Annotated in this window: 140 protein-coding genes, 1 pseudogene and 2 riboswitches (1 of these 143 only partly in view); of the genes and pseudogenes, 108 read left to right on the top strand and 33 right to left on the bottom strand. The window is 44.3% G+C overall.

What is annotated here, in order from left to right; translation table 11 throughout:
* Positions 1-581 carry the 3' portion of an inorganic phosphate transporter gene (locus MKY35_RS04235; protein ID WP_039272398.1) on the top strand. The gene continues 409 nt to the left of window position 1, outside the view, so the window shows 581 of its 990 coding nt (coding positions 410-990); the start codon falls outside the window, past its left edge; it ends in the stop codon at positions 579-581.
* Positions 582-613: 32 nt separating this feature from the next.
* On the opposite strand, the gene MKY35_RS04240 is transcribed toward MKY35_RS04235, so the two are convergent.
* Positions 614-757, bottom strand: coding sequence for a hypothetical protein (locus MKY35_RS04240; RefSeq protein ID WP_318628219.1), 144 nt, complete (start codon positions 755-757; stop codon positions 614-616).
* Positions 758-820: 63 nt separating this feature from the next.
* Between MKY35_RS04240 and MKY35_RS04245 the strand changes: the two genes are divergently transcribed.
* From MKY35_RS04245 to corA, 3 genes are all read left to right on the top strand, one after another.
* Entirely contained in the window at positions 821-2269 is a 1449-nt protein-coding gene (locus tag MKY35_RS04245; RefSeq protein ID WP_209949968.1) for an amino acid ABC transporter substrate-binding protein/permease, read from the top strand.
* Positions 2262-2990, top strand: a complete 729-nt coding sequence (locus tag MKY35_RS04250; RefSeq protein WP_039272400.1) for an amino acid ABC transporter ATP-binding protein — start codon at positions 2262-2264, stop codon at positions 2988-2990. The genes MKY35_RS04245 and MKY35_RS04250 overlap by 8 nt, the downstream gene beginning before the upstream one ends.
* Before the next feature lie 556 nt (positions 2991-3546).
* On the top strand, positions 3547-4506 hold the full coding sequence (corA, locus tag MKY35_RS04255) for a magnesium/cobalt transporter CorA (RefSeq protein ID WP_342445679.1): 960 nt from the start codon (positions 3547-3549) through the stop codon (positions 4504-4506).
* A 6-nt stretch (positions 4507-4512) separates the two neighbouring features.
* On the opposite strand, the gene MKY35_RS04260 is transcribed toward corA, so the two are convergent.
* Positions 4513-5028, bottom strand: coding sequence for a tyrosine protein kinase (locus MKY35_RS04260; RefSeq protein WP_342445680.1), 516 nt, complete (start codon positions 5026-5028; stop codon positions 4513-4515).
* Positions 5029-5254: 226 nt separating this feature from the next.
* Between MKY35_RS04260 and MKY35_RS04265 the strand changes: the two genes are divergently transcribed.
* The 7 genes from MKY35_RS04265 to MKY35_RS04295 all read left to right on the top strand — a co-directional run bounded on the left by MKY35_RS04265 (position 5255) and on the right by MKY35_RS04295 (position 12341).
* A complete protein-coding gene (locus MKY35_RS04265; protein ID WP_007428885.1) occupies positions 5255-5545 on the top strand; it encodes a YerC/YecD family TrpR-related protein in 291 nt (96 codons plus the stop codon).
* Positions 5545-6333 (top strand): CbiX/SirB N-terminal domain-containing protein, encoded by a 789-nt coding sequence (locus MKY35_RS04270; RefSeq protein WP_069012882.1) that lies wholly within the window; start codon positions 5545-5547, stop codon positions 6331-6333. Before MKY35_RS04265 ends, MKY35_RS04270 begins: the two co-directional genes overlap by 1 nt.
* Before the next feature lie 173 nt (positions 6334-6506).
* A complete protein-coding gene (locus MKY35_RS04275; protein WP_013308843.1) occupies positions 6507-7388 on the top strand; it encodes a diacylglycerol kinase in 882 nt (293 codons plus the stop codon).
* 222 nt (positions 7389-7610) lie between these two features.
* Complete coding sequence (gene rlmD / locus MKY35_RS04280; protein ID WP_342445681.1) at positions 7611-9437, top strand: 23S rRNA (uracil(1939)-C(5))-methyltransferase RlmD; 1827 nt, start codon at positions 7611-7613, stop codon at positions 9435-9437.
* A 252-nt stretch (positions 9438-9689) separates the two neighbouring features.
* On the top strand, positions 9690-9968 hold the full coding sequence (locus MKY35_RS04285; protein ID WP_274484131.1) for a type II toxin-antitoxin system Phd/YefM family antitoxin: 279 nt from the start codon (positions 9690-9692) through the stop codon (positions 9966-9968).
* Between the two features lie 182 nt (positions 9969-10150).
* Complete coding sequence (locus MKY35_RS04290) at positions 10151-12007, top strand: N-6 DNA methylase (RefSeq protein WP_342445682.1); 1857 nt, start codon at positions 10151-10153, stop codon at positions 12005-12007.
* A 22-nt stretch (positions 12008-12029) separates the two neighbouring features.
* Positions 12030-12341 carry a type II toxin-antitoxin system RelE/ParE family toxin gene (locus MKY35_RS04295; RefSeq protein ID WP_342445683.1) on the top strand — a complete coding sequence of 104 codons (312 nt, stop codon included), beginning with the start codon at positions 12030-12032 and terminating at the stop codon, positions 12339-12341.
* Between the two features lie 86 nt (positions 12342-12427).
* On the opposite strand, the gene MKY35_RS04300 is transcribed toward MKY35_RS04295, so the two are convergent.
* Positions 12428-13126: an IS3 family transposase gene (locus MKY35_RS04300; protein WP_342445684.1), complete on the bottom strand. Its 699-nt coding sequence runs from the start codon at positions 13124-13126 to the stop codon at positions 12428-12430.
* Positions 13127-13215: 89 nt separating this feature from the next.
* Positions 13216-13347 (bottom strand): hypothetical protein, encoded by a 132-nt coding sequence (locus tag MKY35_RS04305; RefSeq protein ID WP_274484138.1) that lies wholly within the window; start codon positions 13345-13347, stop codon positions 13216-13218.
* 368 nt (positions 13348-13715) lie between these two features.
* Here MKY35_RS04305 and MKY35_RS04310 point away from each other — a divergent pair, with 368 nt between their 5' ends.
* From MKY35_RS04310 to MKY35_RS04340, 7 genes are all read left to right on the top strand, one after another.
* Positions 13716-14276, top strand: coding sequence for a restriction endonuclease subunit M (locus MKY35_RS04310; RefSeq protein ID WP_342445685.1), 561 nt, complete (start codon positions 13716-13718; stop codon positions 14274-14276).
* Positions 14257-17466 carry an HsdR family type I site-specific deoxyribonuclease gene (locus MKY35_RS04315; RefSeq protein ID WP_342445686.1) on the top strand — a complete coding sequence of 1070 codons (3210 nt, stop codon included), beginning with the start codon at positions 14257-14259 and terminating at the stop codon, positions 17464-17466. Before MKY35_RS04310 ends, MKY35_RS04315 begins: the two co-directional genes overlap by 20 nt.
* A 44-nt stretch (positions 17467-17510) precedes the next feature.
* The gene (gene rhuM, locus MKY35_RS04320) at positions 17511-18512 is read left to right on the top strand and encodes a RhuM family protein (protein ID WP_342445687.1); all 1002 of its coding nucleotides are present in this window, start codon (positions 17511-17513) and stop codon (positions 18510-18512) included.
* On the top strand, positions 18509-19762 hold the full coding sequence (locus tag MKY35_RS04325; protein WP_342445688.1) for a restriction endonuclease subunit S: 1254 nt from the start codon (positions 18509-18511) through the stop codon (positions 19760-19762). The genes rhuM and MKY35_RS04325 overlap by 4 nt, the downstream gene beginning before the upstream one ends.
* A 16-nt stretch (positions 19763-19778) precedes the next feature.
* A complete protein-coding gene (locus MKY35_RS04330; RefSeq protein WP_342445689.1) occupies positions 19779-21377 on the top strand; it encodes a type I restriction-modification system subunit M in 1599 nt (532 codons plus the stop codon).
* A gap of 362 nt (positions 21378-21739) precedes the next feature.
* Positions 21740-22729 (top strand): tRNA-dihydrouridine synthase, encoded by a 990-nt coding sequence (locus MKY35_RS04335; protein WP_342445690.1) that lies wholly within the window; start codon positions 21740-21742, stop codon positions 22727-22729.
* A gap of 53 nt (positions 22730-22782) precedes the next feature.
* Positions 22783-23352 carry a hypothetical protein gene (locus MKY35_RS04340; RefSeq protein WP_342445691.1) on the top strand — a complete coding sequence of 190 codons (570 nt, stop codon included), beginning with the start codon at positions 22783-22785 and terminating at the stop codon, positions 23350-23352.
* Between the two features lie 200 nt (positions 23353-23552).
* Here MKY35_RS04340 and MKY35_RS04345 read toward each other — a convergent pair whose 3' ends face one another.
* Both MKY35_RS04345 and MKY35_RS04350 read right to left on the bottom strand, forming a co-directional pair.
* A complete protein-coding gene (locus MKY35_RS04345; RefSeq protein WP_039272551.1) occupies positions 23553-24980 on the bottom strand; it encodes an aminotransferase class I/II-fold pyridoxal phosphate-dependent enzyme in 1428 nt (475 codons plus the stop codon).
* A gap of 186 nt (positions 24981-25166) precedes the next feature.
* Positions 25167-26123, bottom strand: coding sequence for an AraC family transcriptional regulator (locus MKY35_RS04350; RefSeq protein WP_342445692.1), 957 nt, complete (start codon positions 26121-26123; stop codon positions 25167-25169).
* A gap of 203 nt (positions 26124-26326) precedes the next feature.
* Here MKY35_RS04350 and MKY35_RS04355 point away from each other — a divergent pair, with 203 nt between their 5' ends.
* The 3 genes from MKY35_RS04355 to MKY35_RS04365 all read left to right on the top strand — a co-directional run bounded on the left by MKY35_RS04355 (position 26327) and on the right by MKY35_RS04365 (position 30064).
* Positions 26327-27346: a glycoside hydrolase family 88 protein gene (locus MKY35_RS04355; protein WP_342445693.1), complete on the top strand. Its 1020-nt coding sequence runs from the start codon at positions 26327-26329 to the stop codon at positions 27344-27346.
* Between the two features lie 12 nt (positions 27347-27358).
* Complete coding sequence (gnpA, locus tag MKY35_RS04360) at positions 27359-29533, top strand: 1,3-beta-galactosyl-N-acetylhexosamine phosphorylase (protein ID WP_342445694.1); 2175 nt, start codon at positions 27359-27361, stop codon at positions 29531-29533.
* A 159-nt stretch (positions 29534-29692) separates the two neighbouring features.
* Positions 29693-30064, top strand: coding sequence for a hypothetical protein (locus MKY35_RS04365; protein ID WP_342446600.1), 372 nt, complete (start codon positions 29693-29695; stop codon positions 30062-30064).
* Positions 30065-30155: 91 nt separating this feature from the next.
* On the opposite strand, the gene MKY35_RS04370 is transcribed toward MKY35_RS04365, so the two are convergent.
* Positions 30156-31094 (bottom strand): YafY family protein, encoded by a 939-nt coding sequence (locus tag MKY35_RS04370; protein WP_342445695.1) that lies wholly within the window; start codon positions 31092-31094, stop codon positions 30156-30158.
* 142 nt (positions 31095-31236) lie between these two features.
* On the opposite strand from MKY35_RS04370, the gene MKY35_RS04375 reads away from it, so the two are divergent.
* Both MKY35_RS04375 and MKY35_RS04380 read left to right on the top strand, forming a co-directional pair.
* Positions 31237-31686: a VOC family protein gene (locus MKY35_RS04375; RefSeq protein WP_342445696.1), complete on the top strand. Its 450-nt coding sequence runs from the start codon at positions 31237-31239 to the stop codon at positions 31684-31686.
* A gap of 115 nt (positions 31687-31801) precedes the next feature.
* Positions 31802-33280 carry a YdiU family protein gene (locus tag MKY35_RS04380; RefSeq protein ID WP_342445697.1) on the top strand — a complete coding sequence of 493 codons (1479 nt, stop codon included), beginning with the start codon at positions 31802-31804 and terminating at the stop codon, positions 33278-33280.
* Between the two features lie 113 nt (positions 33281-33393).
* Here MKY35_RS04380 and MKY35_RS04385 read toward each other — a convergent pair whose 3' ends face one another.
* From MKY35_RS04385 to MKY35_RS04410, 6 genes are all read right to left on the bottom strand, one after another.
* Positions 33394-33810 carry a DUF4280 domain-containing protein gene (locus MKY35_RS04385; protein WP_029517103.1) on the bottom strand — a complete coding sequence of 139 codons (417 nt, stop codon included), beginning with the start codon at positions 33808-33810 and terminating at the stop codon, positions 33394-33396.
* Between the two features lie 5 nt (positions 33811-33815).
* Positions 33816-34346, bottom strand: coding sequence for a hypothetical protein (locus tag MKY35_RS04390; protein ID WP_342445698.1), 531 nt, complete (start codon positions 34344-34346; stop codon positions 33816-33818).
* Positions 34343-35605, bottom strand: coding sequence for a pentapeptide repeat-containing protein (locus MKY35_RS04395; RefSeq protein WP_342445699.1), 1263 nt, complete (start codon positions 35603-35605; stop codon positions 34343-34345). The genes MKY35_RS04390 and MKY35_RS04395 overlap by 4 nt, the downstream gene beginning before the upstream one ends.
* Before the next feature lie 12 nt (positions 35606-35617).
* The gene (locus MKY35_RS04400) at positions 35618-37033 is read right to left on the bottom strand and encodes a phage baseplate assembly protein V (RefSeq protein WP_342445700.1); all 1416 of its coding nucleotides are present in this window, start codon (positions 37031-37033) and stop codon (positions 35618-35620) included.
* Positions 37030-37710: a hypothetical protein gene (locus MKY35_RS04405; RefSeq protein ID WP_342445701.1), complete on the bottom strand. Its 681-nt coding sequence runs from the start codon at positions 37708-37710 to the stop codon at positions 37030-37032. Before MKY35_RS04405 ends, MKY35_RS04400 begins: the two co-directional genes overlap by 4 nt.
* A 164-nt stretch (positions 37711-37874) precedes the next feature.
* Positions 37875-38750, bottom strand: coding sequence for an SDR family NAD(P)-dependent oxidoreductase (locus MKY35_RS04410; protein ID WP_342445702.1), 876 nt, complete (start codon positions 38748-38750; stop codon positions 37875-37877).
* A 197-nt stretch (positions 38751-38947) separates the two neighbouring features.
* On the opposite strand from MKY35_RS04410, the gene MKY35_RS04415 reads away from it, so the two are divergent.
* The 3 genes from MKY35_RS04415 (at position 38948) to MKY35_RS04425 (ending at position 41898) form a co-directional block, all read left to right on the top strand.
* Entirely contained in the window at positions 38948-39415 is a 468-nt protein-coding gene (locus tag MKY35_RS04415) for a MarR family transcriptional regulator (RefSeq protein ID WP_342445703.1), read from the top strand.
* A 48-nt stretch (positions 39416-39463) separates the two neighbouring features.
* Positions 39464-39910 carry a GNAT family N-acetyltransferase gene (locus MKY35_RS04420; protein ID WP_342445704.1) on the top strand — a complete coding sequence of 149 codons (447 nt, stop codon included), beginning with the start codon at positions 39464-39466 and terminating at the stop codon, positions 39908-39910.
* 608 nt (positions 39911-40518) lie between these two features.
* On the top strand, positions 40519-41898 hold the full coding sequence (locus tag MKY35_RS04425) for an amino acid permease (RefSeq protein WP_342445705.1): 1380 nt from the start codon (positions 40519-40521) through the stop codon (positions 41896-41898).
* 584 nt (positions 41899-42482) lie between these two features.
* Here MKY35_RS04425 and MKY35_RS04430 read toward each other — a convergent pair.
* Positions 42483-43523 carry an NAD(P)-dependent alcohol dehydrogenase gene (locus tag MKY35_RS04430; RefSeq protein ID WP_328801784.1) on the bottom strand — a complete coding sequence of 347 codons (1041 nt, stop codon included), beginning with the start codon at positions 43521-43523 and terminating at the stop codon, positions 42483-42485.
* 340 nt (positions 43524-43863) lie between these two features.
* Between MKY35_RS04430 and MKY35_RS04435 the strand changes: the two genes are divergently transcribed.
* From MKY35_RS04435 to MKY35_RS04450, 4 genes are all read left to right on the top strand, one after another.
* Positions 43864-44280, top strand: coding sequence for a MerR family transcriptional regulator (locus tag MKY35_RS04435; protein WP_029517092.1), 417 nt, complete (start codon positions 43864-43866; stop codon positions 44278-44280).
* Positions 44281-44671: 391 nt separating this feature from the next.
* On the top strand, positions 44672-45598 hold the full coding sequence (locus tag MKY35_RS04440) for a hypothetical protein (RefSeq protein ID WP_342445706.1): 927 nt from the start codon (positions 44672-44674) through the stop codon (positions 45596-45598).
* A gap of 136 nt (positions 45599-45734) precedes the next feature.
* Positions 45735-46442: a hypothetical protein gene (locus tag MKY35_RS04445; protein ID WP_342445707.1), complete on the top strand. Its 708-nt coding sequence runs from the start codon at positions 45735-45737 to the stop codon at positions 46440-46442.
* A 422-nt stretch (positions 46443-46864) separates the two neighbouring features.
* Positions 46865-49729, top strand: a complete 2865-nt coding sequence (locus MKY35_RS04450) for an S-layer homology domain-containing protein (protein WP_342445708.1) — start codon at positions 46865-46867, stop codon at positions 49727-49729.
* 103 nt (positions 49730-49832) lie between these two features.
* Here MKY35_RS04450 and MKY35_RS04455 read toward each other — a convergent pair whose 3' ends face one another.
* A complete protein-coding gene (locus tag MKY35_RS04455; RefSeq protein ID WP_342445709.1) occupies positions 49833-50507 on the bottom strand; it encodes an NAD(P)H-dependent oxidoreductase in 675 nt (224 codons plus the stop codon).
* A 144-nt stretch (positions 50508-50651) separates the two neighbouring features.
* On the opposite strand from MKY35_RS04455, the gene MKY35_RS04460 reads away from it, so the two are divergent.
* Positions 50652-51044, top strand: a complete 393-nt coding sequence (locus tag MKY35_RS04460; RefSeq protein WP_068938572.1) for a helix-turn-helix domain-containing protein — start codon at positions 50652-50654, stop codon at positions 51042-51044.
* A 193-nt stretch (positions 51045-51237) separates the two neighbouring features.
* Positions 51238-52230, top strand: coding sequence for an ABC transporter substrate-binding protein (locus MKY35_RS04465; protein ID WP_342445710.1), 993 nt, complete (start codon positions 51238-51240; stop codon positions 52228-52230).
* A gap of 116 nt (positions 52231-52346) precedes the next feature.
* On the opposite strand, the gene MKY35_RS04470 is transcribed toward MKY35_RS04465, so the two are convergent.
* The 3 genes from MKY35_RS04470 to MKY35_RS04480 form a co-directional block, all read right to left on the bottom strand.
* Positions 52347-53849 carry a stalk domain-containing protein gene (locus MKY35_RS04470; protein ID WP_342445711.1) on the bottom strand — a complete coding sequence of 501 codons (1503 nt, stop codon included), beginning with the start codon at positions 53847-53849 and terminating at the stop codon, positions 52347-52349.
* 221 nt (positions 53850-54070) lie between these two features.
* Positions 54071-54706 carry a cyclodeaminase/cyclohydrolase family protein gene (locus tag MKY35_RS04475; protein ID WP_342445712.1) on the bottom strand — a complete coding sequence of 212 codons (636 nt, stop codon included), beginning with the start codon at positions 54704-54706 and terminating at the stop codon, positions 54071-54073.
* Positions 54703-55569, bottom strand: coding sequence for a bifunctional 5,10-methylenetetrahydrofolate dehydrogenase/5,10-methenyltetrahydrofolate cyclohydrolase (locus tag MKY35_RS04480; RefSeq protein WP_342445713.1), 867 nt, complete (start codon positions 55567-55569; stop codon positions 54703-54705). Before MKY35_RS04480 ends, MKY35_RS04475 begins: the two co-directional genes overlap by 4 nt.
* A 113-nt stretch (positions 55570-55682) precedes the next feature.
* Positions 55683-55767: riboswitch (ZMP/ZTP riboswitch) on the bottom strand.
* Between the two features lie 213 nt (positions 55768-55980).
* Between MKY35_RS04480 and MKY35_RS04485 the strand changes: the two genes are divergently transcribed.
* From MKY35_RS04485 to MKY35_RS04520, 8 genes are all read left to right on the top strand, one after another.
* Positions 55981-57042: a fatty acid desaturase gene (locus tag MKY35_RS04485; protein ID WP_029517625.1), complete on the top strand. Its 1062-nt coding sequence runs from the start codon at positions 55981-55983 to the stop codon at positions 57040-57042.
* 68 nt (positions 57043-57110) lie between these two features.
* On the top strand, positions 57111-58244 hold the full coding sequence (locus MKY35_RS04490; protein ID WP_039272444.1) for a sensor histidine kinase: 1134 nt from the start codon (positions 57111-57113) through the stop codon (positions 58242-58244).
* Positions 58241-58840, top strand: coding sequence for a response regulator transcription factor (locus MKY35_RS04495; protein ID WP_025683815.1), 600 nt, complete (start codon positions 58241-58243; stop codon positions 58838-58840). Before MKY35_RS04490 ends, MKY35_RS04495 begins: the two co-directional genes overlap by 4 nt.
* A 145-nt stretch (positions 58841-58985) precedes the next feature.
* On the top strand, positions 58986-59606 hold the full coding sequence (locus MKY35_RS04500; RefSeq protein WP_029517622.1) for a deoxynucleoside kinase: 621 nt from the start codon (positions 58986-58988) through the stop codon (positions 59604-59606).
* Positions 59606-60247: a deoxynucleoside kinase gene (locus tag MKY35_RS04505; protein WP_013308920.1), complete on the top strand. Its 642-nt coding sequence runs from the start codon at positions 59606-59608 to the stop codon at positions 60245-60247. Before MKY35_RS04500 ends, MKY35_RS04505 begins: the two co-directional genes overlap by 1 nt.
* A 197-nt stretch (positions 60248-60444) precedes the next feature.
* Positions 60445-61446, top strand: coding sequence for a Gfo/Idh/MocA family oxidoreductase (locus tag MKY35_RS04510; protein ID WP_342446601.1), 1002 nt, complete (start codon positions 60445-60447; stop codon positions 61444-61446).
* A gap of 248 nt (positions 61447-61694) precedes the next feature.
* Entirely contained in the window at positions 61695-63131 is a 1437-nt protein-coding gene (locus MKY35_RS04515) for a metallophosphoesterase family protein (RefSeq protein ID WP_342445714.1), read from the top strand.
* A gap of 243 nt (positions 63132-63374) precedes the next feature.
* Positions 63375-64601: an RtcB family protein gene (locus MKY35_RS04520; RefSeq protein ID WP_342445715.1), complete on the top strand. Its 1227-nt coding sequence runs from the start codon at positions 63375-63377 to the stop codon at positions 64599-64601.
* A gap of 151 nt (positions 64602-64752) precedes the next feature.
* On the opposite strand, the gene MKY35_RS04525 is transcribed toward MKY35_RS04520, so the two are convergent.
* The gene (locus tag MKY35_RS04525; protein WP_342445716.1) at positions 64753-65643 is read right to left on the bottom strand and encodes a shikimate dehydrogenase; all 891 of its coding nucleotides are present in this window, start codon (positions 65641-65643) and stop codon (positions 64753-64755) included.
* Positions 65644-65672: 29 nt separating this feature from the next.
* Positions 65673-66863, bottom strand: a complete 1191-nt coding sequence (locus MKY35_RS04530; RefSeq protein WP_342445717.1) for an MFS transporter — start codon at positions 66861-66863, stop codon at positions 65673-65675.
* 216 nt (positions 66864-67079) lie between these two features.
* On the opposite strand from MKY35_RS04530, the gene MKY35_RS04535 reads away from it, so the two are divergent.
* The 3 genes from MKY35_RS04535 (at position 67080) to aroD (ending at position 70247) form a co-directional block, all read left to right on the top strand.
* Positions 67080-67991 carry a LysR family transcriptional regulator gene (locus MKY35_RS04535; protein ID WP_322252480.1) on the top strand — a complete coding sequence of 304 codons (912 nt, stop codon included), beginning with the start codon at positions 67080-67082 and terminating at the stop codon, positions 67989-67991.
* Positions 67992-68120: 129 nt separating this feature from the next.
* Positions 68121-69380, top strand: a complete 1260-nt coding sequence (locus MKY35_RS04540) for an MFS transporter (RefSeq protein ID WP_342445718.1) — start codon at positions 68121-68123, stop codon at positions 69378-69380.
* Positions 69381-69482: 102 nt separating this feature from the next.
* Positions 69483-70247 (top strand): type I 3-dehydroquinate dehydratase, encoded by a 765-nt coding sequence (aroD, locus tag MKY35_RS04545; protein WP_342445719.1) that lies wholly within the window; start codon positions 69483-69485, stop codon positions 70245-70247.
* A 102-nt stretch (positions 70248-70349) separates the two neighbouring features.
* On the opposite strand, the gene MKY35_RS04550 is transcribed toward aroD, so the two are convergent.
* Complete coding sequence (locus MKY35_RS04550; RefSeq protein ID WP_029517614.1) at positions 70350-70922, bottom strand: shikimate kinase; 573 nt, start codon at positions 70920-70922, stop codon at positions 70350-70352.
* 555 nt (positions 70923-71477) lie between these two features.
* On the opposite strand from MKY35_RS04550, the gene MKY35_RS04555 reads away from it, so the two are divergent.
* From MKY35_RS04555 to MKY35_RS04565, 3 genes are all read left to right on the top strand, one after another.
* Positions 71478-72170, top strand: a complete 693-nt coding sequence (locus MKY35_RS04555; RefSeq protein WP_029517613.1) for a pectate lyase — start codon at positions 71478-71480, stop codon at positions 72168-72170.
* A gap of 146 nt (positions 72171-72316) precedes the next feature.
* The gene (locus MKY35_RS04560; protein WP_342446602.1) at positions 72317-73354 is read left to right on the top strand and encodes an aminoglycoside phosphotransferase family protein; all 1038 of its coding nucleotides are present in this window, start codon (positions 72317-72319) and stop codon (positions 73352-73354) included.
* Between the two features lie 54 nt (positions 73355-73408).
* On the top strand, positions 73409-74407 hold the full coding sequence (locus tag MKY35_RS04565; RefSeq protein ID WP_342445720.1) for a glycosyltransferase: 999 nt from the start codon (positions 73409-73411) through the stop codon (positions 74405-74407).
* 290 nt (positions 74408-74697) lie between these two features.
* Here MKY35_RS04565 and MKY35_RS04570 read toward each other — a convergent pair whose 3' ends face one another.
* Both MKY35_RS04570 and MKY35_RS04575 read right to left on the bottom strand, forming a co-directional pair.
* Entirely contained in the window at positions 74698-74850 is a 153-nt protein-coding gene (locus tag MKY35_RS04570) for a hypothetical protein (RefSeq protein WP_342445721.1), read from the bottom strand.
* A 305-nt stretch (positions 74851-75155) separates the two neighbouring features.
* Positions 75156-76364, bottom strand: a complete 1209-nt coding sequence (locus MKY35_RS04575; RefSeq protein WP_342445722.1) for an MFS transporter — start codon at positions 76362-76364, stop codon at positions 75156-75158.
* A gap of 216 nt (positions 76365-76580) precedes the next feature.
* Between MKY35_RS04575 and cysK the strand changes: the two genes are divergently transcribed.
* Complete coding sequence (gene cysK / locus MKY35_RS04580; RefSeq protein WP_342446603.1) at positions 76581-77504, top strand: cysteine synthase A; 924 nt, start codon at positions 76581-76583, stop codon at positions 77502-77504.
* A 132-nt stretch (positions 77505-77636) separates the two neighbouring features.
* Positions 77637-78614: an aldo/keto reductase gene (locus MKY35_RS04585; RefSeq protein ID WP_342445723.1), complete on the top strand. Its 978-nt coding sequence runs from the start codon at positions 77637-77639 to the stop codon at positions 78612-78614.
* A gap of 85 nt (positions 78615-78699) precedes the next feature.
* Here MKY35_RS04585 and MKY35_RS04590 read toward each other — a convergent pair whose 3' ends face one another.
* Together MKY35_RS04590 and MKY35_RS04595 are read right to left on the bottom strand one after the other, a co-directional pair.
* A complete protein-coding gene (locus MKY35_RS04590) occupies positions 78700-79500 on the bottom strand; it encodes a WYL domain-containing protein (protein ID WP_342445724.1) in 801 nt (266 codons plus the stop codon).
* On the bottom strand, positions 79475-80800 hold the full coding sequence (locus MKY35_RS04595; RefSeq protein ID WP_342445725.1) for a WYL domain-containing protein: 1326 nt from the start codon (positions 80798-80800) through the stop codon (positions 79475-79477). Before MKY35_RS04595 ends, MKY35_RS04590 begins: the two co-directional genes overlap by 26 nt.
* Before the next feature lie 199 nt (positions 80801-80999).
* Here MKY35_RS04595 and MKY35_RS04600 point away from each other — a divergent pair, with 199 nt between their 5' ends.
* The 26 genes from MKY35_RS04600 (at position 81000) to MKY35_RS04725 (ending at position 118997) form a co-directional block, all read left to right on the top strand.
* Positions 81000-82568: a limonene hydroxylase gene (locus tag MKY35_RS04600; protein ID WP_342445726.1), complete on the top strand. Its 1569-nt coding sequence runs from the start codon at positions 81000-81002 to the stop codon at positions 82566-82568.
* Positions 82569-82587: 19 nt separating this feature from the next.
* Complete coding sequence (locus MKY35_RS04605) at positions 82588-83406, top strand: nucleotidyltransferase domain-containing protein (RefSeq protein WP_342445727.1); 819 nt, start codon at positions 82588-82590, stop codon at positions 83404-83406.
* A 22-nt stretch (positions 83407-83428) separates the two neighbouring features.
* Positions 83429-84883, top strand: a complete 1455-nt coding sequence (locus MKY35_RS04610; protein WP_342445728.1) for a 3' terminal RNA ribose 2'-O-methyltransferase Hen1 — start codon at positions 83429-83431, stop codon at positions 84881-84883.
* The gene (locus tag MKY35_RS04615; protein WP_342445729.1) at positions 84880-87489 is read left to right on the top strand and encodes a polynucleotide kinase-phosphatase; all 2610 of its coding nucleotides are present in this window, start codon (positions 84880-84882) and stop codon (positions 87487-87489) included. The genes MKY35_RS04610 and MKY35_RS04615 overlap by 4 nt, the downstream gene beginning before the upstream one ends.
* A 20-nt stretch (positions 87490-87509) precedes the next feature.
* Positions 87510-88307 (top strand): TatD family hydrolase, encoded by a 798-nt coding sequence (locus MKY35_RS04620; RefSeq protein ID WP_342445730.1) that lies wholly within the window; start codon positions 87510-87512, stop codon positions 88305-88307.
* A gap of 43 nt (positions 88308-88350) precedes the next feature.
* Positions 88351-88462, top strand: a riboswitch (TPP riboswitch).
* Between the two features lie 255 nt (positions 88463-88717).
* Positions 88718-89314, top strand: coding sequence for an ECF transporter S component (locus tag MKY35_RS04625; protein WP_342445731.1), 597 nt, complete (start codon positions 88718-88720; stop codon positions 89312-89314).
* The gene (locus MKY35_RS04630) at positions 89314-90765 is read left to right on the top strand and encodes an ABC transporter ATP-binding protein (RefSeq protein ID WP_342445732.1); all 1452 of its coding nucleotides are present in this window, start codon (positions 89314-89316) and stop codon (positions 90763-90765) included. The genes MKY35_RS04625 and MKY35_RS04630 overlap by 1 nt, the downstream gene beginning before the upstream one ends.
* The gene (locus MKY35_RS04635; RefSeq protein WP_039272469.1) at positions 90740-91531 is read left to right on the top strand and encodes an energy-coupling factor transporter transmembrane component T; all 792 of its coding nucleotides are present in this window, start codon (positions 90740-90742) and stop codon (positions 91529-91531) included. The genes MKY35_RS04630 and MKY35_RS04635 overlap by 26 nt, the downstream gene beginning before the upstream one ends.
* 139 nt (positions 91532-91670) lie before the next feature.
* Positions 91671-92396 carry an ATP-binding cassette domain-containing protein gene (locus MKY35_RS04640; protein WP_322252489.1) on the top strand — a complete coding sequence of 242 codons (726 nt, stop codon included), beginning with the start codon at positions 91671-91673 and terminating at the stop codon, positions 92394-92396.
* Complete coding sequence (locus tag MKY35_RS04645) at positions 92389-93060, top strand: methionine ABC transporter permease (RefSeq protein WP_342445733.1); 672 nt, start codon at positions 92389-92391, stop codon at positions 93058-93060. Before MKY35_RS04640 ends, MKY35_RS04645 begins: the two co-directional genes overlap by 8 nt.
* A 201-nt stretch (positions 93061-93261) precedes the next feature.
* Positions 93262-94119 carry a MetQ/NlpA family ABC transporter substrate-binding protein gene (locus tag MKY35_RS04650; RefSeq protein ID WP_039272474.1) on the top strand — a complete coding sequence of 286 codons (858 nt, stop codon included), beginning with the start codon at positions 93262-93264 and terminating at the stop codon, positions 94117-94119.
* A 344-nt stretch (positions 94120-94463) separates the two neighbouring features.
* On the top strand, positions 94464-94883 hold the full coding sequence (locus MKY35_RS04655; protein WP_069012920.1) for a hypothetical protein: 420 nt from the start codon (positions 94464-94466) through the stop codon (positions 94881-94883).
* Between the two features lie 15 nt (positions 94884-94898).
* Complete coding sequence (locus MKY35_RS04660; protein ID WP_342445734.1) at positions 94899-99866, top strand: DUF4132 domain-containing protein; 4968 nt, start codon at positions 94899-94901, stop codon at positions 99864-99866.
* A 230-nt stretch (positions 99867-100096) separates the two neighbouring features.
* Entirely contained in the window at positions 100097-100591 is a 495-nt protein-coding gene (locus MKY35_RS04665) for a GNAT family N-acetyltransferase (protein ID WP_342445735.1), read from the top strand.
* 200 nt (positions 100592-100791) lie between these two features.
* The gene (locus MKY35_RS04670; protein WP_342445736.1) at positions 100792-101775 is read left to right on the top strand and encodes a Gfo/Idh/MocA family oxidoreductase; all 984 of its coding nucleotides are present in this window, start codon (positions 100792-100794) and stop codon (positions 101773-101775) included.
* 489 nt (positions 101776-102264) lie between these two features.
* Positions 102265-104994 carry a glycoside hydrolase family 3 C-terminal domain-containing protein gene (locus MKY35_RS04675; RefSeq protein WP_342445737.1) on the top strand — a complete coding sequence of 910 codons (2730 nt, stop codon included), beginning with the start codon at positions 102265-102267 and terminating at the stop codon, positions 104992-104994.
* A gap of 177 nt (positions 104995-105171) precedes the next feature.
* Complete coding sequence (locus MKY35_RS04680; RefSeq protein WP_342445738.1) at positions 105172-106689, top strand: glycoside hydrolase family 30 beta sandwich domain-containing protein; 1518 nt, start codon at positions 105172-105174, stop codon at positions 106687-106689.
* Positions 106690-106884: 195 nt separating this feature from the next.
* The gene (locus tag MKY35_RS04685; RefSeq protein ID WP_342445739.1) at positions 106885-109833 is read left to right on the top strand and encodes an S-layer homology domain-containing protein; all 2949 of its coding nucleotides are present in this window, start codon (positions 106885-106887) and stop codon (positions 109831-109833) included.
* Positions 109830-109985, top strand: a complete 156-nt coding sequence (locus MKY35_RS04690; protein ID WP_342445740.1) for a hypothetical protein — start codon at positions 109830-109832, stop codon at positions 109983-109985. The genes MKY35_RS04685 and MKY35_RS04690 overlap by 4 nt, the downstream gene beginning before the upstream one ends.
* A gap of 18 nt (positions 109986-110003) precedes the next feature.
* Positions 110004-113882: an S-layer homology domain-containing protein gene (locus MKY35_RS04695; protein WP_342445741.1), complete on the top strand. Its 3879-nt coding sequence runs from the start codon at positions 110004-110006 to the stop codon at positions 113880-113882.
* Positions 113883-114140: 258 nt separating this feature from the next.
* The gene (locus tag MKY35_RS04700; RefSeq protein ID WP_342445742.1) at positions 114141-114482 is read left to right on the top strand and encodes an iron-sulfur cluster biosynthesis family protein; all 342 of its coding nucleotides are present in this window, start codon (positions 114141-114143) and stop codon (positions 114480-114482) included.
* 210 nt (positions 114483-114692) lie between these two features.
* Positions 114693-115250, top strand: coding sequence for an SLOG family protein (locus MKY35_RS04705; protein WP_342445743.1), 558 nt, complete (start codon positions 114693-114695; stop codon positions 115248-115250).
* Positions 115251-115476: 226 nt separating this feature from the next.
* A complete protein-coding gene (locus MKY35_RS04710; RefSeq protein ID WP_342446604.1) occupies positions 115477-117273 on the top strand; it encodes a rhamnogalacturonan lyase in 1797 nt (598 codons plus the stop codon).
* 176 nt (positions 117274-117449) lie between these two features.
* On the top strand, positions 117450-117683 hold the full coding sequence (locus MKY35_RS04715) for a hypothetical protein (RefSeq protein WP_039272563.1): 234 nt from the start codon (positions 117450-117452) through the stop codon (positions 117681-117683).
* A 111-nt stretch (positions 117684-117794) separates the two neighbouring features.
* The gene (locus MKY35_RS04720) at positions 117795-118661 is read left to right on the top strand and encodes a DL-endopeptidase inhibitor IseA family protein (protein WP_342445744.1); all 867 of its coding nucleotides are present in this window, start codon (positions 117795-117797) and stop codon (positions 118659-118661) included.
* A 90-nt stretch (positions 118662-118751) separates the two neighbouring features.
* Positions 118752-118997 carry an HPr family phosphocarrier protein gene (locus MKY35_RS04725; RefSeq protein ID WP_209950003.1) on the top strand — a complete coding sequence of 82 codons (246 nt, stop codon included), beginning with the start codon at positions 118752-118754 and terminating at the stop codon, positions 118995-118997.
* Positions 118998-119086: 89 nt separating this feature from the next.
* Here the strand turns inward: MKY35_RS04725 and MKY35_RS04730 are convergent, their stop codons facing one another.
* On the bottom strand, positions 119087-119875 hold the full coding sequence (locus MKY35_RS04730; protein ID WP_029517571.1) for a formate/nitrite transporter family protein: 789 nt from the start codon (positions 119873-119875) through the stop codon (positions 119087-119089).
* An 89-nt stretch (positions 119876-119964) separates the two neighbouring features.
* Positions 119965-120747, bottom strand: a complete 783-nt coding sequence (locus MKY35_RS04735) for a Cof-type HAD-IIB family hydrolase (protein ID WP_039272493.1) — start codon at positions 120745-120747, stop codon at positions 119965-119967.
* Between the two features lie 198 nt (positions 120748-120945).
* Between MKY35_RS04735 and MKY35_RS04740 the strand changes: the two genes are divergently transcribed.
* The 17 genes from MKY35_RS04740 (at position 120946) to MKY35_RS04820 (ending at position 137274) form a co-directional block, all read left to right on the top strand.
* Positions 120946-121977, top strand: a complete 1032-nt coding sequence (locus tag MKY35_RS04740) for a WXG100 family type VII secretion target (RefSeq protein ID WP_342445745.1) — start codon at positions 120946-120948, stop codon at positions 121975-121977.
* A gap of 441 nt (positions 121978-122418) precedes the next feature.
* Positions 122419-122832 carry a YcxB family protein gene (locus MKY35_RS04745; protein ID WP_342445746.1) on the top strand — a complete coding sequence of 138 codons (414 nt, stop codon included), beginning with the start codon at positions 122419-122421 and terminating at the stop codon, positions 122830-122832.
* 58 nt (positions 122833-122890) lie between these two features.
* Positions 122891-123838 carry an ATP-grasp domain-containing protein gene (locus tag MKY35_RS04750; RefSeq protein ID WP_342445747.1) on the top strand — a complete coding sequence of 316 codons (948 nt, stop codon included), beginning with the start codon at positions 122891-122893 and terminating at the stop codon, positions 123836-123838.
* 274 nt (positions 123839-124112) lie between these two features.
* On the top strand, positions 124113-124559 hold the full coding sequence (locus MKY35_RS04755) for a tellurite resistance TerB family protein (RefSeq protein ID WP_103049753.1): 447 nt from the start codon (positions 124113-124115) through the stop codon (positions 124557-124559).
* Positions 124560-124587: 28 nt separating this feature from the next.
* A complete protein-coding gene (locus MKY35_RS04760; RefSeq protein WP_342445748.1) occupies positions 124588-125181 on the top strand; it encodes a TerD family protein in 594 nt (197 codons plus the stop codon).
* Positions 125182-125227: 46 nt separating this feature from the next.
* The gene (locus MKY35_RS04765) at positions 125228-125803 is read left to right on the top strand and encodes a TerD family protein (RefSeq protein WP_250243405.1); all 576 of its coding nucleotides are present in this window, start codon (positions 125228-125230) and stop codon (positions 125801-125803) included.
* 31 nt (positions 125804-125834) lie between these two features.
* The gene (locus tag MKY35_RS04770; RefSeq protein WP_023987194.1) at positions 125835-126416 is read left to right on the top strand and encodes a TerD family protein; all 582 of its coding nucleotides are present in this window, start codon (positions 125835-125837) and stop codon (positions 126414-126416) included.
* A gap of 224 nt (positions 126417-126640) precedes the next feature.
* On the top strand, positions 126641-127909 hold the full coding sequence (locus MKY35_RS04775; RefSeq protein ID WP_029517566.1) for a TerD family protein: 1269 nt from the start codon (positions 126641-126643) through the stop codon (positions 127907-127909).
* 26 nt (positions 127910-127935) lie between these two features.
* A complete protein-coding gene (locus MKY35_RS04780) occupies positions 127936-128670 on the top strand; it encodes a TerC family protein (RefSeq protein WP_029517565.1) in 735 nt (244 codons plus the stop codon).
* Positions 128671-128837: 167 nt separating this feature from the next.
* The gene (locus MKY35_RS04785) at positions 128838-130025 is read left to right on the top strand and encodes an HpcH/HpaI aldolase/citrate lyase family protein (protein ID WP_341038830.1); all 1188 of its coding nucleotides are present in this window, start codon (positions 128838-128840) and stop codon (positions 130023-130025) included.
* A 52-nt stretch (positions 130026-130077) separates the two neighbouring features.
* Positions 130078-131424, top strand: a complete 1347-nt coding sequence (locus MKY35_RS04790) for a phosphoribosyltransferase family protein (protein WP_342446605.1) — start codon at positions 130078-130080, stop codon at positions 131422-131424.
* Positions 131421-132572, top strand: coding sequence for a cysteine protease StiP family protein (locus MKY35_RS04795; RefSeq protein WP_029517562.1), 1152 nt, complete (start codon positions 131421-131423; stop codon positions 132570-132572). Before MKY35_RS04790 ends, MKY35_RS04795 begins: the two co-directional genes overlap by 4 nt.
* Positions 132569-133405 (top strand): HAD family hydrolase, encoded by an 837-nt coding sequence (locus MKY35_RS04800; protein ID WP_342445749.1) that lies wholly within the window; start codon positions 132569-132571, stop codon positions 133403-133405. Before MKY35_RS04795 ends, MKY35_RS04800 begins: the two co-directional genes overlap by 4 nt.
* Positions 133406-133422: 17 nt before the next feature.
* Positions 133423-134454: an ATP-grasp domain-containing protein gene (locus tag MKY35_RS04805; RefSeq protein WP_342445750.1), complete on the top strand. Its 1032-nt coding sequence runs from the start codon at positions 133423-133425 to the stop codon at positions 134452-134454.
* A gap of 58 nt (positions 134455-134512) precedes the next feature.
* Complete coding sequence (locus tag MKY35_RS04810; protein WP_342445751.1) at positions 134513-135193, top strand: hypothetical protein; 681 nt, start codon at positions 134513-134515, stop codon at positions 135191-135193.
* A gap of 96 nt (positions 135194-135289) precedes the next feature.
* A complete protein-coding gene (locus tag MKY35_RS04815; protein ID WP_342445752.1) occupies positions 135290-136390 on the top strand; it encodes a toxic anion resistance protein in 1101 nt (366 codons plus the stop codon).
* A 338-nt stretch (positions 136391-136728) separates the two neighbouring features.
* The gene (locus tag MKY35_RS04820) at positions 136729-137274 is read left to right on the top strand and encodes a hypothetical protein (RefSeq protein ID WP_029517557.1); all 546 of its coding nucleotides are present in this window, start codon (positions 136729-136731) and stop codon (positions 137272-137274) included.
* Between the two features lie 326 nt (positions 137275-137600).
* On the opposite strand, the gene MKY35_RS04825 is transcribed toward MKY35_RS04820, so the two are convergent.
* The 4 genes from MKY35_RS04825 to MKY35_RS04840 form a co-directional block, all read right to left on the bottom strand.
* Entirely contained in the window at positions 137601-137891 is a 291-nt protein-coding gene (locus tag MKY35_RS04825) for a DUF3899 domain-containing protein (RefSeq protein ID WP_342445753.1), read from the bottom strand.
* 89 nt (positions 137892-137980) lie between these two features.
* On the bottom strand, positions 137981-139624 hold the full coding sequence (locus MKY35_RS04830) for a peptide ABC transporter substrate-binding protein (protein WP_342445754.1): 1644 nt from the start codon (positions 139622-139624) through the stop codon (positions 137981-137983).
* Between the two features lie 197 nt (positions 139625-139821).
* On the bottom strand, positions 139822-140772 hold the full coding sequence (locus tag MKY35_RS04835) for an ABC transporter permease (protein WP_342445755.1): 951 nt from the start codon (positions 140770-140772) through the stop codon (positions 139822-139824).
* Between the two features lies 1 nt (position 140773).
* A complete protein-coding gene (locus MKY35_RS04840; RefSeq protein ID WP_039272522.1) occupies positions 140774-141700 on the bottom strand; it encodes an ABC transporter permease in 927 nt (308 codons plus the stop codon).
* A gap of 318 nt (positions 141701-142018) precedes the next feature.
* Between MKY35_RS04840 and MKY35_RS04845 the strand changes: the two genes are divergently transcribed.
* From MKY35_RS04845 to MKY35_RS04910, 14 genes are all read left to right on the top strand, one after another.
* Complete coding sequence (locus MKY35_RS04845; RefSeq protein WP_103049740.1) at positions 142019-142786, top strand: amino acid ABC transporter substrate-binding protein; 768 nt, start codon at positions 142019-142021, stop codon at positions 142784-142786.
* A gap of 39 nt (positions 142787-142825) precedes the next feature.
* Complete coding sequence (locus MKY35_RS04850) at positions 142826-143485, top strand: amino acid ABC transporter permease (RefSeq protein WP_029517550.1); 660 nt, start codon at positions 142826-142828, stop codon at positions 143483-143485.
* A 15-nt stretch (positions 143486-143500) separates the two neighbouring features.
* Positions 143501-144253 (top strand): amino acid ABC transporter ATP-binding protein, encoded by a 753-nt coding sequence (locus tag MKY35_RS04855; RefSeq protein WP_342445756.1) that lies wholly within the window; start codon positions 143501-143503, stop codon positions 144251-144253.
* A 281-nt stretch (positions 144254-144534) separates the two neighbouring features.
* Entirely contained in the window at positions 144535-145749 is a 1215-nt protein-coding gene (locus tag MKY35_RS04860; protein WP_029517548.1) for a radical SAM protein, read from the top strand.
* 22 nt (positions 145750-145771) lie between these two features.
* Positions 145772-146206: a pyridoxamine 5'-phosphate oxidase family protein gene (locus MKY35_RS04865; RefSeq protein WP_029517547.1), complete on the top strand. Its 435-nt coding sequence runs from the start codon at positions 145772-145774 to the stop codon at positions 146204-146206.
* Positions 146207-146209: 3 nt separating this feature from the next.
* Positions 146210-146935 carry a class I SAM-dependent methyltransferase gene (locus MKY35_RS04870; protein ID WP_342445757.1) on the top strand — a complete coding sequence of 242 codons (726 nt, stop codon included), beginning with the start codon at positions 146210-146212 and terminating at the stop codon, positions 146933-146935.
* 21 nt (positions 146936-146956) lie between these two features.
* Entirely contained in the window at positions 146957-148324 is a 1368-nt protein-coding gene (locus MKY35_RS04875; RefSeq protein ID WP_342445758.1) for a glutamate-cysteine ligase family protein, read from the top strand.
* A gap of 13 nt (positions 148325-148337) precedes the next feature.
* A complete protein-coding gene (locus tag MKY35_RS04880) occupies positions 148338-149618 on the top strand; it encodes an ATP-grasp domain-containing protein (protein ID WP_029517544.1) in 1281 nt (426 codons plus the stop codon).
* Complete coding sequence (locus MKY35_RS04885; protein WP_342445759.1) at positions 149599-151257, top strand: radical SAM protein; 1659 nt, start codon at positions 149599-149601, stop codon at positions 151255-151257. Before MKY35_RS04880 ends, MKY35_RS04885 begins: the two co-directional genes overlap by 20 nt.
* A gap of 16 nt (positions 151258-151273) precedes the next feature.
* Positions 151274-152506, top strand: a complete 1233-nt coding sequence (locus MKY35_RS04890) for a hypothetical protein (protein ID WP_342445760.1) — start codon at positions 151274-151276, stop codon at positions 152504-152506.
* Between the two features lie 19 nt (positions 152507-152525).
* Positions 152526-153761, top strand: coding sequence for an MFS transporter (locus MKY35_RS04895; RefSeq protein ID WP_342445761.1), 1236 nt, complete (start codon positions 152526-152528; stop codon positions 153759-153761).
* Positions 153762-153764: 3 nt separating this feature from the next.
* Positions 153765-154589 carry a hypothetical protein gene (locus MKY35_RS04900; RefSeq protein WP_165150043.1) on the top strand — a complete coding sequence of 275 codons (825 nt, stop codon included), beginning with the start codon at positions 153765-153767 and terminating at the stop codon, positions 154587-154589.
* Positions 154590-154593: 4 nt separating this feature from the next.
* The gene (locus tag MKY35_RS04905; RefSeq protein ID WP_342445762.1) at positions 154594-155607 is read left to right on the top strand and encodes a U32 family peptidase; all 1014 of its coding nucleotides are present in this window, start codon (positions 154594-154596) and stop codon (positions 155605-155607) included.
* Position 155608: 1 nt separating this feature from the next.
* Entirely contained in the window at positions 155609-156448 is an 840-nt protein-coding gene (locus MKY35_RS04910; RefSeq protein ID WP_029517538.1) for a hypothetical protein, read from the top strand.
* Positions 156449-156612: 164 nt separating this feature from the next.
* Here the strand turns inward: MKY35_RS04910 and MKY35_RS04915 are convergent, their stop codons facing one another.
* On the bottom strand, positions 156613-156690 hold the full coding sequence (locus tag MKY35_RS04915; RefSeq protein ID WP_340887063.1) for a hypothetical protein: 78 nt from the start codon (positions 156688-156690) through the stop codon (positions 156613-156615).
* Between the two features lie 802 nt (positions 156691-157492).
* Here MKY35_RS04915 and MKY35_RS04920 point away from each other — a divergent pair.
* The 3 genes and pseudogenes from MKY35_RS04920 (at position 157493) to MKY35_RS04930 (ending at position 160156) form a co-directional block, all read left to right on the top strand.
* Positions 157493-158131 (top strand): glycoside hydrolase family 11 protein, encoded by a 639-nt coding sequence (locus tag MKY35_RS04920; RefSeq protein WP_342445763.1) that lies wholly within the window; start codon positions 157493-157495, stop codon positions 158129-158131.
* 290 nt (positions 158132-158421) lie between these two features.
* A pseudogene (locus MKY35_RS04925) lies at positions 158422-159048 on the top strand (SUMF1/EgtB/PvdO family nonheme iron enzyme); the annotation flags it as partial.
* 355 nt (positions 159049-159403) lie between these two features.
* Positions 159404-160156, top strand: coding sequence for an alpha/beta hydrolase (locus MKY35_RS04930; protein ID WP_342445764.1), 753 nt, complete (start codon positions 159404-159406; stop codon positions 160154-160156).
* A gap of 441 nt (positions 160157-160597) precedes the next feature.
* On the opposite strand, the gene MKY35_RS04935 is transcribed toward MKY35_RS04930, so the two are convergent.
* Positions 160598-161914, bottom strand: a complete 1317-nt coding sequence (locus tag MKY35_RS04935) for an erythromycin esterase family protein (RefSeq protein WP_342445765.1) — start codon at positions 161912-161914, stop codon at positions 160598-160600.
* Positions 161915-162495 lie beyond the last annotated feature (581 nt).

Consider the following 162495-nt stretch of genomic DNA (forward strand, 5'->3'; position numbering starts at 1 on the left):
TCGAAGGACTTATTTTCTCCCCGTTGATTGCTTTTGTTGTCGGTTACATCGTGATGATAATTTTAAAATACATCTTCGCTCGTCGTAGTCCGCATACGGTAAACAAAGGGTTTCGTACAATGCAGGTCATTACGGCAGCGCTTCAGTCGTTCACGCATGGTACGAATGATGCTCAAAAGGCGATGGGGATCATTACATTCGCACTCGTTTCGGCGGGGTATCAGGACCATTTGGAAGTACCCATGTGGGTAAAAATCTCAGCCGCAACAGCCATGGCGCTGGGTACATCTATCGGGGGCTGGAAAATCATCAAGACGATGGGAACCAAGATTTTTAAAATCGAGCCAATTAACGGATTCGCAGCCGACATTTCGGGAGCCTCTGTTATTTTCACAGCTACATTGCTTCATTTGCCCGTAAGTACCACTCATGCCATTACTTCGGCTATTTTGGGTGTGGGTTCTGCGAAGCGCTTTTCCGCTGTGCGTTGGTCGCTAGCCGGTCGAATTATTATTACTTGGGTGATAACGATACCGATTGCTGCGCTGTTATCTGGATTGATTTTCAAAATTCTTTTCTAGTTCATTATTATTTCTTGAAAAATAGGTACACACTATAGAATACACAATAAGCTTCCGTCCGCTTTTTGCGGCAGGGGCTTATTGGCATTCTGGGGCAAAACGGCTTCTTCAAAGTTTACACATCCAGATAGTTCCATGAAACGTTTTTCAAAAATACCTGACATCAAAGTAGTCAATTTTTAATAACTCCTGTAGAATAAACAGAAAACTTTGAACCGTTCAACTGACTGGAGGAAATTATGCAAAAATCTAGAAAACTAATAGCACTTATCATTTGTTTGTTTTTTGTGGTTGCCCTGGCCGGTAATTTCGGTGTAGTGGCACATGCAGAAAATAAAACAAAGTATGATATCGGCACGGATACAACGTTCGCGCCTTTTGAGTTTGAAGATGTAGATGGTAAATTCGTCGGAATTGATATGGATTTGCTGGCAGCTATTGCCAAGGATCAGAATTTTGAATATACCATAAAGCCTCTTGGCTTTAACGCGGCAGTGCAGGCCCTTGAAACGAATCAAGTGGATGGTGTCATTGCCGGGATGAGTATTACCGATGAACGCAAGCGGAAATTTGATTTTTCTGAGCCTTATTTTGATTCAGGCGTCGTCATGGCGGTCCGTAAGGATAATGATACGGTTAAACGCTATGAGGACTTGAAAGGGCAGCGTGTCGCTGTCAAAACAGGCACGGAAGGTTATACATTCGCTGAATCCATTAAGGCCAAATACGGCTTTACTACAGTACCGTTCGACGATTCTTCTCAAATGTATGATGAAGTTAAAACAGGTAATTCGGTTGCCTGCTTTGATGACTATCCAGTACTGGCATACGGCGTAAACCAGAATAACGGCCTTAAGCTGGTAACAGATAAGGAAAAAGGTGCTTCTTACGGGTTTGCTGTTAACCAAGGTAAAAATCAGGAGTTGCTGGAGAAATTTAATGCAGGGCTTGTTAATCTGCGTAATAGCGGGGAATACGATAAGATTTTGGCTAAATACCTTGGCGAATCGGGCAAAGGTGTGGCGCCTGTAGAGACCAGCCGCTGGGGACTGATTTCCGCTTCGCTGCCTTCGCTGATTAAAGGCATGGGAAATACGTTGCTGTACACACTTGTATCTTTACTCGTAGCCTTTATTCTAGGATTGGTGTTTGGCTTTATGAAAGTAAGCCATAACAAGGTGTTCCGTGGTATTGCAACTGTTTTCGTCGATATATTCCGTGGTATTCCGCTGATCGTGCTTGCTTTCTTTATTTACTTTGGTATTCCACAGGCACTGGATTTCAAAATGCCGCTTTTTGTTGCGGCTGTATTGACGCTATCCCTGAATGCGGGTGCGTATGTAACTGAGATTATTCGTGGTGGTATTCAGTCCATTGATCCGGGACAAATGGAAGCAGCTCGTTCGCTTGGTCTACCCTATCGGACGGCTATGCTTAAAATCATTTTGCCACAAGCTGTGAAAATCATGATCCCGTCGTTTATCAATCAGTTGGTTATTACGTTGAAGGATACGTCCATTTTGTCTGTTATCGGTCTGGTCGAATTGACCCAATCGGGTAAGATCATTATTGCGCGGACATTCCAATCCTTTGATATTTGGCTGGTAGTAGCGGTGATGTATCTTATCGTCATTACAGTCCTGACCAAAATTTCCAACCGTCTTGAAGGGAGAGTTCGCCGTGGGTAAAATTATCGTTAAAGATCTTAAAAAAAGCTATGGTAGTAATCAAGTACTAAAGGGCATCGACATGCAAGTACGTGAAGGCGAGGTTGTATGTGTCATTGGCCCGTCTGGTTCGGGGAAAAGTACGTTTTTGCGTTGTATGAACATGCTTGAAGAAATTACCGCAGGTGAGGTCATTGTCGATGACTACAACTTGAGTGACAAAAACGTGGACATTAACAAAGTTCGTGAAAATATAGGTATGGTATTTCAGCACTTCAATCTGTTTCCGCATATGACCGTGCTTAAGAACATTATGTTCGCGCCGACTGAACTGGGGAAGCAGTCCAAGGCAGAGGCCCGAGAAACGGCCATGAAGCTGCTGGATCGTGTGGGGTTGGCCGATAAGGCAGATGCACTGCCAGGACAGCTTTCCGGCGGTCAGAAGCAGCGTGTGGCGATTGCACGTGCACTGGCCATGAACCCGGACATTATGCTGTTCGACGAGCCGACCTCGGCGCTCGATCCTGAAATGGTGGGCGAAGTGCTTGGCGTAATGAATGATCTGGCGCGTGAAGGCATGACGATGATGATCGTAACGCATGAGATGGGTTTTGCACGCGAAGTAAGCGACCGTGTTGTGTTTATGGACGGTGGTTACATCGTTGAAGAAGGAACGCCACAAGAGGTATTTGGTAATCCGAAAAACGAGCGGACCATTAGTTTCTTAGAAAAAGTATTGTAAGTGAGCAAGGTTTGCCGTGAGTGCAGGTGAGGACGTAGTGTGAGACCGCTCCGCGTTCCATTTGATCTTTCGATCGCTGTTGCCCTTGAATTTTTTCGATTATAAAAGACCTTATAAGGTGAAAATTCTAGGGCAAAGGCGAACGCTTCGCTTCTCCAGATTCAAATGGCCCGCTACGCTACTACTCGCTGAATCTGCTTCTTTCTTCGCAAAAGCCTGCCCCACTTTTAAATGAGTGAGTATAGGCAGAAGGAATTGGCGCAGCGCTTTGCTTGCTGCGCCGAGGGGCGAGGTAAGCCTCCGACCGCTTAGTGGCTTATGATGTTTATTTTCATAAGTGAGGATTTTGCAAAATTCTGAAGTGGAAGGCTTGCTTTGAAGATAAGAACTGCTCTGCACGAGGATAAAGGATATCTTGGGACGGCTTGTTGACCCTGAGATATCCTTTTCTTATTTAGTGTATGGGAATGTAGAGCGAGAGATTTGTATAATCCGGATTGGCTTATATAAAATATAAATGTCAATAAGACGGAAGTGTAAGCGAGGGGGACGTACGGTGATACGTACATTGGCTATAGGTCATGATCATCAGGTAACAGTGGGAAAACCATTGGATCAGATCGTCATGGAGGATTACATATGGATGTGGGTAGATTTTAGCGAGCCTACAGATCGCGAGACGGAGCTGCTGACAAGTTATTTTCATTTTCACCCATTGGCTGTGGAGGATTGTATGCATGTTCTGCAACGTCCCAAATTGGATTATTACGAGGATGTGCAGTTTCTGGTCGTGCATGCGCTTGATGTAGATACGTTAGCTGCGGAAGAAGTGGATATGTTTATTAGCAGTCGTTTTTTGGTTACATATCACCATCATGAGTTAGAGGAGCTGGATCAAGCTTGGAAGCGGATTGTTCAGCATGCGAATGAACGCAAAATATGGTCGCGAGGACCGCTGGCTGCAGCCTACACGGTGATGGATAAGCTGGTAGATAACTATTTTCCGAGCCTTTTTATGATTGAAGACGAATTGGCTGAGCTGGAGGGCTTGGGCGGTCGCGAATCCGTAGAGGAATTAATGAAGCAGGTGTTTGACCTGCGTGGCAGGCTGCTCAAGCTGCGCCGTACCATTGTACCCATGCGTGATCTGATGTACCGAGTTTTGAATTCGCAGCATGTGCAGGGCCAAGGAGATCATATGGCTTATTTTACCGATATATATGATCATTTATTGAAGCTGACAGACATGCTGGAGGCCGACCGCGAGATGACAGCCGACCTGAGGGACAGTTATATATCGCTCAATTCCAATCGCATGAATTCAATTATGAAGACGCTAACCGTAATTACGACCGTTTTTATGCCCTTGACGCTGATTGCAGGAATCTATGGTATGAATTTTTCGAATATGCCCGAGTTGGGCTGGAAATATGGATATTTTGGCGTACTGTTCTTCATGTTTTTGTTGAGTGTTGCCATGGTGGTCTGGTTTATGCGCCGAGGCTGGTTCAAATAGTATAGTCTACTTTCTTGTGCGTTTGCGCGGACGTCTGCGCGGGGTAGTGGTACTTTTGCGCTGTGTCTTTTTCCGGCGTCGGCGTGGTGGTGTATATTCATCCAGTTCCTCAGTAATTTGTGTTGTAGATTTTTTGCTTGCGTTTTTGTTGAATGCTGGGAGCGAGCCCATAATCAGTTTTGCCATCGGAGCAAATTGCTGCACGCTAGACATGATCTTTTGTACCTTGCCGACCGTAGCAACAATCCCGTCAATACCGCCCATACGGTCAATAATACCTTTAATATCGTTGAGATTACCAAGATTGCCAAGGCCGCCAAGCAGTCCTCCTTTGGCAGGGGCGGGGTCTGGTGTAACCACGGCAGAGTCTGTTATACTCGCTGGCGCCTCGTAAGGAACCAGTGCGGAGGAATCGACTTGTGGAACCTCGCTGTATGGATCGAGTCCAGGATAAGGAGTTGAACTATACGGATCGGAAATGGCACGCGTTTGCGTTCTCCGATGATAGTAATGTCCAGGCATGAGATCACATTCCTTTGCAGGTTGATACTCTACTGTATGTTACAAACGCACAGTGGGTTTAGGCGCGTGTCCCGAAATCAGGTATAAAAGCGGATTTGGGCATTCGTACGGTATGTTTCTATGATCATAATGTTGTTCTGTAATGCGTGAAACCGTTAATGCTTGAAAAACTGACTATTCCTCAGGTACAATGAGGAGAGATCGTAACCTTGGGAGATGATAATCCATGCAGCTTAAAAAGCTTAATGATAAAAGTATTGATCAATTGTTCGAAGCTATTTTAACTCTTAAGAATTTGGAAGAATGCTATGTGTTTTTTGATGATCTGTGCACGATTAACGAAATTCAATCCCTCTCCCAACGTCTAGAGGTTGCCCGTATGCTAGGCAAAGGCAGCACATATAATCAGATTGAAGCAGAGACAGGAGCCAGTACAGCTACCATTTCACGTGTTAAACGTTGCCTGAACTACGGTAATGACGGGTACAAAATGACTCTGGAACGTCTGGGACGCTAATGCGGAGCCCTGGGATACTGGTCATCAGCCATGGCTCTAGGGAGCCATATTGGGTAGAACAGGTGGATCAGGCAGTTGCAAAGCTTCATTTGCCGGAAGAAATACCGGTAGAGGTTTCATTTTTGGAAACGGTTAAAGAAAGATTGATTCAAAATGGTATTGACCGTCTGGAAGCCTTGGGTGTAACAGATATATTGGTTATTCCTTTGTTTGTGTCATCAGGTAGTACGCATGTAGATGAGATTAGCTATGCGCTGGGTGTCAAAGATGCGCCGGACAAAGAAACAGATTTGGAGCCGTTTCGATTGAAAGCGCGAGTGCATTTTGGTAGCCCGCTGGATGACGGAGAAGATGTTGCTCACATGGTGTGGGACAAGGTTCGCCCGCTATCAGCCGACCCTGCGAGAGAGGTTATTTTACTCGTAGGTCACGGCAGTGTGCATAACGGCTTTTTTCAGCGCTGGGAGCAGGGGATTTCTTCGTTGGCCCGTACGGTGCAAAACGTGAGTGGTATCATCACGGACTACGCTTTGCTAAATCCCGAGAGTGTGTACGACAAGGCAGCGTACTGGAATCAGGAGCGGGGTCATGATGTTATTGTGGCGCCGCTATTTTTGAGTTCGGGATATTTTACAAGTCGTATGATTCCTAAACGCTTGCAGGGGCTCGAATACCGTTATTCAGGAGATCCTTTATTGCCGCATCCTTTGCTCACAAGCTGGATGGACAGGCAAATTCATGAATTATTGCAAAGCATGCAGAAGCAAGCGAGGTCAAGTAATAGATAGTCTGGTTCGGCTATAGCGTCATCTTAGCCTTAAATTTCCTTATTTGGGCAAAGTCTGGCTTCTTTTATTGTAAAAGAGGTCTTTTTCCAGTATGATGATATTTTGTACAGACTGAATATGATGAACTGCGATGTGAATATAAATATCATTAAATATACGGGTGGCGTAACGGAATGAAAAGAGCTAGATTAATCTATAATCCGACCTCTGGGCGTGAGGAAATGAAGCGTCGTCTTGCGGATGTTTTGCAGCGCCTGGATGAAGGTGGTATTGAAGCCTCTTGCCATGCAACTACGGGTGAAGGGGACGCAACACGTGCCGCAATAGAGGCCATTGAGCGTGGGTATGACATGATTATCGCCGCTGGTGGCGACGGTACATTGTATGAGGTCATTAACGGGATGGCTGAAAGAGAAAACCGCCCGCCCCTAGGTGTGTTTCCTCTGGGGACGACGAATGATTTCGCCAGAGCACTGGGCATCCCCAAGCACTGGGAGGATTATTGCGACCTCGTTATTCGTCAAAATCCGAAGCCACTGGATATCGGAAAAGCGAACGACCGCTACTTTATCAACATTGCAGGCGGGGGGACTTTAACAGAGCTTACATATGAAGTTCCGAGCAAGCTCAAAACGATGATTGGCCAGTTGGCGTATTATTTTAAAGGTATGGAGAAGATGGTCAGCCTTGCTCCACAGGAGCTGATCATCAAGGCATCGGGTCAGGAAGTGATTCATGACGAGTTTATGCTCTTCCTGATTGCGAATACGAATTCAGTCGGCGGGTTTGAAAAGCTTGCTCCCGGGGCGACAATAGATGATGGGCTGCTCGACGTCATCGCTGTACGGAAATGTAATCTGGCGGAAATGATCCGGTTGGTAACACTCGCACTGCGTGGTGAGCATTTGCAGGATAAGAAGATAGTTTATTTTAAAACAGATTACATGGAAGTGACCTCACCCGGCTATGTCCAGCTTAATCTGGATGGCGAACTGGGGGGCACCTTGCCAGCGACTTTCCGGAATTTACCTCATCATTTGAATGTTTTCCGGTGAGGAAACGAGCGGGAATTGTTCTATTTCCGTTGGTTTGAGCAGTTCGATATACAGATCGTAGAGTAGATAGTTGTTTTTTGTAGGAAACATATCGGTCCTTGCCGTTCTCCGTGGGGAGTAACGGCATTTTCGAGTTGATGTTTGTATGTTTAGATGACCATTCTAATTAGACGTCCGAAGGAAAATACCGCATAAAATGAAGATCAGAAAGAAGTGACAATCATGACGAATAACCGTAGCGGACGTGGAAAAAGCCGCCGGAATGCAGCAACAGCAACTCCTGTTCAAGGAAATCAGCATAAAAAGACTATGAAGGCGACAAGAGAGAGCGAACCGGAACAGTCTAAAGTTAGAGCTGGAAATGGGCTACTTCAAGCCGAAATCAAACATAAAAATGGAAATGTGAATGAAAATATGAATGATTCGGATCGGAAGAAGAGAATGAACGGACGAGATACTCGTCGTTCTTCCAACGGTAGACGAAGTCATGATGCTTCCAATCGTAACCGGTCTAGTGTAGAGCGTAGCGATCTGCCTGTACAAAAGAACGATGAGGCCGTGATAGACATCATCGGCATGAACCACGATGGCGAGGGTGTAGGACGTGTCGAGGGTTTTACGCTGTTCGTTCCGGGTGCATTGCCAGGTGAAAAGGTACGGGTCAAGGTGCTGAAAACGAAAAAACAATATGGCTATGCCAAGCAGCTGGATATTGCGCAGGCTAGCCCTGACCGGATTGCAGCTCCGTGCGCCATCTACGATCAATGCGGTGGCTGCCAGATCCAGCATATGAGCTACGAAGCGCAGCTCAGCTGGAAACGCCAGCATGTCGTGGATGTGCTGGAGCGTATCGGGAAGCTGAGTATGGCTACAGAGCCCAGTGAGCATACTGCACAGGTTTTGGCTGCTTCTGCGGATACAGATGGTGAGGCCGATACAGTCACGACTGCTGATTCGGCCATGAATGCGGATGGAAATGCCGACAGCATGTCCGTTCATTTGCGGCGTGTACAAGGCGTAGTCGTGCATCCTACGCTTGGTATGAGTGAGCCTTGGCGATACCGCAACAAAGCCCAGGTGCCGATTGGTGTCACAGAGGGCGGGCTTGTCGGCGGTTTCTACGCACGTGGCAGCCATCGGATTGTGGATATGAACACCTGTCTCATTCAGGACGAGCGTAATGACGAAGTTGTCGCACGTGTGAAAGAGATTGGCCGAATGCTGGGCATCAGTGCATATAATGAAGAAACCGGACGTGGGCTACTGCGCCATGTCGTTGTAAAGACCGCTTTTCGTACGGGTGAAATGATGCTGGTGCTCGTCACGAATGGACGAGATATTCCGCATGCAGATGCGTGGATCGGCAGTATTCGTGAGCATATCCCACACGTGGCAAGCATATGCCAGAACGTGAACACGAAGCGAACGAACGTTATTTTTGGCGACGAGACTCGTGTACTGTGGGGACGTGATGTGATCTACGATTACATTGGAAACGTCCAGTTTGCGATTTCCGCGCGATCCTTTTATCAGGTGAATCCCGTACAAACGGAAGTGCTGTATGGCAAAACCGTCGAATATGCCGGGCTCACAGGCAAAGAAACGGTAATTGATGCGTATTGCGGCATCGGTACGATTTCTCTGTTCCTCGCTCAGCATGCGGACCAGGTGTATGGGGTGGAGATCGTCAAAGAAGCCATCGACGATGCACGAAGTAATGCGCTATTGAACGAAATGCGTAATGTGAAATTTGAGGTAGGCGCCTCCGAGGACGTCATTCCTGCGTGGAAAGAGCAAGGTATCACCGCTGACGTTATCGTCGTCGATCCGCCCCGTAAGGGCTGTGATCCACGCCTGCTCGACACCATTCTGGAGATGAAGCCAGAACGCGTGGTGTACGTATCCTGTAACCCAAGCACACTGGCGCGGGATTTAAGGATACTGGAGGATGGCGGGTATAGTACAGTGGAAGTACAACCTGTAGATATGTTTCCGCATACGGTGCATGTAGAGTGCGTGGTAGTAATATATCGGGATAAGAAGCATTGATGTACGAGGGTTAAGAGCAACTTGAAATGTTCCTGCATTCCAAATAACGTTTTAGGATTGAATGCGGGAATATATTTTATTTATTCAAAAGCATGAGAAGTCGGTGGTATAGATATACGGATTCATATTGAAAGTTATCCTTCTAGGACGCTTTATAAAGGTGGGGTCAAAATTAGTCACAAAATGAATTAGAATTGTTGAAGTGTTATCATAATAATGATAATATGATGATATGTAAAGGAGGGGAATTCTATGCCACAAATTAGGCCTGTATCCGATCTGCGAAATAATTTTACTGAGATATCAAAAATTGTTCACGAGAGCCGTGAGCCAGTTTTCCTCACAAAAAACGGATATGGCGATATGGTTGTCATGAGCATTGAGCAATATGAGAATATTCAGCACGATAACGAGATTTTTATAAAGTTGAAAGAGGCAGAGCTAGAGGCAGATAGTTCGAAATTACGTTATAGCCACGCTGAGGTTTTTAATAAATTAAGAATGAAAATTAGCAACAAACAAGAGGAATAAGTCGTGTCATGAAAACCGGGGGATTGCTCCCGGTTTTTAGTGATATGATGGATACAAAAGTATTGGGAGTGTTTGACAAACCAATTTACACCATGATAAGATATATTTTAGGTATATAAATACCTATTTTTTTTGATATTTTAATTAGGTATACGTATACCTAAAGTAGAAGGGGGTTGCTTGTGATTTATAGGGAAATTGAATTAAATAAATTAATGCGGGCATGTCTTGGTGAGTTAAGGGGATTGTATACTAGTGAGCAATCTGTTCGCATTTTATTGGTCGTATTATCCATTTATTACCTAAATGGCTTCGAACAAAATAATTCAAAGAAATTTGAACAGAACTGGGTGCCAGTCGAAAATTCAATAGTTGATAATCTAGTCAATGAAATTAAACAATTGGAGTTTCATAATGAAGATTTAAAGGGAATATTCACGGGGCTTATTGATTCGTCCCTTCAATTTACCAGTATCTCTACTATGCGGACATTAAGAATAGTGATAGACAGATTAAGTAGTTTTCAATTTATTGATCAAAAAGAAATTGTTCAACTTATTAATTTATTGGCAATTAAATTTAGTAAAGATGAAGGCATACATGAAACTCCAGATGCGATAACTAAACTGTCTTTGGGTTTAGTAGATTTTAAACATATTCAGTCATTTGCTGATTTTTGCTCGGGGATTTCGAGTGTAGCTCTTGAGATGTCTCATCGTTTAGAAACACCAGAAGAAGCTAGCCGCATCTCATATTATGGAGAAGAGATAAATGTCTCCGCATGTTTGATATCAAAGCTATTAATGATTGTAAATAGAGTGCCAAATACAACTATCATTAATAAAGATGTTTTAGACATTGTGAGCAAAGAAGGTGAGCAGCAAACGTTTGATTTTATTTTATCAGACTCCCCATTCGGAGTTAAATGGAATAGTGAGAGCGCTCGTAATGATCCGAGATACAAGTATGGTATTCCGCCAAGGAGTTCTGCTGACTGGGCATTTTATCAGAATGCTTTATATCATCTGAATGAGAAAGGCAAGGCCATTGTAGTTGGGACAAAAGGAACATTAGTTAGAAGTACTGAGGTTAACATAAGAAAAGCAATTATTGAAAATGATTTAATCGAAGCAATTATCACGCTGCCTGAGAGTCTTTACTCTAAGACTAGTATTAGTACGGAGTTAATCATTTTTAATAAAGCTAAGCCGAAAAGTAGACTTGGAAAAATATTGTTTATAGATGCTAGTGAACATTCATATAAGATTAATAGAAATCAACATTCTATTACTGAAGATGGAATAAGTAAAATAATTGACGCTTATTGGAATGGGACGGAAGAAGAACGGTTTTGTAGATTTATTGATGTTGAAAAAATCAGACACTACAAGTACAGTCTTAATTCAAAAGAATATTTAGATTTTGATATTCTTAAAAATTCATTTCACCAAACAGTTAAGCTTGGTGAGATTGCTGAGATCAGACGTGGTGTTCAATTGTCTAAAGAGGAATATGAAGAACTTTCTATAACTACTACACACTATCTTCTAAATATTAAAGATATAGAGAATGGGAGAATTACTTATGATGAGGAGTCAAGAATAACTTATAAAAAGCCAGATTGGTTGGATAAGTTTGCGATTCAACCAATGGATATTCTAATTACTTCCAAAGGATCAACTATCAAGTTTGTCATTGTCGAAGAGCCGTATAAAAAGGCATTTATTAGCGGGAATTTATCGATTATTCGAGTGGACCCTAAGCGATACAACGTATATGTTTTGTATGAATTTTTACAAAGTGAGGTGGGACGTAGAATGATTGACGGTCTACAAACTGGTACTACAATTAAACTAATTAATCCCTCTAAATTAGAGCAACTAGAAGTCCCATCATTTACTATAGAATTAATGAATGAAGTAGGTGAGAGACTCAAATACAACAAACAGGAATATGAAGAAATAATCAAAGAAACTGAAGAAAGATTTGTGATACAAAAGCAAGTACTGCTTGAAAAATTGGGAATTCATAATACGTAATCAAAATTAAAGGAGTCCGCTAATGGAAAAGAAGTATAAATTACGTTACCTCACCCTAGCACAATCAGACTTGCTAGAGATTGTTAATTATATAAGCGAACAACTTTCTGCACCACAAGCTGCAATTAATCTTGTTGATAAGTTAGATAGGGCCATTTCAAAGTTAGAGCAATTTCCTTTCTCTGGACATCTCTATAAAAAAAACTTTAAGCTTAAAGATGAATTTCGAATGCTTGTTGTTGAGAATTATATTGTATTCTACGTTGTTTTTGATGATATTATAGAAATCCGACGAGTTATATATAGTAAACGCAATCATGAAAAACTACTTTGATAATAATTTTAATCGATGTTGATTGAATAGCCTCTCTTCATTTTGAAGTGAACCTTGTCAAGTAGACAGCTATCAAAAAGCAATGATTAAGCAGCCTGAGTCCTGTATTCATAAGGAGTCAGGTTGTTTAGTTTCTCTTGAAAGCGTTCATGGTTGTAGAAATGGATATACTTTTGAACAGCATGCTCCACCTGTTGAGCTGAATGGAAGGCGTGGAGATAGAAACACTCGGTTTTAAAATGACTGAAGAAGTTTTCCATACATGCATTGTCCCAGCAGTTCCCTTTTCGAGACATGCTGGCCTGTATTCCGTATCGCTTGAGCAGGTTAGTATATTGGCGAGAAGTATATTGAAATCCTTGGTCGCTATGCAGTAGAACACCTCGCGCATCCTGTCGCTTCCTTGCCTTTTTCACGGTATCCAACACCAGGCTCAAATCGTTTCTGCGGCTGATCTGGTAGGCAACGATTTCGTTGTTAAAAAGATCCTGAATCGCGGAAAGGTAGAGCCTCTGTCCATTGAATATGAGGTAAGTGATGTCTGTTACCCACTTCTGATTCAGCTGGTCAGCCTTAAATTCCCGGTTCAGATGATTGCCAGAAATGACATAGGCTTCTTTCTTGCTGTAGTAAGGTCTCTTCCTACGAATGATCTCCTTGATTCCCAGTTCACCCATAAGTCTCCGAACACGCTTATGATTTATATGTATGCCATAGATTCGATTCAACCAAACCTTTACCCTGCGGTAGCCGCATATTCCTTTCAGCTTCTCGTAACAAGCCATGATGTTCGAGGTCTGCCGATGCCTGGCCCTTTTGCTTTACCTCGTTTTTCCTCTAGACCTTTCATTCCCTCGGCTTTGAAGTGTCTCACCTATCGGCGAACCAGCGAAGCGTCAATCTCCATTTCTCGTGCCACGTTTTTATATCCGATTCCCTTTTTGAGGTACAGATCCACTGTCTTTTTCTTGAAGCTCACATCGTAAGTTTTTCTTATTTCTCCCATAGAAAAATCCCCTCCATAATAGACAGATTAGTCGGCTTGCTCTTTTCTGTCTACTATGAGGGGATCATATCAAAACACCTGATACCAATAAGGTAGATATGATTAAGAATGCCTTAAAGCATTTTTAAGTGATTTAATACTGGCTACGAAAATAAAAAGTGTTTGCTCTTTAACAGGGTAGGCAACTTTTTCTATATAAATTTACTATCACTATGATTTCTATATAAAAAACGTAATTTTTTAAAATTAATAAAATTATCGCTTGCATTTTTAAAAACAATTTTATAAGATATAAGTAACAATAATAAAAAGTTAATTTTAGAAAGGCACAAATTTTAATGAGAAGATTAGAAAACGTAGTAGAGTTCGTGAGTGGTTCACCACAATTTAGGATTATAGAAGTGTTTGATGATAAAGCACCACTTTACACCTATTATGGACAACAAGATATTGAAGATGATTTGGTTGGTATTGATTCTAATGGTAGTGACAGCAAACAAGTACGAACCTTGGATAAAGTCAGTACGCTATGTCAAGGTGATATTGTTTTTAGTTTGATATCGGGAAAATCTACTATAGTTGGTGTGAAGCATCAGGGATATCTATACACGCAAAACTACGTTAAATTAGTAACTGATGAAAGGGTTGATTCAAAATATCTTGTTTACTTACTTAATGAAGATAAATTCATTAAGAAACAGTTTCAAATGGGGCTACAGGGGTCTCAAGTTCTAAAATACACACTGAAACAAGTGAAAGAGCTTGAGCTACCAGATCTGCCAACAATAGAAAAACAGCGCATAATCGGTGAACTCTATTTCAACCAATTGCGACTAGAAGCATTGAAAATTAGAGCGGCAAATTTGGAAACTACCATAGTATTAGAAAAGCTTAGGGGGCAATCAATAAATGACCGAGAATCAATTTGAAACAGAATTAATTCAATACCTGACGAGTCGCACAATTGTAGAACAAGAACATCCTGAAGGAACGGGTAACTTTGATATCAAAGAATCAAGTGCTGGCTACATAGTGAAAACAAAATTTTGGAAATACGAACCGCATATTAAATCTACAGAACAACTCTGGAATAATTTCAAGGCGATCCTGGAACAACACAATCAGAATACGCTTGACCACCCTTTAAGTGTTGTGGAATTTAATCAAGTTAAGAAAATTATCTCTGATATTCAGACCCCCTATGAAGCAGGGCAGTTCTTATATGGTTTAAATGGGGTTTCGCAAATCGAAATAGATTTAGATGATGGACGTCATGTGTTTCTTACTGTATTTGATCAAAAACAAATAGGGGCTGGAGATACCGTTTATCAAGTGGTCAATCAAATCAAACGACCATCAGTGATCACAGGAAAAGGAGAATGTCGTTTTGACACAACTCTCTTGATTAATGGTTTACCAATCATTCAAATTGAAGAAAAGCGTGATACGCGTAATGTCGATGAAGCGCTCAATCAGATGCAGCAATATGCTGCAGATCATCAGTATCGTGATATTTTCTCAACCTTGCAAATTTTGGTGGCAATGACACCAAATAATGTGAAGTATATGGCGAATACGACGGCAGATAAATTTAATAAGGATTTTGCTTTTAATTGGCAACGCAAGAGTGACAATACCATCGTGCGTAACTGGAAAGAATTTGCTGATTCTATGCTTTCGATTCCAATGGCGCATCAAATGGCAACTAACTACATGATTTTGGACGGAACAAAGAACAAACAAACGTTGAAAGTGATGCGTCCGTATCAAGTGTATGCGACACAAAATGTGATCGAGGGCTTGAAACGTTCAGATTTTGAACTTGGTACCCATAAAATCGGTTATATCTGGCACACAACGGGATCTGGTAAAACGATCACAAGCTTCAAAACGGCATGGCTGGCAAGTCGTATGCCGAAGGTGGACAAGGTTGTCTTTGTTGTGGATAGAATTGCTTTAACCAAGCAAACCAATGAAAATTACAAAGCCTATGATCCTGATGCGACAGAAGACACATTTGGTAGCGTTCAAAACACAGACAATACGACTGATTTGAGTCGTAAGCTTAAAAGTAAAGACAATAGCATTATTGTTACTTCGGTTCAAAAACTAGATACCTTGGTGAAACGCAAAACCTTTCAAGCTCCAGATAAGAATATCGTATTTATCGTGGACGAAGCCCATCGTTCAACTGGCGGTGACTCATTCAAGAATATCCAAAAAGCTTTTAAGAAATCTGCTTGGGTAGGCTATACGGGAACACCGATGTTTGATGAAACGACCACTGGTCTTCGAACAGAAGATATTTTTGGTCCACTATTACATGCATATACCATTCGTGAAGCGATTGCTGACCGTAATGTGTTAGGATTCAAGGTGGATTTTGAGACAACCATTGACGAAAAACAAATGAAAGAACAATATCTTCCTGCGTTCTACCGTGAACGCTATCCCAACTGGAATGAAGAACGAATTCAAGAGAAAATCAACAATCTCTCCCAGGAAGATATGGATGATGCTGTTGAACCCAGTTTCTACGATGAAAATTTGGATCATATCAAATTAGTAGTACAAGACATTTTCAAAAATTGGCGTAATCGTTCTAATGAAGGCAAGTATAATGCTTTGTTCACAACTCATGTGGGTGGTGGTAAAGCAAGTACGCCAATGGCAATGATGTATTTTAGGGAGTTTCAACGTATCAACGAAGAAAATAAGATGAATGGCGGACAAACATTAAAAGTTGCGGTGACATTTAGTCAAAACACTTCAAACAATGATAGTATGCTTGCCACAAATCAAGGTTTGCACCATGCCATGACAGCTTATAATGCTGAATTTGGCACATCTTTTGGAATGGATGATGTTTCTGGCTATACCCAAGACGTGACTTCGCGATTAAATAAATCGGTCACCGATCGAAATTTTCTCGATTTGGTTATTGTGGTTGACCAATTATTGACTGGTTTTGATGCACCTGAACTTAACACGCTTTATGTGGATCGAACCTTAAAAGGCGCGGGGTTAATTCAAGCTTATTCAAGAACGAATCGTATTGCAGATATGCAAGAGAAGCCATGGGGGCGTGTGGTGAATTACCGCTGGCCTGCTCAAAATGAGAAGTTAATGAATAAAGCACTTGCTGTTTATGCGAATAAAGACTCAGCCATTCTGTCTGAAGAAGATCAACGTGAATCTAATCAGAAAGATGGTATCATTGCTAAACCATTTGAAGATGTATTTAATGAAGTGAAAGAAGTGGTTGGGAAGCTAGGTGGCTTAACGACTGATTTTCAACAGTTGCCACCATCTGAAAAGAAAAAGGACGAGATGCTAGATTTGCTCCGTGAATATAACAGAGGAATGGCAAAATTAAAGCAATATGATCCAGATGAAGTTGATGGTGAAAAAGTCGGATTTAACTATGATGATCGAGATGAGTTAATAGAGAAGTTAGGGATGAATTCAGAGCAAGAAGTCATGTTGACAACAGTATTAACCAATGAACTAAAGTCGCATATTGCTAAAGAGAAGAAAATCCCTATCTATCAAATCGAACTGCGCATGACACATGTGAAGGATGTTAAAGTAGACTACGATTATCTTACTGAACTCGTGGAACGATTATTGAACGAAGTCCACGAAGGCAAAGATGAAGAAGCCAAAGAGACGCAAGAAAAAATCAACCAATTTGCCAATGGGTTGGATGATCGTAACTATGCGACTAAAATTATGAATGCAGCTACTGCAATTATCAAAGGTCACTTCCCACCTGCAGGCTCTGACTTCAAGTATCCTGTGAAGCTGAGTGACAGTGAACATATTATCCAGCAAGCGAACAATGTCAGCCTCGATCGAAGGTTTCTTGACTTCCGAGTGAAGTGGGGAATTACAGATATTATCACAAGTGCTCAAATGCGAGAGTTGTTTAGTCGTCATCGCTACGGAGAGAAAGATTTGGATGATACGGGTCAAATTCGTGACATTATCGCTCAAGCCAGTTCTGACTACATGACACTGGCTCATGATGAGAACGTGCAGTCTTTAGCTAGAATGAAATATCGCAACGGTTTGCGCGACGCAATTTATGAGCTAGCGGATGAGTTGGCAGAAAGTTAACCTGGTCGAAACTGTTCAATAAGAGATGCAGATGGGAGATTGTGATGAACGAAATACAATTTTTAATGTATGATGCCGATGAAAAAGTCGAAGTGCTTGTTCGAGATGAAACGATTTGGGCTACCCAAAAGATTATTGCACAACTTTTTGATGTTGGAGTTCCAGCTATCAGCAAACACTTGAAGAATATTTTTCAGTCTGGAGAATTGGATGAAAAAGTGGTTATTTCTATTTTGGAAAACACCACTCAACATGGTGCAATAGAAGGAAAGACACAGACGAACACTGTTAAATATTACAATCTGGATGCCATTATATCAGTTGGCTATCGTGTAAATTCACAAAAGGCAACAAAGTTCCGTATATGGGCAACGAATGTCTTAAAAGAATACATCCTTAAAGGTTTTAAAATTGATGTTGAACGGATGAAACAAGGTGAGCATTTTTTTGGCAAGGATTACTTCCGTGAGCTGATTGAGACTGTCCGTTCCATTCGAGCAAGTGAGCGACGTATATGGCAACAAATATCAGATGTATTTGCGGAAATTTCATACGACTATGACAGGAACGCAGAGATCACCAAGAAGTTTTATGCGACAGTTCAAAACAAGTTTCATTATGCCATTACAGGCAAAACGGCTGCTGAAATTGTTTATGACAGTGCCGATAAAGATAAAGAACACATGGGTCTCACTTCTTGGAAGAACTCGCCCGATGGCCGTATCTTACAATCTGACGTATCCGTTGCGAAGAATTATTTATCGGAAAAACAAATTCGCAGTCTGGAGCGTAACGTATCCGCGTATTTCGACTATGTAGAGCGTCTGCTCGAAGACGAGGTCTTACTGGGCATGCAGGACTTTGCAAAAAGTATTGATGAATTCTTAACATTCAATCGCTATGAAATCCTGGATGGAAATGGACATATTTCACAAAGTGCGGCTAAGGAAAAGGCTATTGGCGAGTATAAAGAATTCAATAAGCACCAAAAAATAGTTTCTGATTTTGATAGAGTAATTAAGACCATACAGGGAGAGCAGAAATGAGCGAACATAAAGAAAATGTACCTAAAATAAGGTTTCCTGGATTCACTGATGCTTGGGAACAGCGGAGGTTAGGGGAACTCATGGAGATTTCATCTGCGTCACGTGTTCATAAAGAAGAATGGACGGAAACCGGAGTCCCTTTTTTTAGATCCAGTGATGTTGTATCAGCGTTTAAAGGATTAGAAAATGATAGGGCTTTTATCTCATATGAGCTTTTTGAAGAGTTATCAAATAAATCTGGAAAAGTTCAGGAAAATGATCTATTGGTAACAGGTGGCGGCTCAATAGGAATCCCCTATAAAGTTAGGAACAATGAGCCTTTATACTTCAAGGATGCTGATTTAATTTGGCTTAAAAATTCAAGCTTAATCAATAGCGATTTTTTATATACCTTTTTAATAACATCAGTTTTTAGAAGATATGTCGGTAGTATTACTCATATTGGAACAATTTCACATTATACGATTGAGCAGACAAAGGCTACTCCGATTATGATGCCTGAAATTGAAGAACAAAAGCGTATCAGCCAATTCTTCGCTCAGCTTGACCGCCTCATCACCCTTCATCAGCGTAAGTTAATTAACGTAAAAAATTTGAAGGCTGGGTTGCTTCAAAAAATGTTTCCGAGAAATGGCGAAGATTTCCCTGAAGTTCGTTTCCCAGGATTCACTGATGCTTGGGGACAGCGTGAGTTAGGTAAATTGGGGGATACATTCACTGGATTGTCAGGTAAAACTAAAGAAGATTTTGGACATGGGGATGCCCAATTTGTTACTTACGTTAATGTCTTTGGTAATGTAATCTCTGATCCCAATGGTGTAGAAAATGTTGAAATTGACGATAAACAAAATCAAGTTAAGTATGGCGATGTGTTCTTTACAACATCATCCGAAACGCCTGAAGAAGTTGGAATGTCGTCTGTTTGGCTTGAAAACACTGAGAATGTGTACCTAAATAGCTTTTGTTTCGGTTACAGGCCAACAGTAGAATTTGAACCATATTATCTGGCATTCATGTTACGTTCGCCAGAAATTCGAAAGAAATTTATACTCTTGGCTCAAGGTATTTCACGGTATAACATATCTAAGAACAAAGTAATGGAGATGAAAGTTCCAGTACCAAAACTTAATGAACAACGTAAAGTTGGCGCGTTCTTTAGGGATCTCGACCACCTCATCACCCTTCATCAGCGTAAGCTGGAACACTTGCAAGAGCAGAAGAAAGCACTACTACAACAGATGTTTATCTAGGAGGAAAAATAACAATATGAGCAATAATCTACAAACCATCACAACAAAACTGTGGGCGATGGCCAATGAGCTCCGTGGAAGCATGGATGCTGCAGAATACAAAAACTACATTTTAGCCTTTATGTTTTATCGTTACCTTTCAGAACATCAGGAAGAGTATTTAGTTAAAAATAATGTTATTGATGTTGCCGTTGGTGAATCGATCAATAGTGCCTACTTAGAACAAGCGAATGGTGACGATTTGAATGATTACTTAGAAGATATTTCTGCAAGTTTAGGCTATGCCATTGCACCGCTTGATACTTGGAAATCTTTAGTTTATAAGATTGATAATAGCATGGTGATTCCAAGTGATTATCAAACTATTTTTGATAACTTCAATCGAAACGCTGAATTAAATAGAGAAGCTGCGAAAGATTTTCGTGGCGTATTTAACGACATTAATCTTGGGGACTCACGTCTAGGTTCTTCTACCAATGAACGTGCGAAATCACTTAACCGAATTGTAAAGCTTGTTCATGGCATTGAATACAAGGGTGAAGATAACAAGGATATTCTTGGCGCAATCTATGAATACCTAATCGGTCAATTTGCAGCAAGTGCAGGTAAAAAAGGTGGAGAGTTCTACACACCTCATGAAGTTTCTAAAGTATTGGCTAAAATCGTAACGGACGGTGTAGAAGAATCGGAACATACTTTTTCTGTATATGACCCGACTTGTGGATCTGGGTCATTGCTGTTAACGGTTCAGGGTGAGCTGCCTGGTGGAAATAAACCAGGGGCGATTAAATTTTTTGGTCAAGAAAAGAATACGACAACATACAACTTGGCTCGTATGAACCTGATGATGCATGGTGTTTCATTTAATAATATGACTCTGTCTAATGCTGACACACTTGAAAGCGATTGGCCTGATGGACCAGATGCCCAAGGAACTGACCACCCCCGCTCATTTGATGCCGTGGTTGCGAATCCTCCTTATTCTGCTCATTGGGACAATAGCGAAACGAAACTCAAAGATCCACGTTTTAGGGAATATGGTAAACTCGCTCCTCGAACTAAGGCAGATTATGCATTCATTTTACACAGCTTGTATCATCTGAATGATACTGGAACAATGGCGATTGTATTACCGCATGGTGTCTTGTTCCGTGGTGCAGCGGAAGGTGCGATTCGCCAAACGATCATTGAGAAAAACTATCTTGATACAGTTATAGGCTTACCTGCCAACTTGTTTTACGGCGTATCCATCCCAACTACGATTTTAGTATTCAAGAAAAATCGTAAAACAAAAGACATCTTGTTTATCGATGCAAGCAATGAGTTTGAAAAAGGTAAAAATCAAAACAAACTTACTGATAAAAATATCAATAAAATTATCGAAACTTACCGAAGTCGTATACCTGTTGATAAATATGCTCGCGTGGCATCACTTGAAGAAATCAAAGAAAATGAGTTTAACTTAAATATTCCTCGCTACGTGGATACGTTTGCAGAAGAGCAAGTTATTGACCTTGATGAAGTAAATAAGCTACTAGAGCAAGATAAACAAGAAATCGCTGAACTTGAAGCAAAAATCAATGAACAGCTGAAAATTTTGGGTATTCATGTGTAGAAATTGACGAAAAGGGTCAAGGATATTATTCCTCGGCTCTTTTTTTAAGCCATTCGCTTGGGAACGGCGTAAGCTGAGGGAAGTTATGCCGTGCAGTATTTCTATGAACTGCGGCGCAGTACGTTATCGAAGATAGCAAGAGGAGGGGCGGAGCTCTTCCTTTTTTTGCGAGTCTTTTGGGGAGTCTGCTCCTCTCTTGGGTATGATATACTCATTTAGATGTCTATGCTTAACATATACCGCCGTTTGAACTACGTTGCTTAAACATGTTATATGTGAAGAAGAAGCAAGGACATGAACAGGTTAGCTTTACCATTTTGGGACCACAGATTTGTCCTGGTATTTATAGAGGAGTTTTTGATATGACGAATAATTTTTGGCGTGAGTTGCCACGACCTTTTTTTATACTGGCACCGATGGAAGATGTGACGGATGTTGTGTTTCGCCATGTCGTAAGTGAAGCAGCCAGACCGGATGTGTTTTTTACGGAGTTTACGAATACAGAGAGTTATTGTCACCCGGAGGGGAACAAAAGTGTACGCGGACGTTTGACTTTTACAGAGGATGAACAGCCCATGGTGGCCCATATCTGGGGAGATAAGCCAGAATATTTCCGTGAAATGAGCATCGGTATGGCGAAAGAAGGCTTCAAAGGCATCGATATTAATATGGGTTGTCCTGTAGCGAATGTAGCGGAGAATGGGAAGGGAAGCGGCCTGATCTGCCGTCCCGAAATCGCAGCGGATATCATTCAGGCCGCCAAAGCCGGGGGACTGCCCGTCAGTGTGAAAACAAGGCTCGGTTTCACTGCCGTAGATGAGTGGCGCGACTGGCTAACCCATATTTTGAAACAAGACATCGTTAATCTCTCTATTCATCTGCGGACCAGAGAGGAAATGAGCAAAGTAGACGCTCACTGGGAACTGATTCCGGAGATTAAGAAACTTCGTGATGAGGTGGCACCAGATACACTGCTGACCATTAACGGAGATATTCGAGACCGTCAGACTGGCTTGAAGCTTGCTGAGCAATATGGAGTGGATGGCATTATGATTGGGCGTGGTATTTTCCAGAATCCATTTGCGTTTGAGAAGGAGCCGAAGAAACACAGCAGTGAGGAATTGCTTGAATTGCTGCGGCTTCATCTAGATCTCCATGATCATTATTCAGCGCAGGAGCCACGTTCGTTCAGCCCTCTTGCCCGCTTCTTCAAAATATATATCCGTGGATTCCGAGGGGCAAGTGAACTCAGAAACAGCTTAATGAACGCCAAATCAACAAGTGAAGTGCGTACATTGCTTGATGAGTTAGGTAGCAAGGATCATGATGAGGTAGAGGAACGTGGAAATTAAATTGCCAAGTTGGGGACGGGCTGTTAGTAGGCATTAAAAATATAGGAGGATATATGTCCTGGAGTAAATTGAAGCAACAACTGGAGAGCTTCCGCTGTCCTGCGTTAGACGGAAGGGTCGAATACCGAGCGACCAGTTACCGTTATTTGCCTGATAAGTCTGGAATTTGTTATATAACTGTAGATAAGAAGAACATACTCAATATGAATGATATCACTAGTCCAATCAAATGGTATCAGACGGAGTTGGAAATCAAGAATGATCCAGATATCCAAGTTCCTATCAGCAATGAAGAAATTGAAGCGGTCAGAAAAGATACTAATGGGAACGTTCCGGAGGATCGTCTACAAGTAATTGCAAGAGGTAGAAAAATATCAGAACATGCAAAGGATCTTTTGTCAGCACAGGCCTCATTAAGCAAGTCTAATTTTAATGTTGTAGCTAATAAATTTTTAACTACTTCTATAGAGGAAAGCTTAGAGAGTAATGATATCTTATTGAATATTCTAGCTTTAGTGGACAGACGAGTTGGAAAAAAGCGAATATTAAACATGACCGAGAAGATGAAGTTAAAGCATCCCACTGTGCAGTATTTTTATGAACTACGGCGTAGTACGTTATGAAAATAAATAACTTTCATTGATGGGGTACGTCGTTTTAGGATTAAGTGCTGTTCATTGTTGCTGCATTGCACAATGGCAAATAATTTGGAAGATGTCTGGGAAAACAGCAAAGAGGGGCGGCGTGCCCCTCTTATTTGTGTGGCGTTGAGCATTTTCATTTATTTACAGAAAGTGTAGCACTTCATTTTCATAATTTATCATCATAAAAAAACTTTTCTCTCATTCAATGATCTTGCTATATTCGATAAAAGCTGAACTGTATTTCTTATCTCATCTTCCGTAGTGTCCGGGTGAATTGCGCAGATTCTGAGAACCGTTTTTCCATTGAGTTGTGTCGTAAGCACTGTGGCGTACCCGTTCGTCACCATTTCTTGGGAGATCCTTTTATTGAGTGAATCTAATTCCTGGTCGGATAGCCCAGGTGGTGCATATCGAAAATTAACAATCGCTAATTGTGCGGGGCATACAATTTCCCAATGATTATGTTTTTTGATTTCATCTTCAGCCCATTCTGCGAGTTGAACTCCATGCTCTATAACTTCACCGACAGCATTCGTGCCTAAAGCTTGCAGTGTCACCCATAGTTTCAGACTTCGAGCAGGCCGGGTTAACTCTGGACCCAAATCCCAATAATTAATATGTTCTTCATCAGTCTCGGCATCCTTCAAATATTCTGGGCGTGTGGTGAAGCAGTTTTTGAGTTGCTGCTTATCTTTGGCTAAAACCACGCTACAGGAATAGGTCTGCATTAGCCATTTGTGTGCATCCCAGGTGATACTATCTGAACGCGATATCCCGCTCAAAAGAGACTTATATTTCGAAGAAGCCAAAATTGACGCACCGTAAGCTCCATCCACGTGTAACCAAATATTATGTTTTTCACATAGGTCAGCAATTTCGTTTAGCGGGTCAATGCTTCCTGTATTGGTTGTGCCTGCCGTGGCAATGATGGCAAAAGGTTTCATGCCAGCCGCCTGATCATCCATTATTTTTTTCTCTAAGGCTGAAACATCCATACGAAAATTTTTATCACTTGGAACCTTTCTGATTTGATCACTACGGAATCCGAGGATGCGTAGCCCTTTGGCGACCGATGAATGAGTTTGATCTGAAACATAAGCAGTTCCAATGGCATATTCCTGCTCGGATAACCTTGCATTGCGTGCAGCCGCTAAAGCGGTCAAATTCGACAGCGATCCGCCCGATAGAAATAAGCCCCCAGCAGTATCAGGATATCCTGCTTGGTCACACATCCATCGGATTACTTCCCCCTCTAAAAGGCTTGCGCTCGAGCTCTGCATCCAGCTTCCAGCGTGGGTATTATATGCACAGGTCATGATATCTCCTAACCAAGAGTAAACAGACACGGGGCTAGGAACCATTGCAAAAAAACGAGGGTGTTGCATGAAGGCTTGATGAGGATAGACGTTTTTCCTCATTTCATCGACAACTTCTTTTACAGGTCTTCCTTTTTTGGGAAAGCCAATTTCCCTTAAATGAGCTATTGTATCCTCATCTGCAATGTTGATTACTTTTTGAGATCGAATGTTATTGTTTTCTGCTATAAATGAATGTATGAACTGCTCAATAATCTCACCTAATTGTTGATTTAGTTCTTGATTCATCATAAGCATCTCCTTTGTTTAACTTCAACCAAAGTATAATATAACATCTGTTGTCATATTGTGAGATTCACCGATTTCATCATTACGTTTATTTTTAGGCTCCACATGCAGACCATATTTATATGGCTCAGGTTTAATCCATATTCATGATGTTGAGTTCGTTTTATCAAGTTTATTTCTGCTGTTATGCTAAACCCATCCCGTAAACTCCAGTATAGACGCTTTTGCGGATTGGGCTTCGGATTGCGCTCCTTTACGCCATTCTTTTGGCGGCTTTCCCATAAGCCTGGAGAAGCAACGGTTAAAGCTGGAAATGGAGTGAAAACCGACTTGTTCGGAGATCGAAAGAATAGAATTCTCCGTGCTTTTTAACTGCTTGCAGGCCTCTTCGATTCGGGTGCTGTTTAGGAATTCGAGGGGCGACGTCCCCATAATTTCATGGAATTTTCTTCGGAAATGAGTTGTACTTAAGTGGCACAGGTCGGCCAAAAAATCCATGGTAATGGGGTTCATATAGTTTTTCGTGATGTGCTCCAGAGCCGGAGAGATGACAAAATCGTTTTTCAGGCTATGCTCTGTTTCTTGATCTGCCAACAGTTCATTCCTGGAATGAATTCTAAGGAGTTCTATGTATAGGGATAGCAATAAGCCGTAGGCACTTTCCTGATAGTAAGGATTTTGCTGTTTTAATTCCTCTACGATTGAAGTCGCAAGTGTATAAACCTTGGGATACTGCTCCTTATTCAATATACAGTTTTTTCCCTTCACCACCCACAAATTTGGCTCGAAGTTGCTGTAAGCACTTTTAAATGAATGTTGAAAGAGGTCCTCTGGCGAAAAAAAGATATAAGACCACAGACTGGCTGTATTTGGCGAACTATACGTGGTATGAGGAAGATACCTGGGGATGAAGGTTACATCGCCGGCTTTGAAGGGTACAGATTCTCCTTTGATCTCCATGATGCCGCTATCCGAATAGCATATACCAATCTCCAAATGGTTATGGAAATGGAGGTGTTCACTTTTAATATCTGAAATCTTCCAGCGTTCACCGCTTAATAGCAAGACAGGGAAATTTATGGGCAAGCTGTAGTGTCGATATTCTATAACGGGTTTCTTTTTTCTGGGCATATTCAATACCCCCATGACTTTGGTTTTAACCAGCAGATATACATCAGAATTTTGTAAAATCCTCACATAAATGATTGGAAATGCACAGTTTTGTTGCGAATATGCTTAGATGGAGACTATTTTACTGCGTAGAATGGAATAAGTAAAGCGTTTTCAAAACAGTGACGAACAGCTCTCAAGCGCCTTTGGGGACGTGTGCAAAAGAGAGGAGAACCTAGATGCTTCCATTAACTTATGACAAGGAAGAGATATTAAGAGTCATCGACAAAGTCGTCAGAAAAACCATGGCGATGGATTTGACGTGGGACTGGCCTTGCGGTGTGGCTTATTATGGTGTATCCAGAGCCTATACGAAAACAGGAAATAAAGAGTATTTGAATATGCTTGTGCAGTGGGCAGATGAATATATCGAGCTGGGTCTGCCGCACTGGACGGTAAACACATGTGCTATGGGCCATATGCTGATCACGTTGTATGAAGAAACAGGAGACCCAAAATATTGGGATATTGTGATGAGCAAGGTGGATTACATCCAAAACAATGCTCTCCGGTTCGGAGACCATGTTTTGCAGCATACGGTATCCGTGGCTAATGATTTTCCAGAACAGGCATGGGCGGACACATTGTTTATGGCGGCATTTTTTCTGCTGCGTGTAGGAACCAAATTAAAGGATGAGGCCATGATCCAGGACGCCTTAAATCAATATTACTGGCATATCAAATACCTGCAAGACCCGAGTAGCGGTCTCTGGTACCATGGCTACAATAATGTCAAGCAGGATCACATGTCCGGATTTTTCTGGGGGAGAGCGAATGCTTGGGGAGCATATACCATGTCGCAAGTCAAAATTCATTTAAAAGACTGGTACTTGTATCCGCAATGCATGGACGTAGAGTGTTCGCTTCGGGATCAACTGGCGGCACTAAAGGGTGTTCAAACGGAGAATGGTTTGTGGCGGACGGTACTGGATGACGAGGAGTCCTATGAAGAAGTGTCGGCATCTTGCGGTATCGCGGCGGCCATGATCAATAACGGTAATCCGCTGCATACCAAATACGTGCAAAAGGCATTGGAGGGCATCTTGAACCATATCAGCGAGGACGGACGGGTACTAGGTGTGTCGGGCGGCACAGCGGTTATGAAAGATCGGGATGGGTATCGCAATATTCCAAAAGACTGGATTCAGGGCTGGGGTCAAGGCCTGGCATTGGCCTTTCTATCCGATATGTTGAATTAGGAGGGAACCAAGTTGTCCAAACAAACAACGGGGGGCTTTACACTACCGGGAGAATCTGGTTATGAGGCGCTGACCCTGAAATTAGCTGAACGGTGGGGTGCCGATGTCATCCGTGATAGTGACGGCACGCAATTGTCCGATGAGATTATTAACGCTGGGTACGGCATATATTCGACAATCTGTATCATCAGAGATCATAATGAGTGGGCGTCCCGTAATCTGGATAAGCTGCAGCAGTGTTTTTTAATTACAAATCCAAAGGTAGCTGTACAAGATTATGTATCCATCTATCTGATGGAGGATTTTTTTGCTGAACAGTTCAAAGTGAATGATTCCAAAGAGGCGTTTAACTATTGGCATGTTTTTGACAGAACGACCGGAGAGGAAGTTCCAAGAGAACAGTGGAATTATGAAAGGGAATCCGGAAACGTGGTCATTACCGGAATTGTTCCTTGGCATAAATACACGGTAAGCTTTATGGCCTACCGGATCTGGGAAGAGATTTCCATGTACAATCACACCACGAATCATTGGGACAAAGAGCATTTGATGCAGATTGATCCCATCTATGTAGAAACGCAAAATTATCTGCTGGATTGGATGAAAGATTGGTGTCTCCATCATAAGGAAACCACGGTTGTTCGGTTTACTTCCTTATTTTATAATTTCGCCTGGATCTGGGGCAGCGATGAGCGCAATCGCCATCTGTTCTCAGACTGGGGTTCATACGATTTTACGGTAAGCTCAAGAGCGCTTGATCTGTTTGCCAAGAAATACGGGTATTCGATGACTGCCGAGGATTTTGTGAATGGCGGGAAATACCGCGTCAGTCATATCCCGGCTGAGCAGCGCAAGCTGGATTGGATGGCATTTATCAATGATTTTGTAATCGAATTTGGCAAGAAATTAATTGACATTGTGCATAGGCACGACAAGCTGGCCTATGTTTTCTATGATGACAGTTGGGTTGGCATGGAGCCTTACAATGACCGTTTTCAAGAGTTTGGATTTGACGGGTTGATTAAATGTGTATTCTCAGGTTATGAGGCGAGGCTGTGTTCAGGTGTAAAAGTGAATACACATGAGATTCGGCTGCATCCTTACTTATTTCCAGTTGGCTTAGGCGGGCTTCCGACCTTTATGGAAGGGGGAAACCCCACGCTGGATGCCAAAAAGTATTGGATTAATATCCGGCGCGCCTTGCTGCGGGAGCCTATTGACCGGATTGGGCTTGGCGGATATTTGCATCTTGTAGAGCCTTACCCGGATTTTTGTGACTATATCGAAAAGATTGCCAATGAATTTAGAGAAATTAAAGAACTACATCATGAAGGCAAACCTTATCACATCAAGACGAAGGTAGCTATTCTGCACAGCTGGGGTAAATTGAGATCGTGGACTTTGTCCGGACATTTCCATGAAACGTATATGCATGATTTGATTCATGTCAATGAAGCTTTATCTGGATTGCCGATTGAAGTGCAGTTCATTGATTTTGAAGATATCCGTCAGGGAATTCTACAGGATTGTGATGTAGTGATCAATGCCGGCTCTGCTGGTTCAGCATGGAGTGGTGGGGAGTACTGGAATGACAACAAGTGTGTGGACTTACTGACTCAATGGGTTTATGAGGGGGGGACCTTTATTGGCATTAACCAACCTTCTGCGGTCGAAGGCCATGACAGCTTTTTCAGAATGGCGCATGTTCTCGGACTGGATGAGGATACAGGCTCCAGAGTAGGTCATGGAAGATGGGCATACGAGGTTAGGGATGAGCATGATTTAGTGCCTGAAGGAGCCAGTATCACACCAAAGAATAGCATTTATCTTACTGATGGTTCAGCTGCGGTAGTGGAGGAAGCGAGTGGTATGATAACACTGTCTACACATGCCTTCGGTAAAGGAAAGGGAATTTACCTTCCTTCATTCGAATTCAGCTGGGAAAACACAAGGTTGCTGCTGAATATGATTCGCTTTGCGGGTAATGAGTTACATGAAACGAAGTACATTACAGATAACCTATATACAGAGTGTGCTTATTATCCAGAAAGTAAAATATTGGTTGTTATTAACAATAGCAATCAACTTCAAAGAACGACGGTTGATACAGAATATGGCAAACAAACCATGGAATTAGATCCGTATGACACCATGATCACCCATATCGGCTTAACAAAATCGGTATAGGAACGGAGAATAATGAGAAGTAGCGGTATCAAGCCCTCCTTTATTTAAGGAAGGGCTCTTTGTTTTAGCACCTCCAGAAAATCCAGCCAATTTACCGGGGATTTTGTCCATTCAAAAGTATCTACTCCATCATTAACTATAAGTAAAACAATGAAGGAGATGATTTCTTTGAGAAAGGCAACCTTAGTTAAAATTAGAAAAGCGGAAGCAAAACTGGGGAAAAAACTGAAAAAAAGAAGCCATGTGGTTATGAATCTTAGAAAAGCCATTCGTGTAACTCAACTTGGAGATGGATTCGCACGTTTCACTTTCGCTCCGGTCACTCTTTCTCCTAATAGCTTTAGAAGCACTACGATTAACGGTAATGACTATAATCTGATTAGCGGTTCATGGACTTTCTCTGGTAATGAACAAGGGTTTCTTCTCAATAATTATTCCGCGGCCGAAGACAGATGGGTATTTACTGCATGGAATCCATCTGGATTCACAAGAACAGTGTCCTATGCTGTTATCGCCAAACGGAAGCCATAATTCAATTGTCATCGGTAGCAAGGAAAAGGAGCTTGAGCCTTCTTTTCCTTGCTAAAATGTAGAGGAAATGTTAAACAAACCTTCGATAATCTTATAATTTTTGATAGTGGTTTAAGAGGTGCTCAACTCTATCTTTAATAATCTGTTTTAAAGATTCTGGCTTCACTGATCGTACATAATGACCATATCTCATAAAATAATGAGCGATAAACTCCTCCTCTCCAGGATTATAGAATCCTTTTATGACTGTTGTATGACCCTGCTGTATTTTCATAGAGGGATAATGTTCTTTATAGAAAATGTCCTTCGCTTGTTCTACAATCTCTACTTCAAAGTCAATGCTCTTCTCAGTTTGATACATTTCTAATGAATGACTAAGGAGTTCATCTATAGAAAAGCGAGAATTGTTCTCCTCTTCTTCTACAAAGATGATTCGATCACATCTGAAAACTCTATATTTATTCGTATTTAACTCTATTCCAGTAGCATACCATTGACCAAACTTAGCGGAAATTTTGAAAAATTGAACATAATAACTTTTTTTCTGATTATTTTTTACATATTTAACTTTAGAGGTACTCTCATTAAGAATGCTTGTTAGAATTTTATCTAAATAACGACTAACATGATTATGCTGATATATTTCAAATTGTAGAACCTTTTTCATTTTATGAATCTGGTTTATTTGTATTTTAGAAAGACAGTGTTCAAACTTTTCATTGAGTTGATTAACACTTAAATGAAAGGGGGTAGATTGATAAGCTTCTAACGTCAACATTGCAAAGTACAGAGCATACACCTCATCCATCGTAAAAATAATGGGAGATAATAATCTATTTTTTAAGATACCATATCGTCCATGTCTGCCATGTTCCGAAAAAATAGGCATACCTAATTGTTCTAATGAATGAATATCACGTAGAGCTGTACTTTTTGAAATATGGTATTTATCCATTAGGTCATTTAAATTAAAGAACTCTCGACTGTTTAAGTATCTGATCATGTCATTTAATCTTTCTGATTTCTTCATCTAAATCTCCTTATAAAGGTGTCATGTTTTGATACCTTTTTATATGATAATAAGCTTAAGGGAATATATCAAATTCATAAGATATCTACCTGAGGATTTTACAAAATCCTGACTAAGATTATATATAAAGGAGATTGATACCATGAGTACAACACTGGAAGTAGCTATTTTCTTATCCATGAACGGAAAGGCAAAGGAAGCTATACATTTTTACAAAAAACACTTCAACGCAGAGGAATTGTTTCTGGTTACCTATCAAGACATGGCCCAACGTGACAGTTCCATACAGCTTACGGATAAAAATAAAAATTATATTGCTCATTCTGTCTTATCCATCGGAAAAACAAAAGTAATGATAGCAGAAGATACAATGAATCCCAGTGAAAAATATACAGTTGGTAATAACACTTCATTATGTATTCAAAGTGCTGACTTAGAAGAAATTAAACATTTTTATCATAGCCTAATTACAGATGATCGAGTGAAAATTATGGTGCCTTTATCTAATAATATGTTTAGCCAAGCCTATGGTATTATTGAAGACCCGTTCGGTATTCAAATACAATTAATGTTTGATAATCGATTACAATAAAAAGGTTGTTAAAAGCTAAAAAGCACAATAGCATGATGAACAGTGGATAATAAATGGACTGAAGTAAAAACTAAAAGGGGAAAATCCAAGATACCACAGCAGAAAAGGAGACACTATGACGGAGAAAAAAGAAATAGCAGATAAAATAGGGTGGAACTTCGACAACAGTTACTCTCGTCTGCCGGAATCCATGTTTACAAAGCTCAACCTAACTCCTGTCCGCTCGCCAAAGCTGATTATACTTAATCATCCGTTGGCAGCATCACTGGGGTTGAACGGCACGGCGCTGCAAAGGAATGATTGCGTAGCGGAGCTGGCCGGCAACCAGGTTCCTAAAGGGGCTACGCCTCTTGCTCAAGCTTACGCAGGACATCAATTCGGGCATTTTAACATGTTAGGAGACGGTCGTGCTCTGCTGCTTGGCGAACAGATCAATCCCTTGGGTGAACGGGTTGATATTCAGCTCAAGGGCTCTGGAAGAACGCCATACTCCCGTGGTGGTGACGGGCGTGCGGCACTTGGTCCGATGCTTCGCGAATACATCATCAGTGAGGCGATGCATGCGCTAGGTATTGCTACCACCCGCAGCTTGGCGGTGGTATCCACAGGTGAGACGATCATCCGGGAAACCGAGCAGCCCGGTGCCATTCTGACCCGTGTGGCTGCCAGTCATCTTCGCGTCGGAACCTTTCAATACGTCTCAGCATGGGGCACGTCCGAAGATCTCCGTGCTCTGGCTGATTATACATTGGAAAGACACTATCCGGAAGTTGCCAATGACGAAAACCGTTACCTTTCACTGCTTCAGGAAGTGATCAAGCGTCAGGCCGAGCTGATTGCCAAATGGCAGCTGGTTGGTTTTATTCACGGGGTGATGAACACCGACAATATGACCCTTAGCGGAGAAACCATTGATTATGGTCCTTGCGCCTTCATGGATACCTATGATCCTGAGACGGTATTCAGTTCCATCGACAGGCAGGGACGCTATGCTTATGCCAATCAGCCGCATATTGCTGCGTGGAATCTCGCGAGATTTGCTGAGACGCTCTTGCCACTGCTGCATGACAACAGGGAGCAGGCTGTCACACTGGCTGAGAATGCAATTTCAGATTTTGTAAAAATGTTTCACAGTCACTGGCTTGCAGGAATGCGAGCGAAGCTAGGGATCTTTAACGAAGAGCAGGAGGATGAATCTCTTATTGAGGATCTTCTGAATATCATGCAGAAGCATCGTGCTGACTACACCAATACCTTCCGTGCCCTAACTTTGGACAAGCTGGAGGATACGGTTCTGTTCAGCACTGAGGAATTCACCCAGTGGCACGAGCAGTGGCAGGCGAGACTGGGCAGACAGCAGGAATCCCAAGATTCATCGCATCAGCTGATGCGCAGCAGCAATCCTGCAATCATCCCGCGCAACCACCGAGTAGAAGAAGCATTGGAAGCTGCGGTGGAACGGGAAGACTACCATGTGATGGAGCAACTCCTTGAAGTTCTTTCGAACCCTTATGCTTATTCTGACGAACAGGCTATTTATTCTACATTGCCTGAGAAATCCAACTGCTCATACCGAACCTTTTGCGGTACCTAATGTAATGTAATCATGTTGAACAACTCGATGATAACCTATTTCATGCGTTGGTGGAGAAGATAGCCATTCTCTCACCAGCGCATTTTGTTTTTATTTTGGTAGGCTGCAACTAATTAATCCAGCTCTTGACCGTCATTTTCGATTTGTATGTGCCCGCAATAAAGACATTGATGCGTACAGTTCTGTGTAAGAGCAGGCTGGCCTTCGATGCGCATGTCGCTTTTTCCGTTCAGCCAAGGCATCGTAAGAACAGGAATACATGGAGCCTTTTTCACCCCATAAATATCGACCATCTCACTGGCTTGCACAGCCGGATTCAGCGGACTGGAGCAATTTCCAAAAGATTTTATGTTCACTCCAGGCACATAATCTCCAATATTCATCTGGGCTTTATTTTTGACATACACCCCGTGGCTAAAAGGGCGCTTCAAACGCGTAGGCTGTGTACCGTAACTACAGCTTAAAATCGCACCTGCCACGACATAGCTTTTTTTCGCACCTGACCCAGGCTGCACACTTGCTTCTTCCATACGGATTATTCCTCCTTTGTGGACATCTCCACTTTTTGCACACGAACACCTGTAAATGGACGACGCAGCAGACTTTCCGCTATCGCGAGATTGATATAGATATGAGCTTCCAACAAGCCGGCGATCCGAAATATAGACGATTGGATTTTTCCGTGTTTAAGTACCAACTGCTTCAAGGTATGGTCAGGATACCACTCGGTTTGTGAGGAAAGACAATCCACCACAGGTGGACGCAATATCCAGTACACATCCTGCCTGGCCTTCTGAAAATCGGTAAGTATAGCGACCTTCCATTCCAGCTCCGGCATATATTTTTCCAACAGGACTTTCATGGAGTCTGAAACCAGCGGCAAAGGGAACTCCAGAAAATCCGGATATACGGTTCGTGGATCTGTATGTACTGCTAAAAACAGGGGAGTGTCCTCCGCCTGAATGGTATGACCCGAAAGGAGTTCTTCCACCTGCAAGGGAGACAGGGGCGCAGTCTCTACCCGATGCTTTACGCGCTCGTCCACCATGAGTCGAAAATATCTCATTTACCCCCACTCTCCTTACTCACTGTATCTGTTACCTGTGTAACCAGGGGTGCTTCTACAGCAGCAAGACCAATGGCTTCGCTTAGTTGGATATCTGTAAAGATTGCCCGGTGTAGCTTTGCCCCTGTAAAATTAGCTTTTACTAAACATGCACCTATAAACGAAGCGTCAGTAAGATCGGCTCCTTCAAAGCAGGCACCTGTTAGATCTGCGCCGTTAAATAAAGCTCTTTGCAGCGCGGCATCTTGGAAAGTAGCTCCTTGAAGCTGTGCATGTTGAAAACTAGCTCCCTGTAAATTAGCTCTTGTAAAATCCACTCCATCTAATCCTAGCGGTTCCCAATCCAGCCAAGCATCCGATCCATATTCGCTATTGCTTATAACTTCGTCCAGCACAGCCTCTTGCAGGGAACAACCACGGAAATCGGCTCCGTGAAGCAGGCTGTGCGAAAAGTCGGTTCCATCTAGCTGAGCTTCTTGCCATATCGTGCCTACGAGGATACAGTGATGTAATCGACTTTGTTGCATCCCGATCTGGCGAAAGACTGTATAACGAAAATCCAAGGAACTGTAATCTCCATTCGACAGTTGAACTTGAGATAGTGCTTGGTAGCTGTAGGCCGATTCTTCTTTTTCCTCCAGCCAAGACTTTATGATGTTAGCATCCACGGGTCTTCGATCTTCCCGGTACACGGAGACACTATGATCCATATACTCTCCGACGCGAATCTCAAAAGCTTCTTCACGATCCAACGCCTCAAACTCTGGTAGGTGGACTACTTGCTTCATAGCCTGACGAACCAGACTAACGATCATCGTATGAAGATATCCCGCTGCTTCCAGCATGATCTGTTCTAATTCAAGTTCGGAAAGGGAGACTTGTTGCTTCAAAGTTTCAGCCCCAAGTTGTTCATGTAATTGAGTCCAATAGAGAAAAATCCAACTTGCATCGTATTCCAACTGAACGGGCTCAGCATCAAGCATCCATAAGGCATCCGTAGCTTCAACAAGATAAACGGGCTTCTGTTCAAGCCATGTGGTGCGCAGCATGGAGTAGGTGATGTAACCGATATGACCTTTATGACCTGTGAGTTGCTTTTGCCGAACCAGCTCACAAAAGGCCCGAAAATGTTCTACTATATGCTGTAATCGTTGTGTTTGTTTTGATTTACATTTCAACGCCCATTCTTTGCGAATGAGAGACCAAGCCTGTTGAAGAGCTCTTTGTTGCTGATCTAACACATCTGTTTGCTTTTCCATTGCTAATCATCCTTAATTTGACTTCACTTCGCTGCCTTTCATATCCGCTGACCCGCTTAATTCAATATGACTGCCGTTACAATCCATACGGAGCTGACTACCTGCGGACAGGCTCATCGTCTTTCCCGCAGACAGGCTGAGATTGCCTCCTGCCGAAATATTCACTTGCTTGCTGCTGGTGATATGAATGCCTTCTTTATCATCCAGTTTGATGTAAATAGCGCCGTCCTTGGCTGTAACGACCAGTTCATCCGGTCCCAGTCGAATTTCCTTGCCATGCGGGGTACGCCATATTTTCATTTGCGGATTGGAAAAATAGTTATGCGTACTCTTGCGATCTGCCCGTCTCACCGCACTACCTGCCACGCCGTCTTCTTCCCGACTACCGGGGAAATAGAGAGAAACGGAATCGCCTTTTTCTGGCATGACGTACCAGCCGGTATGGCCACCGCCACTGTACACAGTAGAATAGTTGAACCAATGTGCTTTGGTTGCGTCTTGTTGTTCATCACAATCCAGATGAATGCGTACCTGATCCTGACGTACGTCCAGTACAACACCGCTTAATGAGGCTCCTGCCAGTTTATCCTGGTAGTAGCTTTTTTGCCGAAATCCCTGGTAAGAACCCAACACATACTGATGCCGCAGCAGTCCTTGACTCATGGCGGTGTAGGCTTCCATGACATACAAGTTATGCCCCTGAAAATTCAACTGAGCGCCCAAGTCGAGTACCTCATCCGTTTCTACCTCATAAAAAATAAAATCGTGTTCACTCAGCTTGGTTTGCTCATTTTCCTGAAAATAACGAAAAGGAAGCAATTGCTTACGTACGGTATAACGGGTATGATCCAGTATCGCCTGTGCAGGGCTGTCCTCAATACCAAAATAAAATTTGGGACTGTCAAAACGGGCTACAGGCATCAGACTCGTATGATAACGGGAGGCTATGCGTCTTAAAAAAGCCCAGTCTGTCTCCTGATACTGAATGGCAAGCCGCCCGATGGCTTCTCCGCCAGTAGCCCCGTCGATCACATCCAGTCCTTCATAGTCCTTACCTATGTGCTCCAGCATTTGAGGAATCGTCATTTTCGTATACTGAAAAGAACGAGTACGCTGCTTCATGTCCATCCGGTACGTATGGGAAATAGCTTCCACCTCCAGATAGTACACACCTCGCACGACTTTTACCTCGACCGAGAGGGCAATCCCACTAAATAGCGGTGTGCTTGCGCCAGACTCATCTTGTTGACTGACTTCAATGATGGTATTTTTTTCTGTCGTTTCCACGTAACTGTCTTGCAAGTCTTCGGGGATAACACCTGTAAAATAAAGCCGAGTATGCTCGTTAACTTTTTTCGTTAAGGTGAGCTCTTCTAGATCCATTTGTTCATAAGGGTGAATGTGAATTTGATCGTATCCCAGACTCATGGTGTAGTCATTCCTTTCTCATTTGTAGAATAGGCGGAGGGTGGAAGGACAGAAAGGGATTGAACCCAGTATTCTGCTACAGGTAACCAGACTTCGAGATCTACCTCCAGACAGCTAAAGGAACCAATGACAACTCGTCCATTGTGGATGAAGAATAGCATTTCGTTGTATAGATTACCGTCGATCCCCGCCGCCACAAAACGAATCTGCCCAACTGAAAGTCCGGAACCGTTGATAACCATTTCGGTACCTAACCAGTTGCGAATCGGTTGTACAGACCGTAGAATATCCGCCATTTGCTCTACAAAATCGGGCAGCTCTTCCGCTTCCAGAGCAGTATCTGTAGGATTAAAAGTAATATTGATAGTCTCCTCAGATGAGGTATAAATGACCTTTGGTCGATGCTCTGAAGGATATTTGATTATAGCTTGCTCCATTGGCATAGGAGTAAAGGACTTGGGAATGTAGAAACCAATTTCTCCGTGTAGTATTGTAATGGGCTCCAATGCGAGATAATCGTTTTCAATATGAAGTAGCTTTGTTTCTTCAAACATGGAACCGTCCTGTTCCGATTTCTGAGTTTGAGCTGGAATGGATTTCACATTATCGTTATTAGCTGTCTTCCGATCCACCATTTTAGCTTTGAGGCTAAGTATATGCTCGTCTAGATAGTTCATAGGAAGCCCCCTTTTAGGAAAAATACACGTTTGTACTTGAATATGTAAAGATGGGAGGAGATATTTAAGTACAGAACCAGCATATGTATTTATCGGTTAAAAGAGAGATTTAGTTTACAAAATGAACCATTCGTTGGGGGGCATTATTTGATATAGCTCCTATTTCATGCCAAAACCCCTTTTTGCCGCAACAATTGGGTTGTAGTACTCCAAAGTAGGCGTTGCATCTTGCTATCCCCACCAGGATATGTCGGCACAATCGGCTTACCAGTGCCAACATTAAAATATCCACCTGTCACTTCTCGATATTGAGATTCTGTTGCTAAACGAATAATAATTTCTGCTCCTCTCCGTGGGTCTCCAATATGCAAAGCGTTCAATATTTTTGCAAGTACTGAAGAAAATCCCAACTCACGGCCAAGGCCAGTAACGTTAAATCCTGGATTAAGTGCGTTAACTACGATTCCGGTTCCATCCAACTGACGTCCAAGTTCTTCTGTAAACATGATATTAAGAAGTTTAGTCCTTCCGTATATCTTAGATGAACCTCTTGCGGTAAATGCAGATATATCTGTTAAATCCTCCGGTAATTTTAATTCGCCATGGTTGCGTGACGCTTCAGAAGCCACATTGACGATCCTAGCATTTGTGGATTCCATTAGTGAATTGAGTAGGGTATGCGTTAACAGCCACGGGGCAAGATAGTTTACTGCTATCATTTCTGCCAAACCCTCTGAGGTTATTCGCTGTTCAAATCCATGTAATCCAGCATTGTTCACTAATACATCAATCTTTGGATAATTAGCTTTAATTTCATCTCCAATACGCCTGACATCTTTCATAAGAGACAGGTCCCCGAAAAAAAAGTCTACCTTTGTACTTGGCGCCAGATCTTTTAGAATATTTTTAGTCGTTTCAGCACGCTTTTCATTTCTGGCTGTTAAGACTAGATGCGCTCCGCGTTGGGCTAATTCAATTGCTACTAATTGTCCAAGACCGTTAGTAGCACCAGTGATTACAATAGTCGGGTATGTCGACATATACATCATCCTCCTAATTCTCGATCCAATTACATTCTTATTCATGCTTACGCTTTACGGTTGTAGATGCTTTATACTGTAGATCTTCTGCTTGACACTTACCAAAGCTGAAAATATGATTGATATATATCAAGTATATGTATTTTGATTGATATATGTCAAATATATTCGAACTCATTCAAATAAGGTGGAGACATATGGATCATAAAACTCAACATTCAAATTCTACAAGAGAGCAATTAGAACTGAATCTTGGTGAACAACTTAATGCACTTATAAGCGCGTCACATGCACTCAATGTAAGAACAGCGGCACTTTTCGATCCATCATTACAACCTGCGGCTTTTCTGATCGTACGCTGCCTTCTTTCGTACGGTCCGGCAAGCGCTACATTTTTGGCGGAATCCACCGCTATGGATCGAAGCTCTGTCAGCCGACTTGTTACTCAGCTTAAACACTTGAATTATGTAAAAAGTGAAACTCACCCTGAGGATCGTCGGGGAGTGTTAATATCCCTGACAGCTACTGGTCGTGAAAAAGCCTTAGAAGCTTTAAAAGAAAAAGAAAATGAGTTTTATCAACGCATTTCAACATGGGAGGATTCCAAACTTGAAGCGTTTATTGGTATGCTGAATTGTTTTAACGGTCAAGATTGCGAGGAGTAATGATTCGACATAAAGCATCGGATGATGAAAATAGGGGGCATTTCAAAAGTGAAAGAAAAAAATGTTAGGGAAATTAGGGGAACTGATTATCATGATATTTATTTGTTAAATCAAGACTTTAATCCCAATCTAGATCTATTTCCTGAAGTAAAAGTAAAAGAGAAAATTGAAATGATTATAAAGGAATCAAAAGATGTGATCTTTGTTTATGAAGAAAACAACGAGGTGTTAGGATATATCCATGGAAGCCCACATGAATTACTTTTTTCTGAATCTTTGGTGAATGTACTAGGATTTGTTGTTAAAGAAAAGTATAGAAATCAAGGTGTAGGTAGCATGTTGATTGAGCGTCTTGAACAGTGGGGAAAGTCCCATGGATTTTCCGGGATCAAATTGTTATCTCACCCAAGTCGGATACAGGCCCACAGGTTCTATGAACGACGTGGCTATATGTTTACCAAGGATCAGAAAAATTTTATAAAAAATCTCAAATAAATACATATTCATTCATCATTGAATAAGTGGGTTCAAAAGCCTGATCTTCAGCCAGGCTTTGAACCCTTCAATTTTATAGATGAGAATCACCACTTGCATCAACCCATTGACCAGTTATATCTTTATCTCCTTGTTTAGAATTCATGCCTAGTTATATCACAAGGTAATGTTTGAAATGTTGCTCTTTCATTCGGAATTCATGTTTTCCACTGTTTGAATGCAGATTTCAAACAGGCTTAATATCGTGATATTTATCATTGAAAAACTAGATATGTTTAGCACTCTAATGCATCGCATTAAATTGACCATTGTTCAGAAAACATGAATCACCTTCCTTTCCATTTCATGCCTAAATATGTCTGCTAATTAGCAGTTGTATTTAGGCGTTTTTTGTCATACAATGCATCTAATGCTACGGACTCGGTCTTAGAAACAGTAAGGTTTGGACAGTAAATAGGACGTGGTTTCCTTGTATATTTAAGAATCGTGGAACTACTTTGTAGTCGTTCACTCACGACCACGTCAGTCTGAAAAATTAATAATGTTTGGGGGCAGTTTTCCGGATCATTAGCGTTTGATGATGAACATATACGAAGGGGAGCGTTCTTTTGGAATCGAAACAATTAACGAGAGGGCTAAAGCCACGGCACGTTGAGTTGATTGCGCTTGGAGGCACGATTGGCGTCGGTTTGTTTATGGGGTCGGCAAGTACGATAAAATGGGCAGGTCCCTCAGTACTGTTGGCTTATCTCTTAGCTGGGATTATTATGTTTTTTGTCATGCGGATCATGGGGGAAATGCTGATTCTTGAACCGGTGACAGGCTCATTCGCTACATTTGCTCATAAATATATCAGTCCCTTAGCCGGTTTCTTGACCGCCTGGAGCTATTGGTTTTTATGGGTTACCGTAGGGATGGCGGAAGTCACTGCGATTGGGGTATATGTGGGCTACTGGTTCCCAGATATCCCGCAATGGTTACCGGCTTTGGCAGGTGTAATTATTATTGCATTGGCCAATTTGGCGGCTGTGAAATTTTATGGAGAATTTGAGTTTTGGTTTGCGATGATTAAGATTGTCGCTATTATCTTCATGCTAGTAGTGGGTACGGGGATGATCTTTTTTGGACTCGGTAACGGTGGACAACCGATAGGTCTATCCAATCTGTTCAGCCATGGCGGCTTCTTTGCAGGTGGCTTGAAAGGGTTTCTATTTGCACTCTGCATTGTAACAGCGGCTTACCAAGGGATAGAGATGGTGGGTATTACGGCAGGTGAAGCTGAAAATCCGAAAATGACACTGCGAAAAGCCATTAAAAACATCATCTGGCGTATTTTGATTTTCTACGTGGGTGCAATCTTTGTCATTGTTACAATTTATCCTTGGAACCAAATAGGCGAGATCGGTAGCCCATTTGTTTTGACTTTTGCTAAGGTAGGAATTGTGGCCGCCGCGGGTATCATTAACTTTGTTGTACTTACAGCAGCGATGTCTGGCTGCAACAGTGGTATTTACAGTGCGGGCAGAATGTTATATACATTAGCTAAGAACGGACAAGCTCCTAAGTTTTTTGGGAAGGTTTCTGCAAGCGGCGTTCCTAGAAATAGTATAATTACGACCATTTCTTTGCTGCTGGTAGGAGTGTTATTTAACTACTTAATGCCTAATTCCAAACTGTTTCTGTACATTTACAGCGCCAGTGTCCTCCCAGGCATGGTACCGTGGTTTGCATTAGCCATCAGCCAATTTAAATTCAGGAAAAAGTGGAAGGACGAAATGAAGGATCACAACTTTAAGTCTCGTTTTTTTCCAATCAGTAATTACATCACCATTATCTTTTTGTTGCTTGTGATCGTTGGAATGTGGTTTAATCCAGACACACGCTTGCCGTTGATTGTCGGGGCAATATTCATGGCGATCGTCATTGTTGGATATTTTATCTTTGGCATAGGAAAGCGGCAGAGAATTGAAGAATTAGAGGAAAACTAAAAGAAGATTGCTAAATACGTAACATTTGCCGAGCGCAATTCAGATGATTCTGAGTTCGCTCGGCTTTTCTTTTACATGACGAGAGAGAGGGCTATGGAAGGTTATTACTGAGGTATAAAACCGTGTGGTTAACCTGTTCGCACTACAAGTGTAAATATAGATACAAAAAAAATGAGAACGAAAATGGAGAAGTTGATTATTGCCATACTCTTACGGTTAGCCTTAAACTCTGTAATTCCCGAAAATAAAAATATAAATCCTAGAAAAAATTGTGAGACTTTGTACAAATCCTCGTAGGTGTTTGGGTATGCGAGTGATAAAGAGGAAGAGATCATAACAACTAATGCAAATATTAAAGTGAGGATTTTGTAAATATCCATTGTCTTAAACATAGATAAGTTCCACCTTCCTATTTATTCCTAATGTATTATATTCTAAGGATGGAATCTTTGGATTACAAATAAATACAAAAAGAGGAAATGGACAATAGGATGGTACACAGAATAAAGTGAAGGTGTCCCAAGTAATACTTTGGGGACACCTTCACAATTAAAATCACTTGTACAACTTATGATTTACATAGCTTACATTGTGCTAATGTCAATCACGAATCTATACTTCACATCAGAAGCTAACACTCGTTTGTAGGCTTCGTCAATCTGGTCGGCCGAAATTACTTCAATTTTAGGAACAATATTGTGTTTTGCACAAAAATCCAACATTTCCTGTGTCTCACGGATGCCTCCTATCATTGAACCAGCAAATGAACGGCGATGTCCGATAAGGGACATCACATTTAGTGACAACGGCTCCCCAGGGGCACCGACATTCACCAAAGTTCCGTCTAGATTGAGTAGTGCAAAATAAGCATCCATATCGATGGCAGCACTTACCGTGTTAATGATCAAATCAAAGTGCCCAGCAAGTTTTTCAAATGTTTCTGGTTCGCTTGTAGCATAATAGTGGTCCGCACCAAATTGCAAGCCATCCTCCTTTTTCTTTAATGTTTGGGATAGAACGGTTACCTCAGCACCCATAGCATGTGCAATCTTGACAGCCATATGGCCAAGGCCTCCCATGCCCACAACGGCTACCTTCTTATCTGGACCAGCACCCCAGCGGTTCAACGGTGAATAAGTCGTAATACCTGCACAAAGTAATGGAGCAGCCACGTCAAGCTCAATGTTATCTGGAATTTTTACTACAAAATCCTCAGTTACGACAATGTGGGTAGAATATCCGCCTTGTGTAGGCTCGCCGTATTTGTCAACACCAGCATAGGTAGGGACATTTCCTTTAAGGCAGTATTGTTCCTCTCCTTTACGACAGTTCTCACATTCGCCACAGGAATCAACCATACAGCCAACCCCTACCCGGTCACCAACGCTGTACTTTGTAACCTCAGATCCTACCTCCGTGACAATCCCTGCAATTTCATGTCCAGGTACGAGAGGGTAGTTCACTGGGCCCCATTCGCCGTGAGCAGTGTGGATGTCAGAATGGCATATGCCGGCATATTTAATTTCAATCAGAACATCGTGTGAATCAAGATCCCGTCGTTTAATTTCAGCCGATCGAAACGGTTTGTCTGGGCCATCGACAGCTCGTGCTTTAGCAGTTATCATAAATAGCCTCCTATTATTTGTATTTCTCAAGAGAATGCAGTTATATCGGTATAAATTGAAAACTAGCTGAAGTCGGTTGAAGTTCCCCTTCATTCATTTCCATTTATACTTTTTCTCTTGCAAATCAATGTTAATCCTTATAGTTAACTCTAAGTCAAGCGCAGGTTTATAAGCCTCTATTCAGTAATGTTGTTTTCTTGCTAATTATATTTCGTTAGATAGCATCTGATTCTACTTTTCCTATAAGGGGACTTTGACATTCCACAAATAACTTGATAGAATCTCCCTTATATCATAGAGTTAACTCGAAGTCTATGTCATTAAGTATAGGAGATACATGATGAAGACGTATTCTATCAGCGAAGTTGCAAAAGAATTGAATCTTACAGCATACGCTTTGCGTTACTACGACAAAGAGGGACTTATGCCTTTTGTAGAACGGACATCTAGCGGAACAAGATTATTTAAAGAATCCGATATCGACGCTTTAAAAATAATTGAATGTCTAAAATCCACCGGGATGCCGATCAAAGAAATTAAAAATTTCATTGATTGGTGTTCTGGTGGGGATTCCACACTACAACAAAGATATGACATGTTTATGGAACGAAAAGCTACTGTAGAAGCACAAATGGAAGAACTTAAAAAAACAATGGAAGTTATTGAACATAAATGCTCATATTACAAAACTGCATTGGATGCCGGAACGGAAAATATTCATAAAAACAATAAAATAGGGAGTCTCATTACTAACTAATAGAAAAGCATCTGTAATTCATCCATTTCTATGATGAATTACAGGTGCTTTCGTTTGTAATATTCGATTTACTACAACCTACTGATTTAAAACAGCACGATCGGTTTTAGAAAACTAGGAACCAACTATAATGTAACTTGAACAGGCAGGAGTAGTACCGAGGATCAAGTATTCCGAAAGTCAACGGGCAATTTGCCCATTATATAGGTTGAGAGCCACGATTTTAGTTCAGAAAACAACGAATTACTATAGAATCATCGAAGATAATCAGGAGTATGGTCCAGTATTCTCTCATTTTTATTTTTGATAAGATTAATTCCATATTATTGAAGTCTACTATCAAACCACGAAGGTATAAAGAATGATACATAAGGAAATGAGGAAGATACTGATGAAGGCAAAAGCGTATATTATTTTGTTGACTGCTGTAATAAGTTTAACTGCTATGCTGACCGCATGCGGTGACTCCAAGAAGCAAATTGAAGGTGAATCTACGACTGGAGCAGCAACGGCAACCACTACGACTACACAGAATGCCAAGGCGGACAATGCGGAACAGGCTGGTGTGGATGGTGTTGTGAGCAATACTACAGACCAAGCTACAAAAAGTAATGGAAAGACGTATTCCGACGTGGCTAAAGAAGCAACGGAACCCGATCAGCCAGCAGGACAAATAGGGTTAAATACGACGCAGGAGCAGCTTCTTACCTTTGCCGATCGTTATGGGCTGGTACGAGTGCAGGATCATCCGATTCGGCGGGTTTCCGATCCAACCGGGAAACATGTAAACATTGCAAATTACAGTGATTCTGTCGTGAATTTATATACAGAAGAACCCATCCACCTGAATACAGATGAATTTATTCATGAAGCTTATAATTTTTTTACAGAGGGAGTTGCTCCAGGTGAGTCCTACAAGAAGTGGGAGGAAACCTCTAATACAGAAAGAGGACTCGTCAAAATGCTCTATTTGTCACGAGAGGGACTTCATATTTTAGAAGAAGCGATGAAGACGCATGATTATTCTAGTCCATCGGTCCAAAATACGCTGGGATTTTTTAAGGTTGCCTCGAAATTTGAGTCTATGATGCCTGTTGCCCAGACACCTACAGACATCAGCTTGTACGATATGTACGATCAACGCGTTAAGCCCGAGTGGAAGAAACTAAGTGACATTAAAAACCCTGCCGCGAATGAAAAAGCCTTCGCTGCGGCCTATCAAAAAGCAAGAGATGAGACCAATAATCTTATGGGGCTATTAAACATTATGGTGTCTACAGAAATGGAAAAACGTCTCAAAGCTGCAACCGATCAGTAAAACACAAGCAAATAGTAAATTATCAAGGACATAATTTATCCACACTTTCTTCTAATATTTAACTGTCGATAGATTTATTGAAAAGCTATAATGCTAATGATGATTTGAGTGTACTTGGAGAAAAGAGGTTGAGGGTATGAAGTTGAAAAAATGGCCGTTAGTATTCATGATAGGTATTCTCATGCTGTTATCCGTAGGCTGGAACAGTGGAGTATCTTATGCGAAATATTATTACGAATACACTTGGGATCAGTACAAGGGGACTGAAATCAAGACGTACAGGCTGACACCAGCAGCTGGAAGAGCCGGATTCATGGATCAGGAAAAGGCCTTAGCTGCTATTGGCAAAACCCCGAATGTGTATGGAAAGTTCAGTGGCTATCGAACAGAGAAAACAACTGAAATTGCAACCAAGAGTGTAACAGATGAGGTTTATCAATATGCAGTTGTTGATTTTATTAGCGACAAGGAGCCAGAAACTGTAGAATACGTTAATCCAAAAGGTGGAGTTCCTCATACATGGAACGGAACCGATGAGATTCGAATTTTTATGAGAGGGTCTGAGGCAGCTTCTTTGGCAGAGCTGTTTTATGAGGGAACTCCAAGTGAAGGACGATATCATTTTAATGCTGACGATGTCTACTTAGTTACATTCTGGTCCAACACAGTAAAATCAATCACTGGAATGTCTGCTGAAGCGCTAGTTGAGGAAGGCCCCCCTGCGTTTATAAATCGAGAGTTGGTTGGTCAAATAAAAGGCAAAGATCCTGCTGCCTATCCACAAAATGGGGCTTTAAACGGCTACTTTTATGTTTATAAGGGTTCTGAGTTTAAAGAGAATTAAAACAGCAGACAGGATTTTATAAGTATATATGTACACGAGAACGAGATAACATTTTGTATTCTTCAAGCGAATGCGGATACAGATGTTATCTCTTTTTTTATTTGTATACGGGATCAACATAGTAACTCAAAAAGATGATAAATATTTAATTACCAATGAAAACCATTGTTTAGTGATAGGGAATTACGGCTTAAAAAAAGATGGTGAATAAACAGGATAGTAGATTGCCAAAACTACTTTTTTTACTGGCTTTATTCAATCCTAGGGAGATTATTCCGATAATTCAAGTATATACAGTTTTGTGTTAACAGTAATGAAAAACCGATTGAAAACAAGAGAGATTAATTTTCAAAGTTGATATGAAAGTACAGGCGAAAGTGGCTCAGTGCTATCTAGTAAAGGAGGTGTAATGATTCCGAATAATGAATTATGAAAAAAAGTTAAAACAAATTAGGCATTACATGGCTGGTTTACTGGCTGTCTGGTTGTTCTGTATACATAGTGCGCCTGTTTTTGCGGACAGAGCCTTTAACGATATCGAACATTCCTATGCAGCTGATGCGATTGAGGCCATGGCTGCTCAAGGTTATGTTACGGGTTATCAGGATGGGAGCTTTCGACCTTTACATTTTATCTCGCGACAGGAATGGGCAAGCATTTTCGCTAAAACCTTAAAGCGAACATCGAATAACAGAGGCGTAACTTCTTTTCGTGATGTGTCACCATGGGCTCTACCTTATGTACAGGCCTTACAGGAAGAGAGCATTACGAAAGGAATTAGTGATCAATTATTCGGTGCCAAGCACAATATGACTCGTCAGGATATGGCCGTTTGGTATGCCCGCTATTTTGGTGTTACTGAAGATACCCGATCGGCTGGTATATCCAGTTTTGTGGATCAGCCGGATATATCAAATTATGCACAAACGAGCGTATGGCTGATGGAACGGCTGGAACTGATCGAGGGAGATACGAATCACTATTTCCATCCTAAAGAGTCTGTGAGACGGCAGGACGCCACGCTGGTTGCTTATCGAATATGGTTAGGCGGTGACGGTCTGAGAGAACGTGCCAAGCGTTTGCTAGGGTCATTAGGAGATGGAACTGCAACGATGCCTCAGACGACCAGCCAACAAGAATCGAAGAAGATCGAGGTCGATGTGACACCGGAAATTAGTCAACAACCTGTGAATTCGGAAGTCGAGGAGCCTAAAAGGCATCGCCCAAGCCCTGATTCACCAGTATCTCCGGTGACACCACCAGAACCGAAGCCGGAACCGCCAGTTACACCATCGGGACCTAACCCCAAACCACCAGTAATTCCGGCAGATCCACCGGTGCTTCCGCCGGATCATTCTTCGGATTTTCTGGTAGATGAGGTCGTAATCAAGGCACAGGAGCTGGTAAATCAACCGGAAACGTACCCTTCATATCAGTTATCCTTTCAGCTCTATAATAAAGGGCGACCAGTAAGCATTCCTGCTGCCAGCGTCACAAGTGTTACATACACATTTAGTGATGGGTTAGGTATTTTTGATGAACAAGGGAAAATTGCACATCCCGAAAATATTCCGGTTGCGGACAGCTTCATTCCTGTAGAAATGAAGGTCACCGTTGCCAAACCTTATCAGGTCCTTACAGCTCAGGCCAAGCTGATCGTGAAAGGGAAGACTCCGCCGGCAGAGCCACCGAACGTAATCAGGTCCGTATACTTGGCTACGTATACCATTTCAGAGGCTGCTACTTTAGATCCTGCTGCTTGGAATATGTCCTACGTATTTCATAATGCTAATGGAGAGGTTATAGCTCCTGGATTGCTGCCCTCAGACTTGATACTTCGGGTAGAGGATTCCAGAGGGATATTTGATGAGGATGGAAAGATTGCTAACCTGCATTTGATTCCGGTAGTAAATTCGGTCATTCCATTAAAAATCACGGTTGAGTCGCCATCTCAAGGGGTTCTCTTCACATCCGATGCGGAATTAACAGTAGTACCGGGAGAACGCAAAAAGCAATACTTTGCTGTCTCCATCATGCTGCAGGGAAGCGCGACTACGGTAGATCAAATCAAGCAATCTCGTCAATTGCTGATGGATCACTTTGGTCCCAATATCAAAGTGACATGGGCGATGGAAAACGAATTTGTTTTTGTAGAAGCGAATCGACCACAGCTTAAACAGGTTCTGGCATACGTTGATCAGTACGGAGATGAAGTTGGAATTCTGGCCGGGTATCCGAATAACCGGTACGGGTTACCTATTTGGGAAGCTCGGATGGACGAGTGGATGTATATGTATCGTTACAATGCATTCAATGAGCTGCACCAATCCGGTACAATGGGATCACCCTCCGTGTTTGAAAGCATGGACACAGACCAATATCGGAAGTATCTGCCGAAATCATTGACCAGCTTTACGGTGAATCCCGAACAGACTCAATGGCTAGAAGATCACTATCGGATTACATCCGCGATGGGATGGTCGGCTACACAATATAATGTCAACGGTATGTATGGTGAGGGCTCTCCATTGATGCCTTACTGGTCCCATAAGGACAATCCAATTGTTCCCGCACAGGGACTAGCAGATAATAGCGGTACCGTATTCATGAACTCGGTTACGATTGATCCGATTGGATCACGCTATACGAAAGATTCCTCACGCTGGACTCTTCATCCGCTTGACCCATATGTGACTGAGACGGATGCAGCACCACAACTGTATATAGTACAGCAATATTTGGATAACCCTTATCAACGTATAAATACGGTAAACTACTTGTCCATTATTTTGGACATCAACGCACTTGCCAACACCCATAACATGGCTCCAATATGGGAGAATTTTGTGAACCACTTCCCTGTTGATCGCAAGGTTGAGATTGTAGGCGTGGACGGGCTGAAACAGATTTATGAATCGGTAGCAGGATCCAATAATGATCATACGGAGTTTACGCTCATGTTTAGAGGCTCAGGTATTAAGACGGCTATGGATTCCAATAATTCACCAGCGAATCTGCGCTATTTGTGGACCGAAAATGCCTCACAGCGGATTATTTTATCCAAAGAGGATGGAGATGCGGCATGGTCCATTATTGACTTTACCGATTATACCCGAAAACCGGTTCCGAAGATGGACTACAACTCGGATGGTCACACGGACGTAAGCTATGTCACCGGAAGGAACTTCAAGCTATGTCCAACGGCTCCTTTAACAGCGGATGAAATTCAACGCGTAAAGGATCGTTTGAAGGATATTTACTTTGCAGAAGAAGTGAATTATCAGTAAGTAATTGGAGAAAAATTAAGAGCAGAGGTTTTATGAAAAGGGGGTGTCCCCACAGCCATCGAAATGGCTGTGGGGACACCCCCTTTGTTTTAGAGAAAAGGTTTTACACCCACTCAATAACCTGATCTACAGGTCGCCGAGTTTTGCCACGCGGCTCGTTGAGACGGTAGCCAAATGCCACCATACAAGAAATACCGAAATGCTTGGCATCCATAATGCCTTCTTCAGAGAGGATGCGTTCGATTTCCTGTTTATTAAAACCTTCGATAGGGCAGGAATCAATGCCGATTTGAGCTGCGGCAGTCATCATATTGCCCAGTGCGATGTAGGTTTGCCGGCAGCCCCACTCGAACAAGGCTCTTTTGTTTTCCTCCAGCCCAAAATCTGATTTTAGAAAGGCATCATATACTTTCTCTTTGCCTTGCATCACTTCAGCGGGTAATTGCTGCACGTTCTCCATCATACTCTTGATATAATCGGAGGAGGCTACCATATCTTCAGGAAGTCTAGAGAGGATGAGTACAAAATGGCTGGCTGTTGGCAGTTGTTTTTGTGCCCCCCAAGAGTAAGGCAGCAGCTTCTCACGCATAGCTTTACTCTGAATGACAACAAATTTCCAGGGTTCAAAGCCAAACGAGCTTGGAGATAAACGACCGGTTTCAAGAATAAAATCAAAATCGGAATCGCTAATTTTCTTATGACTATCAAATTCTTTCGTTGCATGTCTGAACTCGTATGCGGATAAGATTTGATCTTTAGTAGTAGCTAAGGTTTCCATCGCTATTCCACTCCTTATGGATGTTGATTAAAATTGACGCTTACCAAGTGACATGCTTAATATTAGAATATACATGACCGTTTTTGAAGTACGCACATTAATGTGCTGTAGTATATAAAATGATACTAAGGAGGAGAAAAGCCTATGCGTAATCGGAAAGGCGGCTTTGGGGAATGTACCGCTGGAAATGATCAGGCGTGTCCAGTTGAGTTCACGCTGGACGTGATTGGGGGCAAATGGAAAGGGATTATTTTATATCATCTCATGTATGGGACTAAGCGATTTAGTGATTTTCGGCGGATATGTCCGGGGATCACCCAGCGTATGCTGACACTCCAATTGCGCGAGCTGGAAGAGGATGGTGTCGTTCACCGTGAAGTCTACCAGCAGGTTCCGCCTAAGGTTGAATACTCTCTCACCGAATTCGGAAAAACGCTGATCCCGATTATTAACTTGATGAAGGATTGGGGAGAAGAATATAAAACAAAACAGCGATCACCAGAAAGCAGCCTTCAGCAACCTAGCCCCAATGTGTAGGTTTTTGAAGACGGCTCCACGAAAAAGACCTGACCATCATTTTGGCAGGTCTTTTGTTTTTTTAAGTGAAATGATGCAAAGTTCGTTTTTCAGTTGACAGCAAGGACGACGCTTGATATATTTCTTACGATATTGATAATCATTATCATGTGGATTGGAAGATCATCTCCACAATATATAGGGGGCTAATCAGTTGAAAAGAAAATCGTATTTTGTGATGACAGCTATGTTACTTGTATTGTCTGTATTCATCAGCGCTTGCGGCGGAAATAACAATGGAAGTAATCCGGCTTCATCTTCAGAAGATAAGCAAGAGTCGGCTACTACTGGAGAGACTAGAAGCTTTAAAACGGTTAAAGGGGATATTCAAATTCCTGCTAAGCCACAGCGCATTGTAACGGATTTTTACGGCGGAGAATTGCTGTCCGTGGGTGCTAATGTGGTGGGTGTAGAGCCGACTGCGTTTCAAAATCCTTTTCTGACCGATTTGCTGAAGGAAAAGGGAACCAAAGAGGTGGGTGATCCGACCAATTTGGAAAAGACGCTGGAACTCAAACCCGATCTGATCGTGGTTATGAAGGATACGAATTATGAGGCTTTGTCTAAAATTGCACCTACCCTGTATATTCCGTACGGCACGGCGACTAATATTTATGATACGGTCAAGCTGTTCGGCGATATCACCGGGGAAAAGGAGAAGGCTGAGCAATTTATTGCTGCATTTGATAAAAAGGCCGCTGAAGGTCGCGCACGTCTTAAAGGTGTGATTGACGAAAAGGCGACTTTCGGTCTGTATGAGCTGACGGACAAGCACGCACTTTGGATCTTTGGCGACAATGCGGGTCGAGGCGGACAAGCTGTCTACAATGCGCTCAAACTGAATATGCCAAAGAAAACTGTGAACTCCAAGGAACAAACGGTGCAGCTTTCGATGGAGGTATTGCCACAGTATGACGCAGATTATATGTTCCTGACTACGTATGATCCCGAGAAAAAGGGTGACGCGCTCAAGCAACTGAAGTCGTCCGCTGTATGGGGGAATCTTCCTGCGGTGAAGAACAATAGAGTGTTCTTTAACGATTTTGATACGTATTATCGCTATGATCCAATCGCTATTACCGGGCAAATTGATATGATCGTAGATATGCTGGTCGAAAGAGAAAAAGAGAATAAAGCTAAACAATAAGCAGATCCTGCGCTATAACAAATTGTTGAAATAGATAAGAGATCGCATATTATACACAGTATATAGCATTAAAAACCAGTCCAACATGAATCATGTTTGGACTGGTTTTTGATTTACTATTTTGTCGTAATTTCAATAGTATCTTCTTTTTGTATCCAATCTACCTTGGCCCCCAGCGTTTCGCTGATCAGCCTTAATGGAAGATAACCAATACCATTCACCATGAAGGGCGGATTGGTAAGCTTTACAGCCTTACCGTTCACTTTTGCTTGGCTGGTTTTGAAATTTATTTCTAGAAAGACAGGGTGATCTTCTGCCTTGGACTGATCTATTTTTGCTATTTTGCTGTTGAAATCATAAGCGATCTCGGCCCCCAGTTTATCAAAAACAGAACGAAGGGGAATAAACGCTTGCCCGTTGCGGGTAATGACACCATTACTCAGAGAGACAGGCGAACCATTGAGACGGACAAGAATCGGTTTTTGTACAGGAACTGGTGAACTATAAAGAAACTCATAGTCTCCTATACCTAGCTGCGCGTGTTTGTTGACACCCCAGCCCCATAAGGCCCCATCTGCTTTTTGCATGATTACGTGCCGTGGACCTGCTTTGATACTTTGAATATTTTTAGCAAGCAATGTAAAGGGGGCGTTGGATGGTAACTTTTCACCATCTAGAGACGCAACATATACATTCCCAGCTGTGGTGAGGGCGAGTATGGAGCGTTCGGCGAAAAAGGCGTCTTTAACATCCTTTACTCCTGATAATAGCACAGGGGTATTTTCATTGTGATAGGTTGTATTATCTGAGTAACCTGTGACCGTTTCACCCCAGAACCATAACCGTCCTTGTTGATCAATCGCGAGATTGGAACTTCCATTGGTCTTAATTATTTTGATGTCCGATAAGGCTTGAATCTGCGATACGGATAAAGTTTCGGACGGAGTTACATTTTTATCAAATTCTTTGGGCCATGTCCATACAGTACCGTCTTTCTTTAAGGCTATGTTTTTGGAGATAGCAGTAATATCCTTTAATGATGAAATAGGTTCGAAGCCCTGTAAGGCTTTTGTATTTTTCCATACACTGCCGTCTTTCTTTAGAAATATCCAGCGTTCCTCATAATCCGGTCTTTCCTCATAGTAACTATCTATATTGGCAACCTCGTCGATGCCAGATAGGGTTTGAAAAGGACTAGAGATGTTTCCATTGTCGAGCCGATCAGCGGAAGATATGCTGCCTTCGCTGCTCAGAGCGAGCACATGATCATTCAAATTACTTACAGCTGCGAGGTTCTGTAATCCTTCCAGAGGAACGAATTTCACGGATTCAGCAATATTATTTCTAGGCACATACCAAGCAGAGTGGTCTTGTAAGGTAAATATCAGATCGCCTTCCTGGATTATATTCGAAAATGTTCTTACAACGTTTGGCTTATCCTCTACACGAGTCGGTACGGATTGATTATAGCCCCATAACCACAAGCTCCCATCGGATTGAATCAGACTCCCGGAATCATAGGAGCGAATACGGGACGCCGATTCATCACCGGCCGCCCATGCACTGGAGCTGAACAATAACAGCGCGATCATACTGATTAACAGAGTACGTCTTTTCATGCGTTTTTCCTCATTTCTTGATCAATGTATACAAGGGAAAAATGATCTTGGAGAATATCCCCTATCCATAGACGATGAAAGTATAGAAAAGTTTTCCATAATGTATGAATTTCAATAAAATAGCCTCCAAACCCACGATTAGAGATGGGTTTGGAGACTATTTCTTTTGCGAGTAAGCATAATATGTTGGTTCGAACAGGTTAAACACGACTATGATCAGACTAATTTGCTATTCGACTGCGCACCATCAATAAGGTTTGTTCTTTGATCTGTCCGATTTCACGAAGAAGTGTGGCTGTTTTGGCCTCGTAGGATTGTTTGACATCCAAGTCTTTTAGTGAGGCAAGGTTAATGTCAACAGTAAGCAGGGCAGATTGAGCAGCGGCTTCGAACAGGATCGCGCCGATGCCAAGATCCGAAATCACATTTTTATTGGACACTTCCACAATGTTATAGGCTTGCGACAATCCGTCTCGGCATACTTCCAGCAGGCGCATGGGTACCTCAATGGCAGCGATCACCGCAGTCTGTAAGGAATGGGTACGATAGCGCTTTTCTTCGTCTGTTTCCTTGGGCAAACGCAGCGCGGTCATGTACTGTTCAAAGGATTGGATGTCTGCGACCATTAATTCCTCACAATGTGTAGACAATCTTTCCATGCTGCTAATGACGTCCGTGATTTGTTCATGGATGTGCGCGTATTTTTCTCCTTGTGAAAGGTTGGCGGTCATAGAGGTCATAGCCGCGCCTAGTGCCGCAGCCAGTGCGGATACACTTCCTCCGCCAGGGGTAGGCGCTGCACTTGCAGCTTCTTTCAGAAAATGTCCGATGGAATGATTCCACGACAGTTCACTCATGAGTAAACCACCTCTCTGGAGTAGTGTTGCAGATGTATCGCTTTGAGCAGATTTTTGTACAAAATCGCAGTCGTTAAGGTGCCAACACCGCCGGGAACCGGAGAAATAGCATGTACTTTTTCCCCCACGTCTAAAGCGGCATCTCCCACTATTTTTCCCTCTAGCGTCTCATTAATTCCCGCATCTACCAAAATCAGACCGGGATGGACCATTTCCTGTGTAATCACATCAGGGCATCCGACTGCGACGAAAGCAATGTCTGCATGGCTCAGATGCTCTGCAATATCACGCGTACCTGCATGACAGGCGGTAACGGTGGCATTTTCTCTTTGCAACATGTGGAAAAGGGGAAGTCCCACTGTCTGTCCGATGCCCACGAGCGTGACATTTTTGCCTGCCAATGTGTGACCGTAATGCTTGAGCAGCTCGATACAGGCTTGAGGTGTTGCGGGATATAGTCCGGCGTCACCTGTTACGGTAGCCAGTTTGTTATCGGGTGTAATCCCATCAATATCCTTGTAGGGGGCAATGGATTGTTTAATAACGGAGGCGGAAAGATGTTGGGGAAGCGGCAGTTCCAGCATAATGCCATGTACATGGGATGCATCGTTCAGACTGCCGATCAGGTGCAGTAGCTCGGTTTCGCTAACATGACGATCAAACGTATGGAGATGAAATGAGATGCCCAGCTTCTCCGCTATTTTTTGCTTGGTCCGTGCATAGTATGCAGATGCCGGATCACCTTCTACCAATAGGGTTGCCAGATGGGGACGGTGTCCTTGGTGCTTCATTTCTTCTACCTGTGAACGGATCGTTGCATATACTTGCTCAGCTGCTTCTTTGGATTTCATGATAATAGCCATAGTCCGAGCCTCCTCTGAATTTATCGCATAATGGAATCAACAGGGTGTCATGGTCTTGTAAAACGAAAAAAAGTATTTGCACAAGGTCGTCAAGACAGACGAATCCTCTGCAAATACTTCTCCCAGGCGAACGGTACGCTTTTTTTGTATGCTCCCTCGTGGTTCATTCCACTGACTTCGCCAGTCACATACAGCGTTATTATACCTTATATTTTAACAAACAATCATCAGAAAAGAAACCCGCGAACATTTGGAAAACGGGTTATGTTACTTGTCTATATGACAAATGTCATATACACGAACTGACGTTTATGACTACAGCGCCTAGAGCGTTCTCCTTATACTGAGATTAGATCAACATGTACGCCTAACAGGATCAAGGTATAGGCGTCATTTTAAAGGAGGATCATAATGAGTATGACACAACTCCCATTAGCCCAATTGAAAAAAAATATGGCTCCCTACGAGAAAATAAACACGAAATCCAGCGTTCTGCAACTTATCAATACCTTGGGTCCACTGATCCTATTGTGGTATGCTGCTTATCTTAGCCTGTCGGTCTCGTACTGGCTGACGCTTCCCATTGCCATTGTTGCATCGGGGTTTGTGGTACGGACGTTTATTATTTTTCATGATTGTGGTCATCAATCCTTCTTCAAAAGCCGCAAGCTGAACGACATTGTGGGAACGATTACAGGTATTATTACGCTCTGCCCTTATCACCAATGGAAAAATAGTCACGCGATCCACCATGCAACCAGCAGTAATCTGGATAAAAGAGGCACAGGTGACATGTGGGTGCTTACGGTAGAAGAGTACACAGAGGCTTCCACATGGACACGGTTGGCCTATCGCATATACCGAAATCCTTGGGTTATGTTCGGACTAGGTCCGATCTATACTTTTTTGATTTCCTATCGCTTTAATATCAAGACAGCCAAACGCAAGGAAAAAATGAACACTCATGTGACGAATATATCCATCGTTGCATTGTATGCACTGTTGTGCTGGGCTATTGGATGGCAGGCCTTCCTTCTCGTACAGGCACCTATCTTTTTTGTATCCGGTATGTTGGGAATCTGGCTATTCTATGTACAACACCAATTTGAGGATTCGTATTTTGAGCACGATGAAGAGTGGAGTTATATTAATGCAGCCGTAGAAGGCAGTTCTTACTACAAGCTTCCTAAAGTATTGCAATGGATTACGGGCAATATCGGATTTCATCACGTTCATCACCTGAGTCCCAAAGTTCCAAATTATAATTTGGAAAAAGCACATGAAGCGACACCGTTACTTCAAAAGGCGACCACGATCACAGTGAGTAGCAGTCTGCAATCGTTGAAGTTCCGACTTTGGGATGAAAATACGAAAACCTTTTTGACCTTTAAACAAGTGAAGCCGCTCCTCAGCAAACGTGTTGCAGTTACGAAACCCATGCCTACACCTGTTGTAGGCACAGAAAGAAAATAACGTTGAACAAAACCTGGTATGATAAGATAAGGAATATAAGTCATGTGAAGTAGAAGAGGGTGGGCAGGATGCAAAAATGGTATCAGATTTTCCAAAGAAATACAGGGCTTAGCCCTTATGTTTGGGTCGTCTTTTATATCCTGCCCTTTTACTACTTTAGCTCTTCATCTACAGGTCATATTATTTTGGGTACTGCTATTATTTTGGTATTCTTTGCATGTTATGTACTGGCTTTTGTCTCAAAAGGCTGGCTCATATACTTTTGGACCAGTGTACAGATTGCCATATCGATTACCATGACACTGCTGTTTAGCTATATGTATTTTTCGATATTTATCGCCTATCTGATCGGTAATATTAAAAGTAAGGCTGCATTTACGACGCTGTATATCATTTTAATGGTTATTACGATTGGATTGATCAATTATGGTTTTGTTTCTCAGAATCCCGTTTTTATTAAACAGATTCCTTTTATCCTGCTCAATCTAATCGGTGTGATCCTCCTTCCGATTACGAATTTTAATCGCAACAAAAGCGATCGGCTCCAAGTCCAATTAGAGGATGCCAATAAGAAAATATCGGAATTGATTAAGCTGGAGGAACGGCAAAGAATTGCGCGTGACCTGCACGATACCTTAGGTCAGAAGTTGTCACTCATTGGGCTGAAGAGCGATTTGGCGGGCAAACTGATGGATCAGTACCCGGAGCGGGCGCATGTCGAAATTAACGATGTTCGTCTCACGGCAAGAAGCGCGTTAAAAGAGGTACGGGAAATGGTTACTCAAATGCGCGGTATGCGACTAGAGGATGAACTGCTACGTATTCGGCAGATTTTAAAGGCTGCTCACATTGAATTGACTCTAGAGGGCGACCCGAAGCTGGAGCATACATCATTAATGAATGAAAATGTTCTGAGTATGTGTATGAAGGAAGCGGTGACTAATGTGGTTAAGCACAGTGGAGCTACCGCTTGCTCCATCACGATTGAGCCGTCTCGTAAGGAATTAACTCTTCGGATTCAGGATAATGGAGTCGGTATTACGAGAGAAAATGGAACCCTTCGTGGAAACGGCCTGCAAGGTATGAAGGAAAGGCTCGAATTCGTGAACGGATGTATGGAGCTGCGTTCAGATCAGGGAACGACCTTGGTCATTAAAGTGCCCAATATCACTGAAAAGCCGAATGAGGAGGTGGGGCCATGATTCGAATTGTCATTGCAGAAGACCAGCGTATGCTGCTAGGTGCTCTAGCTTCCCTGCTAGACTTGGAAGAGGACATGAAAGTAGTCGGAAAAGCAAGCAACGGGGAAGAAGCCTTAGAACTGGTGAAGTTGCATCAACCGGATATATGCATTATGGACATCGAAATGCCGATAAAGAGCGGATTGGATGCGGCTGAGGAACTCAAAGGCTTGAACTGCAAGGTGTTGATTTTAACTACGTTTGCCCGCCCTGGGTATTTTGAACGAGCGATCAAGGCGGGGACACACGGTTATCTGCTCAAGGACAGTCCCAGTGAAGAACTGGCTTCCTCCATTCGCAGTATTATGGCAGGTCGGCGTATCTATGCTCCGGAACTGGTCGATGATGCTTATGCCGAAGTCAATCCGCTAACAGAGCGTGAAAAGACTGTGTTGGCGCTCATCGCTGACGGAAAGAACACAAAAGAGATTGCTGGTGAACTGTATTTAACGACAGGGACGGTGCGCAATTATATTTCAGTCATTCTCGATAAGTTGGGTGTCAGTAACCGGATCGAAGCGATTACACGTTTTAATGAAAAAGGTTGGTTTAAATGAGAAACAGGGACGCTATGAAGCAAAATATAGCGCTCTGTTTTTTTGTTTTATCCATAGATTTGGTATGCCTTTAGCGCACTACCTTGTGATACAATAGGATAGTTGTCCACAGGATGGACTGGAGTACAAGGAGGAGCAGAACCGCATGAAACAAGCCCCATTTATAGCCGTTGAAGGGCCCATCGGAGCAGGCAAAACGACGTTAGCTTCGATGCTTTCAACCGAGCTACATTGGCCGATAATCAAAGAGATTGTCGAGGAGAATCCATTTCTCGATAAATTTTATCAGAATATAGATGAGTGGAGTTTCCAGTTGGAAATGTTCTTCCTCTGCAATCGGTATAAGCAGTTGGAGGATACTGGTCTGCAATATATCGAGAAAGCTCAGCCTGTTATTTCTGATTACCATATCTACAAGAATTTGATTTTTGCTGAACGTACGCTTAAGGGTGTGAAGCTAGAAAAATATCGTCAAATCTATCATTTGCTCACAGATGATATGCCTAAGCCGGACATTATCATTTATATCAAAGCAGATTTGGATACCTTGCTGGGGAGAATTCGCAAGCGTGCACGCTCTTTTGAACAGGAGATGGACCCTGCCTATCTGGAGCAATTGATCATAGATTATGATAAAGGCATGCAGTTTCTCGCTGAACAGTCCCCTTCCCCTCGTATATTGACCGTGAACGGGAATGAAATTGATTTTGTAGAAAATCAGGCACAATTTAAACAAATTGTTTCCGATGTAAAGGAGCTTATATAGTGAATAATTACAACATTCCTGCAAATGCCTTGATTACGGTAGCGGGCACAGTGGGTGTAGGTAAATCCACGTTGACCGGTGCTTTGGCCGGACGCCTTGGTTTTAAAACCTCTTTGGAGCAGGTCGATCATAATCCCTATCTGGAGAAATTTTATCACGATTTCGAAAGATGGAGCTTTCATTTGCAAATTTATTTTCTCGCGGAACGCTTCAAGGAACAAAAGAATATTTTCCTGTCTGGTGGAGGCTTTGTGCAGGATCGTTCTATTTATGAGGACACAGGCATTTTTGCGAAAATGCATGCCGATCAGGGAACGATGAATCCTACCGATTATGAAACGTATACTAGCCTGTTTGAGGCGATGGTGATGACACCGTTTTTCCCGCACCCTGATGTGCTGATCTATCTGGAAGGCAGTTTGCCCTCCATTCTGAGTCGGATTGAGGAGCGCGGTCGCGAGATGGAGATTCAGACCGAGCGTTCTTATTGGGAGCAAATGCATCGCAGATATTCCAATTGGATCAACGAATTTGATGCCTGTCCTGTACTGCGTCTGAACATTGATGAGTATGATGTACATGACCCTGCTTCCATGGATGCTATTTTGGAAGAAGTAGGAAAAGTAATATCGAAAAAATAGAGATATAACCCCAAATAACTGACAGGGACTGTGGTACAATCAGTATAAATTAAGCTGATAGACCGCAGTCTTTTTTTGTCGAATGAACATGTTGAAGCACGAGATATGACTAACGGTATAGTGGACAAGATTAGGCTGGAATGCGAGAATAGGTACATATGAATTGTTATGACTCACGGGAAGGATGGGATACTGTGATGCGTTTTGGTATTGTTGGAACCAACTGGATAACTGAAAGGTTTATTCAAGCTGCGATGGAGACGGACGAATTTTCCCTGACGGCGGTATACTCACGCACAGAGGATAAGGGCAAAGCTTTTGCTGACAAATATAACAGCCAGCCGGAGGTTTTTACAGACCTGGCGCGAATGGCCGCAAGTGACCAGGTCGATGCCGTATATATTGCCAGCCCCAATTCCTTACATGCGGAGCAGGCGATCTTATGTATGAATCACGGAAAGCACGTGTTGTGTGAGAAACCTTTTGCGTCTAATGCAGCAGAGGTGAAGAGCATGATCGAAGCCGCGCGCAACAACGATGTTCTGCTGATGGAGGCTGTTAAATCCACACTTATGCCTAACTTTAAAATAATAAAGGATCATATGTATAAAATAGGCCGGGTTCGGCGTTATTTTGCAAGCTACTGTCAATACTCTTCCCGCTTTGATGCTTTTAAGCAAGGTAAGGTATTGAATGCGTTTAATCCGGCCTTTTCCAACGGTTCCCTGATGGACCTTGGCGTGTATTGTTTGTATCCTATGGTGACTTTGTTCGGCAAACCTGAGGAGGTTCGGGCGGTTGGTGTGCTTTTATCCTCTGGTGTCGATGGCGAGGGCAGTATCGTGATGAAGTATCCGGATATGGATGCTATCGTCATGTATTCCAAAATTACTGATTCCTATCTGCCTGCTGAAATTCAGGGTGAGAATGGAACGATGGTGATCGACAAAATCAGTCAGCCCTATGAGGTGAAAATTCATTATCGGGACGGCACGATTGAGGATCTGACCAAAGCTCAGACGCGTGAGCCCATGTATTATGAAATTCAGGAATTTATAGATCTGATCAAGAGTGGTGAACGCAACAGTTCCATTAACTCTTTGGAGTCTTCACTTACAGTCGCTGAAGTGATGGAGGAGGCAAGACAACAATTCGGCCTTCGTTATGAAGCAGATTCGAAAAATACTTCTGCACATTAGTCAGTGGAATGATCGAAATTGCGATGCACAAAGGGCTGCCGATTTTGCAAACTTTGCAAATATACGGTTAGCCTTATTTGGCTTTGTAGCACTAAAAGGGTAAGGTAGCTATCCTTCTCCTCAATCGCTTGGTCACTTATAACCTCGTTTTTACAAATTACTATATTTCCTAAAACAACGTATTAACATTTGATTGATATGATCATATTTATAACTTTTACATATTAACTACACAGAGGAGTGTACACATGTTTAAGAAGTTTCAAAAATGGTCAGCAACATCTATGTCTGTTGCTCTTGCGCTAGGTTTGATTACGGGCATGTCAGCCTTGCCTGTCCATGCTGAGTCAGTAGGGAATACAGATCATGGTATTAGTAAAGTTACAGCTACATTTTATGGAGACACAAAAGGTTCCAAAGGATTTACCTGGTATACTTCAAAACTTTCCACGAAGAGCACTGTTCAAGTAATCAAGAAAACGGCTTCTGAAGCTGATTTTACGAGTGCTCTTACATTTGAAGGGACTTCTTCTCCATCGACCAATTCTCCAGAAGAGCTTGTCCATAAAGCTGTAGCTACAGGTCTTCAAGCGGACACAGCTTATTATTATCGTGTGGGTGATGCAGCGCGCGGGATATGGAGCGAAACAGGTACGTTTCAAACGGCTCCTAAGAGCGGTGAATTTACCTTCATTGATTTAGCTGATACACAAGCAAAAAGTGAAGATGAAGCCATATTGTCTTCACAGACGCTCGAAAAAGCACTTCAAACTGTAGGTAATGCTCAGTTTGTAGTCCACAACGGAGATATCGTAGACACCGGTACCAAGGAAGAGCAGTGGGACTGGTTGTTGGGACATTCACAAAAAAGTCTTTTGAATACAACCATTGTTCCTTCAGCAGGTAATCACGAGGATGAGAACTACGCTTTTTATGATCACTTTAATATTAATCAACCAGCTGGTTCTGCTACTAAAACAGGAGCGTACTACTCCTTTGATTACAGCAATGCTCACTTTATCGTACTGAACTCCAATGAGGACTCAGAGAAATATGCCAATTTTTCTGAAGATCAAGTTGAATGGTTAAAGAAAGATGCTGCGGCAGCCAAAAGGGCAGGTGCAAAGTGGATCATTGTTAACATTCACAAAGGTCCCTACACTACCTCTAATCATGCAACAGATTCTGACATCATGGATAACAATGGAGTTCGTAACCAAATCGCTCCACTCATGGACAAACTTGATATCGACTTTGTCGTGCAGGGGCACGATCATATTTACGCTCGTACGAAGCCAATCAACCAAGAGGGTAAAGCAACAACGCCAACAAAATTAAAAGATAGATTAAATGAAAAGACGATTGAATATAGTGTGAATCCGGATGGAAGTATCTATGTCATCCCAGCAACTGCTGGCCCCAAAGTCTACTACAAGAACCCGAGTGAAAAACTTGGAGATAAGTACTATAATCTCTTTGAACTAGCTGAAGAGAATCATGCGGCAGTATATGGCCCGGATCCGAGTGACAATCGTAGACCTGTACGAGGACAGGTACAGAATTTTGTTGGCATCACCGTAGACGAAAATAAAGTTACAGCCGTAACGTACGAAATTGATCAAAACAAAAATGATGCCAAACCTTTTATTGTGGATCAATTCGGAATCATCAAAAAATATCAGTAAAATTGATTAATGGTTTCTAAATAATCATAAAAGGATATCCTACAGTCTGGTCGGCTGCATGGATATCCTTTTTTATTTTCTTATAGGGACTTTCTTATAGAGACGTCTGATGTTGTGCTTGTAATACTTACGCCCTGTTCGGAAGCGGGTAAACCGTACATAATGCTATTAAGAGATCCAAAGTTTAAAAGTAGTCAATTTTACATATAGAAATTTTCTTGCAAAATATGGAGGGATAAAACGATGGCTTATCAAGAAATCAATGGAGTTCGCGTATGGGGATCACCTGACCCGGGGGCACTATCTCAAGCCCACACATGTGCCGAAAATGGTAATGTGATTCAGGCGCTACTGATGGCAGATCATCATAAAGGCTACAGTCAGCCGATTGGCGGTGTGATGGTGTATGACGGACAAATTTCACCTTCAGGTGTAGGGTATGATATCGGCTGCGGGAATAAGGCGGTAAGAACCAAGCTGTTTGCAGCAGATATTATGCCGCGTATTTCAGCCGTGATGGATGAGATTGCCCGTCATATTTCGTTTGGCGTAGGCCGTGTGAATGCAATTCAGGTAGACCATAAGCTGTTCGATGACCCGGATTGGGCAGTATATGCGGCGATTGGGAAACAAGAACATGACAAACTGAAGTCCTTGGCAAGAGAACAGCTGGGTACAGTAGGGAGTGGTAATCACTTTGTTGATGTATTTGTGGAGGAAGCGACAGGACAGGTCTGGATTGCCAATCATTTCGGCAGCCGGGGCTTTGGACACAAAACAGCAAGTGGGTTTCTAAACTTGGCTGCAGGACGGGAGTTTCTCGGAAAGGCGCCGGGAGAACATATGGATCAGCCGCCTGTACTGCTGGATATGAACAGTGAGCTGGGAGACATGTACTACCGTGCGATGCGCCTTGCCGGACGCTATGCGTATGCGGGACGTGACTATGTGATAGAACAAGTGCTTGGTATTATGGGGACCGAAGCGGATTTTACGGTGCATAACCACCATAATTACGCGTGGAAGGAACAGCATGATGGACGCGACACCATTGTAGTCCGCAAAGGCGCAACCCCCTCGGCCCCTGGCCAAATGGGCTTTATTGGAGGAAGCATGGGTGATATCTCGGTGATTGTGCGTGGGAAAGAATCGGTAGAAAATCGGGATTCCTACTATAGTACAGTCCATGGCGCAGGTCGTATTATGAGTCGTACCCAGGCAGCCGGTAAAATGAATTGGAAAACCCGTACGCGTAGCGGTGGGCAGATTACGGACCTACAGATGAAGGAGGCTGTTCGGAACTATGGTGTCGAGCTGCGCGGAGCCGGTACAGATGAAAGCCCGTTCGTCTACCGCAAACTGCGCGAGGTACTGGACGCTCACTCCGAGACCGTGGAAGTTATGCATGAACTAAAGCCTATTGGGGTATGCATGGCTGGGGCCAATGAATTTGACCCGTATAAGGATTAATGAAAAGAGAAGGAAGAACGGGGCTGTACCCATAAAAAAGACGATGCCCGGCAGAAGTGTTCATTCGCCGAGCATCGTCTTTAAAGTACATATATACGTATATAATAGAAGGAACTCATGGCTTGATGTGCTTGTTGAGCAGCTCTAAATCTTACAGTTGATCAGCAAAAAGCTGTTCTTTAATATAAGCGACTGGCATCTCTTGGCCTGTCCACAGTTCGAAGGCTAATGCGCCCTGCCACAGCATCATGCCCAAACCGTTAATGGCGGTTGCACCTACGGATTCAGCTTGTTCCATCAGCTTGGATTTAGCTGGGCTGTATACTACATCGGTCACAATCAGATCGGAACGAAGCATGGACACATCCTCAATTACACTTTTGCCTTCCAGCGGTTTCATACCCACACCTGTACCATTAGCGAAAATATGACTTGTAAGAATCTCTTCACGCAGCTTCTCCTGATTCTCTAATGCATAGATATTCGCCTTGACTTGGGCATGTTTCATCTCTTCATTAATCATACGGACATTTTCTTTCGCCCGGGCAAAGAACTGGTCATTACGAGCGAAAATTGAAATTTCAGCGAGACCAGCTCGAGCGGCTTCAATAGCAATCGGCGTTGCAGCACCGCCTGAGCCGACGAGTGTCATTTTCTTACCTTTCAGATCAATACCGTTCTCCTGCAAGTTACGAACATAACCTGATCCATCTGTACTGTAGCCTTTCAGCTTACCATCCGTATTCACGACAGTGTTGACGGCACCTGTAAATTTAGCGCTGTCGTCTAGCTCGTCAAGATACTGGAGTATAGCTGTTTTGTTAGGCATGGACACGTTATAACCGCGTATGTTCAGAGCGCGCATCCCCCGTACGACCTCTTCAAGCTGTTCATTGCCTACTTCAAAGGCCATATACGCGTTATTTAGGCCCAGCTTTTCAAACGCAAGATTATGCATAGCCGGGGACAAAGAGTGTCCGATCGGTGTAGCTAGCAGTCCGATTAATTGTGTTCTTCCGTCAATACGTCCAGCATTTTTCATGATATAAGCCTCCAAGTAACGTGTGTAGTTTAATGAAATACTTTTTTATATCGATAAGCAACAAACACGGCCAGCAAAATACTGACTACAGCAATCGCAATATCCAGAATGAATACGGAGGTAATTCCCAGACTTTTGGACATGCTCCCGGTAGCCAAAGGCATCAGGATGAACGATAGGCTGGCTGCTATGTTTACGAGAGAAGTCGTAGTTCCTTTGTTCTTACGGAAAAATTCCGTCATTACCGTGAGGGCAATTTGGAATATACCTGCAGTAGACAAGCCGATTAAGAATGAACTGATCAAGGTAGCGACAGGATTGTGCCATACAATTAAAGCCAGCAAAGAAAGCAGGGCAATAAGCGGATACACAATCATGACGGTAATGGGCTTAATGAATCTACCAAGTACCATAGCCAACAAAATAACGGAAACTAGTGAACCTATACTATAGTAGCTCAGCAGCTTAATGGCGCTGGCTTTGTCCATGCCAAGAGCCTCTTGTCCAAAGGTAGGAAGCCATAGCTGAACGATCATGAACAATACAGTTGAAGTAAAACCGATAATAATCAGAGACAAACCTTCTTGCCAAAACTTAGGCTCGCTGTGGAACGAATCCGTTGATTGTCCAGTCTCGGCTGGAGCCTTTTGTTCCTCGGCTTTGTGGTTGGGGAAAACGGTCATCGACAAGAAGATCCCGTTCAGCAGATAAATTCCTGCTGGAATAAAGAAGGAATATCCATAGAACATATCGTGATTAATAAAAAATGCAATCATGAAAGGAATAACAATGGCACCGATCGAGATGGATGCTTTGACTAGGACGGTTGCAGACCCGGCTTTTTTTCCGAACCCTTCAATGAGTGCGGGATAAGTCCCCGCATCCATCATCGAGTTGCAGAGCCCTGCGATAATGGCAAACACGAATGCGAAGGTGTAGTTAGGTGCAAGCGGAATACCGATTAGGAAGATTAAATAAGCAAATGATGCAATAACAATGAGTGGTTTCCTTCCGTATTTATCTGACATTTTTCCGGCTACTCCGAGAGCGAGCAGTTTACCGATTCCAATCGCTGACACCAGATAGCCGATGGCTGCTTTATCCGTGTTCAATTGCACGGTCAGAAAGCTCATATTCGACGAGAGAATAACATTAATCATACCCAGAAGAAAATAGTTGATATAAAGCCCTGTTGCCATTCTGATATAAGGATTTTTCATAAGTGTAACTCCCAACATAAATTTTAGATCAATGGCCTAGGTAGGCATCGTCCAGGTGTATTAAAGTACGCCCACAAACAAGTGAAAATATTCACATAATGTCTATGTCTTAATTATATAAGGGGTGTTATTATAAATCCAATGCATATTTTTATCGTTTTTCATAGTTTGGTTCTATAATTTAAAATATGAATTAAAGAAGGGAATTACATAATTATGAACCTGAAGCACTTACAATATTTTCGTGTACTTGCGGAGATGGAGCATTTTACTCAGGCAGCTATGCGGCTATGTATTACTCAACCCAGTTTAAGTCATGCGATTTCAGAATTAGAAAAGGATTTGGGCGTTCATCTGTTTGAAAAGCAGGGGAGGAATATTCGACTAAACAAATACGGGAGATTTTTTCTGAAGTATGTGGAGCATGCGATGGATGAATTGGAAAAGGGGGAGCATAACTTACGGGAATTAGTGAGTCCAAGTCATGGGAATATAGATTTGGCGTTCATTTACACACTAGGTTCACACTTCATTCCAGCAATAATCCAAGCCTTTTCAGCTCTGGATGCCCGTAAAGACATTTCCTTTTCGTTTCACCAAGGGAATACGAACGATATTATTCAAGGCCTGAAGCAGGAACACTATGACGTGGCGTTCTGCTCTCACGTGGAAAATGAACCGGATGTGGAGTTTATTCCGTTGGCTCAGCAGGAACTGGTGGTCATTGTTTCGCCTGATCATCCACTGGCGACTTTAAACCAAATTGATCTTAAGGATACAGCTGATTATCCGGTGATTTTCTTCAACAAAAAGAGTGGGGTTCGGCCCATTATTGAGAATTTGTTTGCCAAGGCAGGCGTTACGCCACAGATTATTTGCGAGATTGAAGAAGATACGGCAATGGCAGGACTGGTGTCTATCAATTACGGGATCGGAGTTATGCCCCGCATTTCATCGTTAGATTATTTTAACGTCAAAACATTGCCTATTATTAATCCAGAATACGAGCGTTTTATCTACCTAGCCAGCATTAAAAATAGATATTTATCCCCGGCAGTAGTAGAGTTTCGGAACTTTGCCCTAAGTTACGGCAAGGAGTTTTATCTGAAAACGCATCAGCGTGTCTAAGCCGGAGTCTCGCAATATTTAAACTTGATAAATTTTAAATTGTGTTCTATACTTCATCATCGACGCAAGCAATGTGAAATGATTCACGTTTTGATACTACAAGACTTACTTACAAAAGCAGGTGAATTCATGATGAAACGTACTTCTTTTCCAGTGGCGACAGGTCTTTATGTGAACTATCTTTTGTTCGGCATGTTTAATATTATGCTGGCATCGCACATGTCCTTTTTAACAGAGCATTTGCATACAGATCAGGCGGGCATCAGTCTCTTGGTTTCTGCGATGGGATTTGGCAGGTTGTTTACCCTGTACATATCCGGGGTGCTCTCCGACCGTTATGGTCGTAAGCCGTTTATTGTGGCAGCCGGGCTACTGATGGCTGTATTCTTGGTCGGTATACCGCTGAGTTCCAGCTTTGAGATGGCGATCGTACTGGCTGTGCTGGCAGGCGTAGCGAATTCTTTTCTTGATTCAGGTACTTATCCAGCGCTGATCGAAGCTTTCCCCAAATCCTCTGGTTCGGCTACAGTATTGGTGAGAGGTTTTATATCCGTTGGGGCGGCATTTTTACCGCTAATGATTATCTTTTTTATGAATCACGACATTTTCTACGGGTTCTCTTTCTTTTTACCAGCCCTCATATTTGCTTTAAATGCAATTTACTTGTTCAAAATGAAGTTCCCAGACATGCGGGTTCAGTCACCCAAGAAGGAGCCAGTTGGTGATACTTCTGTATCAAGCCTAGCGGGGAAATGGGAGACAAATGACCGGAGTAAGCCGCGGTTTTGGCAGGAAGGGCTATGCCTTATCTTGCTCGGATTTACGGGACCTACCTTGCTTTATATTGTGCAGTTATGGTTGCCTACTTTTGGACAACAGTTTATCGGTATGACCGAATCAGAGTCTCTCAGATTATTAGTTTATTACAATATGGGTTCGCTGGTTTCCGTGTTTGTATTGGTCATTGTGTTAAGAAAATGGGTTAAACCTGTTCACATTATTCTTATTTATCCATGTATTTCCCTGTTGGCTTTTGGAGCGCTTCTCCTTTTCAAGTCAGGGGCTGCGGCCATTATTTGTGCGAGTGTTATCGGGTTTTCGATATCAGGTGTACTTCAGTTAACATTAACCGTAATGAGTGAATTTTTTAGTCAACGAAAAGGACAGATTACCGGGTTTGTTTATACAGCAACCTCGCTTTCATACACGATCATTCCTGTGTTTACAGGCTTTCTGTTGAAACATTCTCAGATATCCAGTGTTTTTGTGCTAGCTATTATTGTGAATGTGCTAGGGATCGTACTGGCGGGGTTTGTTAATTTTCGGTACAGTTTAGTTTTTCCAGCAAGTCGCAAATTGTCGCCTAAAATCGCACTTGAACCCAAATAACGACGACTGGATCATATCATCTGCATGCTTATTCAGAATGCGTTATACTATGAATTATTGTACATGTTCGACTTGAAACTGTAATTTGGGAGTGAGATAGAGATGGCTAAAATCGTAAAGGTGAAAGATGTTCTGATTGGTGAAGGAGCGCCAAAAATTTGTGTGCCCATGGTGGGAGAAACGTTGGAGCAGTTGAAGGAAGAAGCTACTTATTTACGTACACTCGACCTGGATATCGTAGAGTGGAGAGGCGATTTTTTCGAACATGTGGAGGATCTGGAAAAGGTAAAGGCTGCCTTACATGAAATTCGGTCTATTTTAGCCAATATTCCACTCGTATTTACGTTCCGTAGCGCCCGAGAAGGTGGAGAAAAGGAAATCAGTGCGGCAAGTTATGTGGAATTGAATCGTACAATAGCCGCAACGGGGCAAGTCGAACTTATTGATGTAGAGCTTTTTAATGAGGAGGCTGATGTGAAGACGCTGGTAGAAGCAGCACACAAGCATAACGTGTATGTGATTATATCTAATCATGACTTTCATAAGACGCCGTCGAAGGAGGAGATTGTTTCCCGATTATGCAAGGCGCAGGAATTGGGAGGCGATCTGCCTAAGATAGCAGTGATGCCGACCAATACAGCCGATGTGCTCACTTTGCTGGATGCCACGCGTACTATGGCAGAAGAGCATGCAGATCGGCCGATTATTACGATGTCGATGGCGGGGAAAGGTGTCGTGAGCCGCCTGACCGGAGAACTGTTTGGTTCGGCTCTGACCTTTGGTGCCGCTAAGAAAGCTTCCGCACCGGGGCAGATTCCAGTCACTGAACTGAGAGAGATATTGACGGTGCTGCATAGCCATTCTTAAAAGATGGATGGCATGCTCGCCAGTCAGTAATATATCCGCAGTGAACCAAAAAGGAGGGCCCCCATGCGATAAGCATGCTGGAGCCCTCCTTTTTGTGTACCCTTAATTCAATCCCCGAGTAGGTTCATATAACTCCCAACCTAAATTCAGCGTTTGAATAATATAGTCTGCGACTTCTTCCGCATCCAACTGATCCGTATCGATCTTGGAGTGATTCACCGCGTAAATGTCCTGTCTGGAACGGAAAAGATCTTCAATTTCCCCTAAAGTCTTGTTTTGTAGATTGGGGCGGGTGTCAATCAGCATCTTAAGCCGATCTTTCCAGGAATCCCAATTTAAATCCAAGAAGAAAACAATCGATGAAGCCAAACAAGCTTGCTTCACCTCTTCCTGTAAAAATGCACCACCGCCAACGGAAATGATTTTAAGGCGTGTGTTGCTGCACAGCTTCAAAATATGCTCTTTTTCAATCTCACGGAAACGCTTCTCTCCATAAGTCTTGAAAATCTCTGTTGTTGGCATGTTGTATTCTTGTTCAATCTCCTGGTCAATATCCACGAAATCGCGATACAGCTTGCGCGCTAGATGGGAACCGATCGTTGTTTTGCCTACACCCATAAAGCCGATGAGCACAATATTTTGTTCTTTTAATGGAATCTCACTATTGTTTTGCACGATAACCACTCTTTTCTCACCAGTAATGTTGAGATGTAACGCTTCAAAGCACTAAATACATTATACGTTCATCAACCGTGTCATTCAATAGTATAGAGCACATCAGCAATGAGGTATACGATAAAAGAGACTCTGAATACCAATTAAGTGATAAACAGCAGGCAAACGAAACAAGGTATTCAAGTATTGTTTAATGCGTAAATTGAAGAAAAACAAACTTGCACAAGTATAAAAGAGGCAATTTTGTGTACTTAATTGAAAAAAAAGGACATATTTTGGCGGAAAATATATTGAAATTACTGGAAACATGATTATAATATAATTATACAAATTGTAAATGTAATCGCTCTATTTACAATTTGTGCTTTATATTATTTATAAAACGAAATTACTTTGAACCAAAAACCGAGTATACATATGCAAATAGTTGAATGATGCTTTATAGACGTGTATCGGTCATTGGGTTCATTGTGCGAAGGTGGTGATAAGGTCTACGCGTTCTAGTCAACGAAGAGTTGGAACAATGAAAAATATCTACGAGAGGGATGAATTGACATGAAAACAAACACAGCTAACGTATTGAAAAAGGGAATCAGTATCGCTTTATCAGGAATGTTGGTCGCCTTATTTGTCGGCAATTATTCTGCACATGCAGCTCCAGAAGTCGTTCATAAGACCATACTTGTTAAAGCTGGAGAAGTTTACGATGGTAAAGGCAAGACTGTAGTGGCTGATCCCGATACCTTGGGAGATGGAAGCCAGAAAGAGGCCCAAAAGCCTATTTTCAAGCTTGAAAATAATGCAACACTGAAAAATGTGATCATCGCTGCCCCTGCTGCGGATGGGGTGCATGTATATGGCAACGGCACAATCTCCAACGTAACGTGGGAGGATGTCGGTGAAGATGCCTTGACGCTTAAAGAACCAGGCACGGTAAACATTACGGGTGGTGGAGCGTTCCACGCATATGATAAAGTATTCCAAATTAATGCCGAAGGCACGATTAACATTAAAAACTTTAGAGCCGATGATATAGGTAAGCTGGTTCGCCAACTTGGGGGCTCTACATTCAGAGTGAATATGACTTTGGATAACTCGGATATTTCCAATGTAAAGGACTCGATCCTGAGATCGGACGGTCCTAACAGTAAAGCTAAAATTACGAATACTCGTTATCATAATGTAAAACAATTGTTCAAAGGTTTTAAATCCAGTAATACGAGTGAATCCGGCAATACTCAATATTAATTGGTATAGAAGAGAGTAAGGATAGGAGTACGGATGTGATAAGGGGCTGCCCAACAGGTCGTATGATCTGCTTGGGCAAGCCCCTTTTTGGGTGCAGCGAGTTACCCCAAGATGATCTGGGCTTCGTTCGGAACGAGGACTATGATATGATCGTGCTATTACATTTTATACAAAAAAGTTGGGTGGCTATGAATCCTTTTCATCAATATGTGAATGTTGACGGTACCTTAAATGATACGCTGGTGCGGAATCGTGAGGTTTTATATACAGGTACGAACGGCCGGCATGTGGAACGTTTTTACGTGTCATCCTCTGAAAGTTATATATTTAAACCGCTAACCAACGATGATCAGGAGGGGCGGGAGAGATGGGTGTATGAGCATGTGCTTCCTGCGTTATCACCGATCTATCCCCGATTGCTAGCCTGGTCTGATGCAGATGCGGATGGCGGAGGAGAATGGATGGTTTTTGAGGACCTTGGTCCGTTACATCATCTACACGCAGACGAAACTTTATTGCGAGCTGTTAGACTTGTTGCATGGTGGCATGCTTTGCCGACGGATCGTTTTGTTGGGATGCCGCTGCGGGGACCAAAGCCACTCATTCAGGAGATGGTTTCTGAGCTATACACGCGCAAGCCGGATGTGTTAAAACTTTGCAGCTCACTGGGTTTATCTAAGCAACAGATGCAGCGTATGTATGTACAGCTGGAGCATGTATCTTTTTCACAGCAGCTTGTACTGTCTCATGGTGATCTTCATCCGGGGAACTATGCGCTGAGCGGGGAACGGCTTATGGTGCTGGATTGGGAGCATACTCATCTGAACACACCGCTGTGGGATGTATATCACCTGATCGACATGTCCCATCCGTTGTTTCCCCGACGCATGACGTCCGAATTGCGTATTCGTATACTGGACACCTACGTGGAGCAGCTGGAGCTGTTGGGGATAAGAGTGGATCGAACGGCTTTTATGCTGGAATATGGCATGTTTGCTGCGGTATTTTCGCTCTGGATGCTGTTGTTAATTACAAGTGATTTGCAAAGGATTGGAACGCACCTGCATAGAAACGGCGACAAATGGTCAAAAGAGCAATTAGAGTCCCAGTTGGACGAAACGTTAGCCTGTTTGAACCAGTGTGCTGCGATGATGGATTGGGGACAAGCCCAGCGATGTAGATAGTAGCTTAAGACATAGACTGTATTTAGTTAGCCAAAGAAGGTAGGGAATATATCCATGAAAAAAGTTGGTTTGGTCATGAGAAAAATACAATTTGCTGAAGCACAGGGTCCACGTATTTTTGCAGAGCGTCTGAAGCAGATCGGGTTGGAATTGGGGGTGGACATCGTATTTGTATCACCGGAGCGCCATGTGAGCAGTCATGACTGGCTTCCGGGTTATGAACACGAAAAAGGCGACCTGGTCAATTATGACGTCGTACTGGACCAACTCCATGAGCAGCAGATTGAGCACGTTATTTATACGGTATCTGGCTTTACCTATTTGAACATGTTTTTTAAAAACAGCGTGCTTTTTCCGCATAGTTTTCCTGATCCGGCACTGACAGGCTATGAAATGATGAAGCCTTTTTATCAGATCGTGGACAAGGCTATCGTACAGACTGCCTTTCTCAAGCAGGAGATGGCTTCGAAGTTTGGCGTAACCGATGTGACAGTCATCCCGATCGGATTTAATGAGCGGCTGGTGGAAAAGCATTTTGATCCCTCGCAAGTGGTAGAGAACCGGGTGATGTGGATTGGTAGAGATGAGGAGAACCGACGTCCGGATTTGGTACTGGAGTATGCGAGGCATAATCCTGACAAGGATGTCTATATGGTATTTGGCGGTGAACGCTACAAGGAAAGTATGAAGAAATATGATATCCCGGACAATGTTAAACTTCAATTTGCGTTGACGCAAGATGAGGTGTTTGCGCTGATGAACACGGCGAAGGTGTATTGGAGCTGCTCCAAATTTGATACGTTCGCCATGCCGCTGACCGAAGCGCTCGCTATGGGTAAAATCGTCGTTAAGCCAGAGCATCCTTGCTATGGACATATCAGCTCTACGCATTCTTTTTCAGGGAATGAGAAAAACTGGTTTGAGCTGGTCAATATGGCTGCCGCCTCATCCCGCCGGGTTTCTACAGAAAATCAGGCATACGCCATGGAACAGTTTTCAAGTCAGGTGATGAAGCGGGGATACCGAGACTTTTTTGATCATTGGTTAAGCTGAGCAGCGAGGCAAAATACTGTGGTTGTAACACGCGTCTGCGCGTCCATATGAAAACAAAAATAACCCGCAAGGGGGTCACTTTTTTCAAAATGTCCATCTTGTGGGTTACGGTTCATCATTGACTTATCGTTTGGACTTTACTGGAACCGGGGTTCCTTTTTTAAAGCGAACCGGTCTTCTCGGAATTCTGTTAATGCCGGAGTCCTCCGATTTGGAAGGTAATGCTCTACGAGTTTTCTTTGTTGACAGTAAGCTTTGATTGGTTCTGCTGAACTCAACAGTGTAATTGTCTACAGATGAATCAATGGCAAGTCGGCGCATCCCCACTCGTCTGGATGATCCGCTGCTGTAGTTCCAACACCAGTGAAAACTACGGCTAGTATTTCTCGGAAGCCGTGTGCGGTACGTACCACTCCACGTATTTCCAGAGTGATCTTCAGCATAATAATAGAATGTAGTTCCTCCTACGGACCCCCTCCATACTTCCCTCGTATCATCAGGCTCTATCCGATACCAGCCTATTTTAGCATAACTAATAGGATGGCAGTCGGAATTAGGATAAGCATAGGCAACATAGATCGTGTTACTCGTGCTGTTAGTAAAATAAAGGCTCATTATACACACTTCTTTCCCTCATAAATTGGTATTACACTGTCATACTATGAGGGATTTGGAAGAAGAGAGTGGACAATATCTTTCAATCTATGAAAAATGAACCATTCGTTTACGTCCAACTTGCTAAACGATTCTATGACTGTATCTCCGCTATCGCTTCAGGATGAGCCGTCTTGCGATCCACAATGTAGCTAACTAACATGAGTAGCAGACCGCCGACAGTAATTAGCGATGCAACCCATGGAATAGCGGCTAGCCCCATTTGATTAATAACAACTCCCCCGATAAAAGCGCCGCCTGCGTTGCCCAGATTCAATGCGGAATGGCTGGAGGTAGAGGCAAGCAAAGGAGCCTCATAGGCCAGATTCATGATGCGAACCTGAATACCCGGCATGATGCCGAACGCAGCAATGCCCCAGATAAAGACTGTAATAACCGCCAGTACCTTGTTTTGAAGCGTAAACGTCAGAATGGCCAGAATAATGGCCAGTACAGCATAGTTTGCAATCAAGGAGGGAAGCAGCTTCCAATCTGCGAGCTTGCCGCCAACGATGTTCCCAATTGTGACGCCTAGGCCGAAAAGGACTAGAATCCAGGTAATGCTGTGTTCGGCAAAGCCGCTAATGTCCGTAAGCAAAGGCGTAATGTACGTAAAGACAGTGAACAGGCTACCACAGCCGACTGCACCTGTGAGCAGCATCAGCAGCACTTTTGGATTAAACAGGCTTCGGACTTCTTGTTTGAGACTGGAAGGCTTGTCCTGATGAATCACCGGAATATAACGAATGATACCAAACAGAGAAATCAAGCCGATGACCACAATGGCTCCAAAGGAAGCACGCCAGCCGAGTTGTTGTCCGATAAAGGTACCAAAGGGTACGCCTATAATGTTCGCCACGGTCAAACCGGTCAGCACCATGGAAATAGCACCCGCGCGTTTGTCAGGACGAACCAGTCGGGCAGCGATCAGGGAACCGGCTCCCAAAAAGGTTCCGTGCGATAATGCAGTAGCCATACGGGCAGCAATCAGAAGTTCGTAATTGGGAGCAATGACGGAAAAAAGATTACCTAAAATGAATATGGTCATTAGTAGGCATAGCAGCTTTTTCTGCGGAACCTTATGAGTTAATACGGTAAGCACAGGTGCACCAATAGCCACACCAAGTGCGTAACTGGTAATTAACTGCCCGGCTTGCGGAATTGTAACATGAAGATCATGGGCTACATTGGGCAGTAGTCCCATAATGACGAATTCGGTCATGCCAATGGCGAAGGCACCAAGGGTCAACCATAGCAAGGAGGGAGGGAAGCGGTTTGCTGTCATATTTTCTTGATTACTCATAAGTGTCTTGTATCCTCCTGAAAAAATAGTAATGCGAGTATATCACTACAGGTGATATCTGGCGACCCATTTTGCAAGAATTTTACATACTAAGTTGATAAGTTTTATGTAATTTACAAAAGCAACAGGTAGGAAGGAGCCAAGTGTGTTATTTTGGTAGTATGATATGAAGATCGTAAATAACGCTGTAAGGAACGATCCAAGGAGGATACAATGATGGCACCTAAAGTGGTATATAGTATTACAGATTTAATAGGAGATACACCTTGTGTAAGGCTCCAACGGCTCACAGGGCCGCAGGATGCGGAAGTGTATGTGAAGCTGGAGTATTTTAATCCAAGCGGCAGTGTTAAAGACCGGGCGGCGGGCAACCTGATTGCCGAAGCGGAAAAGGCAGGACATCTAAAGCCAGGAGGCACCATTATTGAACCGACGAGTGGCAACACGGGAATTGGCCTTGCGATGAATGCGGCAGCCCGAGGTTACCGTGCAATTTTGGTAATGCCCTCGAATATGACAAAGGAACGGATCAATATTTTAAAAGCCTACGGGGCTGAGGTCGTACTGACACCAGCGGAAGAACGGATGCCAGGAGCAATTCGCAAGGCACTTGAACTGGGGGCTGAAATTGAAGGGAGCTTTATCCCGCATCAATTTGAAAATGAGGCAAACCCCGATATTCACCGTACGACCACAGCACTTGAAATTTTGGAACAGACGGATGGGAAGCTGGATGTGTTCGTCGCTTCTTCGGGAACGGGTGGTACCATTACGGGAACGGGTGAAGTGCTGCGTCAGCATTTGCCAAATCTGCGGATTGTTGTAGTTGAGCCGAAGGGCTCACCAGTACTATCTGGGGGAAAACCCGGTCCACATAAGCTGGTTGGCACCAGTCCAGGCTTTGTTCCCACCGTGCTGAATACGGAAGTGTATGACGAAATTGTGCAGGTTTCGGATGAGGATGCGATTGCTACGACACGGGCGATTGCTGCTCAGGAAGGGATTCTGGTGGGCCCCTCTAGCGGAGCTACGATATGGACGGCGATTCAGGAAGCTCAGCGTTTGGGAGCAGGCAAACGGGTACTTTGCATTGCCCCGGATACCGGAGAGCGATATCTGAGCATGGGGATATTCGGATAAAAAGATGTGGATTGGGACCAAAGTGATACACGACCGTAAGTAAGTGGTAAAATAGGTGTGTGATAGCGGTTCCACGAACTATTCATATGTGGATAAAGCAGGGAATATTTTGAGAGTTGAAGGAGGAGCAGCATGAAGATTATGCCTTTACAGAAACGTGGAATCTCCGATAGTCGGCTGGCGCTCGGTTGTATGCCTTTTGGTGGAGAATGGAGCCATGCACCGTTTACGCAGGAGCATGTCGTTGAAGCGGAGAGAGCTGTAGAAGCTGCACGATCCATTGGGATTACGATGTTCGATCATGCGGATATCTATCGTATGGGGAAAGCGGAAGAAATTTTCGGTCAGATCTTAAAGGGACAGCCGGGCTTGCGTGAACAAATCGTAATTCAGTCCAAATGTGGTATTTTTCTGCCAGATGGTACGCTCCCGGGCCGTTTTGATTTCTCATATGCTCATATTATGGAGTCCGTGGATGGGATCCTGAAACGTCTGGGTACGGAATATTTGGACATCTTGCTGCTGCATCGCCCCGATCCGCTGGTAGAGCCGGAAGAAGTAGCGAAGGCGTTCAGCGAGCTTAAGACATCTGGCAAAGTACGGCATTTTGGCGTTTCTAATATGAATGTAAGCCAAATTCGTTTTCTGGAGCGGAGCCTGACGGAGCCGCTGATCGCTAATCAACTGGAGATGAGCCTGGCCCATCTGCATTTTGTAGATCAGACCGTACATGTGAACCAGCAGGCGGGGACGAATGTACATTTTGGCGAAGGGTTGCTAGAATATTGCCAAACCGAGGATATTCAGCTCCAAGCCTGGGGACCGCTGGCGCAGGGACGTTTTAGCGGAGGTTCTTTGGAAGGGGCGCCTGAGCATGTCGTTAAGACGGCAGAGCTGGTGCAGAAGCTGGCTTCTGAAAAGGAAACGACACGTGAAGCGATCGTTCTTGGCTGGCTTATGAAGCATCCAGCACGGATTCAGCCTGTCATTGGCAGCGCCAATCCTGAACGAATCAAAGCATGTCAGGATGCGGAACGCCAGAGCGAGCTGATGACCCGTGAGGAATGGTATGAATTGTACGTCAGTGCGCGCGGACAAGCCTTGCCATAACTCGTTTAAAAGCCCTTTCCCTCGTCTCATTAACAGACGGAGGGAGGGGCTATTTACATGGATGCGTCTCATATTGTCTTAGCAGCTATTCCTTTTCGTATCGTGCGAGGGCCTTGGCCGTTGTTTCCTTCATTCGTGAGATCAGCCGGGAGCCTTGGACGACCTTGACACGTTTGCCCAGGAAACGGATTTTGGATAACACATATTCACATTCGTCTGCCTGGAAAGTGAGTGTAATACGATAGGTATCTGCTTCCTGAACATATTCGACCTCTTTTTCAAAGCAGGAAAAAGCATATAAAATACGAGACATTTCACCGTTATATACAGGAACAATTTCGATGATGCCCTGTTCCTTGCGCGACTCCAGTATACCGAGTATACGTTGGATGAATTTTTCGGCCTCTTCGGGTAGAAGCTCATCTTCCGTGATGTTCACGATATTAGACAGCTTGGTAGACATGAGTGCGCGGTGTCTGCGGTTATACCACAGCAGGCTCCATTCTTTTTTGACCATGGAGAACTCCAGCTTATATGGAAAACCGGACATTCGCTCATGCATGCGCCCGTTGCGCAGTTTGTAGGTCATACAGATGCCTGAACGGGACCGCAAAAGGGGACGCAATTCACGCAACAGTGGATGGTATACCGAGACAGCAGGGATACCTGCTTTTTCCCGCAAACTTCCATCAGCCTCCAGCGGCTCGTCGTCTGCGAGCATCTGCCGAAGCTTATTAAGCGTAAACGGGGTGAAAGCCTCTGTTGCTGCCGAGTCTGCAAGCATGGACTTAAGCCAGACCCTTTCCTGCGATGTGGTAGCAAAAGCGCCCGATTCATCCAGCCGAGAGACGATCTGGTAGTTAAATATTTTCTCGAACAGGCTCATAATAGGCTTGCAGCTCCTTCCATTCCTGTCTGAATTCCTTACGCAGCCGCTGAGGCTCCAATACCTCACAGCTTGATCCGAAGCTGCGAATCCACGGTTTAATCTCGGTGATTCCATTCACTGTGATTTCATAGATAAAGGATTCACTTTCTTCCTCCGCAATCGTACCCCATTGTCCCTGTAACAGCACACGTTCCCGAATAAAGTTGCGCTTCGCGCCCTCAGGATTAAAAAAGCGTACCCGTACCTTTACAGGACGGCCCGTATCAACAAGCCAGCTGTACCGCATTTTTTCTTCCAATACGGCTAACAGGTCGGCATGAAACTGCTCTGGGACAGGCTTGCCCTCCACCAATTGAGTCATGCCCTCCATACGAAACTTCATGATTCCTTTGCCGCCTACATGACCCAGAACATACCAACGTCCATATTGATGATCATAGATGACTTGCAGGGGCAGAATGGTGTGTTCACGGCCGTCGGTCTCTTTTTCAAACAGCGGGTTTGTGTTTTGTGACCCGTACATGCTTCGTTTGGATGTCGAAAAGTATAAAAAAGTTACACAGCGGCGTTGCCGAATGGCGTGTAGAAGCGGATGAATATGGGCTTCGTCCAGAATGCGTGAATAATAGTGGTATTTATATAAAAAAGGTTCGGCCATCTCCCGATCTCCGAGCTGACGGCGCATGGCTTTTTTAAGATGATCTCGCAACAGATATCCCTGTACAGAGGGGAGCTGGGTGTTGGCCATAATGTCTACAAAATCATATAGGTCCAGTAATTCCTCGTCCGTCAGTTCTGTCACCAGATCGTTGCGGACAGCATAGCGGTAAGGTCTGCCGCCGGACTCTTTACGAACCACGCCGACTTCGACCAGATATTTCAGATCGGAACGAATCGTTTTCTCATCCGGCAGCGAACTGTCGGAAGGCAGCCCGTTGCAGCAAGCATCCAGCAATTCCATAGTGGTCAAAGGCTGTGACTGTAGCGCTGTCAGCAGAAGGGATAAGCGGACGCTTTCCGATTCCTTGAGCGATTTGGCCCGAAACAAGAATAGTAGTAATGGATCAGCCGATTCGTAATAATTAAAGCGCAGCATCTCATTAAAATCATGTCCCTGTTCCGCAGGCAACTGCTGTTGTACGGATTGGACAATCTCCTTGAGGCGCCGGATTGTTTTATCAAAGGTATGTACCGAAATGCCCAGTCTATCTGCAAATTGCTGCCGATTATAGGCGCCGCTTGTTAATGTGAGCATACGCAGGAATTGAATTTCTTTATCAAAACTCTCTCTCGCCATGATGCATTCCCCGTTTCTGTTGCCGTTCTCCGAAAGCAAGTATCCCTTTATTCTAACAGGGAAGGGATGCAGGAAAAAGGGAAATTATTCATCTTTGTAATACTTTCACCATGTTCACGACTTCCAAAATAAAGCATCATAGAAGTATAAGATAGCACGATGAAATAAGAAGCAATACATAACAGAAGGGTGATGCAACATGTTTGGACGACGCAAAAATGAAATGTTATATCCATGGGTAGGCAAGCTTTCGATTTATGAAACGATTATACAGGGAATGGATACTCAGGGCAGGCTTACTGATGATCATTTACCGGATGATGAAGAATACTGGGCAGGGCACACGATGCGTTGGGTGGCAGGAGGATTGGATGGAGCATTTGGGCATCATGGCGCTGGCGGAGATGGAGAGACTGACAAAATTAAGGATCTGGCGCAGTTGTTGTCCAGACAATGCCGCAAGCCAGGGATGAAGACAAGACGTGAGACGTATGTACGCTTAATGGAGGAAAATGCACTCAGCCTGATTGATCCGCTGCTAGATGCGGTGCGCGAGCATCCAGCAATTCAGCCGGATCGATTGTATGAGGAAGCGCGTTGGCTGGCTGAACATGGAGCACATCGCAATGTGGTGAAGGTCGGTATTGCGCTGCTCGGATTGCTGGAGACAGAGCAGCATCACGAGCTTATTTTAACGCTAGCCAAGCATGATGAATTCACGCTATATGCGGCTGTGGCAATCCGTAATATTTCGGAGCAAGCCAATGAGCAGTTGTATAGGTTAGCCTCACAGGTACATGGTTGGGGACGTATTCACGTCGTAGAACGGCTGGAGCCTGCGCGGCAGGAAATACGTGACTGGTTATTACGGGAAGGATTCCGCAACAATGTCATGTATGAGTATCTTGCTTATGAGTGCGCTCATAAAGGCGAGCTGCATACAGCCATGGCTGTACCGCACATTGATCAGGAGTTGTTTGACGGGGCAGGCGATATTCTGTCGGCTTTGCTGGCAGCAGGCGGACCTGCGGAAAGTATAGACGATTATGAGCATGCCGCTTTGGTCATAGGCAACTACCTTCGTCATGCTAAGGCTATGTGTACGACTGTGCAGCATTTTACGATCATCATGGATATTGCAGATTTTCTGGGTGAAGAGGACGATTCATGGGAGGCACGTTATGAGTATGAATGGACGCAGGAATTGCGTAAACGTTATGCGTCGATTTGCCAGCAGATGATGAACGATCCGCAGTGGGTGAAGCTGGTAGAGCAGGAACTGCAGCATGCAGATTCACCGCATCTCCACTGTGCCATTCGCGTAGCTAGAATGCTAGCACTAGATGTATGGCCTGTGCTATTTGATCAATTAAGCAAATACCCAGTCAAGCCTAATCTATACTTTGAACTCATCAAGACAGAGGATGAACAGCGGGCTCGTAAGCTGATGGCTTTTGCAGAAAAGCACTTGCCTCTGGGAGAGATTGCTTCCGGTCCTGCTGATGTGCCGGGCTTTGGACCGGAGTATGAAGCGCATCAATGTCTGGGTATGCTGTTGCAACTATTGGCTTCTTACGAAGGAATGGGACAAGAGCTAGTTGCTGCCGGACTTTGGAGTCCGTTGACCTCCAATCGCCGTGCAGCGCTTCATGTACTCGAGGTATGGCCTTCTGAGATGTGGGGAGAGGAGACGACAGAGCGCCTTCGCCGCTTATCGGTAGCTGAAACGGAGGAGTCGATTAGAGAACAGATTTGGGAAATACTTTAATGATAAGGGAGGGAACAACATGACAGATGTGAAGCATGGGCAGGGTTTGATTCAACCGGAAATGCGCGAAACGATTTTGCGTGAGCTGCGCGCTTTGGAGCAGGAGGAGCAGGTGCGCATTGTATACGCCTGTGAATCAGGCAGTCGGGCATGGGGGTTTCCTTCACAGGACAGTGACTATGATGTACGATTTATTTATATAAGACCCATAGAATGGTATTTATCTATTTTCGATAAGCGGGATGTGATTGAACGGCCAATCAGCGATTTACTGGATATAAACGGCTGGGATTTGAAAAAGGCACTCCATTTGTTTCGCAAGTCTAATCCGCCTTTGCTGGAATGGCTGCAATCTCCGATTCCCTATTTGGAGCAGTATTCAGTAGCTGACCAGATTCGTGCGATATCGCCGTTAACCTTCTCTCCGAAGTCCTGTATGTACCATTATCTGAATATGGCGCGTGGAAACTATCGGGATTATTTGCAAGGTGAACAGGTGAAGATTAAAAAATATTTTTACGTGCTGCGCCCACTGCTGGCCTGTGGCTGGATTGAACGTTACAACAGCATGCCTCCGATGGAATTCGTAGACTTGCTAGAGGAATTAATTCCGGCCGATACAGAACTTTATCAGGTGATCGGGCATTTGCTGCAACGTAAAAAAGCGGGTGAGGAACTGGATATGGAGCCACGGCTTTCGGTGGTGAATGATTTTATACAGCAGCAAATTGCTTATTTTGAACAGAAGGCGCCCTTGCTTCAGCATATGGAGAGTGGACGTGATCAGCAGTTGGATGATTTGTTCCGCGCTGCGGTGAATGAAGTATGGAAAGCATAAGACTGGGAAGGAGAAGTGGAGTATGCACATCACGCTAAAAGCAACCGGAACCCATGCAGGGATGATTTCGCATTTGCTTGCTAAGAATCCTTACAATACGTATGATCGCACAGAAAAAGGCGCACGTGTACGCATGGTGTACACCGTTTTTACCGAGGAAGAGGCTGAGATCGTCATTCAGGCTTCGCCAGATTCGATTGATTTGGTCAAAAACAGTCCAGACAGCTATGATATTACACAATATATTAATGACCGGGAGTTTGTAACCAGCAGCTTATTTTGCACCTATATTCGTGGCTCGCTTGGCACGGCCCTGAACGGCAAACCCAAGGAAGACTATGCAGGATGGGTGACGCACCCTTTTGCGCTGGAGTTATCGTTTGGGCCCGTTGCTTCGGATTTGCCGGATGCTGTGGTGGAGGGACTATTTGCTCCGCTGGGCTATCAAGTGGCTATTGAACGAGGTGAAGCGGACTATTCTTTTCAGCTGAAAAATCGAAGCACCGTCAGATATGTCACGTTAAGTGGTCATCAGACGGTGCAGTATGCGTTGCGTCAGTTATTACTGTTGATTCCGGTGCTGGATAATTATAAGCACTACTACATTAGTGAAGAAGAGTTTGACAAGCTGAGACGTTACGGTGAGGGCTGGCTGCCAGAGCATCCACTACGCGAGCTTATCATTCGACGCACGCTTCGTTTTACCAATCTGATTGAGCAATTTGAGCAATCTGATTCTGCTAAAACAACAGGCACAAAAAAACATATTGAAAAGGATACTGTCCAAGCTCAAAAGGATAAGCACGAACAGATTCAACAGCCAGAACAGCCACAGGAAGAAGGGAAGCAACAGCCTACAGTACGGCTAAATGAGCTGCGATATCAAGCCATTATGGACGTAATTCGCAAGCTGCCTCACAGACAGAAAATCGTAGATTTTGGTTCAGGGGAAGGGAAGCTTTCGGCTCGGCTGGCTCGAATGACGGGCGTTGAAGAGATTTGGGCGGTGGAGCCGTCTGCGTATGCACAGGTGAGAGCCGTGGAGCGTTTTGCCAAGCTGGAAAGGCATGCCGACGCGATTAGCCCTACACCCATGCTGGGCTCTCTCTTTTATTATGATGAACAATTGCGGGGCAAAGATGTGATGATTCTATGTGAGGTCATTGAGCACGTGGATGAGCATCGTCTGAACCGGGTGATGAAGACGATTGTGACGGAGTATCAGCCGGGCGTGCTGATCGTGACGACTCCCAATCGTGAATATAATGAAGTGTATCGTATGAATCAGCAAGAGCTGCGGCATGGCGATCACCGTTTTGAATGGAGTAGAAGCGAGTTTCAGGAACGATGTGAGCAGTGGATTGCGGAAGCTCCTTATTCGGTAGCGCTGAAGGGGATCGGAGAAGAGGCCGAAGGCTTTGGACAACCGACCCAAATGGCTATATTTACGCGCAGAAAGGAGCAGAAGGAAACATGAGCAATTCATCCAAACGTACGATTCATTTACCGCATGCTGGACTGGTTGTGTTGGTGGGGGCCTCCAACAGTGGCAAAACCACATTATTGGACAGGCTGGTGAGCGAAGGGATTCTACTGGAGACAGAAGTGGTATCCTCGGATCATTTTCGCAAGCTGGTCGGAGATACGGAATTTATAGACTGGACTGGACTTCCAAGGCTGGAATCGGACGTACTGTTCTATGAGTATCAGCAGATATCAGCCAAGGCATTTGAGGCGATGGATACGATTTTGGCTATGCGCTGTCGCTTGAATAAACTGACGGTTGTGGATGCCACCCATTTGTATGCTGAGGACCGTCAAAAATATGTACAGCTGGCAGCCAAGGCGCATGTTCCTGTGATGGCCTTGGTACTGGATGTACCCGAGGCTGTGCTGCTGGAACGGGATTTAGGCAGGGAGCATCCGCGTGGCCGCCAACGGGTCAAGCAGCAGGCACAGCTGTTAAAGCGGAACCTGCGTGGTATCCGTGAGGAAGGCTTTAACGCTTGCTACATCCTTAAGAATGTAGAAGAAATGAACTTTGTTCGCCGTGCGCAGCCACTGTTTCATGAGATTGGCTCAGGTATTGACATCATTGGTGATATCCATGGGTGCTACCGTGAGATGCTGGAAGTGATAGAGCGGCTAGGATATACGGAAGATACGGAAGGACTATACTATCATCCAGATGGCAGAAGACTGGTATCTGTCGGGGATGTGATGAGCCGTGGCCCAGAATCGTTACAAGCGGTGCAGTTCTGGAAAAAGCACGTGGATGCCGGACTAGCGTATATGATTGACAGCAATCATGGCTGGAAAATCGGCCGTTACCTTGATGGGAGAAAGGTGACTCTCAGTTATGGGGATGAACGATTTGCAGAGGAACTGGCCCAGTATGAACAAAAAGCGGGCAAGGCAGCGGCGGAACAGCTTAGAAGCGAGTTAAGGGATTTTCTGCTACATGCACCCTCACATCTTATTTTTGGCAGGAATGGATTGCGACACGTGGTCGTGGCTCATGCCGGGATTAAGGATCATTTTATCGGCAAACAGTCGGCACGTATTTCTGATTACTGTCGTTATGGAGATACGGAAGGTCAGGATGCAGACGGAAAACCGATCCGCAAGGATTGGTTCGTAGACCATGAATCGGGAGAAATAGTAGTATGGGGACATGATCCGAGACCGCAGCCTACCCTTGTGAACCAGACGGTGAATATTGATCAGGGTGTGGTATTTGGCGGTATGCTGACCGCTTATCGTTATCCAGAAAAGGAATTTGTCAGCGTTTCGGCACATGAGAATTATGCGAATGATCCCGATAGTCCACTTGTCCGGTGGCAGAGAAAACGGTTTTCCCCGCCGAATTTACGCAAGCTCATCGCTGGTTACAGTGTACTGACGGAATCGTATGGCGAAGTGCGCGTTCAAGGAGAATCGGTCAAAACCGCTATAGATACCGTGTCACATGTGACAGTACCGATGGAGGAACTGGTGTACATTCCGCCGACGATGAGTCCTGCTCCCACGGTTTCTGCAGAGGAAGGATATCTGGAGCATCCGCGTGAGGCGCTGGCTTATTATCGCGGGCAAGGTGTACAAACGATGGTAGCGGAGAAAAAGCATATGGGTAGCCGGGCTATTTTGCTATTATTCAAAAACGAACAGGCCGCTGTCGAGTATGTAGGCTACCCGACATTGGGCACGATCTACAGTCGGAGCGGGAGAGCTTTCTTTGAACAAAGCCTTGGGAAGCAAGTGCTGGAAAAGCTGAATGTGGATCTACAGACGGCTGGATATTTTGAACGGAACCAGACGGATTTTGTGTTGCTGGATGCGGAAATTGTACCGTGGAATCTCAAGGCTCGGGAACTGATTGCTGCACAGTATGCCCATGTGGGGGAGGCAGCTCTGCTGGATCGCAGTAAGCTGATAGACAAGCTGAAGCAGGCGAAGGTTGCGGGCCGAGAGGTTGGAGACTGGTTGGAGGAAATGGAACAGAAGTACGCGAATGCCGTGACGTTTCAAGAGGCTTTTCAAAAATATTGCTGGGATGTGGACGGTCTGGATGAAATTCGTATCGCACCGTTTCATACGCTGGCACACAGCGGAAAGACTTTTTTCGACCATTCTCATATTTGGCATATGGAGCAAAACCGGGAGCTGGCTGGGCTGTCTTCCCTGTTTATGGAGACAGAGTATCGCGTGATCACGGACGAAGCAAGTGAGGAAGAGGTCATTCGTTGGTGGAACGAGATGACAGAGGATGGTCATGAGGGGATTGTGATCAAGCCGGAACGCTTTTTGATGAAAAATCGGGACAAGATGATTCAGCCTGCAATCAAGGTGAGAGGCCGGAAGTATTTGCACATCATTTACGGTATGGATTATCTTGCCCCTGAGAATTTAAAGCGTCTGAAGCAGCGTCGAACGAACAAAAAGGAGCGTCATGCCCTGATGGAAGGAGCGCTTGGTATGGAAGGCGTGGAACGTTTTGTCCGCAAGGATACGGTAGATCGTATTCATGAATGCGTCCTTGCCGCACTATCTCTGGAATCAGAGCCGATTGATCCAAGATTGTAGTTTGCGAGGGAGGGATTGAGATGGAAAGGGGTACACCGTTAATTGATATTGGTGTGAACTTGATGCATCGTTCGTTTCATGCAGATCGGGAACAGGTGGTAGAGAGAGCCGCGGCTGTAGGGATTTCACCGCTGATTATTACCGGGACCAGTGTCCGCAGCAGTCGGGAAGCTTCTCAGTATGCAGCGCGTTATCCGGGCAAGCTGTATGCGACAGCTGGCGTGCATCCCCATGATGCCAAAGACTGCAGTGCAGACACGATTCAGCAGCTCCGCCAGTTGGCGGGTCAGCCGCAGGTCGTATCCATAGGGGAATGCGGATTGGACTATAACCGTGATTTTTCGCCACGTGATGTGCAGCGCCGATGGTTTGGCGAGCAAATCCAACTGGCGGGTGAGCTGAAAATGCCGTTATTTCTGCATGAACGAGATGCACATGAGGACTTTGCCGCTATGCTGCGGGAGTATCAAGGGCTTGTCGATAAAGTGGTAGTGCATTGTTTTACCGGCACGGAACAGGAACTGCATACGTATGTAGAAATGGGACTGTATATCGGGATCACCGGCTGGATTTGCGACGAACGGCGTGGCAAACATCTGCGTGAGCTGGTTAGGGATATTCCGCTAGACCGGTTGATGATTGAAACGGATGCTCCATTTCTGACCCCGCGTAATCTGCCCGTGAAGCCCAAAGAAGGGCGTAATGAGCCGATGTATCTCGCTCACATCGCCGCTACGATTGCCGAGTGCACAGGCCGTAGCATGATGGAGATCGAAATTGCGACGACGGAAACGGCTAAGCGTTTCTTCGGATTATAGGATTGTCAAAGCCAAAAATGTGGTATATATTATAGTGAATTAAAAAAGCATTGTCGGGAGCTTGAGAAAGTCAGGCTGAGAGGGTGGCCCTTGCCACTGACCGTAAAATCTGATCTGGGTAATGCCAGCGTAGAGAAACCAAGAACACTATACAAGAATGCCGCTTGTTTTGCGGTTGTCGATAGATTCAATGCATGTCCTAGCATTTTACCTTGACCCTGACTTGGCTTAATATCAGTGTAGTAGCTTACACTACTGGTTATATAAGGCATCAAGGCATATCGACAAATGACGTTTTGTATGGTGCTTCACCTTTTACTGCGCATAAAGCTTGCCTGGAGATTCAGCTCCAGACAAGCTTTTTTTTATGGCCAAGAGGCCAACTATAAGGAAAAGGGGAGCACGCAATAATGAATACTACTGTAAGAGCGTCCAAAGGGTTGAAGCTGACTGATATTTTGGTCACGATTGTGATATCTGTTGTGTTCGGTTTGGTCTATAAAATATGGGGGCCTGCCTATGATTTGATGAAACCATTTGGGCTACACGCCGAGCAACTGATGTATGGCATGTGGTTTATGGCAGGCACGTTTGCTTATCTCATCATTCGCAAGCCGGGTGTTGCAATTTTGGCAGAGGTGGCAGCGGCAACGGTCAGTGCTTTTTTGGGAAGCGAATGGGGCATGTCCACTTTGTACTATGGCCTGCTGCAAGGCTTGGGAGCGGAGCTGTTTTTTGCGGCTTTTCTGTATCGGAACGCAAACCTGTGGGTTGCTTCGCTAGCTGCGGCTGGGGCGGCTGTCACTTCTCTGATTTTAGACTTCAGCTACGGGTATATTGATCAGCTATCGACTTGGAACTATGTTTTGTATATTGGATTTCGGATGATTGGCAGTATTGTGATTGCCGGGGTATTCGCGTTCTATCTGGCTAAGGCATTGGAGGTAACCGGAGTCACGCGAAGTTTGAGGCCTGCAACGGAACAAGATTATAAGGGGCTGGATTGATGAGCCGGGCAACCGAAGATGTGGTGGCTTCGATCACCCGGCTACGGTTGAAATTCCCCGGTGAGCAAGAGCTGCTTTTTCACAATATGTCTTTGTCTGTCCGCAAGGGGGAAAAGCTGCTGCTACTGGGACCGAGTGGATGCGGTAAATCAACACTGCTCCAAGTGTTAAGCGGTCTGATTCCACGCACGATAGAAGTGCCTATGAAATGCGATGCTGCTGTAATCCCAAGTGTCTCAGGTATTGTATTTCAAGATCCTGATACGCAGTTCTGTATGTCATATGCAGATGAGGAACTGGCTTTTGTGTTGGAAAATAATCAGGTTCCCCGGGAGCAGATGCGATCCCGTATTCGCGAGCTACTGATACAGGTTGGTCTATCGACGGATGATATACATATGCCCATTGGCAGTATGTCACAGGGAATGAAGCAGCGGCTGGCGATTGCGTCTGTGCTGGCTATGGAGCCAGAAGTGCTTTTTCTGGATGAGCCCACGGCTTTGTTGGACGAGGAAGGCACTACACAGGTGTGGGATACCATTCGCAACATTTCGGCAGACCAGACACTGGTGATCGTGGAACATAAAATTAATGAAATTGTCCATGATGTGGATCGGATTGTGGTGCTTTCTGCTCAAGGGGAGATCATTGCGGATGGAAGGGCCGAAGAAGTATTTCATGTGCACCGGCAGGCATTGTCCGAGTACGGCGTGTGGCATCCGGGAGTATGGAATGAATCGTCTTCGCCACGTTGGAGTGAAGCAGTGACACAGCAGAATGGTACGGGGACTGATGTGCTGGAGCTGGAACATTTTAGCGGCCTCCGCGGTTTAAGTTCAGTGATTTATGTGGAGCATGCGCAGGTGAAGCCTGGCGACTGGATTGGCGTGGTTGGTGAAAACGGGGCTGGCAAAAGCTCGCTGCTGCTCTCCATGATGCGCTTACTTCGCACACAGGGACGTTATAGCGTGCGCGGAATTGAGGCAGGCAGTACAGAACAACTGGCAGAGCGTATCGGGTTCGCGTTTCAAAATCCCGAGCTGCAATTTGTATCGCATACCGTACGAAAGGAACTAGAGTATTCGTTACCCAAGAGCTTGTATACCGTTGAACAGTGCCGGGAACGGGTCGATCGGATGCTCGTACAGTTCGGACTGGAGCGGCTGGACGAGCGTCATCCGTATCAGCTTTCGTTAGGCCAAAAAAGGCGGTTGAGTATTGCTACGGCTATGATTCGTGAGCCGGAAGTGCTGCTGCTCGATGAACCGACCTTTGGGCAGGATGCGCGTAATACCTTTGTCATGCTGGATATGTTGGAGCAGCTGAGAGCGGCGGGCACGGCCATTGTGATGGTCACCCATGACCCGGAAATTGTCCGTCGATATTGTACCGATACATGGCGGATTCAGAAAGGGGAACTACAGTATGAACCTGTCCTTTCCCCATCATAAAACATGGCTGCATCGCGTGAATCCGGGCCTAAAGCTCGTGATGTTTTCCATCCTGTTTGTGGTCGTTATAGTCATTCATGATCCGAATGTCATGTTTAATGTTGCGTGTGCTATGCTGTTGCTGCTTGTCTGGTCAGGCCATCCATGGAAGAGGCTGCTGCTATACGGGTCTCCCTTTATATTGGTGTTTATTTCAACTTCAACGGGCATGATGATGTTCGGCAAAGGGGTGACGACCTGGTGGACATGGGGCTTGATCCATGTGACGCAGGAAAGCTTTTACCGAGGCATGCATCTGGGCTTTCGTGCGCTGAGTATGGCTGCGGTAGGTTTGTTGTTTGGTTTAACGACTCGTCCAGTGGACCTTTTTTATTCACTGATGCAGCAATGGAAGCTCCCTCCGAAGTATGCATACAGCTTTTTGGCAGCCATGCGGTTGATGCCTATGATGGTGGAGGAATTCCAGGCATTGAGACAAGCCCACCGTATTCGAGGTTTACATCAGCATGTGTCCAAATGGAATATGTATGCCACGCTTCGCAGGTATGCGATTCCGCTACTCGCTCAAAGTATTCGGCGTGCCCAGCGCATTGCTATTGCTATGGAAGCCAAGGGTTTTACCAATGAAACCAAGCGAACGTATTATTATGCGATCGGCTATTCGGCTATAGATATTGTATTCATATTCTATTTTGTCGTCATGCTTACGCTGGCTTGGGGACTTGGGATTTGCTTTCCTTATGTAGGGGTGTGGGATGTACGTTAATTGTTGTCAAAAGGCTTTGCCCGTTTTCTGCTCTGTGGTATATTAATGCAATGGGAATTGACGGCTCGTACAGACCCGCCTGGGCTGGCGGGCTTATTACATTTTCCCTGAGAAATGGATCATCAGGAGGCCAGGTTTCATGATTACGCTGCATCAGGTAAGCAAGCATTATACCACCTCAAGCGGCCAATTTCATGCGGTTCAATCCGTGTCCCTTCAAGTGGAGGAGGGGGAAATCCACGGTATTATAGGTGCCAGCGGTGCCGGTAAGTCTACCTTGCTCCGGTTGATGAATGTATTGGAAAGGCCGGATGAGGGAAACGTGGTTGTGAACGGGGAAGATCTGACTCGCATGCCGGAAAAACGTCTCCGTGAAGCGCGGCGATCCATAGGGATGATTTTTCAGCATTATCATCTTGTTCACAATCGGACGGTCAGTGGAAATGTAGCAATGCCGTTGGAGCTGGCAGGTGTCGCGAAAAAAGAGAGAGCAGAACGTGTGCGCGAATGCCTGCAATTCGTCGGTTTAGCTGATAAAGCAGAACAGTATCCGGCACAATTGAGCGGAGGCCAAAAGCAACGTGTAGCGATAGCCAGAGCGCTGGCGAATCGACCTGCGGTGCTGCTGTGTGATGAGCCGACCTCGGCGCTTGATCCGCAGACGACCGCGGATATTCTGGGCGTGTTACGGGAGATCAACCGTGAACTGGGAGTTACCATTGTAATTGTAACGCACGATATGGACGTGGTACGCAACATTTGTACCCATGTATCAGAAATGCGGGATGGACAGCTGCTTTCCACGCAACGTGTAGCTGACGCTGCGGTAGGTTCAACAGCGAAAGCAGGTGAAGCTGATGAATGAAATGCTGAACATCATTGCGCAATATCAGTCTGAGATATGGAAAGCCATCGGAGAGACGTTTGTCATGGTAGGGATTTCCATCGCAGCAGCTGTACTGTTAGGGCTTCCGGCAGGAACGATTTTGTATTTGTGCGGCAAAGGGCAAAAATATGAAAATCGACTGCTGTTCACCCTATTGAACAGTGTGGTCAATGTCATCCGCTCGTTCCCGTTTTTGCTGCTCGTCGTGTTTATGATTCCATTTACACGTCTGGTCGTAGGGACGGCGCTGGGTACGATGGCTGCTACGGTTCCCTTGTCAGTGGTGGCCATCGCCTATTATTCGAGGCTGGTGGAGCAATCATTGCTTGAGGTGCCGAAGGGTGTAATTGAAGCCGCTACTTCTATGGGGGCATCCACTCTTCAGCTTATCTTCAAATTTCTGTACGTGGAAGCTCGTTCTGGGCTTGTACTGGGTTTGACCACGTCCACCATTAGCTTCATCTCCTACTCCACGGTGATGGGCATTGTGGGTGGCGGCGGGGTAGGCGATTTTGCCATCCGCTACGGTTACCAGCGTTTTGAAACAGGCTTGATGGCGTTCACCATCGTCGTCATGATTATTTTCGTACAAACGATCCAGTTCACCGGAAGCACCATATCCCGCCGGATCGACAAGCGGTAAATGGTTTATGAATCTCTTCATTAACACTTGCACCGCCCACTATGGGAAATAAAAATGACTTTACAGTGCCTTCAAAGCGGAGCGGGCAGAATTGTTCTGGAGAAGCGTCAGCGTTCGGAAGAACAATCTGCACGCGAAGCGGCTATGCTGTAACTCATTTTTATCTTCCCGATCACAACTAATTTGGAGGTTCCACATCGAATGAGTCGGAAAAACAACATGAAAACGAACTTGAAATTACTTACACTATTTGCTGTCGTTATGCTACTGGTTGCCGGATGCGGTGGTCAAAAGCAGGCTACACAAGAAACACAGTCTAAAGAAGCGACTTCCCAAAAAGAAGTGACCCTGAAAATAGCGACGCTCATCCCACCGATGACAGATGTGCTGGATATCGTGAAGCCGCTGCTTAAACAGGACGGAGTCAATCTGGAAATCGTCGTGCTTTCAGACAATATCCAACCGAACAACGCATTGGCAAGCCATGAAGTGGATGCTAACTTCTTTCAGCATGCTCCTTTTATGCAACAATATAATGAAAGCAACAAGTCTGATTTGGTAGCAATAAAACCAATTTACAACGCCATTTATGGTGCGTACTCCAAAAAATACAAGAACGTTAAAGACCTGCCCGAAGGTGCGACTATTGCCATTGCCAATGACCCGGCCAATACAGGACGTTCTTTGGTAATGATGGAGCAAAACGGTTTGATCAAGCTTAAAGAAGGCGTAGGCTATAATGCTACACAGGCTGATATTATTGAGAATAAGAAAAAGTTTGTGTTTAAGGAAGTGGATTTGTTGATGCTGGCGCGCTCACTGGATGATGTGGACATGGCTGCCATGTATCCCGCATATGCCAAGCCGCTCGGTCTGACACCGAAGAAGGACGCGCTGATTACCGAAAAAGATGATACACACTTTGCCATTAATCTGGTAGCGCGTAAGGATAATGCAGATTCCGATGCCATTCAAAAGCTGGCAAAGCGAATGACCGGACCGGAAGTGCGTAAATTTTTTGAGGACAATTACAAGGATAGCGTTGTTCCAGCATTTTAATTAAATAAGTATTGAAACATTATTTATGATGATATTTGACCTGTATAATGGAGTGAAGTCTGTGAAGAGCAGATGGTCTCCCTTGTGCAGGTTTTTTCTTTTTCATCCTTAATATGGATAAATTTCATCGAAATCAGGGTACAAAGTCTTATTTTTTAAGATTTTAGTGTATTACAGCATTATGAATTTTGGTCATAAAGGGTGATGGAGTAATGATAAGGAACCTATTAAAATAAATATACGAACAAACATTCGTTTTCGATTTTGTTAACGGTGTTTTAAATGGGTCAAAAAATTCAGCTGACAACGGGTCAAAAGCGTGAATAAAAAGGAAGGGGAACGACATGAAGCTGCTTGTAACTGTAAAAAGTCTGGGAAAACGCAAGCCCGCACTCGCACGACAGGAAATAGAGCTGAGTCCTGCTCCAGAAACATTGCGAGATTTGATTACTGCAACCGTTGCTTTGAATGTTCAAAAGCTGCGGGATAAGCAGGAGAGTGTCGCGCTGATTCCATTCCTCACGGGAGAGGAAGTTGAGGCACAAGGCGAGATAGGCAAAGTAGGATTCGGTTCCGTATATAATGATGGTGTCCCGGATATTAAGGATGCTGTGAACACAGCGATGCAGGCTTTTGAAGATGGTTTATACAGAGTTTTTGTGTGTGACGAGGAAACTATTGAACTGGATGCTCCTTTGGCACTTAAGGATGGGAATGAAATTGTATTTATACGCTTCACAATGCTGGCTGGAGGCCTATGGTAGAGGGGGAAATGAAATATGCATCAAGAGAACAATGAGCAAGAATATTTCACCACACTGAAGGAGCGCGCGGCGCAATTGGATGGACAACAACAGGAGTTGGCTCAGTATGTTGTGGAACTGAGTAAGCTTCATTACATACAGGAGAACGAGGAGCCATTTAACGAATGTCAGCGAATATTAAAAGAACGGGCGACAGAAAGCGGAGAACCGCTGTTTAAGCCACTGACAGAGGTATTGCGTGCTCTAATTGGACAAACAGCGGGCGATGTATTCGCACATCTAACAGAGCATGTGACTGAATATCCATACAGCACCGGGTATGCGCGAAAGCCGTTTCGTACTTCGGATATTACGGCCCATACTTCCCGCATTTATAAAAGAATGGTGCAGTTGATCCGAATGGACTGTATCGGATTCTCTATAATGGATTATTTAACGAAAAAAGATTATGAATCAGGTAGGGATTACCGGATTCAGGAAACGATTGGTGATTGGATTGCTTACGAGCTAGACAACGGCAATTCACAGGTGCTTGAGGCGCTAAAAGCTATTATTTATGGGGATAATCAGGCGGCGTTACTTACACGCAATATGATTAAAGGCATGCTCCTGAGTCATCAGGAGGAGAATTATCGCATGATCGGAGAGCTCCTGGCAGCTGCCAAACTCCAAGAGGGATTGCGCCAAAGTATTGTGGAACAAATGGATGAAGGAACCCCGGAGGCTCTAATATATCTGTTAAAGTTGATCATCGACCAAGGCTTCATTCGTTACAGCTCGGTAGTGCGGGCGTTTGCAGTATGGACGGGAATGGGCTTGGAATCCGCCAATCAACGGGTCGTTCGCCAACTGATCGAGCAGGCATATGAAGCATTGACTCGTAGTGAACTGCGCCAGGAATGGCTGACCAGCTCAAATGCTAATGAAGTGTATATGAGTTTGTGGGCTACCGCAGTACATGAGGAACGTGATCTGTATGGACAGGTTCGGAAACTCATGGAGCAGGGAGCAACTTACCAGAAGATCGTAGCACTGTATGTACTGTCTAACAGTGACAACAAGGATGTGCGCCTCGGAATTGCGAGAGAATATCTGGATGAAACAGATCCGGAGCTTCAATATTGGATTCTGACGAACTATACAAGCAATTATTTTTATGAATGGATAGAAGGCGGGACGGTCGCGGATCGGATCGTTAAAGTGGTGCGCACTCCTTTGCTGGAGAGCAAAGAGGAGCGGCGTAAGGATTTTGAACGACTTCATAACCTGTTTGTACATATAAAAAAGGGTGAGTCCACCGAGCCCTCCAAGGTGCTAAATTTTGTAAATCTGTATCACCGCTCAGATGCACCTATTCAAAAAATGCTATATCTCGCTGGCTATGATATGGACGCTTCTTGGATTGGGGAAATCATAGCCTTAAAGGAACAGATTAGCCCTAATCTGCGTGGCGAACTGTTGAACCATTTTGTGCAAAATCCTGAGGATACGGTACAGCGTGATTTTATTTTTTCCAGTTTGTCGGACAAAAGTATGAGTATCCGTGAGTTCGCTGTGGCCAAGGCGCGTAAGCTGACGCTGTCGGAACCAGAAATGCAACAAATGGAAGCCTTACTAAAGCTCAAGACGGGCTCATTGCGACAAAGTGTCATTGGTGTGTTGCTCTCACAATCGGAAGAGCCGCTCGCTGGCTCATTGGAACGCTTGCTGCGTGCTAAGGCGGAGCTGCAACGATTGGGTGGACTGGAGGTATTGACGAAGATATATGCAGACCCGGATCGTGCCGAACAGTATGAAAACCTGCGGGCTTTGGCGGATATCATACAGCAACCTACCGCCAAAGAGGAGCAACTGCTGTCCAAACTGGGACAGGAGGATGCTTATACAGGGTCTAACGGTTTTGGCCTATACGATCCGAATGTCAAGGAAGCTTGGTTGGAAGAGAAAGTGGATCTGGATGATTTTAGATTGGCCGATGTTTTTGTTAGTCCATTGGAGAAGCTCAAGCAGTTTTTGACTGGACTGGATGAGCTTGTTCATCATCATCGTGATGTGGAATATGCAGCGGAATATTATTCGGGCTACAAAGATACATTGCTTATTGGGACGAACCTTCGCCCTCTACGGCTGGTTCAGGTCGATGAAGAAGTAGATTCCAGGCTGTCTTTATATCCTCTTTATGAGGAGTGGGACCGTTATTTGCAGGAAAGCGGCATAGAAGCACGTGAACTGCTGGAGCTTGTTTTTTATGACCGATTGGAGCCTATGGACCGAACGCTGGATCGCTACTATCGATACTTTTCTTTTAACATGGACTATTCAGAGCTAAGCAAGCACAAGCTGCTGGAAGGATGGCGTAAAGATTTCGCCGAGCAAATGTATCCTGTGGATCGGATTAACGAGATTCAGAAGTGGATGGCAGAGCTGACCTATTCCGATCAGGTAAGCACATTAATCAATGCTTATTTTATGGACACAGCCGGAGCTGAAACATTTGACGTAATCGACCTTGCTTTAAATTCACTAATGCAGTGCGTGCCTAAGGACAGACCAGCAGAGGATTTGGGAATGCTCCATCTATTGTCCGGCCCGTGGGTGGCGCTGGAGAAGGGGCAGGTTCATGATGATGAGTCCTTTAAGCGTTTTTTCCATACCTTTGTGAACTACGCAGAACTGCCAGGAGCGGAAAATCGTTTTTACTCTCCGCTGGATCTGGAGGATTATTTCAAAGCCTATGAAAAAGGGTTGATTGGTGTAGGTGAAGTATATCGGGAACTGCTGGCCGGTAGTGAAAGCAGAAGACATATGAGTACCTTAACCAATGTCCGCAATACATGGATTTCTAGCAACCCGGAATTTTTGGAGATACGCCGTACGGTTATTGATCGACTGTTAGAGGTTGAATTGGTTCGAGGCGATTTGCCTACCGAGGCTACGCCAAAGGTTATGGGCTTGAACCGAATTGAAGGCATGGATTATTTTATCCGTATTCTGGAGGGTCTCGACAAGGAAACATTCGTGCGTGGTTATGTGTACGGTTACGGTGATCGTATTACCAAAAAGGAATCGTTCAGTCACTTGCTCAAGGCATGTTATCCGAGTGATGGCGAGGATGCCACGTTGCTCAAGGAAAAGTTAAAGGACACTAAAATTACAGATAAACGTCTGCTGGAGGCGGCAATGTATGCCCCGCAGTGGATTGAGATTGTAGCGGGTTATCTCGGATGGGAAGGACTTCGCAGTGCGGCATGGTATTTCCATGCGCATATCAATGAAGGTTTTTCGGCCGAGAAGGAAACGATTGTAGCTCATTACTCGCCGATTGCTCCGCAAGATTTTAATGATGGTGCCTTCGATATTAACTGGTTTCATGAGGCTTACGAGACGTTGGGCGAGGAACGTTTTGATCTGCTGTACGATTGTGCCAAGTATATTTCGGCTGGAGCCAATCATCGTCGATCCCAGTTGTTTGCGGATGCGACGCTGGGTAAGCTCAAACGGAGTGAAATGGAAAAATCAGTGGAAGACAAGCGAAACAAAGACCATTTGCTGACCTACAGTTTGATTCCACTTGCTCAGCCACCTGAACCAGATGTACGCGAACGTTATGATTTTATCCAGAGGTTTCTGGAACAAAGCAAAAAATTTGGGGCACAGCGTAAGGCCAGTGAGGCACTGGTTTCGCGGATTGCGCTCGGGAATTTGGCGCGTAACGCAGGTTATGATGACGTAACCCGTCTCGTCTGGGACATGGAGGCTCGCAAGCTGGATGATCTCCGGTCTTATTTCGAGCCCCATGACTTGGACGAGGCTACAATGGTGCAGCTCGTCATTGATGATGAAGGAGCGGCAGATATTGAAATTGTCAGCAAAGGCAAGACGCTGAAATCCATTCCGGCTCGTTTCAAGAAGGATGAGTATATTACGGCATTGAAGGAGCTTAAAGGAGATCTGGTGGATCAGTATCGCAGAGCTCGGAAGGAATTGGAGCGCTCTATGGAGTCTGGCACGACCTTTATGGTGAAGGAATTGAGAGGATTGCTGGGTAATCCTGTGCTTGCTCCGTTGGTGCGGACACTGGTTTTCAAGGCTGGCGAGCACCTCGGATATTTTAATGGGGATACGTTGTTGTTGACTGATCCTTCTGCTGAACAGCATTCTATAGGAGAAGAGGATAAGCTGATTATCGCTCACCCCCTTCACTTGTTCGAAAGTGGCCGTTGGAGCGACTTCCAGAAGGACTTATTCGACCGTCAGATACGCCAGCCATTTAAGCAGGTGTTCCGTGAGCTGTACCTGCTGAATGCTGATGAACGTGCCAACGCGACCGTTTCCCGTCGATATGCGGGACACCAGGTACAGCCGAATAAGACGGTATCCCTATTGAAAGGTCGCCAATGGACGGTCAGCTATGAGGATGGACTCCAGAAGGTGTACTATGCTGAGAATCTGATTGCCAACCTGTATGCCATGGCGGACTGGTTCTCACCAGCAGATACCGAGGCTCCTACGCTGGAGACCGTGCAGTTCTTTGATCGGACAACGTATAAGAGCGTACCGTTGGACGAAGTTCCTCCTGTTCTGTTCTCCGAAGTTATGCGGGACGTGGATCTGGTCGTCAGTGTTGCCCATGTAGGCGGCGTTGATCCAGAGGCCAGTCTGACGACGATTGAAATGCGTAGGGTCATTGTGCAGGAATCACTTCGCCTGCTGAAAATTAGCAATGTACGTGTGGATGGGAATTATGCACGTGTAGATGGGACTCTTGGCGAATATGCTGTGCATTTGGGAAGCGGGGGTGTCTATAAGCAAGCGAAGGGAGCGCTGCATATTATTCCGGTGCATTCGCAGCATCGTGGACGCATCTTCCTGCCGTTTCTGGACGAAGACCCAAGAACAGCCGAGATTTTATCCAAAATAGTGTTGTTGGCCGAGGATCAGAAGATCAAGGACCCGCAAATTCTTACACAGCTTCAAGCGTAGAATAGAATTCTGATGTATATAGATTTATAATGAACTCAACGTTCGCATCTAGACAATGGTTTCAAATCCTCGACTGTGTAGGTGGAAACTTAGTTTAGTTGCGGAGGTTGAGTTATTTAATATTGAGCGTTTATCAAGCACGAATAAGGAGATATGGGTAATATTTTAGGTTCTGTGGTTTGATGGAAATCTAACAGTATAACAATTGACGATCATAGGAGAACATAACGATGTTTAAAAGTATCTTTCTAAAAGAGTACTCAACCGAGTATCAATCACAAGTTGTCGATTTAATTTTACATATTCAAAAAGATGAATATAATATCGCCATAACCAAAGAAGATCAGCCAGATTTGCTTGATATTGAAAACTTTTATCAGCGTGGCAACGGCAACTTCTGGGTGGCTCTTCGTGAAGGAACCGTAATAGGGACTATAGCTTTGTTAGATATTGGGAATCGTAAGACAGCACTTAGAAAGATGTTTGTAAAACAAAATTATAGAGGTAAAACATTCAATATTTCGAATCAATTATTGCATCATGCCATAGGATGGGCTAAGGAAAGGTCTATTGAAGAAATCTATCTTGGAACAACACCACAATTCGTAGCAGCTCATCGATTTTATGAGAAGAATGGATTTGTTAGTGTAGATACAGGAGAATTGCCGATTGGTTTTCCAGTCATGAAAGTGGATAAAAAGTTTTACAGATACATTATTCAATAAAATGATCCTGAACCAAGACGATGCTGAGGGAAATTCCAGTTCAAAATGTGTGACTTAGTGGCCGCCGTGTCGTCTTGCTGCCAAGCCGCAATATAAACTATCGCTGAGCAGGAATTTCTTTTGTTTAGGACAGGCGTTTGCTAGAATAAAAGGGTATGTTGTAAGTCAACGTTAACCAAATTGCTGGGAGGGACACAAGTATGAGCAAAAAGATTAAATGGGGAATTGTCGGCACAGGCTGGATTTCGGATCAATTTGTGGCGGATTTGGCGCATGTTACGAATGGAGAAGGGTATGCCGTTGGATCACGTACTATTGAAAGCGCTACCGAATTTGCAGCTAAGCATCAAATATCACGAGCTTACGGGAGCTATGAGGAATTAGCACAAGATCCCGAGGTAGATGCTATTTACGTAGGGACTCCTCATCCTTTTCATAAAGAAAATGTTCTGACGGCTCTTCGGGCGGGCAAAGCGGTCTTGTGTGAGAAACCCTTCACCGTCAATAGCAAAGAATTGGAGGAACTAATCGGCTTTGCACGTGAGCGTAAGCTATTCCTGATGGAAGCAATGTGGACACGTTTTTTGCCTCCGATTCGCCAAGTGCAGGAGTGGATACATGCGGGACACATTGGCGAGGTAAAGCTGGTTAAGGCAGAATTTGGTTTTCGGGTAGATTGGAACCCGGAGGGCCGGCTTTTGAACCTTGATCTGGGCGGAGGTGCTCTGTTAGATGCAGGAATTTATCCGGTTTCTTTTGCTTCAATGGTCTTCGGTCCTGAACCTGAGCATGTATGGAGCACTGCTCATATCGGGGAGACAGGCGTTGACGAGACATTTTCGATCTTGCTGGATTATGGACAAGGACGCACGGCTATGCTTAACGGGGCAGTCCGTCTCGGATTGACGAATGAGGCATACATCCATGGAACCAAGGGCTATATTCACATTCCGTCATTCCTAAACAGCACATCGGCTACTTTAGTTGTGGACGGTGAAGAGGCACAACACTTTCAGGATGACCGATCCTCTACAGGCTATGCCTTTGAAGCAGAAGAAGTCGGGCGTTGCTTAAACGAAGGTTTGCTCGAAAGTTCTACTATTTCTTTAGACGAATCATTAGGAATTATGAAACTGATGGATCAGATTCGTTCACAGTGGGGGCTTCGGTATCCATTTGAATAATCGCATTCATTCCAGGGACCTTTCAGGTTCTCTGGAATTTTTTTGTTTGTGAGCGTTATTTTTGTATACATAAGTCTTTCCAATTCCCAAATAGCGACTTTGGTCGCACGCTAGGTAACGCCATATGAGTAAATCTAGAGTGGGACATATGAATCATTTTTTGTGATTTAAATTAGTTAAAAAACCGTCATTAAAAAGTTACAAAAGTGTAATTTATTCATCGGTTAACTGAATTGTGAACGCTCTCTTTTTATGAAAAAGAATGAAGGTCCTAGTATTTAATTTCCAAAAACTTTCAATGAAATTTCCGAAAATGTGCGGTAGGGTGGTAAACGTGTCACTTGAGCCATTGCGGCTTTTGCTGACTTGCTTGCTTATCCCGTGGCTCTGGATTCTTGTCGGAGCTCGCAGGATCGAGAGCCTTTGCAAGCCTGTGAGCGTTGAATAGTCATTCACCTCATGACCTAACATCAAGGAGGAATTACAAACGTGAAAGTGAAATCAACATGGTTGTTCCGTATGGTGATGATGACAGTGATCGCGGCTGTCGTGATCGGACCTATGAATATTGCAGGAGCGGCAGGAAGCCGGACAGATCGGCCTTGGATGAACACGAGCCTGTCGGCTGAGAAACGGACAGCGCTGCTGCTACAGGAAATGACGCTGGAAGAAAAAATAGATTTGGTGACTGGCAAGGTCAACAATTACTATGGATTCTATAATAATTCGATGGAGCGGTTGGGCATTCCGGCGCTGACGATGGCAGATGGACCTGCAGGTATACGTATCGCTAATCCGGATGTGCAGGACAAGCAATCGACTGCGTTGCCTGCTCCAATTGCGCTGGCTGCAACGTGGGATACCCAAGCTGCCAAACAGTATGGGGATTTGCTCGGAGACGAGGCTTTTAATACAACTCATAATGTGGTGCTTGGACCCGGGATGGATATTGCCCGTATTCCATGGGGATCGCGAAACTTTGAATCTATGGGCGAAGACCCGCTACTGCAATCGCAAATGGCGACCGCTTATGTCAAAGGTATACAAAGTCATCCTGTTCTGGCGACTGCCAAACATTACCTTATGAATAATCAGGAGACAGAGCGTTTCACAACAAATGTCAAAGTCAGTGACCGTGCGCTGCATGAAATTTACATACGTCCGTTTCAGGAGGCTATTGCCAAAGCAGACTTGGGCGGAGCTATGTGCTCCTTTAACAAGGTCAATGGCGAATCGGCATGTGAGAACAAGACCATCATGACAGATCTCTTGAAAAAGGAAATGCAATTCAAGGGCTTCGTGATGAGTGATTACGGCGCGAACCTGAGTACAGTCGAATCGGCAAATAGTGGCTTGGATCTGGAAACACCGGGGACTCCTTATGGAAAATGGGGAGATCAGCTGCTGGCTGCTGTCAAGAATGGTAAGGTAAGTGAAAAAACGATTGATGATAAGGCTGGGCGCATTCTGGTGCAAATGTTCAGCAAAGGTTTATTTGATCACCCGGCTCAAAATAACCAAATTGATGCCCGTGACCATGGCAAGACAGCCCGTCAATTGGCTGAGGAAAGTATGGTACTGCTTCAAAATAAAAACAATGCATTGCCATTGTCTAAAGATAAACTCAAGTCTATTGCTGTAATTGGCCCCGATGCAGATAACGGCACTGTGGCAGGCGGAGGCAGTTCGCTGGTGAATCCGACGTATACCGTGAGTCCGTTAGAGGGCATCCGCAATCGTGTCGGCAAAGGAGTTACCGTCCAATATGCACCGGGTACAGACCCGATCTCTGCAGGAGACATTATGCCAGGTCCATCGGCTGTTCCGTCTTCACTGCTGACTACATCTGATGAGAAAGAGGATATCAGTGTTGGATATGCGACTTATGGAGATGGCGAACAGGGGCTTCGAGGCGAATACTGGAAGAATAACAAGATGGAAGGCAATCCGATTCTTGTACGCAATGATGACCAAGTCAATATGAACCTTGGATTTTATAATTATCAGGGCTTCAATGCGAAGTCCCCTAAAGTTCCAAATACACCAACGACACTGAACGGCTTGATATCTGCACGCTGGACAGGGGCAATTGCAGCTCCCAAGGATGGTGACTATGCATTGTCATTAACCAGTTTGGGATCAAGCAAGCTGTATCTCGACGATAAGCTTTTCGTGGACAATCAAGGTGAAAAGCTGGGCACTACGAAGAAAAACATCTCCCTTAAAGCGGGTGAAAAGCACAAGATACGTATTGAATACCGCGCTGATTATCCGACCAATGGTCGGGATTCCGGTGGTATGGTTCGTCTGGGCTGGGAACCTCCGGCAGATACGTCAGATAAGCTGATTGACAACGCTGTGAAATTGGCGAAAAAATCGGATGTTGCGATTGTTGTTACGCGCACGTATGAGAGTGAGGGATATGTTGAGCGTTCCGATATGGAGCTCCCGAATAATCAGGATCGGCTGATCCGTGCGGTTGCGGCTGTAAATCCGAAAACCATTGTCGTACAAATGAGCGGTAGAGCCGTGCAAATGGATACATGGCAGGACAAAGTCCCTTCCATCGTACAAGCATGGTTTGCTGGACAAGAGCAAGGGAATGCTATAGCGCGCGTCTTATTTGGAGATGTAAATCCTTCGGGCAAATTGCCGGTAACCTTCCCAGTTAACGAGCAGTCTACACCTGTATCCTCACCAGAGAAGTTTCCGGGTGTGAACGGTATAGGTGACTATTCAGATGGTATTTTTGTAGGCTATCGTGGGTATGAGAAATCGGGTATTCAACCGGCGTTCTCCTTTGGACACGGTTTATCCTATACGACATTCGGATATAGCGATCTGAAAACCAAACAGCATGCGAGTGGAAAAAAATCCGATCGTATGAGTTCCGTAGAAGTTTCGCTCAAATTGAAGAACACCGGCAAAACAGCCGGAGCTGAGGTTGTACAGGTGTACAGCGGTAAGCTTCCGACAAATGTAGAGACTCCATCCCGTCAACTGGCAGGCTGGTCCAAGGTAGAATTGAAGCCGGGTCAAGAGAAGAGGGTTCGCATTGAGCTCGACCCGAAAGCTTTCTCTTATTGGGATGAAAAGTCCAAAGCATGGGTTATGCCGGCGGGTGAAGTGCCCATTTATGTGGGCAGTTCCTCTCAGGATTTACGACTGACAGGAAGTGTTACGATTCCGGCTACCTCTACAGCAAAGGCAAAAAAGTAAATCCCGTTACATTTGTTTTAAAATGGTTATATTCAAGAGAGCACGGGCACAAGCACCGGCTCTCTTTTTGCTATCGGTATGTACACGTCCAACAGGTATGCAAAGGGAAACCCAAGTGAAAGCTGAAATAGTAGAGAGAGTGGGGACAGGCTAGTGATGGGGAGAGGAGGATATTAGATGAAGAAACTCCAAAAGCAACGACGTACTGACATCTGGCTGCTTATAGCTGTAGTAGCCATTTTGATCTGTGCAGTCCTGGCCAGTATGGCTATACGGAATGTTCCGGGGCCGAAAGCAGAAAATAACGTCAACATGTGGCTAACAACACCCGATCCGGCGAATCGCCTAACCCAACAAACCCCGATCCGTTGGGATAAGGATAACAGTAAAGAAAATGCAGCGAATGCGGATACACTGACGATTGAGATTAAGCCAGATATTCATTATCAGACAATGGAGGGATTTGGCGCAGCGGTGTCCGGTTCGTCCGCATACCTGATGAATCATGGCATGTCTGCCAATCAGCGTGATCAGCTGCTAAATGATTTGTTTACAGCCAGTGGCATTCAACTCAGTTATATTCGCCATACCATTGGAGCCTCAGATTATTCCGTAGATGAACAGGGACAGCCTGGCAGCTATACCTATGACGATGTGGCAACAGGCAAGGACTATGAGCTGAATCATTTCTCCATCGCCAAGGATCGGGATGTGATCGATGTGCTGAAGCAAATCCTGAGAAGAAACCAGGATTTAAAGATTATGGGGACCCCGTGGACAGCTCCACCCTGGATGAAATATGGGGAGCAGATTTATAACGGCTGGTATTTGGACTATACCGATCCGCGCGTCTACCAGGCTTATGCTGACTATTTTGTTCGTTACCTACAGGCTTATGCGAACGAAGGGATTCCGATTCAGGCGATTTCCATTCAAAATGAGCCAGAATTCACGACGTCCAAGTATCCCAGCATGAGTATGGGGGCAGCAGAACAGGCGAATTTTATTAAACAATATCTGGGCCCAACCCTAAATCGAAACCATTTATCTACTCAGATTATTGCCTTTGACCATAACTGGGATACAGGGAGTGAATATGCCAAGACCGTGTTAGGAGATGAACAAGCTCGAAACTATACGCATGGAACAGCCTTTCATTGCTACAAAGGAGAACCTACGGCGATGAAAGATGTGCATCATGCTTTTCCAGATAAGCCTGTATATATGACAGAATGTAGTGGGGGAGCGTGGAGTCCGGGCTTTGGAGATGATTTGAGCTGGGATATGTCCAAGCTGATCATTGGTGCACCCCGAAACTGGTCGCAAAATGTCCTCTTTTGGAATATTGCACTTGACCCGTCCGGGGGGCCGACCAATGGGGGGTGCACCAACTGTAGAGGTGTAGTGACCATCGACCCGTTAAGCGGTGCAGTTACGAAAAATGTGGAGTACTATGCGATTGGGCACGCCAGCAAATTTGTCCGTCCAGGTGCGGTACGTATTGATTCTACACATTATAGTGGAAGTATCGAAACGGTCGCCTACTGCAACCCGGACGGTACGCTTGTCCTGATTGCCGCCAATACGGGAGAGAACACAAAGACATTTAAGGTTCGGCAGGGAAATAAGGTTTTCAAATCTACCCTTCCATCCAAGTCCGCGGCTACCTTTCAATGGAATCCTACGGCTTTCTGACACGGCCTGTACATCAACGTTTTATAGAAGTTTTAGAGCGCTTAGCCCATCTGGCTGAGCGCTCTTTTTTCATTTGCTACAAAATCCAGACTGAGAAAAAAATAAAATTTTAATATTGTTCAGAATTGGTTCAGAGGCGGATGATAAGATCTTTTCACTAATAACAAGAATGAACCGTTTACGGGGGAGAGTCTGATGAATCAAGAAACAAATAAAGAATGGCAAAAAGTGCTGATGATGACGTTGCTGGCAGGTATGGCATGGGGGCCCCAGCTTGTTCATGCGGAAACGAAAGGGGAGACGTCTGCGATTGTGACTAAAGCCAGTACAGTCTCTTTTACAGATCAATCCACTATGTCATCCCAGGCATTACAGGCGGTGCAGGAGGCTGTGAAGCAAGGACTAATCACGGGTTATCCAGATGGTTCCTTCCGTCCAGATCAACCGTTAACGCGCAAGGAAATGGCAGCTTTGCTGGCTAATGCACTTAAGCTTGACGCTACGGAGCAAGCAGTAACTTTTAAGGATACGCAGGGGAGTTGGGCCGCTTCTTATATAGAAGCTGTACGTGCGGCAGGTCTAATGACCGGAGATGAATCAGGTGCTTTCCGCCCGAATGCTGCGGTGAGCCGTGAGGAATTGGCAGCAATTCTGGTGAGAGCGATTGGAGGAACCCATGTTCAAGGCGGAGATGTTCAAGACATTTCTGATGGGGATCAGGTGAGTTCATGGGCCAAAAACAACGTAGAAGCAGCTCTCAAACTGGGGTTAATGGATACGCCGGATAATCGGTTTGACTCTAAAGTACAGGTAAAACGTCAAGATATCGCAGCCTTTCTGGTGAATGTGTTCCAATCGGGTGAACGGACGGGAATCCTTTCTCGTATCGACGGGGATATCGCTTATATGGATGGAAAGCCCTATTTGATCGGCCAGCAATTGAAGCAACTGTTCGGAGCGGACAATGTGCCGGCGCTTCAAGGGGCTACCCTGACCTATCAGGCATCGAACCGAAACGTAGCTGATCTGTCGGCGCTTCAAATTGTGCAAAGTGGTACAGCCCAACATCCGGTGACTTTGTATAGCAAAGGGTCAGAATTTAAAGGCAAGTTAGCTATTGCAGCGGATTTTGTGCGAATTCAAGGAGCTACGTTACCTCAGGTAACCTTGATGCAGGGCGCCAAAAATGTAGAGATTCATGCAGACGTAAACGAAATGATCGTAGATACGCATGAGCCTATTCAGATCCAGGGAAGTGGTGTATGGCAGCAGCTTAAACTGAATTTTGCCGATACACAGGTACGTCTCGCCAATGGGATACAGACTGTACAGACCCGTCTTGCGGAGCGGGGAACAGAGACTCAAATTATACGTGATACCACGTTGGATGCATCTTCGGATACATCCTCAACAAGCACTAAAAAAAGTTCATCCGGTGGTGGCGGTGGCAGTTCTACAACGAATCCAACGCCAACACCAATACCAACACCAACACCAACACCTAATCATGTACCTGTCTCAGCTATAGTTCCTTCCGATCAATATGCCATTATGGGTTCCGGAGATACGCTAGTGGATTTGAAAAATGTGTTTTACGATGCCGATCAGGATGAGTTGTCGTATCATGCGGTCACTTCGGATGTATATGTAGCAGAAGCAGAAGTGGCAAATAAACAGCTTACTTTAAAACCTAAATCAGTAGGAAGCACACAGGTATTTGTTACGGCAGAGGATGGAAAAGGCGGCAAAGCGAGCGTGTTTTTCAACTATACAGTGACCAGCTCTACTTATGAGGAGGACATTAATCACAGTCCTGGCGCGAGCAACAGCCTAAATGACATTCCTTTGCTCTTAAATGAAGGTGGCAAGCAGATTAGTCTGTCTGACTTGTTTAATGACGAGGATGGCGATGCACTGACCTACACGGTGGAATCGGCTTCGCCAGAAGTGGCCACAGGAGAAGTTACAGGCGATCAGCTTATGCTTACGCCGCTTCAAGCCGGCACTAGTCTAATGACTATAACAGCCCATGACGGCAAGGGAGGCACAGCCTCGCTTCAATTTGCTGCTATGGTGAATGCGCCTTTGCCTGATCCGCAGTCTGAGAATCACATACCTGTGGCTTTGCCTCATTTACCTATCGTAGTTACTAATGTGTTACAGGACAAGCTGATGCTGTATCCAGGTTCGTTATTTATGGACCAGGATGGCGACACCTTGACGTATACCCTCACTTCCTCCAATCCCCAAGTAGGCAGTGTGGTGGAGAATGGAGAAGATTCATTTGTAGCACTGCATAACGCTGGTATTACGATGATTGAGATTTCGGCGAATGATGGCCGTGGGGGCGTTTCTTTCACTTCATTTATGCTCCAAGTTGAAGCTCCTCAACCCGTAAATCATCGTCCGGTAGTGATCCGTGTGCCTGAACCTCAATATTTGGACCCGGGAGATGGTCAGCAAATATTGCAGCTGAATGATATGTTCTCTGATGAGGATGGCGACACGTTGACCTATACTGTGGTGTCTTCTGATCCATTGGTGGCAGGGGGGCAGGTAGAAGGGAATACACTTTTCATACAACCGTTGCGTAATGGTGTGACGTTCCTTACGATGACAGCAAATGATAATCGTGGTGAAACGACATCTTTTACGATTCCAGTGATTGTTGAGAAAAGAGATTTGTTCATTTCCGAAGTCGTGTGGCAAGGCGAACCGGATTATCTGGACCAGGCGATTGAATTGTACAACCCTACCAACAGACCGTTGGAGAAAAATAGAATATGGATTGAGCGATCCGACCAACTAGACCCGATTACCATAAATGCCAATGTCGGAGATGTCATTATGCCTGGGCAAACCTTTGTGATTGCGAATGATTTGAGTTCGTTCGGATCGGAAGATTGGTATTATACCTTCCTGCAGTTACAACATAACAATTCGGAACCCGTTACGCTTAAGCTGTACTACAACAACGTGCTCATTGATATGGCAGTTATTGGTCAAGGGCAGGCCTTGGGACGGAACAGTGGTACGGTCATTGGTAATACAGATCCATATCAAGCTGGCGAATGGAATGTTGAGGGGACGAACTCCCCTGTTAATTTAGGTGACTTTATCGGTAGGGAGAGAATGACACCATGAAAAATAAGAAGTTAACCGCTCAGCTGGCAGCTGCATTGCTGCTGCTGAGCCCCTCGCTTCCTGCCGGAGCAGAGCAAGCTACCGTGATAGATGCGACTTCCGTATCCAATGGGCCGACAGGGAACAATACTGCCACCTGGACGGACGTATAGCAGCTTACAACACAGCAATTGGAACAACTGCAAAAAGCCCGTGAACTCGGGATTATCCAAGGCGACCCCGCCGGAACGCTCAGACCTGGGCAGAAGCTCACACGTCAGGAGCTAGCCGCACTGCTGGTCAAAGCGTTGCAGCTTCCGACGGGCAACCTGGACGGCGCTGCCTCCTTCACGGACGTGCCCGCCGATAGTTGGGGGCGCCCGGCTATAGAGGCAGCCCGTAAGGCCGGGCTGATGCAGGGCGACGCCAACGGACGCTTCCGTCCGAATGACCTGATCAGCGCCCAGGAACTGGTCGCGCTGTTGGTCAGGTCCGCTGGGACGGGGACGTCTGCGGGCACGCCCGCTAGCACAACCGACTCGCCGTCGGCACAGACGCTGCCGACGGCGTGGAAGGACGCCAGCCCGTGGGCGGCCCCGATGATTCGGGCGGCGCTGAATAACGGGCTGATGAGTGAATTTGGCGGAAATCTACACGCCAAAGACTCGGTAAGTCGCGTAGATGCGGCCAGCCTGCTCGTATCTGCTTTGTTTCCACAGGAGCGTGCTTCGCAGCTCGAGGAAATGGACGGCAAGCAGATACGGATCAATGGCATCGCGTATGACGTGGCAGAGCCGCTGCGCGGCATTTTTCACGCGGATAATCAGACCGCGCTGCGCAACGCGGGCATTCGTTTCCATGCCACAGGCCGGACGGTGGACAAGGTGACTTGGTTGGAGCTTCACAGCAGCGGGACTTCGGCTCGTGACGGCGAAGCGGAGTTCAGTGGCAACATTGTGCTGAACGGACACGGCTCCACGCTAAACGGAGATTTGGTGATCGCTGGTGATTTTACATCCGTACTGCACTTGAATGTGGAACAGCAGTTAACGGTGGACGCCCGAGTACAGCAGGATTTTTATGCACAGGATGTACAGGTGCAGGGACAGACCCATATTAATGGCGGAGATAACAATACAGTTGTATTTGATAGCTCTACGTTGACACAAATGGATGTCACAAAGCCAGAAGTTCACGTTGTACTTAGTGGTACCGCAAGCGCGACGATCATGAACGTCCAATCTAGCGCAAGCATTGAGGTTAGCGCGAATGCTTCCTTGCCGCAGCTGAATGTTAATGAAGGGGCGAACAAAGTCAATCTTCAGGGAACGGTTCAGACCGTTCAGGTAAATGGCAGCCAGTCCGTCGAAATGACAGGTAATAGTACAATCCAACAGCTGACCGTCACAGGGACGGGTGCCTTGGAATTGAAAACGATAGGCAGTATTGAAAATATTCAAGTCAGCAACCCGGCAGCTAAGGTCAATGTGAGTGGAAATGTACAGGTTTCTGCGGTCACACTGGGTACCGGAGTAGCTTCCAACGCTGTTACGGGTCTAGCTACGGCAAGTGTAACAGGTACGTCCTCATCTTCTGGAAGCTCATCCAGTTCTTCCAGCAGCGCTAACCGTTCACCGGAAGTCGTAAATGCTTCAGTAGAGCGTGTAATTACAGAAGGCGCTGGTGAACAGTTGTACGATTTACGCCAATTCTTTACCGATCCTGATGGGGATACCTTGACCTTTTCGGCAGCTTCTCTTCAATCCGGCATCGTACGGGCGTCCGTATCGGGCAATACATTAAAGCTTACGCCAGTCAGTGTCGGAAAAGCATCCATCAGTGTATCGGCTAATGATGGACGGGGAAAAAGGGTATCGTCTACCTTCAAAATCACCGTGAATGGCCAGCCAGTATCTGCAGGTATACCAGATCAGGCGCTTACTGTGGGACAATCGGACTCGGTACTGCATTTGAATGATTATGTGCAGGACCCGGAAAATGCAAGCTTAACGTATCAGGTTACGGTTGATGATCCTGCTGTAGCGTCGGTGGTGCTTGCGGAGGATGAATTGCGTCTGAGTCCGCTTCGAGCGGGCAGTACGAGCGTTCATGTCACTGCCAATGACGGACAGCAAGGAGAGGATGGCAGCACAGGCCAAAAGCAGATTGATTTCAAGCTAACGGTTCAGGGCGCTCCTAACCATGCTCCGTATGGACAAGCCCCTCAGCCGTTAACCGTCACATTGGGCCAGCCGGATATGACACTGGATCTTTCAACAATATTTACGGATGCAGATGGCGACCCACTGGTGTTCACAGCGATCAGTTCGGATGCTTCCATCGTGCAGACTACCATAATGAGAGCTCAGCTTTCTTTGCAGTCGCTGCAAGCGGGGAGTGTAAGTATTACCTTGACGGCAGAGGACAGCAAGGGTGGAACAGATACAGTTACCTTGATTGTAACGGTTTTGCCCATACCTAACAGTAGCCCGGTAGTAACCCGTGCACCAGACGCTGTACATCTGATTTTAGGCAAGGCTGACGGAACTGTGGATCTGTCCACCATCTTTGCTGACCCGAACCATGACCCGATTCGTTATGAAATCAGTTCGTCTGATCCAGCCGTGGCAGATGCTACAGTTCAAAATGATCAGCTTGTTATTCATGGGTTGACTAGCGGCAATACCGTGATTACCATCACGGCTAAAGACGATAGAGGCGGAGAGATTAGCGCAGACCTACAGGTTCATCTATTGGAAAATGCGGTTATTACAGCGATCCCTGAGCAGTTGCTTCAATTGGGAGATGCTGCATCAGAACTGGATCTCTCACCGTTCTTATTGAACTGGGATCTAGCATCCCTGTCAGTGACAGCAGACACGTATGATCCAGGAATTGCTACGGCCCATATGAATGGTCAGAAACTACAGTTAAACCCAGTAAGTGTAGGGACCACGAGTGTAACACTCAGTGTGTATGATCAGTACGGACGTGCAGAGGGAGCGACGTTCCCGGTTACCGTCAGCATGCCTCAGCTAAATCAAGCTCCTCAAGTCATAGCAGCTATAAACGAACAGGTATTGACTCCCGGAGTTACACAGCAAAGAGATTATGATTTGCAGCAGCTGTTCAGCGATGAGGATGGAGATGTGCTTCAGTTTACGGTCAGCTCCAGTGATCCGACATTGGTGAGTGCATCAATTAATGGCAGTATCTTAACGGTGGCTTCTGGAACAGGTAGCGGTCTTGCCGCTGTTACCATTACAGCCACGGATGGTCGGGGAGGTTCTGTGCAATACACGTTGAATACACGCAATGCCGAACTGGTTTCCGGCGGGATCACTCCGATAGGGGTTAAATACGGCTTGCCGCACAGAACCGTGGATCTGTCCAGTTATTTCCCGGGACAATCTAAATTCCTGGTATATAGAGGAACGCCATCATCGACATTCATCGGTCCTGTAGAACTCTTGGGCACCTCCATTCCCCTTTCTCCAGAACCTTTACTGGTATGGGTGGTAGGAGCGGATGGAAGAGCTGTCGTGTTTCAGGTCCAACAGGAACCACAGCAAGCGCCTGCTGTATATTTCTCGCAATATGTGGATGGCGGGGATGGAAGAATTGTTTTGCAATTGTATTATAACGGGAATGGAGATCCTTCCCATCGGGCAGACGGTTACTCACTGGAGTTTCATCAATGGATGAAGAAAACAAACCAAATGAAAGTTACCACTCTACCGATTAATCCGGTTTATCCTGCCATGCCATATATAATCATCGACACTATCTTTTATGATTTCATGGATATTACGAATGCTTGGTATTTCAATGATGAGGGCGATTTCTACAACCCGAACGAATTTAACACTGTTGCATACGTTTTAAAATACCAAGGACAAGTGGTGGATGTATTAGGAAATCCAAATTCACATGAACAGTTTACTCCACAAGGAGGAACGTTCGTCCGCAAGCCAGGAATATCCTACGGATCGTCTGCCTATAATCAGCCAGATGAGTGGAATGCGTTCCCGAAAGGGAGCTTTCAATTTGTCGGCATTCATACACCATAAACGGTATGTTTGTCTGCGATCGCTGTTTTATGAAGACAGGTCATGAATTCTTAAAAAGGTGTAATCCATCAACTATGGAGGGTTACACCTTTTTATGTATCAACAAAGAGGTAATGATAAAAGAGATCATTTATAGCAGTGAGTGCAGTCACATAGACATATACAAAAACATGACTATAATGTACATATAGTTTAAATTTAGTCTTTTTGGGGCTGACGGTTCCACACACTTCACTCACAAAGGAGAGGATTCATCTCATGAGCATACATTTGGAATTGGATTCCTTATCCGTTGAAAGGCTAGAAATGGCCCTTTCAGGACGACCGGGGATGTTCAAGTTGTTTTATGATACAGAAGATTGCGGATGCAACGGTGTACTTGTTATCTTGGTTGTCACCGCGCCCAATGCAACTGATAAAGCAGTACAGTCTAAGCCTTATTCTTTTTGGGTAGATCAGCAGCAGGAACAGCAGTTCGATAGCAGAATGCGGCTTGAGGCAGACCCTAGTTACCCGTCGTTCAAGCTAAGTAGTGATGCCGGTATATTTAGTAGCAATGTTAGAATTCAAGATCGGCGCGCGAACTCGTCCGAGGAGTGATGTGCGGAGGTAATAGGAATTCATTAAGCACCAAAAAAGCAATTCTGATTAACACCAAGTTTCCAAAAGACGAACCTAATCCAGCCCCATTGGAAGAGATTCGTCTTTTGCGTTATATTCAATTCGTTCCTCCAAAAAATGAAGTGTTTAGTGGCCAGCTCTGAAGTGGTACAATAACCTTTATGATAATCGGAGAAGGACGTTGAGAAAATGAAAAACTTGCTCGTTTCGGGCTATCGTGCCCATGAGCTGAATATTTTCAGTCAGAAGCACGAAGGTATTCCATATATTAAAAAGGCGATTGCAGGCAGGCTTATTCCCCTGATTGAAGAAGGGCTGGAATGGGTGATTACCCCCGGTCAATACGGGGTGGACTTGTGGGCCTGTGAGGTCGTTACTGCACTAAAACAGCAATATCCCCACCTAAGATGCTCTATTATGATGGCTTATCAAAATATGGAGGAAAAATGGAAAGAGGACAAAAAGGAATATTTTCAGCAGATTTGTGCCGAAGTTGACTATGTGGGAGTAGTCAGCCGTCAGCCCTATCAGGGAATATGGCAACTCAAGGCACGGGATGAACTCCTTTTCCGCAAAACAGACGGTTTATTGCTTGTTTACGATGAGGATGCCGGAGAGGGCAGCCCACGTTTTATGAAGGAACTTGCATTGAAAAAACAACAGGCAGAGGGCTATCAGTATATCAGCATCAGCTCGGAGGATATCCAAAGTATAGCTGACGAAGAACGATTATTCATGGACCTCTGATTTTTAAAGCATTAGCCCGGATTTTTGAACAAAAAGGACGTATTCGTCCCTTTACATTTTTGTAAGCGCTATCATAAAATTTAAACAACAATAACTTATCAGTCACATAAAATAAATTTATTGAAAATACAAACCATGAAAGGAGCTAATGATTCAGATGAATAAAAGGTTTCGGTATGCTGCGTTGCTCTGTCTCGGTGTCATGTTGAGTGGAGTGGTCACCCCGATGGATAGCCAGGTCTCTGCTGCCTCTACGAGGCAAATGGAAAAGCTGAACCGTGGAGCCGTCGCTGTTAAGGTGCCTGAGGGTGTACTGGTGAGCTGGCGCTTGCTGGGCACGGAAGCGGATTCGGTCGGCTTTAATTTGTACAGAGGGACAAGCAAGGTAAATGATGCGCCGATACCATCGAGAACCAACTTTTTGGACAAGGCAGGTACGACCTCATCTTCGTATACCGTTCGTGCCGTGGTCAATGGAGCAGAGCAGGCCGCTTCTCCTGCGGTGAAGGTATGGAACAACAACTATCTGGATGTTCCGATCCAGCAGCCCGCAGGAGGCACAACTCCGGATCATGTGAACTACACGTACCATGCCAATGATGCCAGCGTAGGGGATCTTGATGGGGATGGCGAGTATGAGATTGTGTTAAAATGGGACCCTTCCAATGCCAAGGATAATTCGCAATCCGGTTATACGGGAAATGTATTTTTGGATGGCTACGAACTGGATGGAACGCGCAAATGGCGGATCGACCTGGGACGGAACATACGGGCTGGAGCCCACTATACGCAATTTCTCGTCTATGATTTTGACGGAGACGGCAAAGCAGAGATCGTATGTAAAACAGCAGACGGCACGGTAGATGGTACAGGAGTAAAGATTGGCGACGCTTCGGCTGATCATCGAAACACGAGTGGGTATATTTTGAACGGCCCCGAGTTTCTGACCGTGTTTTCAGGTGATACAGGCCAGGCTCTTAGTACGATTGACTATGTGCCACCACGCGGAACGGTATCGAGCTGGGGAGATAATTATGGTAACCGTGTAGATCGTTTTCTCGCCGGGGTTGCTTATCTGGATGGCGTGAGACCCAGCATAGTGATGGCACGTGGGTATTACACTCGCACCGTTCTGGTCGCATATGATTGGCGGAATGGTAACCTGAGCCGACGCTGGACCTTTGACAGCAACAGCTCCACCAATGCCGGAACGGCTGGACAGGGGAACCACAGCTTGAGTGTAGCGGATGTGGATGGAGATGATAAGGATGAGATTGTGTATGGCTCGCTGGTTGTAGACGATAACGGAGCGAAGCTGGTTAACACCGGGATGGGACATGGTGATGCACTTCATGTTGGCGATCTGGACCCCGACCGTTCGGGCTATGAAGTGTTCAAGGTGAACGAGGACAAAAATGCCACCTACGGAGCTGCCATGTACGATCCGCGTAATGGAAATATTTTATGGGGCGTAAATACAGGCAAGGATACCGGAAGAGGCATGTCAGCAGACATTGACCCGCGGACTAAAGGGAACGAGCAGTGGGCACTGGGTATTGGGTTACGTTCAGCCAAGGGGCAGCTCATCACCAACACGCTACCGTCTTCCATTAATTTTGGCATCTGGTGGGATGGGGATCTCCTCCGTGAACTGCTGGATCATACCTCATCAAGCGCTGGAAAGATAGACAAGTGGAACTATACGAACTCGATGACTTCCAACTTGCTTACGGCAACAGGGACGAGTTCCAATAACGGAACCAAAGGAACGCCGTCCTTGCAGGCCGATCTGTTCGGTGACTGGCGCGAGGAAGTCATTTGGCGTAAAAGTGATAATTCAGCGCTGCGTATCTACACAACACCATACGAGTCAGAACATCGATTTTACACGCTTATGCATGATCCAGTGTATCGCTTGAGTGTTGCCTGGCAGAACGTAGCTTATAATCAGCCGCCGCACACCGGGTTTTATCTGGGAGAAGGGATGTCCAAGCCACAGCAGCCGAATATATATACTCCTTGATATGTCGTTAGACAGTGGTTTGAAAACAAATAGAATGAACAAAAACAGAAAGAGCTCCAAGCGAATTGGAGCTCTTTTTGTCATGAGAGCCCAAGAGATAACGTATGCTTTCCATAAAAAATGGGAACATTAGTTCTTATCGGTGGAATATATGTATGAAAAAGGAGGCGGAATCTGTGAGTTCTTTAACGACTGAAGGCATGATCGAGCTCGTAACTAATGTCGGATTCCCTGCTGCATTAAGTCTGATTCTTTTAAAATATATCCTCGTCACCCTAAGCCGCAGATTAGAGGAGCTGGACCGATCTGTTAAGCAACTATCGCTATCTTTGGAAGAGATGGAGGCAAAGCAAGTGAAACAGTCAGAACAACCGTCTCCGGCAAATACGGACAAACTTCGTGCAGAATGAACAAAAAAAGGCAAATAGAAACAATTTAGCAACCCAATCGAGAAGCGAAATTCTTATAATAGAAATGTCTGCAGTTTATGCAGACATATGATTATGGAGGTGTATATAAGTATGAAATTAAATACGAAGCTATCCGCACTGTGCATTGCGGCCACACTTATGAGCGTGGCACAGGCCGCTGCTGCCGCGCCCGCTGTGACCGCTCCAGCGGAAGCGACGCAGCCGAGCGTTGCCAATCCGGCCGCATCCGCCCCGGCTCAGGTGCCAGCACCAGCAGCGTCTGCACCGGCTACGACTCCAGCCCCGGCGCAAGCGCCGTCGGCTCCAGCAAGCTCGCCCCCGGCTGCAGCCGGAGGTTCTGCCAAAGCCGCTACACCAGTAGCTCCGTCTGCACCAGCACAGCGTCCATCTACATCGGTAGCACCCGCGGCTGCTCCGATCGTACCTTCGACTGTGAAGCCGTCTAAGCCGCAACAGCCGTCCACTGCGGCGCCAGCAGCGGCTACCAACGTGAAACCGACGCAACTGGACAAGCTGAACCACGAGAGTGCGGTTCCGCTTGTGCTGGAGGCGCAGTCTCGTTATCAATATGCAATCAGTGGTGGCAGCCCGGTGGGTAAGTCGTTCCAGTTGAACGGTAAAAGCTACCGCTATCTGTCCGAGGACATCGGTACAAAGACCAAATTGATCAGCTATCTGACGCAGGCCTACACAAAGCAGGCCAGTGAGCAATTTGTCGGTAAATTTTTCGTCGAAGTTAATGGCAGATTAGCTCAGTTGAACGCAGATGGTGGCAATTTGTTAGAGTTCAACCGGGCTACGGCGAAAATGGTAACCATGACTCCGGTGAAGCGCAGCTACCTGCTGACCGTGCCTTATCCGGCAGAAACCAAGCAGGCGAATGAGAAAATCACCGTGAATTTTGAAAAGGTCGGCAGCTACTGGAAAATCAGCTCTGCGCCGCATGTCATTTTCTAAATTAAGATTTTGCAACAGGCTTCATATGGGGTAAAGTGATGTTAAGGCTTGTTTCGTAAGCTCCAATTCAATGCAGGGGAGTGCTGTGCAATGATGACACCCATCAAGGTAAAAGACGTTAAGGATATTGAAAAAATCAATCAAATCGTATCCAATTTTACGTATGACATCTGGATTCATGGCAAAAGCGGCATGGCAGATGCCAAATCCATTTTAGGCATGTACGTGCTGAAGCTGGATGAGCCGCTAACTCTGGTTGTACCTGACAATGTTAATCCCAAGAAGCTGTTCAAGGAGTTGGAGGAGTTTATCCATTTTCCTGCTCAAGAAGGATAAAAGGCAAGCAGGCACTTGTAAACACTGGATGATCTATTACTAAAATAACGCAAAGAAGCCGTGGAACCTAAGTCCCACGGCTTCTTTTTTTAGTGTTCTTTCTCGTCCAAAAACGGGAGATTCACCGAATAGTACATAACCCCCATAAGCAGCACGCCGCCAACCAGATTTCCGAGCGTAACCGGAACGAGATTATGGATCACGCCGGCGACAGAAACCGTACCCGGATGGTCCAGCACGAGCGCAATGGCGAAAGTACACATATTAGCCACACTATGCTCATATCCCGAAATGAAAAAGCAGAACACAAACAGCATCATGGCAAACATCTTTGCACCATTTTCCTTCATAAACATGGGAACAAAAAAGGCAAGACAGACGAGCCAATTACACAAAATAGCTCGGAAGAATAGCTGCATTGCAGGCGCTTCCATTTTATGCTCAACCACGCTCAGTAGAAAGCTGTTCACGCTGGAGGAGTCAAACAGCCCGGTCAAGTAAATAAGGAGTGCAAATACCCCCGCACCCAGCAAATTACCGCCATAGCTGGCAGCCCATAATCGAAGCACCTGCCCCCAGCGTAGCTTTTTACGGAGCGCAGCATAAGTGTAATAGAAGGTGTTACCTGTAAACAAATCCCCGCCGCCGTAAGCGATCAGAATGATAGCGGCTCCGAATGTGAGCGCCGCCATGGGATAAGTGAATGGAGAATGCTCCATGTAAAAAAAGTTGCCCGTCTTGAAGGCTACAATAACGCCGAACCCGATGAACATACTCGCCAGCATGGAACGTGCCAAATACCGGAGTAGGCTCTGCTTGTAAATTTTGTACTTCTTCATGGCTAGCTGTTCGACATTGCGTAAGCCTTCCGTCTCCATATTTAAGGACAACCTCCTATTTTCTCATATGTAAGTCTTTAAACAGACTTTATTTTTCCCGAAACATGTCCAGTCTATCAGCAATTCTGTTAGCTTAACAAACCAAGCTTTTGCAGTCCGTACAAAATACCGTCTTCATCTGCGCGTTTTGTGACCATTTTAGCTGCGGCTTTGGCTTCATCACAGCCGTTGCCCATCGCGACGCTGTTATGTATAGCTGTCAGCATCTCCACATCATTTAAGCCATCGCCAAAGGCGTATTGATTTTCAGCGGCAATGCCAAGTCTGGACGTAATTTCGCGGATACCCTTCGCTTTGGAGCCAGCATGAGGAACAACGTCCACAGAACTCGGATGCCAGCGCACAAAGTCAAACGCCTTGAATACCGTTTCATAGAAAGGCTCTTCTTCTGCTGTACACATCAACAGCGTCTGATAAATATCTCTTCCTTGGAAATAGAGCGGATCGTATCCAACTGAAATCTTGGCCTTAAGCGTTTGGACCGATTTCTCTACAAGCTCATCATTAGGAATATTGGCCTTCATGTCCATATGATCCATATATACAAGGGCATGATTATGTGTGAGGGCCAGATCGGTCATCGCTTGCAAGGCTTCTCTGTTCAACGGATTGGTAGCGACCACTTCCCCGCGCAGCACGACATATTGCCCATTAAAGCTGACGTAGGAGTCAATTTCCAACTGCTCGCGGATATCTTTGAACATAAAAGGTGCACGGCCTGTTGCAATGGCCACCTCATGTCCCAGCTCTTTCAAAGCAAAGACGGCCTTTTCTGCCGTTAACGGCATTTTCTTGTCATCGTCCAGCAATGTACCGTCGATATCGAAAAAGATAATTTTTTTGTCTGACATGTCCCTACACCTGACTTTCAATAATGTATTTGTCGAAATGAACTCATATGGATTCATTATATCAAAGGAACTGCTTCTGAATACACAAATACGTATAAATCCTCATGAATATCCGACCTCTATAGCTTACAATATGAAATAAGGCTTACTGTAAAATATAATTTCTATCTCCTATTTCATAGATGGGATGTGATCACCATGACAAAAATCCAAGTCACACCGGAGCAGCTGGACAGCGTGGCCTCCCAATTTGCCAATGCCCACGGCACACTGTATAACCAGTTAAATGGCCTGGATAGCACAATGAACCACCTTCACAGCCAGTGGGATGGTATGGAGAGGAATCGTTTTTATAATGACTATCGAACGGCTAAATATACACTATCTTCTGTATTAAATAAGGTTCAATCCATTGAAATTGAGCTGAAAAGCATCGCTTCGAAATTTAGAAATGCGGATGGTGAAAGCACACGTGGCTTCTGGACAGCCCTAGCAGCGGCAATGAGCGCTAGCGCAGCGCTGGCAGGCAGTGGAGAGGCTGGAGATCATGGTGGTGAAATTGCCAAGCAGCCCAAAAACATAGACGAATGGGAGCAGGCAGACGCGGTTAAATATCATCAATATGAGGAACTACTGAAAAACGCCGAGGCCATCGGCGACAAGCAGGTTATGCAGAAAATTCACGACCAGATGAATGCCCTGCAGCTGCAATATGAGGACTCCGTTACCCGTACAGATTACAATACAGGAGAGGCCTCCAAGATCACATCCGATTCCCTTGTCGCCGTCACCGAACTGACAGGTAAAGACGGAAGCAAAACGGATATATCTATAGATAAAAAAGGGAATGTTGTGAGTTATGAGCAAAATACGGATAAATATGATTACTGGGTCCAAAAGCATACCCAATCAGCCGGAGAGCATGCTCTAGGTAAAACGGCCCAGACCGTCACCGGATATGGAATAGGTCTTATTTTGTCGCGCGGGGCTGGTGTTAGTGGGGCAGGTTCGGGCATCGGTACTGGCGCAGCCTCCGGCTGGGGGGAACACGTCGTCGGCATTGGTGGCGGCATGCTCAGTGACAAAGTACTTTTCTCTGTACCCGATGAGGGCGAAACCCGTACCATGATCTACCGAACGAATAAAGAAACCGGACATATTGAGAACATGATCATCGTCACCAAAGGTGAGAATGAAATGGAGTATCGCTATTGGGAGGATTATAACTAGATCTTGAGCTGTGAACGATAATAACGTGTTTAGGAGTACCCATAAAATCTACAGTCTTTTTTTCTGGAACAGGTGAGCGGCAGGTGGAAACTGTAAACTCACTAGCTGGAGAGGTCTGTGGATTTTTTTGCTTACCATTTTTTTCTGAATTCCGATATATTAAATAGATAGAATACATATCCAAGGTAATTTAATTGAATATTCGAAAAAGATTAAAGTACTAGTTTTAGAGGGAGAAATAGTAAATGAAAAAAACATCCATTAGTAGTCGTGTTGTTTTGAGAGGGTAGGGAGAGGAGTTACGATATGCAACAATCAGAGACATTACTGTACACGTACAGGCTAACATTGAAAGATATCATGTTATTTAATTTTTGTTTGAAGTATCAGAAGTCTACTGGGCTTAAGTTGATGGCATCAATCCAGTTTCTGTTGGTCATTATGGCTACATACAAGCTTATAGTAGATAATGAAGTAGATCCTAATACGATAGCGATGTTCTTCTTTCCATTCTTAGTTTTTGTAATTATTCCTTTCTTTACTATTAAAGAAGTGAAAGCTAACTACCTAAATCACCCACAATGGCCTATTGAAAAAGATTATGAGTTTTCAAAGGAGGGTCTTCATTTTACGTACTCTGCGGGTTACAACTGGGATGAAGTAAAGGGGGTCATTAATACGCTGACTGCCTTTTATATATTGCTGCCTAATCATAAATTTATATTGGTCCCCAAGCGGATTTTTTCTAGTAGACTGGAGCGCCGACAATTCAAAGAACTGTTGATAACCCAGATCGGATCAGAGAGATGGGATTATAAATTTATAGACAAAATGAGCAAATTAAATAGAAAATAATTGTATTTTTAGCAAATAAAATTAAAGACTAATACATTTGTTAAAAGGAGGAACTCATATGTATCTTCTATTTTGTAGCGATCCTCTGAATTCTAAAAGTGTAGATATGGATTACCGTGAAGAGTGCGAGGCTGCACAGAGTCTTGGTTTTGATATAGGGTTGGTCAATTTTGATAATCTGATCGAGGATGAACAGGAAGGATCAGGGTCTAACCCATATATTGTTTCTAAGAATATGCGAGAGTATGTTGCTAAACAGGGAAGCGAGTACGTGAACGCGCTATACCGTGGATGGATGTTAAGACCCAAAGTGTATGATGCTTGGACTGCAGCCTTGGAGGCAAATCGAATCAGGATGTTGACAAGTGCTGAGAGTTATAGGAACTGTCACTATTTTCCCGATTCATACTCGTTAATTCAAAATTTTACGCCTCGGAGTGTATGGCTGGAGCGGGACCAATTGGATGCGGAGCATATTCGAGAGGCGGTCATGCCTTTTGGAACGACAGCAATAATGGTCAAGGACTTCGTTAAATCACGGAAACATGATTGGCTGGACGCCTGTTATATCCCGGATGCGTCAGATCAGGTGCATGTGGAACGTGTGATTCGTCGTTTTGTTGAACTTCAGGGAACGGAATTGAATGGAGGAATTGTGTTAAGGGAGTTCGTACCTTTAGAATTTCTTACCCTTCATCCCAAAAGTGGTATGCCCTTGTCTAAAGAATATCGTCTTTTCTTTATGTTCGGAGAGCCTGTTTTTACGGTTAATTACTGGGATGAGGCGGCATATGAAACAGTTCCTACAGATCTGAATGAATTTATTCAGATTGCACGTCAAATCCAAAGTCCGTTTTTCACAATGGATATTGCTCGTACACAAGCAGGGCAATGGATTATTATAGAATTAGGAGATGGACAAGTTTCGGGGCTACCTGAGCACACCGATCTTGAAGCGTTCTATACCAATTTAAAAAAAGCGGTGGTGAACCGTGGGTTATGGTGAAAGGCACAGTGCTTCTGTTGAATTGGAAGGCTGTGCCTTTCTATGAACTCTACCATTTCACAGACTTGCAATTGGGGTACCAAATGATGGATGATAGAAGAGGGCCTTTTATGTAGAAAATAGGGCTAAAGATAGAGAGGATACCAATAATAAATAGATCGTATTTACCGTATTTTTGTATATTATTGTAGAAAAAGATCGTAATTCAGGTTATAGTAAAGGAAGAAATTAACTAGGATGCATTTTACTCAAATACGTAATTGTGGAGGTAACCATGAGTACATTTAAAAATTGGTTGAATACAACTAAAAAAGGACTTGGAGACCAAGTTAAGAAGTTTAAGAATAAAGATTTTATGGAAGCTGTTGTTGCAGGCTGTGCATTAGTAGCATTTGCTGACGGTACGATTAGTCCGGATGAGAAAACAAAAATGGCCGGATACATAAATATCAGTGAAGAATTGAAAGTGTTTGATATGGGTGAGGTCATCAACCGTTTCAATCACTATGTAGCGAACTTTGAATTTTCACCTCAAATCGGTAAACAGGAAGCACTGAAGGCGATTGGTAAATTGAATGGCAAGCCCGAAGTAGGCCGACTCGTCGTTGGCGTATGTAGTGCCATTGGTGCAGCTGACGGTGACTTTGATGCCAATGAACAGCGAATTGTTGCTGAAATTTGTGGCGCGCTTGGTTTGAATCCGTCTGAATTTAGTCTGTAAATTTTACGGAAGGGAGGTGTGTTAATCAGTGGCTGTAATTAATCTGGTCAAGGGCCAGAAAATTGATTTGACCAAAGGCAACACAGGACTAACCAAGGTTATAGCTGGATTGGGATGGGACCCAGTGCAGTCCAAAGGATTTTTTGGCATCAAGAAGCAACCGAACATTGATTGTGATGCTTCTGCCATTTTGCTGGACGCAAACGGGAAACTGACTCAGTCGGACAATGTAGTATGTTTTCATAATAAAAAAAGCCCATGCGGCTCAGTCGTTCATTCCGGTGATAATCTGACCGGACAAGGCGACGGTGATGATGAACAAATTGCGATTGACCTGGCACGTATTCCTGCCAATGTCGACAAAGTGCTTGTTGTTGTGAATATATATGATTGCGTAAACCGGAAACAGGATTTCGGCATGATCGAGAAGGCGTATATCCGCATTCTGGATGGTACTAATTCCAAGGAACTGGTGACGTTTAATTTATCTGATAATTATGAAGGGCTGACCGCACTGGTATGTGGAGAACTCTATCGTCATAACAACGAATGGAAGTTTGCTGCAATCGGTGAAGGAACCCATGCCGTACATATTGATGTGCTGGCTCAGCGTTATATGTAATTTTAGTTACTCATACAAAACTTAATGTGAAAAGGGGTTCTTACTCATGGCAATTAACTTATCCAAAGGTCAAAAAATTGATTTGACGAAAACAAATCCAGGTTTGTCCAAAATTATGGTTGGTCTCGGTTGGGACACAAACAAATACGATGGCGGTAAAGATTTTGACCTGGACGTATCCGTATTTTTGGCTAATGCGGAAGGTAAAGTAGAATCCGATAAGAACTTTGTCTTTTTTAATAACCCACAAAATGAGAACGGTTCTGTCGTTCATACAGGGGATAACCGCACAGGTGATGGCGACGGAGATGACGAGCAAATTAAAATTGATCTGGGCAACGTGCCTGCTAACGTAGAAAAGATCGCTTTTACGATTACAATCTATGAAGCACAAGAACGCAGCCAAAACTTTGGACAAGTGTCCCGTGCTTATGCTCGTATCGTAAACGAAGCAAACAATGAAGAATTGGTCCGCTTTGATCTGGGAGAAGATTTCTCGATCGAAACAGGCGTTGTTGTAGGCGAACTGTATCGTCATAGCGGTGAGTGGAAGTTCAATGCCATTGGTAGCGGCTACCAAGATGGTCTTGCAGGATTGACGCGCGATTACGGTTTGGCATAAAAAATCTATACAACGAAAGCAGGTATGCGGAATGACCATTAGCCTTTCCAAAGGACAACGTATTGATCTGACCAAAACGAATCCTGGCTTGACTCGTGTCGTTGTAGGTCTTGGATGGGATACGAATAAATATAGTGGTGGCGCGGACTTTGACCTGGATGCTTCAGCTTTCCTCCTTTATGAAGACGGCAAAGCCAAAGCTGCGGATGATTTTGTATTTTACAACAACCCGACAGGTGGAGCAGGATCGGTTACCCATACAGGCGATAACCGCACAGGTGAGGGCGATGGGGATGACGAGCAAATCATCGTTGATTTCTCGAAGATTCCTGCGAACATCCATCGTATCGGGATCACGGTTACCATTTATGATTACGAGGCACGCGCGCAAAACTTTGGTCAAGTGTCCAATGCTTTTGTGCGTGTGGTAGATGCAGCAACGGATCGTGAAGTGCTGCGCTACGATTTGGGAGAAGATTTTTCCACCGAAACGGCCGTCGTATTCTGTGAATTTTACCGTCAGAATGCAGACTGGAAATTCCAGGCTATCGGTAGTGGCTTTGCTGGTGGATTGGGTGCGCTTGCTAAAAACTATGGCTTGGACGCTCAATAATATCCACTTGGGGTGGTGTCCATAGGGCGCTACCCTTTCTTTTTAAGCTATTACATTGAGCATTTTGCATAAATCCCAAGAGCATTTTCAAATCAGCAATATATAGATCGAAACGCTTTAGTTCGTCTATATATTGTACTTATGAGCGTTGGGAATCGAATGATGCAAAATGCTACATTAGCGTACGCTGACACATGACAAACCGACAGAAAGGTGACACAATCATGGCTGTTATCGTAGTAAAGGGACAGAAGGCGGATTTGACGAAAACAAATCCGGGCCTGACCCATGTCAACGTAGGGATTGGCTGGGAGTCCCCAGCGTCTCTGGAGCTGGATACTTCGGCATTTTTGCTAGGTCCTGGAGGAAAAGTATCGGGCGATGAGGATTTAATTTTTTATAACAATCCGACCACGCCCTTTATTACCTATTCAGACGGACAACAGTCCGGTGACAAAAAGCAATTTGCCCTTGATCTGACGCGAATTCCTGCAAACATCGAGAAGATTGCGTTTACGCTGACGATTTATGATGCGGATCAGAAACGGCAAAATTTTGGACAGGTTCAAGGTGGGTTCATTCGTTTTGCTCATCCGGTTAGTGGAGAGGTTTTGCGGTTTAATTTGGACAGTGGATTTACAGTGGAAACTGCGATTGTTATTGGTGAACTGTATCGTCATAACGGGGAATGGAAATTCAACGCGATTGGCGCAGGTTTTTCCGGTGGATTGGATGCGTTGTGCGTTAATTTTGGGATTGAAGTGGAAAATAATCCGGCTCCTCCCACGCCAGTGCCTACACCTCCGTCTCCAGCGCCTCGACCAGCACCAACGCCGCCACCAGTACCACCTGCTCCGAAGCCAGAGCCATCTGCAACACCGGTGAATCTGAATCTGCGGAAAATTGAGCTGAAGAAGAAGGGCGACACCATTAATCTGAAAAAGGGCTCAGGCGGATTGGGTGAAATCCTGATCAATCTGAACTGGAATCAGGTGCAGCAAAGCAAGGGATTTTTTAATCGCGGCTCCAAGGGTGTCGATCTGGATCTGGGCTGCTTATATGAGATGAAGAATGGAGATAAAGGCGTTGTACAGGCGCTCGGGGAAGTTTTCGGTTCTCTAAATCGCTTTCCGTACATTGCTCTGGATGGCGACGATCGTACAGGCTCTGTGAAAACAGGGGAAAATCTTCGCATCAACGGTGCTAAAATTTCTGAAATTAAGCGCATTTTGGTGTTTACCTTCATTTATGAAGGAGTCACGAACTGGTCACAAGCGGACGGGGTAGTCACGCTGTACCAGAAGGATGGGCCGGACATTATCGTTCACATGAATGAACATGACAATCGCAAAGGGATGTGTGCGATTGCCATGATCCAAAATGTAAACGATGAAACGTTTAGCATTGAAAGACTCGTGCAGTTCTATGGTGGTCATCGTGAGTTGGATCGGGCCTATAACTGGGGCATGCGCTGGTCGCAGGGTAGCAAATAAATTGAATTATCGGAGGCACTCTTTTCATGTTGAATGATTTGTTTAAAAATATCAGCGAAAACTACGGCCATTTCTTTTCATGGAGTGATGTTGTAGGTACGCTTACTGATCCAGTGAGTTGGGGGATTATAGGAACTCTCATTTTGCTGGAAGGACTTTTATCGGCGGATAACGCCTTGGTTCTCGCAGTTATGGTTAAACACTTACCTAAGGAACAACAGAAGAGAGCCTTATTTTACGGGATTTTGGGTGCGTATATATTCAGGTTCCTGGCTATCGGCTTGGGTACATTCCTGATTAAGTTCACCCTGATTAAGGTACTGGGTGCAGCTTATCTGCTCTATATCGCTTATAAGGGCTTATTCAAGTCCGAAGGTGATGGAGAAGTGAAAAACAAACCTACTTCTTTTTGGAAAACGGTATTAATGGTCGAACTGATGGATATTGCCTTCAGTATTGACAGCGTCATTGCAGCTTTCGGTGTGAGCGAGAAAGTATGGGTTCTGTTCCTGGGTGGTATTCTCGGCGTTCTGATGATGCGTGGTGTTGCTCAAGTGTTCCTCAAGCTCATTGATAAATTTCCGGAACTGGAACAGACAGCCTTTATTATGATCGCCATTATCGGGGGTAAAATGCTGGCTGCTGCTTTTGGCTTTCATATGTCGCAGATTTTATTCTTCGGCATTTTGATTGCTGTCTTTGTAGGCACAATGGTTATCAGCTCGGCGAAAAGAAAGAAAAAGGCCGACAAAGAGGCTTAATGTACAAAGTATAGCGAAATCCCTCCTGAAACTAAGGGGGGATTTCTTTTATACCCGAAGCACAGGGCTTTAGTCAGGCAAGAAAGAGCAAGAGGAGGGGAAGAGCCCTGAAATATTTTAATGATTTAACCTCTGAGGAAGTAGAAGCGATCTTTTATACTCCACCGTTGGAGTTTCATAACCGTTCTCCCAAAAGTATATTGGCTTATGCGATAGGAGCGGCTTTGTACATGCCAGCGACCCGCTCGGAAGTAGCGGAAGAGATCAAAAATGGAAAACATGAAGGGCTAACGACGGTCATTTTAGATTTGGAGGATGCGATAGGGGATCAGCAGGTTGGTCAGGCGGAACAATCGCTGGCACAGCAGCTGCTTCAACTATTGTCTTATGTACGGACGGGGATGATGAGTGAACAGCAATTACCTTTGTTATTTGTGCGTGTGCGCTCTGTGGAGCAGTTGGAACGACTACTGAACGGTTTGGGTGAATCTTTGTCGCTGCTCACGGGCTTTGTCTTACCCAAGTTCTCTTCTGATAATGGACGAGCGTATTTTGCACTCATTGCAGAATATAACCGGAGTATGCATACAGGGGCAGGAAACGAAAACAACATGCCTGTGCTGTACGGGCTACCGATTCTTGAAAGCTCCAAAATCATTTATCGGGAAACCCGCTGGAAAGAGCTATTGTCGATTAAAGAAATCTTAGACGAGTACCAGGAATATGTGTTGAATGTACGCATTGGAGCAACCGATTTTTCCAGTCTATATGGCTTGAGACGCAGCCCGGATATTACGATTTATGAAATTGCCGTCATTCGGGATTGCATCGCAGATATTATTAACTTGTTTGGACGCGTGGGCTCAAATTACGTCATTTCCGGTCCTGTATGGGAATATTTCTCTCACCGAGAACGTGTCTTTAAACCTCAATTAAGAGTGTCTCCTTTCGAAGATGCACTTGGGAAGCCGGGCCGACACTTGCGGATGGACTTCATCTCAGATGCCGTAGACGGACTGATCCGAGAAGTCATGATGGACAAAGAGAATGGGATTATCGGCAAAACGATTATTCATCCCTCCCATATTAAGCCGGTACAGGCCATGTATGCGGTGACACATGAAGAGTATATGGATGCACTTGAAATTGTTGAGCGTAACGATGGTAGTCTGGGGGTATTCAAAAGTACCTATGCCAACAAAATGAATGAAATTAAGCCGCATTTGAATTGGGCTCATCGAATTATCAATAGATCAAAAGTATACGGGGTGTTACATGAACAACAACATTTTGTCAGTCTCTTACCCAACCACGAAAACACATCTGCTGCCAATCCTGGAGCAGTTCAGCGTTAAAATTACGGAGACTCATAATCCATTCCGTCTTCCTGTGGACAAGCTGTTTGCGATGGCGGCACGGGTCAATAAAAAGCGTTCGTTTTTATTTGTCAGCAAGGTGCTGGGCAAGCATATTCCGGTAAACCCATACACCTCTCTGCTCAGTGGTGCGGCGCTGGCGATCCTGCTATATAAGGAGCTTGTCCCACAAGCGGGACAACAGATGGATGAACTGATTGGAGAGGCCGTGAGAGGACTACTTAACCCGGACTATGCGAAAGAGGCCTATCGAAAGCTGATGGATGAGCGTTTAGCTTTTGCTTTTACGGAGCCGATCAAGTTTGTTGGTTTTGCCGAGACGGCTACAGCATTGGGACACAGCATGTACCGATTGTTTGACGACGGTACCTCGTATATTCATACGACACGCGAGGATATCCCGGGCCTTCGGCCTATTATTCGGTTTGAAGAAGAGCATTCGCACGCTGTTGATCATCGTTGCTATGCACTGGATGAAGGTGCTTTTGCGGGTGATGGCCCGATTGTGCTGGTAGATGATGAAATTACGACGGGGAAAACAACGCTTAATATCATACGGGATATTCAGGGGCATTTTCCGCGTAAACAGTATGTGATTGCTTCGTTATTGGATTGGCGGACAGACAGCGACGAGCAGGCTTTCGCTGATCTGGAGGTAGAGCTAGGCATTACGATTACGCCTTTAAGCTTGCTCAAAGGAAAGATTGAGGTACAGGGAGTACCAATACTGGATCACGCAGAATATGCTGGACAGGCTGGGCACCCAGAACATGCAGCCACTAGCATGGCAGAGGTTAATAAAGATGCTTCTGGAATAATTGACCACCGTTTTGAACAGGAGGCTTCCGGTTTTGAGCGGGTAGTACACAGCTCCATGTCAACGGACGGGTACACCAATACAGCTCCTTATCTAAAATATACAGGCCGTTTTGGTCTACAATCCACTGACAATTCAGCGTTGGATGCAGAAATCACGCGTACAGCCGAACGACTGAAGCAACTTCGTTCTGGGCAACGCACGCTGGTTATGGGCACGGGAGAATTCATGTACATTCCAATGCGGATTGCAGCAGAGTTAGGCCCGGATGTGTATTTTCAATCGACGACACGCAGCCCGGTATATCCCCACCGAGAAGAAGGGTATGGAGTCGCTTGTGGTGTGACATATCCATCGCCTGAGGACAGTACGATACGCAATTTTATTTATAATGTAGACCCTGGTCAGTATGACGAAATATTCGTTTTGATGGAAAGGGAGTCGGACCCAGAGCGGATGAACCCCATGCTGGAGGCTTTGAACCGTCTGGGCTGCGATAAAGTGCATGTCGTTTATTTTAACGGTTTAACTAGACAGGAGAGTAAAGGAGCGCGGATATGAAGCAAGCACTCATGGAGCAAATACAACAGAAGAACATTCATCCGCCCAAACCGCTAGGCAGTTATCCTGCCTCGGATGTCACATTTTTATTGAAGGATTTGAGTAGGGTTACGTTGGAAAAAGGGACGGAGGATCGTGAAGAGGCGATTCAGTCGGGCGTCCATTATTCAGAAATGCTGCCAGTGGAATACGAGCCCACCGCAGAGTATATTGCATTGTTTCACGAAACGCTTGCCCAATCTGCCCAAAAGGTTGCATTAGCGGCAGCTTCTGTGGCTGAGATGATTGTGAGAAAAAGAGGCTTAAATACGGCGATTGTTTCTCTGGCTAGAGCAGGGACGCCCATTGGTATCCTGATCAAGCGTTATATTGACTGGAAGTATAGCGTATCCTTGCCGCATTACAGCATTTCTATTATTCGTGGCAAAGGCATTGACCGGAATGCGATATTATACATTTTACAGCAGCATGGGCTGGGGATTGAACTTCAGTTTGTCGATGGCTGGACGGGGAAAGGGGCAATTCGCCAGGTATTGATTGAGGCCTGTCGTGAGATGAATGCGGATTACGGGTTGCGCCTAAATGATGATCTGGCGGTGCTGGCCGATCCGGGCAGATGTTCAGAAACCTTTGGTACACGAGAAGATTATTTGATTCCAAGTGCTTGTCTGAATTCGACTGTATCAGGTTTGATGAGTCGGACGGTATTACGCGACGATCTCATAGGCCCTGACGATTTCCATGGGGCCAAATTTTATGAATCCTGGCGGTCAGTGGATCAGTCCAATACGTTTGTGGATACGGTATCCGGGTATTTTCAAGACGTGGCTGAAGCGGCCGTTGCATATGCTGAACTAATGACATTGAATCCGCCTGCGGTGACATGGCAGGGCTTACGGGATATTGAGGCGATTCAGCAGGCATTTGGTATTCGGGATATCAATCTGGTCAAGCCCGGAGTGGGGGAGACGACTCGTGTACTGCTGCGCAGAGTGCCGTGGAAAATTCTGATTGATCGCGAAGATAATCCGAATCTCCAGCATATTATGCTGCTGGCAAAGGATCGTGGAGTGCCCGTAGAGGTATTTGAAGGATTGACTTATTCCTGCTGCGGAATTATCAAGCCACTCAAGGGGGGACAAGAATGATCTACGCAAGTGATCTGGATCAGACACTGATTTACTCCAAACGTTCGCTTGGCGTACCGCTGGAGTCCCCTGGTCTGTTGCCTGCGGAACAGATAGACGGGGCGACGTCGGCTTTTATTTCTGAACAAGCCCTGCAATGGCTAAAGACACTGCCTGAAGATGTGATGTTTATGCCCGTGACGACTCGGACGATGGAACAGTATCGACGAATCACCGTGTTTCAGACGGAGTTGGTTCCCGCATATGCCGTGACGAGTAATGGCGGAAACATCATCGTTGGAGGCGAGGTGGATCGAGAGTGGAATCGGCGTATTCATGAACAAGTGCGCCGTGATGGTGCTCACGCGGAAGAAGCACGTCAGGTGTTCGGGCAGGTGCTGCATGAAGACTGGGTGGTAAACGAACGCTTTTGCGACGAGTTATTCTATGCTTTCATGATTGAACGGGATCGTATGCCGCTGGAACAGGTGCTGGAGAAGGCGCGGATTATGCGTGAAATGGGCTGGGAAGTATCCATTCAAGGTCGTAAGATATATCTGGTACCTGCAGCCGTGAATAAACAGGCAGCCGTGGAGCATATCCGTAACCTCACGAATGGAGGGGCCGTGGTTGCGTCCGGTGACTCTTTGCTAGACCGTTGTCTGCTGGACTATGCCGATTATGCGATTGCTCCGCGTCATGGTGAATTGTATCGGGAACAACTGCGGGATAAGCTGGAGGTCAATTATCGTTTTACAGAAGTGTCGGGGGTTTATGCAGCGAACGAAATCATGGCATATGTTCATGAAATACACCGGAGTGTGTTCGCAGCTCAAACTTCATTTTCAGAATAGATAGGGGACGTGGCTCTGTGAAGAAGGTTAAAGTGTATTTTAACCGCTGGTTTTCAGTGGCGTATCATTATATGAATGCTATTCGTAACAATGAGGACGGTATTCCGTTCGAGATCTATGCGACGCACTCTGATCCGCAGCATATGGCGTTACAGGCCAGTGATGTAGCTGAAGTAGAGCCTCGCACCAGTGGTGTGGAGTACGCACGGTTTTGCGCTGATTTTTGCAGGCGGCACGGAATTGATGTCTTTATCCCACGGTGGAATATGCTCGATATTAGCAAGCATCTTTATTTGTTCGATGATATTGGGACAAAAGTGATGGTATGCCAAGATACCGAACTGCTGGAGCAACTGATGGAAAAGGATCTGTTTTATGAATCCATTCGTCAAAAGGACATTGTCACGATTCCCGATTATGCCATTGCCAGCAATGCCGAGCAGTTTAAACAGGCTTATGAGTCGTTAATAGTACTTGGGCATAAGGTATGCTTTAAGCCATGTAATGCAGAAGGCGGAATGGGCTTTCGTATCATCGACAATGAACGTAATCCGCTGGACGAACTGTTCGGACATGCGCTGAATCATATTTCGTTCGAGGAAGCACACCGCGTATTGTCATCCACAGAATCATTTCCCAATCTGATGGTGATGGAGTTGTTGGAGGGATACGAATACAGTATTGACTGCCTGGCTGACCGGAACGGAAAGCTGCTAGCGGCAGTTCCACGTAGGAAGGCAGGAGGGCGATTACGGCTGCTGGAGCAGCATCCCGAGCTGTTGAAGGTGGCACAGAAGGTCGCTGAGGCGTATCATATTCCGTACAATTATAACATTCAGGTAAAATATAACGGCGAGCATGCCAAGCTGCTAGAGATCAATCCGCGGATGTCCGGAGGACTTCATGTATCATGTTTGTCAGGTATCAATTTTCCTTATCTAGCGGTGAAATCGGCTTTGGGTCATGAGATCGGTTCACTTCATCCGCAATACGACATTTTAGCCAGTCATATCGAGCAGCCAATCACCATACGTAAATCCGTACATTGACACACACAAATATTGTTTTCTACAATATGGTAAGGGTTTACGTCAGGAGGTACAAGCTATGACGTCAAAAATGTGGGGTGCCACGATTGCTGTGGTTAGCTACCTGATTGCGCTTTTACTAAGTTTTTGGTTGCCACTGTTTGTGTGTTTGGCGATTCCGATCCTTGGTTTGGGAGGATACAGCGCCATCATGGCTGTTCGCCATCCTCGCCCCAATCTGACCGGTTCCGTGATTCCGGTGGTGCAGGAGCAGGTCGGTGAGACACAGCAGCATGAAAAGGTAGCTGCCGTTCGACCGGAGTCTATGACAGGACAAGTACGTCAACCAGATCAGGTGAGCAGTGAATTTGCTCAGGTGATGGAGTATTTGGAGGTACTGGAGGATATGGTGATCTCCGAGGGACAGAAGGATGCGCTTGATAACGAGATTGTCGAGAAGGCGCTGGCTCTATTTGCACGTTTGCAGCGGGTCATTCCGCTTTTGCATGAACTGAACAACAGCGAAGTGAATCATACGGTTCGGAGATTGATTTTGAAGGATTTGAATGGGCTAATTAATCCGTTTCTTCGGCTCAGCGGCGATGCGAAGCGGACCAACCGGAGGACGTTGTTAAACGGATTACGGGATGTGGATAGTAAAATATCAGTAATTGTATCTACGGTGGAGCATAAGGATCTGATGGAATTACAGAGCAAAGCGGAGCTTATTCACCAGCGTTATAGCAGTTCCGAATTGTAGGCGATTTGTAAGAAAATAAAAAAGTAGCAAATTAGCTGCTCTGAAAAACAACGATTATACTTGGGAACAGTTGTTTTTTAGAATAGGAGGTAGCGTATGGCGACCCCATGGGCTGAGTTAAAAAAAGAAGATGAACAAAAGGTGACTGAGGAGGCTTCACAGCTGATTCAGAAGGTATCACAAAGCGATGTCATGAGCTTGGATACCTTAATGGATGATATCGGTAAGCTGGGGGTTAAAACGCAGGAACGTGCGGGGCAGACCCTTAAAATGCTGGATCGTCCGGTAAACGACCTCATGTCCGGTGATCGGGCTGAGGTATCCAATATGATCTTAAAGCTGCGTGATGAATGTGAAACGCTCCAGCAGAGCAAAAATGTGAGTTTTTTTGGCAAGCTTCTGCGTAAAAGCCCGTTAAAAAACTACATTTACAAGTATCAGTCGGTGAAGACGAACATCGAGAAAATCATTACTGCCTTGAGAGATGGTAAGGATAATCTGGAAGAAAACATCGTCAGCATGAGACAGTTGAAGAAAGCTTCCATTGAAGAAATCTACAATTTACAGACGAAGATCGCCTTTGGTAATCGCCTGAAAGAACTGTTTGAGACCGAGATTGCCAAGCCGGAAAATGAAAACCGTAAGCCTCATCTGAAGCGGGGGTTGCGCAAGGTAGTTACTCGTACGCAGTCTATGACCGAAATGATTTTGTTATACAATCAGGCGATTGCGGCAACGGATATTATTAATGATAACAATGATAAACTGATTGATTCTGTAAATAATGCGATTGATAAAACATCGAATCTGATCACTGTATCGGCTATGATCGCGATGGCGCTGGCGGATCAGGACAAAATCATTTCAGCCGTCGATGCGACCAACCGTACCATTGAAGATCAATTCAAGGAAAATGCGAAGCTTCTCAAAACGACGACCGAGAGAACGACAGATCTGCTTAGCAAGCCTTCTATGTCACTGGAGGCTGTGAATCAGGCGATTGGTGATTTGGTATCTGCTTTGGATCTGTCTGAAAAATCAAACCGTCGGATTATTGAAAGCTGCCATGATTATACAAGTAAAATGACAGCAATCAATGCCAACCTAAGCCAACGTTTGGGGATCGAAGGGAAAGAATCATCCAAACCACTGAAAGATAACAATTCTTCTGAAGGGCTAAGCTCATTTTTGAACTGATAGCCAATATGCAATAACGCAATAATCTATTAAGAAGACGCCGGGATGACTCCGAAGGGCGTCTTTTTTTGGTTTGGCAGCAGCTAATAAAGGACATGATGAACATACATAGCATTCTCGTGCATAAACTCTTAAAAAGCGAATGACAAAAGGAGAGAGCGAGCGTATGATGTCCTTTATTTTAGGGTGTGTGATTGTCTATTTACTCGTGGCTGCCAGTAGCGAAAAAGCAGATTCAGTTGTGGAGTTAAATGATTCTGTGAAATAAAATTTTTTATTGAAAATCATGCATTTTCTGATAGGATAGAGTTAAATATTGGAATCCAAAAGGAGAATGCATGCTGGAATTTTCATTTGAAATCATCGACGAATCGAAAATTAACATTGTATATCAGTATGGAAGCAGCAGCTTCAATTTTAATTTATTTTTTAACTACGGTGTGTGGACGCTGCATCCTTTTGACGGGATTCTACTGCAGAACAAGGAAATGTGCCGTCTGATCGTTACGGATCTGTTTAAGAACAAAGATTTTCATGTCATGCTGGCACGCGAAAATATTTTATTATCAACCTTGCGTACCTCTATTGATCTCAATCCCGAAACTCGGGGAGATCGATATCAGGAACAGGAATTTGATGAACTGTCTGATTTTGCCGAGACACACAGCTTTGAAGAGGTACTGCAAATCGAGCAGGATTCCGTCCGCGAGCGTATGGATTTCTTCCAAAACATTATTCAAAAAATGTATATGGAAGGATTCGGCCCTGAAGACAATGATTTTAACAAGGTACAAGCTATTCTTCGCATTTATAAGGCTGCACATGACCAACTCGGAGAATTAAGCGACTTTCCCCTGAGAGGCGACGAACGACGCAGATGGTAGATTTATTGAAACAAAAAAAGAGGGAGTCCCCGAATTAACTCCGCGGAACTCTCTCTTTTTTTGTATTGTCTAGGGGTTAGGCCAAGTTAAATCACTTGGCCCACTAATCTTTCCACCCCTACACACCTCTAAAACGTATAGAATCTCCACGGAGGTTGCCAGCGGAGCGGGCAGAATTGTTCTGAAGAAGCGAAGCGTTCGCCTTTATCCCCGGATTTTACCCTTACAGGTTCTATTCAATAGAAATCCGGGGATAACAGCGATCGGAAGAACAATCTGCACGCGCAGCGCCCACCAACCGACCAAAGGCTTCTAATCGTTTTAACCTAACTCATCCCCATTAATATCATCGAGCAAAGGATAAGCCCTGTCCCGCACCCCGAAGTGTATACCTTGAGGTGGCGGAACATGGATGTTTTCCAGGCTGACAAAGATTCATCGGAACGCAAACGCTCATTTTCCTCTCGTAATGCCTTGGATTGACGAATGAATAACTGTCCGATGTCGGCAAATCCCCGCAGGAAGAGGGTTAGAAAACCGCTTTGCAGAACGTGGAAGATTGCACCGATCACCAAGCCCAGCAACCCCAACAGGAATAACAGATTTGCAGTAGCCATGTGTTCACGACCATTCAAGAGATGGGGGGTGGCGTACAGAAACCCTAAGGTACTGACAATCAGGGCGATGATCCCAAAACGTAAAATCATTATTTTTCGACCCGTTTCGCAAAGCGCAGGTCTGGGTTCGAACGAGCATCAAATACGATACCTTGAATCTTAGGACTGATTAATGCAGTGTCCGCAGAGAACTGGATCGGAATAATCGGCAGATCTTCCATCAATACGTCTTCTGCCTGATGGAGCTGTTCAAAGCGTTTTTCCGGATCAAGCTCAAAGGTTGAGGATTCGATCAGTTTGTCATACTTCGGGTTGCTCCAGTTGGTAAAGTTGTTCGAATTTTTGGAAGTATAATGCCCCAATACGCCGAGTGGATCCAGGAAGTTTCCTTCCCAGCCCATACGGGCGATCTGGAAGTTTTTCTGTTTAAAGGTATCAATGTACGTTTTCCATTCCTGATTCTCCAGCGTCACTTCAACACCCAGGTTTGTTTTTAGCATTTCCTGAATCGCTTCAGCTACTTTTTTATGCTTGTCCGAAGTGTTGTATTTAAAGGTGATCGGTGGCAGCTGTGTCAAACCTTCTTCTTTCAGACCTTCGGCCAGTAATTGTTTCGCTTTTGCAGCGTCAAACTCATAGTATTTTTTCGGTGCTTCATCACGGAAGTCCTTGCCGGATGGCGTTGTTGTTCCGTATGGAACATAACCGTAAGCCGGAGTTTCGCCACCTTTGGTTACGCTGGTAGCCAGTGCTTCGCGGTCAATCGCGTAGGCAATGGCCTGTCTGATTTTTTTATTGTCAAACGGCTTTTGTTTTACGTTAAAAGAATAGGTGTACACACTAAAAGACGGATGCGACAGGAATTCCTTGTTGCTCTTTTCCTGATCCAGTGTATCCACGGGAAGGCTCAAAATCAGATCCAGATCGCCCGTTTTGTACATTTGATAATACGTTGTGGAGTCTTGAACCATTTTAAAATTAATCGTTGCCATCGTAATGGCATCTTTGTTCCAGAATTGATCGTTTTTCGTCAGCGTAATTTGTTCGTTATGTTTCCATTCCTTGGCTACATACGCACCGTTACCGACAATTGTACCTGCTTCTGCTGCCCATTTGTCATTTTTCTCAACAACCGATTGGTTTACAGGCAGATAAGCATGACCGACAGCGATCGTGGGGAAGAAGCTTAGCGGTGATTTCAGCTCAACTACAAGAGTTTTATCATCTTTGGCTGTAACACCCACGTTTTCAATTTTACCTTTGCCTGTGTTGTACGCTTCGGCACCTTTGATGTAGTAGAGGGCAGAAGGATCGTAGGCAGCTGTTTTTGGATTTAGTACCCGTTTCCAGGAGTATTCAAAATCCTTAGCTGTCAGTGGGTCACCATTCGACCATTTTGCACCGTCACGAATAGTAAAAGTGTAGGTTTTGCCGTCAGGAGATACGTCTACTTTGCTAGCAGCACCTTCTACGATTTTACCAGCCTTATCGTATGTATACAGCCCTTCATACAAGTTATCAATCACAAAGTAGGACGTTGTATCTGATGCGAAAGCAGGGTCTAGCGTATAAGGCTCTCCACCTGCCAGATTGGCAGTAATTTCTTGCGGGACATCTGCTTGAGGAGCAGCGGACGGGTCGTTGCTTGCTGTTTTGTCCGTATTACCAGAGCATCCTGCCAAAGCCGTTACGGCCAAAAGTAAGATGATCGTCATCCAATGCATTTTTTTCATCGTGGTTTTCCTCCATTACTGTAATTAGTTATGCCAAAAATAAGGTACACCTTACCGGGAGTTATTCATCCTCCTTTCCCGCAGGTATGCCGCGTGTGCGCACTTCGATAAAGGAACTGCCGTTCTTCCTGCGGTTAGGCGAGAAGCTGCGGATCATGGTGACACCCCTCCTTGTTTCAATTGGGATCTCTCTGTTGTTAATGCTGTGAACGCGGGTCAAGTGCATCCTGAAGCCCATCTCCAAGCGTATTGAACGCTAGCATGGTGAGCGATATCATCAGCCCGGGGAAAAATAGGCGCCACCATTGACCGCTTAAAATAACGCCAAGTGAATCGTTAGCCATCGTCCCCCAGCTGGCCGAAGGAGACTGAATCCCCAAACCGAGAAAGCTCAGGAACGATTCGGCAAAAATAGCCGACGGAATAGTGAACGTCAAATTCACGATAATGATTGCCGCTGCGTTTGGTAGCAAATGTCTGAAGATAATACGCGAATGAGATGTCCCCAAGCTACGGGCTGCTAACACATATTCTTGCTGCTTCAGCTGTAAGATTTGCCCACGCACGACACGGGCCATACCGACCCAGCCAGTAATAGATAATGCAATAATCATCGTGAGCAGACCGGGCTTCATAATGACGAGCAGCAGAATGATGACCAGCAGATAAGGAATACTATACAAAATTTCAATAATACGCATGAGAATGCTGTCGATCCGGTCGCCCGTTTTACCCTGCCCAGCACAATAGCCAGCAACACAGCCGACGAGAATGCCAAGCACCAAATCAATGGCGGCAGCGGCAAAGCCGATCATGAGTGAAATTCTAGCCCCGGCCCATGTCCGTGCCCATACGTCCCTCCCCAGATCATCCGTGCCAAACCAATGCTCTTTGGAAGGAGAGAGATTCGTCTTCAAAAGAGATTGATCACTCGGTGCATAAGAAACCATGGAAGGTCCAACAATCGCCAGCACAATAATAATGATTAGTAGGGAAAGCCCCAAAAGAGCAAGCTTGTTGTTGAAAAGTCTGCGTAGCCGATCCCGCCAGAGTGATTCTTTGGGTCTGGTCAACGTGGCGGTGGGGATCTGGCTGCGGTCTACAAGACTGAACAGACTGTCCTTTTCGACAGTAGGTGCTGCTTTCATGTTAATCTCCTTTACTGACTAATTTGATTCGTGGATCGACAAGGCGATAGGAAATATCAATTAAAAATAAAGTAACGACTAGAATGGCACTGTAGAAAATGGTCGTCCCCATAATCACTGGATAATCCCGGTTAAAGATACTATCTACGAAGTATTTACCGATACCGGGAATGGCGAATATTTTTTCAACGACAAAGGTACCTGTAATGACGGAAGCAAATAGCGGTCCTATAAAGGAAAGCACCGGAACCAACGCGTTGCGTAATCCGTGACGAAGGACTACGGCCCAAGAGGACAACCCTTTTGCTTTGGCGGTGCGTATGTACTCCTCATGCATGACTTCCAGCATACTCGTCCGCATAAAGCGGGCGATAACAGCAAGAGGTGAAACAGCGAGAGCCAGCGACGGGAGCACCGTATGCTGCCAGGTTCCCCATGAGGCGACCGGAAGAAGGTGCCATTGAACGGCAACATACTTGATTAGCAGCGGTGCCAATATGAAGCTGGGTACGGAAATACCAACAATGGCGATAAACATCGAGATATAATCCAGTGGTCGATTATGGTGTAGAGCAGCCAGTGTTCCAAGCGAAATTCCGGCAATAATCGCGACCACGATGGATTGAATACCGAGCAATGCAGAAGGTGGAAAACCTCGGGCGATGAGCATGTTGACGTCCGTCGTTTTCGATTGAATAGACGGGCCCATATCCAGCACTAGCAGATTTTTGAGATACAGCACATACTGCACAGCGAGCGGCTTGTCCAGATTGTACCTGGCACGCATGTTTTGCAATACCGCTTCCGGAATGGTTTTGGAATCGTTCGAGAATGGGTCACCCGGAATGATGTGCATGATGATAAACGTTAAAGTGACAATAATCCACAGTGTAATGAACATCGTAAAAAGACGCTTTAAAATGTACATGGGGCTTAATTTCTCCTGTCTATCAAGCTGATTTACATACTATTGCTGCTAAAAATTTAATATAATTAAAAGTGTATAAGAATACTAGGAAATAATAAGACGGTTTAGGTGACATGTCAAGGTAAGGTTTTACATTATAGAACACAGGTCAAATTTTCGTCACAGGTTTTCCATTTATATAAGGCTAAGATTCCGCTCATTCCTCTCGACGAGTATCCTGCGGTGTGTTATGATGATACTCTGATAACGTGTTAACGAACTAAAGCGTTTGCCACCTGTTCTTGGATACGGGGGTCACCATTGTTGGAGGGGAATAAGATGAGAAAAGCAGCCATGTTTACGATGTTAATTGGATTGATGATGATCGTGTTGGCCGGATGTTCCGGCGGTAAGGACGACAGTAAATTGATTATTGGCATTGATGATAAATTCGCCCCGATGGGCTTTAGAGATGAAAATAATGAGCTGACCGGCTTTGATATTGATTATGCGAAAGCGGCCGGGGAACAAATGGGTAAACAGGTGGAATTTCAGCCGATTGATTGGTCTGCCAAAGAATCCGAGCTGAACAGCGGACGTATTGATCTCATTTGGAATGGATACACCATTACGGATGAGCGTAAGGAAAAAGTGCTATTCACGAAGCCATATCTGAAAAACAGTCAGGTAATTGTCATACCGGCTACTTCCAGTCTTTCCAAGCTGGCTGATCTGGCGGGCAAAACGGTGGGACTCCAGACGCTGTCTTCAGCAGCCGATGCATTGGATGCGAATCCGATCAAAAGCCAGTTGAAGCCTGTGTCCGAGTACCCAGATAATGTTCTCGCTTTGACGGACTTGAAAACCGGGCGTCTGGATGCGGTTGTCATTGATGAAGTCGTTGCCAAGTATTATATGTCGAAGGAACAAGGGACGTATAAGCTGCTTGATGAATCATTGGCCCCCGAGGAATACGGCATCGGCGTGAAAAAAGGAAATGAAGAGCTGTTGACGCAGTTGCAATCCGCTTTGGATGAGCTGCACAAGAACGGAAAAGCTGCTGAAATTTCGAAAAAGTGGTTTGGTGAAGATAAAGTATTAAATTAATACGTAGTGTATTGAACTAAGGTTTAGGAGTCGAAGGTCATGAGTATGGAATATATTTTACGAATTATGAAGCCTATGCTTGAAGGGGCACAGATGACGGTTATTTTATTTTTCATCACGCTCATCTTGTCTATTCCATTGGGTTTTGTCGTTACGTTGCTGGCCAAAAGCCGGATTAAGCCAATCGCTTGGCTGATGCACACGTACATTTATGTTATACGCGGCACGCCGCTTTTGCTGCAATTATTGTTCTTTTGTTTTGGTCTGCCGATGTTGCCTGTCATTGGGGAGTATCTGGTAATGGATCGGACAACGGCTGCCGTGCTGGCATTTGTATTGAATTATGCGGCTTATTTTGCAGAAATTTTTAGAGGCGGAATGTTGTCGATTGATAAAGGGCAATACGAGGCTTCGCAAGTGCTGGGCTTGAGCAAGTCGCAGACGCTGATTAGAGTCATTGTGCCGCAAATGGTACGGATCGCTTTGCCTGCGGTAACCAATGAAGCGACAACACTGGTAAAAGATACGGCACTCCTGTATGCAGTAGCGGTACCGGAACTGCTGCATTTTGCTAATACGGCTGTAAACCGCGATTTCTCGATTGTACCTTATGTTGTAGCAGCGGTTATTTATTTGTTGTTAGCTTTGGTGCTGACGCTATTCTTCAGAGCGCTGGAAAAACGTTTTAAATTCGAGTAAAAGGAATGTCGGGATATGAATACTAACGCAATAGAAGTAACCGATTTGAAAAAATCGTTCGGCAAGCTCGACGTTCTGAAAAGAGTGAGCTTTAACGTTAAAGCGGGCGAGGTTGTAGCTGTCATCGGTCCTTCAGGTTCAGGAAAAAGTACCATGCTCCGTAGTTTAGTACACCTGGAAGATGTGACGGGCGGGACGATCCGCATTCATGATAAAGCACTGGTGGAAAACGGTCAGTACGCTCCGGCAGGCGAAATTAAGAGCATTACCACCGGGATGGGTATGGTCTTCCAGCATTTTAATCTGTTTCCTCACTTGACGGTGCAGGATAATCTGGAGTTGGCTCCCAAGCTGGTCAAAAAGGTAAGCAAGGCCGAGCTGCGCCGGCAAAGCGCCGAACTGCTGGCCAAAGTCGGGTTGGCGGATAAAGCTGACGCATATCCGTCCCGATTGTCGGGTGGACAGAAGCAGCGTGTGGCAATTGCCCGGGCAATGATGATGAATCCAGATATTTTGCTGTTCGACGAGCCGACCTCGGCCCTTGATCCCGAGCTGACAGGCGAGGTGCTGCGGGTCATCAAAAAGCTGGCTGAGGAGCATATGACGATGGTCATCGTGACCCACGAGATGAATTTTGCGCGAGATGTGGCGGATCGTGTCATTTTTATGGATAACGGAGAAATCGCGGAATCCGGTACGCCGGAGCAGATTTTCGGTAATCCGCAGTTGGAGCGGACGAAGGTGTTTTTGAATCGGGTGGAAGCTTAGCCCAAGATGCATATCATCTTTGCATACTTGTGTATATGTGTTTTATATCTCCCAAAAGCGACTTTAAAGAAGTATTCTGATGTAAGCTGAAGCAGGCTATTTGAGCTCTGTTAAGCGAACGAAGAATGCTTTTTTTTTTGAAATGGTTCTTATTCCAGTAAATGTGATCTATTTCATATGATTGTGTAAGAAATGGGGTTTAACATGTAAAACATGCTACCACGATTTAAACAAATTCTGCTACTAGCTCCACAATTTGAAAGTGGAAGGTTGGGATTTGAATGATTGATCGTTTTCACATTTATTGTCACATTCCGTTTTGCAAGAAGCGCTGTCCATACTGCTACTTTACAGCCAAATTTTCGGAAGAGGAGATGATTAACCTCGATGTAATGGATGAGTATGTTAAAGCCTTGAAAGTGGACATTGAATGCACTGAATTTCCAAAATCAGCAATCACCTCGATAGTTTTTGGTGGAGGAACCCCATCCCTCCTAAATGAAAGTCAGCTAGACACTATTATAAATTCCATTCGAAATAGGATTACCCCAGAACAATTTACCCACATGAAATTTATGGCGTACGAAGTTTCCCCAGATACCGCATCCAAAGAAACCTTGTCTATTTTCAGGAGAAAAGGATTTAATCGTGTAAGTATCGGTGCCCAGTCTTTTAATAATGAAGAGCTCAAATTGCTGGGACGGCCCTATTCACGAGAAAAAATTATAAAGGCTGCAAGCCTGATCCGAGAAATTGATTACGACATGTTAAATATTGATCTGCTAATCGGAATCCCGGGGCAGACGCAGAGCACGGTCATGGAAAGCATAAGGGATACAGTGAATATACGACCGGAACATATTTCGGTTAGTCTTTTCTACTCCTCTTATCCAGGGGGAAAGGAATTTGTCGAGCGATGCGAGAAAAGAGGAAAGCATATTTTAGCATTGTCCGATAAAATCTCAGTTTATGAAGAAGTGTGCGGATTTTTACAACAAAACGGATATATAAGAGTAGATAATACTGTTTTTTCTTTACCAGATTATATATTTCCTTATGAAAAAGATGCTATAAGTGAAACAGAGCCGGTGTTGGCTTTTGGACCCGGATCTGCGGGATATTGGGATAATAATCGTGTACGTTTCACACCTCCTTATATTAAAAATTATATAGAACTTCCACATTCAGTCGAAGAAGAAATTACAGTCGATAATTATGCGTTTACGATTGTATGGGGGCATTTGAATGCCTATGGAAAAATCGAGGAACGAACGTTAGAGCAGTATCTAGGAGTTAATTTTGAAAAAGTAATGGAAATGGAGAAAGATGTTAATATTCTTTTGTCCGTTTTAATTCAAGAAAATCTGGTGGAACAACAAGACTCGGCTTACATATTAAAACCAGAAAGTCTAAATCGCGCGATTGTACTAATGCATTATATAAGGGATGGCTGGGGATACAAGCTCATGACTGCCCCGGATGAAATTAAAAACTAAGAGTAAAGTGAAGGTGAATACAATGAATCAAGAAGAATATTCAAAATGGATTAAAAACGTTTCTATTGCCTATCTGGCAACGTATGATTCATTCAATAATCAACCCCATGTAAGACCTGTAGATGCGGGGACTGTTCACAACGGATATATATATTTCTCTACCTTCAGCAATACAGATAAGGTTGAACAAATCCGGACGTGTGAGAATGTGGAGCTTACTTATTTTGGAGACGGGGCTCAGCTCAGAATGGCAGGTAAGGCCAAACGGGTGAGTGAAAAGAAGGAAGAAGATCTATTTTTGGAAAACAACCCTATGATAAAAGAAACCTTTAGCAATGAGAAAAGAAATCAGTTTGTATTGTTTCAAGTCACACCCCATGCAGTAAGATTTATGGGCGAGGAAGATCATCAATACTCTCCTGTAGATTGGAAGCAGACGGACCGGATAGGCATGTGACTCATGGAGACAGACGAACTGATTTTTGATTTTCTGGGTCCGGATACGATTGAAATGCAAAAGTTTATTGGTGATGTCTGGCCTGAGAAGATACATGCAAGGGTTTTGGACCTGGCTTCAGGGAGTGGTGAACACTTATTTGGTTTTATAAACAAGTCTATTGAATCTGTAACTGTAGTTGATCGTTCGCCGGAATCGTTGCAATTGTTGCTCAACAAGCATAACGATCATGGAAATATGATTAATACGGTATGCTCTGACTTAAATGATTGGTCTTGCCCTCAAAAATTTGACATCGTACACATTGGGGATAATTCTATCCAAATGTTCCCTGCGTATAAAAACCAATTTGATATTTTTAGAGTAATTGCTTCAAGTTTATCAGCCGAAGGGGTTGGAATGGTTAATGTTACGCCAGTGACGGAACATCAAATCATGGAATATGGCGGGGCACCTAAAGTGATTAAATCACTGACTATCGACGGGGAAGCATTTGAAGTATATGGAGAAGTCAAAATCGATGTTTTTAATCAGACCTTAATGATGTATTTCACAGTTTATAAAAATGAAAATGAAACCAGCCGTTGTACCTGTCGATGTCGGATGTTATTGAAACATGAAATAGAGGAGATGGCAAAGGCTGCTGGACTAAAAATAGTGCAAGTTAAACAACAGAAACTTAAACGGGGAAACGATTCTTACTATTACCTATTGCAACTCAATCAATAGAGCAAATGGGAGAATAAGGGTATGTCCAAAACCGTTTCATTGAATCCAACGGCGTTAATGAACAGGGCTTTTTTACGACAACTTAGACAGCTTGAAAAAAATATTTTGGTTACTAAAAATAATTTATCCGGAATTATGGGTTTTGAAACCGAATACCTTCTTTTTGATTTTGAGTTTAATTTGGTAGATGAAAAGGTACGGAATCGTGTAATTGAAAATGCAACATTTATAAAACGGGAAATAGGTGCCAGCCAAATTGAATTGGTATCCCGTCCTTTCACACTTGCAGAGGGACTTGAAAATCTTATAAATGAAATGCAGGAAATAGAGCAAGAGGCGGCAGCCATAGCACATGCCCAAAATAATAGACTGGCGCGTCTTGGTACCTATCCTGGTTCATTTACTGACTTGGAAATTACAGATGACCGGGAAAATTATCAAATGATACTCGACCAGTTTAAAAGTTCAAGAAAACATCACCTTGAGCTTCATTTGGGAGAAGTTGATCTATCAAGTCGTGTTCATGAGCTAATTAGCGGGTGTCAGTCGACACAAATGAATGTACAGGTTAACTATAATCAGGCTGCTATTGATCTTTTGAACAAGACGATTGAGATCTCACCTCTCTTTATTGCCATTGGGGCCAATTCTCCGATTTTGGACAGGCGATTAACCGGATTGCTCGAAACCCGTAACCTGATTTGGGAGATTGGTTATGATTTGCGGACCTATTCTGAATTTTTGGCAGCTCTGTCTACTCGCGTTTCATTTCCTCATCAATATTATGCAAATTTCCATAATTATTGGGCTACTTTGTATCAACAAAAACATATGAAATCCGATCCACGGTATGCATTTAGCCTCAATCAAAAAATGAATTGGAAAATTGCGAGATTAAAACTGGTAGGTGGCAGCGGTAAGCCCACAGCATGCTTGCTTGAAACGCGATTTATACCGATCCAGCCAACACTTCGGGAAGATATTGCACTGCATCTCGGAGTCTATGCGCTTTTGGATTTAAGCCTAAGCAAAGGAGGAGAAAGACTTCTTCCCGTTACTTTTGTGAAGGAAAACTTCAGGAGGGCTTCATGCTACGGAATTGACTGTGAGCTTTACTATTTTACATCCGACGGTAAAAGAATCACTGAGTATGCAGCCACGGAATTAATAAATAGAGCTGGCGAGCGTATTTGTGATTATTGGAAAAGAAAATCTTCTTCAACTGCAACACTTGTGGAGGAGGTACTAAGCAAGCGACTTAGAGTAGGCCCTCCAGCCTTATCACTAATAAACAATATCAGGGGGAACTCGAAAAATACACTTCTTGGAACCCAAGAAATAAAGCGAATAGTGTCGCAAAATTGTATTCCTGTCAATGAAGGATCGTAAGGAGGACTTTGGTATGTCTGCTAATAGTTCAAGGGCTATATTTTTACTGGAGCCTTGTTTTTTTGGAGAAAAATATATTGAATTTGCCGCTGAACTTGAGTTGATTGTAATTGTCATTCGAAGAGAAGGCGGCCCCAAGGTGGAGAAGGCGCATCTGGTACATTTTGAAATCATCAGTGACATTACAGATGCCGAGTCTACTTACTTGAAAATGGAGTATTTCTTCAGTCAGCATCCGGATATATCCCGCAACTCGGGTATTGTACCTGGCCACGACTATGCAGTACCGGTCGCCGCGATTATCTCCCAAAAGTTTGGCTGGAATTCCATTCGCCCAGATGTAGCCCATAATGCCCGCAGCAAAGAGTGTATGAGAAACGGGCTAAAAGGTTCTCAGTATGTATCCAATCCAGATTACCATTTGTATCACAGCGTATCCGAACTAAAGGAGCAGTTGGACCAGATCCAATTCCCCGCTATTGTTAAACCCGTTGATATGACAAGTAGTATGTTAGTCAAATGTGTGCAAACATCTGAACAATTAATTAGGCAGGCCGAAAAGATTATTCAGAATGAGGATAACTTCGGTTATCCATCGAATCTTTCATTTCTAGTAGAAGAATATATCAGAGGCCAGGAATATAGCTTCGAGGCTTTTATGTTTAAAGGTGCTTGTAAATTTGCCCATATTACTGAAAAAATGAAAACTCCCCTTCCTTATTTTGTTGAGCTACAGCATACCCTTCCAGCATCTATGGAATCTTCAAAATACACTCAATTATTAAACAGCTTCATAAATCTTATGGCTGAGCTTGGAATTACAGAAGGACCCTGTCATTTGGAATTTGTGCTGTCCAGGGGACATATTTATATTATCGAATATTCTACTCGTCTTGCAGGGGACCGCATAACTGATTTGTATAGCTTGAGTTACGGAGTAAATCTGCATAAGGCTTCGATTTTGTGCGCTTTGGGAGAAAGACCGGATGAGTACCTGCATGAAACCCGAAACGATATTTCAAGAATCCGTTATTTCCATCAAAAAAGTGGAAAAATCAAACAAATATCAGGGGTGGAAGAAGCCAGACGTTTGCCGGGTGTCATAGAGATTGTTATAGAAAAGAAGGAGGGAGATACAGTACCGGATGAGATGACTAGCAGTATGGACAGATATGGTTTTTTTGTTCTTAAAGCTGATACTTATGATGAATTAGAGAAAGTGAGCCACCAAGTTGAAGATACGATCCAATTTGTGATGGAAAGAGAGACTACTTATGAAAAGCAAAAAGGATGAAAATCAATTCGAAATTTTGCTGATTAATCCACCCTTATGGTACTACCAGTCTGTGCCACCCGATATTACGGCTGCGGCTGCTTTATTACATCACCAAGGAGTGGGTACCAAAATCCGTGATTTAAATTTGGAATCATTTCATTACTTTTTTCGGGGGCGTTCGGACATCATCACTCATCTTACGGACGCTGAACTGTTTTATAATTTTGAACATTTAGAAGAAACCTGCCAAAAAATCGCTGAGATTTATGATCGTATTAGTGAACAGATTTCACCCGCGGTGCTGCGATGGAATTTATATGATCCGGGAGTGGATCTACGTAATATTGATGAGGTACTAAGGATTGCCGAACAGAAGGAACACAATCCATATTTTGATTTTTTCAAAGAAATTTTACCGGATCTTGTCCCTGAAGGCGTCAAGGTGGTTGCTATTTCAATTTTTCATCCAGATCAGGTTATTCCCTTATTTTCGTTGACTTCATTGTTAAAAGAATATAACTCTAATCTACACATTCATCTGTTCGGCAATCTGGAGGATCAGATTAATACAAAAATATTAGTGCGAAATCTTCCTGATAAGGAGTATCATTTGTTGTTTTCTCATGTGGATTCGTTTGGCTTGGGAAATGAGCATTATCGATTGAGCGAACTGGTTAGAGCTGTTGAGGATTCATCTAAGTTGGAAGAACTATCTTGGTTACTTACTCAAAAAGAACTTCAACCTTATATTGAAGAAACTAATAAACACTATTACACCAATAAAATAACATTACCCGTTTTATCTTCTCTTCCTGCAAGTGCTCTAATGCCGGAAGAGGTTCTAAATGTAGCTGCGTCTGTAAGTTGTTACTGGAAGGGATGTACTTATTGCTCTATTAAAGAGCATGGTACTTATCAGAAAGAGAGTATTGAGAGTATCCTGCAATTAATGGAGAATTTTTCAAAACAACAGACATTTTCGGTATTACGATTCAGAGACTGCTGTATTTCACCCACAGATTTAGAGAAAATAGCAACTCAAATTGTAGAAAGGAAGCTTATATTATCCTGGGCCTGTCGTGCCAGACTGGAAAAGGGTTTTAATTCCCGATTGTTTGAACTGTTAAACCGTGCAGGATGCATCATGATCTCTTTTGGAGTAGAGACCTTTGAAACAAGGGTATCCAGACTGATGAACAAAGGAATAGATCTTGAATATGCGCCTGTGCTGATTAAGAGTTGCTATGAGGCTGGGATTGCGGTGAAATTGACAGCGATGATCGGGTTTCCAGGTGAAACCAGTGAAGAAGCTCTTGCTAATCAAGCACGGCTACGGGAACTGTTTCCCTATTGTATAGATATCCGATATAACCGTTTTATTCTATTTGAAAATTCTCCTATTGCTGCCGATCCTGCTATGTATTCCATTCAAAAGATACCTTTTAACAATCGCCAGCATTTACGATTTTATAGTGAGTTTAGCAGGGAAAGTGGGATGACACAGGTGCAAGCGGATATACAGGCTGCTGAGTTTGAACAGGAAATTAAACAAACTTATGCTTTTTTTCTGTCAGAAGAACATTTGCTTTTATATTTGAAAAAATGGGGACTTTCTTTTTGTATGAATCTTGTAAATGCCAGGTCTCTCTATCAATAAAACGAAAGGATTAGGGATGGATAAACATTATGTAATTTTCGCGAAATTCGAAAACTTTTCTCGTATCGTGAATGAAGGCTTGAGCTCTTTAAGGTATGAAAAAACGTTGATTACTAATAATCAACGTTTGATTGAGCGTTGTAGTGATCATTATCACCATTTCTTGTGTGTCGAAGATTTAACATCACCTCAAGTTGTTGAGTTTATACTAACACTGCATGATGAAAAGCCCGTGAACGGTTTTTTTTCCGAGAGTGAGGATTTGGTGCAGTTTACTGCTTTGCTTAGAGAGCGATTGGGTCTTACGTGTGGAGTCATCGGGAGAGATGGTGCTTTTTTTAGAGATAAGGTAAAAATGAAAAATCATCTTGCTCAAGAGAAGGTTATTCTTATTCCTGAATATCGAACCGTTCACCACTTTGCTGATGCAATCGACTTTTTATCTAAACATGCTCCCGAGGCCATTATTAAACCAATTGACGGAGCGGGGTCCCTTCATACGTTTCGGGTTCATTTGGATAACATCCACGAATATGAACAATTGCTTAACGACCATGTCGGAAAATTTGAGATTGAACAATATATTGATGGAAAAATGTTTCATATGGATAGCATTGTATATAATAACCAAGTTGCATTCACTTCAGTTGCCTGCTATACGCATAGCACTTTGGAATGCAGGGAGGGGAAGCCACTGTGCGGGTATTTTTACCCTGACCATGAGATGCCCTTGGTCCAACAGCTTATCGCGGCAAATAACAAAGTATTGAGTGCAATGCCGATCACAAGTGGAGTAGCTCATACTGAACTATTAGTTACTAAGCAGCAGGAGATCTTATTTTGCGAAACAGCGGCACGAATTGCAGGCGGAGGAATTATTTTTGGTATAGAGGATACATGTGGAGTAAACCCGCTACTGGAGGGGGCTCGCGCTTTTGTCGGCGAACAGCCGCTTTTCAATCAATATTATCCACAGACGAATGGCGGGTATCTGCTGCTCTATAAGAAGAAAGGAAGGGTTAAACACGTCACCCCAAGCTCTGACTTTCTTCAGATACAAGGTGTGAAGCGGGCTGATATTTTACCACAAGTGGGTGACTGCTTGTCTTTTAGCGGCAGTTCCGGTGATGTGGCTGGAGTTGTGACTTGGTCAGTTGATTCTTTTGAGGAAAATGAGCGTATTCGTAATGAGATTGAGCATTTATGGGAACTTGAAATGGAAGTACAGGCTACGAAAAAGCCTGTTTGATGAGGAAGGGGAAGCGTAGGTGGTTAAAAAGTTTGAAAGTCAGGTCAGATTATTTGGTTTATTGAGGTTTCTGAACACATTCTATGTATATAATTCCATTTTGGTTTTCTATTTTAGTAATATGATTAAGCTTAACTATACCCAAATTGGGATTGTAATGGCCAGTTACTATACGGCATCCATACTATTTGACATACCCACGGGAATGATCGGAGACCTGATTGGGAAGAAAAAGGCTATCCTTATCGGAGCGGTTTTTCAATGTATTGGTATCTTTCTTATGGGATCATTACAAACTTATATGCTACTTATTATAGCTCATATCATTTTTGCATTGGGCTCATCCTTCATATCAGGTTCGGAACAAGGCTTGATTTATAAGCTTCATGAAAAGCATGACAAGCTTGATGTCTTGAACCGTAGCTACGGAAAAATTTTTTCAGCAAGTATTTTGTCTACGATTGCTGCTGCTCTTCTAAGCTCAGTAGTTATTCAATATAGCTATTCGGTTACTTTTTACATTTCGGCATTCTCTAATTTTTTAGCGGTGTTTTTTGTGTGTCTGGTTCATGAGGAGAGAGTTTATGAAGACAAAACAGGTAAAAAAGCGTTTCAACGAGTTCGCCCTCTACAAATAATGAAGGAATCCTTTCAGGAAATCAGAGTCAACAGGCAACTACTATTATTTTCTATTTACTATATATTCACAGCTATCATTCTAACCTCAGTATTCTTTCAATATCAACCCTATCTACAGCATTTAAAAATTTCACCGACTTTTTTTGGAGTTATTTATGCTCTTTTCGGCATTATTCCACTCATCTCTGCTCAGTTATCACATTTAATCAAAGGGAAGTATATATATATACTTAATCCTTTGATCCTTGCTGTTGTTTTTTTAGGGATGGCGTTAACCAAGTCCATTTGGCTTGGGATCGTATTGATTTGTTTGTTTCGGTTTAACTGGGGGATCATTATTCCAAAAATACAAAGTCACATTGATACCAGCATCACGAGCGAAACTAGCAGGGCGACAACCGTATCTACTGTGTACAGTGTACATAATCTTCTCCTATCTATGATGCTTATCATCAGTGGGCATCTTATTGAAAGCTACAGTATTGCTGTACTCCTGATTATCTATTCCTTGTTTAGCCTTTTATTTTGCTTGTATGTCTTCATTTTCCGTAGAAGCTACAACAACACAGATGTACCCTCCAAAAGCACTTTAATGATGGATTCGAAGGAGTTGTAGTGGATGAATACCGAGGTCATCTTAATTCGCGTTTCCCCGAAAGCTGTTTTTAGCTATGATATCGAAAATGGTCATTTTCATAGGGAGAACCCCTACTCAGAAGTCACGGATTACAGTTATAGCTCGGAATTTAAACATCATAAAAGAGCAAATGATCTTTCTAATTTTGTGAAAATAGAGCGTGTTTATCAACTGGAAAACACGGACAAGGCTCAGGCCGAAATTGCCCAGCTTGCGCGCAGGTTACATCTGACTGATTTCAATGTAATTGAAGGACCGCTGGAACGTCCTGAATTCGTTGCAGACTACAGACCTAGTAGCCCAACAGCTTACCTGGATTTTTTTCTACAAAAATGGCACAGGGGCTGTAGTCCCTTGTATTCGGAGGAGGAATTGCAAGAGGGAGAAAACCACATTAAAAACTTGCGTCATACCCATCCTTCTTATGGTGAATTAAATGAGTATGAGTATATTGCAAAAATGCTGAGTATGTTGGACTCGAATCAAACCCAATTGTTTCCCTGCGAAGCTGGGGTACATTCTTTTCAAGTAAATGGTGATGGAGCGCTTTTTCGCTGCAATAGATATGCTAAGGCGGGCTTGGAGAAATCAAGCGACGAGATAGGATGTATCGATTCTGTGGACGATTTGGCACCTTGTAAAAGTTGTTTTTCAAGATATATGTGCGGAGGACGTTGCAATTTATTGATTAATCAGCTTCAGAGCAATGCATGTGTCCTGTTTCGGGAGTTTACAATTGTTTTGTTGAAAGCGATCATTAGTCATCATCTGGCTGAAAAATCGGCTGGAATTCTGGTAAAGGAGTAGACATATGCGAATTTGTACAGGATTAGTGACCATTGATGATTTAGTGCCTTTTATTCAGGCCGGAGCCGAAGAATTTTATTGTGGCGTCATTGATGAACAATGGTTGGATCGGTATAACTATATCGTTGCCTTGAATCGCAGACCTTGGCCTGATGCGAACTTTTCCAGTTTTGCTGAACTTGCGGAGGTCGTGAATATAGCGCATGCTCATGGGTGCCAGGTATTTTTTACGATGAACGAACACTGCTATAACAACCAGCAGCTTGGTATCCTGGATTACTATTTGGAGCAAGCTGTTCGTTGTGAAGTGGATGCTATTATTTTTGCTGATTTGGGCTTGGCCGGTTATTTTGCGGATAAGAAAACGAATGTGGATGTGCATATCAGTACAGGCGGCACGATTTTTAACTGTTACACAGCAGAAATGTACACCAAAGAATTTCATGCGGATCGGCTTATTTTGCCCCGTTCCTTGTCCATGGCAGAAATGAAAATCATAATTGAAAGCTCACCAAATACAGAGTTTGAGGTTTTTATCAAAAATGAAGGCTGTACTTATATAGATGGCTTTTGTAATTTTGTGCATGGGACTCGATTTATGAATAACAATGATGGGGTCATTTTTAATCCTCCATGTGTTTTGAGATATCAGGTTATTGAGAGTATTACGCCCATACCGTATGATGTACCACTGCTGGAGAAAAAGCTAAACTGGATTTTAGACAATAAGGGTGACTGTGGTGTGTGCAGCTTATATTATCTGAACCAATTATCGGTTGATAGCTTGAAATTGGTCGGGAGAGCTTCAGACAGAAGTCAGGTTTTAAGTGATATCAGGATGATAAAATCAGCGATAGATTTATGCGGCGAGGTGGCAAACTTCGAAGAGTACCATCACATGATTTCTTCGCAAATATGTCAGAATAGCTGGAAAAACGATCAATTGTTTACACATTGCTACTACCCGGAAATTCTGGACCATGTAAATGGCATTCATAATGTTCAGGGGAGTGTATAATATGGAAAAAGCGATGATGGTTGACGACCTGCGTAAATTAACGAATGTGGAGAACCAGTATCAGCGTCTGTATTATGGACAGGAGTTTTGCCCGCGTACTTTCTTAACAGTAAGGGAGCTAAAATCAGTTATCAGCTTTTGTGAGCAGCACGACATGAAGCTAACCTTGATCACTCCTTATATGACGGATGAAAGTATGAACACGATTGTGAACATCTTAAAGGAAGTAAGTGAAGCATCTATTTTTGATGAGTTGGTGGTTAATGATTTCGGAATGTTGTATTTTATTGAAAATCATTATCCCGGCCGCTTTAAACTTATTTTAGGTAGACTACTGAATAAAGCTAAAAAAAGTCCTTCTATTGCAAACTATTTTCCCAAGCTTGATGATGATTCGAAAAGTGCCTTACAGAATACTGCGGGAGGGTTTGTCCCCAATATTAGGTTCATGCGTAAATATAAAATTTCTGCTATTCAATATGATAATAGAATACAAGGTAATAAGCTGGATATCAAAGACAATCATGATCTGGTAAATAATAATGATATTGATGATGCTGATACTGATGTGCTCCCTTTTAGCAGGGAATTAGTATACCCTTACGTACACATTACAACTGCCCGAAGATGTTTTTCCAGCATCCTGTATAGCAAGTCATCTATGTCTGAGTGGAAAACGTCATCATTATGCAATAAGAGCTGCAAGACTTGTCAAACAGTCCTCTATAATGATGTGATGAAAAAAGATATTATATTAAAAGGAAACTCTCTTTATTACGAAAATGCCAAGCTTCCCGTCAATTTAGCGGAGTATTCACGAATTATAACTCAGGTACTATAAATACTAGATCGGAGTGGTTTACCCGCTTTTATTTTGAAAGAGCAGGTGGTCTAACCTCGCTGCTCTTTTCTGAACTCATTCGTTAAATCTTCCTATCCATTACTGGTTCCTTCACACTCGTTTTGGTATAAACTCGTGTTCCCCGCTAAACACTTCAATCATCGTTAATGCCCCGTTCGATAGCCGTGGATGAACGCTGCTGCCGAGTGTAGGGAAGTTGATTCGCTTAGTAAATCAAGCATGACTTCAATTTGTTCAAAATCGACTGCTGGTAGTTTATTTTTTTAGCATCTCCATAAGATCACTAATTTTTTAATTCACTTTTTGAGACTCAGGGTCGGTTGACTTTATTCGTTCACTGGGACGCCATTTCCTATAATGCATATCCTCCAAAACCATGTTCATCATGCCTCTCTATAAATTCTGTTTTGCTAAGTCTTTATCCTCACGTAAATCCATCACCCAAGTCAAAGTTCACTACATGTGGAAGCTACATATAAGGTGAGCATTGAATTTATTCTTGGTCAGACAGGTAATCCTAAACGTTAAATGTAAAATGAATAATTCCAGAAATAAAGCTCCCGCGGTGATGGGACTGACCCGATTTTGAACCAATGGAAAACCCTCAACAACAAAAGACTACAAAGGTGTCGGAGTACAAGACTTGATTCCATTGCCGAAAGGGACAAGAACTTGGTATCGTTGCTGATTAGGTGAATAGCTAAAAAGGAAAACATAAAAAATGGATTCGCATATTGCTCGAATTAATTAAAAGCAGCCAAGCCCTTCTTTCAACGTTACGGGACTCGGTATCTCTTGTTACCCTCGACGGGTTCTAAAATTTCAAAGTATTCTAAACATAATAGAGTTAAACCTTTAATTTGCTAGGTTTATATGCAAACGCTATTATTCTATAATTTCACTCAGAAAGGAGGTATAAGTAAAAAATTACGGAATATGGCATGGGTAAGTGATATACTACAAAGAGAATCAACCCAACAAGCAGGTGTATGGGACAAACACAAAAATTTTAGGAGGTAGAGTATGTTTAAGTTTAGTAAGAAAATGATGACGGTAGTTCTTGCAGCTTCCATGAGTTTTGGGTTGTTTGCAACAACCTCAAGTGCAGCGACAGACTATTGGCAAAATTGGACCGATGGCGGTGGGACGGTCAATGCTGTTAATGGATCAGGCGGTAATTACAGCGTAACATGGAAGGATACCGGGAATTTTGTTGTCGGCAAAGGCTGGACTACTGGATCGCCAAACAGAACGATTAACTACAATGCCGGTGTCTGGGCGCCGTCCGGTAATGGATATTTGGCTCTCTACGGGTGGACGAGAAACGCACTCATCGAATATTACGTCGTTGATAGCTGGGGGACTTATCGACCTACCGGAACGTATAAAGGTACGATGACCAGTGATGGGGGCACATATGACATCTACACAACAATGCGATACGACGCACCTTCCATTGAAGGCCAAAAAACGACGTTTATTCAGTACTGGAGTGTTCGACAGTCGAAGAGACCGACCGGGGGTAACTCCACAATCACTTTCAGCAACCACGTGAAAGCATGGGCGAGCAAAGGAATGAATCTGGGAAGTAACTGGTCTTACCAGGTGTTGGCGACAGAGGGGTATCAGAGTAGCGGGAGCTCTAACGTAACGGTGTGGTAACTACTCAACTGCAAGCTGTTCAACGAACAGGCGCGGTTGGGGCTGTCTCACGGGATAAACGGGTTTTGAAAGCTGTCTGATAGGATTTACACGAATTGATCCATGGAGGAAACACCGATCTCTAAGCATTGTAGACAGGCCGATGGCCGTTCTCCTCCAGTCTATCCGTCAGTGCGGATGCGTTGCAGGCCGTTACCTGCTAGACGAACGGCCTTCGACGCTGCTGGAGGCGAATTGCGGGCCGTCATGGCCTATCATTTTCCCTATCAGCTTAAAGGGGATATATATCAATGAGAAAGCTATTAATTTTCCTTTTAATAGCACCAATGGTTGTGATCAGCGCTTGTTTGCAAGATAAGCCTGAGAAAAAGGATAACCTTGTATTCGTGGAAGGTGGGACTTTTCAGAACAACAAGTACAACAACTCTGGAAAAAGCGTAGCCCTATCGAACTTTTATATCAACAAATATGAAGTAGTTCAAAAAGAGTGGGTTGAAGTCATGGGAAGTAATCCCTCGGTATCATAGGCGACAGTTTGCCAGTAGAAATGGTGAGTTGGTATGACGTTGTGGAGTACTGTAATCAAAGAAGTATACGAGAGGGCTTAAAACCGTATTACAACATAGACAAGGATAAAAAAGACCCGAATAAATAAGAATGATAACGATAATATAAAATGGACAGTAACGATTAATGAGGGAGCTAACGGTTGCCGATTGCCTACAGAATTGGAGTGGGAATATGCTGCAGACGGAGGTCAGGCGAGCAAGGGCTACACATACAGCGGAAGCAATAATGCTGACGAGGTCGAATGGTATTGGAAAAACGCCGGAGACAAATACTTATCTGGAGACTGGAACTGGTATGGAGACTTGGATAGCGAAAGCGGTTTCTACCGGGTTGTGAAGGGTGGCGGACAGCGACCGTCTAGGACTTTATTTTTTGTCCTCGGCTGTCGCTGTTCAATTTAAAGAGCCAGTCTAATACTTTATTTTCTGCTGACAAAGAGAGGGATTTAGAGGCTTAAAAAATATTTTGGGCATGTTGAGTAGAAGATGGTCCAGGATATGTCTCCGCCATGTTTGTTCATCACTTTTCGCATAATCCCAGCAGCTCTCGTCCTCTATACACAAGATGACGAGGCATTAATTAAGCGACGGGCAGTTATTCAAAGTGACTTCATAGTGGATATCTTTTTAATATAGACTGTATGTTCAGCCATGGCTAAAATGGTAATCAGGAAAATATTACCACATTGAGGAGGGGAACAAGGTGGAACTTTTTTACGAAATCGAGGGGAATGGAGTCCCTATAGTCATGATTCACTCGGGAGGTGTCGACTCAAGGGTATGGAGATATATGGTGCCTGGACTGGCAAAATCATTCAAGATCATTACCTTCGATGGTCGAGGAACCGGCCGCTCACCTGCTATGCAAGAGCCGACTTCACTTGTGGAGGATTTGCGCAAACTTCTTGAACATCTCGGACTGGATCTTGTCACACTTGTTGGCCATTCCATCGGTGGGCAAGTCGCGACTGATTTTACGTTATCATATCCTTCTATGGTTGAGCGGCTAGTGGTAATTGCCCCTTCATTAACGGGATTTGCATATTCGCAAGAATTTACCAATTATATGACATCGGTGAATGCGGTCGCTCCCGATATTACAAGACTTGTAGAGTTGTCCTTAGCCGCACCGATTTATCGGGCTACGATGGCTAGCCACCATCGGAGTTTTTTGACTGAAATGCATAATCACTACATGACAAGGGTATTCACCGAGTGGAGAAGCTTTGAGGTCCTTTGGCCAGAGCCGCCTTCGATTGAACGTTTAGAAAAAGTTGCAGCGAGTACGTTATTTATACAAGGAACCATAGAATGGCCGGATATGTACAATATCGCCGAGCACTTCAAGCGTGTACCTGCAATTAGGTTTGCCGAAATCAAAGGAGCCGATCATATGCTTGTCCTTACTCATGCGGAGGAACTAGCTAATAGCATCCGACAGTTTTGTCACAGGTGAGGACCATACGTGAATAGATTGGGCATCTCTTGAATCAAAGTATTATAATGGATGATAAGAAGTTTTGAAACTTAAAGGGCAACCCGGAAGAAACATCTTGGTGCTTGGAAGCGGCGGATGAGTGGAAAGCGGATGTTTACAGATAACATCAACACGATGTCTCTCAAGCATGTCTATACCAAGACCTTATATTAGGGAGCAGTTGAATTGACGTACCTATCATCAAAAGAAGACTAACGCTTTCCACCAAAAATCAGAAAGTGTTTAATTGAACTGACGGGATACGTTAGCTCAATAAAACAGCGGCAGGCTCAGACTGATAAAACAAAGTCCGAGCCTGCCGCTGCTTTATATTGGAGCCAGTTTTATAATTATAATCCGGAGCCCTGACGGTAAACTATACCAGCTACCCTGCATTCCACAGACGATTCTTACGAGCTGTTATTCTGAAAATAAAGCATCCGTTGCAACCGGTTGAAGGATAGGCAGTGGCTGAAGGGCGGTGGTCCGGTCGAGATGAACAAACGCATCATAACGATCCGCCATGCTGGAAGGCACGTAATTGCCGAATCGTTCATGAGCAGGCTCATATACCACACCGATGGCTCGGTGGCCAATGACCGTATGCAGTATGGAAGATGCATCGGAGAGCATTACCATGCCATTCCGGCCGTCTCCCGCCCGGTGCATGCAATACTCCCAGCTTCCTGGCTGTCCGGGCGGCACGGTCATTTTCTCAACCGGAGCTCCCCAAGCTCTTCCCGCCAGTACCTCGCCCTGATAGGTTCCGAAGCCAACGGCAAACACACGATGTTCCGGATCTTCCCGCAGTAGCTGACCCACATTGACCATGCCGTCAGCCATCATATCCGTTGCCCGGGCATCACCGATATGCGTATTATGCTCCCAGACAATGGCTTTTGCCGAGGCGCCGTAATAGGACATGATTCGCTTCAGCGATTCAACCATATGTCTGTCCCGTATATTCCAGGACTGCGGACCGCCCCGGACCATCGTACGATAATAGGCCTCCGAACTGGAAGTGACGAGCATGTTCACCTCCGCATTCAGTTCTTCCTCACTTCCCGGATACGCCATGCGCCGGCTCTGAATCTGCTTCAGTAGCTCAACCACTTCTTTCTCACAGCTCTCCGAGAGTAATCCTGCCGCAATGCCATAAGTTTGATGGTCCCTGCTATATGGATCAAAACAAGCATATGTCCTGCGGGCCTGTTCCAGCTGGGGAGACTTGGTCTCCTCCAAATAAGCGATGATTGCCTCCATCGATTCCCATAACGAGTACATATCGATGCCATAAAATCCAACCTTGGGACAGTCACTTCCGCCCCCTTGATTCATCTCATTGTACTCCTTCAGCCACTCCGCGAAATCACGAATATCCGTATTCGCCCACATCCAGGTCGGCCAGCGGGTAAAATCACCCAGTGCATCGGCTGCCGAAGAATCGGACCCCTCCATCCCTTTAACATACCGGTTTAACCGATAAGCAGAGGGCCAGTCTCCTTCCACGCCGATAATGTTAAATCCCTTGCTTGTAATTAGCTTCTTCGAAAGTTCGGCCCGAACTTGGTAAAAATCAGACGTCCCATGGCTCGCCTCGCCAAGCAGCACAATATCTGCATCTCCGATGGCCTTAACCATGCTGTCCAGATTCTCCATTCCGTCCAATGGGATAAATAAGGCATTCAGCTCTTTTAGATATGCGTTCTGCTCTGATAGATTATCATTAGAATTCATGAATTTGTTCCCTCCTTTAGACGGTATGAGTGGATTATTTCCGAATTGTCCATTCATTAACCCAAAACAGGCCTCCCTTAGTGATAAGCCAGGGTAAGTCTGGTGGGGGCAAAATTTGAATTTATTAAGATGTGCACAAAAAAGGAGGAGAAATATAATGTCCGCTGAACGTTTTCATATTCACATAGCAGATGAAGTCCTTGCTGATTTAAAGAGAAGACCGCTGGCCGGATCAATTGGAAAACTCAGCTTGGAGTGATTGTGGAGGTGACCTCCGTCAAAGATTTAGCGAAGATGAACTCATTACATATCATGGTTTATTGGCTTACTAACACAATCGGGTCGTCAACGCGGATGTATTACGAAAATTCACATTCGCTGCCGCCATTAGGCTATATAAAAGTACCAACTGGGGTTGCATTATTCCCAGCAGATATAGTATTACCACCAAAAGACTGGGCAGTGCGAAATTTAAATATAACTCGCTGGACTATCATGGCTCGTGGTGGACATTTTACGGCCATGGAAGAGCCAGAGCTTTAAGCCCAAGAAATTCGTGCCTTCTACAAGCCTTATAGAGT

The sequence above is a fragment of the Paenibacillus sp. FSL L8-0638 genome (assembly GCF_038593075.1).
Taxonomy (GTDB): Bacteria; Bacillota; Bacilli; order Paenibacillales; family Paenibacillaceae; genus Paenibacillus; species Paenibacillus polymyxa_D.

Coding starts and splice junctions, on each gene's coding strand:
- MKY35_RS04245 (WP_209949968.1), top strand. CDS start 821: ATGCAAAAATCTAGAAAACTAATAGCACTTATCATTTGTTTGTTTTTT.
- MKY35_RS04260 (WP_342445680.1), bottom strand. CDS start 5,028: ATGCCTGGACATTACTATCATCGGAGAACGCAAACGCGTGCCATTTCC.
- MKY35_RS04265 (WP_007428885.1), top strand. CDS start 5,255: ATGCAGCTTAAAAAGCTTAATGATAAAAGTATTGATCAATTGTTCGAA.
- MKY35_RS04270 (WP_069012882.1), top strand. CDS start 5,545: ATGCGGAGCCCTGGGATACTGGTCATCAGCCATGGCTCTAGGGAGCCA.
- MKY35_RS04275 (WP_013308843.1), top strand. CDS start 6,507: ATGAAAAGAGCTAGATTAATCTATAATCCGACCTCTGGGCGTGAGGAA.
- rlmD (WP_342445681.1), top strand. CDS start 7,611: ATGACGAATAACCGTAGCGGACGTGGAAAAAGCCGCCGGAATGCAGCA.
- MKY35_RS04285 (WP_274484131.1), top strand. CDS start 9,690: ATGCCACAAATTAGGCCTGTATCCGATCTGCGAAATAATTTTACTGAG.
- MKY35_RS04295 (WP_342445683.1), top strand. CDS start 12,030: ATGGAAAAGAAGTATAAATTACGTTACCTCACCCTAGCACAATCAGAC.
- MKY35_RS04300 (WP_342445684.1), bottom strand. CDS start 13,126: ATGGCTTGTTACGAGAAGCTGAAAGGAATATGCGGCTACCGCAGGGTA.
- MKY35_RS04305 (WP_274484138.1), bottom strand. CDS start 13,347: ATGGGAGAAATAAGAAAAACTTACGATGTGAGCTTCAAGAAAAAGACA.
- MKY35_RS04315 (WP_342445686.1), top strand. CDS start 14,257: ATGACCGAGAATCAATTTGAAACAGAATTAATTCAATACCTGACGAGT.
- rhuM (WP_342445687.1), top strand. CDS start 17,511: ATGAACGAAATACAATTTTTAATGTATGATGCCGATGAAAAAGTCGAA.
- MKY35_RS04325 (WP_342445688.1), top strand. CDS start 18,509: ATGAGCGAACATAAAGAAAATGTACCTAAAATAAGGTTTCCTGGATTC.
- MKY35_RS04330 (WP_342445689.1), top strand. CDS start 19,779: ATGAGCAATAATCTACAAACCATCACAACAAAACTGTGGGCGATGGCC.
- MKY35_RS04335 (WP_342445690.1), top strand. CDS start 21,740: ATGACGAATAATTTTTGGCGTGAGTTGCCACGACCTTTTTTTATACTG.
- MKY35_RS04340 (WP_342445691.1), top strand. CDS start 22,783: ATGTCCTGGAGTAAATTGAAGCAACAACTGGAGAGCTTCCGCTGTCCT.
- MKY35_RS04345 (WP_039272551.1), bottom strand. CDS start 24,980: ATGATGAATCAAGAACTAAATCAACAATTAGGTGAGATTATTGAGCAG.
- MKY35_RS04350 (WP_342445692.1), bottom strand. CDS start 26,123: ATGGGGGTATTGAATATGCCCAGAAAAAAGAAACCCGTTATAGAATAT.
- MKY35_RS04355 (WP_342445693.1), top strand. CDS start 26,327: ATGCTTCCATTAACTTATGACAAGGAAGAGATATTAAGAGTCATCGAC.
- MKY35_RS04365 (WP_342446600.1), top strand. CDS start 29,693: ATGATTTCTTTGAGAAAGGCAACCTTAGTTAAAATTAGAAAAGCGGAA.
- MKY35_RS04370 (WP_342445695.1), bottom strand. CDS start 31,094: ATGAAGAAATCAGAAAGATTAAATGACATGATCAGATACTTAAACAGT.
- MKY35_RS04375 (WP_342445696.1), top strand. CDS start 31,237: ATGAGTACAACACTGGAAGTAGCTATTTTCTTATCCATGAACGGAAAG.
- MKY35_RS04380 (WP_342445697.1), top strand. CDS start 31,802: ATGACGGAGAAAAAAGAAATAGCAGATAAAATAGGGTGGAACTTCGAC.
- MKY35_RS04385 (WP_029517103.1), bottom strand. CDS start 33,810: ATGGAAGAAGCAAGTGTGCAGCCTGGGTCAGGTGCGAAAAAAAGCTAT.
- MKY35_RS04390 (WP_342445698.1), bottom strand. CDS start 34,346: ATGAGATATTTTCGACTCATGGTGGACGAGCGCGTAAAGCATCGGGTA.
- MKY35_RS04395 (WP_342445699.1), bottom strand. CDS start 35,605: ATGGAAAAGCAAACAGATGTGTTAGATCAGCAACAAAGAGCTCTTCAA.
- MKY35_RS04400 (WP_342445700.1), bottom strand. CDS start 37,033: ATGAGTCTGGGATACGATCAAATTCACATTCACCCTTATGAACAAATG.
- MKY35_RS04405 (WP_342445701.1), bottom strand. CDS start 37,710: ATGAACTATCTAGACGAGCATATACTTAGCCTCAAAGCTAAAATGGTG.
- MKY35_RS04410 (WP_342445702.1), bottom strand. CDS start 38,750: ATGTCGACATACCCGACTATTGTAATCACTGGTGCTACTAACGGTCTT.
- MKY35_RS04415 (WP_342445703.1), top strand. CDS start 38,948: ATGGATCATAAAACTCAACATTCAAATTCTACAAGAGAGCAATTAGAA.
- MKY35_RS04430 (WP_328801784.1), bottom strand. CDS start 43,523: ATGATAACTGCTAAAGCACGAGCTGTCGATGGCCCAGACAAACCGTTT.
- MKY35_RS04435 (WP_029517092.1), top strand. CDS start 43,864: ATGAAGACGTATTCTATCAGCGAAGTTGCAAAAGAATTGAATCTTACA.
- MKY35_RS04440 (WP_342445706.1), top strand. CDS start 44,672: ATGAAGGCAAAAGCGTATATTATTTTGTTGACTGCTGTAATAAGTTTA.
- MKY35_RS04445 (WP_342445707.1), top strand. CDS start 45,735: ATGAAGTTGAAAAAATGGCCGTTAGTATTCATGATAGGTATTCTCATG.
- MKY35_RS04450 (WP_342445708.1), top strand. CDS start 46,865: ATGAATTATGAAAAAAAGTTAAAACAAATTAGGCATTACATGGCTGGT.
- MKY35_RS04455 (WP_342445709.1), bottom strand. CDS start 50,507: ATGGAAACCTTAGCTACTACTAAAGATCAAATCTTATCCGCATACGAG.
- MKY35_RS04460 (WP_068938572.1), top strand. CDS start 50,652: ATGCGTAATCGGAAAGGCGGCTTTGGGGAATGTACCGCTGGAAATGAT.
- MKY35_RS04470 (WP_342445711.1), bottom strand. CDS start 53,849: ATGAAAAGACGTACTCTGTTAATCAGTATGATCGCGCTGTTATTGTTC.
- MKY35_RS04475 (WP_342445712.1), bottom strand. CDS start 54,706: ATGAGTGAACTGTCGTGGAATCATTCCATCGGACATTTTCTGAAAGAA.
- MKY35_RS04480 (WP_342445713.1), bottom strand. CDS start 55,569: ATGGCTATTATCATGAAATCCAAAGAAGCAGCTGAGCAAGTATATGCA.
- MKY35_RS04485 (WP_029517625.1), top strand. CDS start 55,981: ATGAGTATGACACAACTCCCATTAGCCCAATTGAAAAAAAATATGGCT.
- MKY35_RS04490 (WP_039272444.1), top strand. CDS start 57,111: ATGCAAAAATGGTATCAGATTTTCCAAAGAAATACAGGGCTTAGCCCT.
- MKY35_RS04495 (WP_025683815.1), top strand. CDS start 58,241: ATGATTCGAATTGTCATTGCAGAAGACCAGCGTATGCTGCTAGGTGCT.
- MKY35_RS04500 (WP_029517622.1), top strand. CDS start 58,986: ATGAAACAAGCCCCATTTATAGCCGTTGAAGGGCCCATCGGAGCAGGC.
- MKY35_RS04510 (WP_342446601.1), top strand. CDS start 60,445: ATGCGTTTTGGTATTGTTGGAACCAACTGGATAACTGAAAGGTTTATT.
- MKY35_RS04515 (WP_342445714.1), top strand. CDS start 61,695: ATGTTTAAGAAGTTTCAAAAATGGTCAGCAACATCTATGTCTGTTGCT.
- MKY35_RS04520 (WP_342445715.1), top strand. CDS start 63,375: ATGGCTTATCAAGAAATCAATGGAGTTCGCGTATGGGGATCACCTGAC.
- MKY35_RS04525 (WP_342445716.1), bottom strand. CDS start 65,643: ATGAAAAATGCTGGACGTATTGACGGAAGAACACAATTAATCGGACTG.
- MKY35_RS04530 (WP_342445717.1), bottom strand. CDS start 66,863: ATGAAAAATCCTTATATCAGAATGGCAACAGGGCTTTATATCAACTAT.
- MKY35_RS04535 (WP_322252480.1), top strand. CDS start 67,080: ATGAACCTGAAGCACTTACAATATTTTCGTGTACTTGCGGAGATGGAG.
- MKY35_RS04540 (WP_342445718.1), top strand. CDS start 68,121: ATGATGAAACGTACTTCTTTTCCAGTGGCGACAGGTCTTTATGTGAAC.
- aroD (WP_342445719.1), top strand. CDS start 69,483: ATGGCTAAAATCGTAAAGGTGAAAGATGTTCTGATTGGTGAAGGAGCG.
- MKY35_RS04555 (WP_029517613.1), top strand. CDS start 71,478: ATGAAAACAAACACAGCTAACGTATTGAAAAAGGGAATCAGTATCGCT.
- MKY35_RS04560 (WP_342446602.1), top strand. CDS start 72,317: ATGATCGTGCTATTACATTTTATACAAAAAAGTTGGGTGGCTATGAAT.
- MKY35_RS04565 (WP_342445720.1), top strand. CDS start 73,409: ATGAAAAAAGTTGGTTTGGTCATGAGAAAAATACAATTTGCTGAAGCA.
- MKY35_RS04570 (WP_342445721.1), bottom strand. CDS start 74,850: ATGCTGAAGATCACTCTGGAAATACGTGGAGTGGTACGTACCGCACAC.
- MKY35_RS04575 (WP_342445722.1), bottom strand. CDS start 76,364: ATGAGTAATCAAGAAAATATGACAGCAAACCGCTTCCCTCCCTCCTTG.
- cysK (WP_342446603.1), top strand. CDS start 76,581: ATGGCACCTAAAGTGGTATATAGTATTACAGATTTAATAGGAGATACA.
- MKY35_RS04585 (WP_342445723.1), top strand. CDS start 77,637: ATGAAGATTATGCCTTTACAGAAACGTGGAATCTCCGATAGTCGGCTG.
- MKY35_RS04590 (WP_342445724.1), bottom strand. CDS start 79,500: ATGAGCCTGTTCGAGAAAATATTTAACTACCAGATCGTCTCTCGGCTG.
- MKY35_RS04595 (WP_342445725.1), bottom strand. CDS start 80,800: ATGGCGAGAGAGAGTTTTGATAAAGAAATTCAATTCCTGCGTATGCTC.
- MKY35_RS04600 (WP_342445726.1), top strand. CDS start 81,000: ATGTTTGGACGACGCAAAAATGAAATGTTATATCCATGGGTAGGCAAG.
- MKY35_RS04605 (WP_342445727.1), top strand. CDS start 82,588: ATGACAGATGTGAAGCATGGGCAGGGTTTGATTCAACCGGAAATGCGC.
- MKY35_RS04610 (WP_342445728.1), top strand. CDS start 83,429: ATGCACATCACGCTAAAAGCAACCGGAACCCATGCAGGGATGATTTCG.
- MKY35_RS04615 (WP_342445729.1), top strand. CDS start 84,880: ATGAGCAATTCATCCAAACGTACGATTCATTTACCGCATGCTGGACTG.
- MKY35_RS04620 (WP_342445730.1), top strand. CDS start 87,510: ATGGAAAGGGGTACACCGTTAATTGATATTGGTGTGAACTTGATGCAT.
- MKY35_RS04625 (WP_342445731.1), top strand. CDS start 88,718: ATGAATACTACTGTAAGAGCGTCCAAAGGGTTGAAGCTGACTGATATT.
- MKY35_RS04630 (WP_342445732.1), top strand. CDS start 89,314: ATGAGCCGGGCAACCGAAGATGTGGTGGCTTCGATCACCCGGCTACGG.
- MKY35_RS04635 (WP_039272469.1), top strand. CDS start 90,740: ATGAACCTGTCCTTTCCCCATCATAAAACATGGCTGCATCGCGTGAAT.
- MKY35_RS04640 (WP_322252489.1), top strand. CDS start 91,671: ATGATTACGCTGCATCAGGTAAGCAAGCATTATACCACCTCAAGCGGC.
- MKY35_RS04645 (WP_342445733.1), top strand. CDS start 92,389: ATGAATGAAATGCTGAACATCATTGCGCAATATCAGTCTGAGATATGG.
- MKY35_RS04650 (WP_039272474.1), top strand. CDS start 93,262: ATGAGTCGGAAAAACAACATGAAAACGAACTTGAAATTACTTACACTA.
- MKY35_RS04655 (WP_069012920.1), top strand. CDS start 94,464: ATGAAGCTGCTTGTAACTGTAAAAAGTCTGGGAAAACGCAAGCCCGCA.
- MKY35_RS04660 (WP_342445734.1), top strand. CDS start 94,899: ATGCATCAAGAGAACAATGAGCAAGAATATTTCACCACACTGAAGGAG.
- MKY35_RS04665 (WP_342445735.1), top strand. CDS start 100,097: ATGTTTAAAAGTATCTTTCTAAAAGAGTACTCAACCGAGTATCAATCA.
- MKY35_RS04670 (WP_342445736.1), top strand. CDS start 100,792: ATGAGCAAAAAGATTAAATGGGGAATTGTCGGCACAGGCTGGATTTCG.
- MKY35_RS04680 (WP_342445738.1), top strand. CDS start 105,172: ATGAAGAAACTCCAAAAGCAACGACGTACTGACATCTGGCTGCTTATA.
- MKY35_RS04685 (WP_342445739.1), top strand. CDS start 106,885: ATGAATCAAGAAACAAATAAAGAATGGCAAAAAGTGCTGATGATGACG.
- MKY35_RS04690 (WP_342445740.1), top strand. CDS start 109,830: ATGAAAAATAAGAAGTTAACCGCTCAGCTGGCAGCTGCATTGCTGCTG.
- MKY35_RS04700 (WP_342445742.1), top strand. CDS start 114,141: ATGAGCATACATTTGGAATTGGATTCCTTATCCGTTGAAAGGCTAGAA.
- MKY35_RS04705 (WP_342445743.1), top strand. CDS start 114,693: ATGAAAAACTTGCTCGTTTCGGGCTATCGTGCCCATGAGCTGAATATT.
- MKY35_RS04710 (WP_342446604.1), top strand. CDS start 115,477: ATGGATAGCCAGGTCTCTGCTGCCTCTACGAGGCAAATGGAAAAGCTG.
- MKY35_RS04720 (WP_342445744.1), top strand. CDS start 117,795: ATGAAATTAAATACGAAGCTATCCGCACTGTGCATTGCGGCCACACTT.
- MKY35_RS04725 (WP_209950003.1), top strand. CDS start 118,752: ATGATGACACCCATCAAGGTAAAAGACGTTAAGGATATTGAAAAAATC.
- MKY35_RS04730 (WP_029517571.1), bottom strand. CDS start 119,875: ATGGAGACGGAAGGCTTACGCAATGTCGAACAGCTAGCCATGAAGAAG.
- MKY35_RS04735 (WP_039272493.1), bottom strand. CDS start 120,747: ATGTCAGACAAAAAAATTATCTTTTTCGATATCGACGGTACATTGCTG.
- MKY35_RS04740 (WP_342445745.1), top strand. CDS start 120,946: ATGACAAAAATCCAAGTCACACCGGAGCAGCTGGACAGCGTGGCCTCC.
- MKY35_RS04745 (WP_342445746.1), top strand. CDS start 122,419: ATGGCTACATACAAGCTTATAGTAGATAATGAAGTAGATCCTAATACG.
- MKY35_RS04750 (WP_342445747.1), top strand. CDS start 122,891: ATGTATCTTCTATTTTGTAGCGATCCTCTGAATTCTAAAAGTGTAGAT.
- MKY35_RS04755 (WP_103049753.1), top strand. CDS start 124,113: ATGAGTACATTTAAAAATTGGTTGAATACAACTAAAAAAGGACTTGGA.
- MKY35_RS04765 (WP_250243405.1), top strand. CDS start 125,228: ATGGCAATTAACTTATCCAAAGGTCAAAAAATTGATTTGACGAAAACA.
- MKY35_RS04770 (WP_023987194.1), top strand. CDS start 125,835: ATGACCATTAGCCTTTCCAAAGGACAACGTATTGATCTGACCAAAACG.
- MKY35_RS04775 (WP_029517566.1), top strand. CDS start 126,641: ATGGCTGTTATCGTAGTAAAGGGACAGAAGGCGGATTTGACGAAAACA.
- MKY35_RS04780 (WP_029517565.1), top strand. CDS start 127,936: ATGTTGAATGATTTGTTTAAAAATATCAGCGAAAACTACGGCCATTTC.
- MKY35_RS04790 (WP_342446605.1), top strand. CDS start 130,078: ATGGCGGCACGGGTCAATAAAAAGCGTTCGTTTTTATTTGTCAGCAAG.
- MKY35_RS04795 (WP_029517562.1), top strand. CDS start 131,421: ATGAAGCAAGCACTCATGGAGCAAATACAACAGAAGAACATTCATCCG.
- MKY35_RS04800 (WP_342445749.1), top strand. CDS start 132,569: ATGATCTACGCAAGTGATCTGGATCAGACACTGATTTACTCCAAACGT.
- MKY35_RS04810 (WP_342445751.1), top strand. CDS start 134,513: ATGACGTCAAAAATGTGGGGTGCCACGATTGCTGTGGTTAGCTACCTG.
- MKY35_RS04815 (WP_342445752.1), top strand. CDS start 135,290: ATGGCGACCCCATGGGCTGAGTTAAAAAAAGAAGATGAACAAAAGGTG.
- MKY35_RS04820 (WP_029517557.1), top strand. CDS start 136,729: ATGCTGGAATTTTCATTTGAAATCATCGACGAATCGAAAATTAACATT.
- MKY35_RS04825 (WP_342445753.1), bottom strand. CDS start 137,891: ATGGCTACTGCAAATCTGTTATTCCTGTTGGGGTTGCTGGGCTTGGTG.
- MKY35_RS04830 (WP_342445754.1), bottom strand. CDS start 139,624: ATGAAAAAAATGCATTGGATGACGATCATCTTACTTTTGGCCGTAACG.
- MKY35_RS04835 (WP_342445755.1), bottom strand. CDS start 140,772: ATGAAAGCAGCACCTACTGTCGAAAAGGACAGTCTGTTCAGTCTTGTA.
- MKY35_RS04840 (WP_039272522.1), bottom strand. CDS start 141,700: ATGTACATTTTAAAGCGTCTTTTTACGATGTTCATTACACTGTGGATT.
- MKY35_RS04845 (WP_103049740.1), top strand. CDS start 142,019: ATGAGAAAAGCAGCCATGTTTACGATGTTAATTGGATTGATGATGATC.
- MKY35_RS04850 (WP_029517550.1), top strand. CDS start 142,826: ATGAGTATGGAATATATTTTACGAATTATGAAGCCTATGCTTGAAGGG.
- MKY35_RS04855 (WP_342445756.1), top strand. CDS start 143,501: ATGAATACTAACGCAATAGAAGTAACCGATTTGAAAAAATCGTTCGGC.
- MKY35_RS04860 (WP_029517548.1), top strand. CDS start 144,535: ATGATTGATCGTTTTCACATTTATTGTCACATTCCGTTTTGCAAGAAG.
- MKY35_RS04865 (WP_029517547.1), top strand. CDS start 145,772: ATGAATCAAGAAGAATATTCAAAATGGATTAAAAACGTTTCTATTGCC.
- MKY35_RS04870 (WP_342445757.1), top strand. CDS start 146,210: ATGGAGACAGACGAACTGATTTTTGATTTTCTGGGTCCGGATACGATT.
- MKY35_RS04875 (WP_342445758.1), top strand. CDS start 146,957: ATGTCCAAAACCGTTTCATTGAATCCAACGGCGTTAATGAACAGGGCT.
- MKY35_RS04880 (WP_029517544.1), top strand. CDS start 148,338: ATGTCTGCTAATAGTTCAAGGGCTATATTTTTACTGGAGCCTTGTTTT.
- MKY35_RS04885 (WP_342445759.1), top strand. CDS start 149,599: ATGAAAAGCAAAAAGGATGAAAATCAATTCGAAATTTTGCTGATTAAT.
- MKY35_RS04890 (WP_342445760.1), top strand. CDS start 151,274: ATGGATAAACATTATGTAATTTTCGCGAAATTCGAAAACTTTTCTCGT.
- MKY35_RS04900 (WP_165150043.1), top strand. CDS start 153,765: ATGAATACCGAGGTCATCTTAATTCGCGTTTCCCCGAAAGCTGTTTTT.
- MKY35_RS04905 (WP_342445762.1), top strand. CDS start 154,594: ATGCGAATTTGTACAGGATTAGTGACCATTGATGATTTAGTGCCTTTT.
- MKY35_RS04910 (WP_029517538.1), top strand. CDS start 155,609: ATGGAAAAAGCGATGATGGTTGACGACCTGCGTAAATTAACGAATGTG.
- MKY35_RS04915 (WP_340887063.1), bottom strand. CDS start 156,690: ATGCTTGATTTACTAAGCGAATCAACTTCCCTACACTCGGCAGCAGCG.
- MKY35_RS04920 (WP_342445763.1), top strand. CDS start 157,493: ATGTTTAAGTTTAGTAAGAAAATGATGACGGTAGTTCTTGCAGCTTCC.
- MKY35_RS04935 (WP_342445765.1), bottom strand. CDS start 161,914: ATGAATTCTAATGATAATCTATCAGAGCAGAACGCATATCTAAAAGAG.